This window comes from Klebsiella planticola, assembly GCF_000783935.2.
Classification (GTDB): Bacteria; Pseudomonadota; Gammaproteobacteria; order Enterobacterales; family Enterobacteriaceae; genus Klebsiella; species Klebsiella planticola.
Map to the genome: position 1 here is coordinate 516,961 of NZ_CP026047.1, position 230,686 is coordinate 747,646.

Sequence of the window (230,686 nt, forward strand, 5' to 3'; positions counted from 1 at the left end):
CCCTTACATCATCCTGACGGATACCCGCGCCTACTCCAGCACCGCCCGCCAGTTCTGTCGGGTTGCCGCCGAGCGGCGCATTGCCACCGCGCTGGTCACCGATATCTGGTGTCCGTGGGCCCGCGACTATCCGGTCGATCTGCTGCAGGTCAAAACCGATACCGGTCATTTTTGGGATTCCCTCGCCCCAATCAGCTGTCTTTTCAACCTGCTGCTCTCCGCGGTCGTCGAGCAACTCGGCCCGACGCTGTCGCGCCGGCTGGCCGAAAACCGGGCGCTGCAGCAGGAGTTTGGTCAATTTGAACGTGAATAAGCGCCTGCTCGTCAGGCTCCAGGACAGGAAACAACAGATGAATCAGCAAGTCACTCTGGTCGATATCCGCGCGCGCTTTCCGGCGCTGGCTATCGATCTCAAGTACGCCAGCGCCGATAACATTACCGGCCAGCCCATCTATGCCGAAGCCCGCTGCCTGCTGCACCCGGATGCGGCGGCGGCGTTGGAGAGATCCCTGCGCATCGCACAGCTGGCGGGCCTGAATCTGCAGGTTCTCGATGCCTATCGTCCGCAGCAGGCGCAGCAGTTGCTGTGGAACGCCTGTCCGAACCAGGACTACGTGGTGCCGATTGCGCTGGGTTCGAACCACAGCCGCGGTACCGCTATTGATGTGACGTTAATCGACGAAAACGGCCATCCGCTGGATATGGGCACCGCCTTCGATGAGATGGACGATCTCTCTCACCCTTATCACCCGGCAGTTCCCCAGGCCGCCCAACGTAACCGCCTGCTATTGAACGCCATTATGTTTGGCGGCGGCTTTAAGGGTATTTCCACGGAATGGTGGCACTTCGAATTACCGGATGCGGCCGGTTATCCGCTCCTTGACGATGTTTTCGCCTGCCTGTCCCCCGCTCACACTGACGGAGTCATTCCATGAATATGAGTCGCACCTCTTTTACCGGTTTTCGCCCGCTGCTGTTGGCCGTTGCGCTGGCAGCGGCTATCGCCCCGGCTTATGCTGCCGTGCCCAAAGATATGCTGGTCATCGGTAAAGCCGCCGATCCGCAGACGCTCGACCCGGCCGTCACTATTGATAATAACGACTGGACGGTCACCTACCCGGCCTACCAGCGGTTGGTCAAATACAAAACCCAGGACGGGAAAGGCTCAACGGACGTCGAGGGCGACCTGGCCGAAAGCTGGCAGGTCTCTGATGACGGTAAAACCTGGACCTTTTCACTGCACAAAAATATGCAGTTTGACGACGGCACGCCGGTCACCGCCGAAGCGGTAAAACTCTCTTTCGAACGCCTGATGCGCATTAAGCAAGGTCCTTCGGAAGCCTTCCCGAGCGGGCTGAAAATTGAGGCCGTGGATCCCGCCACGGTGCGCTTCATCCTGCCGGACTCGTTCGCTCCGTTCCTCCACACCCTGGCCAATGATGGCGCGTCGATCGTCAACCCGGCGGTCCTGAAGGCCAACGCCGCCGATGACGCCCGCGCCTGGCTGGCGGAACATACCGCCGGCTCGGGAGCCTATATGCTGCAGCGCTGGCAGAAAGGCCAGCAGCTGGTGCTGGTGCCCAACCCGCACTTCAGCGGCACGAAGCCGACCTTTAAACGGGTGACGGTGAAAATTATTGGTGAAAGCGCCGCCCGCCGTCTGCAGCTGACCAAGGGCGATCTGGATATTGCCGATGCGCTGCCGGTCGACCAGTTTGCGGCCCTGAAGAAGCAGGATAGCGTGGCGGTGTATGACTATCCGGCGCTGCGCGTGACCTACCTGTATCTCAACAACAGCAAAGCGCCGATGAATCAGGTCGATTTACGCCGCGCCGTCTCCTGGGCCACCGATTATCAAGGGATGGTCAGCGGCATTCTCGGCGGCAACGGCAAACAGATGCGCGGCCCAATCCCCGACGGCATGTGGGGCTTTGACCCGAGCGCGATGCAGTATTCCCTTGATATGGATAAAGCCAAAGCCGCGCTGGCCAACGTCGCCGATAAGCCAAAAACCCTGTCGTTCCTCTACTCGGATAACGACCCGAACTGGGAGCCCATCGCCCTCTCCACCCAGGCGAATCTGCAAACCCTCGGCATTCAGGTGAAGCTGGAAAAACTGGCTAACGCCACCATGCGCGAGCGCATTGGTAAAGGGGATTACGATATCGCTATCGGCAACTGGAGCCCGGATTTCGCCGACCCCTATATGTTCATGAACTACTGGTTCGAGTCAGATAAGAAAGGGCTGCCGGGCAACCGTTCGTTCTATGCCAACCCGCAGGTTGACGCGCTGCTCAAACAGGCCGTCGCCACTACCGACCAGACAGAACGCACCCGGGATTATCAGGCGGCGCAGAAAACCGTTATCGATGAGGCCGCCTACGTCTATCTGTTCCAGAAGAACTACCAGGTGGCGATGAACAAAGAGGTCAAGGGTTTCGTCTTTAACCCGATGCTCGAGCAGATTTTCAATATTGCCGATATGCACAAATAGCGCAGCTTAACCTTGTCATGCCGGGCCGTCGCGGGCCCGGCAGAGGGCGTCATCATGAGTTTCTGGGGTTTAATTCGACAACGCAGTTGGGGGCTGGTCCTCGTCGTCGCCGGCGTCTGCGTGATCACCTTTATTATTTCGCACCTCATTCCCGGCGATCCGGCGCGCCTGCTGGCAGGCGATCGCGCGAGCGACGAAATCGTCCGCCATATCCGCCAGCAGCTGGGGCTGGATTTACCGTTATGGCAGCAGTTTTTCCATTATGTTAACGCCCTGCTGCACGGCGATCTGGGGACCTCCATCCGCACCGGTCGCCCGGTGCTGGAAGATTTAAAGACCTTTTTCCCGGCCACGCTCGAACTGGCTTTCTGCGCCCTGTTTATCGCGCTGGTGGTCGGCATTCCGCTGGGGGTGCTTTCGGCGGTGTATCGCAACCGCTGGACCGATCACCTGGTTCGCCTGATGGCGCTGACCGGAATCTCTACCCCGGCGTTCTGGCTGGGGCTGGGAGTGATTGTCCTGTTTTACGGCAAACTGGACTGGTTGCCCGGCAGCGGGCGCCTTGACGACTGGTTTGACCCGCCAACCCGCGTGACCGGCTTTTATCTGATCGATTCGCTGCTGGAAGGCAACATCGATGTGTTCTTTAACGCGCTGCAGCATCTGATTCTGCCAGCAACCACGCTGGCCTTTGTCCACCTGGGGATTGTCGCCCGGCAAATTCGCTCCGCGATGCTGGAGCAGCTGAGTGAAGATTACATCCGCACTGCGCTGGCCAGCGGCCTGCCTAAATGGACCATCGTGATGCGCTATGCGCTGCCTAACGCGCTGATTCCCTCAGTTACGGTGCTGGGGCTGGCGCTGGGCGATCTGCTGTACGGCGCGGTGCTGACCGAAACCGTTTTTGCCTGGCCCGGGATGGGCGCCTACGTGGTCTCCTCTATTCAGGCGCTCGATTTCCCGGCAGTGATGGGTTTTGCCGTGGTGGTGTCCTTTGCTTACGTGCTGGTCAATCTGCTCGTCGACCTGCTCTATTTATGGATAGACCCGCGCATGGGTCGGGGAGAAAACTAAGTGATGATGACCCAGGAACGCCCCGGCGCTATCGAAAAAACCCGCCGCAACACCGCGTGGAAGCGCCGTCTGTGGCTGGTACGCAAAAGCCCGCTGACGCTGATCGGTGGCGCCATTATGTTGATCATGCTGTTTCTGATGATCTTCTCACCGTGGCTGGTACCGCACGATCCCAATGCTATCGATCTCACCGCCCGTCTGCAGGCGCCCTCGCTGTCCCACTGGTTCGGTACCGACGAGGTCGGTCGCGATCTGTTCAGCCGGGTGCTGATCGGCAGCCAGCAATCGATCGCCGCCGGTCTGGCGGTGGTGCTGATCGCCGGGATCAGCGGCTCGCTGCTGGGCTGCCTTTCCGGCGTGCTCGGCGGACGCAGCGATGCGTTGATCATGCGGCTGATGGATATCATGCTGTCGATCCCTTCGCTGGTGCTGACGATGGCGCTGGCCGCCGCGTTAGGCCCAAGCTTATTCAACGCCATGCTGGCGATCGCCATTGTGCGCATTCCGTTTTATGTCCGTCTGGCGCGCGGACAAACGCTGGTGGTGCGCCAGCACAGCTTCGTCGAAGCTTCGGTGACCTTCGGCGCCTCCCGCTGGCACCTGATCAGCTGGCATATTTTACGCAACGCCCTGCCGCCACTGGTGGTGCAGGCATCGCTGGATATCGGCAGCGCCATTCTGATGGCGGCGACGCTAGGCTTTATCGGCCTCGGCGCGCAGCAGCCCACCGCCGAATGGGGGGCGATGGTGGCAAACGGGCGCAACTACGTCCTCGATCAGTGGTGGTACTGCGCCTTCCCGGGGGCGGCGATCCTGATCACCGCCGTCGGGTTTAATCTGTTTGGGGATGGGATCCAGGATTTACTGGATCCGAAGTCCGGAGGACGCAACGCATGAGTAATCGGGTTCTGACAATCGACAACGTCCGTTTGAGCTTCCCTGTCTACCAGGGGGAAGTACATGTCCTGAACGCGGTCTCGATGCATATCGACCGCGGCGAAATAGTTGGCGTGGTGGGTGAATCGGGCTCCGGCAAATCCGTCACCGCCATGCTGGCGATGCGTCTGCTGCCGCCGGCAAGCTATCAGATTCACAGCGGCCAGGTGACTCTGCTGGGCAACGATATTCTGCAAGCATCGGAAAAAGAGATGCGCGATATCCGCGGCCGCCGGGTGGCGATGATTTTTCAGGAGCCGATGACCGCGCTGAATCCCACGCGGCGGATCGGCAAGCAGATGGTCGACGTTATTCGTCAGCATCGTCCCCTCTCTGCCCGCGAGGCGCGCGCCAGGGCGGTCGCGCTGCTGGCGGATATGCAGATCGCCGATCCGCAGCGGGTGATGGAACGTTACCCCTTCGAACTCTCCGGCGGGATGCGCCAGCGGGTAATGATCGCCATCGCCTTTTCCTGCGAGCCCGACCTGCTGATTGCCGATGAACCGACCACCGCGCTGGACGTGACCGTTCAACGCCAGGTGCTGCGCCTGCTAAAACAGAAAGCGCTGGCCACGGGCACCGCGGTGCTGTTTATCAGCCACGATATGGCGGTGGTTTCACAGGTCTGCGATCGGCTGTACGTCATGTATGCCGGCGCGGTGATTGAAAGCGGTTTAACTCAGCAGGTGCTGCATCATCCTCTGCATCCCTACTCCGTTGGCCTGCTCGACAGCGCCCCGGATAACGGCGAGCCGCGTTCGCTGCTGCGCTCGATTCCTGGCACGGTGCCGAATCTGGCGCGATTACCGGGCGGCTGCGCCTTTCGCGAACGCTGCTTTGCCGCCGGCGAGGGCTGCGGCATCACGCCGATGCTCCGCCCGATAGAACAGACCGGGCAGCAGGCGGCCTGCTGGTACCCGCAACGGGAGAAAACGCATGTCTGAGAGGCTGCTGCAACTGAACGATGTTCATCTTAACTTCCCGGCGCGCAAGAACTGGCGCGGCAAAGTCGTCGAACGGGTATATGCGCTAAACGGGCTGGATATCACGGCGTATCGCGGTGAAACCTTAGGTATCGTCGGCGAATCCGGCTGCGGAAAAAGTACCCTCGCCAGGCTGCTGATGGGCATGCTTAAGCCTTCTCACGGCCAGTTTGAGCGCGCGACGGCGTCCGGCAGCGGGCGTATGCAGATGGTGTTTCAGGACCCGCTCTCCTCACTGGATCCACGGCTGCCGGTCTGGCGCACCATCACCGAGCCGGTGTGGATCCAATCGCGCCCCAGTGAAAAGGCCCGACGTCTTCTGGCAGAGCAGCTGGCGTTGCAGGTAGGTATCCGCCCGGAGTATCTCGACCGCTTACCGCACGAGTTTTCCGGCGGCCAGCGTCAGCGCATTGCCATTGCCCGCGCGCTGTCGGCAAAGCCGGATATTATGGTGCTGGATGAGCCGACCTCGGCGCTGGATATTTCGGTACAGGCGCAGATCCTCAACCTGCTGGTCGAGCTGCAAAAACAGCAGAACCTGACCTATATCCTCATTTCGCATAACGTTTCCGTAGTGCGCCATATGAGCGATCGCGTCGCCGTGATGTATCTCGGGCAAATCGTCGAGATGGGCGAGGCGCGTCAGGTCCTCGATAACCCGGCCCATCCCTATACCCGGCTATTGATGGACTCGGTGCCGCGTATCGGCTCGGCGCTGGGCGACGCGCCGCGCAACACGGAATTACCCGGCAATCGCCATCTGCCCGAGGGCTGCTACTTCCGCGATCGCTGTCCGTTCGCCGGCGCGGGTTGCGAGAAACCGCAGCCGCTGCGCCCGTCTGGTAACGGGACCGCGACCCGCTGCTGGAAAGCGGAAACTATTGCCAGTCGCGGCGCAAACTAAGGGCGCTTAGTTATATTCGAGCGCAAAGGTCGCCAGGCTATTCGCCCGTCCGGGGGTTACCGCATCTCCCGTCTGCACATACTGGGCGGTAAAATTGATACTCTCGGCAGCGGCGGCGCTGCTGGCGGTAACATGTTTCAGCACCGGTAGATTACTGGAGACATTCATTTTCACACCGGTTCCCGCGGGCGGCGCCGGGGCCGGATTGTTACCATAGCTCAGTTTTATCCCCACCCCGCTGGCAGCGCCGTCAACCTGGGCCAGCGCTAAGGAATCGCTGATGCTGGGGTCGGCGGTGACGCCAAAAAAACCAATCCGGATATCGGTCGGCGTGCTGCAATATACCGGAATGCTAAAGGTCTGCGCCGCGCCGGCGGTGCTGGTTTTGCCTTTGAACTCCGCTTTATTCACCGTGCCCAGATTGACGCCGATAGACGCGCGGGTCACCTGACAACTGCCGCTGGCGCCAATATCAACGTTGAGGGCAGCGAGATCGATACTGACCGGCGCGCTAGCCACGTGGGAGGCGTTGCCAGCGTCCTGTTTTTCAATATATAAATTTCCCACCTGCGGCTGCCCCGGGACGCTGGCGTGATTGCCGCTGACCAGCGCAACATCGCCGGTTTTATAAAAGATGATATATGCTTTCACCACCACCTCCCGCTGGGCCAGCAGCGTCGACTGCTGCGAACTCTCGCAAACCGTTACGGATTCACTTCCGGCAGGCGCATCGCTGCCGTCAATATAGTGAATCGGGCCGCCGCCGCACTGAAAACCCAACGAATAGCCCATGCCGCTAAGCGCGGAGGCATACACATGCTGGCCGTTAATCACCCGTGGCGCACCGGTGGTGGCGCGCTGTTGATACACGATGCGTTTCCAGCCCGCGGTCGGCAGCTGTAGATCGCAGACGAAGTGAATACCGCCGCCGTTATCGGCCATCGCGTTGGTCATCTGCGTATCGGCGCGTAGCGTCGGCAGATAGCGAATATTCGGCACGTTAATCGTCATCTGCCCGACGCTGCCGCCGCAGCTCTCGGCCCAACCGTGTTGGCTATACATCCCCGCGATCAGCAGGAACACAAACTGTAATAAGCGAAAGCCACGATGCATCGCTCTTTCTCCTCGGTTTACGAACACAGGCCAGCGACGGTTTTCACCGTGTTCTGCTGTTGTTGATCGGCAATGTGGAAATGCAGCGAGCATTGCCGCGCGATATTGTTTTGCAGCCAGCTCACCTCAAGCACGCCCTCCTGAGGGATGCCGCTGAGATACGCCTGTCCGCCATCGGCCACCATTCCCTGCGGCGCGGCGCCCGTATCGTCCTCCTGCTGACGCAGCTGTACGCTGGCGCCGAACGGGACCGCCCCGTCGCGATTACGCAGCGTAAACAACACCCGGTTGCCGATATGGGTCTGGTAATTCGCCAGTACCACCGCGCCGCCGCCAGGGATGACGGTTTGACCTTGTAGATCCACGTCGGTGTCATTGCTCATTGATTCGGTATCCAGCGTGATGGTGTTTTTGCGGTATACCGTTAAGGTCGGTACCACGGCATAGCCGCGCCCGTCGGTATGCACGTTAGTACCGTCCTCAATCGCCACATCCGCCGCGCCTGGAGCACGGACGATGGCGAAACTGTCGCCGACGGGTTGCCCCAGCGTGACGCCATGCGGGTGCGCCACTACGGAGCCCGAAGCTCCCCAGGTCAGCTGGTTGCTGGCGCTATCATGGCGATAACCCAACTGGGCGCTGCCATATCCGCCGTGATAATCCAGCGCAGCGCTGCTGTTGCTCCCCTGCCCGGCGTTAGCATGGCCCTGCTGCAGCGAGTAATCGAGATCGCCGCGTCCAGGCACCGCGCCGTACAGCGAAACCTGCTGCGATGAGTGGCCGTTATTATCGGAGGTGGTGCTGTAGCCGACCGAGCTCTCGTCCAGCCAGCCGCCCAGCGGGATGTTGAGGTTAAATGACCACGAGCGATCGGCTTTTTCCCGGTCGGAGGATTGGGTGTAGTAATAGCCTACCCCCCACGACACGCCTTTCCAGGCGCTATAGAACCCGAGATGTACCGTTTCATCATTGCTGTTGCTGTGCCAGTACGTTTGTGAATAAGCGGAAATCGCCAGGCTACTGACGGCGCCAAAGGACTGCGCGACAGAGATCTCTTCGCGTTGACGCTTGTTGTCCAGTCGCTCGCTCTGGCTTTCCAGGGCGTTAGCCTCGCTGAAGCCATAATAGCTGCCGGAGGAGTAGCGATAGCTGGCGAGGCTGAACGAGGTCCCCGTCGAGGCAAAATCCTTTTGATACTGGACGCGCAATGAATGTCCGGCGTAGTGTCGATCAGAGGGGGTCGCAGTATTGGCCCAGGTCACATCGCTCCCCAACGACCCCAGCTCGCCAAAACCACGGCCAATTCCCAACGCCCAGGCCTGATAATCCTGCGCCAGCTGAGTACCGCCATACAGAGTGAACTCCGCAGGCAAACCATAAAATAGCGTCCCCTGAACAAACTGCGGCGATCTGACCTGATGCTGACTCGAATGATAACGCCCTGCGCTGAGGCTAAATTTGCTTCGCCCTTCGCGGAGCATAAAAGGGACCGTGGAGTATGGTTGGGTAAAAGAGCGTACCGACCCATCGCTCTCTTTAACCTGGACCTCAAGATCGCCGCTCTGCGCCGTAGGGTAGAGATCGTTGATCGCAAACGCCCCCGGAGAGACAAAGGTTTCGTAGATAACATAGCCGTGTTGCGAAACCGTCACTTTGGCGTTGCTGTGCGCCATGCCGCGAATCACCGGGGCAAAACCGCGCTGGCTGTCAGGCAGCATTTCATCATCGGACATCAGCTGCACGCCGCGAAACTGCACGCTATCGAAGACCTCGCCGCTGGTGAAGGTGTCACCAATCCGCAGCAGGCTTTTGACCGATTTCACATCGCGCTGTAGCCAGGTGCTTTGCGAATGCCAGCGGTAATGCTGGTCATACTGCATGGATGAAATATTACGCAAACGCCACGGCCCCAGGTTGGCCCCGTTGCGTAAATTCAGGTAGCTGGAGCGGCTTTGCGTTTCAGACTGGCGAGTCTGTGAGCCGGTCAGATTGTAGTTCACAAATGCCGCCGGGATCCCATCATCCCAGCGCGCCGGATCGACGTAGCCACGGCTTTGCACATTCATCGCCGCCTGCGGAATACTTAAGTTCAGGCGCTGTGTAGCAAAATCGAAACGGCTGCTGGCATCCGGAATAAACTGTTCAATCCGGGTAAACGTTTCGCCCTCATGCAGCCGGGTCAAGGTGGAAAAAGCGCTAACGTTGACCCCATATTCCGCCAGCTTCGCAGAGGTCAACTCCGGCTGCAGGACCCCACGATCGTCGACGAATACGATCGGCCCCTCGGCAACCTGCTGGTTGTTAACCCAGATAGTCACCGGATAGGTTCCCGGCTGCTGTCCGCCCGATTTGGCAAAATAATGCAAATCCGCCATCTTTTGCTGTGGGTTAGCAAACTCTAAGGCCGCAGGATCGAAGTAATCGTCTGCCCACGCCGTAGCGCTCTGGCAGAGAAAAAACAGCAGCGTCGGAAGCGCCGCCGCGCCTAAGGCGCCCCGGATGGGGACAGCCATGACGGAATAGTCATGAAGGAAAACGGGGGCCTTTTTGTTCACAATATCCTGACCGACGAGGGAAAAAATAGAAACAATTACTGCTGCGTATAATCTGTGATGCCGCCAAAATCATTGATGGCGCGCCATTTCACCGTCCCCGAGCCGTTAACCGGCCACTCTTTACGGGTCAAAGGTCCGATCATTCCCGGTTCATCAATATCGTGCCCCCCCACCGAGAGGGTAAAAAAGGAGACAAAGTATGGCGTCGGGTTCTGCGCCACCAGCCGGTTGCCAACAATCTTAAACGTTAACATCTGCCAGGCTTTCTCCGGATCGCCCGCCAGACCATGTGGCCGATAGAAAATTTTAAATTTAGATTTAATATTGACCTGTAATTTATTCGCATCGCCTTTTTGCGTCGGGGAGATACTTTTCACATTCAGCCAAAAGACGGATTCACGGTCATGAGGCAAGTCGGCGCCGATGAAATTAATTCGCAATACGTTTTCTTGCTCTGGGTCGAGGCGAAATAGCGGCGGCGTTACAATAAAAGGCACCTTGCTTTTATCATTTTCCGCATAGTTCTCTATCCATGACTGCACTAAATAAGGCGAATGGACATCGGCATTGGTGACAGAAATTGAGGCCTCGCGCTTCCCTTCCTGATAAATAACACGGGTCCCTCCCATGACAATACCGGCCTGTACCGTTGTGGATAACAGTAAAAAGGCAGCAGCCGCCGCCGCGATAATATGTTTCATAATTGCAACCATCAGCTAAGGTCTGAAATACAACTAAAGGAGAATGAGTTCTCAATAATAATGAGCAGGTGCTCCTGCTCATTTATTTCTTAGTTGTAAACCATATTGAAGTTTGCCGTGCCGTTTGCCGAACCGGCGGATACCGCACTGGTAGAGATATAATCAGCAAAGAACTCCAGATCCGCCGTCCCACTGTTGCTGCCGCTGGTCCCGGCGATCACCGCCTGATCCTTTGACTCTGTGCCGAGGTTAATTGGCGTTGCTTTATCATCTTCATACAGTTTAATCGCCACCCCCTGCGCCCCGCCATTTACCGCCAGCAGATTACTGTTATTGCTGTCGCGGGTGCCATCAAACAATACCGACACTTTAGTCACGGTGGCAGGGCAATCTTTCACTTTAATATGGAAAGCGGTTTTGGTGGTTTCAGAACCGGCGCCCGTAAAGTAGCTGCTCGCCCATTTCCCCAGATCGACAATCTGGTTGGCGCTGGTGCTATCGATATTACAAGAAGTATCGGTAATCGAACCGGAGAATTCGATCTGGCCACCGGTGCTTTGCGTACCGGCGCTGACGCCCGGATTGACGGTTAATGTAGAATGGGCAGGTTGTGAAGGCATTGCTACGACAACGCCGGATACCAGAATACCGACTACAGTTGCCATAATACGAAGTTGGGTTTTCATTATTTATCTCATCTCAAACATATATTTATGACAGATTAATCACAGGGTCATAATGAGCCTGAAGCAATCTGCTGACGCTCCTCCTTGTTAATGATATTGGCGTTCCATCCGCAGGATATTAAACGCATAGCAGGAAATTCCGTCTGATTGCTTACGCGCATCGGCGGCAACGCTTCATCAGGCGGGAATTTATTCGCGGCATTTAATATTAAAACAAATACTATTCTTAGAATAAATCAAACGCAATGATTTATTTTGTTAATGAAATAATGTTTTACTTTACATATCGAGTGGATTTCACAAATATTAAGAAAGTTATTAATTATAAAAACAAAGAAAAGCAACCCACCAATAACAATCCTCAACAAAACAACATGCTATTTGACAAAATTAACAAAAAAACATCATTTTATGCCGGATTATCCGCTGTGCTGGCGTCCACGGACTCAGCAAAAAACTAAGAATTTTCCTAATAAGTTTTATTTTCTTTTTGTCACCCCCGAAATAATAATAACACTAACCAATGAAGGATATCATGTTTCCGGCAAAATGATTTTCAAATGAAAGTTATTATTGAATAAATTTCATGTTCGTCGAAATAACAACTGTCCGGGTGCCTGAGGTTTCCTCTTTTTTTTTATTAAAAAAGTAAAGTTCAAAAATCAACCAATCGTCAATCAGCGATAAAAAAACCGCAACCTCAGCATAAGGTCGCGGTTTTTGTCAGACCGATAAAGTCAGATAATGAGACGCCCGGTTAAAACAGGCCGAGCGGCGCAGTTCCGTAACTCACCAGCAGGTTTTTCGTCTGTTGATAGGCATCAAGGGCCATTTTATGGGTTTCGCGGCCAACGCCCGACTGTTTATAGCCGCCAAACGCGGCATGGGCCGGGTAGACGTGATAACAGTTGGTCCAGACGCGACCGGCTTTAATCCCACGCCCCATTCGGTACGCCAGATTGCTGTCGCGGGTCCAGACGCCGGCGCCGAGCCCAAACTGAGTCTGGTTGGCTATTTCCAGTGCTTCTGCCTCATCTTTAAAGGTGGTGACGCCGATGACCGGGCCAAAAATCTCTTCCTGGAAGCTGCGCATATCATTGCGCCCCTTAATCAGGGTTGGCTGAATGTAGTAACCATTATCCAGTTCAGCCGCGATACTGGCGCGCTCTCCGCCGGTCAGGATCTGCCCCCCCTCTTCGCGGGCAATCTTAATATACGACAGGATCTTATCGAACTGCTGGCGTGACGCCTGCGCCCCGATCATGGTGTCGGTGTCAAAGGGATCGCCGCGCCGAATCTGGGCCACTTTCGCCATCACCCGCGCCATAAACGGCTCGTAGATCGATTCATGGATCAGAGCACGCGATGGACAGGTACACACTTCGCCCTGGTTGAAGAAGCCCAGCACCAGCCCCTCCACCGCCTTCTCGATAAACTCTTCTTCTCCGTCCATCACATCGGCAAAATAGATATTTGGCGACTTGCCGCCCAGCTCAACGGTTGCGGGAATAATATTCTCCGCCGCACAGGCCAGAATATGCCGTCCGACGGGCGTTGAGCCGGTAAAGGCGATTTTGGCAATACGTTTGCTGGTTGCCAGCGCTTCACCGGCCTCTTTACCGAAGCCCTGCACCACGTTGAGGACGCCTGCCGGGAAGAGGTCGCCAATAATTTCCAGCAGCAGCGTGATACTCAGCGGCGTCTGCTCTGCCGGCTTGAGCACCACGCAGTTCCCCGCCGCCAGCGCCGGCGCCAGCTTCCACGCCGCCATCAACAGCGGAAAGTTCCACGGAATAATTTGCCCGACCACGCCCAGCGGTTCATGGAAGTGATAGGCCACGGTGGTTTCATCAATTTCCGCCGTGCTCCCCTCCTGGGCGCGCAGGCAGCCGGCAAAATAGCGGAAGTGATCGACCGCCAACGGCAGATCGGCATTCAGCGTTTCGCGCACCGGTTTACCATTGTCCCAGCTTTCTGCAATCGCCAGATATTCCAGGTTCTCCTGAATCCGGTCGGCGACCTGGAGCAGCAGGTTGGAACGATGCTGTACCGATGTTTTCCCCCACGCTTCCGCGGCACGGTGCGCGGCATCAAGAGCAAAGTCGATATCTTTGGCATCGGAGCGGGGAAATTGTGCAATGTCACTCCCGTCCACGGGGGAGGTATTCATAAAGTATTCGCCGCCGAGTGGTTCGACAAATTGACCGTCAATATAGTTACCGTAGGCGGACTTGAATGAAACTAAGGCGCCCGGGGTGCCAGGATGTGCATAACGCATTGCAATCTCCTTCTGTAGGGTTGAGGCGCAGCGGGGTATTGGTTTTTTGCTGTTGCCTGCTGCACAGAAGCTTATGCAGAGGTTATGCCAGATTTATTGACGGAATAAATATACAAATAATTCAATATCTTAATACGTAATCCTGTATCGCATGGGAACGTAATTTTGCTTATGTGTCGCAAATCGCAACACATGAGAAACCATAAAGCTACAATATTGCAACATCAGCCATCCGACCACGAGGTGCTCCGTGCAAGGCAATTCGTTTACCCTCGATCCCGAGGTAAAAACCAGCCCGTTGCTCAGCGATTCCTGGTTTCGTAGCCAACAGTACGGCCTGGATCCCGCGACGGATGATTTCCCGCGCCTGGGTTCCGGCGAACTGGCGGATGCGCTGGCCAGCCATGCCCGGTTACAGCAGTTAACCCAGCCGGTGGTGAACACCCTGTCGCGTAAAGTGAGCGATCTCCAGTCGGTGGTGATCCTCTCTGACGCCAGCGGTCTGGTGCTGCAAACCTTCGGCAACCTGCACGCGATGCAGAAAGCGCAAAGCTTCGCGCTGGCTCCGGGAAATCTGTGGAGCGAGAGCGGGCGCGGTACCAACGCCATCGGTACCGCGCTGGCCATTGACGACAGCTGCGAAATCGACGGCCGCCAGCACTTCCTCACCCGCAATCAGGATCTCTATTGCGCCGCGATGCCGGTTCAGAGTCCGGATGGAAAAATTGCCGGGGTGCTGGATATTTCCGGCCCGGCCCACTTCCCCCACCCCCACACGCTGGCGTGGGTAAAAGAGGCCGCGAAGCAGATTGAATATCTGTGGGTAAAACAGAGTCTCCATCCGCAGCAGTGGCTGATGAGCCTGCACCCTCAACCCCACAAACTCGACAGCGTTGAAGAGCTGCTGCTGGTCTTTTCCGATAACGTGCTGACCGCCGGAAACCGCCTGGCGATGCGCGATCTGGGTCTGGATCCCGGACAACTCGGCCATATCACCTTTCAGCAGCTGTTTCCTCAGCTGACGCAAACGGCGGTAAATGTTCCGCTGCCGCTAACTCTGCAGCGACAAACCTATTACTACCGTTTGCGCGCGCCGACCCGCACCCACGTTGCGGTACCAGCGCCGGCCCCGGCGCCGACGCTGCCGGCCATTGAGCTGCCTTTCGCCAGTCAGCGTGAAGGAGAGAAGATGGTGCGTCTGCTGAATGCCGGCATTGCCCTGTGTATTGAGGGCGAAACAGGATGTGGCAAAGAGTTTGTCAGCCGCACGCTTCATCAGCACAGCCGCTGGCGTGACGGTAAATTCGTGGCGATCAACTGCGCGGCGATACCCGAATCGCTGATTGAATCGGAGCTGTTTGGCTATCAGCCTGGCGCCTTTACCGGCGCCAGTAAGAATGGCTATATCGGTAAAATTCGCGAGGCGGACGGCGGCGTGCTATTCCTCGATGAGATTGGCGATATGCCGATGCTGCTTCAAACCCGGCTGCTGCGGGTGCTACAGGAAAAAGAGGTTACGCCGCTCGGCGCCAGCCAGAGCGCCCCGGTCAGCTTTGCGCTTATTTGCGCCACCCACCGTAACCTGATGCAACATGTTGCCGACGGGACGTTTCGCGAGGACCTGCTCTATCGCCTGCGCGAATTCGCCCTCACTATTCCACCGCTGCGGGAGTGGCCCCAACTGCCGACGTTTCTTCAGCAGCTATGGCAAGCCCTCGGTGCCGAAGCGCGACACGTCCAGCTCTCGCCTGCGCTCCTGACACACCTCTCCACCCTTCCCTGGCCAGGCAACGTGCGCCAGCTACAAAGCCTGATGAAGGTGCTGTTGGCGCTGGCCGACGAAGGAGAACAACTGGAAGTGGAGGATTTACCGGCAGAGTACCAGTCGGCCCCGGCTCCGGCCCCGTCGCGCGGGTTGCAGCAGCACGATGCGCAGCTGATTGCCGACACGCTATCGACGTATAACGGTAATGTCAGTAAAGCGGCGCAGGCTCTGGGCGTCGCGCGCAGCACGCTCTACCGACGCGCCGCGCGGACAAGAAACTAAACGTGAGCTACGGCGTAAAACGGGCCGGCAGCCAGGAAAACATGCGCTGGCTGATGGCTTCGCAAATCCGCACCATTGCCGGCCCAAAGGCCTGCCAGACCCCTTTACTCACCCAGACGGCAACCACCGCTACCGCCGCTGCGCCCACCATATCCAGCGGGAAATGGACCCCGAGGAAAATGCGTGACCACGCCACCGGCAGCGATGCGAGCAGGACAAACAGCCCCAGGCTGCGTAGACGCAGAGAAAGCAACGCAAACGCCGCACTGAACATCACCAGACCGTGATCGCTCGGGAAGCCGTTATCCGCCGGATGACTGATCCAGGTATGGCCCAGCGGCATCATAAACGGCCGGGGGTGGAACCACAGCGAGCCGCACAGATAGCCCAACGCAAGCGCCATCAGAATATTCAGCGTGCAAAACAGCGCCTGCCGGTGCCCCTGGCGACCGCCTAAAAACCACAGACCGAGCAGAATAGCCGGAACGATAAAGATCATTCCGCTTGCGCAGAAGCGGGCCAACGCCAGAAGGGTATCCGACGTCCCCGGCTGAGCATTCAGCGCCAGAAAAGCGCTTTGGTTAACCGTTTCGAGTACGTTCATTGCAAGGGTCCATGCCAGTCATATTACTGTCATTATCGCAACTCTCTCTTAAGTTACGCTTAACCCCGCGGCGAAGAGGTGACTCGTTTTATTGCTGGCCTCCGGTCTGGCGGATCGCCTGCGGCAATCCGGCGAGCAGTTAGCCGATGGTCTGGTGTCCGGCCAGTTCAGAGAGAGTCGCGGGTGCCGGATGCGCCTGTAGTTTGATCTGGTCGCCAGGGCCCGCGAAACCTTCCGCTACACCGAGAGCTGGCCTCAGGGGTTGGTCGAGGGTGTACGCGCGGTGGTGATCAGCTCCCGCGGCGGCGTACATTGCGGGCAGGATAGCGATGCCGTCACCCCCTACCTCCGTTCGGTACTGGGTCTGATGGGCATTAGCGAAGTGGCATTTATCTATACCGAAGGTCTGGATATCCAGCCTCACGGCCGCGATGCCGGCATTGCCCAGGCCAGAGAACAGCTTATCCGGCTGACACAAGCGGCCTGACCGCGACGGCATTTTCTGCGCTGGCGCCGCGGCGTTTTTTATTTTAGACTTATCTAAATTTAGAAAAGACTAAAATAAATGAATACACCAGAACAGCTGCAGTCCAGCGCCGGAGAAGCCGCCGCCCTGTTGAAAGCCATGAGCAATCCGAACCGGCTGATGATTCTGTGCATGCTGTGCGAGACGCCGCGCGCCAGCGCCGGCGAACTGGCACGGGTCACCGGTCTGAGCCCTTCGGCCACCTCTCAGCATCTGGCGCGCATGCGCGATGAAGGCCTGATCGGCAGTGAGCGCGAGGCGCAACGTATCCACTACTTCATCACCCACCCTGCGGTTCAGCAAATCATTACCACGCTGAAGACCATTTATTGCCCATAAGGAGCCGTCATGACTATCGTCACTCTTTCTCCTGAAGAGGCCCGGGCGCAAATCGCGCAAGGGGCCAGATTAATCGATATTCGCGATGCCGATGAATACGCCCGCGAGCACATCCCCGATGCCGAGCTGGTGCCGCTGGCGGCCCTGAATAACGGCGCAACGCTGCACACCGCCGCGGACGAAACGGTCATTTTTCATTGTCAGGCGGGATCGCGTACACAAAATAATGCCATTCGTCTGCTGGCTGCGGCGGCTCCGGCCCAGGTGAAACTGCTGGCCGGCGGCATTCAGGCCTGGAAAGCAGCGGGATTGCCCGTCAAAGAGGATAAAACCCAGCCGCTGCCGTTAATGCGCCAGGTGCAAATCGCCGCGGGCGTACTCATTCTGTTGGGCGTGGCGCTGGGCTATAGCGTCAGTAGCGGCTTTTTCCTGCTCAGCGCTTTTGTCGGCGCCGGCTTAACCTTCGCCGGTATCACCGGTTTTTGCGGGATGGCGCGCCTGTTGGCCGTCATGCCCTGGAACCGACGCTGACGCCTGCGCCATCAGGCCTGTTGTATGCGGATATCCAGCTACGCTAAAGTGAAGGCGAACAGCGGCATTTATCCATGCCAGAGGAGATAAACGATGTATTCAGTAGGTGATCTGGTTCAGCCTCGTATGGGCGGACCCAAACTCAAGATTGTGGCCGTCGGTGAAGATCATATTGTCGCCGTGCAGGCCAGTAATGAACAGGGTGAGAAATATACGCTGAAGCCCGCAGACGTCACACCTTATAAAGAAGAAGGTGATTTTGGCGTTTGCTAATACACACGGTGGGATTCCCCACCGTTATTTTTTCGCTATCCGACAGCAGCCTTAACTCCTGCCGAATATCATTTTCGCTAACGCTTAAATCAGAAAACTTTCCAGCGTCGCACCGGCCGCAATCGCACGGGCGATCGGCTTCGGCATACGCCCCTGGCCGGTCCAGGTTTTTTGGGCACCGGAAAAATCGGTAAACCGATATTTTGCCGGACGCGGCTGGCGTTTTTTCGTCTCCTTCGACGGGCCTGCATTCTGCGTGACCAGCTCATCAGGCGTTATGCCGTCGGCAATCATCAGTTCCAGCCAGGTATTAATTTTTTCCTGATATTCTGCCTGCTGTTGCAGGGCAGACTGCTGCTCTGACCGTTTTTCTTCAGTGACGACCCTGAGTTTTTCCAGCATTTCTTCAAGTACGTCAATGGAGAATTCACGCGACATTGCCCGCAGTGAACGGATATTATTCAACTTCTGTAACATTAAAGACATAAATTATTAAACGTTCCTAAATTGCATATAAGACAATAGCACCGGGTACTTTAATATATGAAGCCATTTATTACCACCTTTAATGATGTTTGATAAATATATTCAGACCACAATCTTAAATTTTTATTTAAAATAACCACAGCGGCTATCCAGTCAATACCCGGAATTAATTCAGCGATAATTTGAATAGGGTAAAAAAGCCACAAAAATATCATCAGTCCGTATATTACCTGCATGGTCAGCAGGTTAGCGGGATATGTCCGATGGATAGAGGATGTCACAACGACCCGCCAGTGAATGAACATGCATGAAAAACGAATACGCACCAACGACAGAAAACAGAATCTAATGCTATTTAAAGCGCCTTTGTGGCATAAATTATTCTAAAAGTGACGAAAATCACACTGGAACCTGACTTCAGGCGGTAGTCGGCACAATCGTGGCCTGGTGCGATCCTCACGCCCGCCCGCAAAAAAAACATAAGGCATTAATAAATAAACAAAAAATAAAACATCAGGACAAAAGTAGCGCAGAGAAGACAAAACTACCTTTCGCAGAGTATTTTATCGACAAAAAGCCATTAAATAAAAATTTACAGCTAGTTGTCTCTTTCGATGCAGAGAGATAATCTACGCACATCAAAACAGGCAACCCAAAACGCTGCAGAAGAGCGCATTTTGTGGCGTATCAGACTTCATTTTCGAGGAGCACACCGATGTTCTCTGCGCAGTCCCGCTTGCGTCATGCGGTAGCAGACACCTTTGCGATGGTGGTTTACTGCACCGTTGTGAACATGTTGATCGAAATTTTTCTCTCCGGAATGACCTTTGAGCAGTCGTTATCTTCACGCCTGGTGGCGATTCCGGTGAACATTATTATTGCCGTGCCGTACGGATTTTACCGCGACCGCGCCATGCGCCTGGCACGTCACCTCAGCCCTTCCGCCTGGATGAAGAGTATTGCCGATGTTGTGGCTTATGTGACATTTCAGTCGCCGGTGTATGTTGCTATTTTATTTTCCGTCGGTGCCGACTGGCATCAAATTGCCGCGGCGGTGAGTTCAAATATTGCGGTATCAATGATGATGGGGGCGGTTTACGGCTACTTCCTCGATTACTGCCGCCGACTGTTCCGCGTCAGCGCTTACCAGCAGGCTAAAGCCTGAGTTTCAACACAACCTGCGACTGACCGCTGTCAGTCGCCTGCTCGTCTGTTTCCCCGCTTCACATCCCGGCACAAGTCATCATACGGTTAGTTATGCGACAGGCTCGGCTGCGCTTCGCCATATAATCCCTGCAAAAAACGCTCAAGCGCCATGCGCGAACTGAAGCCATGTGGAATACCATAATGCTGCTGCGCATCTCCGGCCAAATACAACGGAAACTGTTCATAATGATCGCAGGTTTTGATATCCGAGGCGGGTTCCGCCAGCGAATTACTGCGCTCTTTTAGCGCCGGATGAATAATTAAAGCGGTCCGCCCCATGCGCGCTTCGCGGTTCACATAAACATAATTATCGCCACGGCGATAGCCGTACGCTTTTTGCGTCACAACATCCATGGTGAAGCCGGCTTTTTCAAGAACACGCGCCACCTCATCGGGTCTTAAATACATACTCATTCCTCTTTATCTTTTACCGCACATTTACCTTACCTTATTCATCTTTGATAGTGCTTTCGGAAAATTCCAGAAATGGCACTGCAAAAGCATAATTCAAAATCTTGTTCTACACTTAATGACTCAATGGAATTAAGGGAGAAATCGATGGCTAACCGTCTGAACCGCAACAATGTCGATGAAAGCGCTGAAGATATTCATAACGATGTCAGCCAATTAGCGGATACGCTAGAAGAAGTGCTGAAATCATGGGGCAGCGATGCGAAAGATGAGGCTGATGCCGCACGGAAAAAAGCCCAGGCGCTGCTGAAAGAGACGCGTGCCCGTCTGAACGGGAACAACCGTGTGCAGCAGGCCGCTCGCGATGCCGCAGGCTGTGCCGATAGCTATGTGCGGGATAAACCGTGGCAGAGCGTCGGGGCCGCTGCCGCAGTTGGACTATTTATTGGCGTATTATTGAATTTACGTCGATAATATAAACGATAAATGAAGATAACAAATACGCGTCTGCCCCTGTGTGCCTCTGGCCCAGGGGCTTTTTGTTGTCTTAGCGCATATTGACGTGAATCGCTACTTTAGGGATGACCTGAATCCTCAGTCAGCGGCTGTATCTATCAGCCGAAAACAGCGCTACTTTGAGTAGACGCACCGCCTCCGTTGCCATCGCCATCGATGTCAGATTGGTAAAGCTCACCAGCAGTCCCCCTTCGCCGCGGCTTTGCATACGCCAGTCGCTCAGCGCCTGTACCGACAGTCCGGCCTGTCGGGCTTTCACAGCCAGCGCCCGATCGTCACCGTTCACCGTAATAACCAGCTGAATACCCCCCAGCTGAGGGACGACGCTAAACCCCTGCGCCAACAGCGCGGACTCCAGCCACTGCCGGCGCTGCGCATAGCAGGTACGCATTTTCTTCAGATGACGCCAGAAATGGCCTTCGTGGATAAAGTCAGCCAGCGTCTGCTGCCACAGCGTCGGTACGCTACAGCTCATCAATTCGGCCTGCTGGCGAAAGGCAGCGACCTGCGGGAGCGGTACCACCAGCCAGGCGGCGCGTAATGCCGGAAACAGCGATTTACTGAAGCTGCCGGCGTAAATCACCCGCTGCGGGGCATCAAGACTTTTCAGCGGCGGCAGCGGCTTCCCGCGATAGCGAAATTCGCTATCGTAATCATCTTCAATAATCCAGGCGTCGTGTCGGGCAGCCCATGCCAGCAGCTGCCTGCGTCGGGACAGCGACAGCGCAACGCCCAGCGGACTCTGGTGCGCGGGAGTCAGAAGCGCGAAATGCGCATCGGGGTAATGGCGTTGCGCCCACGCCACATCCATCCCCTCTTCATCAACGGGAACCGGATCGATAACCCCTCCTTCCCCGGTTATCACCGGTCGAATCAGCGGGAAACCAGGATCCTCCATCCACATATGCTGACCTGGCTGCGCCAGAGTGCGGAGCAGCAGCCGCATGGAAGCAGCATAGTTGCCGGTCACCAGCACCTGTTCGGGCAGGCATTCAATACTGCGGGAAAGACGCAGATAATCGACAATGGCCCGACGCAGGATCATCTCACCGCACGGATCGCCTGGCGCCAGGTCAAAACGCGTTTGCGTTCGCAGTCGCCGCCCCATCACCCGCGCCCACAGGCCGCGGGGAAAAAGATCCAGCGCCGGCAGCCCCAACTGAAACGGCTGCGGCGCCGTCGGCGCAATGTCCGTCGGGCGACGCGCCGGTTCCCCCCGCAGCGGACTCAGACGCTCGCTGACAAAGGTGCCCGCCTGCCCTCGTCGCTCCAGCCAGCCCTGGGCCACCAGCTCACCCCAGGCATTCTCCACGGTTGCGCGGGAGACGCCCAGCTCCTGGGCATAAACCCGGCTGGCGGGCAGGCGGCTACCGGGCGCGAGTTCGCCGTGTTCAATCGCAGACTTGAGCTGTCTGGCAATGCGCTGATAGTGGGGGACTTTTTTGATTTCCATTATGGTCTGCTTTTTTCATTAAAATATGGCTATCTTTTGCAGTCCATTATAGTGCTATTTTGCTGCGGTCTTAGAACCCATTCCCCGCGGTTCATCATTGAGGAAAACATCATGAGCACACTCCGTCAGCCCTATAACGAACTGAGTCCGGAAGTCTATAACGCGCTGGTGCAGGCCAAGATTGCGCTGGAAAAAAGTGAGCTGGACGGCGCCCTGCTGGAACTGGTTTACCTGCGGGTATCACAGATTAATGGCTGCGCTTTCTGTCTGGAAATGCACAGTAAAGCGCTGCGTAAATCCGGCGTGGCGCAGACTAAACTGGATGCGCTGGCCGGCTGGCGGGTAAGCGGGCATTTCAGCGCCGCGGAACAGGCGGCGCTGGCCTGGGCGGAATCGGTGACGCATATTGCCAGCACCCATGCAGAAGATGACGTTTACCTGCCGCTGCTGGAACATTTCAGCGCCCGTCAGATCAGCGATTTGACCTTCGCCATCAGCCTGATGAACGCCTTTAACCGCCTTGCCGTCAGCATGCGTCAGTAATTTCAGACCACGCGCCCTCCCCCTCGCCGGATTGGCCGGTGAGGGCATCACTTATCTAAAAACGCTATATATTGCGTGGTTGAACTTTTAGATAACTACATCTAGTATTTCCTGAACAGTTAACCGATAGCGACCGTCGCACTTTTTTGCGCCGTCCCTTTATCTTAAATGGAAATACGAATCATGCGCATTACTATTTACACTAAAAATGACTGCGTCCAGTGCCATGCCACCAAGCGGGCAATGGAAAGCCGCGGATTTGCCTTCGAGATGGTGAATGTCGAGCATCATCCGGACGCCGCTGACATGCTGCGCGAACAGGGCTTTCGTCAGCTGCCGGTCGTGATAGCCGGTGAAACCCGCTGGTCCGGTTTTCGCCCGGATATGATTAACCGTCTGCGCCCCGAACCGGTGGCCAACGCATGAGCCTGATCGTCTACTTCTCCAGCAGTTCCGAAAATACGCATCGGTTCGTCCAGCGTCTGGGGCTGCCCGCGGTGCGCATTCCGCTTAACGAGCGGGAGCGCATCCAGGTAGACGCCCCCTACATTCTCATTGTCCCCAGCTACGGCGGCGGCGGCACCGCTGGCGCGGTGCCCCGGCAGGCGATCCGCTTTTTAAACGACCCGCATAACCGCCAGCGGATACGCGGCGTGATTGCCGCCGGTAACCGTAACTTCGGCGACGCCTACGGTCGGGCCGGCGACGTCATCGCACAAAAGTGCGGCGTACCGTATCTGTATCGCTTTGAGCTGATGGGCACCCCAACCGATGTCGATAACGTGCGTAAAGGAGTAAGCGAATTTTGGCAACGACAACCGCAGAACGTCTAACCACCGGAGCGGCGGATTTCCACGCCCTCAACGCGATGCTGAATTTGTACGACAGCAATGGCCGTATTCCGTTTGAAAAAGACCACCAGGCGGTAGACGCCTTTATGGCGACGCACGTGCTGCCCCATACCGTCTCTTTCACCACGCAGAATGAAAAACTGGAATGGCTGATCGCCGAAGGCTATTACGATGCCAGCGTGCTGGCACGCTACGATCGTCGTTTTGTGCTGGCGCTGTTTGACCACGCGCACGGCGACCCGTTCCGCTTCCGGACCTTTCTCGGCGCCTGGAAATTCTATACCAGCTATACGCTGAAGACCTTTGACGGCAAACGCTACCTTGAGCATTTTGCCGATCGCACCTGTATGGTCGCCCTCACCCTCGCGCAGGGGGATGAAACCCTGGCCCGGCAGTTGACCGATGAGATCCTCAGCGGGCGCTTCCAGCCGGCGACCCCCACCTTCCTCAATGCCGGGAAGCAGCAGCGCGGCGAGCTGGTCTCCTGCTTCCTGTTGCGTATCGAAGACAATATGGAATCGATCGGTCGGGCGGTAAACTCGGCATTACAGCTGTCAAAACGCGGCGGCGGCGTGGCGTTTTTGCTCTCTAATCTGCGTGAAGCCGGCGCCCCGATTAAGCGCATTGAAAATCAATCTTCCGGCGTAGTGCCGGTGATGAAGATGCTCGAGGATGCTTTCTCCTACGCCAATCAGCTTGGTGCGCGCCAGGGGGCCGGGGCGGTCTACCTGCACGCCCATCACCCGGATATTCTGCGTTTTCTGGACACCAAACGGGAAAACGCCGACGAGAAAATTCGCATCAAAACCCTGTCGCTTGGGGTCGTCATCGCGGACATTACCTTCCAGCTGGCAAAAGACGACGCCCAGATGGCGCTGTTCTCACCCTATGACGTCGAGCGCCTGTACGGTAAGCCGTTTGGCGATATCGCCATCAGCGAGATGTATGCGCAGCTGGTCGCCGACGAGCGGGTCCGCAAACGCTGGATCCGCGCCCGCGATCTGTTCCAGCGGCTGGCGGAAATTCAGTTCGAATCCGGCTATCCCTACATCATGTTTGAAGATACCGTCAACCGCGCCAACCCGATTGCCGGGCGCATTAACATGAGTAACCTGTGCTCGGAAATTTTGCAGGTCAACACCCCGTCGACCTTTGATGAAAATCTGGATTATGCCAGCGTAGGCCAGGATATCTCCTGCAACCTGGGGTCGCTGAACATTGCTCATACCATGGATTCGCCAGATTTTGCCCGCACGGTCGAGGTGGCGGTGCGCGGCCTGACGGCGGTCTCTGACATGAGCGACATTCGCTCGGTGCCATCGGTGGCGGCGGGCAATGCCGCCTCCCATGCCATCGGTCTTGGCCAGATGAACCTGCACGGCTATCTGGCCCGGGAAGGCATCGCCTATGGCAGTCCGGAAGGGCTGGACTTTACCAACTTCTATTTTTATACCGTCACCTGGCACGCGCTGCACACCTCGATGCAGATAGCCCGCGAGCGCGGTGAGCATTTTGCCGGATTTGAACAATCGCGCTATGCCAGCGGCGAATACTTCGAACGCTATTTGCAGGGTGACTGGCAGCCGAAAACGGCAAAAGTCCGCGCGCTCTTCGCCCACGCCGGCATCCGCCTGCCCGACCGCGACATGTGGCTGAAGCTCCGCGATGACGTCATGCGCTACGGTATCTATAACCGTAATTTGCAGGCCATCCCGCCTACCGGATCTATCTCCTATATCAACCATGCGACCTCGAGCATCCACCCGATTGTCTCAAAGATAGAGATCCGTAAAGAGGGAAAAACCGGGCGGGTTTACTACCCCGCGCCATTTATGACCAATGACAATCTGGCGCTCTATCAGGATGCCTGGGAAATCGGCCCGCAAAAGATTATCGACACCTATGCCGAAGCCACTCGGCACGTCGATCAGGGGCTATCGCTGACGCTCTTTTTCCCCGATACCGCCACCACCCGCGATATCAATAAGGCGCAAATCTACGCGTGGAAGAAGGGCATCAAGACGCTGTATTACATCCGTCTGCGCCAGCTGGCGCTGGAAGGTACCGAAATCGAAGGCTGCGTGTCCTGCGCGCTGTAAGGAGAACAGGATGACCCATTTAACGCGTATTCGCGCTATTAACTGGAACAACATTGAGGACGATAAGGATCTGGAGGTCTGGAACCGTCTGACCAGCAACTTCTGGCTGCCGGAGAAAGTACCGCTGTCCAACGACATTCCCGCCTGGCAGACGCTGACGGCAGTGGAACAGCAGCTCACCATTCGCGTGTTCACCGGACTGACGCTGCTCGATACGATTCAGAATACCATCGGCGCGCCGGCGCTGATGGCGGATGCGCTGACCGCACACGAAGAGGCGGTGCTCTCCAACATCAGCTTTATGGAGGCGGTGCATGCCCGCTCCTACAGCTCAATTTTCTCCACCTTGTGCCAGACCAAAGATGTCGATGCCGCCTATGCATGGAGCGAAGAGAACGCACCGCTCCAGCACAAAGCCCGGCTGATGCTGGAGTATTATCAGGCGGATAATCCGCTGAAGAAGAAAATCGCCAGCGTGTTTCTCGAATCCTTCCTCTTCTATTCCGGATTCTGGCTGCCGATGTATTTCTCAAGCCGCGGTAAAATGACCAATACCGCCGACCTGATTCGCTTGATTATCCGCGATGAAGCGGTGCACGGGTATTACATCGGCTATAAGTACCAAAAGGGGCTGGAAAACATCGCGGCCGACGAGCGGGAACAGCTGAAGAATTTCGCCCTCGATCTGCTGATGGATTTATACGATAACGAACTGGCCTACACCCGGGATCTGTACGCCGACAGCGGCTGGATTGAGGAGGTGAACGCCTTCCTGTGTTACAACGCCAACAAAGCGCTGATGAACCTGGGCTACGAGGCGCTGTTTCCGGCAGAGATGGCGGCGGTCAACCCGGCGATTCTGGCGGCGCTTTCGCCAAACGCCGATGAAAATCATGACTTTTTCTCCGGCTCCGGTTCCTCGTATGTAATGGGCAAAACGGAAGAAACCGCCGACGACGATTGGGATTTTTAACCTTACTTTCACCAGGAAAATATTGCCCGATTTCCTGGTGATCTATTTCACATTATTAACTTTTATCACACAAAAAAAACCACATGATATTTCACTGTCATTCTGCCGGAATATTAAGCAAGAATCGCGTGGTTCACCAATTATTCCCCTGTCATCTGTAAAAAATATTACCTGCTGATCATCAACGCTCAGCCCTTCTATCATGGGGAATACGCCGCAGTGCCCTCCTCTCATTTCGATGCCAATAGGACATTGAGGGTTGTCACAGAATCTGAGTATGTTAGGGTGTAAAAAGGTAATTATCTCCACCAGGTACTATATTGACATAATACAAATAACAGGAAACTCTCTATTGCATGGCAATTAAATTAGAAATTAAGAATCTCTATAAGATATTTGGCGAGCATCCACAGCGAGCGTTCAAATATATTGAAAAAGGATTTACCAAAGAACAACTACTGGAAAAAACGGGACTTTCGCTTGGCGTAAAAGACGCCAGTCTGACCATTGAAGAAGGCGAGATATTCGTCATCATGGGGCTTTCCGGCTCAGGAAAATCCACCATGGTTCGCCTTCTCAATCGCCTGATTGAACCCACCCGCGGGCAGGTGCTGATAGATGGCGTCGATATCGCCAAAATCTCAGAAGCCGAGCTGCGTGAGGTGCGCAGAAAAAAGATCGCTATGGTATTTCAGTCATTTGCGCTGATGCCGCATATGACCGTGCTCGACAATGCCGCCTTTGGTATGGAGCTGGCGGGTATGTCGACCCAGGAGCGCCAGCAGAAAGCGCTGGAGGCGCTGCGTCAGGTCGGCCTGGAGAATTACGCGCATGCTTACCCGGATGAGCTCTCCGGCGGAATGCGCCAGCGCGTCGGCCTCGCCCGCGCGCTGGCCATCAACCCTGATATCCTATTAATGGACGAAGCCTTCTCCGCCCTTGACCCATTAATTCGTACCGAAATGCAGGATGAGCTGACAAAATTACAGGCGAAACATCAGCGTACCGTGGTCTTTATTTCCCACGATCTTGATGAAGCCATGCGCATTGGCGATCGGATTGCCATCATGCAAAATGGCGAAGTGATTCAGGTTGGTACCCCGGATGAAATACTGAATAATCCCGCCAATGATTATGTCAAAACCTTCTTCCGCGGTGTCGATATTAGCCAGGTGTTCAGCGCTAAAGATATTGCCCGTCGAAGCCCGGTAGGCTTAATTCGTAAAACGCCAGGTTTCGGCCCGCGTTCGGCATTGAAATTATTGCAGGACGAAGACCGCGAATATGGTTATGTGATTGAACGTGGTAATAAGTTTGTCGGTATTGTCTCTATTGATTCACTGAAATCCGCCTTGAGCGAAGGTCAGGGAATTGATGCGGCGTTACTCGCATCCCCGCAGGCGGTAGATGCGCAAACGTCGCTCAGCGACCTGCTCTCCCACGTCGGCCAGGCACCGTGCGCGGTTCCGGTTGTGGATGAAGGGCACCAGTACATCGGCATTATTTCTAAAGGAATGCTGCTGAAGGCTTTAGATCGCGAGGGGGCAAACAATGGCTGATCAATCTAATCCGTGGGATACCGCGCCGGCGGCGGATAGCGCTGCACAATCTGCCGATGCCTGGGGCACTCCGGCATCCGCACCGACCGATGGCGGCGGTGCGGACTGGCTAAACAGCGCGCCGGCGCCGCAGGCGGAACATTTCAACATCATGGATCCGTTTCATAAAACGCTGATCCCGCTCGACAGCTGGGTAACGCACGGTATCGACTGGATCGTGGTGCACTTCCGCCCGCTGTTCCAGGGCATCCGTGTGCCGGTGGACTATATCCTCAGCGCTTTCCAGCAGCTGTTATTAGGCATGCCGGCACCGGTTGCCATTGTGCTGTTTGCCCTTATCGCCTGGCAAATTTCCAGCGTGGGGATGGGCGTGGCAACGCTGATCTCGCTGGTTGCGATCGGCGCTATCGGCGCCTGGTCGCAGGCGATGGTGACCCTGGCACTGGTCCTGACCGCACTGCTGTTCTGTATGCTGATCGGCCTGCCGCTGGGGATCTGGCTGGCGCGTAGCCCACGGGCGGCGAAAATTATCCGCCCGCTGCTGGATGCCATGCAGACAACGCCGGCGTTCGTCTACCTGGTGCCGATTGTCATGCTGTTCGGGATTGGTAACGTTCCAGGCGTGGTGGTGACCATTATCTTCGCCCTGCCGCCTATCGTCCGTTTGACCATCCTCGGGATTAACCAGGTGCCCGCGGACCTGATTGAGGCTTCGCGCTCATTCGGCGCCAGCCCGCGTCAGCTGCTCTTTAAAGTGCAGCTCCCGCTGGCGATGCCGACCATCATGGCCGGGGTTAACCAGACGCTGATGCTGGCGCTGTCAATGGTGGTGATCGCCTCGATGATCGCCGTGGGCGGCCTTGGTCAGATGGTCCTGCGCGGGATCGGCCGCCTCGATATGGGGCTGGCGAGCGTCGGCGGCGTCGGGATCGTCATTCTGGCGATTATTCTCGACCGTCTGACCCAGGCCGTTGGCCGCGATTCCCGCAGCCGCGGCAACCGTCGCTGGTACGCAACCGGTCCTCTGGGGCTCATTACCCGCCCTTTCTGTAAATAGACTTCTCATCGCCCGGCGGCACTGCACCTGCCGGGCCCGCAGCTCTCCCTTCTCATTGATAAGGAATAACGATGCGACATAACACGATTATTGCCACAACGTTTGCCACTCTGCTCGCCACCAGCGCTGCCTGGGCAGCCGACCTGCCGGGAAAAGGCATCACCGTCAAACCGATTCAAAGCACCATTACGGAAGAGACCTTCCAGACCCTGCTGGTAAGCCGCGCGCTGGAAAAACTGGGCTACACCGTCGATAAGCCCAGCGAAGTGGACTACAACGTTGGCTATACCTCGCTTGCCTCCGGCGACGCGACCTTCACCGCCGTCAACTGGCAGCCGCTGCACGACGATATGTACGCTGCCGCCGGTGGTGATAAAAGCTTCTACCGCGAAGGCGTTTTTGTTAACGGCGCGGCGCAGGGCTACCTGATCGACAAAAAAACCGCCGAACAGTACCACATCAAATCCATCGATCAGCTGAAAGATCCGAAAATCGCCAAACTGTTTGATACCAACGGCGACGGTAAAGCCGATCTCACCGGCTGTACGCCGGGCTGGGGCTGTGAAGCGGTAATTAATCATCAGATTGATGCTTATGGCCTGAGCAAAACGGTGGTGCACAACCAGGGGAATTATGCGGCGATGATGGCCGATACCATTGCCCGCTTTAAAGAAGGTAAGCCGGTTATCTACTACACCTGGACGCCGTACTGGGTCAGTGACGTGCTGAAGCCGGGCAAAGATGTGGTCTGGCTGCAGGTTCCGTTCTCCTCTCTGCCGGGCGTGCAGAAAAATATCGATACCAAACTGGCGAACGGCGCGAACTATGGCTTCCCGGTCAGCACCATGCACATCGTAGCGAACAAAGCCTGGGCTGAGAAAAACCCGGCGGCGGCAAAACTGTTTAGCATCATGAAGTTGCCGATTGCCGACATTAACGCCGAAAACGCCATGATGCATGAAGGTCACGCCTCAGAAGCGGATATTCAGGGTCACGTTGATGGCTGGATCAAAGCCCACCAGCAGCAGTTTGACGGCTGGGTGAAAGAAGCGCTGGCCGCGCAGAAGTAACCTTCCCTCAGCCCCGGATAGCGACGTGCAGTCCGGGTGCCTGATTGGCCACTCTGTTGCCCCGGCGCCGGCCGGGGCAACTTTCAGCCAGTCCCGTTCTCCCGGCGAGCACCGCTTAACAAGGTGTCAAAGCGCCCCGCTCTCTGCTAAGGTAACCTCACCTGTTCAATCATGTGATATTCACGTGAATTATCAATAAATAACGCGCTATGGAAAAACCTGCCCCTGCCAGTGAGGCCACGCTGTCTGAAGGGATTAAAGACAGTCTGCCGATTGTGATTAGCTACCTTCCCGTAGCCTTCGCCTTTGGCCTGAACGCCACCCGACTCGGCTTCACGCCGCTGGAAGGCCTGTTCTTTTCCTGCATCATCTACGCCGGCGCCAGCCAGTTCGTCATCACCACGATGCTCGCCGCAGGCAGCTCGCTGTGGGTGGCGGCCCTCACCGTGATGGCGATGGATGTGCGTCACGTTCTGTACGGCCCTTCGCTCCGTAGCCGCATTCATCGCGCGCTGGATAAACGAAAAACCGCGCTCTGGGCTTTTGGTCTGACCGACGAAGTTTTCGCGGCGGCCACCGCCAGGCTGGTTCGCGACAACCGCCGCTGGAGCGAAAACTGGATGCTCGGCATCGCCTTCACCTCCTGGATATCATGGGTGTTCGGCACGCTGATCGGCGCCTACTCCGGTAGCGGCCTGCTGGTCGGTTTTCCGGCGGTGGAGGCCGCGCTGAGCTTTATGCTACCCGCGCTGTTTATGAGCTTCTTACTGGCCTCGTTCCAGCGTAAACAGTCTCTTAGCGTGACGGCCGCCCTGGCGGGTGCGCTGGGCGGCATTATTCTGTTCTCTATTCCAGCGGCCATCCTCGCCGGGATTGTCTGCGGCTGTCTGGCCGCGCTGATTCAGGCCAGCATTCAGGGGATGCCCGATGAACAATAACGTGCTGATTATCGGGATAGTGGTCGGCTGCGTGAACTATCTGTTTCGCTATCTGCCGCTGCGCCTGCGCGCAGGAAACGCGCGCCCGAGGCGTCGCGGTCCGCTCAGCGTGCTGCTCGATACCATCGGCATCGCTTCTATCTGCGCCCTGCTGATCGTCTCCAGCGTGCCGGAAATCCTCAGCGATTCCAGACGGCTGCTGCCTACGTTGGTTGGATTCACGGCGCTGGGACTGGCGTTCTGGAAGACGCGCAGCATTATTATGCCCACGCTGCTGAGCGCGTTGGCCTATGGAATAGCATGGAAAATCACCACTTTTTTATACTTTTAAAGTATCAATTTTAGTCAATAATTGATTTGATTTATTTGTCACAATAGTTATTATATCGGCTGTAATTAATGAGGTCATACCCAAATGGATAGTTCGTTTACTCCCATTGAGCAAATGCTCAAGTTCCGCGCCAGCCGTCACGAAGATTTCCCTTTCCAGGAGATTCTGCTCACCCGCCTCTGTATGCACATGCAAGGTAAGCTACTGGAAAACCGCAATAAGATGCTGAAAGCGCAGGGGATTAACGAGACATTGTTTATGGCGCTGATCACCCTGGAGTCTCAGGAAAACCACAGCATTCAGCCCTCCGAGCTGAGCTGCGCGCTGGGATCGTCACGCACCAACGCAACCCGTATTGCCGATGAACTGGAAAAACGCGGCTGGATTGAGCGTCGCGAAAGCGATAACGATCGTCGCTGCCTGCATCTGCAACTCACCGACAAAGGTCATCAGTTTTTACGCGAAGTTTTACCGCCGCAGCACAACTGCCTGCATCAGCTCTGGTCTTCCCTGAGTACCAGCGAGAAAGACCAACTCGAGCACATCACCCGCAAACTGCTTAGCCGCCTTGACCAGATGGAAGAGGATGGCGTACTGGCGGAGTCGCTGCGCTAAGCGCGGGAACTGCTCAAAACTTTTTCTGGATTGACAAGGAAAAACAGACAGGCCAGCAGATCATCTGCTGGCCTGTCTGATAAACAGGTCGGCTCAGCCGATGTGAAATAATAAGATCGTGGAGAATAACATGAGCGCAAATGCGGAGAGCCAAACCCCGCAGCAACCGGACAGCAAGAAGGGCAAACGCAAAGGCGCCCTTCTGCTACTGACATTGCTCTTTATTATTATTGCCGTGGCATACGGAATTTATTGGTTTTTGGTACTGCGTCATTATGAAGAAACCGATGACGCTTACGTGGCAGGGAACCAGGTGCAAATCATGGCGCAGGTGTCCGGCAGCGTGACGAAAGTCTGGGCCGACAACACCGATTTCGTGCAGCAAGGCGATCCGCTGGTCACTCTTGACCAGACCGATGCCCAGCAGGCATTTGAAAAAGCGAAAACCCAACTGGCCGCCAGCGTTCGCCAGACGCGTCAGCAGATGATCAACAGCAAACAGCTGCAGGCGAATATCGACGTCAAGAAAACCGCGCTCTCTCAGGCACAGACCGACCTCAACCGTCGTATCCCGCTGGGCGCCGCCAACCTGATTGGCCGCGAAGAGCTGCAGCACGCTCGTGATACCGTCGCCAGCGCCCAGGCCGAGCTGGATGTCGCCATTCAGCAATTCAACGCCAACCAGGCTATCGTGCTGAATACCCGCCTGGAGCAACAGCCGGCGGTTCTGCAGGCGGCGACGGATGTCCGTAACGCCTGGCTTGCGCTGCAGCGTACGCAAATCGTCAGCCCGATTAGCGGCTACGTTTCCCGTCGTGCCGTGCAGCCCGGCGCCCAGATTAGCCCGACCACGCCGCTGATGGCGGTGGTGCCGGCCACCAATCTGTGGATCGACGCCAACTTTAAAGAGACCCAGCTGGCGCATATGCGCATCGGCCAGGAAGCGACCGTCATCAGTGATATTTACGGTGATGATGTGAAGTACACCGGCAAAGTCGTCGGGCTGGATATGGGGACCGGCAGCGCGTTCTCACTGCTGCCGGCACAAAATGCCACCGGTAACTGGATCAAAGTGGTCCAGCGTCTGCCGGTACGTATTGAGCTCGATGCCAAACAGCTGGCTGAACATCCGCTGCGTATTGGGCTTTCAACGCTGGTTGAGGTGAACACCACCAACCGCGACGGCGAAATGCTGGCTAACCAGACGCGCAAATCTCCGGTTTATGAAAGCAATGCCCGTGAAATCGCCCTTGAGCCGGTGAACAAACTGATCGACGGTATCATCCAGGCTAACGCGGGATAATTCGGAGTGAGCGTAATGCAACAGCAAAAACCGCTGGAAGGCGCGCAGCTGGTCATCATGACCATTGCGCTGTCGCTTGCGACCTTCATGCAGGTGCTGGACTCCACTATCGCCAACGTGGCCATTCCGACCATTGCCGGGAACCTTGGCTCATCGTTGAGCCAGGGGACCTGGGTTATCACCTCCTTCGGGGTGGCGAATGCCATCTCAATTCCGATCACCGGCTGGCTGGCAAAACGCGTCGGGGAAGTGAAGCTGTTCCTGTGGTCGACGGTGGCGTTCGCCATCGCCTCCTGGGCCTGCGGGATGTCCAACAGCCTGACGATGCTGATTTTCTTCCGCGTGATTCAGGGGATCGTCGCCGGTCCGCTGATCCCGCTGTCGCAAAGTCTGCTGCTCAGCAACTATCCGCCGGCCAAACGCTCTATCGCGCTGGCGCTGTGGTCGATGACGGTGATCGTCGCGCCGATTTGTGGCCCTATTCTCGGCGGCTATATCAGCGACAACTACCACTGGGGCTGGATCTTCTTCATCAACGTGCCGATCGGCATTGCGGTCGTGGTGATGACGCTGCAAACCCTGCGCAGCCGCGAAACCCGTACCGAACAACGGCGGATTGACGGCGTTGGCCTGGCGCTGTTGGTGATCGGTATCGGCAGCCTGCAGGTGATGCTTGACCGCGGTAAAGAGCTGGACTGGTTCGCCTCCAACGAGATTATCGTGCTGACAATCGTGGCGGTGATCGCCATCAGTTTCCTGATCGTCTGGGAGCTGACCGACGACAACCCCATCGTCGACCTCTCGCTCTTTAAGTCGCGAAACTTCACCATTGGCTGCCTGTGTATCAGCCTCGCCTATATGCTCTACTTCGGCGCTATCGTGCTGCTGCCGCAGCTGCTGCAGGAGGTCTACGGCTATACCGCCACCTGGGCCGGTCTGGCTTCCGCGCCGGTGGGGGTTATTCCGGTGATCCTGTCGCCGATTATCGGTCGCTTTGCCCATAAGCTCGATATGCGCCGGCTGGTGACCTTCAGCTTCATCATGTACGCAGTGTGCTTCTACTGGCGCGCCTGGACCTTCGAGCCTGGCATGGACTTCGGCGCCTCGGCGTGGCCGCAGTTTATCCAGGGCTTTGCGGTGGCCTGCTTCTTTATGCCGCTGACCACCATCACCCTGTCCGGCCTGCCGCCGGAACGGCTGGCGGCGGCATCAAGCCTGTCGAACTTCACCCGTACGCTGGCAGGGTCAATAGGCACCTCGATTACCACCACCATGTGGACTAACCGCGAGGCGCTGCACCATGCGCAGCTCACCGAGTCGGTGACGCCCTATAATCCCAACGCCCAGCAGATGTATGACCAGCTGCAGGGATTAGGGATGACTCAACAGCAGGCGTCCGGCTGGATAGCGCAGCAGATAACTAACCAGGGGCTGATTATCTCCGCCAACGAAATTTTCTGGTTCTCGGCGGCGATATTTATCCTTCTGCTGGGGCTGGTGTGGTTTGCCAGACCGCCGTTTAGCGCCGGGGGCGGCGGCGGCGGCGCGCACTAAGGTTTGACCTGAAGGGATCTGCGGATCCCTTTTTTATTGCCGGTTCTACGCCAACCTTGTCCAGTTCTCGCTAGTTTCTGTCCAGTTTGCTAAAGCAGCCCGCTCTGCGCTTCGGCAGGATAAAGATCCGACACAAGGAGAGAACTATGCTGACAAATCCCGGTGAAAAATATCGCCCCTGGCCGCCCATTTCCCTGCCCGACCGCCGCTGGCCGGACAACCCGATAACCCACGCACCGCGCTGGCTCTCTACCGACCTGCGCGACGGCAATCAGGCGCTAGCCGAACCGATGGACAGCGCACGTAAGCTGCAGTTTTGGGAGCTGCTGCTGGAGTGCGGATTTAAAGAGATTGAAGTCGCCTTCCCCTCGGCATCGCAGACCGACTTCAACTTCGTCCGTCAGCTGATTGAGGAACGGCGCATTCCAGAAGATGTCACCATCCAGGTGCTGACCCAGGCGCGAGAAGATCTTATCCTGCGGACCTTTGAATCGCTGCGCGGCGCCCATTGCGCCACCGTCCATCTGTACAACGCCACCGCTCCGCTGTTCCGCAAGCTGGTTTTCGGGATGGATAAATCACAGGTCATTGAGCTGGCCACCCGCGCCACTCGCTTGATTCGCCAGCAGTGCGAAGAGCAGCCGCAGACCCGCTGGCAGTATGAATACTCCCCGGAAACCTTCTGCTTTACCGAACCGGAATTTGCCCTGGCTATCTGCGAGGCGGTAGCGGATATCTGGCAGCCCTGCGCACAACGACCGATGATTATCAACCTGCCCGCCACCGTCGAGGTCAGTACCCCGAACGTTTACGCTGACCAGATTGAGTTTTTCTGCCGCCATTTCTCCCGCCGGGCCGATGTCTGCATCAGCGTTCATCCGCATAATGACCGGGGGACCGGCGTTGCCAGCGCGGAGCTGGCGGTGATGGCCGGCGCCGACCGCGTAGAAGGCTGTCTGTTCGGTAACGGCGAGCGTACCGGCAACGTCTGTCTGGTCACCCTGGCCATGAATCTCTACAGCCAGGGGATTACGCCGCGGCTCAGCTTCCCGGAGATGAAACGGGTAGTCGAAGTGGTGGAGAATTGCAATCAGCTGCCGGTTCACCCGCGCCATCCGTGGGCCGGCAGCCTCGCCTACACCGCCTTTTCCGGTTCTCATCAGGATGCCATTAAGAAGGGATTCGATGCCCGTCAGCCCGGCGATCGCTGGGAGATGCCCTACCTGCCCGTCGACCCGCAGGACATCGGCTGTAGCTATGAAGCGGTTATCCGCGTCAACAGCCAGTCCGGTAAGAGCGGCAGCGCCTGGTTAATCGAACAGAATCACGGACTGAAGCTGCCCCGCGCGCTGCAGCAAGATTTCAGCCTGCACGTTCAGCGAGAGACCGATACACATGGCAAAGAGATGACGCAGAATGCCCTCTGGCAGCTGTTCCGTTCCCGTTACGGGCTGGTTGCGCAACCGCCGCTGGCGCTGCTGGAGTATAAAACCGACAGCCGACAGGACGGCCAGCTTGCGTTGCAGGGGACGCTACGGGTCAACGGTGAGACGCGTCGTCTTCAGGCTCACGGTAATGGCCTGCTCTCCGCGGCCGCCAGCGGCCTCAGCGCGCTGCTGAAGCAAGCGTTCGTCATTAAGGACTATCACGAGCATACGCTCGGTGAACGCAGCGACAGCCGCTCAGTGGCCTATATTCGCTGTATTTTCCCCAATGGCGACAGCCGCTGGGGCGTTGGAATCGATAATGATGTGGCGCGCGCCTCATTGCAGGCGCTGTGTCATGCGGTCGGCGCAGATGCTCAAGCCGGCGGACGGAAGTAATCGCTGGGGGCGACGCCCATCACCCGACGAAACATCGCGCTGAAAGCGCTATGGCTGCCATAGCCCAAATCCAGCGCCACCCGCAGCACCGATTGTCCCTGCGCCAGGCGAACCAGCGCTTCCATCAGCTTCGCCCGGCGCACCCATTCACTCCAGGTGAGCGTGGTCTGCTGCTGGAAATGGCGGTTGAGCGTGCGTTCGCTCATATTGCTCTCTTTCGCCGCCTGCTGGCTGCTCCAGACTTCCCCTGGCATTTCCCGCACCTTGTGACATAAACGGCGCAGCGCCTCGCTCCGGGGCTCCAGCAGGCCAAACGGCAGCACCGTCATACCGCGAATCTCATCGAGAATGAGTTCATAAATGCGCTCGTCGCGACTGCCGGGTTCATAGCGCTCCGCCAGAGCCAGCGAGGAGACGATCAGCTCACGCAGCAGCGGCGTGATCTGCACGATCTGGCACGAGGACGGTAGATCGGCCCGGGCGAACGGATCGATAAACAGCGTACGGGCCGCGACCTGCCCGGTGATACGCAGCGCATGGGGCGTACCTGCCGGCAGCCAGACGCCGCGTCCGGGCGGGACGACCCAGTAGCCCACCGGCGTGTCAACCCGCACCACGCCGCTGAGGATATGCAGCAGCTGAGCGCAGTCATGCTGATGCCACGGTTCGCTATCACCGTGAGCGTAATCATGGGCAAACGGCACCAGGGCGCGGTATTGAAACGAGAAGGTTAAGGTCGTCGACATAGCGGCGCAGGAAGAGCGGCCCGGCGGAAATCGCCGGACCGACAAGCAGAACTAAATGTGCAGTTCTTGCAGGGTTTCTTTCGGCAGGGCCAGCTCATCGTTGCTGTTGATGCGCACATCGCGCTCGATGATATGGCGTGCGATCTCCTGAGCTTCTTCCAGCGAGTGCATGGTATAGGTACCGCACTGGTAGACGTTCAGTTCCGGGATCTGCTTCTGATCTTTCACTTTCAGCACATCGGCCATCGCCGCTTTCCAGGCGTCGGCTACGCGCTGCTCATCCGGCGTACCAATCAGGCTCATATAGAAGCCCGTACGGCAGCCCATCGGAGAGATGTCGATAATTTCCACACCATTGCCGTTCAGGTGGTCGCGCATAAAGCCCGCGAACAGGTGCTCAAGAGTATGGATCCCTCTTTCCGGCATCACTTCCTGGTTTGGTACGCAAAAACGCAGATCGAAAACGGTAATTTCATCGCCGTGCGGCGTGTTCATTTTCTTCGCAACGCGCACCGCCGGTGCTTCCATGCGGGTATGGTCGACTGTGAAACTATCTAACAACGGCATTCTTCACCTCCGATAGTGATTTTTTTTAAAATAAAATGAACTCTTCTTACACCCGCGAGTCTGAGTATATGAAAGACGCGCATTTATTATCATCATCATCCCTGAATCAGAGATGAAAGTTTGGCCACATTGATGTGGCCTTTTTCTTTTGTACCGCTTTTTGCTACGCGTGTCTTGCTAACAGGGCTTCAAACGGCTCGCTATCTTCCGCTTCCACCTTCTGCTGGCGCTTCACTGAAGCTTCACGTTCAGCGATAAAATCGTCTTCACGTAAAATTTCCAGCGGCTCTTCCCGCAGCATCGTACGATATTGATCGGCCAGCTCCCTACCGGTGCCGCCAATCCCTTCTTCAAGCATAGAACGCAGAATGCGGGCTGAGAAAGTTAATTCCGGATCGTCGAAGCTGGCAACCAGCTCGTCACACACCTGCTGGTAGGCTTCGCCACCGTGGATGCTATCTAACGTCTGCGCCACGCGACGCAAATCACGGAACAGATCTTTACCCACTTTAGCCAGCGGGAACTGCGCGCTTTCGCAGCCGATACCCAGCGTCAGGCCCGGCTTACGGCCTTCCAGAATCACGCGATTCCAGTTGGTGCGCGTGCACAGCAGCTCATCGCTGCTCATTTCCGGCGCATCGGCCAGCACGCACCAGACCATAAACAGGTCGAGGAAACGGACCTGCTGCTCGTCAACGCCAATCGGCGAGAACGGGTTGATATCCAGCGAGCGGACTTCGATATATTCAATACCGCCGCGCAGCAGCGCATCGGAAGGGGTCTCACCGCTGCGGGTCACACGCTTCGGCCGAATTGGCGCGTAGAGTTCGTTCTCAATCTGCAGAATATTGCTGTTGATTTGCAGATGCTTGCCGTCTTTCTCGAGGCCAATCCGGGCATACTCTTCCGACGGCGTTTTAATCGCCCGCTTCAATCCTGCCACATACTCGTGGAGATCGTTAAACGTAATCCCGAGATTGCTTTGCGACTTATTGGTATAACCCAGATCGCTCAGGCGCAGCGAGGTCGCATAAGGCAGGTAGTACATGCCATTTTCCGCTTTCTCAAACGGCAGCGTCGTCGGTTTGCCCTGCAGGAACGAAGAGCAGATGGCCGGGGAGGCGCCGAACAGGTATGGGATCACCCAGCCAAAGCGGTAATAGTTACGAATTGAACGGAAATAGCCGGCGGAAATCGCCTCTTTGCCGCTCTCCGCATCGTCAACGCCGCACTTCGCCTGCCAGAAAGCCATCGGCAGCGAGAAGTTATAGTGCACGCCGGAGATAGTTTGCATCAGCGCGCCATAGCGGTTCTTCAACCCCTCGCGGTACAGCGTTTTCAGACGGCCAATATTCGAGGTGCCATACTGCGCCAGTTCGATGTCCTGACCAGGAGCAATGTAGCAAGGCATGCTCAGTGGCCACATCCGCTCATCGCCCAGCTGGCGAGCGGTATAGCGATGAACATCGCGCATAATGGTGAGCATATGCTGAATGTCGCCATCAACCGGCGTAATAAACTCCAGCAGCGCTTCAGCAAAGTCGGTAGTAATCCATTTATGGGTCAGCGCCGAGCCAAGGGCCTGAGGGTGACCGGTCGTCGCCAGTGAACCATCGGCATTGACGCGCAGCGTTTCACGCTCAAGACCACGTTGGATACCCTGAAGAGCCTGTGGATTTTTTTCCAGCCAGGCCAGCGCCTGTGATACATCCGGGATCAATTTGACCTCCCGCCTGTCGAAATCGTTTGAATAAGCATAATTGTAATGGTGACCATACAGGTTATCCCAGAAGACGTTACTGTTGCCGGTTCCGCGCACGAAAACCGGAGCGCACTGGCAGTACGTGCGGATTTCGGGCACAAACCGCTAACACGGCCTGCCGGGATAGTCTTAGTTCCACAATTAGTGCCACCACGTCATGCCCTGAAGCGTTACCACCGCAATGACGATATAGCGTAACGCTTTGCCAAGGCATAAGAAAAAAAGTACCGGCCCCCAGGAGATGCGCATCCATCCCGCCAGCAGACACAGTAAATCGCCGATAACCGGCGCCCAGCTTAATAATAATGTGACCGCGCCGTAGCGCTTTAACCAGCCGGTTGCTTTTTCCTGCCAGCGCGATGTTTTGCGCAGCGGAAACAGGCGCCCCAGAATAACGTTAGTTACCCCTCCAAGGCTATTGCCGATTGTTGCTATTAATACCAGGGCCCACGGTTGGCTTGCCCCCGTAAGTAGCATAGCAACCAGCACAACTTCCGAATTGCCGGGAAGTAAGGTGGCGCTCAAAAAACTACTGGCAAACAGCGAGATCAGCGACAGTGCGTCGCTCACAACAAGCGCACGTCCACGGCATCCATCCCCGCACGCTTCGCCGCCTGCAGACCAAAATCAGCATCTTCAAAAACGACGCATGTTTCCGGCGCGACACCCATGCGCTCCGCGCAAAGCAGAAAGGTATCGGGCGCGGGTTTATGATTCTGGACATGATCGGCGGCAATCACCGCCGCAAAGTAATGACGCAGGCCGAGGTGCGCCAACAGCGCCTCAGCTACGGCGCTTTCGCTGCCGGTACCGACCGACATCGGACGGCGCCCGTGCCATGCCTTCACCACCTCTATCAGCGGTAAGGGGCGCACGCTATCCAGCAGCATGGCCTTCACGGCCACGGTTTTTTCCTCCGCCAGGCGGTGGGGATCTAAATCAGCGTGATTCAGTTCGATAATCGCCTGGGCTATACGCCAGGTCGGAGAACCATTGAGCGCGACCATCGCCTGCTCGTCGAAACGCATTCCGTATCGACCCAGAACCTCGTGCCACGCCTTACGATGCGTCGGTTCGGTATCAAGGATGGTGCCATCCATATCAAAGATCAGTCCTGCGTAACGTTCGTACATCGTGTTCTCACAAACCGGGTAAGAAAACGTTACTTTATCGCAAAAGGCGCATGTTGTCGCGGCCAGCGCCTCAGGCAATAAAGGCGCCTTCGGGGCGCCTTTATATGACTCACATCGTGATTTATTTGATTTTTAAATCATTCTCAACCAAACGAACGCCCTGCACTCTGCGGGTGACTTCTACCGCGCGGCTGGCATCCTTCGCTGATGAGACAAAACCACTCAGCTGAACACGTCCTTTAAAGGTCTGTACGCTAATTTCAGAAGACTTAATGTCTTTTTCGTTAAACAGCGCCGTTTTAACCTTCGTGGTGACGACGGTATCATCAATATAGCCACCGGTACTTTCCTTTGTGGGCGATCCCGCACAGCCAGCTAACGATACGGCTACCAGAAGCGTCGCACAAAACGCAGGTATTGCTTTGAACCATTTCATGGATTTCTCTCCTTGCACTCATCTCACCCAAATCAGATCGATACATACGGGTAAATTATAGTGGAAAGAGTCACTTGCCAATAAAAAAAGTTCACTAAGCGGCGTTGAAAGAGATCCGCCGCCGGAATGGTGTAAGCAGCTTTTGCCAGAAAAGGCAGACAAGGAACGGATAAATGGTTTGGGGTTTGGGGTTTTACGAAAAAGGAGGATCTGAAGAAGATGGTGCATCCGGGAGGATGACTCGTTTTACTCGCCCTACGGGCCGTTGCTTACGCAACGTTATCCTCCCTGGTGCTGGCGATAATTTCGCAGACCATGAAGCGACAAAGTTGATGTGAATCTGGAGAAGATGGTGCATCCGGGAGGATTCGAACCTCCGACCGCTCGGTTCGTAGCCGAGTACTCTATCCAGCTGAGCTACGGATGCATCAGGGAGAACTGCTTTACTACATTATCTTCGCTGGTACTGGCGATTATCTCGCAGACCGTGAAACAACAGTTCGACTGTCATTTCGGAGAAGATGGTGCATCCGGGAGGATGACTCACTTCGCTCGCCCTACGGGCCGTTGCTTACGCAACGTTATCCTCCCTGGTACTGGCGATTATCTCGCAGACCGTGAAACAACAGTTCCGCTGTCATTTCGGAGAAGATGGTGCATCCGGGAGGATTCGAACCTCCGACCGCTCGGTTCGTAGCCGAGTACTCTATCCAGCTGAGCTACGGATGCATCAGGGAGAACTGCTTTACTAATTATCTTCGCTGGTACTGACGATTATCTCGCAGACCGTGAAACAACAGTTCGGCTGTCATTTCGGAGAAGATGGTGCATCCGGGAGGATTCGAACCTCCGACCGCTCGGTTCGTAGCCGAGTACTCTATCCAGCTGAGCTACGGATGCATCAGGGAGAACTGCTTTACTACGCGTCAGTGTCACATCTAACACTTGCCACACTGAGTAAGATGGTGCATCCGGGAGGATGACTCGGCTGTCGCCTCGCCCTACGGGCCGTTGCTAATGCAACGTTATCCTTCCTGGTGCTTGCGGTTATTACCGCTACCTCAACCACCCCTTCATCGCTGAAGAAATGGAAAAATATGGTGCATCCGGGAGGATTCGAACCTCCGACCGCTCGGTTCGTAGCCGAGTACTCTATCCAGCTGAGCTACGGATGCAAAATGGCGGTGAGGCGGGGATTCGAACCCCGGATGCAGCTTTTGACCGCATACTCCCTTAGCAGGGGAGCGCCTTCAGCCTCTCGGCCACCTCACCACACGCCTCTTACGAGTGCTTCGAAGAACTTGTTTCTGCTCTTCGTCGCTGCGATGGCGCACATATTACTTTCTGGTACTTATAAGTCAAACAATTTTTCGAGACCTTTTTCCGTTTGCACACTTACCGCGCAATTAGCCTGCAAAAACGGCAAAAAGAGTGTTTTATCAACAGGAATTCAGGGGTTTCGGCCAGCGGCAGGCAAAAGATAAATGTTGCGAACGATGGGCTATAAACAAAAAACAAGGTAGCAGAAGAAGAAAAGTCAGAAAGAAAAACGGGAGCTGGGGGGGTGCGCCTCACGGAATCGCGAGGCGCGAAAACCTTAGTAACTGGACTGCTGGGATTTTTCAGCCTGGATACGCTGGTAGATCTCTTCACGATGCACGGAGACTTCTTTAGGGGCATTAACGCCAATACGTACCTGGTTACCCTTAACCCCTAAAACTGTCACAGTGACCTCATCTCCAATCATGAGGGTCTCACCAACTCGACGAGTCAGAATCAGCATTCTTTGCTCCTTGAAAGATTAAAAGAGTCGGGTCTCTCGTATCCCGGCATTATCCATCATATAACGCCAAAAAGTAAGCGATGACAAACACCTTACGGTGTAAGCAGTCACGGCATCACATTCTGTTAAACCTAAGTTTAGCCGATATACACAACTTCAACCCGACTTTATCGTTATCAGTGCTTCTCTCGCAAGCTACCGTTATCCGAGGATAACGGTAGCTATGCATTTATAGTTATTACAGTTTTGCGCTGACCCAGCCTTTCACACTGGCTAACGCTGCAGGGAGAGCAGACGCATCGGTACCACCGGCCTGAGCCATATCCGGACGACCGCCCCCTTTGCCACCCACCTGCTGGGCGACCATACCAACCAGCTCCCCTGCTTTCACGCGATCTGTCACATCCTTAGACACACCGGCAATCAGAGAAACCTTACCATCCGCCACCGTGGCTAACACAACGACCGTAGAACCCAGTTGGTTTTTCAGGTCATCAACCATGGTACGCAGCATTTTCGGTTCAACGCCGGCCAGCTCGCTGACCAGCAATTTGACGCCGTTAATCTCTTCTGCTTTGCTGGAGAGGTTTGCGCTCTCCTGCGCCGCAGCCTGCTCTTTCAGCTGCTGCAGCTCTTTTTCCAGTAGGCGAGTACGTTCCAGCGCGGCACGCACTTTATCGCCAAGGTTATGGCTGTCACCCTTCAGCAACTGTGCAATATCGCCCAGCAGATCGCTCTGCGCGTGCAGATACGCAATTGCGCCTTCGCCAGTCACCGCCTCAATACGGCGAACGCCGGCAGCGGTACCGGATTCAGAGGTAATACGGAACAGGCCAATATCACCGGTACGTGAGGCGTGAGTACCGCCGCACAGCTCGGTGGAGAAATCGCCCATGCTCAGTACGCGAACGCGATCGTCATATTTCTCGCCGAACAGCGCCATCGCGCCGGACTCTCGTGCCGCATCGATATCCATAATGTTGGTTTCAACCGGCAGGTTGCGACGGATCTGCGCGTTGACCAGATCTTCCACCGCGCGAATCTCTTCCGGCTTCATGGCTTCGAAGTGAGAAAAGTCAAAGCGCAGCGCTTTGTCATTCACCAGCGAGCCCTTCTGCGCCACATGCGTACCCAGAACCTGACGTAATGCCGCATGCATCAGGTGAGTCGCCGAGTGGTTCAGACGAATACGCTGACGGCGAGCCCGATCGACATCAGCCTCCAGCGCATCGCCCACTTTCAGCGCGCCATGGGTCAGTTTACCGATATGACCAATGGCCTGGCCGTATTTCTGCGTATCGTTGACCGCGAAGGAGAAGCCAGCGCCTTTCAGTTCGCCTTTATCGCCCACCTGGCCACCGGATTCTGCGTAGAACGGCGTTTGATCCAGAATGACAACCGCTTCCTGGCCCGCCGTTACGCTATCAACGGCTTTGCCGTCGATGAACAGCGCGGTCACTTTCGCGTTCAGTTCCAGGTGGTCATAGCCTTTAAATTCAGAAGCGCCGTCAACGCGAATCATCGCATTGTAGTCTGCGCCAAAGCCGCTGGACTCGCGCGCACGACGACGCTGCTCTTCCATTGCGGCTTCAAAGCCGGCTTCGTCGACTTTAATATTGCGCTCGCGGCAAACGTCAGCGGTCAGGTCAACCGGGAAACCATAGGTATCGTACAGGCGGAAAGCGGTTTCGCCATCCAGCGTGTCGCCCTTCAGCTTGCTCAGCTCTTCATCCAGCAGCGCCAGACCGCGCTCCAGCGTACGCGCGAACTGCTCTTCTTCGGTTTTCAGCACATGCTCAACCTGAGCCTGCTGCTGCTTCAGCTCTTCACCGGCGGCGCCCATCACCTCAATCAGCGGAGCAACCAGTTTCCAGAAGAAGGTCTCTTTCGCGCCCAGCATGTTGCCATGACGCACGGCACGACGAATGATACGACGCAGCACGTAGCCACGGTTTTCATTCGACGGGATGACGCCATCGGCAATCAGGAATGCGCAGGAACGAATATGGTCAGCGATAACGCGCAGCGATTTGTTCGTCAGGTCGGTTGCGCCGGTGACTTTCGCGACGTTCTCAATCAGAGTGCGGAACAGGTCGATATCATAGTTGGAGTTGACGTGCTGCAGAACGGCAGCAATACGCTCCAGGCCCATACCGGTGTCGACGGATGGCTTCGGCAGCGGCTCCATGGTGCCGTCGGCCTGACGGTTAAACTGCATGAAGACGATGTTCCAGATCTCAATGTAGCGATCGCCATCTTCTTCCGGGCTTCCCGGAGGACCGCCCCAGATGTGGTCGCCATGGTCGAAGAAGATTTCGGTACACGGACCGCACGGACCGGTATCGCCCATCTGCCAGAAGTTGTCAGAAGCGAACGCCGCGCCTTTATTATCGCCAATGCGGATAATACGCTCACGTGGAACGCCGACCTCATTCGCCCAGATATCGAAGGCTTCGTCATCGGTTTCGTAGACGGTAACCCACAGTTTATCTTTCGGCAGCGCGAACCAGTTTTCCCCGGTCAGCAGTTCCCATGCGTATTTGATGGCATCCTGCTTGAAGTAATCGCCGAAGCTGAAGTTACCCAGCATTTCAAAGAAGGTATGGTGACGCGCGGTGTAACCGACGTTTTCCAGATCGTTGTGTTTACCACCCGCACGAACGCAACGCTGCGCGGTCGTCGCGCGAGAATAATGGCGTTTGTCGAGACCCAGGAAAACATCCTTGAACTGGTTCATCCCGGCGTTGGTAAACAGCAGGGTCGGGTCGTTGTGCGGCACCAGGGAGCTGCTCGCAACGACCTGGTGTCCCTTGCTATGGAAAAAATCGAGAAACGCCTGACGGATCTCAGCAGTGCTCTTGCTCATAATTATCCTGAAATCAAGCTATACACTTCACCTTTCACGCTGCCTCTACGCGGGCTGCGCTCGTTCACCTCGGCCACGTACCTCTGTACGATCCAGGTGACTCACTCCCCTGCTGCCTTGACGCAGCGCGAATGATTTTGTGTATAAGGAATAATCGTCGTGGGCGCTGATTGCCTGTTAACAGCCAGCGACCGGACGGAATAAAGTGGGAATAAGATAAGTTTTCTTTACTGGGAAGTAAAATACCCGATGGGTCAATCTGCAAAATTTCGCCAGATTTCCTGAATATCTTCCATCAGGTAGCCACGGTACAGCAAAAACCGCTGGATTTTGACTTTATCAGCAAATGCCGTCGGGAGCGGTTCGCCATATTTGCGCTGCGCCTGCTCTTTCGCCAGCGCGGCCCAGTCAATATCACACTCGCGCATCGCGCTTTCGCTGACGTCGCGGGGAATACCTTTCTGATTGAGCTCCTGGCGGATACGCGCCGGGCCATATCCTTTGCGGCTACGGCTGCCAATAAACTGGCGAACAAAGCGACCGTCGTCCAGGTAACGGTTCTCAATGCACCAGGCGACAACGGTGTCTACCTCTTCCGGCGTGACGTCCAGCGTCTCCGGGCCATTTTTGCCCAGTACCGGAGCAGCGAGTTTACGCCGCAGCTCCTGTTCGCTATGGTCGCGCATCGCCAGGATACGGATTGCGCGGTCCAGCAGGCGGGCATAGCCGGAACGGCGGGATGAAGGTTCAGTCACGGGCACCTCGACAATCAAAAAGCAAAAGGGCTGCATCCGCAGCCCTTCGTTATCTTTTAATGAGATTATCAGAAATCTTCGTGGGTTTCTTCTGCACCCGCGCCGTTACCGTCAACCACGAAGTCCGGTGTGGAGTCCTGGTTACTCAGCAGCAGCTCACGCACTTTTTTCTCAATCTCTTTTGCCGCCGCCGGGTTATCTTTCAGCCACGAGATAGCATTTGCTTTACCCTGGCCGATCTTATCGCCGTTGTAGCTGTACCATGCACCCGCTTTCTCGATCAGCTTCTCTTTCACGCCCAGGTCAACCAGCTCGCCATAGAAGTTGATACCTTCGCCGTAAAGAATCTGGAACTCAGCCTGTTTGAACGGCGCGGCGATTTTGTTTTTCACGACTTTGACGCGAGTTTCGCTGCCGATGACGTTATCGCCATCTTTTACCGCACCGATACGACGGATATCGAGACGCACAGAGGCATAGAATTTCAGCGCGTTACCACCGGTGGTGGTTTCCGGGTTACCGAACATCACGCCAATTTTCATACGAATCTGGTTGATGAAGATCAGCAGCGTATTGGACTGCTTCAGGTTACCGGCCAGCTTACGCATCGCCTGACTCATCATACGCGCCGCGAGGCCCATGTGAGAGTCGCCGATTTCGCCTTCGATTTCCGCTTTCGGCGTCAGCGCCGCCACGGAGTCGACAACGATAACGTCTACGGCGCCAGAACGCGCCAGCGCGTCACAGATTTCCAGCGCCTGTTCGCCGGTGTCCGGCTGAGAGCACAGCAGGTTGTCGATGTCGACGCCCAGCTTACGCGCATAAACAGGATCCAGCGCGTGCTCTGCATCGATAAATGCACAGGTTTTACCTTCACGCTGCGCGGCGGCGATAACCTGCAGGGTCAGTGTCGTTTTACCGGACGATTCAGGCCCGTAGATTTCGACGATACGGCCCATCGGCAAACCGCCGGCGCCCAGGGCGATATCCAGTGAAAGCGAACCGGTGGAGATAGTTTCCACATCCATGGAACGGTCTTCACCCAGGCGCATGATGGAGCCTTTGCCGAACTGTTTTTCAATCTGGCCCAGTGCTGCCGCCAACGCTTTCTGTTTGTTTTCGTCGATAGCCATTTTTACTCCTGTCATGCCGGGTGAAACCGGGTGGTGAATTCTGTTCTGTTGAGGCAATTATACTGTATAGTCATACAGTATCAAGTATTTTGTAGAAATTGTTGCCAGAGGAGATTTAGCGCATAAGCCGTTGCCTGACGACGCACCGCCTCCCGGTCTCCGGCAAAACATTCACGCCGGGTAACGCCCTGCCCGTTCGCGCAGGCCACGCCAAACCACACCGTTCCGACAGGTTTTTCCGCACTGCCACCATCCGGCCCGGCGATGCCGCTTACCGAAATAGCATAGGTGGCACGCGCCGCACGCAGCGCGCCAACGGCCATCTCAACTACCACCGGCTCGCTTACCGCGCCATGGCCGAGGAGCGTGACCTCGCTGACGCCGATCATCTGCGATTTGGCTTCATTGCTGTAGGTCACGAACCCTCGTTCAAACCACGCTGAACTGCCGGCGATGTCGGTGAGCACTTTCGCGACCCAACCGCCGGTACAGGACTCCGCCGTGGTCACCGTCGCACCGCGAGCTTTTAATGCCAGCCCGACCTGCTCACTCAGTTGCTTTAATTCAGAATCTGTCATTATCGCCCCGTTTAAGCCAGATAAAGAGGCCATCAAAGATAGCACTTTCAGCACAGATATGGGGATGAGGTCATGAATTTACGAGGGGGCTTCCGAAAATGAGCGGCCCCGACGACGTCGGGACCGTCAACGCGCGGGTTACTTCATACTGGCGGCGATCAGTTCGACGTTATGGCGTAACATTTTCACGTAGCTATCCGCCACGCCGCCGGGTTTCGAGAGCGCTTCCGGATAGAGCTCTCCCCCCGGCTGCGCGCCAGTAGCGGCCGCAATTTGTTTCACCAGACGCGGATCGAGCTGGTTTTCCATAAACCAGGTATGGACGCCGTCGGCCTTAATTTGTTGAATCAGCGCCGCCACCTGCGCCGCGCTGGCTTCGCTTTCTGACGACAGCCCCTGTGGTGCCAGGAAGGTCACGCCATAGGCGCGGCCAAAGTAGCCAAACGCATCATGGCTGGTGAGCACTTTGCGTTTTGCCAGCGGAATTGCCGTAAACTGTTTTTTTGCCCAACCGTCGATTTCAGTCAGTTGGCCGATATAGCGTTGCCCGGATGTCTCCAGCGCAGCCTTATCTTGCGGATCGGCTTTGATCAGGCCGTTGAGAATATTTTGCGCGTAAAGCGCGCCGTTAGCGGCGCTGTTCCACGCATGAGGATCGGTAACCGTTTTCCCCTCCTCATTGAGCGTGTGCGTTTTTACGCCGGTAGACGCCACCACCAGTTCGCCTTTAAAACCCGAAGCTTTGATTAATCTGTCGACCCAGCCTTCCAGTCCCAGACCATTAACCACCACCACATCGGCTTTGCTCAGCAAGGCGCTATCCTGCGGTGAAGGTTCAAAGGTATGCGGATCGCCGTCCGGTCCCACCAGCGTATCAACATGGACATGTTCGCCCCCCACCTGCTGCACCATATCGCCCAGCACGGAAAAACTACTCACCACGTTGAGCGTTTTCGCCATCGCACCCTGCGTTGCGAGGCCTAGCGCCAGCGCCAGAATGACTGCGGTACGTTTCATCATATTTCCTTACCCCATTAATTTACGCCAGCTGACGACCAGTCGGCTGCGCGTGCCAAAGAACACCGAAATAAAAAAGAGCCCGCTGGCGGTCAACACGATGGACGGCCCGGCCGGTAAATTCGCCGTCCACGACAGGCTTAACCCCATCCAGGCGCAAAAGCCGCCCATCAGCGCCGCCAGCAGCAAGGTACCCGGCAAGGTTCGCGCCCAGCAGCACGCCGCTACCGCCGGCAGCATCATCACGCCAACCGCCATCAGCGTCCCCAGCACCTGGAATCCAGCGACCAGATTGAGCACCAGCAGCGCCAGGAACAGACCGTGCAGCAGGGCCGGGAGCCGCGGATGGTTCACCTGCAGCCAGGCGCTATCAAAGGCTTCGCTAACCAACCCACGATAAAGCAGAGCGATGCAGAGCAGCGTCAAGCTGGCGACCCCGCTGACAAACAGCGCCGCGTCGTTATCCACCGCCAGAATCGAGCCAAACAGCAGATGCAGCAGATCAACGCTGGAGCCGCGAAGCGACACCAGCGTCACTCCCAGCGCCAGCGACCCGAGGTAAAACCCGGCAAAGCTGGCATCCTCTTTCAGCGGCGTGCGTCGGCTGACCCAGCCCGCCACCAGCGCCACGGCAATTCCGGCGATAAAACCGCCGATAGTCATGGCCAGCAGCGACATGCCGCTCACCAGGTAGCCCACCGCCACGCCGGGTAAAATGGCGTGCGACAGCGCATCGCCCATCAGACTCATGCGTCGCAGCAGTAAGAAGACGCCAAGCATGGTCGTGCTCAGAGAGAGCGCGAGGCACACCAGCAGCGCGCGGCGCATAAAGCCGAATTCAATGAAGGGCTGGAAAAAGGTATGCCAGATCATGCCAGCCTCGCAGAGCCGAAAGCGGGCAGCACGTCGTCCGTATTACCCCAGCGGGCGCGCTGCGGTTCCAGCAGCAGCGTTTCCGGGAAGTATTCAGCGACGCGCTGGTTATCATGCAACACCGCCAGTACCGTCTGCCCCTGCTGATGCATCTCAAGGATCAGCCCCATCAGCTCGCGGCTGGTGGCTTCATCAATGCCGGTAAAGGGTTCATCCAGCATAACCAGCGGCGCCTGTTGCACGATGACTCTGGCAAACAGCATTCGCTGGAACTGCCCGCCGGAGAGCGCCTCAATCGGCGTTTTCGCCATCGATGTCAGCCCCACGCGCTCCAGCGCGGCGCCGATACGCCGCCGGAACTCGCTACGGATCCCCCCCAGCAAAGAGACATGCGGCCAGGCGCCCTGACTCACCACGTCCTGTACCGTCAGCGGAAACTGCGATTCGAGGGCATGGCGCTGCGCCAGCCAGCCAATCACCGGACGCGATACCGTCCAGCGCAACCTGCCGCTGACCGGAGGAATAAAGCCGGCCAGCGTTTTCAACAGCGTTGATTTACCGCAGCCGTTCAGGCCGACAATGGCCGTCATACTGCCTGTCGCTATTACGCCGCTGAGGGCCGGCGTAATAGCCAGCTCTTCGTAACCGGCTACCAGATGATCGAGTTCAATCATGGCAGGGTTACCGCCCACCAGGTCGCCAGCCACAGGAGCGCCAGCAGCACACAGGCGATTCCTGCGCGTACCGCTGCGGATGTCATAAAAAGAGAAGTCACAGTCTTACCCAATCAATATGTTATAACGTAACAATATTAGATTGACGGAAAAATGTAAATCAGCGTCAACGGCGGGAAATGCTGCAAAATGTAACGGAACTCCCCTCATGACGAGGGGAGTATCGGGGAAAGGTTACTGTCCGCGGGCCTGAGAAACGGCCAGACCGAGCTGCCAGACGGCCATCGCGTAGTGGGTACTGTGGTTATAGCGGGTAATGGTGTAGAAGTTCGGCAGACCATACCAGTACTGGTAACCGGTACCGATATCCAGACGCAGCAGGCTGGCCTGCTGATGGTTGCCCAGCGGTTGCGTCGGCGTCAAGCCTGCCGCCGTAAGCTGCGAAATGCTGTAGTTGGTTTTGAAGCCATTCTCCAGGCCCGGCGCCTGACCCAGCGCCTGTACCGCAACCTGATCGCCGCTCACCCAGCCGTGCTGTTTGAAATAGTTCGCCACGCTGCCGATCGCGTCCACCGGATCCCACAGGTTAATGTGCCCGTCGCCATTGAAGTCCACCGCATACTGTTTATAAGAAGATGGCATAAACTGACCGTAGCCCATTGCTCCGGCGAAAGAACCTTTCAGGTTTAACGGATCATCTTGCTCGCTGCGCGCCATCAGCAGGAAGGTTTCCAGCTCACCAGAAAAATAGTCGGCGCGACGCGGGTAGCTAAACGACAGCGTCGCCAGGGCGTCGAGAATGCGGGTTTTGCCCATCACGCGACCCCAGCGGGTTTCTACGCCAATAATCCCGACGATAATTTCCGGCGGCACGCCGTACACCTGCCAGGCGCGGTTCAGCGCATCCTGATACTGGTTCCAGAATACGACACCGTTCTGCACGTTATCCGGAGTAATAAACTGTTTTTTGTAACGCAGCCAGGCGCCGTTAGGCCCTGACGGCGGCAGTCCGCTCGGCGCCTGGCGGTCCATCAGGCGCAGGACGTAATCCAGGCGTTTCGCCTGCGAGAGGATCTCATGCAGCTGCTGTCTGTCGAAGCCATGCTTGCTCACCATTTTATCGATGAACTGCTCCGCCGCCGGGTTGTTAGCGAAATCGCCCCCCATCTCCATCACATTATGCTGCGGCTCCAGCAAAAAACCGCCGCCTCCCGCCGTCTGGGGTTCTGCGGTGGTTTTAGGTTTGCTGCTACAGGCAGCGAGGAAAACACACAGGGGAAGTAAAGCCAGATAGCGACGCTTCAACATGGGACATCCGTTTAACAAATTTGGCAAAGGATAATTATGGTAAAGCATGCGGCCGTCAACAAGGAAGCGGCAATGTATTTGCGGACAAAATAGTCCCGACAGCACCGCCCTTTCCGGTTCATTATCCGTCCGTTCATCTCCCCCTGGCCTCGGCTTCCCCCCCTCTGAGCGCGCACAAACTTTCAAAATAAAATATTTACCTTTCATTTTGCGATCAATTTAACACTTTTAAATCTTTCAAAGTGATTAAAATGAGCTGCCAGTTAGCAAGAAAAATAACACTCTGAAGGAGAGAACAATGATTGAAGTCATTACCCACGGCGCCGAATGGTTTATCGGCCTGTTTCAGAAGGGAGGCGAGGTGTTTACCGGTATGGTCACCGGGATCCTGCCCCTGCTGATCAGTCTGCTGGTGATCATGAACGCGCTGATCAACTTTATCGGTCAGCAGCGGATCGAAAAGCTGGCGCAACGCTGCGCCGGCAATCCGATCTCACGCTATCTGCTGCTGCCCTGCATCGGCACCTTTGTGTTCTGTAACCCCATGACCCTGAGCCTCGGGCGCTTTATGCCCGAGAAGTACAAGCCCAGCTACTACGCGGCAGCCTCTTACAGCTGTCACTCTATGAATGGCCTGTTTCCCCATATCAACCCCGGCGAGCTGTTTGTCTATCTCGGGATTGCCAGCGGCCTGACCACGCTTGGCCTGCCGTTAGGTCCGCTGGCAGTGAGCTATCTGCTGGTGGGCCTGGTCACCAACTTCTTCCGCGGTTGGATCACCGATCTGACCACCTCGATTTTTGAGAAAAAAATGGGCATCCAGCTTGAGCAAAAAGTCCATCTTTCCGGAGCAACCTCATGACCCGTATTCGTATTGAAAAAGGCGCCAGCGGCTGGGGCGGCCCTCTTGAGCTGGACGCCGTTGTCGGTAAAAAGATCGTCTACATTACCGCCGGTACCCGCCCGGCAATCGTCGACAAGATCGCCAGTCTGACCGGCTGGCAGGCCGTCGACGGGTTTAAAGAAGGCGAACCGCCGGAAGAGGAGATCGGCGTTGCCATTATCGACTGCGGCGGCACCTTACGCTGCGGCCTTTACCCGAAACGTCGTATCCCGACCGTCAATATCCACGCCACCGGCAAATCCGGCCCGCTGGCGCAATATATCGTCGAAGATATTTACGTCTCCGGGGTGAAAGAAGAGAACATTCGCCTGTTGACCCGCGACGGCACAGCGGCGCCAGAAGCGAAGCCGGGCCAGTCAGCCCCGCGGGATTACGATACCAGCAAAAAAATTACCGAGCAGAGCGATGGCCTGCTGGCGAAGGTCGGCATGGGAATGGGCTCCGTGGTGGCCGTGCTGTTCCAGTCCGGGCGCGACACCATCGACACGGTACTGAAAACCATCCTGCCGTTTATGGCTTTCGTCTCGGCGCTGATCGGCATCATCATGGCCTCCGGCATCGGTGACTGGATTGCCCACGGTCTGGCCCCGCTCGCCAGCCATCCTCTTGGCCTGGTCACGCTGGCCCTGATCTGCTCCTTCCCGCTGCTGTCGCCGTTCCTCGGCCCAGGTGCGGTTATCGCTCAGGTCATTGGCGTGCTGATCGGCGTGCAGATTGGCCTCGGCAATATTCCCCCGCACCTTGCGCTCCCCGCGCTGTTCGCCATTAACGCCCAGGCCGCCTGCGATTTTATTCCGGTTGGCCTGTCGCTTGCCGAAGCCCGTCAGGACACGGTACGCGTCGGCGTTCCTTCGGTGCTGGTGGGACGTTTTCTGACCGGTGCGCCAACGGTGCTGATCGCCTGGTTTGTGTCCGGATTTATTTACCAATAAGAGGTTCCTGAAGATGACCGTGATTTACCAGACCACGATTACGCGCATCGGCGCCAGCGCTACGCTGGCACTGGATGAGGAGATGCTGATTACCTTTCGCGAAGGCGCGCCGGCGGATATCGAGGAATATTGCTTTATTCACAATCACGGCGAGCTGTCCGGCACGCTGATGCCGGGCGCGGAGCTCCAGCTTGGCGAACAACGCTATCCGGTGACCGCCGTCGGCGATGTCGCCGAACAGAATCTGCGTGAGCTTGGCCATATCACGCTGCGCTTTGATGGCCATAGCGAAGCAGAGTTTCCGGGGACGGTCCACGTGTCTGGCCCCGTGCCGGACGCGATCGCACCCGGCTGTATATTGAAATTTGTTGCATGAGTTGTCAGGAGAAGACTATGAATCAGGTTGCTGTTGTCATCGGCGGTGGACAAACCTTAGGCGAATTTCTGAGCCGGGGCCTTGCCGCTCAGGGGTATCGGGTTGCCGTTGTGGATATCCAAAGCGATAAAGCCACGCGCGTCGCGCAGGCTATCAACGACGAATATGGAGAAGGAATGGCATACGGCTTTGGCGCCGATGCCACCAGCGAGGCCAGCGTGATGGCCCTCGCCCGCGGCGTGGATGAAATATTCGCGCGGGTGGATCTGTTGGTGTATAGCGCCGGAATCGCCAAAGCGGCCTTTATCAGCGATTTCGCGCTCGGTGATTTTGACCGCTCGCTGCAGGTGAATCTGGTGGGCTACTTCCTCTGCGCTCGCGAATTTTCACGGCTGATGATTCGCGATGGGATCAAGGGGCGTATTATTCAGATCAACTCCAAATCCGGCAAAGTCGGCAGCAAGCATAATTCCGGCTATAGCGCAGCGAAGTTTGGCGGCGTCGGGCTGACCCAGTCGCTGGCGCTGGATCTGGCGGAATACGGCATTACCGTTCACGCATTGATGCTGGGCAACCTGCTGAAATCACCGATGTTCCAGTCGCTGCTGCCGCAATATGCCAGCAAACTGGGTATTGCCGAGGACGAAGTCGAGCAGTATTACATCGACAAGGTGCCGCTGAAACGCGGCTGCGACTATCAGGATGTCCTGAACGTACTGATGTTTTATGCCAGCCCGCAGGCGTCTTACTGCACCGGACAGTCGATTAACATCACCGGCGGTCAGGTCATGTTTTAAACCCGGCGCGACCGGACCGGATGCCGTTTGTTCCCCGGTAGCGCTGCGCTGACCGGGCTACACGCCCGCAGAGATCTGCAGGTCCGTAGCCCGGTCAGGCGCAACGCGCCGCCTCCGGGAGAAGTGACCCGTACCGACAACCCTTCAGGAGACTTTTATGGTTAGTGCACTGATTGCCGTCGCCGCGATCGCCTGGCTGGCACAACTGGCGCTTGGCGGCTGGCAGATTCGCCAGTTTAATCGCGCCTTTGACCGACTTTGCCAGCAGGGGCGGGTCGGCGTCGGGCGTTCATCGGGCCGCTTCAAACCGCGCGCGATCGTCGCCATCGCCTTTGACGACCACGATCGCGTCAGCGATACGCTGCTGATGCGAGGAGTGACCGTCTTCGCCCGCCCGCAAAAAATCCCCGCGATAAAGGGGCAATATCGTGAGGAATTGCGACCAGATATGATCTTTCCCCAGGATCCGCTCTGTCAGAATGCACTATCATTAGCGCTTAAACCGAAACATGTATAATTTCGTTGTAAAAGTAAATATCTTGCGAAATTATCACTTCGAAACTTAACGCAGGATAGGATACTACCGCTATGAAACCACGTCAGCGCCAGGCAGCCATTGTTGAGCACCTGCAAGCGCAGGGTAAATGCTCGGTTGAAGAGCTGGCGCAACACTTCGACACCACCGGCACCACCATACGCAAGGATCTGGTGATCCTCGAAAATGCCGGCACCGTTATTCGCACCTACGGTGGCGTGGTCCTCAACAAAGATGAGCCCGACCCACCCATCGATCATAAGACGCTCATTAACACCCATAAAAAAGCGCTGATCGCCGAAACAGCGGTGCACTACATCCACGATGGCGATTCGATCATCCTCGATGCCGGCAGCACGGTGCTGCAGATGGTGCCGCTGCTCAGCCGCTTCAATAACATCACGGTCATGACCAACAGCCTGCATATCGTCAACGCCCTCTCCGAACTGGATAATGAACAAACGATCCTGATGCCCGGCGGCACCTTCCGTAAAAAATCGGCCTCCTTTCACGGACAGCTGGCGGAAAATGCCTTCGAGCAGTTCAGCTTCGACAAACTGTTTATGGGTACCGACGGCATCGACCTGAACGCCGGCGTGACGACCTTCAACGAGGTTTATACCGTCAGTAAAGCGATGTGCAATGCCGCCAGAGAAGTGATCCTGATGGCCGACTCATCAAAGTTTGGCCGTAAGAGCCCGAACATCGTCTGCGGCCTCGAGCGCGTGGATAAGCTGATTACCGATGCCGGTATTGACCCGACATTCCAGCGGGCGCTGGAAAAGAAAGGCATCGAAGTGATTATTACTGGAGAAGAACATGAGTAACTTTCTGTTAGAAGCCGGACGCCAGACCCTGATGCTGGAGCTACAGGAGGCCAGCCGCCTGCCTGAACGCCTGGGCGACGACTTCATCCGCGCGGCGGAAACCATCATCCACTGCGAAGGGAAACTGGTGGTCTCCGGTATCGGTAAATCAGGCCATATTGGCAAAAAACTGGCGGCCACTTTCGCCAGTACCGGCACCCCGGCCTTTTTCGTCCATCCGGCGGAGGCGCTGCACGGCGATCTCGGGATGCTTGATGGTCGTGACGTGATGCTATTTATCTCTTACTCCGGCAGCGCCAAAGAGCTGGATCTCATCGTTCCGCGTCTGGAAGAAAAAGGGATCCCGCTGCTGGCGATGACCGGAAAATCGCAATCCCCGCTGGCGCTGGCGGCAAAAGCGGTACTGGATATCGCCGTCGAACGCGAAGCCTGCCCGATGCATCTGGCCCCCACCTCCAGCACCGTCAACACCCTGATGCTCGGCGACGCGCTGGCAATGGCGGTCATGCAGGCCCGCGGTTTCAATGAAGAAGACTTCGCCCGTTCACACCCCGCCGGCGCCCTCGGCGCGCGGCTGCTGAACAAAGTTCACCATCTGATGCGCCGCGATGACGATGTCCCACGCGTCGACCTTGATACCCGCGTGATGGACGCGATGCTGGAGTTAAGTCGTACCGGGCTGGGTCTGGTCGCGGTCTGCGATGCGCAAAACCGCGTGCAGGGCGTCTTCACCGATGGCGACCTGCGCCGCTGGCTGGTCGGCGGCGGGACGCTCAACGATGCCGTTGCCCAGGCGATGACCCGCAACGGCGTCACCCTGCAGGCGGAAAGCCGCGCGGTCGAAGCCAAAGAGCGGCTGATGAAGCACAAAATCAGCGCCGCCCCGGTGGTCGACGAAAACGGCCTTCTGGTTGGAGCGATTAACCTGCAGAACTTCTATCAGGCCGGGATTCTTTAAGCCCCAGACGTTTCGCCAGCCGGTGCAGGTTGGCGACATCCAGCGCCAGCGCGCGGGCGGCAGCGGCCCAGTTGCGATGGTTATCCGCTAACGCGCGGGAAATCGCCTCGCGCTGGAATGCCTCAGTCGCCGCGCGCAGATTGATCGCCTGCATCGGCACCGCCGATGTCGCGGCGGGCAGTCCGGGCGCGTCGACGGCAAACTGAAAATGCGTCGGATCCAGCCGCACCTCATCGCCAGCCTGCGTCGCCCGCGCCAGCACTACCGCGCGATGAATCGCATGTTCCAGCTCGCGCACGTTGCCAGGCCACGGCCAACTGCGCAGACTTGCCCGCGTGGCGTCGCTCAGCACCACCTGCGCCAGCCCCATCCGCAAACGACACTGTTCGCAGAAATATCCAGCTAACAGCACCACGTCATCGTCACGATCGCGCAGCGCCGGCACCGAGAGCGGAAACACGCTCAGGCGATGATAGAGATCGGCGCGAAAACGGCCGGCAATCACCTCCTGGCGCAGATCGCGGTTGGTGGCCGCCAGTACCCGCACGTCAACCCTCAGGCTGCGATCGTCGCCCACGCGTTGGATATCGCCATACTGCAATACGCGCAGCAGCTTGGCCTGCAGCGCCAGCGACAGCTCGCCAATCTCATCAAGAAACAGGGTCCCGTTATCGGCCATTTCAAACTTGCCGCTGCGGTGGCTGATAGCCCCGGTAAACGCCCCTTTCACATGTCCGAACAGCTCGCTTTCGGCCACGCTCTCCGGCAGCGCCGCACAGTTCAGATAGATCAGCGGATTGGCCGCCCGCGGCGACCCCTGGTGGACCGCTTTCGCCACCAGCTCTTTGCCGGTGCCTGTTTCGCCGCTAATCAGCACGTTCAAATCCGACGCGGCGACGATATCAATCTCTTTTTTCAGCTGCTGTATCGGCGCCGACAGGCCGATAATCTCCTGGCGGTCGGGGGGCGTATAGCTCGCGCTCGCCTCCGGCAGCACGTTCTGATTTTCGAGGCGGGCAATGAGCAGCGCGTTATTCAGCGCTCCTGCCACCAGCGCGGCAATCAGCCGTAGCTCCTCATCGCTGAAGCTATCGAAACGGTCGGCGTCCATACCGTCGAGGGTCAATGCGCCTATCAGGGTTTGTCCGGCAAACAGCGGCAGCCCCACGCAGGCGTGGACCTTGAGGCTCTCCTGGCCGGGAATCAGCCCGTCATAAGGGTCGGGCAGATCGCTGTCCGCCGGGAAGCGGACGACATCCCCCGCGCGAGCAATCGCCTCCAGCCGCGGGTGCCCGGCCAGCGCAAAGCGTCGCCCCAGCACATCCTGCGCCAGTCCGTCGATAGCCAGCGGCACAAACTGATGAGCGTCGTAGCGCAGCAGCGCCGAGGCATCGCATCCCAGCACCTGCCGCAGGGTGGCTATCAGACGCGAGAATCGATCGGCGTGACCAATATCGCTTTGTAAATCAATGGCGATTTTCGCCAGTACCTCTACGGAAAAGCTCATTGCAGCCTCATTGTCGTTTTGACAGTGATTATTGTCATAACGACTATTTTAACCATTGTCATTTTGACAGCAATCAGTTTAAGCAAAAACACATAATATATTTAAAATCAATCAATTAAAAAGTTGGCACGTAACTTGATATAAGCAATTCATCTTATTTGAACACGCTGAATTAATTGAGGTTGCTATGTCTATTCTGGTTAAAAATAATATTCATTGGGTTGGCCAACGTGACTGGGAAGTGCGTGATTTTCACGGCACCGAATACAAAACGCTGCGCGGCAGCAGCTATAACAGCTATCTCATCCGTGAAGAGAAAAATGTGCTGATTGATACCGTCGATCATAAATTCAGCCGCGAGTTCGTGCAGAACCTGCGCAGCGAGATCGATCTTGCCGATATTGACTACATCGTGATTAACCACGCGGAAGAAGACCATGCCGGTGCGCTAACCGAGCTGATGAACAGTATCCCGGATACTCCGATTTACTGCACCGCCAACGCCATTGACTCCATAACCGGCCATCACCATCACCCGGAGTGGAACTTTAACGTGGTGAAAACCGGCGACAGCCTCGACATCGGCAATGGCAAGCAGCTGATCTTCGTCGAAACGCCAATGTTGCACTGGCCGGACAGCATGATGACCTACATGACCGGCGACGCGGTACTGTTCAGCAACGACGCCTTCGGCCAACACTACTGCGACGAGCACCTGTTTAATGACGAAGTCGATCAGACCGAGCTGTTCGAACAGTGCCAGCGCTACTACGCCAATATCCTGACGCCGTTCAGCCGCCTGGTGACGCCAAAAATTACCGAGATCCTCGGCTTCAACCTGCCGGTGGATATGATCGCCACCTCCCACGGCGTGGTCTGGCGCGACAACCCGACGCAAATCGTCGAGCTGTACCTGAAATGGGCGGCGGATTATCAGGAAGATCGCATCACTCTCTTCTACGACACCATGTCCAACAACACCCGCATGATGGCCGATGCCATCGCCCAGGGAATTACCGACGTGGACCCGCGCGTAGCGGTAAAAATCTTTAACGTCGCCCGCAGCGACAAAAACGAAATTCTGACCAACGTCTTCCGCTCAAAAGGGGTGTTAGTGGGCACCTCGACCATGAATAACGTGATGATGCCGAAAATCGCCGGCCTGGTGGAGGAGATGACCGGCCTGCGTTTTCGCAATAAGCGCGCCAGCGCCTTCGGCTCTCACGGCTGGAGCGGCGGTGCGGTCGATCGCCTGTCCACCCGTTTACAGGATGCCGGTTTTGAAATGTCGCTGAGCCTGAAGGCCAAATGGCGCCCGGACCTCGACGCGCTGGAGCTGTGCCGCGAACACGGCCGTGAAATTGCCCGCCAGTGGGCGCTCTCGCCGCTGCCGGTCGCCGCAGCACAGAGCGGGCCGGAACAGGAAAACTGCGCTTGTGCCGCCGCTGCGGCAGCCGATCTCGGCCCGTCGATGCAGTGCAGCGTCTGCCAGTGGGTTTACGATCCGGCGACAGGCGAGCCGAACCAGGATGTCCAGCCGGGGACGCCGTGGAGCGAGGTCCCGGATAACTTCCTGTGCCCGGAATGCTCTCTCGGTAAAGAGGTATTTGATGTCCTGGCAACGGAGGCGGTATGAGCGATGGTATCGTGATCATCGGCTCGGGCTTTGCGGCCCGTCAACTGGTGAAAAATATTCGTAAGCAGGATACGCACATTCCGCTGACGCTGATCGCCGCCGACAGCATGGATGAGTACAACAAACCGGATCTCAGCCACGTCATCAGCCGCGGTCAGAATGCCGAGGATCTGACCCTGCAAACCGCCGGGGAGTTTGCCGAACAGTATAACCTGCGCCTGTTCCCCCACGTCCGGGTGAGCAATATCGACGCCGAGGCCAAAGTGGTCAAAAGCCAGGATCGCGAGTGGCGCTACGACAAGCTGGTGCTGGCGACCGGCGCCGCGCCGTTTATTCCGCCGGTACCCGGGCATGAGCTGATGCTGACCCTCAACAGCCAACGCGAATACGGCGCCGCGCAGAGTCAGCTCCACGATGCGCAACGCGTGCTGATCGTCGGCGGCGGCCTGATTGGCTGCGAGCTGGCGATGGACTTCTGCCGCGCCGGAAAGGCGGTGACGGTAGTCGATAACTCCGCCAGCGTGCTCTCAGCGTTGATGCCGCCGGAGGTCAGCAGCCGCCTGCAGCATCGGTTAACCGATATGGGCGTACACCTGATGCTGAAAACCCAGCTTGCAGGGCTGGAGCAAACTGCCGACGGCATTCGCGTCAGCCTCGACCGCCAGCGCAGCGTCACCGTCGATGCGGTGGTCGCCGCCGCCGGTCTACGCCCGGAAACGGCGCTGGCGCGCCATGCCGGGTTGCTGATTCGTCGTGGCGTGGTGGTGAACAGCCGGCTGCAAACCAGCGATCCGGCAATTTACGCCCTCGGCGACTGCGCGGAAATCAATGGCAGCGTCCTGCCATTTCTGCAGCCGATTTTACTGAGCGCGATGTGCCTCGCTAAAAACCTGCTGTCGCAGGCGAGCGAACTGACGCTGCCGCCGATGCTGGTGAAGGTGAAAACCCCGGATCTGCCGCTGCATCTGGCCGGAGATACGCGGCGCGAAGACCTAACATGGAATATCGTTGCCGCCAACGACGGCCTGGTGGCTAAAGGCGTGGATGCGGAAAACCAGCTGCGTGCTTTTGTGGTCAGCGAGGAGCGAATGAAGGAGGCCTTTGCATTGCTCAAACAATTGGTACGTTAAGCTGCCCGAACGGGCGTTATTCCCGGGTGGCGGCGTAAACGCCTTACCCGGGCTACAGATTCTGCGTCGGTATTTTGCCGGGTGCCGCGACGCTTACCCGGGCTACAGATTCTGCGTCGGTATTTTGCCGGGCGCCGCGACGCTTACCCGGCCTGCCGTTCGGCATTCGTCCCGTAGGCCCGCGCAAGCGCAGCGCCGCCGGGCAACATGCCAGCTGCGTGCTTTTGTGGTCAGCAAGGAGCGAATGAAGGAGGCCTTTGCATTGCTCAAACAATTGGTACGTTAAGCTGCCCGAACGGGCGTTATTCCCGGGTGGCGGCGTAAACGCCTTACCCGGGCTACAGATTCTGCGCCGGTATTTCGCCGGACGCCGCGACGCTTACCCGGGCTACAGATTCTGCGTCGGTATTTTGCCGGGCGGCGCAACGCCTACCCGGGCTACAGATTCTGCGCCGGTATTTTGCCGGGCGCCGCGACGCTTACCCGACCTGCCGTCCGGCATTCGTCCCGTAGGCCCGCGCAAGCGCAGCGCCGCCGGGCAGCATGCCATCCAACCTCAGGTAGCCCAGCTAAGCGCAGCGCGAGCCGGAGGAATCCCCGACCTACTGCGCCAGGTTATCGTATCCGCGCCAGCGGTAATTGAGCACCGACAGCACCCAGCAGGCGACAAACAGCCCGATAACCACAAAACCGGCGTCGCCGAGATTATCGTTCAGCGCGCCGACCCAGCGCCATAGCCCACCGCTGAGCGAAAATTTGTCCATCAGCAGCCCCAGCGCTTCCAGACCACCGATAAATAACGCCACCACCACCGACGTACCGGTAATGGTCATATTGTAATAGAGCTTGCGCTGCGGTTTGCTAAACGCCCAGCCGTAGGCGCCGACCATCAGCACATTATCGAGGGTATCCACCAGCGCCATCCCGCTGGCAAACAGCGCCGGGAAGACCATGATCGACCAGATGGACATGCCGCTTGACGCGCTGGCGGCAGAAATCCCTAGCACGCCGATTTCGGTGGCGGTATCAAAACCGAGGCCGAACAAAAAGCCCACCAGATACATCTGCCAGCTGCGGCTAATCAGACGGAAGATTTTACCGAACAGCCAGCTCATCATGCCGCCGCCAGCCGCCACCTCATCGCTCACCTTGCCGCCTCTCTTCCATGCGCGAAAACTGCGCCAGACGCTGCGTAAAATCACCAGGTTGATAAACGCCATCAGCAATAAAAACAGCGCCGAGATCGCTGTGCCAATCACGCTGCCGGTATCGTGAAGCCAGTTCATCTGCTGGCCGAAAGCGGTGGCGGTCGCGGCAATCGCCGCCGAAGCCAGCACCACAATCGACGAGTGGCCAAACGAGAACCAGGCTCCGACGGCAAAAGGCCGCCGCCCCTGTTGCATCATTTTGCGGGTGACGCTGTCGATCGCCGCGATATGGTCGGCATCGACCGCATGGCGCAATCCGTACCCCCAGGCCAGCAGACTCGCCGCCATCAGCGCGCCGCTATCGCCAAACGCCTGCCAGGCCCAACCCCAGGCGAGCAGATTTGCCACAATCAGTCCCAGCACCAGCGCAGCGGCACGCGGCTGCTGGCGTAAAATTGTCACGATCATGATGATATCCTGTGAGCCTGCCGACGGGCCGCGGCCACGACCGCCTGACCAAACGCGATTGCCCCATCTCCGGCAGGTAGCTGCTGCGGAAACAGCAGAGTAAAATCCGCCAGATAAAAGGTCAATCGTGAGACCAGCAGCCGGTTATGCAACACGCCGCCGCTGAATGCCAACGTAGTCATCCCGCGCGACGTTGCACAATCGCGCGCCATCTCTGCCACTCCGCGGGCCAGCGCATCGTGAAAAGCCCAGGCTTTTTGTTCACGGCTCGCCCGCCACCCCAGCCACTGCGGCCAGAACGCGGCCAGATCCAGCTCCCCCGCCTGCCACGGCAGGCGAACAGGATGCGCAACGCCATCGCAGGCGGTGGCCAACGCCTCCAGCCGGCAGGCCGCCTCCCCCTCATAGCTCAGGCTATCCGGCGCGCAGCCCAGCGCGCAGGCCACCGCATCGAACAGGCGCCCGCAGGATGACGCCTTCGGCGCATTCATTCCCCGCTCAATAGCCCGCGCCAGCAGCGGCCAGTTATGCTGGCGCAGCGCCGCGGTTTGCGCATCGTTTTGCCAGTCATCAACGTAGGCCAGGCAGTGGGCCAGCAAATTACGCCACGGTTGACGAGCCGCCAGATCGCCGCCGGGGAGCGCCACCGCCGGCAGTCCGCCCAGGCGTTCGCACTGCCGGTAATTCACCCGCAGGCACTCGCCGCCCCACAGCGCGCCGTTTTCCCCCATGCCGATACCGTCGAGGACCACGGCAATCACATCGCCGCCATCCAGCGGCCAGCCGTGTTCCGCCAGGCAGGCGGCGGCATGAGCATGGTGATGCAGGACGCGCTCTACCGGCAGCGCCAACGAGGCCGCCCACTGCGTCGAACGGTAGCCCGGATGCGCATCGCTGACCACCAGACTGGGGGTAAAGCCATAAACCGCCTGCATCAGACGCCGCGCCTGATGCCACTGCTGTTCTACGCCTTCATCGCCGAGGTCGCCGAAGTGCTGACTCACTACCGCCTGCTCTCCGCGCGCCAGACAAAAGGTATTTTTCATATCGGCGCCGAGGCACAGCAGCGGCGGCACGTCGTGAAACCCCGGCGGTAACGGCATTGCGTCAGGCACATAGCCCCGCGAACGCCGTAGCATTTCACCACTTTGCCGCATCACCGAGTCGTCCATCCGCTGCACGATGTCGCGATTGTGCAGCAGAAAGCCATCGGCAATCCCGGCCAAATCGCGCAGCGCATCGGCGTTGGCGATCGCCGGCGGCCGCCCGCTCAGGTTGCCGGAGGTCATCACCAGAGGGCGCGCCAACGCCTGCAAAACCAGATGCTGCAACGGATTAGATGGCAGCATCACCCCCACTTCATTCAGCGCTGGCGCAATGTCGTCACACAGGCCATCGACCTGCGATTTCTCTATCAATACGATGGGCGCCGCGGGTGAAGTCAGTAACGCCTGCGCCGCTTCCGCCAGGCTATCCGCCGCCGGCAGCATCACCGCCAGCGGCTTTGCCGGACGATGTTTGCGTGCGCGTAACGCCGCCACCGCGCGCGGATTGCCGGCATCGCACACCAGATGAAAACCGCCCACGCCCTTGATGGCGACAATCTGCCCGGCCTGTAGCTGATGAATCGCCGCCTGCAATGCCGCTTCTCCGACCAGCGACTCGCCTTGCGCGCGCCACTCCAGACGCGGGCCGCAGTCGGCGCAGGCTACCGGCTGAGCATGAAAACGTCGGTCGCCAGGGTGGCGGTACTCGGCCTCGCAGCGCGGACAGAGTGGAAAAGGAGCCATCGAGGTAAAGGGGCGGTCATAGGGCATCGCGCGAATAATGGTGAAACGCGGCCCACAGTGAGTACAGTTAATAAACGGGTAGCGATAGCGGCGCTCCTGCGGATTGTTCATCTCCGCCAGGCACGCCGGGCAGGTGGCCGCATCGGGCACAATCTGGGTACGCATACTTCCGCCGCCGCTTTCGCGGATGGCGAAATCCTGCGGCGGCGTACGCCAGTGAAACGGCCGGGTTTCCACGCTGTCGATACGCGCCAGCGGCGGGCAGCGGCGGGTCAGCGCGGCGAGAAACGCCGCCTCATCGCCCAGCAGGCGCACCAGTACGCCGTCACCGTCGTTACATACGTCGCCGCAGCGAGCTGACTGCTGCGCCAGCTGCCAGACAAAGGGGCGGAAGCCCACCCCCTGTACTTTACCGCGAATGCGAATCTGCACCCCGTTCATCGTGCCGCCTTACCAGGCCAGCGCCGTACGACGACGTTTTTCGATATTCATCTGCTCAAGCTTATTGCGGTCCACGCAAATCAGCGCATGCGTCGGGCAGGCCTCTATACAGGCGGGGCCCTCCTCCCGGTGATGGCAAAGATCGCATTTATTGGCTTCCGCTTTTTCCGCCATCACGTTCAGCCCGGCACCGCTATGACGAATCACCGGACGCACCACCACCTCCATCGCGCCGTACGGACAGGCCACCACGCAGGTTTTGCAGCCGATGCAGCGCTCCTGCATCACGTGAATAAAGCCTTTATCCCTGGCGATCGCGCCGTTCGGACAGACGTTGGCGCACGGCGCGTCTTCACATTGGCGGCAGGCGGTCGCCGTCGAGACGTTGACGCCTTTGATCACATGGATACGCGGTAAGAAGGATTTTGGCGTCAGCGCGGCGCAGTCCTGATTTTCCTGATGAGAGACCACGCAGGCCACTTCACAGGTGCGGCAGCCGATGCATTTGCTCGCGTCGGCAATAATGAAACGGTTCATCCATTTCTCCAGCAGTAAGAAGGTTACGCGGCGGAGTATGCATAATACGTTCCAACTTTTATCGCACTGATAATAAAGGAAATGAATCACATATAGGCGGGGAACAGATTCTGTCATCGTCACATCTGACGATGACAGATGACGACGTCAGGCGAACGGTCCCGGGGCAATAGAGTCACGTTCAAGCAGCTCGCCGGGGAAGGTTTGCTGATATTTTAAATCACCGCCGTCGAGCATAAAGATCAGTCGGTTAATGCTCTCCTTGATCATCTCCGTCACCGGTATCTTGACGCTGGAGAGCGCCGGAACCATATACGGCGCCAGCACGATATCATCGAAGCCGATGACCGAGACCTGTTGCGGAATCCGCACGCCCTGCTGATGTAGCTGCTTCATCGCGCCAATTGCCATGTCGTCATTGCTCGCCACCAGCGCACTGTAACGGGCATCGCGCTGACGCAGCGTCTCTACGCCAGCAGCGCCGCTTTCCGGGGTCCATTTGCCCTCAACGATCAGGTCATTATGCAGCGAAATCCCGTGTTTCGTCAGCGCATCTTTATAGCCGGAAAGGCGTTCAATCCCGGTAGGCGAATCCAGCGAGCCGGTGATAAACGCGATATCACGATGGCCGTGGGCAATCAGTTTTTCGACCGCCGTAAACGCCGAGGCTTTTTGATCGGACCAGACGCAGTGGCTGGCGTTGCGCCGCAGTCGGCGGTTGAGCACCATAATCGGCTGCGGCTGGTTTTCTACGATTTCATCCATTTCATCAACGCTGAGAAAACGCGGATAGATGATAATGGCATCGCAGCGCAGGTCGAGCAGGTACTGGATCGCCTCGCGCTCTTCTTCCGCGCTGTGCTTGCCGTCGGCCAGAATCAGCTGCCGTCCCTTGTCTTCCGTCATCCGCGCAACGTGAAACAACAACTCGCTAAAATAGACCCCGTGATAAAGGGTGTTGGTTACCACCAGCCCCAGCGTCTGGCTCTTTTTGGTAGCCAGATTACGCGCCAGCAGATTGGGCCGGTAGCCGCTTTCCGCTACGGCCTGAAATACGCGATCTTTCGTTTCCTGGCTGACATAGCCGTTGCCCGACAGTACCCGGGAAACGGTCGCCTTCGATACTCCCGCGCGTTTCGCCACCTCCAGCATCGTTGCCATGTTGTTCTTCCTGTTGCAAAAGATGCCCGCAGTGTACTGCACGCCTCGCCGTTTTACAGCTTTGACTCGCGCGCAGCGCAGATTCTTTTTCATTTCACATAGCGATCAAAATCACAAAAATTAAAAATGATTTTTTTAGATCTTGTTAGAACAAATGAAACTCATCATGATTTTGTGGAACCGGTTTCCTACATATCCCTGATAGCGCACGATCCTCAGGTGCGATAACCAGCCAGTACCCTATTGATTAAACAGGATAAAATCCGATGTCTAAAAATTACGCAGCCCTGGCAAAGCAAATTCTGACGGCAACAGGCGGGGCGGATAACATCACGGCAGTCACCCACTGTATGACCCGTCTGCGTTTTGTGGTCAAAGATGATGCGCGGGTGGACAGCGCCGCGCTCAAAAGCCTGAAAGGCGTGCTTGGCGTGGTGCGCAGCGACAATCAGTGTCAGGTGATCATCGGCAATACGGTATCGCAGGCGTTTCGCGAAGTGGTCAACCTGCTGCCGGACAATATGCGCCCCGCGGAACCTCAGGGAAAACCGCCGCTGACGTTAAAACGTATCGGCGCCGGGATCCTCGATGCGCTGATCGGCACCATGTCACCGCTGATCCCTGCCATCATCGGCGGATCGATGGTCAAACTGCTGGCGATGATCCTCGAGATGAGCGGCGTCCTGCCTAAAGGTTCGCCCACGCTGACCATTTTGACCGTTATCGGCGACGGCGCCTTTTTCTTCCTGCCGCTGATGGTCGCCGCCTCTGCGGCGGTAAAATTCAAAACCAATATGTCGCTGGCGATTGCCATTGCCGGGGTGCTGGTCCATCCGAGCTTTATTGAGCTGATGGCAAAAGCGGCCCAGGGTGAGCACGTCGAGTTCGCCTTTATTCCGGTGACGGCGGTGAAATACACCTATACCGTCATTCCGGCGCTGGTGATGACCTGGTGCCTGTCATATATCGAACGCTGGGTCGATCGCATTACTCCGGCGGTGACGAAAAACTTCCTCAAGCCGATGCTGATCGTGCTGATCGCCGCTCCGCTGGCGATCCTGCTGATAGGGCCGCTCGGGATCTGGATCGGCAGCGCCATCTCCGCGCTGGTGTACACCATTCATAGCTATCTGGGCTGGCTGTCGGTGGCTATTATGGGCGCCCTGTGGCCGCTGCTGGTGATGACCGGGATGCACCGCGTTTTCACCCCGACCATTATTCAGACCATTGCGGAAACCGGTAAAGAAGGGATGGTGATGCCGTCAGAAATCGGCGCCAACCTGTCGCTGGGCGGCTCATCGCTGGCGGTAGCCTGGAAAACTAAAAATCCGGAGCTGCGCCAGACTGCGCTGGCGGCCGCGGCCTCCGCCATTCTGGCCGGTATCTCCGAACCGGCGCTGTACGGTGTCGCGGTGCGGCTCAAACGTCCGCTCATCGCCAGCCTGATCAGCGGCTTCATCTGCGGTGCGGTGGCCGGTATTGCCGGGCTTGCCAGCCACTCGATGGCGGCGCCGGGCCTGTTCACCAGCGTCCAGTTCTTTGACCCGGCTAACCCGATGTCTATCGTCTGGGTCTTCGGCGTGATGGCGCTGGCGGTGGTGCTCTCATTCGTACTGACGCTGCTGCTCGGCTTTGAAGATATCCCGGTAGAAGAGGCCGCAGCCGATGCCAGAGCGCGCCAGACCACGACCCGACCATCACACGTCTGAACACTATTTTTTTGCAAGCGAGGTAACGCATGTCGACTTTTCCACACGGGTTTTTATGGGGCGGCGCGCTGGCCGCAAACCAGTCTGAAGGGGGGTATCTCGAGGGCGGCAAAGGGCTGACCACCGTGGATACGCTGCCCCACGGCGCGAACCGCATGCCGGTTAAGCTCGGGCTGGAGAAGCGTTTTCAGCTGCGTGACGATGAATTTTACCCGAGCCACGAGGCCATCGATTTTTATCATCGCTACAAAGAAGATATCGCCCTGATGGCGGAGATGGGCTTTAGCGTCTTTCGCACCTCAATTGCCTGGAGCCGCCTGTATCCCAACGGCGATGAGCTGGAGCCGAATCAAGAAGGGATCGCCTTTTATCGCTCGCTGTTTGAAGAGTGCAAAAAGTACGGGATTGAGCCGCTGGTAACCCTTTGCCACTTCGATGTGCCGATGCATCTGGTCATTGAATACGGTTCATGGCGCAATCGTAAAATGGTGGAGTTCTTTACCCGCTACGCCCGCACCTGCTTTGAAGCCTTCGACGGGCTGGTGAAATACTGGCTCACCTTCAACGAAATCAACATCATGCTCCATAGTCCCTACTCCGGCGCCGGGTTGGTGTTTGAAGAGGGAGAGAACCAGGAGCAGGTGAAGTACCAGGCGGCTCACCACGAGCTGGTGGCCAGCGCGCTGGCCACCCAAATCGCCCACGAGGTTAACCCGCTCAACCAGGTCGGCTGTATGCTGGCGGGCGGCAATTTTTATCCCTGGTCCTGTAAGCCGGAAGATGTGTGGATGGCGCTGGAAAAGGACCGGGAGAACCTGTTCTTTATCGATGTTCAGGCGCGCGGCGCCTACCCGGTATGGGCAGCGCGGGTATTCCGCGAAAAGGGGGTCGTGATCGCCAAAGAGCCGGGCGATGACGAGATTCTCAAGCATACCGTGGATTTTGTCTCTTTCAGCTATTACGCCTCGCGCTGTGCCTCAGCAGAGATGAATGCGCATAACACCAACGCTGCCAATATCGTTAAATCACTGAAGAACCCGCATATTCAGGCCAGTGAATGGGGCTGGGGCATTGACCCGCTCGGCCTGCGCATCACGATGAATATGATGTATGACCGCTATCAGAAGCCGCTGTTCCTGGTGGAAAACGGCCTCGGCGCCCGCGACGAGATTGATGGCAACGGCGAGATTCACGATGACTATCGCATCAGCTATTTGCGCGAGCATATCAAAGCGATGCGCGATGCTATCGAGGACGGGATCCCGGTAATGGGCTACACCAGCTGGGGCTGTATCGATCTGGTTTCTGCCTCAACCGGCGAGATGAGCAAGCGCTACGGCTTTGTCTATGTCGATCGCGATGATGCCGGCAACGGCACGCTTGAGCGCAAGCGTAAAAAATCGTTCTGGTGGTACAAGAAGGTGATTGCCAGCAACGGCGAAGACCTCGAGTAGCGCGTATTGCCGGGGCCGCTGCGCTTGCAGCGGCCTACAAGACCGTAGTCCCGGTAAGCCAGGAGCCCGGCAGGTGCGCGGCACCGTCTGCGGGAACTCGCCGGGCGGCGCTGCGCTTGCACCGGCCTACAAGACCGTAGGCCCGGTAAGCCAGTGCCCGGGCAGATGCGCGCCACCGCCTGCGGGAACTCGCCGGGCGGCGCTGCGCTTGCAGCGGCCTATAAGACCGTAGACCCGGTAAGCCAGGAGCCTGGACAGGTGCGCGGCACCGCCTGCGGAAATTCGCCGGGCGGCGCTGCGCTTGCAGCGGCCTACAAGACCGTAGGCCCGGTAAGCCAGGAGCCCGGACAGGTGTGCTGCACCGCCTGCGGAAATTCGCCGGGCGGCGCTGCGCTTGCACCGGCCTACAAGACCGTAGGCCCGGTAAGCGCAGCGCCACCGGGCATGGCTCAGAGCGCGGAAAATCCGCCGTCGCCAGCCCACCCATCCAGCCGCGCATACACCGTCGCTACCGCATCCTTAATGGGCTGGGTCATCGGGTAATAAAAGCCGACGATATCCGGCTGAATCCCAAGAAAAATCACCTCTCCCACGTCCTCTTGCAACTGATCGATCAGATAGTTAAGCGGCATATTGTGGGTGGTCATCATAAACATTTCGGCAATATCGTCCGGGTCAACGAGGCGGATTTCTCCGGGGTTGAGTCCCATATCGGTGGCATCGACGATCAGCAGGCGCTCGGAACGCAGTTCGCGAATGGCGACGATGTCGTTTTCCGGGGCGCTGCCGCCATCAATCACCACCCATTCACCGACCGGGTTGGCGGCGCACATCTCCGCCAACAGCGGGCCTGCGCCATCATCGCCCATCATGCTGTTGCCAACACAAAGTAAAACGTCAGTCACGGAGTCTCCTCACCATCAGATAGATGGCGCTTTCCTGGTGAATATCGTGCAGCATGCTGAGCATCGTTTTGCTCCACGCCTGCTGTTCGGGGGTCTGCCGGACCTGCGCTTTATCGAAGGCGTTGGCGAGCATCGTGACATGATTGCTGTCGATCACTATCTCGCCGTACTTCGGCACGCCTTCCATTTTACGCCACGCGGTGCTGCCCTCTTCGAGAGTGGCAATCCACGCCAGATATGCCTGCCACGGGCAGCTTAGCGCCGCCTCCAGACAGTCGATGACGCCGAGGTGGTGGCCAATCGCCAGGCTGTAATAGACCACCTGCTGCGCCTGATCGGGCGTCGCGTCGTTCTCATCAATAAATTTACGGCTCAGCTGACTGAACACCACCGTCTCGCTCATCGGATACGCGCCCCCTCGACCACCTGGTTCAGATGGGTGACTATCTCGGTCAGACGCGGATCTTTTTCCGCCTCCAGCCAGCGCACCACCTGACTATCGCCCTGCGCCAGCAGGCGCATATAGTCATCGGCAATCTGGCGGCCATAGCGATAGCCCGCCAGGCGACGCGCTTCGCGGTCGATACGCACGCGCAGCGGCTGCACCATGCCGGGGTGGAGAATTTCCGCCGCTTTGTCATCCTGCTCGCCCGGTAGACGGGCATGAATTTTCTGTTCCAGCAGACCCAGCGCCATCGCAAAGCCGTATAGCGTGGCGGCAGGAGTCGGCGGACAGCCCGGAATATAGACGTCCACCGGAACAATTTTGTCGGTTCCGCCCCACACGCAGTAAAGGTCGTGGAAAATACCGCCGCTGTTGCCGCAGGCGCCGTAGGAGATGCAGATTTTCGGATCCGGCGCCGACTGCCAGGCACGCAGCGCCGGCGAACGCATGGCGCGGGTTACCGCGCCGGTAAACAGCAGAATATCGGCATGGCGCGGTGACGGCACCACTTTGATCCCGAAGCGTTCGGCATCAAACAGCGGTGACAGGGTGGCGAAAATCTCGATTTCGCAGCCGTTGCAGCCGCCGCAGTCCACGCGATAGACGTAGGCGGAACGCTTAATTTTCTTCAGCAGCGATGCCTTCATGCTGGCGATGGACTCCTCCACCGTCATCGGCAGCGGAATGCCGTTTTCATCGCGCGGGCCTAGTAAGTTGCTCATCAGCTGGCCTCTCTCATATGGCGAGTCAGTTCAATACGGTCGGACGGCACCAGGCACTTCTGGCGTTTACACTCCGGGCAGGTCTCGAAGCTTTCGCGATGCAGCTCGGCGCGGGTATCGCCGTTGTGCCCGAGCAGCGCAATGGCGTAGTCGATCTCTTTTTGTACGGCGAACGGGCGTTCGCACACCCGGCAATGGCAGATGGCAAAGCGCGACTGCTGGAGGAAATCCTCTTTCTTCCACACCGCCAGTTCATACTCCTGCGATAGCTTGATGGCCGCCGTCGGACACACCTCTTCGCAGCGACCGCAGAAGATGCAGCGCCCGAGGTTGAACTGCCAGGCAAGCTCGCGCGTCACCAGATCCGTTTCCACCGTCAGCGCGTTCGACGGGCAGGCGTTCACGCAGGCCGCGCAGCCGATACACTGCTGCGGCGTATGTTCCGGTTTGCCGCGAAAGTTTTTATCTACCGGCATCGGCTCCAGCGGATAAGCGTGCGTCGCGTTGCCGGTTTTGATCACTTTTTTGATAAAGGTAAACATGGCGATTCCTTATTTCAGCGGCGAGTTTTTACGCTCGATGCTGTAGCGCTCCAGCTCTTTGTACGGCACCACTTTGCTTTTTTTCTTCCGCACATCGACCACGGTCATGCGGTCGGTACAGGAGTAGCAAGGATCGAGGCTACCGATAATCAGCGGAGCGTCGGAGACGGTGTTGCCGCGCAGCATATAGCGCAGGGTCGGCCAGTTGGCGTAGGTGGCCGCCCGGCAGCGCCAGCGGTACAGTTTCTGGTTGTCGCCGGTCATGCTCCAGTGGATATCATCCCCGCGCGGCGCTTCCGAGAAGCCCAGCGCAAAACGGTGCGGGATATAGGTAAAGCCTTCCACCGCCAGCGGGCCGCCTGGCAGATTATCGAGGCCGAAGTCGATCATATTCAGCGCAGTGTAGACTTCGTTGATACGTACCTTCAGACGCGAAATCACGTCGCAGCCCTGTTCGCTGTGCACTTCCATCGGCAGCAGGCCGTAACCGACAAACGGGTGGTCGGCGCGGGTGTCGCGGGCGTGGCCGCTGGCGCGCACCATCGGGCCGACGTTGCTGAAATCACGGGCGATTTGCGGGTCGAGGCGGCCAATCCCCACGGTACGCTGCTCCATATTCGGCGTGCTGAGCAGCATATCGACCAGCTCCTGCACGTCGCGGCGCATCTGCTGCGCCAGCGCTCTTGTCTGGATCATGTCCTCTTTCAGCAGGTCGCGGCGGATGCCACCAATCAGGTTCATCCCGTAGGTTTTACGCGCCCCGGTGAGAATCTCCGCCATCTTCATTGACGTCTCACGCACGCGGAAGAACTGCATAAACCCGGAGTCAAAACCGGTGAAGTGGCAGGCGAGGCCGAGGTTTAGCAGGTGCGAGTGCAGGCGTTCCACTTCCAGCAGGATGGCGCGGATCATCTGCGCACGTTCCGGGACGACGATCCCCATCGCATTCTCGACGGAGGTGGTATAGGCCGTACTGTGGGCAAAGCCGCAGATACCGCACACCCTGTCCGACAGGAAGGTCACTTCGTTATAACCCATGCGGGTTTCCGCCAGCTTTTCCATGCCCCGATGGACATAGAACAGGCGGTAATCGGCGTCGATAATATTCTCGCCGTCGACAAACAGGCGGAAATGGCCGGGTTCATCGGAGGTGACGTGCAGCGGGCCAATCGGCACCACGTTATTTTTCTTACTGCCCAGCTCGTTGATGAACTCGTAGGTTTCCGCATCGGTGGTCGGCGCCGGACGCTGACGATAATCCATGCTGTCTTTACGCAGCGGATAAAGTTCATCAGGCCAGTCGTCCGGCAGCACCAGCCGGCGCTCATCCGGCAGTCCCACCGGTATCAGACCGTACATATCGCGCACTTCGCGCTCGCCCCAGACGGCGGCAGGCACCCGCAGCGTCACCGACGGATATTCCGGCTTGTCGGCATCCACTTCGACGCGCACGGTGATCCAGCACCGGGTCCCCTGCTCCATCGACAGCACGTAATACACGGCATAGTGGCCGTTAAGCTTACGTTCGTCGTTACCGAACAGCACCGACAGCCAGCCGCCCTGCTGGTAGTAGAGAAACTCCACGACTTCCGGGAGATAGTTGACCTTCACCGTCACGGTGAGCTGATCTTTGGTCTGCCAGGCTTCGTCGAGCACCACGCCCGGGAAGGCCTGATGCAGCGCGGCGAGATAGTGTTGACCGATTTTTTCTTCAGACATGCTCAAACTCTCTTAATCACGCCGCCAGCAAGGAGACGAAAGCTAAAAACGCAAAGCCAAAACCGGCCCAGGTAACGCGGGAAGTGGCACAAAAACGCAGACGCGCCATGCTGTTTTCAAACAGCGCGATAACCAGCACGCCTGCCACCAGCTTGACGATGGCAGCAACCAGCGCCAGCAGCAGGCCGCCGAGGCTAAAACTGGTCATCGCTCCCCACGGAATAAAGACGCCGACAAACATCTGCAGCACGACCAGCTGTTTGAGGCTGATGCCCCATTTCAGTACCGCAAAGCCGCTGCCGCTGTATTCGGTCAGCGGCCCTTCCTGCAGCTCCTGCTCCGCTTCCGCCAGGTCGAACGGCAGCTTGCCCATTTCGATAAAGGTGGCGAACGCGCAGGCGCACAGCGCCAGGACCAGCGGTACCGAGTGGGCTGCGGGCCAGTGATAAATGGTGGCGGCGATCCGGCTGATATGCGTGGAGCCGGCAACCTGCGCCGCAACCCATAGGCCCAGCAGCAGAATCGGCTCCACCAGCACGCCGAGCATCGCTTCGCGGCTGGCGCCGATCGCGGTAAACGGGCTACCGGTATCCAGACCGGCAATCGCAAAGAAGAAACGGGCAATCGCGAACAGGTAGATCAGCGTAATCAGATCGCCCAGTCCCGCCAGCGGCGACGAGACGGTCACCACCGGCAGCGCGCTGGCAATGGTCAACATCACGCCGACCATCACGAAGGGGGTCAGGCGAAAGACCCAGCCGGAAACATCCGGCCCGACGCTCTGGCGGCCCAGCAGCTTGAAGATATCCCGGTACTCCTGCAGCACGCCCGGACCGCGGCGATTATGCAAGCGAGCGCGGGCTACGCGGGTGATGCCGGACAGCAGGGGCGCGGCGGCAAACAGCAGCAGCGCCTGTAATAGTGCAATTAAAACGCTCATTCTCAGGCTCCTCGCGAAATGACAATGACCACCAGCGCCGCCAGCTCGACTAACGCCACGCCGCGGAACAGCGCGGGCGCCGAGGCGGACTGCCAGCCGGGAACCAGACGTACCGGATTCAGCCAGTGACGCAATTTCAGCAGCGGCGCGAAGGCCTCTTTAACCGGCATGGCAAAACCATGAGCGGTGATGACCATCGATTTTTCATGGTCGTAGCCGCAGACCCATGCCGCACCGCGGGAGCGCGCAGGCAGACGGTCGCCTTTAAAGAAGATCATCAGCAGGAACGGCAGCAGCGGACAGGCCAGCAGCAGAATGGCGATCAGCGGCTGCGACACCACGCTTGAGACCTGCGCCTGAACCGGTAGTACCCCGCCGACCAGCGTCAACAGCCACGGCGCGGCGACCCCGCCCGCCACGCAGCAGAGCGCGGCGAGTACCACGCTGACCGTCATCAGCAGCGGGGCGCGGGTGGCGTTCTCCGCTTCCGGAGTCCGCGGTGCGCCGAGGAAGGTCACGCCGTACACTTTCGCCATACACATCACCGCCAGCGCGCCGGTAATCGCCAGGCCAACGGCAAGCAGCGGCCCAAGCAGACGGCCGATAAAGGCGTCGCTGGTGCTCAGTTTGAAGAAGGACTGGTAGATAACCCACTCGCCGGCAAAGCCGTTCAGCGGCGGCAGCGCAGCCATCGCCATCAGGCCGACCAACATAGAGAGCGAAATCAGCGGCATTCTTTTGCCCATCCCGCCCAGTTTTTCGATATCGCGGTGGCCGGTACGGAACCACACGGCGCCGGCGCCAAGGAACAGCGTCGTTTTGAACACACTGTGGTTGATCAGGTGGTACATGCCGCCGATGAAACCCAGCACCATCAGGCTACTGCTGTTGAGCGCCAGACCGGTGACGAAGGCGCCAAGCCCCAGCAAAATAATGCCGATATTTTCGAGGGTGTGATAAGCCAGCAGACGCTGAATATTGTGCTCCATCAGGGCATACAGTCCGCCGATAAACGCGGTTATCATCCCCACGACCAGCAGCAACACGCCCCACCACAGCGGCGGCGCGCTCCCGGCAAGCGAGACCGTTAAGATGCCAAACAGACCGACTTTCATCACCACTGTGGAGAACAGCGCGGCGGCCGGCGCGCTGGCCCCGGCGTGCGCCTGCGGCGCCCAGCCGTGCAGCGGGATAACGCCCGCCAGCAGCGCGAAACCGACGAGCGCCGGCAGCCACAGCAGCATATTTTGCGGGGCATGGGCGGCGAGCAGGCTAATCTGCCCCAGGTCGAGGGTGCCGTAGAACGACCACACCAGCCAGCAGCTCCACGCCATCAGCAGCGTTCCCAGACGTCCCAACGCAAACCACAGCTTTGCGGATTGCGCGCAGCCGGTCAGAAATGCCCCGCACAGGGCCATCATCTCCGCCATCACCACCAGCGTGCCGAAGTTGGTTGCCACCACGGCACAAGTTGCCGAAGCCAGCAGCAAATTGACCAACAGACCGTTGGCTTTCACCTGCGAATGACGGTGCCAGACGATATTAAACAGGGCGATGGGCAGTGCGCTGAGGCCAATGGCGAGCAGCCATAGCGCATTGATGCCGTTCACCCGAACCGGTAAAGAGAGCATCTGCAGCATGCCGTCGCTCACCTGCTCAGGGGTTATCAGCGTCGCGAGGGCGGCGACGATCAGCATCGCGCTGGCCACCGCGCCGCCGATCCCGGCAATCGCGCCGCTTAACGGTTTTCTCAGGGTAAAGATAAATGCCAGCACGCCGCTGGCGGCATACCACAGCACCGCCTGATTCACTAAAGAGATCACGCTCATTTCACGCCCTCCTGTTGCGACTGAAACAGCGACAAATCGCCGAGGTCGGTATTAAAGGTCAGCTCACGCTTGCGCTTGCTGGCCTGGGCGATATCGCGGATATCCACCAGCAGCAGCGCTTTCGTCGGACAGGTACGCACGCAGGCGGGTCCCTGCTCATCGAAATGGCACAGGTCGCATTTCACGGCGATAGCGCGCACGCCGGGCACCCAGTCGAGCAGCGAACTGACGCGGGCTGGCGCCGGCGGCGCAGCGGGCGCCATAGGGGTATTGGCGTTGGCCGGAATATCCAGCGGACGACTGCCGGAAAATTCAATCGCCCCGAACGGGCAGGCAATGGCGCACAGCTTGCAGCTTACGCACAGGCTTTCATTCAGCTGAACCGCGCCATCGACGCGATTGATCGCATTAACCGGACACACCGCGGCGCAGGGGGCGTCTTCGCAGTGGTGGCACATTTGCGGCGCCGATTCTTTTTCATTACGCATGACCTGTAGTCGCGGCATGGCCTGCAGGCCGTACTGGCGATGCGTCTCTGAGCAGGCGGCTTCGCAGGTGCGGCAGCCGATACAGACGGTGGAGTCAGCAATTACAAAACGGTTCACCGGGCAATCCTCGGGTGAAAGTCATTTTTGACGAAATCAGGGAGTTCAGATGTCATTTTCGACACGTGTCGACACCTTACGATTAATGGGCCAGCGCCAGATGGCTTAAATCCACCGGCTGGTCGTGTTCCATGGCGTCATACAGACGGTCATAGACGCTGGCAATAATGGCCAGGTAATGTTCCAGCACCTGTTCGCGCGAACGGTTGCTGATCCGGCCGTCAACGGTACCGTCGGATGCCAGCGTTGCCTGAGCAATCAAGCGCTTATCATCACCATTGCGCGTTTCGACGTAGTACTCGATGGTGTGGTTGTTGAACCCTTCCGCCAGCGCGACATACACCTGAAAATGTTCAAACAGGACGAAGCACAGCTCTTTGTCCGGCGCGCAGCTCATCGCATGATGCAAACGCGCTTTTGACAGGGTGATGCCCTGAACCAGCGAATTGCAGTACTGGCGCCACTGATCCTGATAGCGGCGGTGACGGTCGGCGATGTAGTCCGCCTTTTCACTAATTTCCCAAATAGTCATCTCGGTCTCCCCGGTTGCATGAGATGCACCGTACAAGCATTTTCCATGCCAAATTTTAATTTATTGATATTTAATGATTTTAATAAAAATACGGCGTAATGCTGACATGTCGATGACATCCGTCAGCTGTCGTCATCGACAGTTGTTCCGACAGTAGCGATGACCTGGCATCGTTATTGCATATATGGCCCATCGCGATACGGAGGCGACCATGCACGAAATCACTCTTAGCCAGCGGGCGCTGGAAATTATTGAACAGCAGGCGCAGCAGGCCGGCGCGCGTCGGGTTACCGGCGTGTGGCTGAAGGTCGGCGCATTTTCCTGCGTGGAAGCCAGCGCATTGACCTTCTGTTTTGAGCTGGTGTGCCGCGGCACGCTGGCGGAAGGCTGCGAACTGCATATTGCCGAACAACAGGCCGAATGCTGGTGCGAATCCTGCCAGCAGTACGTGCAACTCATCTCGCAGCACGTGCGGCGCTGTCCGCAGTGCCACAGCGACACGCTGCAGATTGTGGCGGACGACGGCCTACAGATTCAGCGAATAGAAGTGATCCCCGTTAATTCGGATTATCTCGCGGCGGCCAGCGAGCCAGCCGGCAAAGAGACAACGTGAGGATAACGGGACAGACCAGGAGTAAAACTATGTGTACAACTTGCGGCTGTGGGGAAGGCAACCTTTATATCGAAGGTGATGAGCATAACCCCCACTCGGCGTTTCGCAGCGCCCCTTTCGCGCCAGCCCCGCGCCAGACCATGACGATTACCGGCGTCAAAAGCGATAGCTTCTCCCCCACCCGTTCAGAGAGCGGCGACCTGCACTACGGCCACGGCGAAGCGGGTACCCATGCACCGGGTCAAAGCCAGCGCCGGATGCTGGAAGTCGAAATCGACGTGCTGGATAAAAACAATCGTCTGGCGGCCCGCAACCGCGCGCGCTTTGCCGCACGCGGCCAGCTGGTGCTGAACCTGGTCTCCAGCCCGGGCTCCGGCAAAACCACGTTGCTCAGTGAAACCTTGCTGCGTCTGAAAGGAAAAATCGCCTGCGCGGTCATCGAAGGCGACCAGCAGACGGTCAATGATGCGGCACGCATTCGCGCTACCGGCACGCCGGCCATTCAGGTCAATACCGGAAAGGGCTGCCACCTTGATGCGCAGATGATTGCCGATGCCGCTCCACGTCTGCCGTTGGCGGATAACGGTATGCTGTTTATTGAAAACGTCGGCAACCTGGTATGCCCGGCGGGCTTCGACCTCGGCGAACGTCACAAGGTGGCGGTGCTGTCGGTCACAGAAGGCGAAGATAAGCCGCTGAAGTATCCGCATATGTTCGCCGCCGCCAGCCTGATGCTGCTGAATAAAATCGACCTGCTGCCGTACCTCAACTTTGATGTAGAGAAGTGCCTCGCCTGCGCGCGGGAGGTCAATCCCCATATTGAAATCATTATGCTGTCCGCCACCAGCGGCGAAGGCATGGATAAGTGGCTCAGCTGGCTGGAGGCGCAGACATGTGCATAGGCATTCCGGGGCAAATCTGCGCCATTGACGGTAACCTGGCGAAGGTCGAAGTGTGCGGCATCCAACGCGAAGTCGATCTGACGCTGGTAGGAAGCGTTGATGAACAGGGGCAGCCGCGACTCGGCCAGTGGGTTCTGGTCCACGTGGGCTTCGCCATGAGCATTATTAATGAAGCGGAAGCCCGCGATACCCTTGAGGCGCTGCAAAATATGTTTGAAGTCGAGCCTGACGTGGGCGCGCTGCTGTACGGCGAGGAGCGATAATGCGTTTTGTTGATGAATATCGCGCGCCGGAGCAGGTGATGCAGCTGGTTGAACATCTTCAGGCGCGCGCGCATCTGCTGCCTCATACCGCCGGGCATCCGCTGCGTATTATGGAAGTGTGCGGCGGCCATACGCACGCCATCTTTAAATTCGGTCTCGACCAGCTGCTGCCGGAGAATATCGAATTTATTCACGGCCCCGGCTGCCCGGTCTGCGTCCTGCCGATGGGGCGCATCGACACCTGTATCGATATCGCCAGCCGCCCGGGGGTGATGTTCTGCACCTTCGGCGATGCCATGCGCGTCCCCGGTAAAAACGGCTCCCTGCTGCAGGCGAAATCTCGCGGCGCCGATGTGCGTATCGTCTATTCACCGATGGATGCGCTGAAGCTGGCGCAGCAGAACCCGCAGCGGGAGGTGGTCTTCTTTGGCCTCGGTTTTGAAACCACCATGCCCGCTACCGCGCTGACGCTGCGTCAGGCTCGCGAGCGCAACGTGGATAACTTCTTCTTTTTTTGCCAGCACATCACCCTGCTCCCGACCCTGCGCAGTCTGCTCGACCAGCCTGATAACAGCATCGATGCCTTTCTTGCCCCGGGTCATGTCAGTATGGTCATCGGTACCGAAGCCTACGGATTTATCGCCAGCGACTACCGGCGTCCTTTAGTGGTGGCTGGTTTCGAACCTCTTGATCTACTGCAAGGCGCGGTGATGCTGGTTGAGCAGACAATAGCGCAGTGCAGCCAGGTCGAAAATCAGTACCGCCGCGTGGTGCCTGATGAAGGCAACCCGCTGGCGCAAGCGGCGATTGCCGACGTTTTCTGCCTGTCCGGCGATAGCGAATGGCGCGGGCTGGGGGTCATCAACAACTCCGGCGTAGGCCTGACGCCCGCCTATCAGCGCTTTGACGCTGAAGCCCATTTTCAGCCGGCGCCGCAGCGCGTCTGCGACGATCCGCGCGCCCGCTGTGGCGATGTGCTGACCGGCCGTTGTAAGCCGCATCAGTGTCCGCTGTTCGGGCAAGTGTGTAACCCGCAAAGCGCGTTTGGCGCGTTGATGGTCTCATCAGAAGGCGCATGCGCCGCCTGGTATCAATATCGCAGTCAGGAAAATGAAGCATGAAAAGCGTCCAGTTAGCTCACGGTAGCGGGGGTCAGGCGATGCAGCAGCTGATCGCCTCCCTGTTTATGCAGGCGTTCGCCAACCCGTGGCTGGCAGAGCAAGAAGATCAGGCGCGTCTCGATCTGGCGCAGCTTACCGCTCAGGGCGATCGTCTCGCCTTTTCCACCGACAGCTACGTTATCGATCCGCTGTTTTTCCCCGGCGGCGACATCGGCAAGCTGGCAGTATGCGGCACCGCTAACGACGTGGCGGTCAGCGGTGCCCTGCCGCGCTATCTCTCCTGCGGATTTATTCTCGAAGAGGGACTGGAGATGGCTACCCTGGAACGGGTGGTCAACAGCATGGCCCGTACCGCGCAGGCCGCTGAGATTGCCATCGTCACCGGCGATACCAAAGTCGTCCCGCGCGGCGCGGCGGATAAACTGTTTATCAATACCGCCGGGATCGGCGCCATTCCGGCGGATATTCGCTGGGGGGCACAACAGATCGCTCCCGGCGACGTCCTGCTGGTCAGCGGCACACTGGGCGACCACGGCGCCACCATTCTCAACCTCCGCGAACAGCTGGGTCTGGACGGCGCGCTGGCCAGCGACTGTGCGGTGCTGACGCCGCTTATTCAGACGCTGCGCGCTGTTCCCGGCATCAAAGCGCTACGCGATGCGACCCGCGGCGGAGTGAACGCGGTGGCTCATGAGTTCGCCGCCGCCAGCGGCTGCGGCATTGAGCTACATGAACAGAAGCTGCCGGTGAACGAGACCGTACGCGGGGTGTGCGAACTGTTAGGCCTGGAGGCGCTAAACTTCGCCAATGAAGGCAAGCTGGTGATAGCCGTCGCCCGGGAAGCGGCGGAGGCCGCGCTGGCGCAGCTGCAAAGCCACCCGCTTGGCCGCCACGCCGCGATTATCGGCGACGTGGTTGAGCGTACCGGCGTGCGCACGATCGGCCTGTATGGCGTGAAGCGGACGCTGGACCTTCCCCATGCCGAGCCGCTGCCGCGAATTTGTTAACGGAAAACGGCTCCCCGGATTGCGGCTAACGCCTTATCCGGGCTACCGGCTACGCACGGGCCTGTAGCCCGGCTAAACGCAGCGCGAGCCGGGAAAAGCCAGCATCATTATCCGGCCCAAATCCGCGGGCGACCTCGGATGGGTTGGCGGCGGCAACAACCGCTTTATTAACATACTATTATTTGTGTCACCACTTTCTTACGTGCCGCTTTGCGGGTGCGTTTTGGACTTCAGTAATGTCGTATACACCATTGGGCGATTTCGGGCAGCAAGGGCTGTTCGATATCACCCGTATTTTATTACAGCAGCCTGACCTGGCGGCGCTGAGTGAAACGCTAACCCGTCTGGTTCAGCAATCCGCGCTGGCGGATCGTGCGGCGATTATTCTGTGGAACGCCGGAAACCATCGTGCGGCAAGGTACGGTTGTGACGAAGCGGGTCTGCCGGTCAGCTATGAAGATGAGACCGTACTGGCACACGGGCCGGTGCGTCGCCTGCTGTCGCGCCCCGATGCGCTGCACTGTGACAAGGCGACCTTTGTCGAGGCCTGGCCTCAGCTGGCCAGTAGCGGACTCTATCCACCGTTTGGCTATTACGGCCTGCTGCCGCTGGCGGCGGAAGGCCGCATCTTTGGCGGCTGCGAGTTTATCCGCGACGACGCCCGACCGTGGACCGAGAAAGAGTTCCAGCGGCTGCATACCTTTACCCAGCTGGTTGCGGTGGTGACCGAGCAGATCCAGAGCCGGGTCAGCAACAACGTCGATTACGATCTGTTGTGCCACGAGCGCGACAACTTTCGCATTCTGGTTGCTATCACTAACGCCGTGCTCTCCCGGCTGGATATCGATGAGCTGGTTAGCGAAGTCGCCAAAGAGATTCACCACTATTTCCGTATCGACGCTATCAGCGTGGTGCTACGCAGCAACCGCAAAGGCAAACTGAATATCTACTCGACCCATTATCTCGACGCCAGCCATCCGGTTCACGATCAGAGCGAGGTGAATGAAGCCGGTACGCTGACCGAACGGGTGTTCAAAAGCAAAGAGATGCTGCTGCTCAATTTACACGAGCACGACTCGCTGGCCCCGTACGAGAAAATGCTTTTTGAGATGTGGGGCAACCAGATTCAGACGCTGTGCCTGCTGCCGCTGATGTCTGGCAATACGCTGCTGGGCGTGCTGAAACTGGCGCAGTGCGATGAGAAGGTGTTCACCACCACCAACCTCAAGCTGCTGCGACAAATTGCCGAACGGGTGTCGATCGCCGTCGATAATGCCCTCGCCTATCGCGAAATTCAGCGGCTTAAGGAGCGGCTGGTGGATGAAAATCTGGCGCTCACCGAACAGCTGAATAATGTCGAGAGCGAGTTTGGCGAAATCATCGGCCGCAGCGAAGCGATGCACAGCGTACTCAAGCAGGTCGAAATGGTGGCGCAGAGCGACAGCACCGTGCTGATCCTCGGCGAAACCGGCACCGGCAAAGAGCTGATTGCCCGCGCCATTCATAATCTCAGCGGCCGCAACGCGCGGCGAATGGTCAAGATGAACTGTGCCGCGATGCCCGCCGGGCTGCTGGAAAGCGATCTCTTCGGCCATGAGCGCGGCGCGTTTACCGGCGCCAGCGCTCAGCGCATCGGCCGTTTCGAACTGGCGGATAAAAGCTCATTATTTCTCGATGAAGTGGGCGACATGCCGCTGGAGCTGCAGCCGAAGCTGCTGCGGGTTCTGCAGGAACAGGAGTTTGAACGTCTCGGCAGCAACAAGCTGATCCGCACCGATGTCCGGCTGATCGCCGCCACCAACCGCGATCTCAGGCAGATGGTCGCCGATCGCGAATTCCGCAGCGATCTCTACTATCGTCTGAACGTCTTTCCGATCCATCTGCCGCCGCTGCGCGAGCGTCCGGACGATATCCCGCTGCTGGTCAAGGCGTTTACCTTTAAAATCGCCCGCCGCCTCGGGCGTAACATCGACAGCATTCCGGCAGAAACCCTGCGTACGCTGAGCCACATGGAGTGGCCGGGTAACGTTCGTGAGCTGGAAAACGTGATTGAACGCGCGGTGCTGTTAACCCGCGGTAGTGTGCTGCAGCTGTCGCTGCCGGAGATGAATATCGACGCGGAGACGATGATGGCCGAAGTGCTGCCGCAAGAGGGCGAGGATGAATATCAGCTGATCGTCCGCGTATTGAAAGAGAGCAACGGCGTGGTCGCCGGGCCGAAAGGAGCGGCGCAGCGGCTGGGATTAAAGCGTACAACGCTGCTTTCCCGCATGAAACGCCTGGGCATTAACAAAGATGAGCTAGTATAAGTCCTGTACTCACTTAATCAGCCACACAAGGAGATTTTATGGCGGTATCAGCACGTAACCAGTTGACCGGCACGGTCAGCGCAGTTGCCGCCGGCGCGGTCAACGATGAAGTGGAATTGACCCTCGCCGGCGGCGCAAAACTGGTGGCGATCGTCACCCACAGCAGCAAAGAGGCGCTGGGTCTGGTTGCCGGTAAAGAAGCCATCGCGCTGATTAAAGCGCCGTGGGTCACCCTGGCCACCGAGGATTGCGGCCTGAAGTTCTCCGCGCGTAATCAGTTTGCCGGGAGCGTCACCCGCATCACTGAAGGGGCGGTCAACGCGACGGTGCACATCAAAACCGACGCGGGCTTCGCTATCATCGCCGTCGTCACCAATGAAAGTCAGGAAGAGATGAAGCTGGTCGAGGGCAGCCGCGTGATTGCGCTGATCAAAGCCTCGGCCATTCTCCTCGCCACCCGCGCGTAATCCGCACTCCAACGCCGCTTCACACGAAACGGCGTTCTTTGATACGTCTTGCCATTTTCCCCGCGACAGCCGGTTTGTACGGCTTTCCTCTCAGCATTTAAATAATAATCATTTTCATTTATAAATAGCCTGTGCTATATAACATAGCAATGGCTATAACAGATGATTAATTAACCACAATGATGTGAGGGATCCTATGCTGCACCTGCCGCCTCTGAAGCACCTGATCTTTACCGCTCTGCTCGGCCTGTTGGCGATCGCCCCGGCTCAGGCCAGCGAAAAATTCAAAGTGATCACCACCTTTACGGTGATTGCCGATATGGCGCAAAACGTCGCCGGAGAGGCGGCCCAGGTCAGCTCGATTACCAAACCCGGCGCCGAGATCCACGAATACCAGCCGACGCCCGGCGATATTAAACGCGCCCAGGGGGCACAGCTGATCCTCACCAACGGTCTGAACCTCGAACTGTGGTTCGCCCGCTTTTATCAGCACCTGAAAGGGGTCCCGGAAGTGGTCGTCAGCGAGGGGATTCAGCCAATGGGGATCAGCGAAGGTCCCTATAACGGTAAGCCCAACCCCCATGCGTGGATGTCGGCGGATAACGCGCTGATCTATGTCGATAACATCCGTGATGCGCTGAGCAAATACGACCCTGCGAATGCGCAGACCTATCGTCAGAATGCCGCCATCTATAAAGAGAAAATCCGCCAGACTATGGCGCCGCTGAAGGCGGAGCTGGCGAAACTGCCGGTAGAGAAGCGTTGGCTGGTGACCAGCGAAGGCGCGTTCTCCTATCTGGCCCGCGACAACGGGCTGAAAGAGCGCTACCTGTGGCCAATCAATGCCGACCAGCAGGGCACGCCGCAGCAGGTGCGTAAAACCATCGACACCATGAAGAAAGAGCATATCCCGACCATCTTCAGCGAAAGCACTATTTCAGATAAACCGGCGCGCCAGGTGGCGCGGGAAGCCGGCGCCCATTATGGCGGCGTGCTTTATGTTGACTCCCTGAGCGCCGCCGATGGCCCGGTTCCCACCTACCTGGATCTGCTGCGCGTTACGACGCAAACCATCGTCCAGGGCATCAACGATGGGATGAGGAAACAGCCATGACCGCCGATCTGCCTGGCCTCTCGGTCAACCGGGTCAGCGTAACCTATCGCAACGGCCACACCGCGCTGCGCGATGCCACCTTCAGCGTACCACGCGGCTCCATTGCCGCGCTGGTGGGCATCAATGGTTCGGGAAAATCGACGCTGTTTAAAGCGCTGATGGGCTTTGTTCGTCTGTCCCATGGCGAGATTGCCATACTTGGCCAGCCGGTTCATCGCGCGCTGCGCCAGAACCTGGTGGCCTATGTCCCGCAATCAGAGGACGTTGACTGGACCTTCCCGGTACTGGTGGAGGATGTCGTCATGATGGGCCGCTACGGACATATGGGCTGGCTGCGACGGGCCAAAGCCCATGACCGGGAAGTGGTTGATGCGGCGCTGGCCCGCGTCGGGATGAGCGACTATCGCCACCGGCAAATCGGCGAGCTGTCCGGCGGACAGAAAAAACGGGTGTTCCTTGCCCGCGCCATCGCTCAGCAGGGCAAGGTCATTCTGCTGGATGAGCCGTTTACCGGCGTTGACGTCCAGACCGAAACCCAGATCATCACCCTGCTGCGCGAGCTGCGCGACGACGGCTGTACCCTGCTGGTTTCGACCCACAATCTCGGTTCGGTCAGCGAGTTTTGCGATTACACGGTGATGGTCAAAGGCACCGTGTTGGCCAGCGGACCGACGGAAACAACCTTTACCGCTGCTAACCTCGAACTCGCTTTCAGCGGCGCGCTGCGCCACGTGGTGCTCAGCGGCGGAGAAGAGCAGATTATCACCGACGATGAACGGCCGTTTATCAGCCGTCGGACGACGGGAGGAGAAGGATGAACTGGCTAATCGAGCCGTTCGGCTATCAGTATATGCTGAATGCGATGTGGGTATCGGCGCTGGTGGGCGGCGTGTGCGCCTTTCTCTCCTGCTACCTGATGCTGAAAGGCTGGTCGCTGATTGGCGATGCCCTCTCCCACTCCATCGTACCGGGCGTGGCGGGAGCGTATATGCTCGGCCTGCCCTTCGCCGTCGGCGCTTTTCTCTCCGGAGGACTGGCGGCGGGCAGCATGCTGTTTCTCAACCAGCGTTCGAAGCTCAAAGAGGATGCCATTATCGGTCTGATTTTTTCGTCGTTCTTCGGTATCGGGCTGTTTATGGTGTCGCTCAACCCAACCTCGGTAAATATCCAGACCATTATTCTCGGCAATATCCTGGCGATCGCCCCGGAAGATATTATTCAGCTGGCGGCCATCGGCTCGATTTCAATGGTGATTCTGCTGCTGAAATGGAAAGACCTGATGGTGACCTTTTTCGATGAGAGCCACGCCCGATCCATTGGCCTGAACACCACCGGGCTCAAGCTGCTGTTCTTCACGCTGCTGGCCGCCTGTACCGTGGCGGCATTGCAAACCGTGGGCGCCTTCCTGGTCATTTGCCTGGTAGTCACTCCGGGAGCGACCGCCTGGCTGCTGACCGACCGCTTTCCACGCCTGCTGGCGATTGCCGTCGCTATTGGCAGCCTGACCAGTTTTTTCGGCGCCTGGCTGAGCTACTATCTGGATGGCGCAACCGGCGGCATCATCGTCGTGGCCCAGACCTTGCTCTTTCTGGTGACCTTTGTCTTTGCTCCCAAACACGGCCTGCTGGCCAACCGCCGTCGCGCCAGGGAGGGATCATGCTGCTGACCACGCTTCTCGAACCGTTCCAGTTTTCGTTTATGGTCAACGCCATGCTGGTGGCAGCCATCGTCGCCATTCCCTGCGCGCTACTGTCGGTTGTTCTGGTGCTGAAAGGCTGGGCGTTGATGGGGGATGCCATGAGCCATGCGGTCTTTCCCGGCGTGGTGGTGGCCTATATTGTCGGGATCCCGTTCGCCATTGGCGCCTTTGTTGCCGGACTATTCTGCGCCATCGCGACCGGCTATCTCGACGATAACAGTCGCATCAAGCGCGATACCATTATGGGCATTGTCTTTTCCGGGATGTTTGGCGCCGGGCTGGTGCTGTATGTCGCTATTCAGTCCGAAGTCCATCTCGACCATATTCTGTTTGGCGATATGTTGGGGATTTCCGCCAGCGATATTGGGCAAACGTCGACGATTGCCCTGGTGATTGCGCTGATTATCGGGCTAAAGTGGCGCGACTTTCTGCTACACGCCTTCGATCCGCATCAGGCTAAAGCCAGCGGATTACGCTGCGGCCTGCTGCACTACGGACTGCTGTGCATGATTGCCCTGACCATCGTGGCGACGCTCAAAGCGGTGGGGATTATTTTGTCAATCTCGCTGCTGATTGCTCCCGGGGCCATTGCTCTGCTGCTGACCCGGCGTTTTATCAGCGCGCTGCTGCTGGCGGTGGCGATTGCCGTAAGCTGTTCGCTGGGCGGCGTGTGGCTATCGTTTTACCTTGATAGTGCCCCGGCGCCGACCATCGTGGTGTTGTTTACCGCGCTGTTTATTATCACCTTTGTCTGGACGTCGGTTCGCGACAATCAAACCCAGGCGACGTCCGCAGAGACCCCGGGTAGCGGCTGACGCCTTACCCGGGCGACCGTACCGACAGACCGCACGCATTGTCGCCCGGCTAAGCGCTGCGCAAGCCGGGAAAGCCACCGCTACTTTTTAGGCCGGTATTTTTCCGGAAGCTCCGGCACGGGACGCCGGTCATCAATCAGGTGGCGAATCGTCAGAATCGGGTGACGCCAGAGCATTCGCGGCCCCGCCCAGCGCATGATCTGCTTCATTTCTTCGCGTTTTGCCGGCTGGTAGCAGTGGACCGGGCACTGCTTACAGGCCGGCTTCTCTTCGCCAAACACGCATTTATCCAGCCGCTTATCGGCATAGGCGTTCAGCGCCTGGTAATGCTCCACGTCAGCCTGCGCGTCCGGGCAGCGGCGCTGATAGAGCGAAATCATGCTGCGGATAGTCTTTTTTTCCCGGTCGATGCGTTGACCCGCCATTGCGCTTCCCCATCAATAAAGATGCAAAAATAATACACCTTTATGATCTCTGGCGCAGCCGTTTTCCCCTCTCGCTTACGCCGGATCGGCAGACTTATCGAGGTGGCCCAGCGACTTCTCCGGGAAACAGACATCCCGTACCCGGCGCTTGAGTTCAGCCGCATCCGGGAAACCCTCATCCTGCTTGCGGTCCCAGATTTGTACGTCGTCGACGGTAATGGTGAAGATGCCGCCGGTGCCCGGGACCAGAGTGACCGAGCCGATATCGGTACTGAACGTATGCAGCAGCTCCTGAGCCATCCAGCTGGCGCGCAGCATCCAGTTGCATTGAGAGCAGTAGTTGATCGTAATCGCGGCTTTGTGACTCATGACTTTCTCGCTGTATCTAAAAGGGCTGATTGTAAACAAATTGCAGATTAAATGGGGAATACATGATTATTTTGTTGCAAACGATAATACCTATCATTACCATTCGCAATCAATAATCATGGAGAAACAGAGTCCGCTAACGGAAGCAACGGGACTCTCCTGCAAATCTGGAAGTAACGCGTGAGCCGATACTAATAATTATCAAGGCGTGGCTACTATGTACAAATCCACTCAATCACCGGCCTGGTTTAAGAAAAGCCTGCTGGTGACTTCGTTGCTTGCAGCAATCTATCAGACGACCGCCGGGGCAGCTGATACCACCGCACACACCACCACCAGCGACACCTCATCGGATAGCTCCGAGCAGATGACCGTCACCGCACCCGCTCCCCTGCTCAAAGCCGGCAGCGAACATTCGGTCAGCGCGCAGGAGCTACAGGACAAAGGGGCCAAAGATTTTGGTTCCGTCATGCGTTACGAACCGCTGATCGGCGCGACCGGCGCCAGCGGCGGCTCGGGTAATGGTAAAAGCGGCTTCGACCGCGGCGGCTATACCGGTTATAACATTCGCGGGCTGGAAAGCAACCGCGTCGGGATTGATGTCGACGGCATCGCGCAGCCGGATGCGACCGGGCGCGGCTACGTCGGCCGTGCCGGCCTGAATACGTTTGGCATCGGTCGCGATTACATCGACCCGTATATGTACGGCAGCATCGATATTCAGTCCGGTGCCACCTCGACTGAAACCGCCAACACCTCTATCGGCGGCAACGTCTCCTTCCAGCCGAAATCTGCCGATGATTATCTGCGCCCGGGAAAAACCAGCGCCTTCGGCTACCGGAGCGGCTACGACTCTGCCGACCGCAGCTGGCATAACGGCGTGACGGTGGCCGGCGGAGATGAAACCCTACGCGGCATTTTCGTCTACAGCCGCCGCGACGGCCAGGAAACCCAAAATAACAGCGATAAGATTGACGCCTATCCGGCCAACTGGCACTCCGATGCCTTTATGGCCTCCGGCATCTGGCAGCCAAATGATGAACACAAGCTGACCAGCACGCTCGACTACTACCATAAAACCAACCACACCCACTTTGACAGCTGGGATAGCAGCGGCAACAGCATCATTGGCGATGCCAACCAGACCAGCCAGACTCGTCGCTGGGGCATCAGTCTGAAAGACGACTGGACGCCAATGAATGACTATCTCGACAGTATGTCGACCAAAGTCTACTACCAGCACACCGAGGCCCATGACTGGACCTGGATGCCGGACAGCACCACCGGATCGATGGAAACGGTCAACTCTGACTACGATACCGACACCTGGGGTATTCAGACCGCGCTGGCGAAATCCATTGGTCGCCACGACCTGAGCGCCGGGCTCAACGCCAGCACCACCAAAACCCAGCGCCCGTTCAGCCAGTCGCCGGTCCCGAGTATCTACAGCGAGATCATGCAGCCGGAAGCCGACAGCCGGGGCTACACCCTTGGCGGCTTCGTTCAGGATAAGATCAACTTCGATCTCGACAGCCACAACTTTGCGGTGATCCCGGGCGTGCGCGTGGTGCATCAATCCACCAAACCGGAGAATCTCGGCGATCTGACCACCAACAGCAGCGTGCTGACGGAGTCCTCCGTCGCCAGCCTGTACGGTAAAAACTCCGATACTCAGGTGCTGCCGTCCCTGACCTTCCAGTACGATATCACTCCGCGTACCATGACCTACCTGCAGTATAAACGCGGCGCCGAGTTCCCCAACGCCAGCCAGCTGTACGGCTCCTGGAACCTCGGCTCCAGCTACGCCGGACGAGCGCAGTATGCGCTGATTGGTAACACCGATCTGAACACGGAAACCAGCGACAATTTCGAATGGGGCTTAAAAGGCGAAGTGGTCGAAGGGATCACGATGCGTACCGCCCTGTTCTACAACAGCTATAAGAACTTCATCGCCTATAGCCGCTACACCCGTTCCGGCAATCCGGACCACTTCACCAACGTCCCGTCGAATATCTATACGATTTATCAGGCGGAAAACCGCGATAAAGCCTATATCTACGGCGGCGAAATCAGCGCCAAATTCAACTTTGGCACCTGGTTTGAAGGGGTTAACGGCCTGAGCGCGACGCTGGCCTACGGCTATAGTGAAGGGAAATCGAAATCCAGCTATCTCGGCGACAAATATATCGACCTCGACAGCGTGGCGCCGATGAAGGCTATCGTCGGCGTAGCCTGGGACGATCCGGCGAAACGCTACGGGACCGCGTTGACCGCCACCTTCGTGAAAGGTAAGCAGGCCAGCGCCACCAACCGCGAAAGCTATACCAACACGGGTTCCGCCATTACCGACTCCTCCAGCGAATACATGCGCGTGCCTGGCTACGGCATGCTGGACTTGACGGCCTGGTGGCAGGTGGCGAAAAACGTGCGTATTAACGGCGGCGTTTACAACATTACCGATCGACAATACTGGGATTACCTGAGCAGCCGCAATATTGAGACGTCGACGAATCAGGACGCCTACGATAAAGCGCTGGCGACAATGCCGGGCCGGACCTGGCAACTGGGCGTCAACGTCGATTTCTGATAGCCCGGAGAATAATAAACCCCATGGATTTCAGCATGCCAAGCGGCAGCAGCAGCGTGGGTCGCGATACGCAGACTCAGGCCGGCAGTACAACGTCCCGTTCGCAACATGCTGAAAGACAGCGGGGATGAACCTGCTCCCCGGCCACGGCCGGGGATATTCATCGTAGAGAAGGATGTGAATCATGCAACACAACGCAAACGAACTGTGGCAGCGCTATCAGGCCGCCAAAGCGCAGGCTTCCGCTAAATATGCCCGTGATATCGCCGCTGAAATGGGCATTAGCGAAGCGGAATTAACCGCCGCTCGCGTTGGCCACGATGCCGTTCGCCTGCAGGACGACATGCGGGCAATCATCGCTGGACTGGAAAGCGTCGGCGAGACCAAATGCATCTGCCGTAATGAATATGCGGTGCATGAGCAGGTGGGCCAGTTTACCCACCAGCACCTTAGCGGCCATGCCGGGCTGGTGCTGAACCCGCGCGCACTCGATCTGCGCCTGTTCCTCAGCCAGTGGGCCTGCGCCTTCCACCTGAGTGATAACGGCCGCCAGAGTATTCAGTTCTTCGACCATCACGGCGACGCGCTGTTGAAAGTCTATGCGACGGCTCAAACCGATATGACGGCGTGGGAAGCGCTGATTGCGGGGCAGACCCATGCCGCCCCGACACCGTTGGCTATCCGCCCCGTTGATGCCCCCCGCTATGCCGCTTCCGCCGACGGCGCGGCGCTGGAAAATGAATGGCGCGCCATGACCGACGTCCATCAGTTCTTCGGGCTGTTGCGAAAATATAACCTCTCTCGCCAGCAGGCTTTCCGCCTGGTCAGCGATGACCTGGCCTGCCGCATTGACCACGATGCCCTGCCGCACCTGCTGGAAACCATTCGCGAAGAGGGCAATGAGATCATGATTTTTGTTGGCAACCGCGGCTGCGTGCAAATCTTTACCGGCGCCCTGGAAAAGCTGGCCCCGATGCGCGGCTGGCTCAACATCTTCAATACCACCTTCACCCTGCACCTGCGTGAAGACAGTGTTGATGAAGTCTGGGTAACGCGTAAGCCGACCTCGGATGGCCACGTCACCAGCGTGGAGCTGTTTGCCCATGACGGTACGCAAATCGCCCAGCTATACGGCCAGCGTAGCGAAGGCCATCCGGAGCAGGCGACATGGCGTAGCCAGGTTGACCGTCTGACGACGGAAGGACAGAGCGCATGAAACGCTGGCTGATGTTATTTGCCGCTCTTCCCCTGTTTGCGCATGCCGCCGCAGAACGCATCATCTCTCTGGGCGGCGATGTCACAGAAATCGTCTATGCCCTGGATGCACAGCAGCAGTTGGTCGCTAAGGACAGTACCAGCACCTGGCCTGCCGCCGCGCGATCGCTGCCGGACGTCGGTTATATACGCCAGTTGAACACCGAGGGGATCCTGTCGTTACGCCCGACGATCGTCCTGGCGAGCGCGCAGGCCCAGCCTTCGCTGGTCCTGCAAAAGGTAGAGGACAGTCGGGTAAGAGTGGTTAATATCCCGGGCGGTAACGATCTGTCGGCGATTGATAAAAAAATCGTCGCGGTTGCCGACGCGCTGGGTAAGCAGGCTGAAGGTGACGCCCTGCGCCACACCGTTGCCGCACAGATAGCGCAGATCCCCACGCAACCAGTCGGCAAACGGGTGCTGTTTATTCTCAGCCACGGCGGAATGAACACGATGGTCGCCGGGCAAAAGACTGCTGCCGATGGTGCTATTCAGGCCGCCGGGCTGCAGAACGCGATGCAGGGATTCGACCATTATCGCAGCATGTCTCAGGAAGGCGTGATCGCCAGCCTGCCGGACCTGGTGGTGATCTCCGCCGACGGGCTTAAAGGTATGGGCGGTGAAGCCGGCTTATGGAAACTGCCGGGGCTGGCGCAAACGCCTGCCGGTCGCCATAAACAGGTGCTGGTGATTGACGATATGGCCCTGCTCGGCTTTGGACCGCGGACGCCGCAGGCGGTCAGCGAGCTGAGGAAAAAAGCGGAGCAGCTCCCCTGATGCACTCCACTCTCTCTCGCCATCTGTGGTTAATGACGCTGCTGCTGGTGAGCCTGACGCTGTTCGCGACTACCCTCGGCGCAATGCCTCTGCCGCTCGCCAGTCTGTGGCCGCCGGGGGATGAGGTGCTGCGCCATATCTGGCTCACCATTCGTCTGCCGCGCGTCCTGCTGGCGCTGCTGGTCGGCGCCGCGCTGGCGCTCTCCGGCTGCGTCATGCAAGGGCTGTTCCGCAACCCATTAGCCGATCCCGGCCTGCTGGGGGTCAGTAGCGGTGCAGCGCTGGCGGTGGCCTGCTGGCTGGTTCTGCCGCTGTCCGTTCCGGCGCTGGTGGCGCTGTATGCTCCCATGCTGGCGGCGTTTATCGGCAGTATCGCAGTCATGGTGGTCATTTTTATCCTCAGCCAGGCGAATGAGGGTTCGCTATCGCGCCTGCTGCTGGTCGGGATCGCCATCAACGCGCTGTGCGGCGCGCTGGTGGGGGTGCTGGCCTGGGTAAGTAACGACACCCAGCTGCGCCAGCTGTCGCTGTGGGGGATGGGCAGTCTCGGCCAGGCGGAGTGGTCCACGCTGCTGGTCGCGGCCACCTTAATCTTTCCTGCTTCGCTGATCATCTGGCTAATGGCTTCCCGCCTCAACCTGCTACAGCTTGGCGATGAAGAAGCCCACTACCTGGGGATTAACGTCCGGGCCGTGCAGCGTCTGCTGCTACTGTGCAGCGCGCTGCTGGTGGCCTCTTCGGTGGCAATCAGCGGCGTGATTGGCTTTATTGGCCTTGTGGTACCGCACCTGATACGAATGTGGCTGGGGCCGGACCACCGCGCGCTGGTGCCAGGATCGCTGCTGGCCGGGGCGATCTTACTGCTGCTGGCCGATACCCTTGCCCGCACCGTCGCCGCACCAGCCGAAATGCCGGTGGGTCTGCTGACCAGCATGCTCGGCGCACCGTGGTTTTTGTGGTTAATTTTCCGCCAGCAAAGGACGACATATGGATAATCGTGATAGCACCTGGCGCGCCACCTCACTCTCTCTGCTGCTGGGCAAACGCCGGATCATCGATGATGTGTCGGTCCGGCTGTCCGGTGGAGAGATGACCGCGCTGATTGGCCCAAACGGCGCCGGTAAATCAACGCTGCTGCGGCTGTTGACCGGTTTCTTATCCCCAAACGGCGGCGAACGTCATGTAGAAGGACGTTCGCTGGAACACTGGTCGTCGGAAGCGCTCTCCCGCCGCCGGGCGGTGATGTTGCAACGTACGCAGCTCCATGCCGACTGGCCGGTGGAAACGGTCATCGCCATGGGACGCTCGCCATGGGGTAAAAATCCGGACCCACAGATGATTCAGCAGGTGATGGCGGAAACCGGCTGCGACCACCTGGCGGGCAGGCGCTATCCTTCGCTTTCCGGCGGCGAACAGCAGCGGGTGCAATTGGCCCGTTGCCTCGCTCAGCTGTGGCATGACGACGCTCCACGGGGCTGGCTGTTTCTCGACGAACCGACCTCGGCGCTGGATCTTTACTATCAACAGCATCTGCTGCGTCTGCTAAAACGGCTGACCCGCAGCGGCCAGCTGCACGTCTGCGTCGTACTGCACGACCTCAATCTCGCCGCGCTTTGGGCAGACCGCATTCTGCTCCTCCATCAGGGAAAGCTGGTGGCCGAGGGAACCCCGCAGGAGGTCATTCGCCAGTCGGTTATCAGCCGCTGGTACGGGGCTGAAGTGCGAATGGCTGAGCATCCCGATATTGCCGTCCCGCAGGTATATCTGGCGCCGTGAGTTGATGACACTATTGTGCCTGTTTTCTGCCGGGCGGCGGCGAACGCCTGGCCCGGCCGACAAAAAACGGTCAATCGTCCGGCGCCAGCCAGCAACGCTTTCCCGGTTCGCGCTGCGCTTTGCCGGGCGGCAATGGTGCTGGTGGGTCAGGCAGAATACCCGGTATGTAGCCGGGTAAGCCGCTAGCCGCGACCCGGCGATGCCAGGGAGGGCGCACGTTGTCAGCCGGACATTGACGCCCTTTCCGTTGGTAATTAGCCTTTTACGGTCTTGAAGCCGTGCCATCCGGCGTCCGCGCCATCGTCCATGAAGGAATGCCGCCTTCGCACGGATACTTCGCCGCTTTGGCTTCATCAATATCAATTCCCAGACCTGGCTTGTCGTTCGGGTAGGCATAACCGTGATCTATCTCCGGGCATCCCGGGAAGACATCGCGTAGTGCATCATTCATCGGCGTGTACTCCTGAATACCAAAGTTAGGCGAGCTCAGATCAAGGTGCATGTTCGCGCAGACGCCGACCGGTGAGATATCGCCAGGCCCATGCCATGCAGTGCGCACACCGTTAAGCTCGCTATACACCGCCAGTTTCTTCGCCGGCGTAATACCGCCGATAGTGCTGACGTGGCAGCGAATATAATCGATCAGCTTATTGTCAATTAAGGGTTTCCACTCATTCACATTCACAAACAGTTCCCCCATGGAGATCGGTGTGGAGGACTGCTGGCGGAGCATTTTAAGCCACTCGATATTTTCCGGAGCGACCGGATCTTCAAGGTAGAAGAGCTGATATTGTTCAAGCGTTTTGGCAAGATGAATCGCGGTCACCGGCGTCACGCGCTCATGCACGTCATGAATAAACTCAATACCAAATCCCAGCTTGTTGCGCAGATGGTCAAACAGGCGAGGAACACTTTTAGCGTAAGCGTCCGGGTCAAAATAGATTCCCGGCGTTTTGCTGCGCGGGGAACGCTTCGGTTGGATATTTTTCGCCCGCGCCAGCTGGGTCGCAATCAGCTTGAGATCGTCGGTACCCGCGCCGCCATACATGCCCATCTGACAGCGTACATACTGGTATCCCTCTTCCATTCTGGCGCGGATATTGTCTTCGACTTCCACTTCGTCACCGCCATCGGTATGGCAATACAGCGGAATGCCGTCGCGGCATTTACCGCCTAACAAATCATAAACCGGCATGTCCGCGAGCTTACCTTTGATATCCCACAGCGCCATATCCACGCCCGATAGCGCGTTGTTCATAATCGGTCCGTTGCGCCAGTAACCGCTGACCGCGCCAGACTGCCAGATATCTTCAATTCGCGTTGGATCTTTGCCAATGAGAAAAGGCGCCATGTACTCATCGATAGCGCTTTTCACGGCGAAGATTCGCTGGGTAAACGTCGCGCAACCCAGACCATACAGGCCTGGCTCGTTGGTTTCGACCTTCACAACCGCCAGATCAATGCCACCGGGTGCCGTCAGAATCGTTTTCACGTTAGTGATTTTCAGGTTACTCACTTTAACTCCTCAGTTCAGAGAATTAACTGCCTGTCATGCTGCAAGAGAATGTCATCGTCAAATATGTAGGTTGTCCTACAACTTTGCGTTGTTATAACACGCCAGCCAGGCGATCGTTTCCTGAACATTTAATTCTGTGATCGCGATCATGTCACAATCACCAATATAAATACCAATCAATTAGTTACGATAAATAATCGCAATAGAGATGATGGTTAATGCGAGGTGTTTGTGATCCATATTGCAAATTTATTTTTAGCGTATTGCTTTTGCCTCGCCAAAAAACCAATCTTAAATAAGACAGTCGTCATACAAGTAAATTCAACGAGGAAATAAAATGAGCGCATTATTCGATTTAACGGGAAAAACGGCTCTGGTCACCGGATCGGCGCGCGGTCTGGGGTTTGCCTATGCGGAAGGACTCGCCGCCGCGGGCGCCAGAGTGATACTGAACGATATTCGCGAAACGCTGCTGGCGGAGTCGGTCGATGCGCTGGCAAGTAAAGGTTACAGCGCGCACGGCGCGGCGTTCGACGTCACCAGCGAAGAAGCGATTGAGAAAGCGTTTGCCGAACTGGATGCGCAGGACATCCACGTGGATATTTTGATAAACAACGCCGGGATTCAATACCGCAAACCGATGGTAGAGCTGGAGCTGGAAAACTGGCAAAAAGTGATTGATACCAACCTGACCAGCGCTTTCCTGGTCTCGCGCACCGCGGCAAAACGAATGATCGCCCGCCGTTCCGGCGGGAAAATTGTCAATATTGGTTCGCTGACCAGCCAGGCTGCACGGCCCACCGTCGCGCCCTATACGGCCGCGAAAGGTGGGATCAAAATGCTGACCTGCTCCATGGCTGCAGAGTGGGCGCAATTCAATATACAGAGCAACGCCATTGGCCCAGGCTATATTTTGACCGATATGAATACCGCCCTTATCGAAGATAAGCAGTTCGACAACTGGGTGAAAGACAGTAACCCATCGCAGCGCTGGGGTCGCCCGGAAGAATTGATTGGGACTGCGGTCTTCCTGTCCTCAAAAGCCTCTGACTATATCAACGGACAGATTATTTACGTCGACGGCGGCTGGCTGGCGGTACTGTAATCATTTCGCCAATCATCAACCTCCGTGCGTAAATCCTATTTTGGAATAGAGATCATGATAGATAAAATACAAACAAAACTAGCTCCCTTACGTTGGAAAAAGCTAATACCGCTGGCATTTATCACTTATAGCCTGGCCTATCTGGATCGTGCTAACTATGGATTTGGTGCCGCATCCGGTTTAGCGGAAGACCTCAATATCACTCCCGGAATATCATCATTATTAGGTGCTTTATTCTTTCTTGGGTATTTTTTCTTTCAGGTTCCCGGGGGGATTTACGCTGAAAAACGTAGTGCTAAAAAACTGATATTCTGGAGCCTTATTCTGTGGGGAATCCTGGCAACCGCGACAGGGATGGTGCATGATGTAAAAGTCCTTGCGGTGATTCGCTTCCTTCTTGGCGTGGCTGAAAGTGTGGTGATGCCCGCAATGCTTGTTTTCTTAAGCCACTGGTTTACAAAGAAAGAGCGTTCAAAAGCCAATACTTTCCTTTTCCTTGGCAACCCTATTACCGTGCTGTGGATGTCCGTTCTTTCGGGCTATCTTGTTGATGCCTTTGGCTGGCGAGGAATGTTTATTATTGAAGGCGTTCCGGCAATTATTTGGGCGGCGATATGGTGGTTTATTTTTGTTGACCGTCCCGCGGATGCCAAATGGTTAACACAACAAGAAAAAAATGATATTGAAGCTGCGCTGGCCGCTGAGCAAACTAACATCAAAGAAATAAAAAACTACAGTGAAGCTTTTCGTTCAGGAAAAGTCCTTTCCCTTTCCTTCATTCATTTTTTCTGGAATATAGGAATGTATGGTTTCATTATGTGGCTTCCGTCTATACTGAAATCAGCATCAGGTTTGAGTATTGTCGCGACGGGTTGGTTATCGGCAGCCCCTTATCTGCTGGCCGTGCCTCTTATGCTAGCCGCCTCCTGGTATTCAGATAAATTTCTGAATCGCAAAATTATTGTTCTGCTCTTTTTAGGTCTGGGCGCGGTCTGCTTTATCGCTTCCTTCACCATCGGCGCCGCCAATTTTTGGTTATCCTATGTGCTGCTGATGATTGCGGGTGGGGCGATGTATACGCCATATGGTCCATTTTTTGCGGCAATACCTGACATGATCTCAAGGAATGTTATGGCTGGAGCGATGGCCTTCATCGTCAGTTTTGGGGCACTTGGCTCATTCGTTGGCTCATGGATTGTGGGCTATCTGAATGGTTTAACCGGTGGGCCAGGCGCTTCGTATATATTCATGGGGAGTTCGCTTGTCCTCGCCGTCTTACTGACTTCAATGACCGCTTTTACCAGTAAAGAGTCCAGCAGTACGAAAGTACAGACTTGTTAATATTCGGCGCCCTAACGGGCGCTTTGTTTTGAAAAATGATATATTACCCGACTGTTTATCACTCACACGGACAGCGATCTTGAGCATAAAATCCATTCAAAAACAGAATGTTGTAAATGAAATTTATGATCAGATAAGCGCAAAGCTGCTGGATGGTAGCTGGCCGCCGGGTAGCCGCCTCCCGTCTGAAGCGGAGCTTACCACTTCCTTTAACGTCAGCAGGGTCAGCGTGCGCAGCGCGGTCCAGCGCTTTCGCGATCTCGGCATCGTCGTCACTCGCCAGGGGAGCGGTAGCTTCGTGAGCGATCACTTTACGCCGCAGATGCTGAGCAACGATCCTCGTCCAATCATGCATCTCAGCCGCGAAGAGTTTCACGACATGATGATCTTCCGCCAGACCGTGGAGTTCAAATGCGTGGAGCTGGCCGTCACCCATGCCACCGAGGAAGATATTCTCCAGCTTGAGCAAGCGCTCAATAATATGCTGATCAACAAAGGCGACTACAAAAAGTATTCTGAGGCAGACTACGCTTTTCACCTGGCTATCGTCAGGGCTTCACACAACAGTGTCTTTTATAATGTGATGAATTCCATTAAAGACATCTATTATTACTACCTTGAAGAGCTTAATCGTGCGCTAGGTATCACCCTTGAGAGCGTTGAAGCCCATATCAAAGTCTATATGTCTATCAAAAATCGCGATGCCAGCACGGCGGTGAAAGTGCTTAACGAAGCCATGTCGGAAAACGTTACCGCGATCGATAAGATTAAGTCTTCGACGAACAGCAACGATTGAGTGACCGTCTTCCCCCCTTCCTGCATCATTTCGTTGCCGGTATGGTTACCGGCAACAGCGGATTTTTATTGCGTTAGAAAATTTCCCGATACCGCGATTTAATCTCTTCCAGCTTCGTGTCGCGCGGGTTGCCGCCGGTCGCAGCCTTCAGGTTGGCTGCCCCATTTCAGCATCGATGATCGTCACTGCCGGGATACTTACAGTCCCACCACCTCCTTCTTGTTTTCCTGCTATAAAGACTCCGTTATCATGCTGTCTATATGTAAATGAGCAGAAATGCAGAATGTCACGGGAACCAATGAGCACAGTACGGCGTAACGAGAACAATAAACTCCGCTAACTCATTAAAACTTAAAAATGGACATCATAACCTGATGAGCACACTAGAGAATCTTGACGCCCATACCCCGATGATGCAGCAGTATCTGAAGCTGAAGGCTCAGCACCCGGAGATCCTGCTGTTCTATCGTATGGGGGACTTTTACGAGCTGTTTTATGACGATGCCAAACGGGCTTCACAGCTGCTCGATATCTCGCTAACCAAACGCGGCGCCTCGGCGGGCGAGCCCATTCCGATGGCCGGGATCCCGCACCATGCGGTGGAAAACTACCTCGCCAAACTGGTCAACCAGGGTGAATCGGTGGCCATTTGCGAACAGATTGGCGACCCGGCAACCACCAAAGGTCCGGTCGAACGCAAAGTGGTGCGTATCGTCACGCCTGGCACCATCAGCGATGAAGCGCTGCTGCAGGAGCGTCAGGATAACCTGCTGGCCGCTATCTGGCAGGACAGCAAAGGCTTTGGCTATGCGACGCTGGATATCAGCTCCGGTCGTTTTCGCCTGAGCGAACCCGCCGACCGCGAAACCATGGCCGCCGAGCTGCAGCGTACCAACCCGGCGGAACTGCTGTATGCCGAAGATTTTGCCGAATCGGCGTTGATTGAAGGCCGCCGCGGCCTGCGCCGTCGTCCGCTGTGGGAGTTTGAAATCGACACCGCGCGCCAGCAGCTGAATTTACAGTTTGGCACCCGCGACCTGGTCGGTTTCGGCGTCGAAAATGCGCCGCGCGGTCTCTGTGCCGCAGGCTGCCTGTTGCAATATGTCAAAGATACCCAGCGCACCTCCCTGCCGCATATTCGCTCCATCACCATGGAGCGCCAGCAGGACAGTATTATTATGGACGCGGCAACCCGCCGTAACCTGGAGATTACCCAGAACCTGGCCGGCGGTTTCGACAATACGCTGGCGTCGGTGCTCGACTGCACCGTGACGCCGATGGGCAGCCGGATGCTCAAACGCTGGCTGCATATGCCGGTGCGCGACACGGCGGTGCTGGTCGAACGTCAGCAAACCATAGGCGCGCTGCAGGAGCGTTATACCGAACTGCAGCCGGTGCTGCGTCAGGTGGGCGATCTGGAACGTATTCTGGCGCGACTGGCGCTGCGCACCGCGCGTCCGCGCGACCTCGCCCGTATGCGTCATGCGTTCCAGCAGCTGCCGATCCTGCGCGAAATGCTGGCCGACGTCAGCTGCACGCCGGTCCAGCAGCTGCGCGATAAAATGGGCGAGTTCAGCGAACTGCGTGAACTTCTCGAACGCGCAATTATCGACGCACCGCCGGTACTGGTGCGCGACGGCGGCGTTATTGCCCCGGGTTACCATGAGGAGCTCGATGAATGGCGCGCGCTGGCGGATGGTGCCACCGACTATCTCGATAAGCTGGAGATTCGCGAACGCGAACGCCTGGGGCTGGACACGCTGAAAGTCGGTTACAATGCCGTGCACGGTTACTACATTCAGATCAGCCGCGGCCAGAGCCAACATGCCCCGATTCACTACGTCCGCCGCCAGACGCTGAAAAACGCCGAACGCTACATTATTCCGGAACTGAAGGAGTATGAGGATAAGGTACTGACGTCGAAAGGGAAAGCGCTGGCGCTGGAGAAACAGCTCTACGAGCAGCTGTTCGATATGCTGCTGCCGCACCTTGCCGACCTTCAGCAAAGCGCCAGCGCGCTGGCGGAGCTGGATGTGTTGGTTAACCTCGCCGAACGCGCGGAAACCCTGAACTACTGCTGCCCGACCTTCAGCGACAAACCGGGTATTCGCATCAGCGAAGGCCGTCACCCGGTGGTCGAACAGGTGCTGAAGGAGCCGTTCATCGCCAACCCGTTGAGCCTGGCGCCGCAGCGCCGGATGCTGATTATTACCGGCCCGAATATGGGCGGTAAAAGTACCTATATGCGGCAGACAGCGCTGATTGCCCTGCTGGCCTATATCGGCAGCTACGTCCCGGCAGAGAAGGTTGAAATCGGCCCTGTCGATCGCATCTTTACCCGCGTCGGCGCGGCAGATGACCTGGCAAGCGGCCGTTCCACCTTCATGGTAGAAATGACCGAAACCGCCAATATTCTGCATAATGCCACCGAACACAGCCTGGTGCTGATGGATGAAATCGGCCGCGGGACCTCCACCTACGACGGTCTGTCGCTGGCGTGGGCCTGTGCGGAAAGTCTGGCCAATAAGATTAAGGCGCTGACCCTTTTTGCCACCCACTACTTCGAACTGACCCAGTTGCCGGAGAAAATGGAAGGCGTGGCGAACGTCCATCTTGATGCGCTGGAGCATGGCGATACCATCGCCTTCATGCACAGCGTCCAGGATGGCGCCGCCAGCAAAAGCTACGGTCTGGCGGTTGCCGCACTGGCGGGCGTGCCTAAAGAGGTGATTAAGCGCGCGCGGCAGAAATTGCGCGAACTGGAGAGTATTGCCCCAGGCGTTGCCGCCACGCAGGTCGACGGTACGCAGATGTCACTGCTCTCCGCCCCGGAAGAGACCTCGCCAGCGGTAGAAGCGCTGGAAAATCTCGATCCGGATTCTCTGACCCCGCGTCAGGCGCTGGAGTGGATTTACCGGCTGAAAAGCCTGGTGTAACGCCTGCTTGTTCAGCTGAAGTGACAAAAGGGCAGCCCGTTAAGCGCTGCCCTTTTAGCAAAATAAATGGCTGCGAGAAGCCGTGACCTGATAAGCCATACGCGGGGTTCTCCCCGCGCCGTTGCTTCTTGTGCGATTGGTAAGCGAGAACAGCGTTCAACCCCATACTACGCGCGTTGATATTCAGCGCGCATAATGAGCCGCCTGCCATTAGCATAAATCCCGGCAGCGTAGTCCACGGTATAATGATTGCCGCAGGGGGATATCTTGCCTCCCTGCAAAGAACAGACTGGCATCTGAATTGTTCAGATTCATACGCCAGCCTCAGTGGATAGACATATCTCCTGGGACTTTCGCCCATCCGGGCCCTGTCAGTGCTCAAAGCCAGCCTCAAGCACCCGCCGCTATGCTCTCCCCACCGGCTGGCAAAAATTATCAGACGGAAATAAAACGGGATGGTTTTATTAGCGATTGCGAGAAGGCTCGCAAATACTCAGATGCTATTAATCCTTCCCGTCATGTTAATGAAGAAATAGTTTTCATTGATGAGGAAATATAAAAACAGTCCGGTTGTGCGATAAAAAGCGCCATCCGCGTTCCCCCTTCTATCCACAAGCTCATGACGCAAAAAAAGTTAGCCCTGGCGCTCGCGTAGAAAATCAATAAAGGCCCGGACCCGGGTCGGGATATGCTGCGCATCCGGATAAACCGCATACACGCCCTGCGGGGGAAAGGTAAACCCGGGCATCACCTGAATCAGTCTGTGCTCCGCCAGTGCCGGCGCCACCAGCCACTCGGGCAACAGCGCAACCCCGCAGCCCGCCAGCGCGAACGCCAGCAGCGCGCTGGCGCTATCCGCCGACAGTCGCGGCACCGCTTTAATGTCAAAAGCCACGCTCTCGTCGCGTGGTCCGGTGAGCTGCCAATGGCGTGGCGCGGACAACCGCTCATGAATAATCCATGCCGCCCGGGCCAAATCTTCAAGCGTCTCCAGAGGATGTTCCGCCAGCCATGACGGCGCGGCAACCGGGACAATTGCAAAACGGGAGATCAGCGCCGCGCGGTAGCGCGAATCCGCCAGCGTTCCGAGGCGGATCGCCACATCAAAACGCTCAGAGATTAAGTCCGCATGGTGCGAGGAGGAGACGTGGCGCACCCGCAGCGCCGGATGCCGCTGGCTGAACTCAGCCAGCGCAGGAATAATCACCTGGGTGCCGTACTCCGGTGTGGTGGTGATACGGAGTTCGCCGCTCAATCCGCTATGGCTGGCCCGCACTTCATCCTGCAGGTTTTCCGCCGTTTTCAGTAACGCCAGGCCGCGATGATAGAACAGCGAACCGGCCTCAGTAAGCGTGAGTCGTCGCGTGGATCGTAACAACAGCGTGACGCCAAGTTCACTCTCCAACTGGCGCACGTTAAAACTGACCACCGCCTTGGTTTGCCCCAGAGCCGCCGCAGCCGCGGTAAAACTCCCGCTTTCCACCACCGCGACAAACATGGTCATACGTTGCAGATTCAGCATATTCACTTCACTTATTGTCAAAAAATTTCAGACAGTATATCCCCGGATGTCCTGTTTATCCGCCTGTCCCGGCGGCTTAGAGTAGCGGCCTTCTGATGAGGAATAAAAATGACAGTACGCAGCAAGGTCGCCACCGTTTTTTTACTGGGTTTCTTTCTCGATTTAATCAATATGTTTATCGCCAGCGTCGCCTTCCCCGGCATGAGCCGGGTGCTCAACGCCTCCGTCAGTGAACTGGCCTGGGTGAGTAACGGCTATATCGCCGGCCTGACGCTGGTCGTGCCATTCAGCGCCTGGTTGACGCAGCGCTGCGGGGCTCGCCGGCTCTTTATGCTTTCGCTCACGCTATTCAGTGCGGCAGCGCTGGCCTGCGGACTGAGCGACTCGCTGGGCAGCCTGATTTTCTGGCGCGCCCTGCAAGGGATGGGCGGGGGATTGCTTATCCCCGTCGGACAGTCTCTGACCTGGCAGCTTTTCCAGCCGCACGAGCGGGCGAAACTGTCGGCCGCCGTGATGTTGGTCGGTCTGCTGGCCCCCGCCTGTTCTCCGGCAGCAGGTGGACTGCTGGTTGAAACATTCAGCTGGCGCGGGGTCTACTTTGCCAGCCTGCCCGTAGCGCTGATCACTCTGGCGTTAGCCGGCGTATGGCTAAAAAATGACGACGGCCCGGCACGGCCTTCCCGTTTCTTACATCTGCCGCTGCTGGCCGATCCGCTGTTGCGTTTCGCCATGTTGATTTATCTCTGCGTACCCGGGGTCTTTATTGGCATTAACGTGGTTGGCCTGTTTTACCTACAGACAATAACCGGCATGTCGCCTTCGGCAACGGGCGCTCTGATGCTTCCCTGGTCGCTGGCGTCATTTGTGGCTATCTCTCTGACCGGCCGTTTTTTCAATCGCCTCGGCCCTCGCCCCTTTATTCTCTCCGGCTGCCTGCTTCAGGCCGCCGGGATCCTGCTGTTGACCGGCGTCACGCCGCAAAGCTCAATGGCGTCGCTGGTTTTCGCCTTTATCCTGATGGGCGCCGGCGGCAGCCTGTGCAGCAGCACCGCCCAAAGCTGTGCATTTCTCAACATCGCCAATGGCGACATGCCGGATGCCAGCGCACTGTGGAACATCAACCGTCAGCTCAGCTTTTTGGCCGGAGCCGCATTGCTGTCCGCATTGCTGGCGGTCCTGCAGGTTTATTATCCGGCAACACAGGCCTGGCACGGGGTGTTTATCATCGCCGCGTGCCTGACGCTTATCCCGCTTCTGGGCTGCCTGTACCTTAATAACCAGGCGATAGTCACGCGCCTGCATCAAAAAATGGAGATCCCATGAACCCGTATATTCAGGAAACGATCGACGCCCATGTGGCTATTGAAAACTGGCTGAGTCACAAACAAGGTGCGGTAGAGGCCTTAATGGCACGCTTTTCCCCTGATTTTTCAATGGTTGGTATCGGTGGAAACGTCATGGACCACCGGGCGCTCAGCGCTTTCTTTACGGCCGCGGGCGGCAGTCGTCCAGGCTTGAGCATCATCATTGATAGCACGACCACGCTCGCCGAATGGCACGATGGCGCGGTGATATGCTATCGGGAAAGGCAGCGTGTACCCGAACAGAGCGAGACTCTCCGCTGGTCAACGGTCCTGTTCAGGAAAACTGGAGGGCGCATTTTGTGGCGTCATTTACATGAGACCCGACAGGCCTAGCATGCAAAGAAAAAGGCCCGATCGGACGATCGGGCCTTTTTGAGAGGAAAATTGCTTATTCGCGGAATAGCGCTTCGATGTTCAGCCCTTGTCCTTGCAGGATTTCCCGCAGGCGGCGCAGGCCTTCAACCTGGATCTGACGTACGCGTTCGCGGGTCAGACCAATTTCACGGCCAACATCTTCAAGCGTAGCGGCCTCGTAGCCCAACAGGCCAAAACGACGCGCCAGGACTTCACGCTGCTTGGCGTTCAGTTCGAACAGCCATTTAACGATGCTTTGTTTCATATCATCGTCCTGCGTGGTGTCTTCCGGACCGTTGTCTTTCTCATCGGCCAGAATATCCAGCAGCGCTTTTTCCGAGTCGCCGCCCAGCGGCGTGTCCACTGAGGTAATGCGCTCATTGAGACGCAGCATACGGCTCACGTCATCAACCGGCTTATCCAGCTGCTCGGCAATCTCTTCCGCACTCGGCTCGTGGTCCAGCTTATGGGACAACTCACGTGCGGTACGCAGATAGACGTTCAGCTCTTTGACAATATGGATAGGTAAACGGATGGTACGGGTTTGGTTCATGATCGCCCGTTCAATCGTTTGACGAATCCACCAGGTGGCATAAGTCGAAAAACGGAACCCACGTTCCGGGTCAAACTTCTCAACCGCGCGGATCAGCCCCAGATTGCCCTCTTCAATCAGATCCAGCAGCGCCAGACCACGATTGCTATAACGACGAGCAATTTTCACCACCAGACGCAGGTTACTTTCAATCATCCGGCGGCGTGAAGCCACATCACCACGCAATGCGCGACGGGCGAAATAGACCTCTTCTTCGGCCGTCAGCAGTGGGGAATAACCAATCTCTCCCAGGTAGAGCTGCGTCGCATCAAGCACACGTTGTGTTGCGCCTTGCGACAGAAGATCTTCCTCGGCCAGATCGCTATCACTGGGTTCCTCTTCTACTAAGGCTTTCTCATCGAAAACCTCGACTCCGTTCTCATCAAATTCCGCGTCTTCATTTAAATCATGAACTTTCAGCGTATTCTGACTCATAAAGATGGCTCCTACCCGTGATCCCTGAGCAAAGCACCTTCGCTATACATCATTCAACGACGCCGGACGGAGACTTTTTGCCCCGGTTAAGGGGCTGTTGCGACCGGCCTGGCGTCTGCTAACTGATGTGACGCTTATCCGTACTTCGCCAAATTATCGCTGCGGTAAATACTGCAGCGGGTTGACGGATTTCCCCTTGTAACGAATTTCAAAATGCAATCTTGTAGAACTGGTGCCGGTGCTACCCATGGTAGCGATTTTCTGCCCCGCTTTGACTTCCTGTTGCTCCCGGACCAGCATTGTATCGTTATGAGCGTAGGCACTCAGGTAATCATCGTTGTGTTTGATGATAATAAGATTACCGTAACCGCGCAGCGCGTTACCGGCATAGACGACGCGTCCGTCAGCGGTCGCGACAATAGCCTGTCCCTTACTGCCTGCAATATCAATACCTTTATTGCCGCCTTCTGCGCCACTAAAGTTCTCAATAACCTTGCCATCAGTCGGCCAGCGCCATGTGGAGATAGGCGAACTGGTTGACGTACTGCTTGCAGTCGGTTGGTTTGTGCTAACAGCGGGAGCCGTCACTGGCGCGACGGTAGTCGTCGTCGCTGGCTTATTGTTCGGCAACATCTTATTAGCATTCTGTTCACCTGAGGATTCAGAATACGTAATAGTTGGTTGTGACGCAACCACTGCGGTCGATTTTTGTGCAGTATTTGAGGCCGCCGTCGCACCTCCGCTTGCCCGTACGCTTGCCGCAGCAACGGCGTTATCACCGGTGATTGGTTGGCCAGCAGAGTTGCCAACCTGCAGCGTCTGACCAACGTTCAGACCGTATGGCGCAGGGATGTTGTTGCGTTGCGCGAGGTCACGGAAATCGTTACCCGTTACCCATGCAATATAGAACAGCGTATCGCCGCGTTTCACGGTATAGGTGCTGCCACCCGTATAGCTGCCTTTCGGAATATCGCCATATTTACGGTTATAGACTATCTTGCCGTTCACGGTCTGCACCGGCTGCTGAGCCATCGGCTGAATCTGCGTCGCAGGGGTCTGAACCGGCTGTACCTGAGGTGTATGCGGAACAATGGCGGAACCTGTTGTCGACGGCGGAGTGATCAGCATCCCGGAATTCGTACCCGAGGATGAGGCTCCACCCGCCGAGCTAACCGGCGCAGGCGGATTATTGGTATTGGTACAACCTGCCAGCCAGAGTGAAACCAGTGATAACGCCGCAATACGGCTTAAGGTAAATTTTGGGCTTCCCGCGCTCATTTATCCCCCAGGAATATGTTAACTGCCAATATCTTGCTTACCGGACAACACCCGGCCAGGACACTGAAAATGTGTCCACCCTACGCCTAAAGTCAGGCAAAAAAAACCTGGATAAATCCGGGTCTCACGCCAGCTCCCCTTGCACCAGGGGAACAAAGCGCACGGCTTCGACGGTATCCATCACAAACTCATTACCGCGACGACGGATCCGTTTCAGAAACTGATGCTCCTCGCCCACCGGTAATACCAGCACACCTCCCTCATCCAGCTGCGCCAGCAGCGCTGGCGGCACTTCCGGCGGCGCGGCGGTGACGATAATCGCATCAAAGGGAGCGCGTGCCTTCCAACCCTGCCATCCATCGCCATGACGGGTTGAAACATTATGTAAATCAAGTTGTTTCAGGCGACGACGCGCCTGCCACTGTAAACTCTTAATCCGTTCGACCGAACACACATGATGAACGAGGTGCGCCAGTATCGCCGTCTGGTAGCCTGAGCCGGTGCCAATCTCCAGCACCCGCGATTCCGGCGTCAGCGTCAGCAGCTCCGTCATCCGCGCCACCATGTAGGGTTGCGAGATGGTTTGCCCCTGGCCGATAGGGAGTGCCGTGTTCTCCCACGCCTTGTGTTCGAAGGCTTCATCAACGAATTTCTCACGCGGTACCAGGGTTATCGCCTCGAGCACGCGCTCGTCAACAATGCCCTGAGTACGCAGCTGATTCAGCAGGCTTTCAACACGTTTGCTTACCATTGTGTTTCCACTCCGACGCGATCCAGCCAGTCGGCCACCATCCCGTGAGCCTGGTGGGCGGTTAAATCAACGTGCAGCGGCGTCACGGAGACATAGCCTTCATCGACGGCCGCAAAATCGGTATCCGGCCCGGCATCGTGCTTCTCTCCCGGCGGGCCAATCCAGTACAGCGTATTGCCGCGCGGATCTTTTTGCGGAATAACCTGATCGGCGGGATGTCTGCTGCCGCAGCGGGTCACGCGAATGCCTTTAATCTGCTCAAGAGGCAGATCGGGCACATTGATATTGAGGATGCGACCGGTACGCAGCGGCTCGCGGCCTAAAGCACGCAGGATAGAGCAGGTAATTGCCGCCGCGGTGTCGTAGTGCTGATGGCCATTCAAGGAGACGGCCAGGGCCGGAAAGCCGAGATGACGGCCTTCCATTGCGGCAGCGACGGTGCCGGAGTAGATGACGTCATCGCCGAGATTGGGGCCGGCGTTAATGCCGGAAACCACGATATCCGGACGGGGACGCATCAGGGCGTTGACGCCGAGATAGACACAGTCCGTTGGCGTCCCCATCTGGACGGCAATATCGCCGTTATCGAAAGTGAAAGTGCGTAGCGAAGACTCAAGAGTCAGGGAGTTCGATGCGCCGCTGCGGTTACGATCGGGTGCAACTACCTGGACCTCAGCAAACTCCCGTAAGGCCTTCGCCAGGGTCTGAATACCCGGCGCATGAATCCCGTCATCGTTACTCAGCAATATTCGCATAGTCACCCGTTGTATTGATAAGTTCCCTTACCACGCTGGTGGCGAAGCTGCCCGCCGGCAGCCAGAAACGCAGTTCAACGGTTACGTCATCCCACCAGTTCCAGCTCATCTGCTGCGGATAGAGCAGCATCGCCCGGCGCGCCGCTTCCACTTTTTCCCGCACCAGCAGAGCCTGGAGCTGCGTCTCTTCTGCAACGGCCGCCTGCTCGGCGGCCAGCGCCTCGCGTTGGCTGCCCCACTCGCCGCTTCCCGGTAACGCCGCCGTAATCATCAGTTCACGGTTATCAACCCGCTCCTGCAGCTGCGCACGTTCCTCAGGCGTGGCGACAAACCAGCTCCCGCGCCCCGCTAATTGTAGCGCATCGCCATCAACAACCTGATTAAATTCCGGTTTTTTTAATCTAATACTGACCTGTTGATTAAACAAGCCGCTACGCGCCGCCGACAGCCAAAAACTGCGTTTATTGCGATCGCGAACCGGTGCGCCGCTCTCCGCCCAGCGCAGCGCGCCCATCAGATTGCTGCCGCCGATACCAAAGCGCTGGGCGCCGAAATAGTTCGGCACACCCTGCGCGGCAATGGCCTGCAGACGCCGCTCGACATCCTCGCGATCGCTAATCTCCCGCAGGATCAGGGTAAACTGGTTGCCCTTCAGCGCGCCGAGGCGCAGCTTGCGTTTATGCCGCGCGTACTCCAGCACCTGGCAACCTTCCAGCTGAAACTGGCTCAGATCGGGCATCTCTTTGCCCGGAAGCCGGGCACACAGCCACTGTTCGGTCACGGCATGTTTATCTTTCTGCCCGGCAAAACTCACTTCACGCGCATGGATTTTAAGGAACTTAGCCAGCGCATCAGCCACAAACCGCGTATTGCAGTCCGTTTTCAGAATCCGTACCAGCAGATGCTCGCCTTCGCCATCCGGCGCAAAGCCAAGATCTTCGACCACCACGAAATCTTCCGGGTTGGCTTTCAGTATCCCCTGCCCCTGCGGTTTACCGTGCAGCCAGGTGAGGTCATTGAAAGCGATCATGGCTGCACCTTATGCAGCAGCGCTACCGCTTCGCAGGCGATGCCTTCACCGCGGCCGGTGAAACCCAGCTTCTCGGTAGTGGTGGCTTTCACGTTGACGTCATCCATATGGCAGCCGAGGTCTTCGGCGATAAAGACACGCATCTGCGGAATATGCGGCAGCATTTTCGGCGCCTGAGCGATGATGGTGACATCCACGTTTCCGAGGGTATAGCCTTTGGCCTGGATCCGCCGCCAGGCTTCGCGCAGCAGCTCACGGCTGTCGGCTCCCTTGAAGGCCGGGTCGGTATCCGGGAACAGCTTGCCGATATCCCCCAGCGCCGCCGCCCCAAGCAGGGCATCGGTCAGCGCATGCAGCGCCACATCGCCGTCGGAGTGGGCCAGCAGCCCTTTTTCATAGGGAACGCGTACCCCGCCAATGATGATTGGGCCTTCACCGCCAAAAGCGTGTACGTCAAAACCGTGTCCAATTCGCATTAAGCCTTCTCCTGGTGTCGGGAACGGGTAAGGTAAAATTCTGCCAGCGCCAGGTCTTCCGGGCGCGTCACTTTAATATTATCAGCTCGGCCAGCGACCAGTTCGGGATGGAAGCCACAGTACTCCAGCGCCGAGGCTTCATCGGTAATGATCGCGCTTTCATTGAGCGCGCGCGTCAGGCAGTCGAGGAGGAGCTCACGAGGGAAAAATTGCGGCGTCAGCGCATGCCACAGATCGTTACGGTCGACCGTGTGCGCAATGGCTACCTTGCCGGGTTCCGCACGTTTCATCGTGTCGCGTACCGGCGCGGCGAGAATGCCCCCCACGCGACTGGTTTCGCGCAGCGCCAACAGGCGCTGAAGGTCGTCCTGGTGCAGGCACGGGCGCGCGGCATCGTGCACTAGCACCCATTCAGCTTCAGGCAGCGCCTGTAGACCAGCCAGTACGGAGTCAGCGCGCTCGGCCCCGCCGTCGACGACGGTAATCTGCGGATGAGTGGCCAGCGGCAGCTGGCTAAAGCGGATATCGCCGGGACTGACGGCAATCACCACGCGCTGCACGCACGCGTTCGCCAACAGCGCGGCGACCGCGTGTTCGAGAATCGTTTTGTTACCGATTGAGAGATATTGTTTCGGGCATTCCGTTTGCATGCGGCGGCCAAAACCGGCTGCCGGTACCACGGCGCAAACACCCGGAAAAGTGGCTGCCATGTCGTAATCCTGGGCTTGTTTATCGATTGTTCTGCGCCGACCCCTGGTTGCGCTTAGACGCATCCGGGACCAGACGATAAAATGTTTCGCCCGGGCGGGTCATGCTTAGTTCATTGCGTGCGCGCTCTTCGATCGCTTCCTGACCGCCGTTAAGGTCATCGATTTCCGCAAAGAGTTGATCGTTGCGCGCCTTTAATTTGCTGTTAGTGGCTTGCTGCGCGGTGACGTCGTCATTCACCCGGCTATAGTCATGCAGACCATTTTTACCGAACCACAGCGAGTACTGTAGCCAGACCAGCAAAGCCAATAGTAGCAGCGTTAATTTACCCATTCTGCCCCCTGAAAAACGGCATCATCATCCCATAACTCGCCCGAGTATTTCACTCCGACGCGCGGACGACGCCGCGTAACGCGGGGACTGTAACACATTTCTGTCGCCGATACCCAGGCTTGATTCATACGCAGAAAGGACTATCCCAACAACCAGAGGAACAGCAGACCAAACATCAGCCCCACGGTCAAAATCGTCGCGCAGACGCTGTACAGGAGCTTACCGTTCAACAGCGAGTGCAGCGCAATCCCAACAACCACGGCAACCGGCATTAAGGCGAGAAAAAAGGGCCAGGTATAGAGGAGGAAAAAAAGCGTATTACTGCCATACATGAGGAAGGGAATACCCAGCGCCAGCAGCCATGAAATAAAGCCCACGGCAGCGCCTGACAAAGACCAGGTGGTCTCGTCATGGGCCACCGGTGGTGGTTCTGAGCGAATAATACTGATGTTCTGGGTATTGCGCATATCGAATCCTGTTGACCGGGCGACCGGCATCTCAATGCCGCCGCCGTTTCAGGATCTGATAATATCGCTCTGTCTGAGGAGGTCTAATAGTTGGTGCACCAAATTTGTTACCAATTGTTCACCATCCAGATGAATTTCCGCCTTTTCCGGCGATTCATACACTGAATCAATCCCGGTAAAATTACGCAATTCACCTGCACGCGCCTTCTTGTATAACCCCTTTGGATCCCGCGCCTCACAGATAGCCAGCGGCGTATCGACAAACACTTCGATAAAGCGCCCTTCGCCTAAGCGCTCGCGCACCATCTGCCGTTCGGCACGGTGCGGAGAGATAAACGCCGTCAATACCACCAGCCCGGCATCCACCATCAGTTTCGCCACTTCCCCGACGCGACGAATATTCTCTTTACGATCGCTATCGCTAAAACCGAGATCGCTACACAGACCGTGCCGCACGTTATCGCCATCCAGCAGATAGGTGCTGACGCCCAGCTGATGCAGCGCCTCTTCCAGCGCGCCAGCAACGGTGGATTTACCGGAGCCGGAAAGCCCGGTAAACCACAGCACCACGCCGCGATGGCCGTGGTGCTGTTCGCGCTGCTGCTGGGTAACCGGATGGGCGTGCCAGACGACGTTTTCGTCATGCAGGGCCATTACTTGCCTCCCAGCAGGTCACGCGCGTCCCAGTGCGGGAAGTGTTTACGGATCAGCTGATTCAGCTCCAGCTCAAACGCGCTGAACGCTGATGCTGACGCCTGGCGCTGTTCCAGCGGTTCGCGCACCATACCGGCGCCTACCGTGACGTTGGTCAGCCGGTCGATGAAGATCAACCCGCCGGTTACCGGGTTATGCTGATATTTGTCCAGCACCAGCGGCTCGTCGAAGGTCAAATCGACAAGGCCAATCCCGTTCAGCGGCAGCGACTCGACTTCACGCTGGGTCAAATTGTTGATATCAACCTGATAGCGAATGCCGTCGACGCGAGCGCGGGTTTTCTTGCCGGCAATTTTAATGTCATAGCTCTGGCCCGGGGCTAACGCCTGTTCGGCCATCCAGACCACGTCCACGCTGGCGCTCTGTACCGCAGGCAGCGTCACCTGAGCATCCACCAGCAGATCGCCGCGGCTGATATCAATTTCGTCTTTCAGTACGATGGTAATCGCTTCACCGGCGCCAGCTTCCTGCAGGTCGCCGTCAAAGGTCACGATCCGCGCCACGCTGGATTCCACGCCCGACGGCAGCACTTTCAGACGCTGTCCGACCTTGACGCTACCGGAGGCCACGGTCCCGGAGAAACCGCGGAAGTCGAGGTTGGGCCGGTTAACGAACTGGACCGGGAAGCGCAGCGGCTGATTTTCCACCACGCGACGAATTTCAACAGTTTCCAGCACTTCCAGCAGCGTCGGGCCGCTGTACCACGGCATGCTGGCACTCTGGGTCGCGACGTTGTCCCCCTCGAGGGCAGAAAGCGGAACAAAGCGAATATCGACATCGCCCGGCAGCTGCTCAGCAAACGAGAGGTACTCTTCGCGAATGCGATTAAACGTCTCTTCGCTAAAATCCACCAGGTCCATTTTGTTCACCGCCACCACCAGGTTTTTAATCCCCAGCAGCGTCGAGATAAAGCTGTGACGGCGGGTCTGATCGAGCACGCCTTTGCGCGCATCCATCAGCAGAATCGCCAGATCGCAGGTGGAAGCGCCGGTGGCCATATTGCGGGTGTACTGCTCGTGCCCCGGGGTGTCGGCGATAATAAATTTGCGTTTCTCGGTAGAGAAATAGCGATAGGCGACATCGATGGTGATGCCCTGCTCGCGCTCAGCCTGCAGGCCATCCACCAGCAGCGCCAGATCCAGTTTCTCACCCTGCGTACCGTGACGCTTACTGTCGTTATGCAGCGATGAGAGCTGATCTTCGTAAATCTGCCGGGTATCGTGCAGCAGGCGGCCAATCAGGGTACTTTTCCCGTCATCGACGCTGCCGCAGGTCAGGAAGCGCAGCAGGCTTTTGTGCTGTTGCGCGTGCAGATAAGCTTCTACGCCGCCTTCATTAGCAATTTGTTGGGCAATGGTCGTGTTCATGGCGGCTCCTTAGAAATACCCCTGACGTTTCTTCAGCTCCATGGAGCCGGCCTGGTCGCGGTCAATCATACGACCCTGACGCTCGCTGGTGGTGGAAACCAGCATCTCTTCAATAATCTCCGGCAGCGTTTGCGCATTGGATTCCACCGCGCCGGTCAGCGGCCAGCAGCCTAGAGTACGGAAGCGCACCATCTGCTTTTTGATCATCTCGCCCGGCTGCAGATCGATACGATCGTCATCAATCATCATCAGCATACCGTCGCGCTCAAGCACCGGACGTTCGGCCGCCAGATACAGCGGAACGATTTCGATATTTTCCAGATAGATATACTGCCAGATATCCAGCTCGGTCCAGTTGGAGAGCGGGAAGACGCGGATGCTTTCGCCCTTGTTAATCTGGCCGTTGTAGTTGTGCCATAGCTCCGGACGCTGGTTTTTCGGATCCCAGCGGTGGAAACGGTCGCGGAAAGAGTAGATACGCTCTTTGGCGCGGGATTTTTCTTCGTCGCGACGGGCGCCGCCAAACGCAGCATCAAAGCCGTATTTGTCCAGCGCCTGCTTCAGACCCTCGGTCTTCATGATGTCGGTGTGCTTGGCGCTGCCGTGAACAAACGGGTTAATCCCCATCGCCACCCCTTCCGGGTTTTTGTGCACCAGCAGCTCGCAGCCGTAGGCTTTGGCAGTACGGTCGCGAAATTCATACATCTCGCGGAATTTCCAGCCGGTATCAACGTGCAGCAGCGGAAAAGGCAGGGTTCCCGGATAAAACGCTTTACGCGCCAGATGCAGCATGACGCTGGAATCTTTACCGATGGAGTACATCATCACCGGGTTAGAGAATTCGGCGGCCACCTCGCGAATAATGTGGATGCTTTCAGCCTCCAGTTGCCGCAGGTGAGTGAGTCGTTTTTGGTCCATAACCGTTCCTTAAGCCAGATTCACCACAGAGGCGTTAAACGCATCTGCTTGAGTTGTTTGTTGAAACCAGGCGAGCTGATGGTGTAATTGCACCACTTCGCCCACGACCAGCAGAGCGGGCATCGGGGCATCTTTCGCCAGCTCTTCGAGCTGCTGTAATGTGCCCGTTATCGTTTGCTGATCGGCGCGGGTACCGCGAGAAATCACCGCCACCGGCGTATTACTATCCCGACCGTGGGCGATCAGCTGTGCGCTGATTTCCGCCGCTTTCATCGTGCCCATGTAGATAGCCAGCGTCTGACGGCTTTGCGCCAGCAGCGACCAGTCGTGCGCGGCGCTGTCGGCCTTGTAATGACCGGTGACGAAGGTGACGCTCTGGGCATAATCGCGATGGGTCAGCGGAATGCCAGCATAGGCCGTCGCCCCGGCAGCAGCCGTTACGCCCGGAACCACCTGAAATGGAATTCCTGCCGCCGCCGCCACCTGTAGCTCTTCGCCGCCGCGTCCGAAAATAAACGGATCGCCGCCTTTCAGGCGCACCACCGTTTTGCCTTCTCGCGCCGCTTCGACCAGCATCTGGTTCGTTTCATGCTGCGGCACCGAGTGTTCGCCCGCGCGCTTACCCACGCAGATCATCTCGGCATCGCGGCGCACCAGCTCGCGGATCTCCGGCGTCACCAGATGGTCATAAAACACCACGTCCGCCTTCTGCACCGCCTGCAGGCCGCGCAGCGTCAGCAGCCCGGCATCGCCCGGCCCGGCGCCGACGAGAATAATTTCACCCAGCCGTTTTTCCGGATGATGCAGTTCTTCTTCCAGCACCTTATCGGCGGCGGCTTTATTTCCGGCAATCATCAGACTGGCAAAGCGGCCATTGAAGACCCGCTCCCAGAAGCGCCGACGTGCTGCCGTCGTCGTCAGATGCGTTTTGATATGATGCCGCCAGTAGCTGGCCGCCTCGGCGACGCGTCCCAGGTTGGTGGGCAGCAGCGCTTCAATTTTTTCGCGAATCAGCCGCGACAATACCGGTGCCGAACCGCCGGAGAATATCGCTATCAGCAGCGGAGAACGGTCCACGATGGAGGGAAACACCACCGAACAGAGCGGCTGATTATCGACAACGTTCACCAACCGGTAACGGGCGTTGGCGGCAGCGGAAACTCGCTGATTGAGCGCGTCATCGTCAGTCGCGGCAATCACTAAAAAGACGTCGTCCAGCTGTGGTTCTTCAAACGCGTGGGCCCGCCACTGAATCTCCTGGCGTTCAACCAGAGCGGCAACCTCTGCAGATAATGCTGCCGCCACGACCTGTACGTTGGCTCCTGCCCGGCGCAAGAACATAATTTTGCGCGCCGCAATGTCCCCGCCGCCAATAACCAGCACCGGTTTTTCTTTCAGTTCGGCAAACAGGGGCAAATAGTCCACGTTGCAACAACTCGCTTACAATCAGTCATAGAGCGACTATAGGGTGCTGTTTAGAGCAAATGAAATTACTAAATGGAATGAGTAGTTACCCAAAAGAATAACGACCTGAAAAAGCAAATATCAAAAAGTGCTTAACGCGCGATTTTTCCGCTATTTAAGAGCAAATGAAATTGTTTAACCGCAGTCACAGTTTCATACTATGAGCGTTAAATTTTTCCCTCGAGAAAGGACCCCCGCTATGTTTTCCGCGTTGTGCCGCCGCCTCCTTCCCCTGGCGCTTGGCGCAGGTTTTGTCTTCTCCGCCCCGGCTTTCAGCGCCATGGGCGAAACCGCAAATACCCAGGCTCGTCATATCGCGACTGTCTTTCCCGGAAGAATGACCGGTTCGCCCGCTGAAATGCTGTCGGCGGACTATGTGCGTCAGCAGTTTGCCCAAATGGGCTATCAAAGCGACATCCGCAGCTTCCATGCGCGCTATATCTACAGCAATACGGATAAACGGAAAAACTGGCAAAACGTTACCGGCAGCACCGTCATTGCCGCCCACGAAGGTGCGGCTCGCCAGCAGATCATCGTGATGGCACATCTCGATACCTATGCGCCGATGAGTGATGCTGATGTAGAACGCAACCTTGGCGGCCTGACCCTGCAGGGCATCGACGATAATGCCGTCGGCGTGGGCGTATTGCTGGAGCTGGCCGAGCGGTTGAAAAATGTGTCCACTCACTATGGCATTCGCTTTATCGCTTCAAGCGGTGAAGAAGAAGGGAATCTCGGCGCGCAAAATATACTGAAGCGAATGAGCGATGCAGAGAAGAAAAATACGCTGCTGGTGATCAATCTCGATAATCTGGTGGTTGGCGATAAGCTCTATTTCAATAGCGGGCGCAGCACTCCCGCCTCGATTCGCAAACTCACCCGAGACCGCGCTCTGGCTATTGCGCGCAGCAAAGGGATTGCCGCCTATACCAATCCTGGCCTCAATCATGATTATCCGCAGGGCACCGGCTGCTGTAATGACGCCAGCATATTTGATGACGCAGGGATCCCGGTCCTGTCCGTGGAGGCCACGAACTGGTCTCTGGGTAAGAAAGATGGCTCTCAGCAACGCAACAAATCCGCCTCCTTCCCGCGAGGAACCAGCTGGCATGACGTACAGCTGGATAACCAGCAGCATATTGATAAAGCGCTGCCGGGTCGTATCGAACACCGCAGCCGCGATGTCGTCAAGGTGATGCTGCCGCTGATAAAAGAGCTGGCGAAGGCAGAAAAGCAGAGCTAATCCACTGCCCGGCGATATGAAAAAGCCCTCGTCGTTCAGACTGAGGGCTTTGTCTTAGCACAACCGTCGTCGGTGATTCAGCCTTCGTGCAGCCCGCACTCGCGCTTCAGGCCGAAGAAACGGGTCTCTTCTTCTGCCATCCCCGGTTCCCATTTGCGGGTGGTGTGGGTATCCCCTACCGAAAGATAGCCCTGTTCCCACAGCGGATGGTATGTGAGGCCGTGCTTTTGCAGGTACTGATAGACGGTACGGTTATCCCAGTCGATGATCGGCAGCACTTTAAAGACCCCGCGCTGAATGGCCAGCACCGGGAGCGTGGCGCGGCTGCCGGACTGTTCCCGGCGGAGCCCCGCAAACCAGGTTTGCGCGTTCAGCTCTTGCAGGGCCCGGTTCATCGGTTCGACTTTGTTGATCTCATTGTATTTCTCAATGCCTTCAACGCCCTGCTCCCACAGCTTACCGTAGCGTGCCTCCTGCCAGGCGGCGCTCTCCTTCGCCCGATAGACCTTCAGGTTCAGCTTGAGCTTATCCGTTAACTCGTCGATAAACCGGTAGGTTTCCGGGAACAGATAGCCGGTATCGGTCAGAATGACCGGAATATCCGGCCGTACCTGATTGACCAGATGCAGGCTCACCGCCGCCTGAATACCAAAGCTCGAAGAGAGCACGTATTCGCCCGGAAGGTTTTCCAGCGCCCACGCCACGCGCTCTTCCGCGCTCAGCTTTTCCAGCTGGCTATTGGTTTCCGCCAGTTGCAAAATGCGATCGACCTTCGGTAATTCGTTAAGGACATTTAGATCGAGTACGGACATAAAGACCTCATTTGCCTGTTTTACCGGGCGTACTGCGTGTGCCCGGCCTACAAAACCAGTACCCGATAAGCTTAGCGCTACCGGGCGATGCCGGGCTATTCCCAGAAATCACGGGCTGGGTCGAGCACCGGGCGAATGATGCCCGCACGCACCGTAAAGTCGCCGAAGCCTTCACCCGCTTCGCGCTCTTTCGCCCAGCGCCCTACCAGTTCGTCGATCGAGTCGAGAATCTCCGACTCGGTAATGTTCTCGCGATACATCCGTGGAATACGCGTCCCGCTGCGGTTACCGCCGAGATGCAGGTTGTAGCGACCCGGCGCTTTGCCCACCAGCCCGACTTCTGCCAGCATCGCACGACCGCAGCCGTTCGGGCAGCCGGTCACGCGCGTCACGATATGCTCATCGCTCACGCCGTGCTTGCCCATGATCCCGTCGACCTTATCAATAAACGACGGCAGGAAGCGTTCTGCTTCGGCCATCGCCAGCGGACAGGTCGGGAAGGAGACGCAGGCCATCGAGTTTTCACGCTGCGGGGTGACCGCATTCATCAGACCGTGGTCGCGCGCCAGTTTTTCGATCCGCGCTTTTTCCGTCTCCGGTACGCCGGCAATAATCAGGTTCTGGTTCGCCGTAATACGGAACTCGCCCTGATGGATCTTCGCGATCTCCAGCAGACCGGTTTTCAGCGGACGGCCGGGATAATCAAGAATACGTCCGTTTTCAATAAACAGCGTCAGATGCCATTTTTTGTCGATCCCTTTGACCCAGCCGATGCGATCGCCGCGACCGGTGAACTCATACGGACGGATCGGTTCAAACTTGATCCCCGCCCGACGCTCCACTTCGGCCTTGAAGGTCTCGACGCCGACGCGCTCAAGAGTATATTTGGTTTTCGCATTTTTACGGTCGGTACGGTTGCCCCAGTCGCGCTGGGTGGTGACGACCGCTTCCGCGACCGCCAGCGTGTGCTCCAGCGGCAGATAGCCAAACTCGCTCGCCGTACGGGCGTAGGTTTTCTTGTTGCCGTGTTCAATCGACAACCCGCCGCCCACCAGCAGGTTAAAGCCCACCAGCTTGCCGTTTTCGGCAATCGCCACAAAGTTCATGTCGTTGGCGTGCAGATCGATGTCGTTCTGCGGCGGGATCACCACGGTGGTTTTGAACTTACGCGGCAGGTAGGTCTGGCCGAGGATCGGTTCTTCATCGGTGGTGGCGACCTTCTTCTGATCGAGCCAGATCTCCGCATAGGCGCGGGTACGCGGCAGCAGATGTTCGGAGATCTTCTTCGCCCACTCGTAGGCTTCGGTATGGAGCTGAGACTCGTTCGGGTTAGACGTGCACAGCACGTTACGGTTCACGTCGTTGGCGGTCGCCAGCGCGTCCAGCCCCACGTCGTGCAGCATTTCATGGGCCGGTTTCACGTTCTTTTTCAGAATACCGTGAAACTGGAAGGTCTGTCGGTTAGTCAGACGGATGCTGCCGTAAATGGTGTTCTCACCGGCAAATTTATCAATCGCCTGCCACTGTTTAGTGGTGATGACCCCGCCCGGCAGGCGGCAGCGCAGCATCATCGCATGGCGCGGTTCGAGTTTCTGCGCCGCGCGCTCGGCGCGGATATCACGGTCATCCTGCTGATACATGCCGTGGAAGCGGATCAGCAAAAAGTTATCGCCGTTGAAACCGCCAGTCAGGCCATCCTGCAAATCTTCTTTAATGGTGCCGCGCAGGAAATTGCTCTCAAGCTTCAGCCGTTCGGCATCAACCAGTTTGCCTTCGACCACCAGAGGGCCGGGGTGTTTTTCGCTCATTAGTAGACATCTCGCTGATAACGGCGCTCAACGCGCAGCTCACTTAAAAATTCGTCCGCCGCTTCGGCGTCCATCGCGCCGAATTCGGCAATCACGTCCAGTAACGTCTGCTCAACGTCTTTCGCCATACGATTGGCATCACCGCAGACATAAATATGGGCACCGTCATTAATCCAGCGCCACAGTTCGGCCCCCTGCTCGCGCAGCTTGTCCTGAACATAGACTTTTTGTTGTTGATCGCGGGACCAGGCCAGGTCGATACGGCTCAGCACGCCTTCTTTGACATAGCGCTGCCACTCCACCTGATAGAGAAAATCTTCCGTAAAGTGCGGGTTGCCGAAGAACAGCCAGTTCTTGCCTTCCGCGCCGTCCGCCGCACGCTGCTGCATGAAGGCACGGAACGGCGCGATGCCGGTACCGGGGCCAATCATGATCACCGGCGTCTGCGGATTAGCAGGCAGGCGGAAGTTGTCGTTGTGTTCAATAAAGACGCGAACTTCGCCATCTTCTTCGACGCGGTCAGCCAGGAAGCTGGACGCACCGCCGGCGCGGGCGCGGCCTTCGATGTCGTAGCGAACGGCGCCCACGGTGATATGGACTTCGCTTTCTACTTCCGCCTGCGATGAGGCAATGGAGTAGAGACGCGGGGTCAGCGGACGCAGCAGGCCAATTAACGCGTCGGCATCCAGCTGCGCCGGAGAGAAACGCACCATATCGACAATCGGCGTGGTCGCGGCGTATTGCTGGAGCTGCGCTTTATCGCCGACCAGCGGCAGCAGGGTTTCGCTGCGGGTTAAGGTGGCGTAATTCTCAACGATGTTAGCGGTATTAACCGTTAACTCGAAATGCCATTCCAGCGCTTCCGCCAGCGGCAGGGTTTTGCCGTCAACCGTGACCGGCTCATCACCCTTCAGCCACAGCAGCTCAACCAGCTCTTTCACCAGAGCCGGATCGTTCTGATACCAGACGCCCAGCGCATCGCCCGGCTGATAACGCAGCCCGGAGTCAGCGAGGTCGATTTCAATATGACGCACATCTTTTTCAGAATCGCGGCCGGTAATTTTCTGATTCACCGCCAGTGTCGCCGTCAGCGGCGCTTCTTTGGTATACGGGCTGGAGTGAATGTCATTCACCGCCCCGCTCGTCGCTCCCTGGGCCGGAGCCGCAACGGGGGCACGGGATTTCAATACTTCAACAACCCGCGCGCGCCATTCCGCCGCCGCAGGCTGGTACTCGACGTCTGCATCAACGCGATCCAGCAGACGCTCCCCGCCCAGTTCAGCCAGACGACTGTCAAAGTCTTTCCCGGACTGGCAGAAGAATTCGTAAGAGGTATCGCCTAAGCCAAATACCGCAAAGGCGGTACCCTCAAGCTTCGGCGCTTTTTTGGAAAACAGGAATTTATGCAGCGCAACGGCCTCTTCCGGCGACTCGCCCTCACCTTGCGTCGACGTCACGATAACCAGCAGCTTTTCGGAGGCAATTTGTTTGAATTTATAGTCGCCTGCGTTCACCAGTTTCACGTTCAGCTGCGCGGCGATCAGATCGTCACGCAGCGCTTCAGCCACGCGGCGTGCGTTGCCGGTTTGCGATGCTGAAATCAGCGTAATGCCCGGCATTTCTGCAGCCTGAGCAGGAACCGCTGTTGCCGCGCCGGAGTGCTGATTCAGCACGCCCCAAAAGTAGCCCGAAACCCAGGCAAGCTGAGTCGGGGTGAAGTCTGTCGTGGCCGCCTGAAGGCGCGCCAGTTGCTCCGGGTTCAGCGGGAGCAAATTGGAAGGTGGGGCCTGTGTCGTCATGCGTCGTTATGTTCCAGTAAGCAAAGCTGTTATTCGCACCCTGTCAGCGCGGCAAAAACAGAAGAGAATGTAAGGTTAACGGCGCTGATAGTAACAATTAAAGAAGGGATGGAAATAACAAATAACCAAATGGACTAACCTGTTTTAGTTATAGTTATTAACAACAAAAACGATTAATCAACTCTATGAAATTAAAAAGGATATTACGTTACCCGTGGGCAAATACGTCGATATTTCGCTCAGGGCCGTTTTAGTTAATGATAAAAAAACCGCTTTCCGGTACCCTACGGCGGTTTTTTTGTCTTATTGAGAGTAAAAGATGTCCACCACCCTGTTTAAAGATTTCACCTTCGAAGCCGCCCATCACCTGCCTCACGTACCGGAAGGTCATAAGTGCGGTCGCCTGCACGGCCACTCTTTTATGGTGCGCCTGGAGATTACCGGTGAAGTCGATCCCCACACGGGCTGGATCATGGATTTTGCCGAGCTCAAGGCCGCGTTTAAACCGACCTACGATCGCCTGGATCACTACTATCTGAACGATATTCCTGGTCTGGAAAACCCAACCAGCGAAGTGCTGGCGAAGTGGATTTGGCAGCAGATGAAACCGCTGGTGCCGCTGCTGAGCGCCGTAATGATCAAAGAGACCTGTACCGCAGGCTGTATCTATCGCGGCGAATGATGCGCTGGCCGGGAGCGGACGTTTCCTGGCCGCAGAACAGAAAGGCCCGGTGCGCAGCCTGCGACCGGGCCTTTTTATCAGGCAATGTTCAGATATTTATGCGTCTGCATCGATAACCGCCAGTTACGGGCAATACAGGTCTCGATACACAGACGCGTGGCGTCGTCTTTCTGACTGATGGGCTGCAGGGCGATGATGCGCGGTTTTTCATCGCTCAGCGTTTCCAGCAGTTCATCCAGCGCTTCGATATCCCGCACGCGCCCTACCGGATGCTTAATTTCATCCGCACGCAGCAGGGCTTGCGACAGCACATCATAGCCACCGCGCATATTGACCTTTGGCGATACCGTCACCCAGGTATTGGGGCTGCAGCGCACTTCATGGGTACCGCTGGTTTCAATCTGGCAGCTGAATCCGTTCTGCTCCAGCAGCGTGGTCAGCGGGGTTAAATCGTGGATGCAGGGTTCGCCGCCGGTGATGACCACGTGACGTGCGGTCCAGTCCTGACGCCCGATAATCGCCAGCAGGTCTTCGCCGCTTGCCGGGCCCCATTTATCACTCTCTTTGGTTTTCGCCAGAATACTAAACAGCGACACTTCCCGATCCGCAAGCTTATCCCAGGTATGTTTGGTATCGCACCAGGCGCAACCAACCGGGCATCCCTGCAGACGAATAAAAATGGCAGGCACGCCGGTGAAGTAACCCTCGCCTTGCAAGGTCTGGAACATCTCGTTAATCGGGTACTGCATAATCATCTCTGTTTAGGTTCGAAACGCGCATTATCGCAGATTTAGCGGCCGAGGTCTTGTCCTCAGCGGCGATTATCAACGCGCTGTTGTTGCTGAAATCAGACTAAGATTATAGCCTGTTGAGCAATACCAAACGATCTCTTCCGCTTTATTTCCCGCTGGCTTTAAAGACCTTCAGCGACGGGAGAAATAAATCACCTCGACTTATTTCTGCATGTATTACGTTTTTTATACGGCGACTTTTGATGTAACTAAATATGTTTAAAATTACCTTTAAACAACGATGACAACACCATTCAGAATATAACAATAACTATAAAAATCATATATGTACAAATGGAAACATGAAAAACAGAATCTTCTTCACTCCGCAGATGTCCAATACTATTCACGCCCGTTCGTAACCTTAATTCTGGCTTAAGAAAGCCTTCCGGCTCGCCATTTTCCATTGACTCACCGTTTAGTTTCAGCCGCCTAGAATCCAGCCGACCAACCATGATGAGACGGCGTTCATGAATACATTATTAATTACAGGCGTTACCGGTTTTCTGGGGGGAGCGGTTTTAGAGAATATCCTGAACCAAAATAACGGGATGAATCTGCTGCTTTTAGTTCGAGCCGATAATGATGACGCGGCGCTTGCCCGGGTCAAAGAAAACATGCGCAAGTTCAATGTCTCTGAGGAGAAACTGGCGGCGCTGGGCACGCAACATATTCTCGCGGGCGATTTGGCTAACCCTGCAGAATTCCTCTGCGACCCACGTCTGGAGCAGGTGACTCACGTGCTCAACTGCGCGGCTGTCGCCTCCTTTGGCAATAACCCGCTCATCTGGAAGGTGAACGTGGAAGGCACCCTACAGTTTGCCCAGCGTATGTCCCGGGTTGCCGGACTACAGCGCTTCCTGCATGTGGGTACGGCCATGTCATGTTCCCCTGAGCCCGATTCTCTGGTCGCGGAAAGCGCCGAGTTTCGCGAGCGTGCCGAACACCTTGTCGAATACACCCACTCTAAATCAACAATCGAGCAGCTGATGCAGCAGACCTGCCCGACGCTTCCGTTGACGATTGCCCGTCCCTCGATTGTGGTGGGCCATACTCATCACGGCTGTCAGCCCTCCAGCAGTATCTTCTGGGTATTCAGCATGGGCTTAATGCTGCAAAAATTCCTCTGCTCCATGGAAGACCGGATCGATGTGATTCCGGTCGACTATTGCGCCGATGCGCTGATGATGCTGCTTGATAACCAGCTTGCGCAGGGGGAAGTCGTGCATATTTCGGCAGGTGAAGAAAATAGCGTGAAATTCGCGGAGATCGATCGCGCCATGGCCTCTGCGCTGGAGCAGGTGCCCGTCGGCGACAGGTATGCGCAGGTCAGCTATGAGACGCTGGTCAAGATGCGTCGCGAACTGAAGGATATCTTCGGCCCCTGCAATGAACGTCTGATGCTCAAAGCCATGCGCCTCTATGGCGCCTTCGCTACCCTTAACGTACGCTTCAGCAACGATAAGCTGCTCAGCATGGGCATGCCGAAGCCGCCGCGCTTTACCGATTATATCGATCGCTGCGTGCAGACCACCCGCGGGCTTTCGATTCCGCAGCAGATGGCGGTCGACTTTAAGTAATTATCGGCGCGAAGGTAAAAGCAAAGGTAAAAAAAATGCCAGTCCGAAGACTGGCATTTTCATATCAGAGAAAGACGGGCTTATGCCTGACCTTTGATCTCTTTACGACCGTTGTACGGTGCTTTTTCGCCCAGCGCTTCTTCGATACGAATCAGCTGGTTGTATTTAGCAACGCGGTCAGAACGGCTCATAGAACCGGTTTTGATCTGGCCTGCAGCGGTACCAACAGCCAGGTCAGCGATGGTCGCGTCTTCAGTTTCGCCAGAACGGTGAGAGATAACGGCAGTGTAGCCAGCGTCTTTCGCCATTTTGATCGCAGCCAGAGTTTCGGTCAGAGAACCGATCTGGTTGAATTTGATCAGGATGGAGTTAACGATGCCTTTCTCAATACCTTCTTTCAGGATCTTGGTGTTGGTTACGAACAGATCGTCACCAACCAGCTGGATTTTGTCGCCCAGGACTTTAGTCTGGTATGCGAAGCCATCCCAGTCAGATTCGTCCAGACCGTCTTCGATAGAGACGATCGGGTACTGTTTGGTCAGCTCTTCCAGGAAGTGAGTGAACTCTTCAGAGGTGAACGCTTTGTTGCCTTCGCCAGCCAGAACGTATTTACCGTCTTTGTAGAATTCAGACGCTGCGCAGTCCATCGCCAGAGTGATGTCTTTGCCCAGCTCGTAACCTGCTGCTTTAACCGCTTCAGCGATAACAGCCAGAGCTTCTGCGTTGGAACCCAGGTTCGGCGCGTAGCCGCCTTCGTCACCAACTGCAGTGTTCATACCTTTCGCTTTCAGAACTTTAGCCAGGTTGTGGAACACTTCAGAACCCATACGTACGGCTTCTTTCAGGGATTTAGCGCCAACCGGCTGAATCATAAATTCCTGGATGTCGACGTTGTTGTCAGCGTGCTCACCACCGTTGATGATGTTCATCATCGGAACCGGCATGGAGTATTTGCCCGGAGTGCCGTTCAGCTCAGCGATGTGTTCGTACAGCGGCTGGCCTTTAGAGGCAGCGGCTGCTTTGGCGTTAGCCAGGGACACAGCCAGAATTGCGTTCGCACCGAAGTTAGATTTGTTTTCAGTACCGTCCAGGTCGATCATGATTTTATCGATGCCAGCCTGATCTTTGGCGTCTTTGCCAAGGATAGCCTGAGCGATCGGGCCGTTGACAGCGCCAACAGCTTTCAGTACGCCTTTACCCATGAAACGGGATTTGTCGCCATCGCGCAGTTCCAGCGCTTCGCGGGAACCAGTAGAAGCACCTGACGGAGCTGCTGCCATACCAACGAAACCACCTTCCAGGTGTACTTCGGCTTCAACAGTCGGGTTACCACGGGAGTCGATGATTTCACGACCGATGACTTTAACGATTTTGGACATTAGGTTTTCCTCAGTACAAGTTAAACTAAAACTCCAGACAAACAATGCACCCGAATGGGTGCATTGCCGTTCTAACTCTTTTACTTCGCCTGACGCTTTTGATACTCGCTTGCCGCTTTCACAAAACCTGCAAACAGCGGATGGCCATCACGCGGCGTCGAAGTAAACTCCGGATGGAACTGACAAGCAACGAACCACGGATGATTCGGTACTTCGATGATCTCGACCAACTGATCATCCCCGGAACGGCCCGCAACACGCAGGCCCGCATTTTCAATCGGTTTCAACAACATGTTGTTGACTTCATAGCGGTGACGATGTCGTTCAGTGATGGTCGGCTCGCCGTACAGCTGGCGAACCAGGCTCGCGTCGTCCAGCTGGCACTGCTGCGCGCCCAGGCGCATGGTGCCGCCGAGGTCACTCTTCTCAGAGCGCACTTCAACGTTGCCTTCTTCATCACGCCATTCAGTAATGAGTGCCACTACCGGGTACTTACAGTCTGGCACAAATTCTGTGGAGTTGGCGTTTTCCATCCCCGCTACGTTGCGCGCGAACTCAATCAACGCAACCTGCATACCCAGGCAAATACCCAGATACGGAATATTATTTTCACGCGCGTAGCGCGCAGTGGCGATCTTGCCTTCAACACCGCGGTAGCCGAAGCCGCCAGGGATCAGGATAGCGTCCAGATTCTTCAGAATTTCGACGCCGCGCGTTTCCACATCCTGCGAATCGATCAGCTTGATGTTAACGGTCACGCGGTTTTTCAGACCACCATGTTTCAGCGCTTCAATCACGGACTTGTACGCGTCCGGCAGTTCAATGTACTTGCCGACCATACCGATCGTGACTTCACCTGCCGGGTTAGCTTCTTCGTAAATCACCTGCTCCCATTCGGCCAGGTTCGCTTCCGGACAGTTTAAGCTGAATCGTTTACAAATATAATCGTCCAGCCCCTGAGATTTCAACAGGCCTGGAATTTTATAAATGGAATCGACATCTTTCATTGAAATAACGGCTTTTTCTGGCACGTTACAGAACAATGCAATTTTTGCACGTTCGTTAGCCGGGATCGCACGATCGGAACGGCAAACCAGAATGTCAGGCTGAATACCGATAGACAGCAGCTCTTTTACCGAGTGCTGAGTCGGTTTGGTTTTGACTTCACCAGCAGCTGCCAGATAAGGCACCAGGGTCAGGTGCATGAACAGCGCGTGTTCACGACCGATATCCACTGCCAGCTGGCGAATCGCTTCCAGGAACGGCAGGGATTCGATATCACCGACGGTACCACCGATTTCAACCAGCACCACGTCGTGACCTTCGCCACCCGCCAGAACGCGTTCTTTGATCGCGTTAGTGATATGCGGAATAACCTGTACGGTTGCGCCCAGATAGTCACCGCGGCGCTCTTTACGCAGAACGTCGGAGTAAATACGCCCGGTGGTGAAGTTGTTGCGGCGGCTCATTTTGGTACGAATGAAGCGCTCGTAGTGACCCAGGTCCAGATCGGTTTCAGCGCCGTCTTCAGTAACGAACACTTCCCCGTGTTGGATTGGGCTCATGGTGCCCGGATCGACGTTGATGTACGGATCCAGTTTCATCATGGTTACGTTAAGCCCACGGGCTTCGAGAATAGCGGCCAGGGAGGCTGCGGCAATGCCTTTACCCAGAGAGGATACGACCCCGCCGGTCACAAAAATATAGTTCGTTGTCATGCTGAACCTGAGAAGTTAGGGTGAAACGATGGAATAACCAGGACGGGAAAGTAGTATACCCGAACACGACGAGCGCCACAAACTTTCATTCTCCGTCTCCTTTCCAGGTCATGACAAACATAAGGAGTGAGAAAATAGCCCCTTTTGGGTAAATGTTTTTGACGCAAATCAAGCGCTTGTCATTTAAAAAATCACACAAATAGCGCTTGATCGCAAAATTTCGTTAGAGATCAGTTTCCTGGCGTTTTACCTCTTGCCACACTTCTTCCATGATATCGAGGTCTACGCCGGTCATCTCCAGTCCGCGGGCGGCGACAATTCGTTCAACTTCCCGGAAACGACGTTCGAATTTGAGGTTCGCTTTCTGCAAGGCGACTTCAGCTTTTACCCCTAAATGGCGGGATAAATTGACCGTTGCGAACAGCAGATCGCCCATTTCCTCCTCCAGTTTAGCTTCATCTACGACCGCCTGCTGCGCCTCGTGCATGACCTCATCGATCTCTTCATGCACTTTATCCAGCACCGGGCCGAGCGAGGTCCAGTCAAAGCCCACTGCCGAGCAGCGACGCTGAATTTTATGCGCGCGCATCAGCGCCGGCAGGCTGTGCGGAATATCGTCCAGCGCGGAATGCTGCGCCTTTTCCGCACGCTCAGCGCTTTTTATTTGCTCCCAGCGCGCCAGCACTTCGGCGCTATTGCCGGCAGTAGCATCGCCGAAGATATGCGGATGACGGCGCTCCAGCTTGTCGCTGATGGCGGCACAGATGTCGTCAAATGCGAAGCGGCCCTCTTCCTGCGCCATCTGGGCGTAGAACACCACCTGAAACAGCAGGTCACCCAGCTCTCCGCGCAGATCGTCAAAATCTTCACGGGCGATGGCATCCAGCACTTCGTACGTCTCTTCAAGGGTATACGGGGCGATGGTGGCGAAGGTCTGCTCTTTGTCCCACGGACAGCCGTTTTCCGGATCACGCAGGCGTTTCATAATGGCAAGCAGGCGATCGATTTGGGTCATAGTGATTCCTTGCAACATATTGGTTTTATTTATCTTCCCCGGATAAAACACGGGAAAAATCAGCGAGGTTCGCGGAGAAACGACGCGCAAAACCCTCTCTCCGTCGGAGAGAGGGTCAGCATGGGAGGAAAAGCGGTTAGCCGCCGTGCAGGCGGCGGGCATCAATCACATCCGGAACCTGATTCAGTTTCCCGAGCACGCGGCCGAGAACCTGCAGGTTGTAGATTTCAATGTTCATATCGATGGTAGCCAGCTGCTGTTTGGTGTCACTGCGGCTGGCTACGCCAAGCACGTTTACTTTTTCGTTAGCCAGAATGGTGGTGATATCGCGCAGCAGGCCGCTACGATCGTTTGCCACCACGCGGACGACCAGCGAGTAGCCCGCGGAGTAGCTTTCTCCCCAGACCGCGTCAACGATACGCTCCGGGGCGTGCGATTGCAGCTCAGCCAGCTGATCGCAGTCCGCCCGGTGAACGGAAATTCCGCGCCCCTGGGTGATGAAACCGACGATCTCGTCGCCTGGAATCGGCTGACAGCAGCGGGCGATGTGGTGCATCAGGTTGCCCACGCCCTCCACCACAACGCGACCGTTATCTTTGCTGCGATTCTGCGGCGCCCAGGTTTTCTGCTGCAGTTGTTTCAGCGCCGCCGCATCCTGCTCTTCGGCGCTCGGCTTATTGAACTGCGACTGCAGGAAGTTGACCATCTGGTTAAGGCGGATATCTCCGCCGCCAATGGCCGCCAGCAGCTCATCCAGCTCATTGAAGTTGTAGCGCGGCAGCAGATGCTTCTCTGCCTCCTTGAGGCTAATCCCCAGATGCTCAAGCTCATCATCGAGAATCTGCCGCCCGGCGAGAATATTCTTGTCGCGATCCTGCTTACGGAACCAGGCGTGGATTTTGGAACGTCCGCGGCTGGTCGTGACATAGCCGAGGTTGGGGTTCAGCCAGTCGCGGCTAGGGTTTGGCTGTTTCTGGGTAATGATTTCAATCTGATCGCCCATTTGCAGCTGATAGGTAAAGGGGACAATGCGCCCGCTGATTTTGGCGCCGATGCAGCGGTGGCCGACATCGCTATGGATATGGTAGGCAAAGTCGAGCGGCGTGGAGCCGGCAGGTAAATCGACCACATCGCCTTTTGGCGTAAAGACGTACACCCGATCGTCAAAGACCTGGCTGCGCACCTCATCGAGCATTTCGCCGGAGTCGGCCATCTCTTCCTGCCAGGCGATCAGCTTACGCAGCCAGGCGATACGATCTTCATAGCCACGTCCGCCGCCTGCCGCCGCTCCGGCACCTTCTTTGTACTTCCAGTGCGCGGCGACGCCCAGCTCCGCATCTTCATGCATCTGCCGGGTACGAATCTGGATCTCCACCGTTTTACCACCCGGCCCCAGCACCACGGTATGAATCGACTGATAGCCATTTGGTTTTGGGTTGGCAACGTAATCATCGAACTCATCCGGCAGATGGCGATAGTGAGTGTGTACTATCCCCAGTGCGGCATAGCAGTCCTGCAGGCGCTCCGCGACAATACGTACCGCGCGCACATCAAACAGCTCATCAAAGGTGAGGTGTTTTTTCTGCATTTTCCGCCAGATACTGTAGATGTGCTTCGGTCGGCCGTAGACTTCAGCCTTCACGCCTTCGGTTTTCATTTCTGAACGCAGATGACCGACGAACTCATCAATGTAGTGTTCACGATCGATGCGACGCTCGTGCAGCAGTTTGGCAATACGCTTATATTCGTCGGGATGCAGGTAACGGAAGCAATAATCTTCCAGCTCCCATTTCAGTTGGCCAATGCCTAAACGGTTGGCCAGCGGGGCGTAGATATTGGTGCACTCTTTGGCCGCCAGCACGCGTTCATCTTCGGGCTCATCTTTGACTTCCCGCAGGTGGGCGATACGTTCAGCCAGCTTGATGACCACGCAGCGGAAGTCGTCGACCATCGCAAGCAGCATGCGGCGAATATTATCGACCTGCTCGGATGAGACCGAGTCGGTATGGGTGGCTTTAAGCTGGCGAATCGCCGCCATATCGCGCACGCCGTGAATCAATGTCACGACGGACTTACCGACGCTCTCCTGCATCACCTCTTCGGTGACGACATTGCCATCCGCCAGCGGGAACAGCATCGCGGCCCGCAGCGTATCGATATCCATGCTCAGCGTAGAAAGGATTTCCACCATCTCGACGCCGCGCCATAAGAGCAGATCCGCTCGAGGATGTCCCTGCGTTTTCTCGCGACAATAGTCCCAGGTTTCGGCTAAGCGTTCACACGACTGCTGGCTGGAAATTCCCAGACTCGCGATCCATTTCTTCGGGTCAAATTCACCAGCTTTATTTAAATGTGCACTTCTTACCGCAACCATTGTCCTCTCCTTAAGGGACCTGGCCTGCCGAAGTCGGCAAGCCTCAACGTTGACACTTCATCCTTCAGTACGCCGGGGGGTTGGCTGCCTCGGCCTGATCCGAACGATTCTATGTATCTCTGTGCTCAAACAACACCATTGATTCCAGATGTCCGGTATGCGGGAACATGTCCAGCATCGCCAGGCGTTGAATCTGATACCCCGCCTGTAGCAGCAGGTCGCTATCGCGCGCCAGGGTCGCCGGATTACAGGAGACATAGACGACGCGACGCGGGGCAAGTTTTATAATGTGTGACATAACGCCCGGCGCTCCGGCTCGCGCCGGGTCGAGTAATATTTTATCAAAACCATGCTGCGCCCAGGCCTGGCGGGTCACATCTTCTTCCAGATTTTCATGAAAGAATGTCACGTTGTGCAACTGATTGAGCGCGGCATTTTCCCGCCCTTTCTCGACCAGCGCCGGGACGCCTTCAACGCCCACGACATTGGCCGCGCGCGTAGCCAGCGGCAGAGTAAAATTCCCCATGCCGCAGAACAGATCGAGGACCCGATCCTGAGGCTGAATATCCAGCCACGCCAGCGCCGTTTGCACCATCAGCTGATTGACGCCATCGTTCACCTGGATAAAGTCGCGCGGGCTAAACATTAAGCGTAGCCCGTCTGAGGTATACCATGGGGCTTCCCCACTAATATGTTCCAGTATCTCGCTTTGCGGCGCCAGGTACAGCGCGAGACCGTGAGATTGCGAAAATCGTTCCAGTTTTTCTCTATCGCCCGCCGGTAACGCTGCCGTGTGGCGCAGGACCATCAACGGGCCATTGTCCGCCAGCACCAGCTCAACATGCCCGAGCTGACGCGGCGATTTCAGACCGGACAAACACTCGCGCACCGCCGGCAGCAACGCCTCAAGAGCGGGCGCCAAAATGGGGCACTGCACCACGTTGATAATGTCGCTGGAGCCCGCCTGACGAAAGCCCATCTGTAATTGTTGGGTCTTTGGCTGATAATTCAAGCTCAGACGTGCGCGCCGACGATATCCCCACGACGAAGCGGCTATAATGTCGTCGACATCCCGTTTCATCAGCCGGGCAAGCGCGGCGCGTTTACTTTGCTGCTGGAGCTCAACGCTGGCATGCTGTTGCTGGCAGCCGCCGCAGGTACCGAAATGCGGGCAGCGCGGCGCCTGGCGCTGCGGGCTGTCATTAAGACGGCGTTTAACCTGCGCCCGGGAGTACTGTTTTTTGTCTTCAACGACGACAACTTCAGCCTGTTCCTGGGGCAATAAGCCATTAACAAATAGCGCTTTACCATGGTGACGAGCAACGCCCTGACCAAAGGGATCGAGGTCATTGACTGTAACGGTTATGATCTGGCGCGTCGTCACACGCCGTTTTGCAGAGTAGAATTGCGCCATCGTAGAGATTTGTCTCAATCAAATAAACTGACTCTATACACGAGTCCATTCAAGGTGCATCTGGGCAGCCAGTAAGCGTTCCGGCGGCGAAGATCGGCCCGTCGCCGAAACCGCCAACGCAGAGGCACTTGATGGATGAAGAGTATATTCTCCCATAACGGAACCGCATGACCAACTACAGCCTACGTGCCCGCATGATGATTCTTATCCTGGCGCCAACCGTACTCATCGGTTTGTTGCTCAGTATTTTCTTCGTCGCGCATCGCTATCACGACCTGCAGCGTCAGCTGGAAGACGCCGGGGCCAGTATTATTGAACCCCTGGCGGTCTCCAGTGAATATGGCATGAATCTGCAAAACCGCGAGTCTATCGGCCAGCTGATTAGCGTGCTGCATCGCCGTCATTCCGATATCGTACGCGCTATTTCCATTTACGATTCGCAAAACAGGCTGTTCGTCACCTCCAATTTTCAGCTCAATCCCAGCGAGCTGCGTCTGGAAAATGGGGAAAAATTTCCTCGCCAGCTGAGCGCGGTGCGCAAGGGCGACGTTATGATTTTGCGTACGCCTATCGTCTCGGAAAGCTATTCACCCGATGAATCACCGATGACCGATGCCAAAATGCCCGGCAACATGCTGGGCTATGTCGCCCTCGAACTGGATCTCAAATCGGTGCGGCTGCAGCAGTACAAAGAGATTTTCATCTCCAGCGTCATGATGCTGTTCTGTATCGGCATCGCGCTGATCTTCGGCTGGCGCCTGATGCGCGACGTCACCGGGCCGATCCGCAATATGGTGAATACCGTCGACCGCATTCGTCGCGGCCAGCTCGACAGCCGCGTCGAAGGGTTTATGCTCGGCGAACTGGATATGCTGAAAAACGGCATCAACTCCATGGCCATGTCGCTGGCGGCCTACCACGAAGAGATGCAGCACAATATCGACCAGGCAACCTCCGATCTGCGCGAAACCCTTGAGCAGATGGAGATTCAGAACGTTGAGCTGGATCTGGCGAAGAAGCGCGCCCAGGAAGCGGCCCGCATCAAATCAGAATTCCTCGCCAATATGTCTCATGAGCTACGAACGCCGCTCAATGGCGTCATTGGCTTTACCCGCCTGACCCTGAAGACCGATTTAAATACCACTCAGCGCGACCACCTCACCACGATCGAGCGCTCGGCGAACAACCTGCTCGCTATCATTAACGACGTGCTGGATTTCTCGAAGCTGGAAGCGGGTAAACTGATACTTGAGAGCATCCCGTTCCTGCTGCGTAATGCGCTGGATGAGGTCATGACTCTGCTGGCGCACTCCGCTCACGATAAGGGGCTGGAGCTAACGCTGAACATCAAAAATGATGTTCCGGACAATATTATCGGCGACCCTCTGCGCCTGCAGCAGATCATCACCAACCTGGTGGGCAATGCCATCAAGTTTACCGAACATGGCAATATTGATGTTCTGGTCGAACAGCGCGCGTTGAGCAACACCAGCGTACAAATCGAAATTCAAATCCACGATACCGGGATCGGCATCCCCGAGCGCGATCAGTCCCGCCTGTTCCAGGCATTCCGCCAGGCCGATGCCAGCATTTCCCGCCGCCACGGCGGCACCGGGCTCGGGCTGGTGATAACCCAGCGGCTGGTAAGAGAGATGGGCGGCGATATCTCATTCCACAGCCAGCCGAATCGCGGCTCCACGTTCTGGTTCCATATCAACCTCGACCTCAATCCCAACGCGGTTCAGGAGAGCCCGTTAACCCATGGTCTGGCGGGCAAAACGCTGGCCTACATCGAGGCCAATGCGGCGGCGGCGCAGTGCACCATGGAGCTGCTGACGACCCTGCCGCTGGAGGTGGTCTACAGCCCGACGTTTTCCGCGCTGCCGGAAGCCCACTACGACATCCTGCTGGCCGGTCTTCCGGTATCGATGCGTGACCTGAGTCAGCAAAAGGATAACCTGGCGAAAGCCTGCGCCATGGCCGACTACTTACTGCTGGCGCTCCCCTGCCATGCGCAGATCAATGCCGAAACCCTGAAGCAAGACGGCGTTGCCGCCTGCCTGCTCAAACCGCTGACCGCCACGCGGTTAATCCCGGCGCTCACCGCCTCCTGCCGCGCCAGGACACCGATCGTCCTGCCCCATTCTGACAGCAGTAAGCTACCGATGACGGTGATGGCGGTAGATGATAATCCGGCGAACCTGAAGCTTATCGGCGTGCTGCTGGAAGATCTGGTCCAGCACGTCACGCTGTGTGATAGCGGCCAGCGCGCCGTAGAGCAGGCTAAGGAGATGCAGCTGGATCTGATTCTGATGGATATTCAGATGCCGGATATGGACGGCATTCGCGCCTGCGAGCTGATTCGCCACCTTCCTCATCAGCAACAAACGCCGGTGATCGCCGTCACCGCCCACGCGTTTGACGGGCAAAAAGAGAAGCTGATGAAGGCCGGGATGAACGACTACCTGGCGAAGCCCATCGAAGAGGATAAGCTGCACAGCCTGCTACTGCGCTATCAGCCGGGAAAGCATAGCGCGCCGCTGCGGGCAGCGGAACCTGTCGAACCGCCCATCGACTACAACGTGACCCTCAACTGGCAGCTGGCGCTACGCCAGGCCGCCATGAAACCAGATCTGGCGCGAGAGATGCTGCAAATGCTGATCGCCTTTATGCCAGAAGTGCGTAATAAAGTGGAGGAACAGCTGGTTGGCGAAGAGCCTGAGGGGCTGCTGGATTTGATTCATAAGCTCCACGGCAGCTGCAGCTATAGCGGAGTGCCGCGGCTGAAAAAACTGTGCCAGACCCTCGAAAGCCAGCTGCGCGGCGGAACCGCCGCCGAAGAGCTGGAGCCGGAGCTGCTGGAACTGCTGGATGAAATGGATAATGTCACGCGGGAAGCGTGCAAAATGCTGGGCATATAAATCCTCTTCCCCGGATAGCCCGGCGCCTGTCCGGGCGTCCATGTAAACGGTATCGCCCCGGCAGGCATCACGCGACCGGGGAAACCGTCTTACAGCTTGCGTCCCATATTCAGCACCGCGGCAACATTCCTCGCCGTCATGCGTACGTTTTCTGCCGCGTTCTCCAGCGCCTCCTCCAGAGTACAGACCGAATAGATCACGCTGAATACCGCATCCAGCCCGTGCTGGTGAACAATCCCCACATCAGCGGTCAGGCTGCCGGCAATAGCAATAACCGGTACGTTATAGCGCTGCGCAACCTTTGCCACTCCCACCGGCACCTTGCCATGGATCGTCTGGCTGTCAATACGCCCTTCACCAGTAATCACCAGATCTGCGTCCGCCACCAGCTCCGCCAGATGCAGCGCATCGGTCACAATCTCGATCCCTGGACGCAGTCGCGCGCCACAGAAAGCATACAGGGCGGCGCCCATACCGCCTGCCGCACCACCGCCCTCAAGATGAAGTACGTCGACAGCTAAATCGCGTTGAATGATGCGCGCATAGTGCGCCAGCGCGCGGTCGAGACGGACAATCATCTCTGCCGTCGCCCCTTTTTGCGGCCCAAATACCGCCGTAGCGCCTTCCGGACCCGTTAGCGGATTGGTCACGTCGCAGGCCACATCGATGCGGCAATCGGCCAGCCGGCTATCCAGTTCGCTCAGATCGATTCGCGCCAGCTGTTCCAGCGCGCCGCCGCCGGAGGCAATCTGTTGATTATCCGCCGTCAGTAACTTGCCGCCCAGCGCCTGTACCATGCCGGCGCCGCCGTCATTCGTCGCGCTACCGCCGATACCGATAATAATCTGCTGTACGCCGGCATCCAGCGCGTGGCGAATCAGTTCCCCGGTGCCCCAGGTGGTCGTTAACAATGGGTTACGGCACGCCGGCGGGACGCTTTCCAGTCCGCTGGCCGCCGCCATTTCAATAAAAGCGCAGCGTTCATCGCCGGAAAGGCCGTAAAAAGCGTCTACCGGTTGGTTCAACGGACCGGTAACCGTAACCTGCACCAGACGCCCCTGAGTGGCGGCTACCATCGCTTCGACGGTCCCTTCGCCGCCATCGGCAACGGGCAACTTGACATACTCCGCATCAGGATAAATCTCCTGAAACCCCGCTTCTATCGCCGTCGCAACATCCAGGGCACTCAGGCTCTCCTTGTATGAATCCGGTGCAATCACTATTTTCATCCGCTGTCCTTAATATGAACAAACACCCGATAGCAAAACCATTCCGGTTCCCGCAGGAACCGGATTTTCCTTAGCGCACCATACACGGACGCTTGTTATCAAACGTCCAGTTCGGGATCAGATACTGCATGGCCATCGCATCGTCACGCGCGCCCAGCCCGTGCTTTTTGTATAGCTCATTTGCCTGCATCACGCGGTCCATATCCAGCTCAACGCCGAGGCCCGGTGTGGTGGGCACCTGCACCATACCACCTTTGATCTCAAAAGGTTGTCGGGTCAATCGCTGATTACCTTCTTGCCAGATCCAGTGGGTATCGATGGCGGTAATGTTGCCCGGCGCCGCCGCCGCAACGTGGGTGAACATCGCCAGCGAGATATCGAAATGGTTGTTGGAGTGCGAGCCCCAGGTCAAACCAAACTCATGGCACATCTGCGCCACGCGAACCGATCCCTGCATGGTCCAGAAGTGCGGATCCGCCAGCGGAATGTCCACCGATTGCAGAGACAAAGTATGTCCCATCTGACGCCAGTCGGTGGCAATCATATTGGTCGCCGTCGGCAGGCCGGTGGCACGGCGGAACTCCGCCATCACTTCCCGGCCCGAGAAGCCCTGTTCAGCGCCGCAGGGGTCTTCCGCATAGGCCAGCACGCCTTTCAGCTGTTTGCCAATTTTGATGGCTTCATCCAGGCGCCAGGCGCCGTTCGGGTCAAGCGTCACGCGCGCCTGCGGGAAACGTTTAGCCAGCGCCACAATCGACTCGGCCTCTTCTTCACCCGCCAGCACGCCGCCTTTGAGTTTGAAATCGTTGAAGCCATATTTTTCGTAGGCCGCCTCCGCCAGACGCACGACGGCATCCGGGGTCATGGCCTCTTCATGACGAAGCCGGTACCAGTCGCACTTCTCATCGCCCTGACTTTGATAGGCCAGCGGCGTGGCGTGACGGTTACCCACGAAGAACAGGTAGCCCAGCATTTCGACTTCGCTACGCTGTTGGCCCTCGCCCAGCAGAGAGGCGACGTTGACGCCCAGATGCTGTCCCAGCAGATCCAGCAGCGCGGCTTCAATCCCGGTGACAACGTGAATGGTGGTACGCAGATCAAAAGTTTGCAAACCGCGGCCGCCGGCGTCACGGTCGGCAAAGCGGCTGCGTACTGCCCCAAGGACGTTTTTATATTCGCCGAGCGTTTTCCCGACAACCAGTTCAGCGGCCTCTTCCAGCGTCTGGCGGATTTTCTCTCCGCCGGGGATTTCCCCTACGCCGGTATGGCCTGAGTTATCTTTGATAATCACAATATTGCGGGTGAAATACGGGGCATGAGCTCCGCTAAGATTCATCAGCATACTGTCGTGGCCGGCAACCGGAATAACCTGCATAGCGGTGACGACGGGGGTAGAAAACTGCGTGGTCATGATGAAATCCTTTTGTTATTGATTGGCGACAGCGGTGCGGCCGAACACGGGACGCTTGCGGTCAAATTTCCAGCCGGGGATCAGATACTGCATCGGCGCCGCGTCATTACGCGCCCCCCCCGGCAGCGCCTTATAGGCTTGATGGGCTTTTTGCACCTGCTCCCAGTCCAGCTCGATACCCAGGCCAGGCGCATCCGGTACGGCAATCTTGCCGTTCTCAATTTGCAGCGGATTTTTGGTCAGACGACAGTCGCCTTCCTGCCAAATCCAGTGGGTATCGATAGCCGTCGGATTGCCCGGCGCGGCGGCGCCGACGTGAGTAAACATCGCCAGTGAAATATCGAAGTGATTGTTCGAGTGGCAGCCCCATGTCAGCCCCCAGTCATCACACAGCTGGGCGACTCGCACCGCGCCAGAGAGCGTCCAGAAGTGCGGATCGGCTAATGGAATGTCTACCGCGTTGAGCATCACCGCGTGCCCCATTTCCCGCCAGTTGGTGGCAATCATATTGGTGGCGACCGGTAGCCCGGTGGCGCGACGAAATTCCGCCATCACCTCCCGCCCGGAGAAGCCCTGCTCGGCGCCGCACGGATCTTCCGCATAGGTCAACACATCCTGCAGGCCCTTGCACAGTTCAATCGCCTCATCCAGCAGCCAGGCGCCGTTCGGATCGACGGTAATTCGCGCGTCCGGGAAACGTTTCTTCAGCGCGCGAGCGGTGTCAATTTCCTGCTCGCCCGGCAATACGCCGCCCTTAAGTTTGAAGTCTTTAAAGCCGTAGCGATCCTGCGCAGCTTCGGCGAGGCGGACCACGGCGTCACTGTTCAGCGCTTCCTGATGGCGCAGGCGATACCACTCATGATTGCCTGGAGTGCTCTCCAGGTACGGCAGGTCGGTTTTTTGGCGATCGCCGATATAGAAGAGATAGCCCAGCACGGTAACCGCATCACGCTGTTTACCCGGCCCCAGCAGTTCGCAAACCGGGACATTGAGCGCTTTGCCTAGCAGATCCAGCAGCGCGGCCTCCAGCGCCGCCACCGCGTTGACCCGTAATTCAAAAGTCCAGGCGCCTTTACCAAAGGTGTCGAAATCCGCCGCCTGATTACCTTTGTGAACCTGTTGAACCACCTTATTCAGGCGCGCAATCTCCTGCCCCAGAACCTGCGGAATGGCATCGACCAGCGTCTGATAAATCACCTCTCCGCCGGGCGCCTCGCCGATACCGGTATTGCCCGCGCTGTCGGTCAGAACCACGATATTGCGGGTAAACCAGGCACTATGCGCCCCGCCGATGTTCAACAGCATGCTGTCGTGGCCGGCCACCGGGATAACTTTCATATCGGTGATAACGGGTGTGGATTGAGTACTCATCATTAACGCTCCGTAACAGGTTTCAGTTCAATGCGTTTGATATCGCCCACCAGCACCAGATAGCTCAGTACCGCTACCAGCGCATGCACCCCGACGTAAATCAGCGCGCCGTTGAATGAGCCCGTGGTCCCGACGATGTAACCAATCGCAATCGGCGTGACGATGCCGGAGATATTGCCGAACATATTGAACAAGCCGCCCGACAGGCCGCTGATCTCTTTCGGCGCGGTATCGGCCATCACCGCCCAGCCCAGCGCGCCAATCCCTTTGCCGAAGAAGGCCAGCGCCATGAAGCCGATAATCATCCACTCGACGTTAACGTAGTTACAGAACACCATAACCATCGACATCAGCATGCCTGCCACAATCGGGGTTTTACGGGCAATATTGAGCGAGCCGGTACGGCGCATTAGCCAGTCGGAGATAATCCCACCCAGTACTCCGCCGGCAAAACCGCAGATTGCCGGCACCGAGGCGACAAACCCGGCTTTCAGAATCGACATGCCGCGCGCCTGCACCAGATAGACCGGGAACCAGGTGATAAAGAAGTAGGTCAACGCGTTGATGCAGTACTGACCAATGTAGATCCCGACCATCATGCGCGAACCGATCAGCTGTTTAATCTGGCCCCATTTTTCACTGAACGGCACCTTCTGCACGCTTTTCTTCTGATCCATGTTGATCAGCGCGCCGCCTTCGGCAATGTACTCCAGCTCTTTCTTGTTCACGCCGGGATGTTGATTAGGTTCATGAATGACTTTAAGCCATACAAAACTGATGATAATCCCCAGCCCACCCATAAAGAAGAAGACGTGCGACCAGCCCACTTCATGGGTTAACCAGCCCATGATGGGCGCGAAGATAACGGTGGCAAAGTATTGCGCGGAGTTGAATATCGCCACCGCGGTTCCCCTTTCCTGCGCCGGGAACCAGGCCGCTACGATGCGACTGTTGCCAGGAAACGAAGGCGCTTCCGCCAGCCCGACCAGAAATCGCAGGGTAAACAGCGCGATAATAATACCGAAGCCGCTAAAGATATCGACGAAGCCCTGTAACAGGGTAAACATCGACCAGATGAAGATAGACCAAAAATAGACCCGTTTTGAACCGAAACGGTCAAGCAACCATCCGCCGGGGATCTGACCAATAACGTAGGCCCATGAGAACGCGGAAAAAACGTAGCCCATGCCCACCGCGTCCAGGCCAATATCTTTGGCCATTTCCGAACCGGCTATCGATAGCGTTGCGCGGTCACCGTAGTTGAAAGATGTGACGATAAACAGCATCACCACAATCCAGTAGCGGGCATTGGTGCGTTTTTCCGCGCCGCTCGCCGCCTGACTTAATGTACTCATTGTTGCACTCCTGAATCATAGCCGTTAGCTACGTTCATTCTGAATGGCACAACCTGTAGGGTAGTCAGAATGACGCGTTTGAGTTTTTCATTGTTTTCGTTATATCTGGCGTGCTGCCTTTTTAACTGGCAGGGAAAGTATAAAAAGAGGACCTGACCGGCTCACCGTGCATACACACAGCTTTAGCGGAGATTTAGAAATAGATTTATGGCTTATGCCTGACTGGATGGGGGGTAGTTCACGGAAATGAAAAGCTGGCGCGAGGAACAGCGGAAATGGCGGGACAAACAGCAGGAGTGTGAAATGCTTCACTTGACCCGGTGGAAACTCCCGGAAAAAACCGCCCGCGTGAACAGGTTGTCGTGCAAATGCCCGATGCCCGGGACAGGTAAAATGGTTAACATTTTATCGACCGTTTATCTGGCACTGGCATCAGGAAGTGACGCCCTCTATGTAGGGAGAGGGCGCAACTTTTAGCTAATGTATTTGTTTATTCGAGCAGAGTCGCCCACTGTTCAACCCATGGGTTCGACACGCTCTCGGGTTCAGGGTCTTCGCTGGCATCGATCATAAGCATGTCGCCGATACGTCTGGCGCCCTGCTCCTGCAGCAAGGCATCGAACGTCTTACCGCCGCCGCAAAAATTCGCGTAGGTGCTATCGCCAAGAGCGATAATCCCGTAGCGCAGGTGCGGCTGATACATGTCTTTCATCCCTTCATACAGCGGGACGATGCTGTCCGGCAGATCGCCCTGACCGGTGGTGGAGGTGACTACCAGCACATATTTGCCGCTATACGGCTCCCAGTCCTGAATCTCCGGGTCTTCGAACACCTTTGCTTTATGCCCCAGACCGCTCAGAATGGCTTCAGCCTCTTCGGCTACCAGCAGCGCGTTTCCATACATCGTGCCTACAAAAATACCGATATCTGCCATGATTATCTCCCTGAATTGACCTCAATCTCTTCATCCTGACCGCTGTCGTCAGCAAACTCAACCCTTTCATTTAGCGGCAGAAGACCGCGCCAGCCAAACTGCGACAGCGCCCGCATCCAGACGTCGTCCAGGCCCGCACGGATAGCCAACGGCTCGCCGGTAAAGGGATGCGTTAACGATAGCTGGCTGGCGTGAAGCATCAAACGGTCAACGGAAAAATGCTCTGCGGCGCTACGGTTTTGTCGCAGATCGCCATGTTTACTGTCGCCGATAATCGGGTGACGTAAATGCGAAAGATGGCGGCGCAGCTGGTGTTTACGTCCGGTTTTGGGCTCCAGCTCAACCAGGCTGTAGCGCGTTGTCGGATAACGTCCGGTCGCCACCGGCATTTCGACTGTCGCCATTCCGCGATAGTGCGTGACCGCCGGCTGGGGCTCTTTATCGTCGCGGGCAAATTTATCAGCGATCTTATCCAGCTCTTCGACCAGCGGATAATCCAGTACCGCTTCGTCGGTCAGCCAACCGCGCACCACCGCGTGGTAGCGCTTTTGCATCTGATGCTGTTCAAACTGCTGAGACAGGCGCCTTCCCGCTTCGCTCGACAGCCCCATCAGCAGGACACCCGATGTCGGGCGGTCAAGGCGATGGGCGGTAAACACGTGCTGACCAATCTGGTCGCGTACGGTTTGCATCACCACCACTTTTTCATCGCGGTCCAGCCAGCTGCGATGAACCAGCCAGCCGGAGGGTTTGTTCACCGCCACCAGCCATTCATCCTGATAGATAATCTCCAGCATCAGGCGTCATCACCGGCAAACAGCGTATCCAGCAGCAGCAGTTCCGCCAGCACCCGCTCGCGCAGCGGATGTGCGGCATCGAGAGCCATTTCATAATAGGGCGCGACGGCGAAATTCTGCGGCAAGGGCTGCTCGCTATCGAGTAAGTGATGCATACGAGGAATCAGGACCCACTGCAGCCACTCCAGCGGTTCAAGCGTGTCCATACAGAAAGGCTGTTGGCTGGCAAACGCGCGACTTTCCGGCGCATTGTCTTGCCAGTGGTCCGTTTCGCGCAGCAGCGCTTCAAGGGCGTGCAAACGCTCGCGCACGCTATGGTGAAGAGTCATGGGAAACCTCGATGAGTTGTAAACCGGACGCAGGATAGCAAATACAGCAGCGAAAACTACTCAAAATCATGGCGCCGTCTCCCCTCCAGTCATGACCATGGGTGTGCAGCCATGCGCCAGAGTGGTATGGGTCAGACACATTGCCCAGCCTGGCCTGAAGCACGACCCAGGCGATTTGGCCTTCGTTCAAATGCCCCAGCCAAAGGTAATGCGATAAAAAGAGGCATAAAAAAAGGGAGCACTGTATAAACAGTGCTCCCGGTTCGTTTCGCAGCAATCCAGCTACATTGGTGCTCCCTGCTCGTCCATGAAAACTTTTCCTGAGGTCTCCTGACCATGTTCATCCGTAAACTTGTGCATCCTGCTTCCACACCACCCCGATGTGAAATCACTTATCCTTAAGTCTGTCCCGATCTTCCTGATCCACCGTTCATCATGAGCGGCTCACGTTCTCCATCCTGGAGGTGTCCTTTACGCGTTCCTGCGTTATCCTGCGCTTCATCCTGAAGCCTGTCCTTGCAACGCCTTCCCGGCGGGTCCTGCATGAAGAGTCATCATCCTGATGTTCACTTCATTTCGCGACTCCCTGTCGACATACATAGGATCACTGATTCCGCTTCGTCTTACAAGCCTTCTTAAGAGAATCTCTTAAGGTTAATCCCTGGTCAAACAGGCAAAAAGAAGAATAACCCACTGAATTATATTGACTTACAAGAAATAAAGCCGCGAAAAATTGGCTTAAATGATGACGATCTCTTACAGGTCTTGTAAGAGATCTCTCACAAACGGGTGGGAAAAATGGATTACAGCACCGGATCAAGCTGCTCAAGGAAGCTTGCCAGAGAAGGCGAAAGGATTGTCCGTTTACGCGTGCCGAGCGTCTCTTTGAGCACTTCGCCGCTCAGGTTGCACACCGAAATGACCTCCAGCTCGCTCTCAAGCGTGGCGATAAAAAGCGTTGGCGACAGCTTCAGCCGTTTTTGCACCACCAGGTGACCGATTAAATTCTCCTGCACGCGCCGGAAGTCATCCGGACTCCAGGTTTGCAGCAGCAGCATCGTCTCACCAGCAAAGCGCGCGGCCATATCGCCGGCGAACTGAGTGGTATAATAACTATGAATCGGCTGTTGTATCACAATATCCAGTGCCCGTTCAACCGCGCTGATATTTTGTTCTGCGCTAAAGGGCTGCGGCTGCCAGAAAACGGCGTCGTCGTCCGTCGCGCTGATACAGGGTGACGGCACGCCATAAAGCTCTTCGCTACGCGGCAGGCTGCCGCGCTGCTGCTGCCAGGCAGCGCAATAACGTTGGGTGAAGGCTTGCAGCGCTTCTGCGGTTTGATAGTCCACCGGTTTCTCTCTTCACGTCAGACAGGATACACTTGGCGTATAGTGTACCCGCTTTACTATGGTGAAACATGTCTTCTTACGATAATCATCAGGCGCTTGCCGGCCTGACGCTCGGTAAATCAACCGATTACCGCGATACTTACGATGCCTCGCTGCTACAGGGCGTACCGCGCAGCCTGAACCGCGATCCGCTGGGCCTGCACGCGGACAATCTGCCTTTTCACGGCGGTGATATCTGGACGCTGTACGAACTCTCCTGGCTCAACGCTAAAGGGCTACCGCAGGTCGCCGTAGGCCATGTTGAACTCAATGACACAACCGTGAACCTGGTAGAGTCGAAGAGTTTTAAGCTCTATCTCAATAGCTTTAACCAGACCCGCTTCGCCGACTGGCAGGAGGTCGAGGCGACGCTGGCGCGCGATCTCAGCGCCTGTGCGGAGGGGGAAGTTAAAGTGTCGTTGTATCGTCTTGATGAACTCGAAGGCCAGCCGGTAGCACATCTGCACGGCGCCTGCATCGACGATCAGGATATTGAAATCGATAACTACCAGTTCAGCGCCGACTATCTGCAGGATGCCGCAAGCGGCAAAGTCGTCGAGGAGACGCTGGTCAGCCATCTGCTGAAGTCCAACTGCCTGATCACCCATCAGCCGGACTGGGGTTCGGTGCAAATTCAGTATCGCGGCGCCAAAATCGATCGCGAAAAGCTGCTGCGCTACCTGGTGTCGTTCCGCCACCACAACGAATTCCACGAGCAGTGCGTAGAGCGCATCTTCAACGATATTCTGCGTTTCTGCCAGCCGGAAGCCCTTTCCGTTTATGCGCGCTACACGCGACGCGGCGGTCTGGATATCAACCCGTGGCGCAGCAACACCGATTTTGTTCCGGCCATCGGTCGCCTCGCTCGTCAATAGTCAACATTTTCACAATTTGCGTGCGTTAACCCGCGCGCAAGGTTGTGAAAACGCCATCAGCAAGGCTATTGTAATCACAGGAAGACGATAATCGTCCTGTAAGGAGTTCACTTGATTACACATGTTAGCCCGCTTGGTTCAATGGATATGCTGTCACAGCTGGAAGTGGATATGCTTAAACGCACCGCCAGCAGTGACCTCTATCAACTCTTTCGTAACTGCTCGCTTGCTGTACTCAACTCGGGGAGCCTGACCGATAACAGCAAGGAGCTGCTGTCTCGTTTTGAAAACTTCGATATCAACGTGCTGCGTCGTGAACGCGGCGTGAAGCTGGAACTGATCAATCCCCCGGAAGAGGCCTTCGTTGACGGGCGTATTATCCGTTCCCTGCAGGCCAACCTGTTCGCCGTGCTGCGCGATATCCTGTTCGTTTACGGGCAGATTCACAACACCGTGCGCTTCCCGAATCTCGATCTTGAAAGCTCAGTGCATATCACCAACCTGGTGTTCTCTATTCTGCGTAACGCCCGTGCGCTGCACGTCGGCGAAGCGCCGAATATGATTGTCTGCTGGGGCGGCCACTCGATTAACGAAAACGAATATCTGTACGCCCGTCGCGTCGGGACCCAGCTGGGTCTGCGCGAACTGAATATCTGCACCGGCTGCGGTCCGGGTGCGATGGAAGCGCCGATGAAAGGCGCCGCGGTCGGCCACGCCCAGCAGCGTTACAAAGACAGCCGCTTTATCGGCATGACCGAGCCATCAATTATTGCCGCCGAACCGCCTAACCCGCTGGTTAACGAGCTGCTGATCATGCCGGATATCGAAAAACGTCTTGAGGCGTTTGTCCGTATCGCCCACGGCATTATTATCTTCCCGGGCGGCGTCGGCACCGCGGAAGAGCTGCTTTATCTGCTGGGGATTTTAATGCACCCGGCCAACACATCGCAGGTCCTGCCGCTGATCCTCACCGGTCCGAAAGAGAGCGCCGACTATTTCCGCGTGCTGGATGAGTTCATCGTCCATACGCTGGGCGAGTCGGCGCGTCGCCACTATCGCATCATTATCGACGACGCCAGCGAAGTGGCGCGCCAGATGAAGAAAGCGATGCCGCTGGTGAAAGAGAGTCGCCGGGAAACCGACGATGCCTACAGCTTTAACTGGTCGATTCGTATCACCCCGGATCTGCAAATGCCCTTCGACCCGACACATGAAAACATGGCCAACCTCAAGCTTTATCCCGATCAGCCGGTCGAGATGCTGGCGGCAGACCTGCGGCGCGCGTTCTCCGGTATCGTGGCCGGCAACGTCAAAGAGGTGGGTATCCAGGCGATTGAAAAATTCGGTCCTTACAAGCTGCACGGCGATCCGCAGATGATGCGTCGGATGGACGATCTGCTGCAGGGTTTCGTCGCCCAGCACCGCATGAAGCTTCCGGGCGGCACTGCGTATATTCCTTGCTACGAAATCTGTTCCTGATAGCTAATCTGTCATTCCGGGTTACGGCGCGTGCTGCCGTAATCCGCTTTCCCCCTCTTCCCGTATTAACCTCCTTTAACCTCCTTTAACCTCCTTTAACCTCCTTTAACCTCTCTTAAACTTCTCAGGCCCGCTTTCCCAATAATTCATTTATTTTAAGAATGCTTTGTAACATTTTAACAAAAGCCAATCGTTTGCGTTTCCATAAGAAGCAATAAATATCACTGATAAAAAGGCATTTAAGCGCGAAAACATCGTCAGTATCTCATTTTTACAGTAAAAACATCGTTATTAAGCCTACCTTCTTTTATCTCATATCCTGTAAATGGTAGCCTTCGCGCCACAAATACCTGGCTGATCACCAGAAACAGACTGTTGAACTAAAAATACCCACCTCGAAAGTGGATTATTGCAATTGGGATCGCGATCACTGATGCATTTACCAGATAAATGTATCTTTCCGCCCCACTTGCTGCGGAGAAAATCATTAAAAAACCGTAATCAAACACATTTAATATTACTTAATTGATTTTAATCATTATATTTGGTCGCTTCCTCCAGGAGATACAGATGGAAACCACTCAAACCAGCACTATCGTATCGGGCGAAACCCGTAGCGGATGGCGCAAAACAGATACCATGTGGATGCTGGGACTGTACGGTACGGCAATCGGTGCGGGCGTGTTGTTCCTGCCGATTAATGCCGGCGTCGGCGGGATGATCCCCCTGATCATCATGGCAATTCTTGCTTTCCCGATGACCTTTTTCGCCCACCGCGGAATGACCCGTTTTGTCCTTTCCGGTAAAAATCCGGGTGAAGACATCACGGAAGTGGTAGAAGAGCACTTCGGTGTCGGCGCAGGTAAACTGATTACTCTGCTCTACTTCTTCGCCATCTACCCGATTCTGCTGGTTTATAGCGTGGCTATCACCAATACCGTCGAAAGCTTTATGACCCACCAGCTGCAGATGACCGCGCCGCCGCGTGCGATCCTGTCGCTGATTCTGATTGTGGGCATGATGACCATCGTGCGTTTCGGCGAGCAGATGATTGTTAAGGCGATGAGTATTCTGGTGTTCCCGTTCGTTATCGCTCTGATGATCCTCGCACTGTACCTGATTCCTCAGTGGAACGGCGCGGCGCTGGAAACCCTCTCCCTGAACAGCGCTACCTTTACCGGTAATGGTCTGTGGATGACTCTCTGGCTGGCGATTCCGGTAATGGTGTTCTCCTTTAACCACTCGCCGATCATCTCCTCCTTCGCCGTGGCGAAGCGTGAAGAGTACGGTCAGGGCGCAGAGAAGAAGTGCTCCAGCATCCTGGCTCGCGCTCATATCATGATGGTATTGACCGTGATGTTCTTCGTCTTCAGCTGCGTACTGAGCCTGTCTCCGGCCGATCTGGCAGAAGCAAAAGCGCAGAACATCTCGATTCTGTCTTACCTGGCGAACCACTTTAACGCACCGGTCATTGCCTGGATGGCGCCGATCATCGCGATGATCGCCATCACCAAATCCTTCCTCGGCCACTACCTGGGCGCACGTGAAGGCTTTAACGGCATGGTGATTAAATCCCTGCGCGGTAAAGGCAAATCCATCGAAATCAATAAACTGAACAAAATCACGGCGCTGTTCATGCTGGTGACCACCTGGATTGTGGCCACGCTGAACCCAAGCATTCTCGGGATGATCGAAACCCTCGGCGGCCCGATTATCGCGATGATTCTGTTCCTGATGCCGATGTATGCCATCCAGAAAGTCCCGGCCATGCGCAAATACAGCGGCCACATCAGCAACGTCTTCGTGGTGATTATGGGCCTGATTGCTATCTCCGCGATTTTCTACTCTCTGTTCAGCTAATCTCTCCCCCGCGCCGCCAGCAGGCGGCGCGCTCCCCGACAGTACTGGATGCAACATGATCAGCGTATTCGATATTTTTAAAATCGGCATTGGCCCTTCCAGCTCCCATACCGTTGGACCAATGAAAGCGGGCAAGCAGTTCACGGACGATCTTATCGCGCGCGGGCTGCTTGCCAACGTCACCAAAGTCGTTGTCGACGTTTACGGCTCCCTTTCCCTCACCGGTAAAGGCCACCATACCGACATCGCCATTATTATGGGTCTTGCGGGCAACCTGCCTGACAGCGTTGATATCGACGCCATCCCGGCATTCATTCAGGACGTCAACACCCACGGCCGCCTGATGCTGGCGAACGGCCAGCAGGAAGTTGAATTCCCGGTCGACCAGTGCATGAATTTCCATGCCGACAACCTGTCGCTGCATGAGAACGGTATGCGCATTACCGCCCTGGGCGGCGACAAGGTGCTCTACACCCAGACTTACTACTCCATCGGCGGCGGGTTTATTGTCGATGAAGAACATTTCGGCCTGACCAATGAAGCGCCGCCGGTGGTGCCTTATCCGTACAAAAATGCGGCCGACCTGCAAAGACACTGCCGCGAAAGCGGGCTCTCGCTTTCCGGCCTGATGATGCAAAACGAACTGGCATTGCACAGCAAAGAGCAGCTGGAGCAGCACTTCGCCGCCGTCTGGGAAGTGATGAGCAGCGGTATTGAGCGCGGCATCACCACCGAAGGCGTACTGCCGGGCAAGCTGCGGGTTCCGCGTCGTGCCGCCGCCCTGCGCCGGATGCTGGTTAGCCAGGACAATACCAACAGCGACCCGATGGCGGTGGTTGACTGGATCAACATGTTTGCCCTGGCGGTCAACGAAGAGAACGCCGCCGGTGGACGCGTGGTGACTGCGCCCACCAACGGCGCCTGCGGCATCGTGCCGGCGGTACTGGCCTATTACGACAAGTTTATCCGCAAGGTGAATGCTAATTCGCTGGCGCGTTACCTGCTGGTAACCAGCGCGATCGGCTCGCTGTATAAGATGAACGCCTCGATTTCCGGCGCCGAAGTCGGTTGCCAGGGCGAAGTCGGCGTGGCCTGTTCGATGGCGGCGGCCGGTCTCACCGAGCTGCTGGGCGGTAGCCCGGGTCAGGTGTGCATCGCGGCAGAGATCGGTATGGAACACAACCTCGGTCTGACCTGCGATCCGGTTGCCGGCCAGGTACAGGTTCCCTGCATCGAACGTAACGCCATCGCCGCCGTCAAAGCGGTCAATGCCGCGCGAATGGCGCTGCGCCGCACCAGCGAACCGCGCGTGTGTCTCGATAAGGTCATCGAAACCATGTATGAAACGGGCAAAGATATGAACGCCAAATACCGCGAAACCTCGCGCGGCGGCCTGGCAATGAAAATCGTCGCCTGCGATTAACGATACCTGCCCGGCAGCCGATTCTGCCGGGCAGCTTCCCCGCAATCTCTTCTCCCTCGCCAGATATTTCAGTTATATCAATTACAATTTAGTTATTTATTGGTTATAAGGACAATTTGTTACCTTACGGCAAACCGCCAAAGGAGAACACATTATGTCCAAAAGGTTGCATCTGGCCGCGCTGCCGCTGCTGCTCGGGCTGTCTGCGTCCGCGCTGGCTCAGGCGCCGGAAACCGTCAACATTGGCTATCAGAAGGCCAATATCTTCGCCCTGCTCAAATACCGCGGCTCCCTCGATGAGACCTTCAAAAAACAGGGCATCGCCGTGCGCTGGGTGGAATTCCCGGCCGGCCCGCAGATGCTGGAAGGTCTGAACGTCGGCAGTATCGACCTGGCGGCCACCGGCGATGCGCCGCCGGCCTTTGCCCAGGCCGCTCAGGCGGATCTGGTCTACCTCGCGCACTCACCGGCCAACCCCAAGACTGAAGCGATCGTGGTGCCGGAAAACTCAACGATTCACAACGTGGCCGACCTGAAAGGCAAGCGCGTGGGGCTGAATAAAGGCTCCGACGTCAACTACCTGCTGGTGGCCGCGCTGGAAAAAGCCGGGCTGAGCTATAAAGATATCACCCCGGTCTATCTGCCCCCGGCCGATGCCCGCGCCGCCTTCCAGCGAGGCGCCATTGATGCCTGGGTTATCTGGGATCCGTACCTTGCCGAAGTCGAAACCAACGCGAAGGCGCGGCAGATCAGCAACGCCGAAGGGCTGGTGCCGCATTACACCTTCTACCTCGCCAGCCGCAAATTTGCCGAAAACCACCCGGATACGGCAAAACAGGTGGTGGATGAGTTAAGTCAGCTAAGCGACTGGGCGAACGCCCATCAGGACGATGCCGCCGGGATCCTCGCCACGTCAACCGGGCTGGATAAGGCTATCTGGTTGAAAGCGCTTGCCCGCCTGCCCTATGGCGCCGAACGCATGACGCCTGCGGTCTATAACGAGCAGCAGGCGCTGGCGGATACCTTCACCCGTATCGGCCTGCTGCCGGTGAAGGTGGACGTGCGCAGCGCCACCTGGTCGCAGGATAAATAACCGTTGTCGGCGACGGGCCTCCCCGTCGCCTTCTCTCTTTTTAGCACTGCGCCTTTTCGCCATCGCCAATCTGCCAGATAAAGGTCGGCGCCTCGCCGTTGACCAGCCAGTTGCCAATATTGCGCGCTTTGTAGATAACCGGGTTATGCGAGGCCACCGTGCGCGCGTTGCGCCAGTGCCTGTCGAGCGCCTTGCCCGCCCGGGTGTCCGACGCGCCGAGGGCGTTAAACAGCTCGATCGCCGCGCGCGGCACCCACTCGCTGGCAACCACCTGCGCCTGCGCCGCTTCGACTTCCGCCAGCCGATTGCGCTGTTCAATCAGCGCTTCATCGCCGCTGGCATGAACGACATAGGCCTGCTGTAAAGACTCCGCCGCCTGCAGCACCGCCGCGCGGGTCGCCCACGCCCAGCTGCTGATTTGCCCCACCACCTGCAGGACCTGCGCATCCTCACGCGGGACCGCGGCGTTGCCATGGCTGTACATGCGGGTGCGTTTTTTCACCCCCTCGGCGGCATCGCGTTCCACCGCCAGGCCGATCCCCGCCAGCGTCGCCAGTAAGATATGCTGATAGAAGGCGGTCTGATACCGAAAGCGTTCAGCAAAATCATAGACATGTTCCTGCTCAACCTGTGCCTGCTTAAAGCGGGTGGTACCGCTGCCGGTCAGACGCTGACCAAAGCCATCCCAGTCGTCTTCGCGTTCCACCGCGCTCTGCCGGGTGCTGACCAGCGCAATAACGTCGCCCTGGTTGTCGCTGCGGCGGGCAAAGACATCAATCCAGTCGGCGTACAGCGTCCCGGTGCTGTAAAACTTCTCGCCGTTTAACCGCCAGCCGCGATCGTCCGGCGTCACCTGGGTAATCACCTCCCCAAGCTTGACCCCGCCGGTTTCGGTCCAGCCGCTGCCCACCAGCTCCCCGTCGAGAAAACGTTGCAACCAGCGATCGCGCTGCGCGGAGTCGGGCTGATTCAGGCGATCTTCAACAAAGGCAAAATGGGCGCGCAGCGCCTGCGGCAGGTTGGAGTCGGCCTGGGCCAGCTCAATCAGCAGGGCAATCAGCTGCGGCAGCGACGCGCCCCAGCCGCCCTTTTCCCGCGGAATGCGAACCGTGCCGAACCCCGCTTCCTTCAGCCAGCGAATCTGCTCGTCGGGCAAAATACGGTGCTGTTCGCGGTTCGCGGCTCCCTGCGCAATGCGCGAGAAAATCGGCCGGAAAGCCGCGGCCAGCTGTTCATAATCGGTACCGGTAGAGAGTAATGTCATCATCTGTTCCTTAATGGTGGCTGTCGTCAATATCGTGACGCGTCGGCTCGTGGCGGACCGCAAGCAGGAAGAAAATCGGAATAATGGCGGCCAGCGACACCACCCAGAACATCTGAGTGCCGAGGGAGGCCTGCAGCAGCGGCAGCACGAACAGCGCCAGCGCGCTGCCGATACCGGAGAGCGCCCGGCTGAAGCCGACGCCGGTGGCGCGAATCGCGGTAGGATAGGAAAGCGCCGGATAGATCATCAGCTGCGCGCCGGGGCCGAAGCCCTCGGCAAACAGCCACAGGCCGAGCATCGCGATCGCCAGCACGACCCCGACGGTGGCCTGCGGCTGGCCGACCAGCGCAAGGACGATCAGGGCGATAAACTGCAGCGCGAAGCCGGCAATCGCCACGTGGCGCGACGGGTATTTCCACGCCAGATGCATCCCCAGCAGCCCGCCGGTAAAGGCAAACAGCGCATTCAGCCCCAGCGAGGCGGAGATGGTTTCAAACACCCCGGCCCCGAGAAACCGGGCGAGGATCGACGGCAGGAAAAAGGCGATGGCGGTGTACTCAAAGGAGATACAAATATTCATCACCCCGGCGACGATGGTGCGCTCGCGATACGGCTTTTCAAACAGCACGCGGAAGCTCACTTTCGGCGGCGGCGCGGGACGTTCGGTCGGCGCTTCATGGGCGACAATGCCGTATGAGTCGCGCAGAATGCGCACCGCCGAAGTCAGGTCCCCCTGGTTTGCCGCCCACAGCGGTGATTCATTCATAAATTTACTGCGCACGGCGATAATCAGCAGCGCCGGGACGGCGCCAAACAGCAGCGAGGCGCGCCACAGCCAGTCGAGGTGCGCCTGCGGCAGCAGGAAATAGAGACCGAAGATAATCAGGAAGCAGACCGTCGAGGCGGCGTACCACATCGGGCACCAGGCGGCGAGGCGCGCGGCCTTATTGCCTTTGCCGGTAAAACGGGAGAATTCAGCGAGGTAGGACATGGCGACCGGCAGATCGATACCCACGCCGATGCCCATCAGAAAGCGCGCGCCGATCAGCACCCAGACATTGGGGGCCAGACCGGCGGCGATGGCCGAGACGACGAAAAACAGCATGTCGGCCATAAACACCGAATAGCGGCCATATTTATCCGTCAGCCAGCCGCCGATTAAGTTGCCGATAATGGTGCCGACCATAATGGATGAGGTGACCAGGCCGGTCAGCAGCGGCGAAAGCTGGAATTCACGCACCACGTCATCGATGCCGTAGGAGAGCGTGGTTAAATCATAGGCGTCGAGAAAGACGCCGCCGAGAGCGAGGAAGACAATCATCCGCGCATATTTAGCCTGATCCTTGCCCGAATTAATCAGCCGCGCCACGTCCCCGACGCTACTCACCGGCGCGGAGGCCACACCGGGATTATCAACAGACAGCGTACTCATGTTTTCACCTTATTATGTTGTGCAGGTGATCGAAGTTATAGGCCGCCAGCCGATAAAGTGGAACCAACAAAAACGCATATAAAAATCAATATATTCAATAAGTTACTTAATATAAGCAACAAAAACAGGACGCGCCTTCGCCCGTCCTGCGAGATCTATCATCAGCGCAGATTATTCCGCGGAAACCGGCACCAGCACGTCTTTCACCAGCGGATCATCGGTGGTTTTCAACCAGCTTTGAATGCGCGGGTCGGAAAACGCCTGCTTCAATTTGACGATATTCTCCTGCGATAAATAAGGCGTCCCGATAACTAATTGCGAAGCAAAGGTACGCGGCGCCGGCGGGAATAAGATGCCTTTATCGCGCGACACTTTTCCGGCATCAAACTGCGAGACATAGCCGATTGCCGCATCCACCGAATTGAGCGCCCGCGGCATGGTTAACAAGTCCAGCTCTTTGAAATTAAACTGATGCGGGTTGCCGACGATATTTTTCAGCTTTGCCGTACGCGGCTCCACCTTCGGGTCTAGCGTAATCAGGCCGATGCGCTGCAGTAGCCACAGCGCCTGCCCCTGGTTGGCGCCGTCATCTGGCACCACGATCGTCGCGCCGTTCGGCAGATCCTTGACCGATGTATAGCGATCGGAGTAAATCCCAAAAGCCCACTGGAATACCGGTACCGTGGTTGAAAGCGCGAAGCCATTGGCGTCCACCACCTGCTTCAACCACCATTGATGCTGATAGATGGTTCCGGCGTATTCCCCTTGCGCCACCGCCCGGTCCGCCTGCACCGGATCCTGCACGCCCACCGCCTCCAGCTTCAGGCCATAATCCGGCGCAATATGCTGGCCGATGTACTCGATAATTCGCTGTTCGCCGGCCATCGCCGGTTCATAATGGATTTTCAGGGTGGTGCCAAACACCACCTGCTGCGACCGGGCCTCTCCCCGCCACCACCAAAAGGCGACGGCCAGCGCCACAATCACCACCAGCGCCGCCAGCCACGGCCAGCGGCGGGCCTTACGTAACTCAAATTGTTCTGTTGTCATGAAGCGATCCCCTGCGTGTGGCGAAGTTTGTTGACCAGACGGTCACCGAAAAATTGAATCAGCTGAATCGTGGCGATCAGCGCGATAATGGTGGCGATCATGATGTGGTTGTCGAAGCGCTGGTAGCCGTACACCACCGCCAGATAGCCGATGCCTCCCGCGCCGATGGTGCCGGCAATCGCGGAATATTCGATCATTGAGACCAGATTGAGCGTCACCGCCGCCACTAACGCCGGCAGGGCTTCGCTCAGCTGGGCGCTGCGGATGATCTGCCAGCGCGAGCCGCCGCAGACGATCCCCACGGCGGTCACTTCCGCCGGCAGTTCGCGCAGCGCGTTTTCCACCAGCCGGCCAAAAAACGGCACCCCGGCGGCGATCATCGGCACCACCGCGGCAGGAATGCCGATCGTTGTCCCGGTGAGCCAGAAGGTGAAGGGAATAATCGCCGCCATCAGCACCAGAAACGGCAGAGAGCGCCCCATATTCACCACCCAGTTCAACACCCGGTACAGCGCGGCATGCGGGAATAATCCGCGCGCTGAGGCATTGAATAGCACCACCCCGACCACACCGCCCAGCGTCACCACAAACAGCATCACGATGGCCACCATCAGCCAGGTCTCAGCGTAGGCGGGCAGCAGCAGCGTATGGATCTCGCTCCAGGGAGTATCCTGACTGATTACCGTCGGCTTCATACCGCCTCCTTGAGTTCCGGCGCGTCGTCAAGGACCTCCGCCGCGATACCGAGCTGGGCCAGCAGCGCCAGCACCCGCGACGGCGGCAGACGCTCACCCTGGAACCGCACCCCCACCTGTAGCCTTCCCGCCAGCCGGCCGTTGATCACCTCAACGTGGCCGCCGAGCAGATCGATCTGCAGCGCAAACTGTTGGCTCAGGCGGCTGATCCAGTCGGTCGCCACCGGGACATCCCAGCGATAGCTCAGGCGCAGCAGCAGGTCGCTGTGAGCCGCGACCGGAGAGAGCGGCAGCAGCTGCTGGCCCAGCAGTGAATCCGGGCGCGCCAACAGCTCTTTCACCTGACCGAATTGCACAATTGCGCCATCGCGAATTTCTGCCACCGCATCCGCCGCCGCGCGGACCGCATCCATCTCGTGGGTGATCAGCACGATCGCCAGACGGTATTCATCGCGCAGACGTTTGAGCAAATTCAGCACCGTTGCGGTAGCCTGCGGATCCAGCCCCGAAGTCGCTTCATCCGCCAGCAGCACCGACGGGCGCAGCGCCAGCGCACGCGCAATACCAATCCGCTGACGCTGGCCGCCGGAAAGCTGGGCCGGCCAGGCATCCGCCTTATGGCTCAACCCGACGCTTTCCAGCAGTTCGCCGACGCGGGCTTTAATATCGCGCTCGACCACCCCGAGATATTCCAGCGGCAGGGCGATATTTTGCCAGGCCGTTTTACGGCTGAGCAGCGCGGAGGACTGAAAAACGGTACCGATCGTGCGCCGCTCGCGACGCAGCGCCTCGCCGCTGAGCAACGACAGGTCGTTGCCGTTCACCCGAATACTGCCGCTGTCGGGGCGCTCCAGCAGGCTGATAAGGCGTGCGAGGGTCGATTTTCCCGCACCGCTCGGCCCCACGACCGCGGTGATGGAGCGGGTCGGTACCCGCAGCGACAGCCCTTTCAGCACCTCGCTGACCCGCCCGTCCGCCGCGCGGTAGCTTTTATGCAGGTTATCTATCTCGATCATGTCACCTTCTCCCCTGCCGCGACGTCGATGCGGGCGCCGCGACGATACCCCGCCCCCGGATGCGGCGCGACCAGACGCGGCCCGGCGCCGAACAGTTTTTCGCGCAGGGTGCCTTCGCGATACTCCTGCTTAAAGACGCCGCGTTTTTGCAGTTCGGGAATGAGCAGATCCACGACATCGCGGAAGGTTTCATGGGTAACGGCGTAGGCCAGATTGAAGCCGTCGACATCGGTCTCTTCGACCCACGCCTGCAGCTCGTCGGCCACCGTTTCCGCGCTGCCGACAATCAGCGGGCCGAAGCCGCCAATCCCCACCCAGTCGGCCAGCGCCCGGACCGTCCACTGACGATCGGGATCGGCGGTGGAAAAGGCCTCTACCGCCGACTGGATGGCGTTGGTATGCAGGTATTTCAGCACCTGATCCGGCTGATACTGGCCGAAGTCGATCCCGGTCCAGCCGGAGATCAGCGCCAGCGCCCCTTCATAGCTGACGTACGATTTATACTCCTGCCATTTGGCCTGCGCCTCGCGGTCGGTTTCGCCGACGATGACCGTTTGCAGGTTGAAAATCAGAATGCTGTGCGGGTCGCGTCCGGCTTCGGCGGCGCGGCGGCGAATATCCGCCACCGTCTTTTTGAGCAGCACTTTCGACGGCGCGGCGACAAAAACGCACTCGGCGTGACCGGCGGCAAACTGTTTACCGCGGCTGGAGGCACCGGCCTGATAAAGCACCGGCGTGCGCTGCGGCGAGGGTTCGCAGAGGTGGATCCCCGGCACGGTGAAGAAGTTGCCCTGGTGATTGATCGGATGAATTTTTTGCGGATCGCTGAAGATCCCGCGCTCGCGATCGCGCAGCACCGCGCCATCTTCCCAGCTCCCTTCCAGCAGCTTATAAACCACGTCGAGATACTCATCGGCGTAGTCATAGCGCGCATCGTGATCGGTCTGCGCCTGATGGCCAATGTTGCGCGCCCCGCTTTCCAGATACGAGGTAACGATGTTCCAGCCCACCCGGCCCTTGGTCAGATGATCGAGGGTCGAGAGACGGCGGGCAAACGGGTACGGATGCTCAAACGACAGTGACGCGGTCAGGCCAAAGCCCAGATGCTCCGTCACCAGCGCCATCGGGGTAATCAACGCCAGCGGATCATTCACCGGCACCTGCGTCGCCTGGCGAATCGCCGCGTCGCCGTTGCCGTTCAGCACGTCGTAGATGCCCAGCACGTCGGCAATAAACAGGCCGTCGAACTTACCGCGTTCCAGCAAACGCGCCAGGTCAACCCAGTAATCCAGGTCCTTATACTGCCAGGAGCGGTCGCGCGGATGGGTCCACAGCCCCGGCGACTGGTGACCGACGCAGTTCATATCAAAAGCATTCAGGCGAATTTCACGTTGTGATGACATAGCGCTCTCCACGGTGCATTCCGTCAACGGAACACACGCTTAACACATCAAGGAATAAGGGGAATGGGGGGGTTAGATCGTGGGACATCGGGCGGATTGCCCAATCCCCAGCGCCTGTAAAGCTTCAGCGGCGACGGCGGCGGCATGATCGGCCACCTGCGGCAGCCCCATCAGTTCGCCAAAATAGCCGCGAGCCGCCGGGCCAGAGATCAGCAGGTTGGGTATCGCACGCCCGTCGCGGCCAATCGCCCGGGAATGAGCATCCACGTCCAGCCCAAGACCCAGCTTATCGGCGCGAATCAGGCCACGACGGGCCAGTTCGCGCAGCAGCGGCTGGCTGTCGATCAGCCCGCCGTGGGCCGGGCCGGTGGTCAGAATCAGGTGGTCGACGGTCAGCGCAATGCGCTCGCCCGCGCGCGGCGCCAGGGTGAGGCTCAGCGTACGGGAATCGCCTTCCAGCGCCGTCAGCCGTGCAGCCAGCACCTGCAGGCTCCCCTCGCGCTGCCGTTGCTCGAGCACCTCGGCAATCTGCGGCGCAATGCGATAACGATGCACATCCCAGTAGCGCCGCAGATGACGCAGGAAACGCTGGCGGTCGGCAAACGTCAGCGCCTGCCAGATGCTCTGACCCTGATGACGCACCGCGTCCAGCACCACCTGCCAGGGAAGCCCCTGCTCTGCGGCACGCCTGACATCGCTGCGAACCTGCCGCAGCCGCTGGCGCAGCGTGCCGTGGCGATACTCGCCCGGCCATTGCGCCGCCGCGCTGCTGACGTTCCCGCGGGACAACAGGCCGTGGCGGGAAAAGGCGGTAATCGGCCCACGGTGGCCGAGCCGGGATAAAGTAGCGATGCAATCCGCCATCGTCAGCCCGGTTCCCATCACCGCCACCCGCGCGTCCGGGGCGATTGCCGTAAGGCTGTCCGCACGCCACGGGTTGGCAATCAGCGCCGGATGGTCGTGAAAAGGCGCCGCCAGACGCGGCAGCGCCGGCGGCGGATGGCTCACCGCCAGGATCAGCAGATCGCTTTGCAGCCGACGACCGCTCTCGGTCGTGATACCGCTTTCGTCAAAGGTCAGCGCCTGTTCGCGCAGGTGAACCAGTCGCCCGGCGCTCACCCGTACCGCCTCGGCAAAACGCTGGCTGACGTAGCGCCCGAACTGGCCGCGCTGGGGGTACAGCGAGCCATCTTCACGCCACGCCTGCGGATCGTCGGCAAAAGCAGGTTGACTACGGTACCAGCGGTCAAAAGCGCCCTCCTCCTCACCGGCCAACTGCATCCGCGAGGCGGGCACGTTGATGCGGTGGCTGGGTTCGGCGGTGGAATAGGCCACGCCGGCCCCGGGCACGGCGCGCGGCTCCAGCAGCGTCACCCGTACCCCTTCCGGCATCAGGTCAAGCAGATGAATAGCCACCGCCGCGCCGCTAAAGCCGCCGCCGACGATCGTGATATGAGGTTCAGCTGGCATAGGCCACCGCCTTATGAAAGAAGAAGCGAAACATTGCGACCTCCGCTCAGCTGGCGCTGACCTGTTTTACCGGGCGCTTATCGCCGCCGATGGTTTCACCGAACGGCCCGGTATTAACACCGCGCGCTTTTGGCTGGGCGTTGCTGGCCAGCGGCAGCAGCGGCATCACCAGCTCGGCAAAGCGGTGCGCCTCTTCCAGATGCGGGTAACCGGAGAAGATAAAGTTGGTGATCCCCAGCGCCTGATATTCACGGATGCGCTCCGCCACCTGCTGCGGATTGCCGACCAGCGCCGTCCCCGCCCCGCCGCGTACCAGCCCGACGCCGGCCCACAGGTTTGGCGCAATACGCAGATTGTCGCGCGAGCCGTTGTGCAGAGCGCTCATCCGCGCCTGGCCTGCGGAATCCATACGCGAGAAGATCTTCTGCGCCTGAGCAATGGTGTCATCATCCAGGTGGGCAATCAGTCGGTCGGCGGCGGCCCAGGCCTCCTCTTCCGTTTCACGGACGATCACATGCAGGCGAATACCGTATTGCAGGGTACGCCCGCGCGCCGCAGCGCGTTCACGAACGATAGCCAGCTTCTCCGCCACCAGCGCCGGCGGCTCTCCCCAGGTCAGGTAGCTGTCAATTTGCTCAGCGGCGACGTCGATGGCCTCCTCCGAAGAGCCGCCAAAGTACAGCGGCGGGCCGTTTTCCTGCACCGGCGGAAACAGCACTTCCGCCCCTTCAACGTGAATATGCTCCCCGTGATAGTCCACCTTTTCGCCTTTCAGCAAACGAGAGTAGACATCGAGAAATTCGCGGGTCACCTGGTAGCGTTCACTGTGGTTGAGGAAGATCCCATCGCCTTTGTTCTCCACCGGATCGCCGCCGGTCACCACGTTGATCAGCAGCCGCCCTTCCGACAGCCGGTCGAGGGTGGCCGCCATTCGCGCCGCCAGCGTCGGCGGCTGTAAACCCGGACGCACCGCCACCAGATAGCGCAGGCGGCGGGTTAACGGCGCCAGCGCCGACGCCACCAGCCAGGAGTCCTCGCAGCTTTTCCCGGTCGGAATCAGCACGCCGTAGTAGCCGAGGCTATCGGCGGCCAGCGCGACCTGCTGGAGATAAGGCAAATCCACCGGGCGACCGCCTTCGGTGGTCCCGAGATAACGGCCGTCACCGTGGGTGGGCAAGAACCAGAACACATTGATCGTATCGCTCGCTTTCTGCGTCATTATCCATTTCCTATATAACCATATTCGATATTCATCGAAGAGATGTTTTAATTTGGTTATATGAGTGTTAGCGATAATCATGCCAAAGGTGAATAAAAAATTAATTCAATAAAATCAGTTAATTATAATTTCACCCTGCCCATTTTGCTGTTGCAAATGCGCCAGTTCATGTGCCCCCGCTGTTGATTTTGCAACAGCCTGACGTCGCGACCCTCTGGTTTCTGTCGCTGGCAAAGGATAAGTTCAAGGCGTCATTTACCGGAGGTCCACCATGCTCAATCCTGAATCCCTGTCCGATACGCCCGTGCTGGTCGACCCGGCGTCGAAAGCGTTTCAGAGCCTGCTGGATAAGCTGGCGCCAACGGAAGCCACCGTACTGATCGTCGGCGAAACCGGCACCGGTAAAGAGGTGGTGGCCCGCTATCTTCATCATCACAGCACGCGTCGTCACCAGCCGTTTCTCGCCGTTAACTGCGGCGCGTTGACCGAAAGCCTGGCGGAAGCTGAACTCTTCGGCCATGAAAAAGGCGCCTTTACCGGCGCGGTGCAGAGCCACCCCGGCTGGTTTGAAGCCGCCGAGGGCGGGACCCTGCTGCTCGATGAGATCGGCGAACTGAGCCTGCCGCTGCAGGTCAAGCTGCTGCGCGTGCTGCAGGAGCGGGAAATTACCCGCGTCGGTTCGCGCAAGGCCATCAAAGTGAATGTGCGGGTCATCGCCGCCACCCATGTCGATTTAGCTCAGGCGATCCGCGAACGCCGCTTCCGCGAAGACCTCTACTACCGTTTGAATATCGCCATCGTGCCGCTGCCGCCGCTGCGCCAGCGCCGCCAGGATATTCCCCAGCTGGCCAATCACTTTTTAACGCTGTATGCCCGCCGGCTGGGTCGTCCGACCCGCCGCCTGGCGCCGGAAACGCTGGCGAGGCTGATGGACTATCCGTGGCCCGGCAATATCCGCGAACTGGAAAATACGTTACATAACGCGGTTCTGCTCAGCAAAGAGGAGGAGATTACGCCCGCGCAGCTGCGGCTGAGCACGTTGTACGATACGCCGACGACAACCACCGATAATGAACTGGATAGTTTTATCTATCAGCAGCTTAACCAGCCAGGCGAGGCACTGTGGGAGCGCATCACCGGGGCGCTGATCCGCGGAGCGATGGCCCACTGCGATGACAACCAAAGCCAGGCGGCGGCGCTGCTGGGCATCAGTCGCCATACCTTACGTACACAGCTGGCCAACATTGGACTGATTAAAAGCCGTCGGCGGGTAGAGACCACGCAGCGCCCGCTGTCGGCCGCCGTTTCCGCCGACCGCGAGTTACGTATCGGCTATCAGCGTTTTGGCAATCTGGGCATTTTAAAGGCCCGACAGAGCCTGGAAAGCGCCTTCGCCCATCTCGGGGTCAGCGTGCTGTGGAGCGAATTCCCTGCCGGGCCACAGCTGCTGCACGCCCTCGCCTGTCACGAAATTGATTTTGGCACCACCGGCGAAGCGCCACCGGTCTTTGCCCAGTCCGGCAACAGCGAGCTGGTGTACGTGGCGTGGGAACCGCCCGCGCCGCAGAGCGTGGCGATGGTTGTCCCGCAACATAGCGCGATCCGCACGATTGCCGACTTGCGCGGGAAGCGTATTGCGTTGAACAAAGGGTCAAACGTGCACTGGCTGCTGTTGCAGATTCTCGAGGAGGCAGGGCTGGGCTTAAATGACGTCAGGATTGTCTACACCCCGCCCAAATACCCGCTGACCGCCAGCGACTATCTGGCGGTGGATGCCTGGATGATGTGGGATCCGCTGTTAAGCGACGCCGAACACACCGGGGAGTTGCGGGTGGTAGCCAACGGCGAAGGTCGGGTGCACAACCATCAGTTCTACCTGTCGCGCCGCGACTACGTGACGCGTCATGGCGATATCATGCAGCGCCTGCTGCACGAGCTGACGCAAACCGGGCAGTTTATCGATCGGCGACGGGATGAAGCCGCCGGGCTGCTGGCGGCAGAGCTGGGGATTAACGTCGCCTCGCTGTCCCTGGCGTTGGCCCGCCGCAGCCATCGCCCGCGGATGATGGACCTCAAAGTGATCCGCGCGCAGCAAACTATTGCCGACCGTTTTTATGCGCTGGGCCTGATCGGCAAGCCGGTTGCGGTCCGCGAAGCGGTCTGGTACGGCGAGGCCACCCACAGCGAACCGGGCCTGCTGCTGCACGCCGATTAAGCCTCTTTGCGGCGCATCTTCCCGAATCTCCCCGTGCCGATAGCCTCTCCGCCACGGCAATGATACCCTTAAGGTTCTGTGAATAAGGGCCTGTTTCGACAGGCTCGCCAGGAGGTATCTGTGGCCGTTCATCTGTTAATTGTCGACGCACTCAATCTGATCCGCCGCATTCATGCGGTGCAGGGGTCCCCCTGCGTTGACACCTGCCTGCACGCGCTGGAGCAGCTCATCGTTCATAGCCAGCCAACCCATGCCGTGGCGGTTTTTGATGACGAAGATCGCGCCCACGGCTGGCGACACCAGCGCCTGCCGGAATACAAAGCCGGGCGCGCGCCCATGCCGGAAACCCTCGAAGCCGAAATGCCCGCCCTGCGCGCGGCCTTTGAGCAGCGCGGGATCCGCTGCTGGGCTTTAGCGGGCAACGAAGCGGACGACCTCGCCGCCACGCTGGCAATCAAAGTCGCCCATGCCGGACATCAGGCGACGATCGTCTCTACCGATAAAGGCTATTGCCAGCTGCTGTCGCCGACGATTCTGATCCGCGACTACTTTCAGAAACGCTGGCTGGACGCCCCTTTCATCGCCAAAGAGTTCGGCGTCACGCCGGAGCAACTGCCTGATTACTGGGGGCTGGCGGGGATCAGCAGTTCAAAAGTCCCGGGCGTGGCGGGGATTGGCCCAAAGAGCGCGGCGCAGCTGTTAACGGAGTATCAGGATCTGGAGGGCATCTATGCTCAGCTGGCGAAGGTACCTGAAAAATGGCGCAAAAAACTGGAAGAGCATAAAGAGATGGCCTTTACCTGCCGTGAGATAGCCCGCCTGCAGACCGATTTACAGCTCGACGGCAATTTACAGCAGCTGCGGCTGGCCCCTCAGGCATAAACAAACCGACAGGGCGACGCTGGCATCGCCCTGTGCATGAGGCACTACCACGCAGTATGATACAGGGTCATGATCTCCTCCAGGCTGGCCTCCCGGGGGTTCCCCCCGGTACAGACATCAGCAAAAGCCGCCTGTGCCAGCGCCGGAATATCCTCTTTACGTACCCCAACGTCACGCAGATTTGGGGGAATACCGACATCGCGGTTAAGACGGAAGACGGCATCAACGGCGGACTGGCGCGCCTGCTCCAGACTCACGCCATCCACGTTCTCCCCCATTGCGCGAGCGATATCGCGGAACTTCTCGCCGCTGAAGTCGGCGTTGTAGCGCATCACGTGGGGTAACAAAATCGCATTCGCCACGCCGTGCGGGGTGTTGTAAAACGCCCCTAAAGGATGCGCCATACCGTGCACCAGCCCCAGCCCGACGTTGGAAAACCCCATGCCAGCAATGTACTGTCCCAGCGCCATCGCTTCGCCTGCCTGACTATCGCCGGCTACCGAATCTCGCAACGCGCCGGCAATCACCTCAATGGCTTTAATATGTAGCGCATCGGTCAGCGCCCATGCCGCCCGGGTGATGTAGCCTTCAATCGCATGGGTCAACGCATCCACGCCGGTCGCGGCTTTTAACGCCGGCGGCATGCCGTCCATCATATCGGCATCGATAAAGGCCACCTGAGGGATATCATGCGGGTCGACGCAGACGAATTTACGCCGCTGCGCTTCATCGGTTATCACATAGTTAATGGTCACTTCCGCCGCGGTTCCTGCGGTGGTCGGAATGGCCATGATCGGTACCCCCGGATTGCGGGTCGGCGATAGCCCTTCCAGGCTACGCACGTCGGCAAACTCCGGGTTAGCGTGGATAATGCCGATCGCCTTACAGGTATCCTGCGGCGAACCGCCGCCAATCGCGATCAGGTAGTCGGCGCCGCTGCGTTGAAACGCTCCGAGCCCCTCCTGCACCACGGCAATCGTCGGATTAGGGATCGCGCCGGAAAATATCTCCCAGGCCAGGCCCGCGTCATCCATCCTGCGCGTCACCTTGTCGACCACGCCGCATTGCGCCAGATTCTTATCCGTCACTATCAGCGCCTTGCGATATCCCCGGCGGGTCACTTCATCGGTTAATGCCGCCACCGCTCCCCGACCGAACCATGCCGTCTCGTTTAAAATCATTCTGTTCGCCATCGTCGCCTCCCGCTCGCTTTGCGAATCACTCTTCGATACGTAACCCGTAGGTTTTGAATTTTTCCAGTACGATGGCAATGGCCTCGTCGTCCAGCACCGGTACAGGATCGACGATCGCCAGGGTACTGAGATAGAGTTGAGCCAGAACCTCGACTTCATGCGCCAGCCACAGCGCTTTTTCCAGATTCTCTTCACAGGCAATCAGGCCATGGTGCTGCAGCAGCGTCGCTTTGCGATGCTTTAACGCCACGGCGACAAACTCTGACAGTTCGCGAGTCCCAAAGGTGGCATACGGCGCACAGGGAATGGAGTTCCCTCCGGCAGCGGCAATCATGTAGTGGATCGCCGGGATCGGGCGATTGAGGATCGACACCGCCGTGCAGTGCACCGCGTGATTATGCACCACGGCCTGCGCATCGGGCCGGGTCTGGTAGGCGGCCAGATGAAAACGCCACTCGCTCGACGGCAGTTTCCCCTGCTCGTGCTGGCCGTTGGCATCGATCCACACGATGTGAGATTCAGTGAGTTTTTCATAAGGAATCCCCGTCGGCGTAATCAGCATCCCCCCGTCATAACGCACGCTCACGTTCCCGGCGGTGCCCTGATTCAGCCCCAGTCGGGTCATTTCCAGGCAGGTATCAATAATCTGCCGCGCCAGTCTGTTCCGTTCCATTTATTTACCTCTCTCAGCGATTCAACACCGGGCTAACAGAAACGCTTTCGCGTTGCATTCCGGCCCTGTTGAGTCAGTTTTATATTTACTGGCTATCATCATATTGAATAATCAGAAAGGAATTTACATTCACGTATTCTGTGACCGCCATCAATTAATTTCCCTGGTTTAATCAGGCCGCAATATTTTTCAGCCGTGAAAAATGACCGTTATTATTTTTCTCGTTCTAAACGGGCAATTTAGCTTGTCATTTAACAACTGACCGTTTTCACCACAATAAATTAAATCGGGCAACCATCCTGTGGCTTTTAAATTAATTTCACTCAAACGGTCATTGTTTTACAGAAATTAAAGTGATAGCAATCACATAAAACCACCGTTATTGGGTGAAGTGTGACCGTTATCATATTAAAAGACCTTTTTTATTTGAAAATGACCTCATGAGTTCATTCACCCCCCCTAATTATTCAAGAGACGCTCTCGCGGCGGGATGAGAATAACGAGGACGTCGGCACAGGAACTCACCCGGTTGCCGGTCTGGTGAGTCATACCAACCGCACGCCTGAGATGCTGAACACGCTTCTTAACTGATGAGGATGCTATGGGAAATACAACAATACAAACGCAGAGTTTTCGCGCGGTGGATGTCGGTCAACGTCAGCGCTACATTATTCCATTCGCCTTGCTGTGCTCATTATTTTTTCTTTGGGCTGTCGCCAATAATCTCAATGATATTTTGCTACCCCAGTTTCAACAGGCCTTTACATTAACCAACTTCCAGGCAGGCCTGATTCAGTCGGCATTTTATTTTGGCTACTTTGTCATTCCGATCCCCGCCGGAATACTGATGAAGAAACTCAGCTATAAAGCCGGGATCATTACCGGGTTATTTTTGTATGCTTTCGGCGCTGCGCTATTCTGGCCCGCTGCTGAAATCATGAATTATACGTTATTTCTCATCGGGATTTTTATTATTGCCGCCGGTCTCGGGTGTCTTGAAACGGCAGCAAACCCTTTCGTCACGGTATTAGGCCCGGAAAGCGGTGGTCACTTCCGTCTTAATCTGGCGCAAACCTTTAACTCTTTTGGCGCCATTATTGCAGTTGTATTTGGGCAAAGTCTTATTTTGTCTCATGTGCCACATCAATCTCCGGAGGTGCTCGATAAAATGGCGCCTGACCAGCTCAGCGCCTATAAACACAGCCTGGTCCTGTCGGTCCAGACCCCGTACATGATTATCGTCGCCGTGGTGCTGCTGGTCGCTCTGCTGATTATGCTGACAAAATTTCCGGCTCTGCAAAGCGACGACCACAGTGAAAGCGAACCCAGCTCCTTCGTGGCCTCATTCAGCCGCCTCGCCCGCATTCGCCACTGGCGCTGGGCGGTACTGGCGCAGTTCTGCTACGTCGGCGCGCAAACCGCCTGCTGGAGCTATCTGATCCGCTACGCCATTGAAGAGATTCCCGGCATGACCCCAGGTTTCGCCGCCAACTACCTGACCGGCACGATGGTGTGCTTCTTTATTGGCCGCTTTAGCGGGACCTGGCTTATCAGCCGCTTTGCCCCGCATAAAGTCCTTGCCGCCTACGCCCTGCTGTCGATGGCGCTGTGCCTGATCTCCGCCCTGAGCGGCGGGCATATCGGCCTGCTGGCCCTGACGCTGTGCAGCGCGTTCATGTCCATTCAGTACCCGACCATTTTCTCTTTGGGGATCAAGAGCCTGGGACAGGACACCAAATACGGATCGTCGTTTATCGTCATGACCATTATTGGCGGCGGGATCGTCACGCCGGTGATGGGCTTTGTCAGCGATGCCGCCGGCAACATCCCCACCGCAGAACTGGTTCCGGCACTGTGCTTTGCCATCATCTTTATTTTTGCCCGTTTCCGCTCACAAGCGGTAACGAACTGAACATTTTCCGAATAACGTGAGGAGTCTGTAATGAAAAGAATCAGCTTACCCAAAATTGGTATTCGCCCGGTGATTGACGGACGTCGTATGGGAGTACGCGAGTCGCTGGAAGAGCAGACCATGAATATGGCAAAAGCCACCGCCGCGCTGATTAGCGAGAAACTCCGTCATGCCAGCGGCGCGCAGATTGAGTGCGTGATTGCCGACACCTGCATCGCCGGCATGGCGGAATCCGCCGCCTGCGAGGAGAAGTTCAGCAGCCAGAACGTCGGCGTGACGATCACCGTGACCCCTTGCTGGTGCTACGGCAGCGAAACCATCGACATGGATCCGCTGCGCCCGAAGGCCATCTGGGGATTTAACGGCACGGAGCGCCCCGGCGCCGTCTATCTGGCCGCCGCGCTGGCCGCCCACAGTCAGAAAGGGATCCCGGCGTTCTCGATCTACGGCCATGATGTCCAGGATGCCGACGACACCACCATCCCGGCCGACGTTGAGGAAAAACTGCTGCGTTTTGCCCGCGCCGGGCTCGCCGTTGCCAGCATGAAAGGGAAAAGCTATCTCTCCGTGGGTGGGGTTTCGATGGGCATCGCTGGCTCCATCGTCGACCATAACTTCTTTGAATCCTGGCTGGGGATGAAGGTCCAGGCGGTTGATATGACCGAACTGCGCCGCCGCATCGACCAGAAAATCTATGATGAAGTCGAGCTGGAAATGGCGCTGGCCTGGGCGGATAAAAACTTCCGCTACGGCGAGGACCAGAACGCGCAGCACTATAAGCGCGATGAAGAACAGAGCCGCGCGGTGCTAAAAGAGAGCCTGCTGATGGCGATGTGTATTCGCGACATGATGCAGGGCAACAAGAAACTGGCAGAAAAAGGGCTGGTCGAGGAGTCGCTGGGCTACAACGCCATCGCCGCCGGCTTCCAGGGTCAGCGCCACTGGACCGATCAATATCCGAACGGCGACACCGCCGAGGCGCTGCTCAACAGCTCCTTCGACTGGAACGGCGTACGTGAGCCTTTTGTCGTCGCTACCGAGAACGACAGCCTCAACGGGGTAGCGATGCTAATGGGCCACCAGTTGACCGGTACCGCGCAGGTATTTGCCGATGTGCGCACCTACTGGTCGCCGGACGCGGTTGAGCGCGTGACCGGCCAGCCGCTCACCGGGCTGGCGGAACATGGCATTATTCACCTGATTAACTCGGGCTCCGCCGCGCTGGACGGTTCCTGCAAACAGCGGGATGAAGAGGGCAAACCAACGATGAAACCGCACTGGGAGATTTCGCAGAAAGAGGCGGATGCCTGCCTGGCGGCAACCGAATGGTGTCCGGCGATTCATGAATACTTCCGCGGCGGCGGCTACTCCTCACGCTTCCTGACTGAAGGCGGCGTGCCGTTTACCATGACCCGGGTCAACATCATCAAAGGTCTGGGACCGGTGCTGCAAATAGCCGAAGGCTGGAGCGTCGAGCTGCCAAAAGCGATGCACGACCAGCTGGATGCCCGCACCAACTCCACGTGGCCCACCACCTGGTTTGCCCCGCGCCTCACCGGCAAAGGCCCGTTTGCCGACGTCTATTCGGTGATGGCCAACTGGGGGGCTAACCATGGCGTGCTGACTATCGGCCACGTCGGCGCTGACTTTATTACCCTGGCGGCCATGCTGCGGATCCCGGTCTGCATGCATAACGTGGAAGAGGGCAAAATCTACCGTCCGTCCAGCTGGTCCGCCCACGGCATGGACACGGAAGGCCAGGACTACCGCGCCTGTCAGAACTACGGCCCGCTGTATAAACGTTAATGGCTTTGCCCGGTGGCGCAAGCTTACCGGGCCTACGGGCACGTCAGCCGTAGGTCGGATAAGCGCAGCGCCATCCGGCGACGTTTATGGAGTTAATATGAAAAATGAAGTCATCCTCGTCCTCGACTGCGGCGCCACCAACGTGCGGGTTATCGCCGTCGATCGTCAGGGTAAAATTGTCGCCCGGGCCTCAACCGCCAACGCCAGTGAGCGCGCCGCGGAGAACCCCGCGTGGCACCAGTGGTCGCTGGAGGCTATTCTGCAACGCTTCGCCGACTGCTGTCAGCGCCTCTCGGCCGAACTGGCCGCGTGCCGGATTCGCGGCATCACGGTGACCACCTTTGGCGTTGACGGCGCGCTGGTCGATGAGCACGGTACGCTGCTCTACCCGACGATCAGCTGGAAATGCCCGCGCACGCTCGCAGTGATGGAGAACATCGGACAGCTGATCGCCCCGCAGCGCCTGCAGGAGATCTCCGGCGTCGGGGCATTCAGCTTCAATACCCTGTATAAACTGGTGTGGCTGAAAGAGCATCACCCGCAGTTGCTGGCAAAGGCCCACGCCTGGCTGTTTATCTCCTCGTTGATCAATCACCGTTTAACCGGCGCCTTCACGACCGATATCACCATGGCGGGCACCAGCCAGATGCTGGATATTCATCGGCGGGATTTCAGCCCCGAGATTCTGGAGGCTACCGGGATACCGCGTCGTCTGTTCCCGACGCTGGTCGAAGCGGGCGACAGGATAGGTTCGCTGCGCCACGATGCCGCTGCGCAGCTGGGGCTTCCCGCCGGCCTGCCGGTGTTCTCCGCCGGCCACGATACGCAGTTTGCGCTGTTTGGCGCCGGTGCTCAGCAGGATGAACCGGTGCTCTCCTCCGGTACCTGGGAAATCCTGATGGTACGTAGCGGCGAGGTCAACACCGCCTTGCTCAGTCAGTATCCCGGCTCAACCTGCGAGCTGGACAGTCTGGCCGGGCTGACCAATCCCGGGATGCAGTGGCTGGCCTCCGGGGTGCTGGAGTGGGTTCGTCAGCTGCTCTGGACGCCCCAAACGCCCTGGCAAACGCTGATTGATGAGGCGCGGCTGATTCCCGCCGGCGCAGAAGGCGTGAAGATGCAGTGCGACCTGCTGGCCTGCCAGCATGCGGGCTGGCAAGGCGTCACGCTCAATACGACCCGCGGCCATTTTTATCGCGCGGCGCTGGAGGGGTTAACCAGCCAGCTGAAAAATAACCTGCGCACTCTGGAAAATATCGGCCATTTTAAGGCCAGAGAACTGCTGCTGGTCGGCGGCGGCAGTCGCAATGTGCTGTGGAATCAAATCAAAGCCAACATGCTCGATATACCGATTAAGGTACTGGATGACGCCGAAACCACCGTGTCAGGGGCTGCGATGTACGCCTGGTCTGGCGCCGGCGAGTTTGCCAGCGCCGGGCAGGCCCGATCGCAGGTCCACTATCAGTACCGCTACTTCTACCCGCAAACCGAACCCGAACTGTCAGAGGGAGTATGAAATGTTAAAAACAATCTCTCCGCTCATTTCCCCTCAACTCCTCAAGGTCCTCGCCGAGATGGGTCACGGGGATGAGATTATTTTTTCTGATGCGCACTTCCCGGCCCACAGCATCGGGCCACAGGTGCTGCGCGCCGATGGCCTGCAGGTGAGCGATCTCTTACGCGCGGTAATTCCGCTGTTTGAGCTCGACAGCTATGCGCCGCCGCTGGTCATGATGGCGGCGGTCGAAGGCGATACGCTCGACCCGCAGGTGGAAATGCGCTATCGCGACGCCCTCTCACCACAGAGTCCATGTCCGGATATCGTCCGTATCGACCGCTTTGCCTTCTATGAGCGGGCGCAAAAAGCCTTTGCGATCGTTATCACAGGCGAACGCGCTAAGTACGGGAATATTCTTTTAAAAAAAGGGGTAACGCCGTAATCTCATGCCGGAGCGTCCGCCTGATGCGGACGCTCATCGAATGACAGGGTGAGAACATGAAAGCGGCACGCCAGCAAGCGATAATAGACCTGCTGATCAACCATAGCAGCCTGACGACGGAAGCCTTATCGCTACAGCTCAACGTCAGTAAAGAGACGATTCGTCGCGATCTGAGCGAGCTGCAGTCGCGGGGAAAAGTGCTGCGTAACCACGGTCGGGTCAAAATCATTCATCGGGAAAGCCAGGACAGCGGCGACCCTTTCCATATTCGCCTCAAAAGCCACTATGCCCATAAAGCGGATATCGCCCGCGGCGCCCTGGCCTGGATTGACGAAGGGATGGTGATTGCCCTCGACGCCAGCTCCACCTGCTGGTATCTGGCCCGCCAGCTGCCGGATATCAACCTGCACGTCTTTACCAACAGCCAGCCGATTTGCCAGGAGCTGAGCAAACGCGAAAACATTCAGCTCACCTGCTCCGGCGGCACGCTCCAGCGCAAATATGGCTGCTACGTCAGCCCTTCGCTGATCTCACAGCTCAAATCGCTGGAGATCGATCTGTTTATTTTTTCCTGCGAAGGTATCGATAGCCACGGCGCGCTGTGGGATTCAAATACGGTGAACGCCGATTTTAAATCGCTGCTGCTCAAACGCGCGGCGCAATCGCTACTGCTGATCGACAAAAGTAAGTTTAATCGTTCGGGGGAGGCCAGGATTGGTCATCTGGATGATGTGACACACATTCTTTCTGACGCGCAGATAGCGGCAAAATAACCGGCGGGACAAGAGAACCCGGATAACGCTGCCGTTATCCGGGACACGACGCGAGCTTAGCGTTCGTCGCGGCGACCGCCAACGGCCGCCCACAGGCGACGGACGTGAACGGTCACCTCTTCACGATCGTGATACAACTGACGCGCCTGGATCTGGGCATTAATCCCGTGTTCATCCAGCTGTTCCTGGATATAGGCAAGGTTGCGCGACAGCTCCTCATAGCGCTTTTTCATCGGCAGCTTAAGGTTAAAGATGGTTTCCCGGCACCAGCCGTTCACCAGCCACTGCGCCATCAGCGCCGCTACTTTCGCCGGTTTCTCCACCATATCGCACACCATCCACGAGATGTTGTTGCGCGTTGGCCGATACTTGAAGCCATCTTCACGCAGCCAGGTCACCTGCCCGGTATCCATCAGACTCTGCGCCATCGGGCCGTTATCCACGGAGGAGACCCACATATTGCGTTTCACCAGCTGATAGGTCCAGCCGCCGGGGCAGGCCCCCAGATCCACCGCATACATCCCGTTGCCCAGACGCTCGTCCCACTCATCTGCCGGGATAAAGACGTGAAACGCCTCTTCCAGCTTCAGCGTAGAACGGCTCGGCGCATCAGACGGGAACTTCAGACGCGGGATCCCCATATAGAACGGCGAGTTGTTGGTGGTGTACGAGTAACCGGTATAGCAGCAGCCGGGGGCAATAAAGAACACATGCACCACCGGGCGCTTCGGCGTTTCATAGTTGGTGAGCACGCCCGCTTCACGCAGCGCCGCGCGCAGCGGAACCGTCAGTTTACGGCAGAACTTCATCAGCTCTTTGCTTTCATTGGTATCGGCCACTTCCACCCGCAGATCGCCGCCCTTCTCGACCACGCCCTGCAGCATCCCGACAATCGGCGTGATGCGATCTTCCGGCGGCAGGTCGCGCAGCAGTTCGCCGGCCACAAACATCTGACGGGCGAAAACCAGCGAGCTGAACGGCAGTTCACGCACCAGTTTGTCGCCATCTTCCATCTGATAGCATTCAAAAATGACATAGCCAGAGTCTTCTTTCACTCGGGCAAAACCAAACACCTCAAGGCGGGAGGCCTTATCAGTAATTTCTGCTGCGCACTCCTTCTCAAACCCGGGGCGACAATAGAGGACAACCTTATTCATGAACAACGCCCTTACGTTTCAGACGAATTGCACCAATTAACATTAAAACCCAACCGGCGAGGAAGCTCACGCCTCCGACCGGCGTCACGAACGCCCACAGGCGTAAATGCGACAGCGCCAGGCAGTAGAGACTGCCGCTGAACAAAACGGTACCGAGCGCCATAAAGACGCTACTCCAGTAGAACCAGATACTGATACGGCGCTGCATCGCCACCGCCAGACCAAAAATAGCCAGCGTATGGAAGGCCTGGTACTCAAGCCCGGTATGAATCCAGGCCATTTCCGCCGCGCCTAACGACCGGCTTAATACATGCGCGCCAAAGGCGCCCAGAGCAACAAAGACGAAACCGCTTATCGCGGCAAATATCAGCATAAATCGGCTGGTCATGTTTTTACCCTACAATCATTTATTGTTCGTAACGAAAACGAAATTTTTCTTGTTCGCTCGCCGCTTTCGCCAGTATCCATTGTCGGAAGGCGGCTATTTTACCCAGTTCAGCCTGACTGTCATGACAAACGAGATAAAACGCATTCTTACTGACCAGAACATCATTAAACGGGCAGACCAACCGGCCGGCCTCGATCTCGGACTGGGACATCACATTATTGGCCAGGGCGACCCCTTGCCCGTGAATAGCCGCCTGCAGCACCATCGCGCTGTGGCTGAAAATAGGCCCCTGCTGCACATTAATATGGCTTAGACCAAGCTGACGGGTATAAGTTTGCCAGTCGCGGCGGGAAGCATCGTGCAACAGCGTATGTTGCGCCAGATCCGCAGGTGTTTTCAATGCCTTGTCACCGGTCAGCAGCGCCGGAGAACAGACGGGCAGCAGATATTCGGCGTACAATTTTTCGACGCGCAGACCTGGCCAGTTGCCGCGGCCATAGAAAATCGCCACGTCGACGTCATCCGCCAGTTTGTCCTCCTGACGGTCCACGGCCTGGATTCTGACATCAATCCCCGGATAAGCTGAGTTAAAGCTTGAGAGTCGCGGCACCAGCCACTGGATCGCAAAACTGGGCAGTAAACTCACCGTTAAGGCCCCTTTCGCGCTTCGGGCCTGTAGTTTACGCGTCGCCTCGGTCAGCTGCGAAAAAATCTCTTTAATATCCTGAAAATAGCTCTGGCCTTCTTCCGTCAGCAGCAGCGATCGATTGCGGCGGCGAAACAGCTTCAGCCCTAGAAAATCCTCTAGTGACTTGATTTGGTGACTTACTGCGGCCTGCGTCACAAAAAGCTCATCTGCTGCGCGAGTGAAGCTTAAGTGACGTGCGGCTGCATCAAAAACACGTAATGCATTCAGGGGCGGTAATCGCTTTGACATGGTTATTCTGGCTTAGATGTTAAGGCGTTTTAACAAACAGGAAACAACAGTTAACCTATTAGTTTTTTTTATCTGAGCCATTATAATTTGTCCGTTGAGGTTCTACCAGCAAATACCTATAGTGGCGGCACTTCCTGAGCCGGAACGAAGAGCTTTTTTTTGGAATGCGTGTTCCAACAAGCTTTTGGCTTACGGTTGTGATGTTGTGTTGTTGTGTTTGCAATTGGTCTGTGTTTGCAGACCATGGTAGTAAAGCTACCCTTTTCACTTCCTGTACATTTACCCTGTCTGTCCATAGTGATTTAATGTAGCACCGCAACATGCGGTGCTTTTTTTTTGCCTGTCTGCCGCCGCGCTGACCTGAATCTCCTCCTCTCTTCCTTTCGCCAGCCTTGCCCTGATGACTAAATTGCGCGACGATCGTCGTATTGCAACGAGGAATTCCATGAACGCATTCAATCCTGCTCACTTTCGCGCCCAGTTTCCTGCGCTGGCCGATGCCGGCGTTTACCTTGATAGCGCAGCGACGGCGCTGAAGCCGCTCGCCGTCATCGACGCCAGCGACCAGTTTTACCGCCTCAGCGCAGGCAACGTTCATCGTAGCCAGTTTGCCGCCGCCCAGCGCCTGACTGAACGCTATGAAAATGCCCGCGAGCGCGTGGCGGCGCTGCTCAATGCCCCGTCCGCGAAAGATATCGTCTGGACGCGCGGCACCACCGAAGCCATCAATATGGTGGCGCAGAGCTATCTTCGCCCGCGCCTGCGGCCCGGCGATGAAATCATCGTCAGTGAAGCGGAGCACCATGCCAACCTGGTTCCCTGGCTGATGGTCGCAGAGCAAACCGGCGCCCGGATCGTGAAGCTGCCCGTCGCTGCCGATCGCCTGCCCGACGTCGCCCTTCTGCCTTCTCTTATTACGCCGCGCAGTCGGCTGCTGGCCATCGGCCAGATGTCCAACGTGACCGGCGGCTGCCCGGACCTGGCGACGGCAATCCGCCATGCGCATGACGCCGGTATGGTGGTGATGGTTGACGGTGCTCAGGGGGCGGTTCATTTTCCCGCCGACGTTCAGCGGCTAGACATCGATTTTTATGCGTTTTCCGGCCATAAGCTGTACGGACCAACGGGTATTGGCGCGCTGTACGGCAAAAGCGCGCTGCTGGATGCCATGTCGCCCTGGCTCGGCGGCGGCAAAATGATTACCGAGGTCACCTTCGCCGGGTTTGCCACTCAGCCGGTTCCCTATCGCCTGGAAGCCGGGACGCCAAATATTGCTGGCGTCATTGGCCTGAGCGCCGCGCTGGAGTGGCTGGAGGAGACCGATATCGCCCAGGCCGAAAGCTGGAGCCGTAGCCTGGCGACGCTGGCGGAAGATGAGCTGGCGAAGCGGCCTGGCTTTCGTTCCTTCCGCTGTCAGGAGTCCAGCCTGCTGGCGTTTGACTTCGCCGGAGTACATCACAGCGACATGGTAACCCTGTTGGCGGAGTCGGGTATTGCGCTGCGTGCCGGACAGCACTGCGCCCAACCGCTGCTGGCGGCACTGGGCGTTAGCGGTACCTTGCGCGCCTCGTTTGCCCCCTATAATACTCAGGATGATGTTTACGCGCTGGTGCATGCCGTTGACCGCGCCCTGGAAATACTGGTGGATTAATGACGACTTCTCATCCTTTTGGTACCAGCATCACCGAAGAGACCTTACGCCAGACGTTTATTCCGCTCAGCCAGTGGGAAGATAAATACCGCCAGCTGATTTTATTGGGTAAGCGGCTGCCTGCGCTGTCGGATGACCTGAAAGAACGGGCCAAAGAGATTGCCGGATGTGAAAACCGCGTCTGGCTGGGCTATACCGTTGATGCTGACGGTAAACTGCACTTCTTCGGCGATAGCGAAGGCCGGATTGTGCGCGGTATGCTGGCGGTGCTGCTCACGGCGGTAGAAGGGAAAAGCGCCGCCGAGCTGCTGGCTCAGGATCCGCTGACGCTGTTTGATGAGCTGGGGCTGCGCGGTCAGCTGAGCGCCTCGCGCAGCCAGGGACTGAGCGCGCTGAGCGAAGCGGTGCTCGCCGCCGCTCGCGAGGCTTAATTTCTCTTTTAACCTCCCCCGGTGGCGCTACGCTGACCGGGGCTACAGTCAGCGCCGTATCGTAGCCGGGCAAGGAGTTCGCCGCCCGGGTACACCTTCCCCCGGTGGCGCTGCGCTTACCGGGGCTACTGTCAGCGCCGTATCGTAGCCGGGCAAGGGGTTACCCGCCGCCCGGGAGAATTACCCGGCAGAAGCCGCTTCACGCTCCGCCTTCGCCAGCATTTTTTTCAGCGCATGGGACACGGCGACAAAACCGAAGGTCGCGGTGACCATCGTCGCGGCGCCAAATCCGGAGGCGCAATCCATTCGTTTCGGGCCCTCGGCAGTGCTCTTCATGGCGCAAACGCTGCCGTCGGCCTGCGGATAGACCAGCGCTTCGGTGGAAAAAACGCAATCCACGCCAAGCTTACCTTTGCTGTTCTTCACCACCCCGAACTGACTCTTCAACCGCTCGCGCAGCTTTGCCGCCAGCGGATCCTGGATGGTTTTCGCCAGATCGGCTACCTGAATCTGCGTCGGGTCGATTTGCCCGCCCGCGCCGCCGGTGGTTACCAGCGGCACCTTATAACGGCGACAATACGCGATTAACGCCGCCTTGGGACGTACGCTGTCAATCGCATCGATCACATAGCTGAAGCCGACGCCGAGATACTCAGCAACGTTTTCCGGCGTGACAAAATCGTCCACGACCGTTACCCGACACTCGGGGTTAATCAGGCGAATACGCTCGGCCATCACCTCGGCTTTCGCCAGCCCGACGTTGCCCCCCAGGGCATGAACCTGTCGGTTAGTGTTAGTGACGCAGACATCATCCATATCAATCAGGGTAATCGCGCCAATTCCGGTTCTTACCAGCGCTTCCGCCGCCCAGGAGCCCACTCCGCCGATACCGACGACGCAAACATGCGCATCGGCAAAACATTGCAGCGCTTTTTCACCATATAAACGCGCCGTGCCGCCAAAGCGTTGACGCCAGGCATCGCTGATTACAACAGACATAAAACCTCAGAATGCATCGGGGCCTGCCAGCGCAAGCCCCATAGTGCGAATAAAAGATCAATGCGACCGCCAGGCGACCCCGGAGACGGCGCGTTGCGCCGGTCCGGGCGATAAACTATCAGACGGTAGCGCGTTAACCGCTAAAGACGTTGCCGGCGCCCGGCGCATTTTTCAACACCCAGACGCGACCATAGTGGTTATACCAACCGGCACGATGACCGGCGTCTGCTCCGATCCCCTGGTAGATATCAAAGTGCTGGCCTTTAATCGCCCCACCCACATCCAGCGCGACCATCAGACGCAGCTCGTACTGCCCGTTAAACTTGCCGCTATTATCCAGCAGAGGCACTTCCGCCAGCAAGGTCGTTCCCGGCGGAATAATACTGCGGTCGGAAGCCACCGAGGCACGACCAATCAGTGGCACCGCACTGGCGCCTTTTACCGGGGCAAAAGACTGTGGTTTAAAGAAGACGAACGACGGGTTCTGTTCAAGCAGCTCGCGAACTTCGGCTTCACTGTGTTTCTCACCCCATTCACGGATCGCCTGCATCGACATATCTTCTTTCTTCACTTCACCGCGATCGATCAGGACTTTACCAATGCTGCGATATGACCAGCCATTTTTCCCGGCATAGCTAAAGAAGTTCAGCGGAGAGCCGTCGCCAAAATCAATATAGCCGCTGCCCTGCACGTCCATAATAAAGTTGTCCATCAGCGAGTTGCTGTAGGCCAGAATATAGTCGTCGCTCAGGGCGCCGGCATAAATGCTGGCGCGGGACGGCAGCTTACCGCGCTTCGGCGGCATGCGATAAATCGGGTACTGGAATTCGCCCTGGCGAGTATGGCGCGCCTGCACCACCGGAGTGTAGTAACCGGTGAACTGAACGTTGCCATAGCTATCGGCGCCCTGCATCTGCCAGGCATCAATGCCGAACTGGCTCAGAGTGCGGGTATCGCCACCGGCGCGCAGCCACTCCTGCAGCGCGTTATAGACGTTGCTCTGGCTATTATAAAGGCGCGGTGAGGCGCTGCGAATCTGACGGACCTGCTCGGAGAAGTCCCCGGCGTTAATTGGCGAACCAACCGCATCAGGCTGGTTAACCAAAGAGAACGGTTGGGTCAACTTCCCTTCATTATACTGCTGACCGCGATCGGTCGGTTTTGAGGAACAGGCGGCGAGCATCGCCAGCATTGCTCCTGTCGCTATATACTTTGCCCAACATCCTTTCATGGTATCTCTTCTTTATGCTGCTTAGTCGCGGTTCGTGATGAGGGAAGATAACAAACCCCCAAGGCTATTGAAATGCGCGAAAGCACCACAAATACAATCTTGCTCAAAAAACAAGCCGAAAATGGTTCTTTATACACCGTTTATTACAAATTTGATGATTTTACTGAAAAAGGGTTGCATCAAAACGCGAGCGGAGTATAGTGCGCTTCCACGGACGCGGGGTGGAGCAGCCTGGTAGCTCGTCGGGCTCATAACCCGAAGGTCGTCGGTTCAAATCCGGCCCCCGCAACCAATTAAAATCAGATAGCAGTAAGCTTTACTCGATGGAAGAGTAAAGACGGACGCGGGGTGGAGCAGCCTGGTAGCTCGTCGGGCTCATAACCCGAAGGTCGTCGGTTCAAATCCGGCCCCCGCAACCAATTTAAAATCTGATGCATAATTTACTCGATGAAGAGTAAAGACGGACGCGGGGTGGAGCAGCCTGGTAGCTCGTCGGGCTCATAACCCGAAGGTCGTCGGTTCAAATCCGGCCCCCGCAACCAACACAATGAACACCCTGACGGGTGTTTTTTTGTTTCTGCGCACCGCGTACGGTCGCGCCAGCGCAATGCCCCGCCCCCTCTGACAGACTGACCCGGCGCCAATCCGGCGCGATTTCTCCCTGTCCGCATTAATACGCGCCTTTTCTTGCCCGCATGATGCCAGACGCGCCATCGCCTCCCCTTGCGGAGCAGACATGGCGCGCGATGACCCATCGCCCCGCTACAACTTATCGCGTAGCCTGACTCATAGCAGAGCCAACAGGAAAACCAGCTCGCCCAGTTCAATCGCCGCCCCGAGCGTGTCACCGGTTTGCCCACCCAACGTACGTTTCAGCAGCCGTCCGAGGATAAAAATGGCCACCATGGTGATCCCCAACGCCGCCACGCCATGCATGCCAGGCAGCAGCATGGCGGCGATAATTACCGCTAACCCCAGCGTCACGCAGGTTTGTCGGCCGCTCACTTTGCCGATAAATACGTTACCCAGTCCTTCTTCGCGGGCGTAGCGATGGCGGTACATCAGCAGCACGGCGACGCCACGCCCGGCGGCACAGGCGGCCGCCAGCGCGGCCAGCACCGACGTTCCACGCAGCGCCAGCTCGCTGACAACCAGCACTTTTGCCAGTAAAACAAAAATAAGCGCCAGCCCGCCATGGGTCCCCAGTCGGCTGTCACGCATAATCTCCAGCATCCGTTCCCGACGACGGGCGGAAAAGACGCCGTCGCAGGTATCGGCGAGGCCATCGAGGTGAAAACCACCGGTCAGCAGCGCCAGCGCTAAAATGCAAAACAGCGCCGCAAGCGGAAGACCGCACCAGGACTGAACGGCAAGAAATACCAGCCCGCTCAAACCTCCCAGCAGCGCCCCGACCAGCGGAAAAGTGACGATCCCCCGGACATACCGATCGATCTCAAGCCCCTGAGACCAACGATCCGGTACCGGTAAGCGGCTGAGAAAAGAGAGCGTTGCCCAGAATAATTTGATCATTTAATTTTGACTCCAATACCTGATACCACCAGCCAGACCTCATCTGCCGCCGCCGCCAGGCGCTGGTTAACCCGGCCGGCAATATCGCGAAAATGCCGCGCAAGGCGGTTTTCCGGGACAATCCCCATCCCCACTTCATTGGTAACCAGCACCACTTTTGCCGGGCAGCGCTGGCACGCCACAATCAGCGAATGAATCTCATCGTCTATCATCCGCTCCATTGCCGCATAATCCCAGTCGTCCGGAGAGATCTCGCCCCCCTGAGCAAACAGCATGTTGGTCACCATGGTCGTCATACACTCCAGCAGCACGGCTTCTTGCGGGTCGTTACGCGGCGTAATAACCTCATCGAGATGGTGCCAGCGTTCGACGGTGCGCCAGTGCGCCGGGCGGCCATCGCGGTGATGCTGGATCCGCTGCGCCATTTCGTCATCCACGATCTGCGAGGTCGCGAGATACAAAACCTGCGGTGAATCGGCGACGAGCGCCTCGGCGTGGCGGCTTTTCCCGCTGCGGGCACCGCCGGTAACCAGAATCAGCATGATGGCTCCTGATGCTGCTGCATGATGTGGTAAATCTTTTCGATATCAATATGCTGGCGCATGGCGGCGGCCAGGATATCGAACTGTTGCGATTTGTATTGCGCATAGTGAAGAGCGGTATCCAGCGCGTCCAGCCCTTTGCGCCGACGCAGGCCGTTGACCAGCGCGCGGGTGAAATCATCGCTGTCGAACAGGCCGTGCAGATAAGTCCCGAATACGAGTCCGTCATCCGTCATTGCGCCATCCGCCACCAGCTCGCCATCTTTCTCCAGCTGCATCAACGGACGGCAGCTCCCGTTAAGGATCGTTTCCCCCATATGAATTTCATAACCTCGCACCCGCAGGGCAGACGCGCCCGCCAGCCAGTCCGGCAGCGCGCTCGCCATTGTCGCGTCGACCTGAGTGGTGGTTTTATGTCGGGCAAACTGCGTCACGGTATTGAGCAGACCGAGGCCGGGCTGCGTCCCCAGGCCGGATTCCACCTCATCGACAATCGTCTCACCCAGCATTTGATAGCCGCCGCAGATCCCCAACAGCGGAATCCCCTGCTGACGTGCCTGCAAGACGCCCGCCGCCATCCCAGAGTCGCGCAGCCACAGCAGATCGCCCAGCGTATTTTTACTGCCGGGCAGGATAACCAGATCGGCCTGCGCCAGCTCCTGCGGGTGCCGCACGTAGCGCACGCGGACATCCGGCTGCGCCGCCAGCGCGTTGAAATCGGTGAAGTTTGAGGTATGGGGAAGCTGAACGACCGCGATGTCGATCTCGCGCTTCGCGGTGCTCAGATACTTCCCTTTCTGCAGCGCCACGCTATCCTCATCCTCCAGATCGACCTCCAGCCACGGCAGTACTCCCAGTACGGGGACGCCGGTTAATGCTTCGATCTGTTCGATTCCGGAATAGAGCAGCGCAATGTCGCCGCGGAATTTATTGATAATCACCCCTTTCACCCGGGCGCGCTCCTGCTCCTCAAGCAGCGCCAGCGTCCCGTAGATCGCGGCAAAGACGCCCCCTCTGTCGATATCGGCAACCAGGATCACCGGGCACTGCGCCATCTCCGCCATCCCCATATTGACGATATCGCGATCGCGCAGGTTGATCTCCGCCGGGCTACCGGCCCCTTCCAGGACCAGCACATCATACTCCTGCGCCAGGCTGCGATAGACCGAGAGGATCTGTTCGCGCAGGCGCGGTTTATACTCGTGGTAACTCACCGCATCCATATTCGTCGCCACTTTGCCCATCAGCACCACCTGAGCTTTCAGGTCGCTGGTGGGTTTCAGCAAGACAGGGTTCATCCGCACGTCGGGTTCGATACCGGCGGCCTCGGCCTGAAAGATCTGCGCCCGGCCCATCTCTTTGCCGTCCGCCGTGATCCCCGAATTGAGCGCCATATTCTGCGATTTAAACGGCGCCGTACGCCGGCCATCCTGATAGAAAATGCGGCATAAACCGGCCACCAGCACGCTTTTACCGACATCGGACGCCGTCCCCTGCAACATAATTGCCTGCGTCATGAGGCCTCCTCGTTCGCGTTTTCTCGCATTATTTTCCCATCCTGCTCTGTTATGTTGCCACTGCCCCGCTGCCAGAAGGTGATGCGGATTTCTCCTCAGGCCATCCCTGTCCATAGATACCGTGCGGCCATAAACATCACCAGCGCCAGCGTCGAGGCGACCCACATCAGGCGCAGGGCACGGGGAATATCCTCGGGCGAAATATCGCGTACGGCGTCGCCAATCCAGGGTTTGTCCACCCGCTGGCCAAAATAGTCATTCGGGCCGCCGAGCCGGATGCCTAACGCGCCGGCGACGCTGGCTTCCGACCACGCGCAATTGGGGCTGCTGTGCTGATAGCGATCGCGCCAGCCGATACGCAGGGCGCCCGCGGCGTCGTAGCGACATAACCACGCCGCGAGGCTGAACAGCAGCCAGCTCAGACGCGCGGGAATACAGTTCGCCACATCATCAAGGCGGGCGCTGACCATACCAATGGAGCGGTATTTTTCATGTTTATACCCCACCATGGAGTCGAGGGTGTTGACCGCTTTATAGGCCATCGCCAGCGGCGCGCCGCCCAGCAGCAGGAAGAACAGCGGCGCAATAATGCCATCGACGGTGTTTTCTGCAACCGTCTCCACCACCGCGCGATTGATCTGTTCAGGTTGGAGCTGCGCGGTTTCGCGCCCGACAATCCAGGAGAGCTTTTCCCGGCTGAGCGCCACATCGCCCGCGCGCAGCGGACGTTCGACTTCCCGGGCGGAATCCGCAAGGCAGCGCCCGGCCAGGAGCGTAAAGATCATCCACACTTCAACTCCCCAGCCCAGCCAGGGATGGAGGCTTGCCGCCAGTTTCAGTAGGCTCCAGGAGAGGAGCCAGGTCAGGCCAACCACCGTCAGCCACATCAGCGCGCCGCCAACGCGCAGCGCACGGTCGCTATGGCAATACCGGCGTACGATACGTTGAGTCAAGGTGATGAGATTGCCGATCCAGCGTACCGGATGCGGCCAGCGCGGCGGGTCGCCGATGAAAAAATCGAGAATCCAGGCCACGCACCAGGCAAGTAACGTCATTGCCCGGGCCTCGTTGCCGCCCGCCAGCGGGCGGCAATGGATGAATGGAGTCGTACCGCCATACCCTGTTCCTGTTCAGGGTGGTCGGGGTGTAAAGGTGCGCCTGACGCCGTCTTGCGACGGCACGCATCTGAGCAACCCACTTCCCACCGAAGTTGTTGGTAATGACCGACAGGCAGGTTTTCTGGCTTAGCGTCATCCTCGCCCGCCCTTCCCGGATTCGCGGCCGGTGGTATTTACGGGGTCGTCAGCATCACAGCAGCGGGGGCTGCGGAGGCGTTTCACCCCCTTCCCTTGCACCTGTTGGTTATCCTGCGGCTGCATCCGGACGCTCGTCAGACCGGGTATCTGAAGCAACAGGCGGCCTATTATGCCATACGGAGAAGCCGGTCGCTTGCAGTCAGAGGGGAGCGGCAAGGATAGCGCAGAGCGCCGTAAGCAGCAGTTGATTCTCCTCAGGGCTGCGAATCGCTACGCGGTAATAACCGTTTCCCAGTCCCGGATAGTTAGCGCAGCTGCGAATCAAGATATGCTGCTGCAGCAACGCCTGCTGCAGATCGAGCTCCGGGAGATGGCAACGTAAAAAGAGATAGTTCGCCCGCCCCGGATAGACGCTCAGGCCGGGAAGCTGACGGAGGGCCTGATAGAACCGGCTACCCTCCTGCGCCAGCCATCGCCAGGTGGCCTGCTGATAGGCGCGATCCTTGAGCGCTATTTCCCCCGCCAGAGCGGCAAACGCGTTGATCGACCACGGCATTTGTTTCTCGCGCAGTCGGGCCACCGCTCGTTCATCGCTGTTAACCAGGTAGCCCAGACGCAGGCCGGGAATGGCGTAAAATTTGGTCAGCGAGCGGAGCACCCAGATATGCGGACTGTTTTGCAGAAAGGGGATAAATCCCGGCTGGTCAGGAATGAAATCGATAAACGCTTCATCAAGAATCAGCGCGATACCGGCGTCCCGGCAGCGGGCGGCAATCGCCTCAAGCAGCGGGCGCTCCGGCAGCAGGCCGGTCGGATTATTGGGCGTACAGAGGAACAAACAGTCCAGCTCTGGCGTCAGCGCCTCGAGAATCGCGTCGGTCAACTGCCAGCCATCCTCTTCACGCAGCGCGAACTCGAGGATAGTGCAATCGACCGTCTGCAGCGCGCGGCGATATTCTGCAAAACCGGGTTTCACCACCATCGCCGTGCGCGGCTTTAGCCCGTGAACGAGCGTAAAAATGGATTCGGTTTCGCCATTGCCTGCCAGGATCCACGATGCGGAAATACGGTGGTGTTCCGCCAGCGCAAGGTGCAACTGCGGGTATTCAACGTCAGGGTAGCGCTCCGCCAGGGCCAGATTATCGATAAGCGCGCGTCTGACGCTTTCCGGCATGCCAAGAGGATTAATATTGGCGCTGAAATCCCGAAGCTGGTGCGCCTCAATGCCCAGCAGCGCAGCGGCTTCCCGGGTATTACCGCCGTGCGCGCTCTTCAGTAGCGCCATCTCCCGCTCCCGTATTATCCGCGCCTTGCCAGCGTGGCGCCATCGGCGAAGTAGGCTTTAATCCCCGCCAGAATCGACTCAGCCACCTGCTGCTGGAAGGTCGCCGTTTTCAGCTTACGCTCTTCTTCTACGTTACTGATAAACGCCGTCTCCACCAGGATCGACGGAATATCCGGCGCCTTCAGCACCGCAAAGCCCGCCTGCTCCACCTGATTTTTATGCAGATTATTGATTCTGCCCATTTTTTGCAGCACCGCTTTACCAAACTTCAGGCTGTCGGCGATGGTCAGCGACTGCACCATATCGAACATCGTATGGTCGACATAGCGATCGCCGCTCTTGCTGACGCCCCCGATCAGGTCAGAGGCGTTCTGGGTCTGCGCGAGGAATTTTGCGGCGGTACTGGTGGCGCCTTTGGTCGACAGGGCAAATACCGATGAGCCTCGCGGCTGTCGGCTGGTGAAGGCATCGGCGTGAATCGACACGAACAGATCGGCGCGCTGCTTTTGCGCTTTGGCCACGCGAACCTTCAGCGGAATGAAGACATCTTCATTGCGGGTCATGTAGGCCCGCATGTTGCCCTCTTTTTCGATGAGCGCCCGTAGCCGCCGGGCAATCTGCAGCACCACATCTTTCTCACGGGTATGGTATTTGCCGATCGCGCCGGAGTCTTCACCGCCGTGGCCCGGATCGAGCATGATCACAATAGGTCGGTCGCGCCCGGCTTTACCCGGCTTCGGCCCGCTTTCTGCAGGAGGGACCTGACGTTCGAGATCGCCCTTGTTGTAATCTTCCAGTAACGCCAGCAGCGGATCCTGAACATCGGTGGCGGTCGAAGGATAGAGATCCATCACCAGACGTTCCTTAAAGCCGGCCACCGGCGCCAGGGCAAAGAGCTGCGGTTTGATGTTCTGCTTGAGTTCAAAGACCATGCGCACGGTTTGCGGATCAAACTGGCCGACGCGCGCGGACTTAATATAAGGGTCATCATCGCGAATACTCGCCCCCATGCCTTTTAGCACGGAGTTAAGATTGACGCCTTCCAGATCGACCACCAGCCGTTCCGGATTGCTCAACGCAAACTGCCGATATTTCAGCACATGACTGGATTCTACCGTAACGCGCGTATAGGTTGACGACGGCCAGACGCGTACGGCGACGACCTGCGCGGCGGCCGCTAAACCCAGCGGGCTGACGCTCATTAACCACATTGCGCCCGCCCCCTGTAAAAAACGACGACGGCTTAATCCTGACTTGTATCCCGGCATGCCACTCCCAAGCAATAAAACGTATTGGTACTCAAAACAGACAGATTGACCGGAAACTTTAACGAAAGCTGCATAACCTGTCATCAATAAAAGGGTAAACAATCTTAGGCAGCGCGCATTTGATCACAGATTTTTATCAGTTTCGTCGCAAATTTAGACTTGCGTTTAACCACGAAACAGAATAAAAATACACTAATTACGAATAATCATGCATTGAGGGTTGAGTCATGGTGAAGGAGCGTCGCACCGAACTGGTAGAAGGATTCCGCCATTCTGTCCCCTATATTAACGCTCATCGGGGAAAAACGTTTGTCATCATGCTCGGCGGCGAAGCAATCGAGCATGAGAATTTCTCCAGTATTGTCAATGACATTGGCCTTTTACATAGCCTGGGCATCCGCCTGGTGGTGGTCTATGGCGCGCGCCCGCAGATTGATGCCAATCTGGCAGAGCATCACCACGAACCGGTTTACCATAAACAGACCCGCGTCACCGACGCCAAAACCCTCGAGCTGGTGAAACAGGCTGCGGGCATGCTGCAGCTGGAAATTACCGCGCGTCTGTCAATGAGCCTGAATAACACCCCGCTGCAGGGCGCCCATATCAACGTGGTGAGCGGCAACTTTATTATCGCTCAGCCGCTGGGCGTCGACGACGGCGTGGATTATTGCCATAGCGGACGCATCCGCCGTATCGATGAAGAGGCGATCCATCGCCAGCTGGATAACGGCGCTATCGTGCTGATGGGTCCGGTTGCCGTTTCCGTCACCGGCGAAAGCTTCAATCTGACCTCGGAAGAGATTGCCACCCAGCTGGCCGTGAAGCTGAAGGCGGAAAAGATGATCGGCTTCTGCTCTTCGCAAGGGGTTTACAACCAGGATGGGGTGATTGTTTCCGAACTGTTCCCCAACGAAGCTCAGGCGCGCGTGGAAGAGCTGGAGGCGGAAGAGGATTACAACTCCGGCACGGTGCGTTTTCTGCGCGGTGCCGTCAAGGCCTGCCGCAGCGGCGTGCGTCGTTGCCACCTGATCAGCTATCAGGAAGACGGGGCGCTGCTGCAGGAGCTGTTCTCTCGCGACGGTATCGGCACCCAGATCGTCATGGAAAGCGCCGAGCAGATTCGCCGCGCCACCATTAACGATATCGGCGGTATTCTTGAGCTGATTAGCCCACTGGAGCAACAGGGCATTCTGGTGCGCCGCTCCCGCGAACAGCTGGAGATGGAAATCGATAAATTCACGATTATTCAGCGCGATAACACCACGATTGCCTGCGCCGCGCTCTATCCGTTCCCGGAAGAGAAAATCGGCGAAATGGCCTGCGTCGCGGTGCATCCGGACTATCGCAGCTCATCGCGCGGTGAAGTGCTGCTGAACCGCATCGCCACCCAGGCGAAGCAGATGGGATTGAGCAAATTGTTTGTCCTGACCACCCGCAGTATTCACTGGTTCCAGGAGCGCGGCTTTACGCCGGTCGATATCGATCTGCTGCCGGAAAGTAAGAAAGAGATGTACAACTACCAACGTCGTTCCAAAGTGATGATGGCCGACCTCGGCTGATGTCACCGCCCCGGATAACGGCGTAAACGCCTTATCCGGGCGCCCCTCCTCTGCCCCTCTGAGTCAGCGCATCCCACATGTAGCCCGGCTAAGCACAGCGCCAGCCGGGGAAAACGCTGACGCTTGAGTCAGCAATCCCCGGCGGGCAGAGGAAGGTTGAGATTACGCGCCGCTGGCGAAGATGTCCGCCAGCCCGCTGCGCCGCTCGGTACGGGCGACAATGGACTGGGTTAGCACCTGTTCATCGGCATAAATCGATAGCCGCTGTTTTGCCCGCGTGATCGCGGTATAGACCAGCTCGCGGGTGACCAGCGGTACGATTTTGGCGGGCAGAATCAACGCCGCATGGTCAAACTCTGACCCCTGCGATTTATGCACCGTCATCGCCCAGGCGGTGTCGTGCTCCGGCAAACGACTCGGCTGCACCGATTTAATGCTGCCATCCGGCATCGGGAACCAGACGCGCAGCCCCTCTCCTCGCTCCAGTGCAATACCGATATCGCCGTTAAACAGCCCCAGCGCGCTGTCGTTGCGCGAAATCATCACCGGACGCCCTTCATACCAGCGGGAATGCCTCGGCAGCGTTATCGCCCGCCGACGGTTAAGCATCTGCTCCAGCTGTTCATTCACCCCGCTGACGCCGTATGGGCCGTCGCGCAGGGCGCACAGTAGCTGAAATTCACCAAAGGCGGCGATCAGGGCCTCCGGCTCGGCCCGCTCGCGCAGTAGCTGCAAATAGCGACCGTACCCCGCCTGCGACTGCTCTAGCATGGCTTCATATTCTTCAGTCGTACTCAGCGGATGCAGCACAATATCCTCGAAGGCCTGGCGCAACGTCGCTCTGACGCCGTGGCGATCGCCGTTGTTCACGGCGCGAGCCAGGCTACCGATGCCGGAATGACTGCCAAAACGATAGCTTTTTTGCAGCAGGCACAGGCTGTCGCGCAGCGCGCCGGCAACATCACTTTCGCCCGCCGGTACCGGGTGGCCGGTCAACCTCTCCAGCTGCGCAGCTCGTCCGGCGGTATAGCCGGCATTGACCCAGGCACAAATATCCCCGAGTACCGCTCCGGCCTCCACCGACGCCAGCTGATCGCGGTCGCCGAGGAAAATAACCCGCCCGTGTTCCGGCAGGGCATCAATCAGCCGCGCCATCATCGGCAGGTCAATCATTGAAGCTTCATCCACCACCAGCACATCGAGATGCAGCGGATTGCCGGCGTGGTAGCGCATCCGTTGGCTACCGGGCTGAGCGCCCAGCAGACGATGCAGCGTACTGGCTTCGGTAGGTAACAGCGCCTTCTGCTCATCGGTTAGCGGCAGGCGACGCAGCGCCTCGCCCAACGATTCCGTCAATCGCGCCGCCGCTTTCCCGGTCGGCGCCGCCAGTCGGATGCGGCAGCGCGGTTGCCGGGTTGTCTGAATCAACGCCGCCAGCAGCCTGGCGACGGTGGTGGTTTTCCCGGTGCCGGGACCGCCGGAAATCACCGAAATACGACGGGTCAACGCCACTGCGGCGGCAACCTTTTGCCAGTCGATCTCATCGCTGGCGGGGAAAAGAGCGTCCAGCGTTTGCGCCAGCAGGGCCTCATCAACGTCCACAACCTGGTTAGCTTCGTTGAAGAAGCGGGCAACGGTCAGTTCATTACGCCACATCCGGTTGAGATAGAGTCGGTCGCCGCACAGGACGATCGGCGTCGGACGTTCGCCGTCGCTGACGGCTTCCGAAGCAAGCAAAAGCGCAGACCAGTCATCGGGTACGCCCGCCTGGGCCAGCAGCTGTTCACGCAGTTCATTGGTTTTACCGCTCAGAAACTCGTCCGTCCGCAGACGCGATATCGGCAGACAAACGTGCCCCTCGCCAGCATCACGGCTGAGCACCGCCGCCGCCAGCTTCACCGCCGGATGCGCCTCTTGCGCCACCATCAGGGCAAACTGGACATCTAACGGGCGCAGCAGGCGCTGACTGGCCGCTTCCAGCAGCAGTTCATCCATCGTCATGACAGAACCTCCAGGACGTCTCCGGCAAACAGCGCATCGAGACCGTCAATCAGCGGCTGCACGGGACGGGTAGTGAAAATGCCCTGCTCGCCGCTCTGCCCGTCCATGCCGCGTAAAAAGAGATAAATCACGCCGCCAAAATGGCGTTCGTAGTCGTAGTCCGCAATGCGGTGACGCAGGTAGCGGTGCAGCGCCAGACTATAGAGCTGGTACTGCAGATCGTAGCGGTGCGCCCGCATCGCCTGTTCCATCGCCTGTCGGGTATAGGCCTCGCGGTCCGCTCCCAGCCAGTTCGATTTATAATCCAGCAGGTAATATCGGCCGTTATGGCGGAAAACGAGGTCAATAAAGCCTTTTAACATCCCGCGAACCTGGCGGAAGTCGAGGGGCGGGCAATCCACGGAGAGCGGATCGTAGCGGCGAATCAGCGCATCCAGACGCAGCGGTTCCAGCGGGCGTTCGATAGGCAAATAGAAGGCCATTTCGACCTGCTTATCATTCGTGGAAAGTTGGTTCAGCGCGATCCCGGCCCCCGGCAACGGAGTACGTAGCACATCATCCAGCCACTGCGTCAGCACCGGCGTCCACTGCTCGCCGAAGCCGCCGGACTGCAGCTTTTCCGCCATCCAGTCAGCCGGGACCGGTTGGGTAAAATCGAGATCTTCAAACAGGCTATGCAGGAATGTCCCCGGCGATGCGCCGCGCGGAAACTGATGCGGCGTAAGCTGCGGCTCCGCGGCGACGTCACCGACGCCGGCGGCATCAACGTCAAGGCGCGGCAACAGGTCCTGAGCCGCGCTCTGACCATGCTGCTGTAATCCGGAATAGCTGGTCACCCGCCAGTCATCGCTAACCTGACGCACAAGGCTCCTGGCGGACAGCGGCGGCAGCGTTTCCTGCGGCGCCTGCCAGGGCGTTTCATCCGGAGCGGTAGGCATTTGCAGCGCGATATCCTCGCCGCAGAAGGCCTGCAAACGCGCGGCCAGCCCAGCGGCATCCATGGCTTCGCCGCCCTGTAGCAGACGCCCGAGCGCGCTGTGATGAAAATCGCTGGCGCCGGGTTTGTCGCTGCGTCGGGTACTCAACGGGGCCACGCCGAGGCTACAGTGCCAGACCGCGCGGGTCAGCGCGACGTACAGCAGGCGCAAATCTTCCGCCAGGCGCTCCGCTTCCGCCAGCTCCAGACTGCCCTCATCCTGACCAAGATCGAGCACCGCGGCAAACGAGTCGCGATCGTGATAAAACGCCTGATCCTGTTTGCGGAAACGAGCAATAAACGGCAGCCAGACCAGCGGGTATTCCAGCCCCTTCGATTTGTGGACGGTGACGATTTGCACCAGGTGCTTATCGCTTTCCAGGCGCATCTGCTGACTGGACGCATTGCTGTCCGGTTCGGCGATATGCTGCGTCAGCCAGCGCACCAGCGCATGTTCGCTTTCCAGCTGGCTGGCTGCCTCCTGCAGCAGTTCGCTGATATGCAGGATGTCGGTTAAACGGCGTTCACCGCCGACCGTCACCAGCAGATTTTCCGCAATCTGCCGCGCGCTCATCAGCGCACGCAGCATCGGCATCACCCCGCGCTGGCGCCAGATTTGCCGGTAGATGCTGAACTCTTCAACCAGCGCGTCCCACGCTCGTTCATCCTGATTGAGGCGTTCAATATCCAGCGCATTCAAGCCGAATATCGATGTTGCCAGCGCACTGCGTAGCGTATTTTCTCGTTCGGGAGCCAGTACCGCCTGCAGTAGCCATAAAATCTCCTGCGCTTCCGGCGTGTCGAAAACGCTATCGCGGTTAGAGAGATACACCGACGGGATCGCCAGCGCCCGTAAGGCATCCCGGATCAACGAGGCTTCCTGACGGTTACGTACCAGAACCGTGATATCGGAGGCCTGAACCGGCCGGGCTGCTTTGTCATTACGCCAGAGCAACGCGCGCCCCTGTTGACCGGCGCTTAGCCAGTCGCGAATTTGCGCCGCGCACAGCTGCGCCATATACGTCTGATAGTCACCGGATCCCACGGCCTCGCCCGGCATCAGCCAGATGTTCATTGCCGGAACCGCGTCGTTATCCACGGTAAAGCGCAGCCCGTGGTTTTTCCCGGCCGGTTTGACCGGCAAGAAAGGGATCTCCCGGAACATAAAGGGGTTATCGCTCAGGCTGAACAGGCGGTTAACGCTTTCAACCACCCCGGGAGCAGAGCGCCAGTTGGTATCCAGCGTATAATGAGCCGCCACATCGCCACGCGCTTTCATATAGGTGAAAATATCCGCGCCGCGGAAGGCATAGATGGCCTGCTTGGGGTCGCCGATAAGCAGCAGCGCCGTCTCCGGCTGCTGCCGCCAGATACGGCGAAAAATTCGGTACTGCTGCGGGTCGGTGTCCTGAAATTCATCAATCATCGCCACCGGGAAACGCTGACGAATGGCGCTGGCCAGCGCTTCTCCGCTCTCGCCGCGCAGCGCATCATCCAGCCGACTGAGCATGTCATCAAAACCGAGCTCGCCGCGCCGACGCTTTTCCCGGGCGACCGCTTCGCGGATCTCCACCATCGCCCTGGCGATAACCAGATCCGTCAGCGTCAGCGGAGAAGAGAGCAGCTCTTCAACCGCACTGAACAGCGGATGCACCGGCGGCTCACCGCCGGCTTTAGTTCGTTCATGTAAGAAGGCCTGCGAGAATTTCTCCAGCGCGTCAGGAAGTTGATAACCGAGCGTCTCTTCCTGCGCCCAGGCGTTGATTTTCTCTATCCACTTTCCCTGGTTGCCGCGATTGAACTTACGGCGGTCGAGGCCGGAGTTCTCCAGCACCCCCTCAATCTCAGCAACCTGTTCCCGCCACTGTGTTTTCATGGCGTTAATGCGCGCAATAATGTGCTGATGGCGTTCGGCCAGCGTCTCTTCCGCTGCCGGCGGGGATTTGAGCTGCGGAGCTTCGCCCTGCAACCAGCGATCGAGGGATTTCAACAGATCGCGCGGACCTTTCCACGCCTCATGAATGACGGCGGCGATCTCCCGCGGCAACGGATAGCAATGTCGACGCCAGAAGTCTGCGCAGGCCTGGTAACGCAGCCGGGATTCATCTTCGATCAGCTGCTGCTCAAAGAGCATGCCGGACTCAAAGGCATTGAGACTCAGCATCCGCTGACAAAAGCCGTGAATGGTAAATACCGCCGCTTCGTCCATCTGTCGTTCCGCCAGCAGCAGCGTATTCGCCGCCTGGTTCTTATCCGCAATTTCAGCCAGCAAAGCGCTATAGAGGGGATCGGTCGCGCTGTCGCGCAGGCAGGCAATGCGCAGCTCGTGGATATTGCTGCGAATACGGCCGCGCAGTTCTTCGGTGGCCGCTTCGGTGAAGGTCACCACCAGCAGCTCTTCCACGCTGACCGCACGAGGAAAGGCGGATTCCCCGCCAAGCCCCAGCAGTAGCCGCAGGTACAGTGCGGCGATGGTAAAGGTTTTTCCGGTGCCCGCAGAGGCTTCTATCAGGCGCTCACCCGTCAAGGGCAAGCGCAGGGGATCCAGAGACTCGGCGGTTTCGGTCATTCGTTCTCTCGCATCAGGGGTAAGGATTTCTGCAATGCGCTGACGTTTTCCCAGACTTTGCCACCTTCAGGATGGACGTAATCGGTCTTGCCATTCTGGCTGCCGGAAATCTGGGACAATATCGCCATGCCTTGCGGAACCACCACCGTCTGATGGAAGAAGTCGGCAAGTTTTTGCGGCGTCAGCAGTTTTATCTGAGCCACTACTTTATCACGTGAATCGAAGCGCATATTACCGCGATCGAAATCTTTGCTCAGCTGCGAGGCTTCGCCGCCCAGGGTTTGCGGCGCCTGAGTCATCTGGCTTATCACCGCCTGCTGGATTTGCGCAAACTCTGCCGGGCTCATCGCCCGCAGTTTAGCTTCCGCAGTCGGGAAGAACGCCTGGAAGCGCTGCCAGAGGAAAGCAGGCTGTTTATCGCTGCTTTGCAGCAGGAAGCCCATCCCCCACTGGCGCCCGACGTTCATCGGGAAAGCAAAGACCGCGTAGCCAAGCTGCTCTTCGGTGCGCAGCTGGTTATAGAACCACGGCTGAATAATCTGCCCGAGCAGGGAGCTGGCGGCGGAGCTGCTGTATTCATCCACCTTCGGCGGGGCGAAGACGGCGGCCAGCGCTGAATCGGTGCTGTTACCGGTTTTTTCAAAAATCGCCAGTTGCTGACTGTTGATCAGGACGTCTTTGTTGCGACACCACTCATTGCCATCAGATCCCAGCTGCTGCTGGATCTGACGCGCCATGGCGGTGGACTGTTCAGCGGTGAGGTTGCCGATCACCAGCAGCTCCGGGCGCCCTTTCGCTTTCAGGTTGTCGCGATAGGCCAGTACCTCTTGCAGGCTAATTGACGGCAGCAGCGCCCGGCGCTCCTCGCGCTGGAAATAGGGCACCTGGGACAACATCTGAACCGGCATGATCGCCTGGTCGTAGGCTTTACCTTTGTCCGCCGAGTCCATCATCTGCGCATACCAGGATTTGGCCTGCTCCAGCTGCTCTTCGGTCGGCGTATAGCTGAAATAGCCGTCCAGCAACGCGGTAAACAGCTGCGGCAGCCGCTGGGTATAGCCATTGGCATTGACCATTAATCCGTTATTGGCGCCGGTTGAGAAGGAGATGCCGCCCACCGCTGCCTGGTTGCTGAGCTGATCGAGAGCGATGCCTGCCAGATAGTCATTCAGCGCGAACATGACCTGGCTACGAGCGCTGTCCATGGCCTGCGGATTACGCAGCACCAGAGAAACGTCAGCCTTTGGCTCGCTGGCGAAGAACTGACTGGGCGCATAGACCACCCGCAGCGTCGGCTCATCAACGATCAGCTGCGGATGCGGGTAGGCTTTATCGCTTTTAATCAGCGTAAAATCGTCAGGAATATAAGGGTTCAACACCGGCAGCTTCAGGTCGATAGCGCTCGCCTTCTGCTGCCAGTCGCTAAAGGTCTGCGCGCTGATCTTGTCGACCTGATACGGCGCATTCACAAAGTAAGCGGTTTTGTTATGCGGCTCTTGCGGGCTGATATACCAGACGCGTGCATTTTGCGGCGTCATCATGGCCAGCCGGTCTTTAATCGCCTGCGGATCGTAGCGATCGGCGATGTTGACCACGTCCAGCGCATGCTCCACCGGTACGCGAATCATGGTGTCCGCCAGCCATTCCACGTAATCCATATCGCGGCTGATCGACGGATAGCGGAAATCAAGCGCCAGAACATGGGACAGCTCATCGAAATAGCGTTTGTCGATGCCCTGGCTACGCAATAGGTTGAGGTAGCTGAAGATCGCCGCCGCCACTTCATCACGGTGCGCCAGACCTTTGTCGGTCAGGGTCGCCGAAATCGCCAGCACGCCGCTGTTGCCGTTGACCGCCGGATCGGAGTCCGCGCGAATCCCCTCGACCAGGCCTTGCTGCTGCAGCCAGTCAGATAAGGTTCCCGGGCTGCGGTTGCCGATCATGTAGGTCACCAGCTCGTCGGTTTTGCTGCGGAATTGCTCGCTGTTGTTATCAATACGGAATTCAACGCGCAGCACTTTGCGCGGCATTGCCGGGACGTAGTGAATGATGATGCCCTTTTGCGCATCGGTCACGACCGGGACGGTGATTTCCGGTTTGTTGATATTGTGGTTTGGCACCCGGCCATAGGTTTTCGCCGCGATGCTCGCCAGTTCTGGCAGCGGTTTGTTGCTGTAAATGACCGCCTTCATCAGGTTCGCCGAGTACCAGCTGTCGCGGAAAGTATGCAGGGCGTCGAGCACCGGTTTACCGGGCTTGTCGCTAAGCGTCTCAAGGTTACCGCCGGAAAAATGCGAAGCCGGGTGCGCCGGGTTAATGGTTTCGGCACTCACCTGGGCCATGCGCATCCCGTCACGGGTGCGCGCCATGGTCAGCTCGGCGTTGACCGCATTGCGCTCGCGATCGGCATATTTTTTATCCAGCAGCGGAGCGGCAATGGCATCCGCCAGACGATCGACCGCGCCGTCAAGGGCATCGTTTTCGACTTCAAGATAGAAGGCGGTGCGATAAGGCGCGGTACTGGCATTATGGCTGCCGCCGTGCATTTTCAGAAATTCGGCGAGGCTGTCCGGCTGCGGATAATTTTGCGAGCCCATCAGCGTCATGTGCTCCAGAAAATGCGCCAGCCCCTGATGATCGACGGGATCCTGCAGCGACCCCACGGGCACCACCAGCGCAGACAGGGATTTCACCGCCTGCGGATCGGAAACCAGCAGGACCACCATGCCATTATCCAGGCGAATGGCCTGATACTGTCGGGGATCTTTTTCGCTTTTACGAATGGTTTCCTGAATCGGTTGCCATCCGGTATCTGCCTGACTTAACGGCGCCCAAAGGGCAGCCAGTACTAAAATAACCTTGAACCATACACTGCGGGGCATTCACGAACCTCATCATTAACAAACTTTGCGCTGACTGCGTCAGCGTTATGCACATCAGTCCGTGATTGGTTGCGCATGATAATTGAACACCTTATTCTGCGCAATTTTTATACTATTACAAATTTATTCGGACTGATGGAAACGAAATATCGGCAACAGGTAGCGCTGTGTTTGCGTGATAATTTCTTCATAGTAAGCCGGTTCAAGCGTGCGCCAGAGGCGTTGATACCACACATCCGTCCCTTCGCCACTGACCACCATATTACCTTCATAGACCTGAAGAAATTTGCTACGCGCTTTTTGTTGCGTCTCTTCGTCCGTTAACATGACATCCTTTTCAGCGTCATAACAGACTTTTAGCCATGCACCGCCGCTTTCCGGCAGTAACAGCAGCGGTCTGGACATGCCTTGCAGGTAGCCTTCTACCAGCTGATCAAGGTACGCTTTGGCCTGTTCCTGCGCCAGAGGCGGGAAACGCCACTCGCCCTCTTTGCGCACCAGCAGCCGGCTTTCACCGGTTCCGCCGCTAGCACAGTAGACAAGGTGTTCCAGCCAAAGTTGCATCCCCTGCGCGACGCTCAGCAGCGACGGTCGCCAACGCAGCAGACCGTCAGATTGTACCTGCTGTAGCCACCCCGTAATGTTGACTCCGTGACATTGCAGATCGATTTCCATGCTCTGCCCCGGCTGACGGCTGGCAATGACCCGCTCCGCAAGGTTCTGCATCTCCTGACGCTGCGTCTCCCAGGCCAGCTCACCAAAAGCGCCAAACGGCAGTTCTCCCGCGGCGCGGAAGCGACGATACATCGTCGACGCATCCTGTTGTTCAATCAGCGTATTCAGCAACTGCTGGTTCAACTGATAACGGCTAAGTCCTTCGAGGGTGAACGGCTCGTCATCGGGAATTTCACTCTCTTCAGAACGGAAGTTAACCCGCAGGCGCTGCTGGAAAAAGGCGCGTACCGGGTGTTGCCAGAATCGCAGCAGCTGTTCAAATGGCAGCGTTTCGATAACCGGCGCCGGCAACGGCTGGATAAAGTCGCCATGCGCCTCTCCCTGCTGGCTGGCAGCCGCCAGCCACTCCCGGGCGTAGCTCTGATATTCATCATCACGGAAATTGGCCGCATCAAAGGGCATGCGCGTATGCAGATGGGTGATATGTGCTTTGACGCGTCGCTCGCTGGCGTCACAATCCAGCGCCTCATCCCCGGCCAGGCAGTGGCTCTGGCCAATATAGTCCGCCAGTTCTTGCACCAGCACCGAAGGATAGCGTTCGCTATTGTCCTGAATCGAGCGGCCGATGTAGCTGATATACAATGTCTGTTCGGCGGACATCAGCGCCTCCAGGAACAAATAGCGGTCATCATCACGACGGCTGCGGTCGCCGCGCTGCGGTTTCTGACTCATTAAATCGAAGCCCAGCGGCGCCAGCGTCCGCGGATAAACGCCGTCGTTCATCCCGAGCAGGCACACCACTTTGAACGGTATGGAGCGCATCGGCATCAGGGTACAGATGTTGATCGGCCCGGCGAGGAAGCGCTGGCTGATACGCTGCTGGTCCAGCCGCTGCGCCAGCTCATCGCGCAATAAAGATAGAGGAACGGACTGCTCATATTGTGCCTGGGCACCTTCGCCAATCACCGTCTGCCATTGCTGTTCAATCAGCGCCAGCGCCGCTTCGGTGTCGCCGTCGGGCAAGAAAAAGTCATTGAGCAGTTCGCGACAAAGCGGCAGCCATTCCGCCAGCGGACGTTCCTGCGCCAGCTTCCGGCGCCAGAGGTTGAGCTGCATCAGCAACGAAGCCAGATTACCCACCAGTTCAGCGATCAGCCCGCTGGATTCATCATAGGGCAGGACCGACTGCCATTCGCCCTGGCTGCTGTCCATCGCATAACCCAGCAGCATCCGCGTCAGGCCAAAGCGCCAGGTGTGTTGCCCGGTGGCAGGCAGATCCAGTTCGCGCACATTATCGTCATCCATTCCCCAGCGCACGCCGGATTCATTAACCCACTGACGCAGATAGCGCAGCCCCTCTTCGTCAATGTTAAAGCGCGCGGCGAGCACCGGAACATCCAGCAGAGCCAGGACATCTTCGCTGGCAAAGCGGCTGTCGGGCAGAGCAAGCAGCGTAATAAATGCCTGCAGAGCCGGATGCGATTCTGTGGCGCGCCGGTCGGAAATCGCCCACGGTAGCCAGCGTTCACCGCTGGCGCTGCCGAATACCGCCTGAATGTAAGGGCTGTAGCTGTCGATATCCGCCACCATCACGATAATATCGCGCGGCGTCAGTTCAGGATTCGCCTCCAGCATCGCCAGCAGCCGGTCATGCAGCACCTCGACCTCACGCTGCGGACTATGGCAGACGTGGAGGGTCAGGCTACGATCGTCGAGTGCCAGCGGGCGTTTGCCGTGACTGTGGGCAAACTCTTCGGCGCTTCTTCCGGCCACTGCGGTATTGCGCAGTTCGAGGATATCCGCCTGCAAATTGTGCAGCAGATTATCCGGCGTAATATCGACAAAGGCATCCAGCTCTTCATAACGATCCAGCCCGGCCAGCAGATAGATGTAGTCGCGACCCAGCTTCCCCCAGGAAGCGAGCAGAGGATTACCGACGTCCTGTTCCCCCGCATCGTTAAACAATGCTGGCGCCTGCCCGGTATCGCGAAACAGCGGGAGTTCGCGCGGTTCACGATGATGACGGCGCTGGCGTGACAGCAGTTTCGCCAGAAAGGCCGGGTCTTTAATATCGCCCCAGTAGTAACGACAGGGGTTGGTGAACAACACATACACATCGACGTGCTTGCCCAGCGCCTGAAGCGCCTGCAGGTAAACCGGCGGCAGCGCCGAAATTCCGCAAATAAAAACCCGCGAAGGTAGCCCGGCCGGAGGTTCATCCGCCGCTTCCAGCGTGCTGATAAAGCGCTGGTACAGATTGGCACGATGCCAGAGCGGCTGCCCCAGCGCAGCGGTATGGTCGACCAGCGCCTTCCATAACGGCGCCTGCCACTGCTGGGCGTCGCCGAGGCCATCGACGCGCTCATTGGCCTCCCAGCGCATCAGCCATTCCGGGCGATAGACCAGATACTGGTCATAGAGGTCGGCGACCCGGGCTGCCAGCTGAAACAGTTTGCGCTTGTCGCTATCGTCGCTGAGATAGTGGCGTAACAGCGTAAAAGCCTCATCGTCAAGATGTTGCGGCAGGAGGGTCATCAGTTTCCAGCTCATGCTCTGCTTACTGAAGGCGCTTTCCCCGGGTATATCCGACAGTACGCGGACAAACATGTCCCAGATAAAGCTCGCCGGCAGCGGGAAGTCGATATTGGCGGCAATGCCAAACCGTTTTGCCAGCGTCATCTGTAGCCACTGCGCCATCCCGGTACTTTGCACCAGCACCATTTCCGGCATGAAAGGGTCATCCAGCCGCTGGCGCTCGACGATAAATTCCATCAACGCTTCAAGAACATCCAGACGGTTTGAGTGGTACACCCTTAACATATTCGCTCCTGACTACTGACTGACCGGGCAATGCAGCCGGGTCATCTGCACCCGTTTATCCACGGGCATGGTGATCGTTACCGTGATGCTGACACATCTGGCCGCCGATGTCTGCAAGCGGGTAACGGACCCGCCGGGTGGGATCTCCGGAGGGTTCATCTGACCATAGCGCCACGCGTCGCGCCACAGCTGGCGATATTGATTTAACTGGATAAAACCATTGGCCAGCCCACGCTGGTAGCCGCCAAGGGCGGTCACCACCATAACCAGTAACGTCATCGCCAGCAGTGTTTCCGGCAGGCTAAAACCTTGCTCATGGTTCACGGCATCCGACACAGATTCGCCTCCGTTAGTGGACAAAAGTCGCTCCAGCCGTGGGGAGAAAAGCGCACCACGCCCTCTTCAACCCGACCAGATTGCCACAGCAAAATGCGACCGCCGCTGGCGATTAACAGGGCGGATGCATCGTCAAAAATGCGCAGGCAGGCGCGCCAGCCCCCGGCAGCAGAATCACGGCAGGCGTTGGCATCGTGTACCGTCCACGCCAGAGTTTTTCCCCACTGCAGCGCGGAGTGCGCACCGGCAGTTTCGCGGATCGCCTGAGTTTCACCCGCGGTTTGCGCCAGCAGGGAGCGCTGCTGCTGGTTCAGCCCTTGCAATAACATACTGCCGAGCGCCAGCAGCAAAAGCACCATCAGCAACGAGGAGGCTCCCCGCTGGCGGTTCATAAGTTATACCCGGTCACGCGGTATTCCGCCTGAGCCGAAATATGGGGATCCGCAACCGCATGCGCCGCCAGCATGACGGTAAGCTCCGGAGCAAATCCGGCGATATCCTGGCGGGTAACCTGAAAATGGGTCACGTTGAGTGCTCCGGGATTCGTCATTTTTTCCCATCCCCCGTCGCTGCAGCTGGTCACACCGCGCCGCGTTTCCAGCGCCCCATTGTTCAAACGAAATCCTGTCGCATCAGACATTGCTTCCGGCGTGGCATCCCACGCGCCGTTGCTATTACTATCCCAGCGGACGATCGCACAGCGACCATCGCTGGCGATAAGCAACGGTTGTCCCACGCACTCCCCGGCGCAATAGCCCGCACGCTGCAGATGTTTTGCTACCGTATACACGCGCTGCCAGAGTTCGTTATCCAGAGACTGCTGCTGCGTCTGCCGCAGTGTCTGCCGTTGCAGAGCAGGCAGAAAACGCGATGCGCCCATCAGTAAAATCGCGCTGATGGCCATTGAGATAAGCGTCTCGGCCAGCGAAAAACCTCGGGGAATCAGAGGCACGATGCGTTCTCCTCGTTGCGGCACAGGCGAATTCGCCCCCAGCCAGATACGATAATATTCCAGCTCCCCCCCGCGCTTTGCAGCCGGATATGTCCGGCCCAGGCGCTGTTACGCAACCCGTAAAAACCTAATCCCGGCGTGATGTGGCTGAGCGCCACTTCCGGCCAACGCGGCAGCAGCGTAAACGGCGTTACTGCCGCACACTCCGCCAGCGTATCTTCGGCGCTCAGACACCAGACGCCGCCGCTTTGCCCCACGCTCACCAGCCGGTTGCGGTTATACCAGTTCGCGTCGTCGCGTAGCAGCACCAGGTAGTCGCGCACCTGGCTGGCGGTTTGCCATAAGCGCTGTTGTTGCTGCCAGCTCTGCCAGCCGTACAGCCCTCCTGCGCTGAGAATAAGCACCAGCGTCAGCGTTATCAGGGTTTCAATCAGGGTGTAGCCACGTTGTCTGTTCATGGCGCGAGTATGGGGAAAAAACGGCGCGGAGACGACGGGCAAAATAGCCTTTCGCGAGGCGTGCCGAAGCCAGGCATCAGGTTTGCAGACGATTACAGAAAATCAGGAAGCGAGTTTGCGCAGGCAAAAAAAACCGGCGCCTCAGGCACCGGTTTTTATCTCTTTACGACATCCTGTGCCGGGCGAATTAAATCGCCACCGGCGCTTTAATCCCCGGATGCGGGTCATAGCCTTCGATGTCGAAGTCTTCAAAACGGTAGTCGAAAATCGACGCTGGTTTCCGTTTGATGATCAGCTTCGGCAATGGACGAGGTTCGCGGCTCAGCTGCAGATCCGTCTGTTCAAGGTGGTTGCTGTAGAGGTGAGTATCCCCACCGGTCCAGACAAAATCACCGACTTGCAGATCGCACTGCTGGGCGACCATGTGCACCAGCAGCGCATAGCTGGCGATGTTAAACGGCAGGCCGAGGAACACATCGCAGGAACGCTGATACAGCTGGCAAGAGAGTTTGCCGTCCGCGACGTAGAACTGGAAAAACGCGTGGCACGGCGCCAGCGCCATTTTATCCAGCTCGCCGACGTTCCACGCAGAAACGATGATGCGACGTGAATCCGGATCGTTTTTCAGCTGTTCCATCACCGTGCTGATCTGGTCGATATGGCGGCCGTCCGGCGCAGGCCAGGAACGCCACTGTTTGCCGTAAACCGGCCCCAGATCGCCATTTTCATCCGCCCACTCGTCCCAGATAGTGACGTTGTTTTCATGCAGATACGCGATGTTGGTGTCACCCTGGAGGAACCACAGCAGTTCATGGATGATGGAGCGTAAATGACAGCGCTTGGTCGTCACCAGCGGGAAGCCTTCCTGCAGGTTAAAACGCATCTGATGGCCGAAGATGGAGAGAGTGCCGGTACCGGTGCGGTCATTTTTTTGCGTGCCCTCGGCGAGCACTTTCTGCATCAAATCAAGATACTGTTTCATGGTTCCTCAAGAAGTTTGTTGCTGCGGACGACGACGGTACGCCCAGACCATCATAATGATACCCGCAAGCACCATTGGGATCGAAAGAATCTGCCCCATGCTGATGTACTGTACCCATTCACCGGTGAACTGCTGGTCTGGCTGGCGGAAGAACTCCACGATAATACGGAACAGGCCGTAGCCAATCAGGAACAGACCGGATACCGACCCGGTCGGACGCGGTTTACGGATAAACAGGTTCAGAATCAGGAACAGGACGACCCCTTCCAGCGCCAGCTCGTACAGCTGCGAAGCGTGACGCGGCAGCGCGCCGTAGGTATCAAACAGCGATTGCCATTCCGGATGAGACGGCAGCAGCGCCAGATCTTCCGCGCGCGAGCCGGGGAAAATCATCGAATAATGGAAGCTCGGATCGACGCGGCCCCACAGTTCACCGTTGATAAAGTTGCCCAGACGCCCCGCCCCGAGGCCAAAGGGGATCAGCGGCGCGATAAAATCGGCGACCTGGAAGAAAGTGCGTTTAGTGCGTCTGGCAAAAATGATCATCACGAGGATGACACCAATCAGGCCGCCGTGGAACGACATGCCGCCGTCCCAGACGCGGAACAGATACAGCGGGTCCTGCAGGAAAACCGGCAGATTATAGAACAGGACATAGCCGATACGGCCACCGAGGAAAACGCCAAGGAACCCGGCATACAGCAGGTTTTCGACTTCGTTTTTGGTCCAGCCGCTGCCCGGACGGTTGGCCCGACGGGTGGCTAGCCACATCGCAAAAACAAAGCCGACCAGATACATCATCCCGTACCAGTGGAGGGAGACCGGCCCAAGGGAAAATATGACCGGATCAAAATCCGGAAAATGCAGGTAGCCACTATTCATCTGTCACCATAAAGACTTGTTATTCCGCCGAAAGTGGACAGCGGTGATCATACACGCCCGACCTATACGGGTGCTCCAAGGGGGCGAATAATAGCATAAGGTTAATTCGCTGGCCGTGCCGTTGTTGTAAAAGATATGTATACGGATGCTAACGGCACACGGGAGTTTTCCCGGAGGCGGTGCCGATCACCTGTCCGGGTTACCTGACTGAGCCGTTATTTTGCCGGGTGGCGCTACGCTTACCCGGCCTACCGCTCTCTAACGGCTAACGGCCGCCGCGGATCAAGCCGCCCAGACCGCGTCGCTCCATGAAGGCCGCCACCTGATGGCGAACCTCGGTGGCCATCTGCGCTTCAAGGCTCCGACGCGACAGTTCCTGAGCTTCGGCAATATCGATACGTCGCAGCAGGTATTTGACCCTCGCCACCGAACGACCGTTCATGGACAGGTGGCGATAGCCAAGACCAATCAGGATCGTCACGCACATCGGATCGCCCGCCATTTCACCGCACAGCCGCAGGTCAATGCCGAAGCGTTCGGCATCATGCGCAATCATCGCCAGCGCCCGCAGCACCGCGGGATGCAGGCTGTCATACATGCTGGCAACCCGGGTGTTGTTGCGATCGACGGCGAGGATATACTGAGTCAGGTCATTGGTCCCTACCGAGATAAAATCCACGCGGCTGGCAAGATTCGGCAGCATAAAGACCATCGAAGGCACTTCCAGCATTACGCCAAGACGCGGGCGAGGAATAGCGTAGCCAATCATCTCTTCGACTTCACGGCTGGCGCGATCGATCAGACGGCGCGCCTCATCCACCTCATCAAGACTGGTCACCATCGGCAGCAAAATACTCAGGTTGCCGGTGGCGGCATTGGCACGCAGCATGGCGCGCACCTGGATGAGAAATATTTCCGGCTGATCGAGAGTAATGCGGATGCCGCGCCAGCCGAGGCACGGATTCTCTTCGCTAATCGGCATATACGGCAGCTGTTTATCGGCGCCGATATCCAGCGTACGCAGGGTCACGGGCTTTTCATTAAACATCTGCAGCATGCCCTGATACTGGGCGACCTGCTCCTCTTCCGACGGGAAACCGCTTTGCAGCATAAACGGGATTTCGGTCCGGTACAGGCCGATGCCGTCGATAAAGTTGCCAAGCTTTTCTTCATGTTCCAGGCTCAGGCCAGCGTTCAGCATGACCTTCACCCGCTCGCCGCTTTTCAGCTCGGAAGTGTGTTCCAGATCGTCTTCCGCCAGCCGGCTGAGTTCGTTCTCTTCGCTGACCAGACGCTGATATTCTTGCAGCAGCGCCGGTTCCGGGTCGACCAGCAGTTCGCCGCGGTAGCCATCCACCACCAGCATGTGGCCGTGGAGCAGCGAAGGCTGGATATCAGCCCCCATAACCGTCGGGATCCCCAGCGCCCGCACCATAATGGCGGCGTGGGAGTTGGCTGCGCCATCGCGGACGACGACGCCCGCCAGTCGGTCCTGCGGAACTTCCGCCAGCGTCGTCGCTGACAGCTCGTCGGCCACCAGCACAATACGCGCCGGCCAGGTATTAGGCCCCTGAATCGTATCATCGAGATGGAAAAGCAGGCGCTGACCCAGCGTACGCAAATCGCCGGCCCGCTCTTTCAGATACCCGTCGCTCAGCGCGGCAAACTGTTCGGCGAACTTCTCGATGATCTTCTTCACCGCCCATTCTGCCACCGCGCCTTTATCGACTTCTGCAAACAGCTCGCGACGCAGACGCGCGTCGGACAGGAGGTGTGAATAGAGATCGAAGATCGCCGAAGTCTCTTTTTGCGCCCCGGCGGCATAACGCTTGCTGTAGCGACGAAACTCGTTCGCCGCCTCTTCCAGCGCACCGGTCAATCGTTCGCGTTCGGAAGCGGTATCAAGCGTCGATGCCTCATACACCTGTTCCATGAGCGGCAGACTGATGTCCATCCAGCCTTCGGCAATGGCCACCCCGGAGGAGGCGGGCAGCGCGCGAATACGCGTCTGTCGATACTGGCCAAACAGCGCGGTCAGCTGAGACTGGGAAAGAATGGCGGCCATTTGCGTCGCCAGGGTGACGAGAAACGACTCTTCGCTTTCATCAAACTGACGCAGCTCACGCTGCTGCACCACCAGCACACCCAGCAGCTGACGCCGCTGGATAATCGGGACGCCAAGAAAAGCGCGGAAGCGATCCTCTTTGACGGCAGGAATATATTTAAAGCTGGGATGTTTTTGCGCATCGGCAAGGTTGATAGGCTCCGCAAGGCGCCCGACCAGGCCAACGAGGCCTTCGTCAAACGCGAGCGCAACGGTACGCCCGCGAGGTTTTTTCAGCCCGCGAGTGGCCATAAGGTAATAACATCGTCGGTCGTGATCGGCCAGGTAAACCGAACAAACTTCCGTTTCCATCGCTTTGCAGATATCGGTGACCAGGATATCCAGCGCCTCGTTTAAACGCGGCGCGCTCGCGACCTTCTCGACGATTTCTCGTAACCGAGTGAGCATAATATGCGTGGCTTAACCTCTTTTACGTCGATAAGCAGGCGCGCTTTGCGGTTTAGGTGCACTTTCCGCCAGCGACATGGTCACGCTGGCAAACTCTTTCATCACCCGGCGGTACACGTCGCGCTTAAACGACACCACCTGACGAACCGGGTACCAGTAACTTACCCAGCGCCAACCATCAAACTCAGGTGTACTACTGGTTTGCATATTGATTTCCGCATCGCTGCCGATCAACTGCAGGAGAAACCACTTCTGTTTCTGGCCGATACAAACCGGCTTTGTGTCCCAACGCACCAAACGTTTAGGCAACTTGTAACGCAGCCAGTTACGGGTTGAGGCCAGGATTCGCACATCTTTACGACTTAACCCAACCTCTTCGAACAATTCCCGATACATTGCCTGCTCGGCTGATTCCCCTGGATTAATGCCCCCTTGCGGGAACTGCCACGAGTGCTGACCATAGCGCCTGGCCCACATAACCTGGCCCTGGCGATTACAGATTACAATACCGACATTTGGGCGGTAGCCATCGTCATCAATCACCGGACTACCTCAAAATAATCTTCAATGTGAATGATTGTTTCACACTCGCTGTAAACGGTAAACCACTCTGTTGTCACTGTGCGATCGAATAACATTTGAATAACTCACAGTAATCAGCAGAGTTATAAACAACGAAAGCGATCGAGAGCCCATTTTATTCACTTTTTCTGTGGATAGAGTTGTGAAGAAGTATGGAATTACCCAGGGAAAACCCAGAGTAGTCCGAAGTGCTTACGAATAGCATAATTTAATAATGGCATTATATTCATGATGTTATCACATATATCTTTCAGTAATTACAGTTAAACGTGATGATCATCACATATGCGATCCTGGAACTGATGAAAGATCGAACAATGTCGATTTTATCCACAGATTATCCGAGTCCACTGGGCACAATTTGTCTAAAAATTCGATTTTCGTCGCACGTCAAGGCTGTAAATGGAAACAGTAGTGCCGCTTTTCCCCAGTTATCCCACTTTTCTGTGGATAACATGGTGTAAGATCCTGTTCATTGCCAGTGACCAGTTCTGGAAAACCCGCGACTACTCTTTTCACAACGACAAAAAAATGAAAAAAAAACCATACGAATCATCAAATTGTCATAGTTACCCAGGAAAAGGTAAACTCTATCCACAACGCACTGAAATACCGTTCATTTTTTAACCAGAGGTTTTGCCGTATGCCCGCCATCGCGCCGTTAACGTCCCCACCGCAAACCCAGCAGCAGCTCCTGGCCCAGGCGCAGGGGCTGGCAGGCTACTCGCTGGGCGAACTGGCGGCGCTGGCAGGGATTCCCATTCCACGCGATTTAAAGCGCGATAAAGGCTGGATCGGTATTCTGCTGGAGATTTGGCTGGGCGCCAGCGCCGGGAGTAAACCCGAGCAGGATTTCGCCGCGCTGGGCGTCGAACTGAAGACCATTCCTGTCGATAGCCAGGGCCGTCCGCTGGAAACCACCTTCGTTTGCGTCGCCCCGCTCACTGGTAACAGCGGCGTGACCTGGGAGAGCAGTCACGTGCGCCATAAGCTCAAACGCGTTCTGTGGGTGCCGGTGGAAGGGGATCGCGCCATTCCGCTGGCGGAACGCCGCGTCGGCGCTCCGCTGCTGTGGAGCCCCAGTGAAGAAGAGGATCGCCAGCTGCGAATGGACTGGGAGGAGCTGATGGATCTGATTGTGCTCGGCCAGGTGGAGCGCATCACCGCCCGTCATGGCGAGGTACTGCAGTTGCGCCCGAAAGCCGCCAACAGCAAAGCGTTAACCGAGGCGATTGGCGCCCGCGGTGAGCCGATTCTCACGCTGCCGCGCGGCTTCTACCTGAAGAAAAATTTCACCGCCGCCCTGCTGGCCCGTCATTTTCTCCTCGGCCACGATTAATTTTTTGTTCTGCCTGCCAGGTTGCATATAATTGCGACTTTCTTTTTTGCAGGACTTTGAACAATGTTATTTGCATGGATAACCGATCCCAACGCCTGGCTGGCGCTCGGTACACTGACGCTGCTGGAGATCGTGCTGGGGATCGATAATATTATTTTTCTCTCTCTGGTTGTTGCCAAACTGCCCACCGCCCAGCGTGCTCACGCAAGACGTATCGGGTTGATGGGCGCGATGCTGATGCGCCTGGGGCTGCTGGCCTCTATCGCCTGGGTCGTGAAGCTGACCAATCCGCTGTTTACCGTTTTCGATCAGGCGATCTCGTTTCGCGATTTGATCTTACTGCTCGGCGGTCTGTTCCTGATCTGGAAGGCGAGTAAAGAGATCCACGAGTCGATCGAGGGCGAAGAGGAAGGGCTGAAAACCAACGTCCATTCATTTATGGGCGCCATCGTGCAGATCATGATACTGGATATCATTTTCAGCCTCGACTCGGTCATTACCGCCGTTGGGCTGTCGGATCATCTGTTCATCATGATGGCTGCGGTGGTGATTGCCGTCGGCGTAATGATGTTCGCCGCCCGACCGATTGGCGACTTTGTTGACCGTCATCCGTCGGTTAAAATGCTGGCCCTGTCGTTTCTGATTCTTGTCGGCTTCACCCTGATGCTGGAAAGCTTCGAGATCCATATTCCGAAAGGCTACATCTACTTCGCGATGTTCTTCTCGATTGCCGTCGAAAGCCTTAACCTGCTGCGTAATAAAAAAAATCCGCTGTAAGCCACAAAAATGCAGCCCAAACCTGGGCTGCAAACTTTTTTAAGACTTTACTGCTTTTTATGTCTCACAAATCAGGCTATTAATACACTGGTGTGAGGTGCGACCATTCAAGAGGTAATGACGATGAAAAAATGGGCAGTATTGATTTCCGCCGTGGGACTGGCGTTCTCGGTTTCCGGTTGCAGCAGCGATTACGTGATGGCGACAAAAGACGGACGCATGATCCTGACCGATGGTAAGCCAGCCGTTGATGATGATACCGGCCTCATCAGTTACGAAGATCAGCAGGGCAATAAAATGCAGATCAACCGCGACGATGTTTCGCAGATTATTAAACGTTAAGACTTTTCGTCGGCCAGCCGCCTGCCAGCACTCGCCTGGCGAGGCCGCCTTCCCCGACAGCGGACCCTCTTAATAAAGAGTCGGGATCCTCTGAAACCTCCGCAGCATCGCGTCTTCGGATTCTGAACCCCCGGCTTTTTTGATTTTTTTACTTCCTCTTTTTCTCCCCCTCTGCCATTTTGATACTCCTTTGTCGGGGAACTCCTGACCTTGTTAATAAAAAAGGAAGCCGGCTATGCAGTATCACCGTATCCCACACAGTTCTCTTGAAATCAGCACGCTCGGGCTGGGCACTATGACTTTTGGTGAGCAGAATAGCGAGGCCGACGCGCACCAACAGCTCGACTACGCTGTCAGCCAGGGCATTAACCTGATTGATGTCGCTGAAATGTATCCCGTACCGCCGCGCCCGGAGACCCAGGGGCTGACGGAAACCTACGTCGGCAACTGGCTGGCGAAACGCGGCAATCGCGAAAAGCTGATTATCGCCTCTAAAGTCAGCGGCCCTGCGCGTAATAATGACAGCAGCATTCGTCCGAACCATGCGCTGGATCGTAAAAATATCCGTGACGCGCTGCACGACAGCCTGAAGCGCCTGCAAACCGATTATCTCGATCTCTACCAGGTTCACTGGCCACAGCGCCCGACCAACTGCTTTGGCAAACTGGGCTATAGCTGGACCGACACCACGCCGGTCGTCACCCTGCTGGATACACTTGAAGCGCTCACCGAATTCCAGCGTGCCGGTAAAATCCGCTATATCGGCGTCTCCAACGAAACGGCCTTTGGCGTCATGCGTTATCTGCACCTGGCGGATAAACACGACCTGCCGCGCATCGTCACCATCCAGAATCCCTACAGCCTGCTGAACCGCAGCTACGAAGTGGGTCTGGCGGAAGTCAGCCAGTATGAAGGCGTTGAGCTGCTGGCCTACTCCTGTCTGGCATTTGGCACCCTGACCGGCAAGTATCTTAACGGTGCAAAACCGGCCGGCGCGCGTAATACGCTTTTCAGCCGCTTCACGCGCTACAGCAGTGAGCAGTCGCAGAAAGCGGTAGCGGCCTACGTCGATATCGCCAGACGGCATAACCTCGACCCGGCGCAGATGGCGCTGGCCTTTGTCCGTCGTCAGCCGTTCGTCGCCAGCACCCTGCTGGGCGCCACCACGCTGGAGCAGCTTAAAACCAACGTTGAGAGCCTGCATCTTGAGCTGAGTGAAGCGGTATTAGCGGAAATTGAAGCGGTGCATCAGGTCTATACCTACCCGGCACCGTAAGCGTCAACCCCTCCCGGATAGCGGCTGACGTCTTATCCGGGCTACCGCAAAGACTAAACAGTAGCCCGGCTAGCCTACTGCGAGCCGGGGATTCCCGGGTGACGCCGTAAACGGTTTACCCGGGCTACGACTGACGTCGGCCCCACAGCCACAGCGCGGCGATAGCCAGCGCAAACACCGCGCCAAAGCCAATCCCGACGCCCACCACCGGAATACCGATTCTCACCGCCAGCGAATAGAGCCCCAGCATCAGCAGCATGGCCACGTTTTCGCCGAGATTTTGTACCGCAATCGCGTTACCTGCACCAACGGTATGCTTACCGCGTTCCTGCAGCAGCGCATTGAGCGGCACAATAAAGAAGCCGCCGAAGATACCGAGCAGCAGCAGCAGAGCAAATGCCGGTAAAAGCGCCTGCTGTAAGGTGAAAAGGATCACCGCGACGCCGATTAAAACCCCGGCAGGCATGCAGCGCGAGACGGTTTGTAGGGTGACCAGCTTCGCCGCCGCGCCGGCGCCCAAGACGATCCCGACGGCCACCATCGCATTGAGATAGGTCGGCATGGCGTTACTGGTGATGCCAAGCGCCGCCGGTACCCACAGCACCAGCAGGAAACGCAGCGTCACGCCGGCGCCCCAGAACAGGCTGGTTCCCATCAGGGAGAAACGCGTTTCGCCATTACGCCATAGTGTCTTACAGGCGCTAAAGAAGCTGTGAGTCATCGGGGTAAAACGCCACGACTGGCCGGGACGCGCCGCCGGCAGCTTCGGGATCCACAGGTTGGCGATCACCGCCCCGCCATACACCAGCGCACAGATGGCCAGCGCGGCCAGCACATGCCAGTCGGCCAGAATACCGCCGGCCATCGATCCCAGTAAAATCGCCGCAATGGTAGACGACTCCATCAAACCGTTAGCTTTCACTAACTTATCCCCGGTGGTCAGCTCGCCAAGAATGCCGTATTTGGCCGGCGAATAGGCCGCCGCGCCCACCCCCACCAGGGTATAGCCGATAAACGGGTTCAGACCAAAACAGATGCAGCCAGCGCCAACCAGCTTCATGCCGTTGGCGACCATCATCACCCGCCCTTTGGCAAAGCTGTCGGCAAACTGGCCGACAAACGGCGCAAACAGTATGTAAGCACCTACAAACAACATCTGCATCACCGGCTGGCTCCAGTCCGGGTAGAACTGCTGCTTCATCAGCGCCAGCGTGGCAAACAGCAGCGCATTATCGCCAAATGCCGAGAGGAACTGGGCGCAGATGACCGCCATCATCCCTTTTGAGTACAGCGAAGTGTTAGTGTGTACTGACTCACTCATCAGAATCTTCCGTCTGCTCAACCATACCTTTCAGGGTGACAAAGTCCGGCTTGCCGCTGCCGAGAACCGGCAGTTGCTTCAACCAGCGAATGTCGCGCGGTACCGCCAGCTCCGGCACCCCATGTTCACGGGCGTAGCGCAGCAGTTTTTCACGGTTCAGTTCATTATCGGTGGTAAAGAGCACCAGCGCCTCGCCTTTACCGGCATCTTGTTTAATCGCCGTGGCATGCATCTTGTCAGGTGAGACGCCCAGAGCCACCTGCTCAACCATTTCCAGTGACACCATTTCGCCGGCGATTTTCGCGAAGCGCTTAGCACGCCCCTGAATGCGCACATAGCCCTGCTCGTCAAAGGTGACGATATCCCCGGTGTCATACCAGCCGCTCTCCATTTCGCCATGCTGATTTTCCGCCGTCGGTGTTTCCAGCACGCCCGGGTTCTCCACCCGCAGATAGCCGTTCATGATGTTCGGCCCTTTTAACTGCAGGCGGCCGCCCTCTTCAATACCCGGCATCGCCAGCAGGCGCGCATCCATCCCCGGCAAAATACGCCCGACGGTTCCCACCTTCGCCGCCATCGGGACGTTAATCGATACCACCGGCGCACATTCGGTGACGCCATAGCCTTCGAGAATGCGCAGGCCAAATTTGTCCTGCCACAGTTGCTTCGTGCTCTCCTGCAGCTTTTCCGCCCCAGCGACCACGTAGCGAAGACGATAGAAATCGTACGGGTTAGCAAAGCGCGCGTAGTTCGCGAGGAAGGTCGACGTCCCGAACAGCACCGTACAGTTGCGGTCGTAAACCAGTTCCGGCACCACGCGGTAATGCAGCGGGCTGGGATAGAGGAACACTTCTGCGCCGGTAAACAGCGGGGTAAACAGGCCGACCGTCAGGCCAAAGGAGTGGAACAGCGGCAGCGCCGACATAAAGCGATCGTTGGCAGTAAAGTCGGCAATGGTTTTAATCTGTTCGACGTTGGCCAGAATACTTTTATGACTATGCACCACCCCTTTCGGGTTGCCTTCGGAACCGGAGGTGAAGAGGATAATCGCCGCATCTTCCGGCTGCTGTTTGACCTGCGCCAGTTTCGGCGCCAGCAGATGGCCGAAGATCCACAGCTTATCGCCGGTCGTAACGTCGCCTTTCAGGTCTTCAAGGAAGACCCAACGTACCTGAGTAAGCTGCTCCGGCAGATGCCAGAGTTTGCCTTTATCAAGGAAGGTACGGGAGGTAAAGATCGTCTTGATTTCTGCGGCGGTAATCGCGCTACTCAGCCCTTTAATCCCGGCGGTGTAGTTCATCATCGCCGGAATACGCCCGCGGGCAATAGCGCCAAAAATGACCGCCGCGCTGATGCCGGCGTTGGGTAACATCAGGCCGATTCTTTCACCCTGAGCGCTGTATTTTTCCAGGATGCGCGCCACAAAGAGGGTTTTGGTCAGCAGCTTGCGATAGGTATCGGGTTGAAAGTTAATGTCTTCCACGCAGTTTTTGCGCGCGCCGAACCGATCCTGCGCCGCCAGCAGCGATTCATACAGCGTTTCCCGTGGACGCACCGCCATGCGCGCTTCCATCATAATCTGGTGCAGCATTTCCCCGGCAATTTTGCGGCGATCGCGGGCGCGGGGAGCCTGAGGCATTTCAATGCGGGTTGGCGGCAGCAAATGCAGCTGGATGCGAGGGAACAGGCGACGTTTGACCAGCCCCTTGAGACGACTAAACGGGGTCAGCTCCGCGCCTTCGATACGCAGTGGGATAATAGTGGCCTGCGACTTTGCGGCCACAAACGCCGCCCCGTCATAGATTTTCATCAGCGAACCGCTAACCGAGATACGCCCTTCCGGGAAGATAACCACCGGACGCCCCTGCTCAATCAACCGCACCAGGTGTTTTATCGACATCGGTTTCGTCGGGTCGAGCGGGACAAAGTCGATCAGCGGCGTCAGCACGCGCATAAACCAGCGCTGGCTGATAGAACTGTACACCGCAAAGACCGGTCGGACGGGCAGGAATAAGGCTAGCAGGATCCCATCGAGGAAAGAGACGTGATTCGGGGTGATCAAGACCTTTTGTTGTTGCAAGGGCTGCGTGTCGCCGGTCAGTCTGACCCGATACAACCCTTTGAACAACAGCCTGAAAAATGCCAACAGCATAACAACTCCATTTGACCGGTTATTAAGTCATTGCAGGTTACACGAGAAGGCGTTTGAAAGCAGTGCGGGGAAGAATGTTTGGCGTAAAAAAAACCTGCGCATCTGCGCAGGCCGGTGCAAGATAATCAGTACGAAACGCGTACTTAAAAACTCACCTATCAATACCTCTGGGACCCTGATTGTCAGGTTTTTTGCCCCTGCCGCACCAGCGATAAAACGCAAGGGAATAAGCCTAAGTGCAACCAGTTATTGCCATTTTCGCTATCTGTAACAGCGGCGAGCGGTGAACAGGAAGAGGCTTATCCGATGCGGGTAGCGAGGGCATTTCGCGGGAGCGGGTCGCGGCATGTTCCGCCTGCGGGCAAAAAAAAACCTGCGCATCTGCGCAGGCTGGTGTAATTAGAGTGGCCAACGTAACGTTAGCTCCACCTATCAATACCTCTGGGATAGCCAGAATATCAATGCAATGAATGGATAAACCAGCGAACATTCGCAACAGCTAATCGCAAAGTGTAAGCAAAGGTGTGAATGTTCCCACCGCCGTTTCATTCGTTTCCGCCCCTGCGCTTGTCGTTGTGTAACTTTTTCACCATGAAGGCTAATCTGCATCACATTTGCGCGAAGCCAGGCGCCTCCAGCCTTGAATCTGCCACACTTTCCCGTAACATAACGGTATGTAAACGCTTACCCTATAAAAGGTCTGGTATGGCGACAATTAAGGATGTAGCCCGACTCGCTGGAGTGTCCGTCGCTACCGTATCCCGCGTGATCAACAACTCCCCCAAAGCCAGTGAAACCTCGCGCCAGTCGGTGACTGCGGCGATGGAAACGCTCAATTATCATCCCAATGCTAACGCGCGCGCGCTGGCACAGCAGTCGACGGAGACCGTCGGTCTGGTGGTGGGTGACGTGTCCGATCCTTTCTTCGGCGCAATGGTCAAAGCCGTCGAGCAGGTGGCCTACAACACCGGTAACTTTTTGCTGATCGGCAATGGGTATCACAGCATTAAAAAAGAGCGCCAGGCCATTGAGCAGCTTATCCGCCATCGCTGCGCTGCGCTGGTCGTACACGCGAAAATGATCCCTGACGACGAGCTCGCCGGGCTGATGAAACAGATCCCTGGCATGGTGCTGATCAACCGTATTCTGGCGGGTTTTGAGCAGCGTTGCGTCGCCCTGGATGACCGCTACGGCGCCTGGCTGGCGACCCGTCACCTGATCCAACAGGGGCATACCCGTATCGGCTACCTCTGTTCCAACCACGCGATTTCTGATGCTGAAGATCGTCTGCAAGGCTATTACGCGGCGTTAACGGAGAGCGGTCTGCCCTGTAACGATCGGCTGGTGACATTTGCCGAACCTGATGAAAGCGGCGGCGAACAGGCCATCACCGAACTCCTGGGACGCGGCAGGAATTTTACCGCTGTCGCCTGCTATAACGACTCGATGGCCGCCGGCGCGATGGGGGTGCTGAATGATAATGGTATCGACGTTCCGCGCGAGATTTCGCTGATTGGCTTCGATGATGTGCTGATCTCTCGCTATGTTCGCCCGCGCCTGACGACGGTGCGTTACCCCATCGTGACCATGGCAACGCAGGCCGCCGAACTGGCGCTGGCGCTGGCGGATCAGCGCCCGGCGCCTGAAATCACCCATTTATTCAGCCCGACGCTGGTTCGCCGTCACTCGGTAATGGCGCCGTCGGAAAGCGATAAGTCGTAACGATACAGGCTGACGGCGGTGGCCGGGTAATCCAGCCCTTCACCAATATACTGCCAGCCAAAACGCTCATAAAAATCGCGGCAGGCGGAGTAAAGATACAGCTGCGGGTGCCCAAGCCGGCGGGCATAGTCGATCACATGTTGCTGCAGCTGTCCCGCGATGCCCCGTCCGCGCGCGTCCGGGGAGACGTACAGCGCCGCCATCCACGGGAACAGATCCTGACGGCTGATTAAGTCGCAGCGCCACAGCCCCACCGTCCCGATAAGCGTCTCGCCCTCGACAGCGATAAAGGTGAGCGGCAGCGCCTCCGGCGTCTGGCTGTGGGCAATGAGAGTGGCAAAAAAAGGCAGCGGCAGCGTTTCGCCGCCAAAGGCCTGCCAGAGCCACGTCGCCACCTGTTCGGCGTGCTGCGGCGCGGCGTATAATGGCTGAATATGCATAACCGATCCCCTGCTGAAAATCCTCTGGCTGCCAGTATACCGCGCCCGCAGCGGCCGGTGGCGAGAACGTCAAGGCGTAGAAGAGCCATTTTGCGGACACTTCCTGCAAAAAGCGTGATCGCGATAGTTCTTTGCGTCCGGTTGAGCGCATATCCCTCTGAATGTCTGTGATAAACTGCGGCTTATCACGTGAAATCAGGAATCGATGAATGGCTACAATGCTGGATGTCTCAATTCGCGCAGGCGTCTCTAAAGCGACGGTTTCCCGCGTGTTGAACGGCACAGGTCAGGTAAAAGAGAGCACCCGCCAACAGGTATTCAAAGCGATGGAAGAGCTGGGATACCGGCCAAACTTTCTCGCCCGTTCGCTGGCGAACCGTACCAGCAACAGTATCGGACTGGTGGTTTCTACCTTTGATGGTTTCTATTTTGGCCGCCTGCTACAACAGGCTTCGCGCCAGACGGAAGCCTGGGGAAAACAGCTGATCGTCACCGACGGCCACGATGCCCCGGAACGCGAAGAAGAAGCGGTGCAGATGCTCGCTGACCGCCAGTGCGACGCAATCATCCTCTATACCCGCCACATGAGCGAAAAGAAGATCATGTCGCTGATCGAATCCATCGATATGCCGCTGGTCGTGATTAACCGCGACGTCAGCCTGGCGCGGGAACGCTGCGTGTTCTTCGAGCAGGAAGATGCGGCCTTTCAGGCGGTCAATTATCTGATTACGCAAGGGCACCGGGATATCGCCTGCATGACCGTACCGATGCATACCCCTACGGGCAAAGCCCGTCTGCAGGGATACCGCAAGGCCCTGAAAAAGCATGGTATCGCGTGGGATGCGGCGAAAGTGAAATACGGCGATTCGACGATGACCCGCGGCTATGAACTGTGCCGCGAGCTGCTTGATGAGAAAACAACGTTCAGCGCGCTGTTTTCCTGTAACGATGATATGGCGCTGGGCGCCTCAAAAGCGCTGCATCAGGCGGGGCTGCGGATCCCGCAGGACGTTTCGCTGTTCGGCTTCGACGATGCCCCGAGCGCAAAATGGCTGGAACCCGGCCTGTCGACGGTCTATCTGCCGATCGATAACATGATCACCACCGCGATCGATCAGGCGATCAAGCTCGCCAACGACCAGCCGATCGAAACGATCCCGCCGTTTACCGGCACGCTGGTCTTGCGCGAGTCGGTTACGACGGGGCCCTATTTTTAGAACAGCTCTAAGGCCAGCAGCTCCTGAATCGTCTGCCGACGACGGATCAGCCGTGCGCTGCCGTTGTCGAACAGCACTTCCGGCAGCAGCGGACGACTGTTGTAGTTTGAGGACATCGACGCGCCATAAGCCCCCGTATCATGCAGCACCAGATAATCTCCCGGCGCGATTTCAGGCAGCAAACGCGTCTCCACCTTGCCCCCTTCCTGCTGAGTGAAGACGTCGCCCGATTCACACAGCGGCCCGGCCACGACGGTGTCGATAAGCGGCGCGGCGCTCAGGTTGCGGCCATCCGCCGCCAGGGCGGTAATATGGTGATAGCTGCCGTACATTGACGGGCGCATCAGATCGTTAAAACCGGCATCAATCAGGACAAAGTGGCGGCTTCCCATCTCTTTAACGCTACGTACCTGAGAGACCAGCACCCCGGATTCGGCCACCAGGAAGCGACCCGGCTCGATTTCCAGTTTCACCGGATGGCCGAGATGTCGGGCGATCTGCTCGCGCGCGGCGTTCCACAAGCCGTAGTAGTGATCGGTATCGATCGCCTCTTCACCTTCGCGATACGGGATCGACAGCCCGCCGCCGGCAGAGATCGCCTGCAGATCCTGCCCAAACTCCACCACCTGACGCACCATCGCGCCGCAAACCTGTTCCAGGTGGCCATAATCAACTCCGGAGCCAATGTGCATGTGGATCCCCACCAGCTGGAGCTGATAGCGACGCATCACTTCCAGCGCCGCCGGCAGATGGCTGTACCAGATCCCGTGTTTGCTGTTTTCGCCACCGGTGTTGGTTTTTTGGCTGTGGCCGTGACCAAAGCCCGGGTTGACGCGCAGCCAGACGCGATGGCCTGGAGAGACTTCCCCCAGCTGGCTCAGCATATCGACTGAACCGGCATTCACCGGAATCTGCAGGGCCTTGACGCGCTCCAGCGTCGCCTCGTCAATCAGATCGGCGGTAAAAACGATATCTTCCGGATGCTGCTGCGGGTCATAACCTGCCGCCAGCGCACGTTCAATCTCCCCGAGGGAGACGGAGTCCACCTTAACGCCCTGTTCACGCATCAGGCGCAAAATATGGATATTGGCGCAGGCCTTCTGGGCAAAACGCACCACGTCGAACTGGCTGAGCTGAGCTATCTGGCGGCGGATAATCTGCGCGTCATAGACCCACACCGGGCAGCCAAATTCGGCGGGCAGGCGAAGCAGGTTCTCGGCAGTCAGGTCAGTATCGGTGGCGTAAAGCGAGCGTGGCATAATGAACTCCGGCGTTATCTGTGTTGTGCGCGTTTTTTTATGATTACGCCATAGCCTGAAGAGAATAAAAAATATCGTTTTATCGTGACTCTATGCAAAAATGATATGGATACTGCCAATCCGTCGAGAGCCGCCATGCCTGCCGTCAATTTACGCCATATTGAAATCTTCCATGCGGTGATGACCACCGGCAATCTCACCGAGGCGGCTCGTCTGCTGAATACCTCTCAGCCGACCGTCAGCCGCGAGCTGGCACGCTTTGAAAAGGTGATTGGGCTGAAGCTGTTTGAACGCACCCGCGGACGTTTGCAGCCGACGGTGCAAGGGTTGCGGCTGTTTGAAGAGGTTCAGCGCTCCTGGTACGGACTGGACCGCATCGTCAGCGCCGCCGAGAGCCTGCGCGAGTTCCGCCAGGGCGAACTGTCCGTCGCCTGTCTGCCGGTATTTTCTCAGTCGTTTTTGCCGCTGCTGCTACAGCCCTTTCTGGCGCGCTATCCCGAGGTCAGCCTGCAGATTGTGCCGCAGGAGTCCCCCCTGCTGGAGGAGTGGCTCTCCGCCCAACGTCACGATCTCGGCCTGACGGAAACCCTGCACACGCCCGCCGGGACGGAACGAACGCCGCTGTTAACGCTTAACGAGGTTTGCGTGCTGCCGCAGAGCCACCCGCTTGCCAGTAAGCAGGAGCTTACTCCGGCCGATTTCCACGGTGAAAACTATATCAGCCTGTCGCGCACCGACAGCTATCGTCAGCTGCTTGATGCCCTGTTTGCGGATCATCAGGTGAAGCGCCGGATGGTGGTGGAGACCCACAGCGCGTCCTCGGTTTGCGCGATGGTACGGGCGGGCGTCGGGATCTCAGTCGTCAACCCGCTGACCGCCCTCGACTATGGCGAAAGCGGCGTGGCGGTGCGCCGCTTTAGCGTCGAAGTGCCGTTTACCGTCAGCCTGATCCGCCCGCTACACCGCCCGGGCTCGGCGCTGGTCGAGACCTTCATTCAGCACCTGCAAGGGAGCCTGCCGCGGATTCAAGGCCCGCTGGACGCGGTGCTCAAGAGAGCATAAACGTCACCGCGTCCGCGGCGTGAATCGCGGCGGTATCGAACACCGGCAGCGGGCTGCTCTCCACGGGCACCAGCAGGCCAATTTCGGTACAGCCGAAAATGACCCCTTCTGCGCCCTGCTCCGCCAGCGCTTCAATCACCTGCAGGTAATAATCGCGGGAGTCGTCGTTAAACGCCCCCAGGCACAGCTCATCAAAAATAATCCGGTTAATACGTTCACGATCGTCAGCGTCCGGAATCAGCGTCTCGATAGCGAACTGCGCCTGCAGGCGCCCACGATAAAAATCCTGCTCCATGGTATAGCGCGTTCCCAGCAGGGCAACCCGCTTTTGGCCTTTGGCGGTAATGGCTCGCCCGGTGGCATCGGCAATGTGCAGGAACGGCACCTCACAGCGCGTTTCGATGGCCTGCGCCACTTTATGCATCGTGTTGGTACACAGAACAATCCCTTCCGCGCCCGCCTGCTGCAGGCCAACTGCCGCCTGCGCCAGAATCTCGCCGGCGCGATCCCAGTCCCCTGCGGACTGGCAGGCTTCGATCTCATGGAAATCGACGCTGTGCAGCAGCAGACTCGCCGAATGCAGGCCGCCTAAATGCGCTTTGATACCTTCGTTGATCAAACGGTAATAGGGAATGGTGGATTCCCAGCTCATGCCGCCCAACAGGCCAATCGTTTTCATCATCCGCTCCTGATTATGCTTTGCTCCAGTGAAACAAACTTGTGATCAACTTTCCACTTCTCTTGTCGATCGTTTCTTTCCCGACGATTCTGCGATAAATTAAATGAAACATTGTTTCACTTAACAACAGGACTGCCGGATGTTTATTTTTCATAACGAGACCACCCTTGAAGATCTGGGCAATGGCGTGACCCGTCGTATTCTTGCGCACGGTGGCAACATGATGGCCGTGGAGGTCAATTTCGACAGCGGGGCCATCGGTCCAATGCACAACCACCCCCACGAACAGCTGACCTATGTGTTATCCGGCGAATTTGAGTTCACCATCGGTGAAGAGAAACGGGTGGTGCGCGCCGGAGATACGCTCTACAAAAAGCCGCATATTATGCACGGCTGCATCTGTCTGAAAGCTGGCACCCTGCTGGATACCTTTACTCCCGTTCGTGAGGATTTCCTGTAAACCGCGCTTCCAGGGGCATATTCGTCATGCCCCTTTTATCCATTCTTGCTTGCCGCCAGAATAATTTGTTAAAAAATATGTAACAGTAAAATGATTAGCCTGCCACTCATCTTGCTCATCCCTGCATAAGATCTCATCTTCAGCACTTTCTACAAACCCCTATCAATCCTGGAAAACGCTCGCCATCTCATTTTTTGAAACATCGTTTCGACTTCGATCACACTTCCGCTATGAATCGAATGACTCTGTAATAAATCGCAATAAAATAAAATTAAAACGGCGTTTTATAAAACTGATGTACCGGACAAGTAAAAACCGAAACATTCAGGCTCAGCAGGGACGCTGCGAGCAAAAACCCATAACAAACACAAGGTTAAAAAGGAAGCCAACGCCAGCTGAGACACCCGATACCGATTCACTTTCTGGCCGCGACTGGGCGCAGAAAACCACGACACCGAATCCGTTTTACAAACTCGTAAGCCAGGTAGGTATGTATGAATGAAAACAAGATGCTGGGATTGGCATGGATATCGCCCTATATCATCGGGCTGATAGTCTTTACCGCTTTTCCCTTTGTTTCATCTTTCTTCCTCAGTTTCACTGAGTACGATTTGATGAGCCCGCCGGTGTTTAACGGCATTGAAAACTATCGCTACATGTTGACCGAAGATGGCCTCTTCTGGAAATCCATGGGCGTGACCTTTGCCTACGTCTTTTTAACGATACCGTTAAAACTGGCCTTCGCACTGGGTATAGCGTTTGTCCTCAACTTTAAGCTGCGCGGTATCGGCTTTTTCCGTACCGCTTATTACATTCCGTCCATTCTCGGTAGCTCGGTAGCGATTGCCGTCCTGTGGCGCGCGCTGTTTGCTATCGACGGCCTGCTGAACAGCTTTATCGGCGTGCTGGGATTCGACCCGGTGAACTGGCTCGGTGAGCCGTCGCTGGCGCTGATGTCCGTCACCCTGCTGCGCGTCTGGCAGTTTGGTTCGGCGATGGTCATCTTCCTCGCCGCGCTGCAAAACGTCCCGCAGTCACAGTATGAAGCGGCGATGATCGACGGCGCGTCTAAGTGGCAGATGTTTATGAAGGTCACCGTGCCGCTGATTACGCCGGTCATCTTCTTCAACTTTATTATGCAGACCACCCAGGCGTTCCAGGAGTTTACCGGTCCGTACGTCATCACCGGCGGCGGCCCAACCTACTCCACCTATCTGTTCTCGCTCTATATCTACGACACCGCCTTTAAGTACTTCGATATGGGGTACGGCGCGGCGCTGGCATGGGTGCTGTTCCTGGTGGTTGCGGTCTTTGCCGCCATCGCCTTTAAGTCATCGAAATATTGGGTGTTCTACTCCGCCGATAAAGGAGGCAAAAATGGCTGATATTCAACAAATCACCCCGGCAACGGAAATTGCGGAGCGTGAAGTTGCCCGCACCCTGCGCCGCGAAAAAGTCAGCCGGACCATCCGTTATGTCATCCTGCTGTTCGTCGGCCTGCTGATGCTCTACCCGCTGGTGTGGATGTTCTCGGCGTCGTTCAAACCGAATCATGAGATTTTCACCACCCTGAGCCTGTGGCCGGCCCACGCGACCTGGGACGGCTTTATTAACGGCTGGAAAACCGGTACCGAGTACAACTTCGGTCACTACATGCTGAACACCTTTAAGTATGTGATCCCGAAAGTCCTGCTGACCATTATCTCCTCGACCATCGTGGCCTACGGCTTTGCCCGCTTCGAAATCCCGTGGAAGAAATTCTGGTTCGCCACGCTCATCACCACCATGCTGCTGCCGAGCACCGTCCTGCTGATCCCGCAGTACCTGATGTTCCGTGAAATGGGCATGCTGAACAGCTATCTGCCGCTGTATCTGCCGCTGGCTTTCGCCACCCAGGGATTCTTCGTCTTCATGCTTATCCAGTTCCTGCGCGGCGTACCGCGCGACATGGAAGAGGCGGCGCAGATCGACGGTTGTAACTCCATTCAGGTGCTGTGGTACGTGGTGGTGCCAATCCTGAAACCGGCGATTATCTCGGTGGCGCTGTTCCAGTTTATGTGGTCGATGAACGACTTTATCGGTCCGCTGATTTACGTCTACAGCGTGGATAAATATCCGATCGCACTGGCGCTGAAAATGTCCATCGACGTCACGGAAGGCGCTCCGTGGAATGAAATTCTGGCAATGGCGAGTATCTCCATTCTGCCATCCATCATCGTGTTCTTCCTGGCACAACGCTACTTCGTACAGGGCGTTACCAGCAGCGGAATCAAAGGTTAAGAGGGAAATATCATGGCTGAAGTTATTTTCAACAAACTGGAAAAAGTTTACTCCAACGGCTTCAAAGCGGTACATGCTATCGACCTGAAAATCGCGGACGGCGAGTTTATGGTGATCGTCGGTCCATCCGGCTGTGCGAAATCCACCACCCTGCGTATGCTGGCGGGACTGGAAACCATCAGCGGCGGCGAAGTGCGTATCGGCGAGAAGATCGTCAACAACCTTGCGCCAAAAGCGCGCGGTATTGCGATGGTGTTCCAGAACTATGCGCTCTACCCGCACATGACGGTGCGTGAGAATCTCGCCTTTGGTCTCAAGCTGAGCAAGCTGCCGAAAGACCAGATTGATGCCCAGGTTAACGAAGCGGCCAAAATCCTCGAGCTGGAAGAGCTGCTCGACCGTCTGCCGCGCCAGCTTTCCGGCGGCCAGGCCCAGCGCGTGGCGGTTGGCCGCGCGATTGTCAAAAAACCGGATGTGTTCCTGTTTGATGAGCCGCTCTCTAACCTTGACGCCAAGCTGCGCGCCTCGATGCGTATCCGTATTTCCGATCTGCATAAGCAGCTGAAGAAATCCGGCAAGCCGGCGACCACCGTGTACGTCACCCACGACCAGACCGAAGCGATGACCATGGGCGACCGTATCTGCGTCATGAAGCTCGGGCATATCATGCAGGTCGATACTCCGGACAACCTGTACCACAAACCGAAAAACATGTTCGTTGCCGGCTTTATCGGTGCCCCGGAGATGAACATTCGCCCCAGCAAGCTGGTTGAACAGGCCGGTCGCCTGCACCTGACTATCGGCGATGAGCTGCTGCCGTTAAGCGCGGCCCTGCAGGATAAAGTCGGCAGCCATAAAAACCAGCCGCTGTTCTACGGCGTCCGCCCGGAGTTTGTCTCCATCGCCGATGAGCCGTTCGCCGAAGGCGGCTGCTCGGGCGAAATGGTGCGGGTCGAAAACATGGGGCACGAGTTTTTCGTCTACCTGAAAGTCGCCGACTATGAACTGACCGCCCGCGTCCCTTCTGACGAAGCGAAGCCGATGATTGATAAAGGGCTGCATCGCAAGGTGTGGTTCAAATTCGACATGAATAAGTGCCATCTGTTTGATGCCGCCACCGAACAGAACATCTCTCTGTAATCACTGGAGTATTAAAATGAAAAAAGTGCTTTTAAGCGCCGTAATCTCCGCCACTCTGGGCCTTACCGCGTTACCGTCTCTGGCAAAGGATGTCGATCTGCGTATGTCATGGTGGGGAGGCAACGGCCGCCATCAGGTCACCCTGAAAGCGCTGGAGGAGTTTCATAAACAGAATCCGGACATCAACGTTAAAGCCGAATACACCGGCTGGGACGGCCATCTTTCGCGCCTGACCACCCAAATCGCCGGGGGAACCGAGCCGGACGTGATGCAGACAAACTGGAACTGGCTGCCTATCTTCTCGAAGAACGGGGAAGGTTTCTACGATCTGAACAAAATGAAGGATGTCATCGACCTCAGCCAGTTCGACGCCAAAGAGCTGCAGTCCACCACGGTCAATGGCAAACTCAACGGTATCCCGATTTCCGTTACCGCCAGGGTATTCTACTTTAACGACGAAACCTGGAAAAAAGCCGGCGTCGCCTTCCCGAAAACCTGGGATGAGCTGATGGCGGCGGGCAAAACCTTTGAGAGCAAACTGGGTAAGCAGTATTTCCCGGTGGTGCTGGAGCACCAGGATACCCTGGCGCTGCTGAACTCCTACATGATTCAGAAGTACAACCAGCCGGCTATCGACGAGAAAACGAAGAAATTCTCCTACAGCAAAGAACAGTGGGTCGAATTCTTCCAGATGTACAAAAAGCTCATCGACAGCCACGTGATGCCGGACACCAAATACTATGCCTCATTCGGCAAGAGCAACATGTATGAGATGAAACCGTGGATTCAGGGGGAATGGGCGGGGACATACATGTGGAACTCCACCATCAACAAATACTCCGACAACCTGAAGCCGCCGGCGAAGCTGGCGCTGGGCGACTACCCGATGCTACCGGGCGCCACCGATGCCGGCCTGTTCTTTAAACCGGCGCAGATGCTCTCCATCGGCAAATCGACGAAAAACCCGGAAGCGGCGGCGAAAGTGATTAACTTCCTGCTGAACAGCAAAGAGGGCGTGGATACGCTGGGCCTGGAGCGCGGCGTGCCGTTAAGCAAAGTGGCGGTGAAATACCTGACCGAAGACGGCACGATCAAAACCGACGATCCGGCCGTATCCGGGCTGAAGCTGGCGCAGTCGCTGCCGACAAAACTTTCGGTATCGCCTTACTTTGATGACCCGCAGATCGTTGCCCAGTTTGGCACGTCGCTGCAGTACATCGACTACGGGCAGAAAAGCGTCGAAGAGACGGCGGTGGACTTCCAGCGCCAGTCTGACCGCATTTTACGGCGCGCCATGCGCTAAGTGTTTGCCACCTCCCCTGCCCCGCAGCGCCCGCTGCGGGGTATTTTTTGTCAGGAGTGAACCATGAAGGGCAAGATTATCCCGTTGGATTTCCGCACCACGGAAGACAGCGAAACCGGACATCGGGTGATTCGGATGACGCCACCGCACGTTATCTGCCACCGTAACTACTTCTATCAAAAATGCTTTACCCGGGATGGCAGCAAACTTATTTTCGGCGGCGGATTCGAGGGCCACTGGAACTACTATTTACTCGATATTGCCGCGCAGCAGGCCATTCAACTGACCGACGGGCCTGGAGACAATACCTTCGGTGGTTTTTTATCCGACGATGACCGCACGCTGTGGTACGTGAAAAACAATCAGCAGTTGCGCCGCGTGGATCTGGCTACGCGGGAAGAGCAGGTGGTTTACGAAGTGGATGACGACTGGGTCGCCTATGGTACCTGGGTGGCAAACAGCGATTGCAACAAACTGGTCGGCATCGAGATCAAAAAAAGCGACTGGCAGCCGCTCACCGACTGGAGTAAATTCCGCGCCTTTTATTTTACCCATCCCGAATGCCGCCTGATCAATATCGACCTGCATAGCGGCGAGCGCCGCGTTATCCTGCAGGAGAAACGCTGGCTGGGTCATCCGATTTACCGGCCGTTTGATGACCAGACCATCGCGTTCTGCCACGAAGGACCGCGCGATGCTATCGACGCCAGGATGTGGCTTATCAATGCTGACGGCAGCAATATGCGCAACGTTCGCCAGCACCAGCCGGGAGAGAGTTTCACCCATGAGTTCTGGGTGCCGGACGGCTCCGCGCTCTATTACGTCGCCCACCGGGAAAACGATCCGCAGCGCTATCTCTACCGTGCCGATCCGACCACGCTGGATAATCGTCGGCTGCTGACCATTCCCCCCTGCTCGCACCTGATGAGCAACCACGACGGCTCACTGGTCGTCGGCGATGGCGCACCGCATCATACCGGCGATATTCAGCTAAACGATCCGTTTATCTGGGTATTTGATGTGCAGTCCGGTACGCAGCAGGCCATCTGTCGCCACGACTCCAGCTGGAAAGTGCTCGACGGCGATCGTCAGGTTACTCATCCGCATCCGTCATTTTCGCCGGATAACCGCTGGGTGCTATTCACTTCCGATAAAGAAGGGATGCCGGCGCTGTATCTGGCGGAGGTGTAGTCATGCAACATCGCCTCCGGGAAACCCCATCCAGACCAGCCTCTGGCGATCTCCCCCGCTGGCGGCTGACGCCTTAGCGGGGCTACGAGTTCACCGCCGTCCGCGGGCCGGCAGCCCGGACAGATGTGCAACATCGCCTCCGGGAAACCCCATCCAGACCAGCCTCTGGCGATCTCCCCGCTGGCGGCTGACGCCTTAGCGGGGCTACGAGTTCACCGCCGTCCGCGGGCCGGTAGCCCGAACAGATGTGCAACATCGCCTCCGGGAAACCCCATCCAGACCAGCCTCTGGCGATCTCCCCGCTGGCGGCTGACGCCTTAGCGGGGGCTACGAGTTCACTGCCGTCCGCGGGCCGGTAGCCCGGGCGCGGCGTTTACGCCGCGACCCGGGAGCCCTGTCAGAAGAAATATTTGAAGCGAACGCGGGCACCGTAGCGGTCATCCGTACTGCCGGTTTTCGCCGCCGAAGAGTCCAGCCAGGAGGCATAGGCCCCGAGATAGATATTAAAGTTCGGCATATCCATAATATTCGGCAGTTGCCATGAGGTATGAATGGTGTGAATGTCATAACGTCCCGGCGCCAGAATCGCGCAGTCGCCGTCACATTCCCCGCTCACCCCAGACATATTGAACTGGTCGATTTTGTTATGCGCATAGATATAGCCCAGCTCTACACGATGCCATAATGCGTTGATACCGGCGCTGAAATCTTTCTCATCCGCCGCGTCAAGATAGGCGGTACTCAGATTCACCACCGCGCCATTTTCGGCATCGGTTTTCAGCGTGTTCCAGCTCATGGTCATCCCGTAACCGGTACGATTTGACTGGTCGACCCAGCCGCCATTTTGCTTGTCATAACCGTAGGCGTTATTCACCAGGTTGCTCTCCGCCGCAGCCGCCACCGACCAGGCGCCGGACTGCCAGGCCACCACCGGGCGAACATAGGCGACGTTTTTGCGATTATCCAGCGCGTTGCCGTGATAGCTGCGGTTGACGAACAGCGAGCTGCCGTCCTCCACCAGCGTATTCAGCTCAAAATACCAGTTATCCAGCGTTTTGCTGAGCAGAAAGTTGCCGCCGCTGCTGCTACGCCCGCGTCCTTCTTTCATCATATAGATATAGCCGTAGCCGTCGCTGTACAGATCGTTGGCCGTATTACCGGAATACTCAATAAAGGTATCCTGATTCAGCGGGAACATATCATAGGCTTCAAAACGCCCCACTTTAACTTTCCAGTCATCCTGGCGGCCAAAGAAGAATACCGCATCATCGAGATTCATTTTCCCGGTCATATCCGCCAGCGGCTGCACGCTGAAGCCAGCATATTTCCCGTCAGCGCCTTTACGCAGGCCATCAAAGCCCAGCAGAATACGGCCGTTAATATCCCAGCGTTCTTTATCTCCCGGCGCCCAGTTTTTATTAGCACTGGTTTTCACCGACGTCAGGCTACCGGTGCGGCTGGCGCCATCCATATTAAATTCAACGTCGCCATAGAATTTTAATTCGCCATAATCATTAAGCTGTAAAGCCGGTTTAGCCGGTGCAACGCTGGCCACCGTCGCTGGCGTCTGCTGGCCTTTAAGCGTCTTAATTT

The 230,686-nt window shown here is 57.4% G+C and carries 204 protein-coding genes, 8 tRNA genes, 3 pseudogenes and 1 riboswitch (2 of these 216 running past the window's edge); of the genes and pseudogenes, 99 read left to right on the top strand and 116 right to left on the bottom strand.

Going from position 1 to position 230,686, the window contains the following annotated elements; genetic code table 11:
- The 7 genes in view from MC50_RS02385 to MC50_RS02415 are tightly spaced (at most 54 nt apart) and all read left to right on the top strand, a layout consistent with a single transcriptional unit that may run on beyond the window.
- On the top strand, positions 1 to 313 hold the 3' end of the coding sequence (locus MC50_RS02385; protein ID WP_004866702.1) for a MurR/RpiR family transcriptional regulator. 557 nt of this gene lie to the left of the window's left edge; 313 of the gene's 870 nt are visible here — the last part of the coding sequence; its start codon lies beyond the left edge, outside the window; its stop codon occupies positions 311 to 313.
- 37 nt (positions 314 to 350) lie between these two features.
- Complete coding sequence (gene ddpX / locus MC50_RS02390) at positions 351 to 935, top strand: D-alanyl-D-alanine dipeptidase (protein ID WP_032696802.1); 585 nt, start codon at positions 351 to 353, stop codon at positions 933 to 935.
- Positions 936 to 937: 2 nt separating this feature from the next.
- On the top strand, positions 938 to 2,494 hold the full coding sequence (locus MC50_RS02395) for an ABC transporter substrate-binding protein (RefSeq protein ID WP_369974013.1): 1,557 nt from the start codon (positions 938 to 940) through the stop codon (positions 2,492 to 2,494).
- A 54-nt stretch (positions 2,495 to 2,548) separates the two neighbouring features.
- A complete protein-coding gene (locus MC50_RS02400) occupies positions 2,549 to 3,568 on the top strand; it encodes an ABC transporter permease (protein WP_032691048.1) in 1,020 nt (339 codons plus the stop codon).
- Positions 3,569 to 4,465, top strand: coding sequence for a D,D-dipeptide ABC transporter permease (gene ddpC, locus MC50_RS02405; protein WP_032698976.1), 897 nt, complete (start codon positions 3,569 to 3,571; stop codon positions 4,463 to 4,465).
- A complete protein-coding gene (locus MC50_RS02410; protein WP_032691047.1) occupies positions 4,462 to 5,448 on the top strand; it encodes an ABC transporter ATP-binding protein in 987 nt (328 codons plus the stop codon). The genes ddpC and MC50_RS02410 overlap by 4 nt, the downstream gene beginning before the upstream one ends.
- Positions 5,441 to 6,391: an ABC transporter ATP-binding protein gene (locus MC50_RS02415; RefSeq protein ID WP_032691046.1), complete on the top strand. Its 951-nt coding sequence runs from the start codon at positions 5,441 to 5,443 to the stop codon at positions 6,389 to 6,391. The genes MC50_RS02410 and MC50_RS02415 overlap by 8 nt, the downstream gene beginning before the upstream one ends.
- A gap of 6 nt (positions 6,392 to 6,397) precedes the next feature.
- Here MC50_RS02415 and MC50_RS02420 read toward each other — a convergent pair whose 3' ends face one another.
- The 5 genes from MC50_RS02420 to exaC form a co-directional block, all read right to left on the bottom strand.
- Positions 6,398 to 7,504 carry a fimbrial protein gene (locus tag MC50_RS02420; RefSeq protein WP_032691045.1) on the bottom strand — a complete coding sequence of 369 codons (1,107 nt, stop codon included), beginning with the start codon at positions 7,502 to 7,504 and terminating at the stop codon, positions 6,398 to 6,400.
- A gap of 17 nt (positions 7,505 to 7,521) precedes the next feature.
- On the bottom strand, positions 7,522 to 10,017 hold the full coding sequence (locus MC50_RS02425) for a fimbria/pilus outer membrane usher protein (RefSeq protein WP_049265105.1): 2,496 nt from the start codon (positions 10,015 to 10,017) through the stop codon (positions 7,522 to 7,524).
- A 77-nt stretch (positions 10,018 to 10,094) separates the two neighbouring features.
- The gene (locus MC50_RS02430; RefSeq protein WP_032691043.1) at positions 10,095 to 10,760 is read right to left on the bottom strand and encodes a fimbrial biogenesis chaperone; all 666 of its coding nucleotides are present in this window, start codon (positions 10,758 to 10,760) and stop codon (positions 10,095 to 10,097) included.
- Positions 10,761 to 10,849: 89 nt separating this feature from the next.
- On the bottom strand, positions 10,850 to 11,446 hold the full coding sequence (locus tag MC50_RS02435; RefSeq protein ID WP_047663398.1) for a fimbrial protein: 597 nt from the start codon (positions 11,444 to 11,446) through the stop codon (positions 10,850 to 10,852).
- Between the two features lie 757 nt (positions 11,447 to 12,203).
- Positions 12,204 to 13,724 (bottom strand): acetaldehyde dehydrogenase ExaC, encoded by a 1,521-nt coding sequence (gene exaC / locus MC50_RS02445; RefSeq protein WP_032691040.1) that lies wholly within the window; start codon positions 13,722 to 13,724, stop codon positions 12,204 to 12,206.
- 250 nt (positions 13,725 to 13,974) lie between these two features.
- Here exaC and MC50_RS02450 point away from each other — a divergent pair, with 250 nt between their 5' ends.
- Entirely contained in the window at positions 13,975 to 15,771 is a 1,797-nt protein-coding gene (locus MC50_RS02450; protein WP_046853535.1) for a sigma-54-dependent Fis family transcriptional regulator, read from the top strand.
- Positions 15,772 to 15,778: 7 nt separating this feature from the next.
- Here MC50_RS02450 and MC50_RS02455 read toward each other — a convergent pair whose 3' ends face one another.
- A complete protein-coding gene (locus MC50_RS02455; RefSeq protein ID WP_032691038.1) occupies positions 15,779 to 16,375 on the bottom strand; it encodes an undecaprenyl-diphosphatase in 597 nt (198 codons plus the stop codon).
- A 202-nt stretch (positions 16,376 to 16,577) separates the two neighbouring features.
- On the opposite strand from MC50_RS02455, the pseudogene MC50_RS02460 reads away from it, so the two are divergent.
- From MC50_RS02460 to MC50_RS02475, 4 genes and pseudogenes are all read left to right on the top strand, one after another.
- A pseudogene (locus MC50_RS02460) lies at positions 16,578 to 16,862 on the top strand (NAD(P)H-dependent oxidoreductase); the annotation flags it as partial.
- Between the two features lie 78 nt (positions 16,863 to 16,940).
- Positions 16,941 to 17,240, top strand: a complete 300-nt coding sequence (locus tag MC50_RS02465; RefSeq protein ID WP_032696791.1) for an ArsR/SmtB family transcription factor — start codon at positions 16,941 to 16,943, stop codon at positions 17,238 to 17,240.
- Between the two features lie 9 nt (positions 17,241 to 17,249).
- A complete protein-coding gene (locus MC50_RS02470) occupies positions 17,250 to 17,771 on the top strand; it encodes a rhodanese family protein (protein ID WP_032691035.1) in 522 nt (173 codons plus the stop codon).
- Between the two features lie 93 nt (positions 17,772 to 17,864).
- Complete coding sequence (locus MC50_RS02475; protein ID WP_015585895.1) at positions 17,865 to 18,044, top strand: hypothetical protein; 180 nt, start codon at positions 17,865 to 17,867, stop codon at positions 18,042 to 18,044.
- Between the two features lie 84 nt (positions 18,045 to 18,128).
- On the opposite strand, the gene stpA is transcribed toward MC50_RS02475, so the two are convergent.
- A complete protein-coding gene (gene stpA / locus MC50_RS02480) occupies positions 18,129 to 18,530 on the bottom strand; it encodes a DNA-binding protein StpA (protein ID WP_047663400.1) in 402 nt (133 codons plus the stop codon).
- A gap of 715 nt (positions 18,531 to 19,245) precedes the next feature.
- Between stpA and alaE the strand changes: the two genes are divergently transcribed.
- Positions 19,246 to 19,695: an L-alanine exporter AlaE gene (gene alaE, locus MC50_RS02490; protein ID WP_032691030.1), complete on the top strand. Its 450-nt coding sequence runs from the start codon at positions 19,246 to 19,248 to the stop codon at positions 19,693 to 19,695.
- 86 nt (positions 19,696 to 19,781) lie between these two features.
- On the opposite strand, the gene MC50_RS02495 is transcribed toward alaE, so the two are convergent.
- Positions 19,782 to 20,144 (bottom strand): DUF2002 family protein, encoded by a 363-nt coding sequence (locus MC50_RS02495; RefSeq protein WP_032691029.1) that lies wholly within the window; start codon positions 20,142 to 20,144, stop codon positions 19,782 to 19,784.
- 150 nt (positions 20,145 to 20,294) lie between these two features.
- Between MC50_RS02495 and MC50_RS02500 the strand changes: the two genes are divergently transcribed.
- Positions 20,295 to 20,621, top strand: a complete 327-nt coding sequence (locus MC50_RS02500; RefSeq protein ID WP_004866763.1) for a DUF883 family protein — start codon at positions 20,295 to 20,297, stop codon at positions 20,619 to 20,621.
- Positions 20,622 to 20,745: 124 nt separating this feature from the next.
- Here the strand turns inward: MC50_RS02500 and pdxR are convergent, their stop codons facing one another.
- Positions 20,746 to 22,116, bottom strand: a complete 1,371-nt coding sequence (gene pdxR / locus MC50_RS02505; RefSeq protein WP_102990869.1) for a MocR-like pyridoxine biosynthesis transcription factor PdxR — start codon at positions 22,114 to 22,116, stop codon at positions 20,746 to 20,748.
- A gap of 111 nt (positions 22,117 to 22,227) precedes the next feature.
- Between pdxR and MC50_RS02510 the strand changes: the two genes are divergently transcribed.
- From MC50_RS02510 to leuA, 14 genes are all read left to right on the top strand, one after another.
- Positions 22,228 to 22,659, top strand: a complete 432-nt coding sequence (locus MC50_RS02510; RefSeq protein WP_032691027.1) for a carboxymuconolactone decarboxylase family protein — start codon at positions 22,228 to 22,230, stop codon at positions 22,657 to 22,659.
- A gap of 183 nt (positions 22,660 to 22,842) precedes the next feature.
- On the top strand, positions 22,843 to 23,085 hold the full coding sequence (gene nrdH, locus MC50_RS02515; protein ID WP_004866773.1) for a glutaredoxin-like protein NrdH: 243 nt from the start codon (positions 22,843 to 22,845) through the stop codon (positions 23,083 to 23,085).
- Positions 23,082 to 23,492: a class Ib ribonucleoside-diphosphate reductase assembly flavoprotein NrdI gene (gene nrdI, locus MC50_RS02520; RefSeq protein ID WP_032691026.1), complete on the top strand. Its 411-nt coding sequence runs from the start codon at positions 23,082 to 23,084 to the stop codon at positions 23,490 to 23,492. The genes nrdH and nrdI overlap by 4 nt, the downstream gene beginning before the upstream one ends.
- Positions 23,465 to 25,609 carry a class 1b ribonucleoside-diphosphate reductase subunit alpha gene (gene nrdE / locus MC50_RS02525; RefSeq protein ID WP_032698964.1) on the top strand — a complete coding sequence of 715 codons (2,145 nt, stop codon included), beginning with the start codon at positions 23,465 to 23,467 and terminating at the stop codon, positions 25,607 to 25,609. The genes nrdI and nrdE overlap by 28 nt, the downstream gene beginning before the upstream one ends.
- A 10-nt stretch (positions 25,610 to 25,619) precedes the next feature.
- A complete protein-coding gene (gene nrdF / locus MC50_RS02530) occupies positions 25,620 to 26,582 on the top strand; it encodes a class 1b ribonucleoside-diphosphate reductase subunit beta (RefSeq protein WP_047663401.1) in 963 nt (320 codons plus the stop codon).
- A 356-nt stretch (positions 26,583 to 26,938) separates the two neighbouring features.
- Positions 26,939 to 28,141 carry a glycine betaine/L-proline ABC transporter ATP-binding protein ProV gene (proV, locus tag MC50_RS02535; RefSeq protein WP_004866784.1) on the top strand — a complete coding sequence of 401 codons (1,203 nt, stop codon included), beginning with the start codon at positions 26,939 to 26,941 and terminating at the stop codon, positions 28,139 to 28,141.
- Positions 28,134 to 29,198, top strand: a complete 1,065-nt coding sequence (gene proW, locus MC50_RS02540; RefSeq protein ID WP_032691023.1) for a glycine betaine/L-proline ABC transporter permease ProW — start codon at positions 28,134 to 28,136, stop codon at positions 29,196 to 29,198. Before proV ends, proW begins: the two co-directional genes overlap by 8 nt.
- A gap of 71 nt (positions 29,199 to 29,269) precedes the next feature.
- The gene (gene proX, locus MC50_RS02545) at positions 29,270 to 30,268 is read left to right on the top strand and encodes a glycine betaine/L-proline ABC transporter substrate-binding protein ProX (protein WP_004866790.1); all 999 of its coding nucleotides are present in this window, start codon (positions 29,270 to 29,272) and stop codon (positions 30,266 to 30,268) included.
- Between the two features lie 209 nt (positions 30,269 to 30,477).
- Positions 30,478 to 31,206 (top strand): AzlC family ABC transporter permease, encoded by a 729-nt coding sequence (locus MC50_RS02550; protein ID WP_047663402.1) that lies wholly within the window; start codon positions 30,478 to 30,480, stop codon positions 31,204 to 31,206.
- Positions 31,196 to 31,537, top strand: coding sequence for an L-valine transporter subunit YgaH (gene ygaH, locus MC50_RS02555; RefSeq protein ID WP_032691021.1), 342 nt, complete (start codon positions 31,196 to 31,198; stop codon positions 31,535 to 31,537). The genes MC50_RS02550 and ygaH overlap by 11 nt, the downstream gene beginning before the upstream one ends.
- Positions 31,538 to 31,621: 84 nt before the next feature.
- A complete protein-coding gene (mprA, locus tag MC50_RS02560; RefSeq protein WP_004866799.1) occupies positions 31,622 to 32,152 on the top strand; it encodes a transcriptional repressor MprA in 531 nt (176 codons plus the stop codon).
- Between the two features lie 130 nt (positions 32,153 to 32,282).
- Positions 32,283 to 33,455, top strand: a complete 1,173-nt coding sequence (gene emrA / locus MC50_RS02565) for a multidrug efflux MFS transporter periplasmic adaptor subunit EmrA (RefSeq protein WP_032691020.1) — start codon at positions 32,283 to 32,285, stop codon at positions 33,453 to 33,455.
- Between the two features lie 15 nt (positions 33,456 to 33,470).
- Complete coding sequence (emrB, locus tag MC50_RS02570; RefSeq protein WP_032691019.1) at positions 33,471 to 35,009, top strand: multidrug efflux MFS transporter permease subunit EmrB; 1,539 nt, start codon at positions 33,471 to 33,473, stop codon at positions 35,007 to 35,009.
- A 146-nt stretch (positions 35,010 to 35,155) separates the two neighbouring features.
- Complete coding sequence (gene leuA / locus MC50_RS02575) at positions 35,156 to 36,832, top strand: 2-isopropylmalate synthase (protein ID WP_032691018.1); 1,677 nt, start codon at positions 35,156 to 35,158, stop codon at positions 36,830 to 36,832.
- Here the strand turns inward: leuA and MC50_RS02580 are convergent.
- The 20 genes from MC50_RS02580 to mltB form a co-directional block, all read right to left on the bottom strand.
- A complete protein-coding gene (locus MC50_RS02580) occupies positions 36,811 to 37,578 on the bottom strand; it encodes an AraC family transcriptional regulator (RefSeq protein ID WP_032691017.1) in 768 nt (255 codons plus the stop codon). The genes leuA and MC50_RS02580 overlap by 22 nt on opposite strands.
- Before the next feature lie 51 nt (positions 37,579 to 37,629).
- A complete protein-coding gene (gene luxS, locus MC50_RS02585; protein ID WP_004866815.1) occupies positions 37,630 to 38,145 on the bottom strand; it encodes an S-ribosylhomocysteine lyase in 516 nt (171 codons plus the stop codon).
- 163 nt (positions 38,146 to 38,308) lie between these two features.
- Complete coding sequence (gene gshA / locus MC50_RS02590; RefSeq protein ID WP_032691083.1) at positions 38,309 to 39,865, bottom strand: glutamate--cysteine ligase; 1,557 nt, start codon at positions 39,863 to 39,865, stop codon at positions 38,309 to 38,311.
- 183 nt (positions 39,866 to 40,048) lie between these two features.
- On the bottom strand, positions 40,049 to 40,477 hold the full coding sequence (locus tag MC50_RS02595; protein ID WP_004866820.1) for a YqaA family protein: 429 nt from the start codon (positions 40,475 to 40,477) through the stop codon (positions 40,049 to 40,051).
- Entirely contained in the window at positions 40,474 to 41,040 is a 567-nt protein-coding gene (gene yqaB / locus MC50_RS02600; protein ID WP_032691016.1) for a fructose-1-phosphate/6-phosphogluconate phosphatase, read from the bottom strand. Before yqaB ends, MC50_RS02595 begins: the two co-directional genes overlap by 4 nt.
- Before the next feature lie 121 nt (positions 41,041 to 41,161).
- On the bottom strand, positions 41,162 to 41,476 hold the full coding sequence (locus MC50_RS02605; RefSeq protein ID WP_004866826.1) for a BON domain-containing protein: 315 nt from the start codon (positions 41,474 to 41,476) through the stop codon (positions 41,162 to 41,164).
- A gap of 350 nt (positions 41,477 to 41,826) precedes the next feature.
- Positions 41,827 to 41,903, bottom strand: a tRNA-Arg gene (locus MC50_RS02610).
- Positions 41,904 to 42,128: 225 nt separating this feature from the next.
- Positions 42,129 to 42,205: transfer RNA gene (locus MC50_RS02615), tRNA-Arg, on the bottom strand.
- A gap of 94 nt (positions 42,206 to 42,299) precedes the next feature.
- Positions 42,300 to 42,376 (bottom strand) — tRNA-Arg (locus tag MC50_RS02620).
- 198 nt (positions 42,377 to 42,574) lie between these two features.
- Positions 42,575 to 42,651, bottom strand: a tRNA-Arg gene (locus MC50_RS02625).
- A 4-nt stretch (positions 42,652 to 42,655) separates the two neighbouring features.
- A tRNA-Ser gene (locus tag MC50_RS02630) sits at positions 42,656 to 42,748 on the bottom strand.
- Positions 42,749 to 43,073: 325 nt separating this feature from the next.
- Positions 43,074 to 43,259 (bottom strand): carbon storage regulator CsrA, encoded by a 186-nt coding sequence (gene csrA, locus MC50_RS02635; protein WP_000906486.1) that lies wholly within the window; start codon positions 43,257 to 43,259, stop codon positions 43,074 to 43,076.
- Between the two features lie 238 nt (positions 43,260 to 43,497).
- A complete protein-coding gene (gene alaS / locus MC50_RS02640) occupies positions 43,498 to 46,125 on the bottom strand; it encodes an alanine--tRNA ligase (protein ID WP_032691014.1) in 2,628 nt (875 codons plus the stop codon).
- A gap of 254 nt (positions 46,126 to 46,379) precedes the next feature.
- Positions 46,380 to 46,880, bottom strand: coding sequence for a recombination regulator RecX (gene recX, locus MC50_RS02645; RefSeq protein WP_032691082.1), 501 nt, complete (start codon positions 46,878 to 46,880; stop codon positions 46,380 to 46,382).
- Positions 46,881 to 46,948: 68 nt separating this feature from the next.
- A complete protein-coding gene (gene recA, locus MC50_RS02650) occupies positions 46,949 to 48,013 on the bottom strand; it encodes a recombinase RecA (protein ID WP_032691013.1) in 1,065 nt (354 codons plus the stop codon).
- 80 nt (positions 48,014 to 48,093) lie between these two features.
- On the bottom strand, positions 48,094 to 48,591 hold the full coding sequence (gene pncC / locus MC50_RS02655; RefSeq protein WP_032691012.1) for a nicotinamide-nucleotide amidase: 498 nt from the start codon (positions 48,589 to 48,591) through the stop codon (positions 48,094 to 48,096).
- Positions 48,592 to 48,729: 138 nt separating this feature from the next.
- On the bottom strand, positions 48,730 to 49,608 hold the full coding sequence (locus tag MC50_RS02660) for a metal ABC transporter substrate-binding protein (protein WP_032691011.1): 879 nt from the start codon (positions 49,606 to 49,608) through the stop codon (positions 48,730 to 48,732).
- A 9-nt stretch (positions 49,609 to 49,617) separates the two neighbouring features.
- Positions 49,618 to 50,481, bottom strand: coding sequence for a metal ABC transporter permease (locus MC50_RS02665; protein ID WP_032696784.1), 864 nt, complete (start codon positions 50,479 to 50,481; stop codon positions 49,618 to 49,620).
- Positions 50,478 to 51,188 carry a metal ABC transporter ATP-binding protein gene (locus MC50_RS02670; RefSeq protein ID WP_163922884.1) on the bottom strand — a complete coding sequence of 237 codons (711 nt, stop codon included), beginning with the start codon at positions 51,186 to 51,188 and terminating at the stop codon, positions 50,478 to 50,480. Before MC50_RS02670 ends, MC50_RS02665 begins: the two co-directional genes overlap by 4 nt.
- Before the next feature lie 201 nt (positions 51,189 to 51,389).
- Positions 51,390 to 52,463 carry a lytic murein transglycosylase B gene (gene mltB / locus MC50_RS02675; RefSeq protein ID WP_190306317.1) on the bottom strand — a complete coding sequence of 358 codons (1,074 nt, stop codon included), beginning with the start codon at positions 52,461 to 52,463 and terminating at the stop codon, positions 51,390 to 51,392.
- A 298-nt stretch (positions 52,464 to 52,761) separates the two neighbouring features.
- Between mltB and srlA the strand changes: the two genes are divergently transcribed.
- The 7 genes from srlA to gutQ all read left to right on the top strand — a co-directional run bounded on the left by srlA (position 52,762) and on the right by gutQ (position 57,792).
- Positions 52,762 to 53,325 (top strand): PTS glucitol/sorbitol transporter subunit IIC, encoded by a 564-nt coding sequence (gene srlA, locus MC50_RS02680; protein ID WP_032691008.1) that lies wholly within the window; start codon positions 52,762 to 52,764, stop codon positions 53,323 to 53,325.
- Positions 53,322 to 54,299 (top strand): PTS glucitol/sorbitol transporter subunit IIB, encoded by a 978-nt coding sequence (gene srlE, locus MC50_RS02685; RefSeq protein WP_032698956.1) that lies wholly within the window; start codon positions 53,322 to 53,324, stop codon positions 54,297 to 54,299. The genes srlA and srlE overlap by 4 nt, the downstream gene beginning before the upstream one ends.
- Positions 54,300 to 54,312: 13 nt before the next feature.
- Positions 54,313 to 54,675, top strand: a complete 363-nt coding sequence (gene srlB, locus MC50_RS02690; RefSeq protein WP_032691006.1) for a PTS glucitol/sorbitol transporter subunit IIA — start codon at positions 54,313 to 54,315, stop codon at positions 54,673 to 54,675.
- A gap of 17 nt (positions 54,676 to 54,692) precedes the next feature.
- Entirely contained in the window at positions 54,693 to 55,472 is a 780-nt protein-coding gene (srlD, locus tag MC50_RS02695) for a sorbitol-6-phosphate dehydrogenase (RefSeq protein ID WP_032691005.1), read from the top strand.
- 157 nt (positions 55,473 to 55,629) lie between these two features.
- Positions 55,630 to 55,989, top strand: a complete 360-nt coding sequence (gene gutM, locus MC50_RS02700) for a transcriptional regulator GutM (protein WP_032696783.1) — start codon at positions 55,630 to 55,632, stop codon at positions 55,987 to 55,989.
- 71 nt (positions 55,990 to 56,060) lie between these two features.
- Positions 56,061 to 56,834: a glucitol operon DNA-binding transcriptional repressor SrlR gene (srlR, locus tag MC50_RS02705; RefSeq protein WP_032691003.1), complete on the top strand. Its 774-nt coding sequence runs from the start codon at positions 56,061 to 56,063 to the stop codon at positions 56,832 to 56,834.
- On the top strand, positions 56,827 to 57,792 hold the full coding sequence (gutQ, locus tag MC50_RS02710) for an arabinose-5-phosphate isomerase GutQ (RefSeq protein WP_015585883.1): 966 nt from the start codon (positions 56,827 to 56,829) through the stop codon (positions 57,790 to 57,792). The genes srlR and gutQ overlap by 8 nt, the downstream gene beginning before the upstream one ends.
- Here gutQ and norR read toward each other — a convergent pair.
- Positions 57,755 to 59,299, bottom strand: coding sequence for a nitric oxide reductase transcriptional regulator NorR (norR, locus tag MC50_RS02715; protein WP_032698953.1), 1,545 nt, complete (start codon positions 59,297 to 59,299; stop codon positions 57,755 to 57,757). The genes gutQ and norR overlap by 38 nt on opposite strands.
- A gap of 187 nt (positions 59,300 to 59,486) precedes the next feature.
- Here norR and norV point away from each other — a divergent pair, with 187 nt between their 5' ends.
- The 3 genes and pseudogenes from norV to MC50_RS29345 all read left to right on the top strand — a co-directional run.
- Complete coding sequence (gene norV / locus MC50_RS02725; RefSeq protein ID WP_047663404.1) at positions 59,487 to 60,935, top strand: anaerobic nitric oxide reductase flavorubredoxin; 1,449 nt, start codon at positions 59,487 to 59,489, stop codon at positions 60,933 to 60,935.
- Positions 60,932 to 62,065, top strand: coding sequence for an NADH:flavorubredoxin reductase NorW (gene norW / locus MC50_RS02730; RefSeq protein ID WP_047663405.1), 1,134 nt, complete (start codon positions 60,932 to 60,934; stop codon positions 62,063 to 62,065). Before norV ends, norW begins: the two co-directional genes overlap by 4 nt.
- A 211-nt stretch (positions 62,066 to 62,276) precedes the next feature.
- A pseudogene (locus MC50_RS29345) lies at positions 62,277 to 62,351 on the top strand (hypothetical protein); the annotation flags it as partial.
- A gap of 316 nt (positions 62,352 to 62,667) precedes the next feature.
- Here the strand turns inward: MC50_RS29345 and MC50_RS02735 are convergent.
- From MC50_RS02735 to MC50_RS02750, 4 genes are all read right to left on the bottom strand, one after another.
- Positions 62,668 to 63,681, bottom strand: coding sequence for a HoxN/HupN/NixA family nickel/cobalt transporter (locus tag MC50_RS02735; protein ID WP_047663406.1), 1,014 nt, complete (start codon positions 63,679 to 63,681; stop codon positions 62,668 to 62,670).
- Positions 63,678 to 65,912, bottom strand: a complete 2,235-nt coding sequence (gene hypF, locus MC50_RS02740) for a carbamoyltransferase HypF (RefSeq protein WP_047663407.1) — start codon at positions 65,910 to 65,912, stop codon at positions 63,678 to 63,680. Before hypF ends, MC50_RS02735 begins: the two co-directional genes overlap by 4 nt.
- A 9-nt stretch (positions 65,913 to 65,921) precedes the next feature.
- Positions 65,922 to 66,449 carry an electron transport protein HydN gene (hydN, locus tag MC50_RS02745; RefSeq protein ID WP_032690996.1) on the bottom strand — a complete coding sequence of 176 codons (528 nt, stop codon included), beginning with the start codon at positions 66,447 to 66,449 and terminating at the stop codon, positions 65,922 to 65,924.
- A gap of 147 nt (positions 66,450 to 66,596) precedes the next feature.
- The gene (locus MC50_RS02750) at positions 66,597 to 67,610 is read right to left on the bottom strand and encodes a LacI family DNA-binding transcriptional regulator (RefSeq protein ID WP_047663408.1); all 1,014 of its coding nucleotides are present in this window, start codon (positions 67,608 to 67,610) and stop codon (positions 66,597 to 66,599) included.
- Between the two features lie 266 nt (positions 67,611 to 67,876).
- On the opposite strand from MC50_RS02750, the gene ascF reads away from it, so the two are divergent.
- A complete protein-coding gene (gene ascF, locus MC50_RS02755; protein WP_032690994.1) occupies positions 67,877 to 69,319 on the top strand; it encodes a PTS cellobiose/arbutin/salicin transporter subunit IIBC in 1,443 nt (480 codons plus the stop codon).
- A gap of 29 nt (positions 69,320 to 69,348) precedes the next feature.
- Complete coding sequence (locus tag MC50_RS02760) at positions 69,349 to 70,773, top strand: 6-phospho-beta-glucosidase (protein ID WP_032696777.1); 1,425 nt, start codon at positions 69,349 to 69,351, stop codon at positions 70,771 to 70,773.
- A 449-nt stretch (positions 70,774 to 71,222) separates the two neighbouring features.
- Here the strand turns inward: MC50_RS02760 and hycI are convergent, their stop codons facing one another.
- The 9 genes from hycI to hycA all read right to left on the bottom strand — a co-directional run bounded on the left by hycI (position 71,223) and on the right by hycA (position 79,012).
- A complete protein-coding gene (gene hycI, locus MC50_RS02765; protein ID WP_047663409.1) occupies positions 71,223 to 71,678 on the bottom strand; it encodes a hydrogenase maturation peptidase HycI in 456 nt (151 codons plus the stop codon).
- Complete coding sequence (locus MC50_RS02770; RefSeq protein ID WP_047663410.1) at positions 71,671 to 72,081, bottom strand: formate hydrogenlyase maturation HycH family protein; 411 nt, start codon at positions 72,079 to 72,081, stop codon at positions 71,671 to 71,673. Before MC50_RS02770 ends, hycI begins: the two co-directional genes overlap by 8 nt.
- Positions 72,078 to 72,845: an NADH-quinone oxidoreductase subunit B family protein gene (locus tag MC50_RS02775; protein WP_032690990.1), complete on the bottom strand. Its 768-nt coding sequence runs from the start codon at positions 72,843 to 72,845 to the stop codon at positions 72,078 to 72,080. Before MC50_RS02775 ends, MC50_RS02770 begins: the two co-directional genes overlap by 4 nt.
- Positions 72,845 to 73,387, bottom strand: coding sequence for a formate hydrogenlyase complex iron-sulfur subunit (locus MC50_RS02780; protein ID WP_004866880.1), 543 nt, complete (start codon positions 73,385 to 73,387; stop codon positions 72,845 to 72,847). Before MC50_RS02780 ends, MC50_RS02775 begins: the two co-directional genes overlap by 1 nt.
- A gap of 9 nt (positions 73,388 to 73,396) precedes the next feature.
- Positions 73,397 to 75,106 carry a formate hydrogenlyase subunit HycE gene (hycE, locus tag MC50_RS02785; protein WP_047663411.1) on the bottom strand — a complete coding sequence of 570 codons (1,710 nt, stop codon included), beginning with the start codon at positions 75,104 to 75,106 and terminating at the stop codon, positions 73,397 to 73,399.
- A gap of 16 nt (positions 75,107 to 75,122) precedes the next feature.
- A complete protein-coding gene (locus MC50_RS02790) occupies positions 75,123 to 76,046 on the bottom strand; it encodes a respiratory chain complex I subunit 1 family protein (RefSeq protein ID WP_032690988.1) in 924 nt (307 codons plus the stop codon).
- A gap of 2 nt (positions 76,047 to 76,048) precedes the next feature.
- Entirely contained in the window at positions 76,049 to 77,875 is a 1,827-nt protein-coding gene (gene hycC, locus MC50_RS02795; RefSeq protein WP_046853525.1) for a formate hydrogenlyase subunit 3, read from the bottom strand.
- Positions 77,872 to 78,480, bottom strand: a complete 609-nt coding sequence (locus MC50_RS02800; protein WP_004866887.1) for a 4Fe-4S dicluster domain-containing protein — start codon at positions 78,478 to 78,480, stop codon at positions 77,872 to 77,874. The genes hycC and MC50_RS02800 overlap by 4 nt, the downstream gene beginning before the upstream one ends.
- An 82-nt stretch (positions 78,481 to 78,562) precedes the next feature.
- Entirely contained in the window at positions 78,563 to 79,012 is a 450-nt protein-coding gene (gene hycA, locus MC50_RS02805; RefSeq protein ID WP_032691080.1) for a formate hydrogenlyase regulator HycA, read from the bottom strand.
- A gap of 211 nt (positions 79,013 to 79,223) precedes the next feature.
- Between hycA and hypA the strand changes: the two genes are divergently transcribed.
- From hypA to sitD, 11 genes are all read left to right on the top strand, one after another.
- Positions 79,224 to 79,625, top strand: a complete 402-nt coding sequence (hypA, locus tag MC50_RS02810) for a hydrogenase maturation nickel metallochaperone HypA (RefSeq protein ID WP_046853524.1) — start codon at positions 79,224 to 79,226, stop codon at positions 79,623 to 79,625.
- Positions 79,626 to 79,654: 29 nt separating this feature from the next.
- Complete coding sequence (gene hypB / locus MC50_RS02815; RefSeq protein WP_047663412.1) at positions 79,655 to 80,527, top strand: hydrogenase nickel incorporation protein HypB; 873 nt, start codon at positions 79,655 to 79,657, stop codon at positions 80,525 to 80,527.
- Positions 80,518 to 80,790, top strand: a complete 273-nt coding sequence (locus MC50_RS02820) for a HypC/HybG/HupF family hydrogenase formation chaperone (RefSeq protein WP_004866894.1) — start codon at positions 80,518 to 80,520, stop codon at positions 80,788 to 80,790. The genes hypB and MC50_RS02820 overlap by 10 nt, the downstream gene beginning before the upstream one ends.
- On the top strand, positions 80,790 to 81,911 hold the full coding sequence (hypD, locus tag MC50_RS02825) for a hydrogenase formation protein HypD (protein ID WP_032696773.1): 1,122 nt from the start codon (positions 80,790 to 80,792) through the stop codon (positions 81,909 to 81,911). Before MC50_RS02820 ends, hypD begins: the two co-directional genes overlap by 1 nt.
- Entirely contained in the window at positions 81,908 to 82,918 is a 1,011-nt protein-coding gene (gene hypE / locus MC50_RS02830) for a hydrogenase expression/formation protein HypE (RefSeq protein WP_032690984.1), read from the top strand. The genes hypD and hypE overlap by 4 nt, the downstream gene beginning before the upstream one ends.
- Before the next feature lie 236 nt (positions 82,919 to 83,154).
- Positions 83,155 to 85,227 (top strand): formate hydrogenlyase transcriptional activator FlhA, encoded by a 2,073-nt coding sequence (gene flhA / locus MC50_RS02835; RefSeq protein WP_047663413.1) that lies wholly within the window; start codon positions 83,155 to 83,157, stop codon positions 85,225 to 85,227.
- Positions 85,228 to 85,265: 38 nt separating this feature from the next.
- Positions 85,266 to 85,694, top strand: coding sequence for a TOBE domain-containing protein (locus MC50_RS02840; protein ID WP_032690982.1), 429 nt, complete (start codon positions 85,266 to 85,268; stop codon positions 85,692 to 85,694).
- Positions 85,695 to 85,890: 196 nt separating this feature from the next.
- On the top strand, positions 85,891 to 86,808 hold the full coding sequence (locus tag MC50_RS02845; protein ID WP_032690981.1) for a metal ABC transporter substrate-binding protein: 918 nt from the start codon (positions 85,891 to 85,893) through the stop codon (positions 86,806 to 86,808).
- Positions 86,805 to 87,626, top strand: a complete 822-nt coding sequence (locus tag MC50_RS02850; RefSeq protein WP_032690980.1) for a manganese/iron ABC transporter ATP-binding protein — start codon at positions 86,805 to 86,807, stop codon at positions 87,624 to 87,626. The genes MC50_RS02845 and MC50_RS02850 overlap by 4 nt, the downstream gene beginning before the upstream one ends.
- Positions 87,623 to 88,474, top strand: a complete 852-nt coding sequence (gene sitC / locus MC50_RS02855) for an iron/manganese ABC transporter permease subunit SitC (protein ID WP_032690979.1) — start codon at positions 87,623 to 87,625, stop codon at positions 88,472 to 88,474. The genes MC50_RS02850 and sitC overlap by 4 nt, the downstream gene beginning before the upstream one ends.
- Positions 88,465 to 89,322 (top strand): iron/manganese ABC transporter permease subunit SitD, encoded by an 858-nt coding sequence (sitD, locus tag MC50_RS02860; protein WP_190306318.1) that lies wholly within the window; start codon positions 88,465 to 88,467, stop codon positions 89,320 to 89,322. The genes sitC and sitD overlap by 10 nt, the downstream gene beginning before the upstream one ends.
- Positions 89,323 to 89,402: 80 nt before the next feature.
- Here sitD and MC50_RS02865 read toward each other — a convergent pair whose 3' ends face one another.
- Positions 89,403 to 89,747 carry a nitrous oxide-stimulated promoter family protein gene (locus MC50_RS02865; RefSeq protein WP_032690978.1) on the bottom strand — a complete coding sequence of 115 codons (345 nt, stop codon included), beginning with the start codon at positions 89,745 to 89,747 and terminating at the stop codon, positions 89,403 to 89,405.
- 75 nt (positions 89,748 to 89,822) lie between these two features.
- On the bottom strand, positions 89,823 to 90,116 hold the full coding sequence (locus MC50_RS02870) for a SelT/SelW/SelH family protein (protein WP_004866911.1): 294 nt from the start codon (positions 90,114 to 90,116) through the stop codon (positions 89,823 to 89,825).
- Between the two features lie 217 nt (positions 90,117 to 90,333).
- Between MC50_RS02870 and MC50_RS02875 the strand changes: the two genes are divergently transcribed.
- The 6 genes from MC50_RS02875 to MC50_RS28640 all read left to right on the top strand — a co-directional run bounded on the left by MC50_RS02875 (position 90,334) and on the right by MC50_RS28640 (position 96,696).
- Complete coding sequence (locus MC50_RS02875) at positions 90,334 to 92,703, top strand: TonB-dependent receptor domain-containing protein (RefSeq protein ID WP_047663414.1); 2,370 nt, start codon at positions 90,334 to 90,336, stop codon at positions 92,701 to 92,703.
- A gap of 184 nt (positions 92,704 to 92,887) precedes the next feature.
- Positions 92,888 to 93,919, top strand: coding sequence for a hemin-degrading factor (locus tag MC50_RS02880; protein WP_032690976.1), 1,032 nt, complete (start codon positions 92,888 to 92,890; stop codon positions 93,917 to 93,919).
- Complete coding sequence (locus MC50_RS02885) at positions 93,916 to 94,734, top strand: heme/hemin ABC transporter substrate-binding protein (protein ID WP_047663415.1); 819 nt, start codon at positions 93,916 to 93,918, stop codon at positions 94,732 to 94,734. Before MC50_RS02880 ends, MC50_RS02885 begins: the two co-directional genes overlap by 4 nt.
- Positions 94,734 to 95,729 carry a FecCD family ABC transporter permease gene (locus MC50_RS02890; protein WP_047663416.1) on the top strand — a complete coding sequence of 332 codons (996 nt, stop codon included), beginning with the start codon at positions 94,734 to 94,736 and terminating at the stop codon, positions 95,727 to 95,729. Before MC50_RS02885 ends, MC50_RS02890 begins: the two co-directional genes overlap by 1 nt.
- A complete protein-coding gene (locus tag MC50_RS02895) occupies positions 95,722 to 96,510 on the top strand; it encodes a heme ABC transporter ATP-binding protein (RefSeq protein WP_047663417.1) in 789 nt (262 codons plus the stop codon). Before MC50_RS02890 ends, MC50_RS02895 begins: the two co-directional genes overlap by 8 nt.
- A gap of 15 nt (positions 96,511 to 96,525) precedes the next feature.
- On the top strand, positions 96,526 to 96,696 hold the full coding sequence (locus MC50_RS28640; protein WP_164673321.1) for a hypothetical protein: 171 nt from the start codon (positions 96,526 to 96,528) through the stop codon (positions 96,694 to 96,696).
- A 76-nt stretch (positions 96,697 to 96,772) separates the two neighbouring features.
- Here the strand turns inward: MC50_RS28640 and MC50_RS02900 are convergent, their stop codons facing one another.
- On the bottom strand, positions 96,773 to 98,026 hold the full coding sequence (locus MC50_RS02900; protein WP_047663418.1) for an enolase C-terminal domain-like protein: 1,254 nt from the start codon (positions 98,024 to 98,026) through the stop codon (positions 96,773 to 96,775).
- Between the two features lie 337 nt (positions 98,027 to 98,363).
- Here MC50_RS02900 and MC50_RS02905 point away from each other — a divergent pair, with 337 nt between their 5' ends.
- The 4 genes from MC50_RS02905 (at position 98,364) to mutS (ending at position 104,204) form a co-directional block, all read left to right on the top strand.
- A complete protein-coding gene (locus tag MC50_RS02905) occupies positions 98,364 to 99,131 on the top strand; it encodes an SDR family oxidoreductase (RefSeq protein ID WP_032696766.1) in 768 nt (255 codons plus the stop codon).
- Between the two features lie 54 nt (positions 99,132 to 99,185).
- Positions 99,186 to 100,472: an MFS transporter gene (locus MC50_RS02910; RefSeq protein WP_077267058.1), complete on the top strand. Its 1,287-nt coding sequence runs from the start codon at positions 99,186 to 99,188 to the stop codon at positions 100,470 to 100,472.
- A 79-nt stretch (positions 100,473 to 100,551) separates the two neighbouring features.
- Positions 100,552 to 101,268, top strand: coding sequence for a FadR/GntR family transcriptional regulator (locus tag MC50_RS02915; RefSeq protein WP_032696765.1), 717 nt, complete (start codon positions 100,552 to 100,554; stop codon positions 101,266 to 101,268).
- Positions 101,269 to 101,642: 374 nt separating this feature from the next.
- Complete coding sequence (gene mutS / locus MC50_RS02920; protein ID WP_032698913.1) at positions 101,643 to 104,204, top strand: DNA mismatch repair protein MutS; 2,562 nt, start codon at positions 101,643 to 101,645, stop codon at positions 104,202 to 104,204.
- A gap of 634 nt (positions 104,205 to 104,838) precedes the next feature.
- On the opposite strand, the gene MC50_RS02930 is transcribed toward mutS, so the two are convergent.
- Entirely contained in the window at positions 104,839 to 105,726 is an 888-nt protein-coding gene (locus MC50_RS02930) for a LysR family transcriptional regulator (RefSeq protein WP_047663419.1), read from the bottom strand.
- 108 nt (positions 105,727 to 105,834) lie between these two features.
- Here MC50_RS02930 and MC50_RS02935 point away from each other — a divergent pair, with 108 nt between their 5' ends.
- Positions 105,835 to 107,049, top strand: a complete 1,215-nt coding sequence (locus tag MC50_RS02935; RefSeq protein ID WP_047663420.1) for an MFS transporter — start codon at positions 105,835 to 105,837, stop codon at positions 107,047 to 107,049.
- On the top strand, positions 107,046 to 107,423 hold the full coding sequence (locus MC50_RS02940) for a DUF4440 domain-containing protein (protein WP_047663421.1): 378 nt from the start codon (positions 107,046 to 107,048) through the stop codon (positions 107,421 to 107,423). The genes MC50_RS02935 and MC50_RS02940 overlap by 4 nt, the downstream gene beginning before the upstream one ends.
- A gap of 55 nt (positions 107,424 to 107,478) precedes the next feature.
- Here the strand turns inward: MC50_RS02940 and rpoS are convergent, their stop codons facing one another.
- The 13 genes from rpoS to cysG all read right to left on the bottom strand — a co-directional run bounded on the left by rpoS (position 107,479) and on the right by cysG (position 118,684).
- Positions 107,479 to 108,471 (bottom strand): RNA polymerase sigma factor RpoS, encoded by a 993-nt coding sequence (gene rpoS / locus MC50_RS02945; RefSeq protein WP_004866938.1) that lies wholly within the window; start codon positions 108,469 to 108,471, stop codon positions 107,479 to 107,481.
- 153 nt (positions 108,472 to 108,624) lie between these two features.
- Positions 108,625 to 109,749, bottom strand: coding sequence for a murein hydrolase activator NlpD (gene nlpD, locus MC50_RS02950; protein ID WP_032690968.1), 1,125 nt, complete (start codon positions 109,747 to 109,749; stop codon positions 108,625 to 108,627).
- A gap of 124 nt (positions 109,750 to 109,873) precedes the next feature.
- The gene (locus tag MC50_RS02955) at positions 109,874 to 110,500 is read right to left on the bottom strand and encodes a protein-L-isoaspartate(D-aspartate) O-methyltransferase (protein WP_004866942.1); all 627 of its coding nucleotides are present in this window, start codon (positions 110,498 to 110,500) and stop codon (positions 109,874 to 109,876) included.
- Complete coding sequence (gene surE / locus MC50_RS02960; RefSeq protein ID WP_032690967.1) at positions 110,494 to 111,255, bottom strand: 5'/3'-nucleotidase SurE; 762 nt, start codon at positions 111,253 to 111,255, stop codon at positions 110,494 to 110,496. The genes MC50_RS02955 and surE overlap by 7 nt, the downstream gene beginning before the upstream one ends.
- Complete coding sequence (gene truD, locus MC50_RS02965) at positions 111,236 to 112,285, bottom strand: tRNA pseudouridine(13) synthase TruD (RefSeq protein ID WP_047663422.1); 1,050 nt, start codon at positions 112,283 to 112,285, stop codon at positions 111,236 to 111,238. The genes surE and truD overlap by 20 nt, the downstream gene beginning before the upstream one ends.
- Positions 112,282 to 112,761 (bottom strand): 2-C-methyl-D-erythritol 2,4-cyclodiphosphate synthase, encoded by a 480-nt coding sequence (gene ispF, locus MC50_RS02970; RefSeq protein WP_032690965.1) that lies wholly within the window; start codon positions 112,759 to 112,761, stop codon positions 112,282 to 112,284. Before ispF ends, truD begins: the two co-directional genes overlap by 4 nt.
- Positions 112,761 to 113,471: a 2-C-methyl-D-erythritol 4-phosphate cytidylyltransferase gene (ispD, locus tag MC50_RS02975; RefSeq protein ID WP_032690964.1), complete on the bottom strand. Its 711-nt coding sequence runs from the start codon at positions 113,469 to 113,471 to the stop codon at positions 112,761 to 112,763. The genes ispF and ispD overlap by 1 nt, the downstream gene beginning before the upstream one ends.
- 19 nt (positions 113,472 to 113,490) lie before the next feature.
- Positions 113,491 to 113,802: a cell division protein FtsB gene (ftsB, locus tag MC50_RS02980; protein ID WP_032690963.1), complete on the bottom strand. Its 312-nt coding sequence runs from the start codon at positions 113,800 to 113,802 to the stop codon at positions 113,491 to 113,493.
- 140 nt (positions 113,803 to 113,942) lie between these two features.
- Positions 113,943 to 114,269 (bottom strand): DUF3561 family protein, encoded by a 327-nt coding sequence (locus MC50_RS02985; RefSeq protein ID WP_032690962.1) that lies wholly within the window; start codon positions 114,267 to 114,269, stop codon positions 113,943 to 113,945.
- 48 nt (positions 114,270 to 114,317) lie between these two features.
- Positions 114,318 to 114,923, bottom strand: a complete 606-nt coding sequence (gene cysC / locus MC50_RS02990; protein ID WP_032690961.1) for an adenylyl-sulfate kinase — start codon at positions 114,921 to 114,923, stop codon at positions 114,318 to 114,320.
- A complete protein-coding gene (gene cysN / locus MC50_RS02995) occupies positions 114,923 to 116,350 on the bottom strand; it encodes a sulfate adenylyltransferase subunit CysN (protein ID WP_032690960.1) in 1,428 nt (475 codons plus the stop codon). The genes cysC and cysN overlap by 1 nt, the downstream gene beginning before the upstream one ends.
- 9 nt (positions 116,351 to 116,359) lie before the next feature.
- On the bottom strand, positions 116,360 to 117,268 hold the full coding sequence (cysD, locus tag MC50_RS03000; RefSeq protein ID WP_004866959.1) for a sulfate adenylyltransferase subunit CysD: 909 nt from the start codon (positions 117,266 to 117,268) through the stop codon (positions 116,360 to 116,362).
- A gap of 9 nt (positions 117,269 to 117,277) precedes the next feature.
- On the bottom strand, positions 117,278 to 118,684 hold the full coding sequence (gene cysG / locus MC50_RS03005; RefSeq protein ID WP_165556056.1) for a siroheme synthase CysG: 1,407 nt from the start codon (positions 118,682 to 118,684) through the stop codon (positions 117,278 to 117,280).
- 247 nt (positions 118,685 to 118,931) lie between these two features.
- Between cysG and MC50_RS03010 the strand changes: the two genes are divergently transcribed.
- Positions 118,932 to 119,975, top strand: coding sequence for an aminopeptidase (locus tag MC50_RS03010; protein ID WP_102990868.1), 1,044 nt, complete (start codon positions 118,932 to 118,934; stop codon positions 119,973 to 119,975).
- 77 nt (positions 119,976 to 120,052) lie between these two features.
- Here the strand turns inward: MC50_RS03010 and cysH are convergent, their stop codons facing one another.
- The 3 genes from cysH to cysJ all read right to left on the bottom strand — a co-directional run bounded on the left by cysH (position 120,053) and on the right by cysJ (position 124,394).
- The gene (gene cysH, locus MC50_RS03015; protein ID WP_047663424.1) at positions 120,053 to 120,787 is read right to left on the bottom strand and encodes a phosphoadenosine phosphosulfate reductase; all 735 of its coding nucleotides are present in this window, start codon (positions 120,785 to 120,787) and stop codon (positions 120,053 to 120,055) included.
- Between the two features lie 95 nt (positions 120,788 to 120,882).
- Positions 120,883 to 122,595, bottom strand: a complete 1,713-nt coding sequence (gene cysI / locus MC50_RS03020; RefSeq protein ID WP_032690956.1) for an assimilatory sulfite reductase (NADPH) hemoprotein subunit — start codon at positions 122,593 to 122,595, stop codon at positions 120,883 to 120,885.
- Entirely contained in the window at positions 122,595 to 124,394 is a 1,800-nt protein-coding gene (gene cysJ, locus MC50_RS03025; protein WP_032696757.1) for an NADPH-dependent assimilatory sulfite reductase flavoprotein subunit, read from the bottom strand. The genes cysI and cysJ overlap by 1 nt, the downstream gene beginning before the upstream one ends.
- A 319-nt stretch (positions 124,395 to 124,713) precedes the next feature.
- Here cysJ and queD point away from each other — a divergent pair, with 319 nt between their 5' ends.
- On the top strand, positions 124,714 to 125,076 hold the full coding sequence (queD, locus tag MC50_RS03040) for a 6-carboxytetrahydropterin synthase QueD (protein WP_004866969.1): 363 nt from the start codon (positions 124,714 to 124,716) through the stop codon (positions 125,074 to 125,076).
- A gap of 77 nt (positions 125,077 to 125,153) precedes the next feature.
- Here the strand turns inward: queD and queE are convergent, their stop codons facing one another.
- Positions 125,154 to 125,825, bottom strand: coding sequence for a 7-carboxy-7-deazaguanine synthase QueE (gene queE / locus MC50_RS03045; protein ID WP_032690954.1), 672 nt, complete (start codon positions 125,823 to 125,825; stop codon positions 125,154 to 125,156).
- A gap of 512 nt (positions 125,826 to 126,337) precedes the next feature.
- On the opposite strand from queE, the gene MC50_RS03050 reads away from it, so the two are divergent.
- Positions 126,338 to 127,447 carry an SDR family oxidoreductase gene (locus MC50_RS03050; RefSeq protein ID WP_032696756.1) on the top strand — a complete coding sequence of 370 codons (1,110 nt, stop codon included), beginning with the start codon at positions 126,338 to 126,340 and terminating at the stop codon, positions 127,445 to 127,447.
- Positions 127,448 to 127,527: 80 nt separating this feature from the next.
- Here the strand turns inward: MC50_RS03050 and eno are convergent, their stop codons facing one another.
- From eno to rlmD, 5 genes are all read right to left on the bottom strand, one after another.
- On the bottom strand, positions 127,528 to 128,826 hold the full coding sequence (gene eno / locus MC50_RS03055) for a phosphopyruvate hydratase (RefSeq protein ID WP_004124327.1): 1,299 nt from the start codon (positions 128,824 to 128,826) through the stop codon (positions 127,528 to 127,530).
- Positions 128,827 to 128,906: 80 nt separating this feature from the next.
- A complete protein-coding gene (gene pyrG, locus MC50_RS03060; protein ID WP_032690952.1) occupies positions 128,907 to 130,544 on the bottom strand; it encodes a glutamine hydrolyzing CTP synthase in 1,638 nt (545 codons plus the stop codon).
- Between the two features lie 223 nt (positions 130,545 to 130,767).
- Complete coding sequence (gene mazG / locus MC50_RS03065; protein WP_032690951.1) at positions 130,768 to 131,559, bottom strand: nucleoside triphosphate pyrophosphohydrolase; 792 nt, start codon at positions 131,557 to 131,559, stop codon at positions 130,768 to 130,770.
- Positions 131,560 to 131,695: 136 nt separating this feature from the next.
- Entirely contained in the window at positions 131,696 to 133,933 is a 2,238-nt protein-coding gene (relA, locus tag MC50_RS03070) for a GTP diphosphokinase (RefSeq protein ID WP_032690950.1), read from the bottom strand.
- A 109-nt stretch (positions 133,934 to 134,042) separates the two neighbouring features.
- Entirely contained in the window at positions 134,043 to 135,347 is a 1,305-nt protein-coding gene (rlmD, locus tag MC50_RS03075; protein ID WP_047663425.1) for a 23S rRNA (uracil(1939)-C(5))-methyltransferase RlmD, read from the bottom strand.
- Between the two features lie 167 nt (positions 135,348 to 135,514).
- Here rlmD and barA point away from each other — a divergent pair, with 167 nt between their 5' ends.
- A complete protein-coding gene (gene barA, locus MC50_RS03080) occupies positions 135,515 to 138,268 on the top strand; it encodes a two-component sensor histidine kinase BarA (RefSeq protein ID WP_032696754.1) in 2,754 nt (917 codons plus the stop codon).
- A gap of 89 nt (positions 138,269 to 138,357) precedes the next feature.
- Here the strand turns inward: barA and MC50_RS03085 are convergent, their stop codons facing one another.
- The 8 genes from MC50_RS03085 to syd form a co-directional block, all read right to left on the bottom strand.
- Positions 138,358 to 139,497, bottom strand: a complete 1,140-nt coding sequence (locus MC50_RS03085; RefSeq protein WP_032690947.1) for a glycerate kinase — start codon at positions 139,495 to 139,497, stop codon at positions 138,358 to 138,360.
- Positions 139,498 to 139,567: 70 nt separating this feature from the next.
- Positions 139,568 to 140,908, bottom strand: coding sequence for a glucarate dehydratase (gene gudD, locus MC50_RS03090; RefSeq protein ID WP_032696753.1), 1,341 nt, complete (start codon positions 140,906 to 140,908; stop codon positions 139,568 to 139,570).
- Positions 140,909 to 140,923: 15 nt separating this feature from the next.
- Entirely contained in the window at positions 140,924 to 142,279 is a 1,356-nt protein-coding gene (locus MC50_RS03095; RefSeq protein ID WP_032696875.1) for an enolase C-terminal domain-like protein, read from the bottom strand.
- Positions 142,280 to 142,281: 2 nt separating this feature from the next.
- Positions 142,282 to 143,634 (bottom strand): galactarate/glucarate/glycerate transporter GudP, encoded by a 1,353-nt coding sequence (gene gudP / locus MC50_RS03100; RefSeq protein WP_032690945.1) that lies wholly within the window; start codon positions 143,632 to 143,634, stop codon positions 142,282 to 142,284.
- A 490-nt stretch (positions 143,635 to 144,124) separates the two neighbouring features.
- Complete coding sequence (locus tag MC50_RS03105) at positions 144,125 to 144,568, bottom strand: flavodoxin (RefSeq protein ID WP_032690944.1); 444 nt, start codon at positions 144,566 to 144,568, stop codon at positions 144,125 to 144,127.
- 2 nt (positions 144,569 to 144,570) lie between these two features.
- Positions 144,571 to 145,365: a tRNA pseudouridine(65) synthase TruC gene (gene truC, locus MC50_RS03110; protein WP_032690943.1), complete on the bottom strand. Its 795-nt coding sequence runs from the start codon at positions 145,363 to 145,365 to the stop codon at positions 144,571 to 144,573.
- Positions 145,365 to 145,694 carry a YqcC family protein gene (locus MC50_RS03115; RefSeq protein WP_032690942.1) on the bottom strand — a complete coding sequence of 110 codons (330 nt, stop codon included), beginning with the start codon at positions 145,692 to 145,694 and terminating at the stop codon, positions 145,365 to 145,367. Before MC50_RS03115 ends, truC begins: the two co-directional genes overlap by 1 nt.
- Positions 145,695 to 146,497: 803 nt before the next feature.
- A complete protein-coding gene (gene syd, locus MC50_RS03120; RefSeq protein ID WP_032696751.1) occupies positions 146,498 to 147,043 on the bottom strand; it encodes a SecY-interacting protein in 546 nt (181 codons plus the stop codon).
- 68 nt (positions 147,044 to 147,111) lie between these two features.
- On the opposite strand from syd, the gene queF reads away from it, so the two are divergent.
- The 5 genes from queF to MC50_RS03145 all read left to right on the top strand — a co-directional run bounded on the left by queF (position 147,112) and on the right by MC50_RS03145 (position 153,812).
- Entirely contained in the window at positions 147,112 to 147,957 is an 846-nt protein-coding gene (gene queF, locus MC50_RS03125) for an NADPH-dependent 7-cyano-7-deazaguanine reductase QueF (RefSeq protein WP_032690940.1), read from the top strand.
- A gap of 111 nt (positions 147,958 to 148,068) precedes the next feature.
- Positions 148,069 to 149,436 carry a nucleotide 5'-monophosphate nucleosidase PpnN gene (ppnN, locus tag MC50_RS03130; RefSeq protein WP_004867006.1) on the top strand — a complete coding sequence of 456 codons (1,368 nt, stop codon included), beginning with the start codon at positions 148,069 to 148,071 and terminating at the stop codon, positions 149,434 to 149,436.
- Positions 149,437 to 150,006: 570 nt separating this feature from the next.
- Complete coding sequence (locus MC50_RS03135; protein WP_032690939.1) at positions 150,007 to 151,296, top strand: HAAAP family serine/threonine permease; 1,290 nt, start codon at positions 150,007 to 150,009, stop codon at positions 151,294 to 151,296.
- A 55-nt stretch (positions 151,297 to 151,351) separates the two neighbouring features.
- Positions 151,352 to 152,719, top strand: coding sequence for an L-serine ammonia-lyase (locus MC50_RS03140; protein ID WP_032690938.1), 1,368 nt, complete (start codon positions 151,352 to 151,354; stop codon positions 152,717 to 152,719).
- Between the two features lie 154 nt (positions 152,720 to 152,873).
- A complete protein-coding gene (locus MC50_RS03145; RefSeq protein ID WP_032690937.1) occupies positions 152,874 to 153,812 on the top strand; it encodes an aliphatic sulfonate ABC transporter substrate-binding protein in 939 nt (312 codons plus the stop codon).
- Positions 153,813 to 153,852: 40 nt separating this feature from the next.
- On the opposite strand, the gene MC50_RS03150 is transcribed toward MC50_RS03145, so the two are convergent.
- The 8 genes from MC50_RS03150 to ssuD form a co-directional block, all read right to left on the bottom strand.
- Positions 153,853 to 155,076 carry an acyl-CoA dehydrogenase family protein gene (locus MC50_RS03150; RefSeq protein WP_047663426.1) on the bottom strand — a complete coding sequence of 408 codons (1,224 nt, stop codon included), beginning with the start codon at positions 155,074 to 155,076 and terminating at the stop codon, positions 153,853 to 153,855.
- Between the two features lie 10 nt (positions 155,077 to 155,086).
- Positions 155,087 to 156,508: an MFS transporter gene (locus tag MC50_RS03155; RefSeq protein ID WP_046853509.1), complete on the bottom strand. Its 1,422-nt coding sequence runs from the start codon at positions 156,506 to 156,508 to the stop codon at positions 155,087 to 155,089.
- A gap of 171 nt (positions 156,509 to 156,679) precedes the next feature.
- A complete protein-coding gene (locus MC50_RS03160) occupies positions 156,680 to 157,558 on the bottom strand; it encodes a MetQ/NlpA family ABC transporter substrate-binding protein (protein ID WP_047663427.1) in 879 nt (292 codons plus the stop codon).
- Positions 157,555 to 158,253 carry a methionine ABC transporter permease gene (locus MC50_RS03165; protein WP_047663428.1) on the bottom strand — a complete coding sequence of 233 codons (699 nt, stop codon included), beginning with the start codon at positions 158,251 to 158,253 and terminating at the stop codon, positions 157,555 to 157,557. Before MC50_RS03165 ends, MC50_RS03160 begins: the two co-directional genes overlap by 4 nt.
- The gene (locus MC50_RS03170; RefSeq protein WP_032696746.1) at positions 158,250 to 159,269 is read right to left on the bottom strand and encodes a methionine ABC transporter ATP-binding protein; all 1,020 of its coding nucleotides are present in this window, start codon (positions 159,267 to 159,269) and stop codon (positions 158,250 to 158,252) included. Before MC50_RS03170 ends, MC50_RS03165 begins: the two co-directional genes overlap by 4 nt.
- A complete protein-coding gene (locus tag MC50_RS03175; RefSeq protein WP_047663429.1) occupies positions 159,266 to 160,672 on the bottom strand; it encodes an LLM class flavin-dependent oxidoreductase in 1,407 nt (468 codons plus the stop codon). The genes MC50_RS03170 and MC50_RS03175 overlap by 4 nt, the downstream gene beginning before the upstream one ends.
- 72 nt (positions 160,673 to 160,744) lie before the next feature.
- A complete protein-coding gene (locus MC50_RS03180; RefSeq protein ID WP_047663430.1) occupies positions 160,745 to 162,142 on the bottom strand; it encodes an FAD/NAD(P)-binding protein in 1,398 nt (465 codons plus the stop codon).
- Between the two features lie 46 nt (positions 162,143 to 162,188).
- Positions 162,189 to 163,361, bottom strand: a complete 1,173-nt coding sequence (gene ssuD, locus MC50_RS03185; RefSeq protein ID WP_032696744.1) for an FMNH2-dependent alkanesulfonate monooxygenase — start codon at positions 163,359 to 163,361, stop codon at positions 162,189 to 162,191.
- Positions 163,362 to 163,632: 271 nt separating this feature from the next.
- On the opposite strand from ssuD, the gene MC50_RS03190 reads away from it, so the two are divergent.
- On the top strand, positions 163,633 to 165,576 hold the full coding sequence (locus MC50_RS03190) for a sigma-54-dependent Fis family transcriptional regulator (RefSeq protein WP_032690928.1): 1,944 nt from the start codon (positions 163,633 to 163,635) through the stop codon (positions 165,574 to 165,576).
- A gap of 120 nt (positions 165,577 to 165,696) precedes the next feature.
- Positions 165,697 to 166,458, top strand: coding sequence for a flap endonuclease Xni (gene xni, locus MC50_RS03195; protein ID WP_032690927.1), 762 nt, complete (start codon positions 165,697 to 165,699; stop codon positions 166,456 to 166,458).
- 44 nt (positions 166,459 to 166,502) lie between these two features.
- On the opposite strand, the gene fucO is transcribed toward xni, so the two are convergent.
- Positions 166,503 to 167,651 (bottom strand): lactaldehyde reductase, encoded by a 1,149-nt coding sequence (fucO, locus tag MC50_RS03200; protein ID WP_049266558.1) that lies wholly within the window; start codon positions 167,649 to 167,651, stop codon positions 166,503 to 166,505.
- 25 nt (positions 167,652 to 167,676) lie between these two features.
- Positions 167,677 to 168,324, bottom strand: coding sequence for an L-fuculose-phosphate aldolase (gene fucA, locus MC50_RS03205; protein ID WP_032690925.1), 648 nt, complete (start codon positions 168,322 to 168,324; stop codon positions 167,677 to 167,679).
- Between the two features lie 601 nt (positions 168,325 to 168,925).
- On the opposite strand from fucA, the gene fucP reads away from it, so the two are divergent.
- From fucP to fucR, 5 genes are all read left to right on the top strand, one after another.
- A complete protein-coding gene (fucP, locus tag MC50_RS03210) occupies positions 168,926 to 170,236 on the top strand; it encodes an L-fucose:H+ symporter permease (protein ID WP_047663431.1) in 1,311 nt (436 codons plus the stop codon).
- 30 nt (positions 170,237 to 170,266) lie between these two features.
- The gene (gene fucI / locus MC50_RS03215) at positions 170,267 to 172,042 is read left to right on the top strand and encodes an L-fucose isomerase (protein WP_032698873.1); all 1,776 of its coding nucleotides are present in this window, start codon (positions 170,267 to 170,269) and stop codon (positions 172,040 to 172,042) included.
- Positions 172,043 to 172,139: 97 nt separating this feature from the next.
- The gene (gene fucK, locus MC50_RS03220) at positions 172,140 to 173,558 is read left to right on the top strand and encodes an L-fuculokinase (protein ID WP_046853506.1); all 1,419 of its coding nucleotides are present in this window, start codon (positions 172,140 to 172,142) and stop codon (positions 173,556 to 173,558) included.
- Between the two features lies 1 nt (position 173,559).
- Complete coding sequence (fucU, locus tag MC50_RS03225; protein WP_032690921.1) at positions 173,560 to 173,982, top strand: L-fucose mutarotase; 423 nt, start codon at positions 173,560 to 173,562, stop codon at positions 173,980 to 173,982.
- 56 nt (positions 173,983 to 174,038) lie between these two features.
- A complete protein-coding gene (fucR, locus tag MC50_RS03230; protein ID WP_032690920.1) occupies positions 174,039 to 174,755 on the top strand; it encodes an L-fucose operon activator in 717 nt (238 codons plus the stop codon).
- A 56-nt stretch (positions 174,756 to 174,811) separates the two neighbouring features.
- Here fucR and rlmM read toward each other — a convergent pair whose 3' ends face one another.
- The 3 genes from rlmM to gcvA are packed head-to-tail and all read right to left on the bottom strand — an operon-like array spanning position 174,812 to position 177,237.
- Positions 174,812 to 175,912: a 23S rRNA (cytidine(2498)-2'-O)-methyltransferase RlmM gene (gene rlmM, locus MC50_RS03235; RefSeq protein ID WP_004867036.1), complete on the bottom strand. Its 1,101-nt coding sequence runs from the start codon at positions 175,910 to 175,912 to the stop codon at positions 174,812 to 174,814.
- The gene (locus MC50_RS03240) at positions 175,905 to 176,300 is read right to left on the bottom strand and encodes a DUF423 domain-containing protein (protein WP_032690919.1); all 396 of its coding nucleotides are present in this window, start codon (positions 176,298 to 176,300) and stop codon (positions 175,905 to 175,907) included. The genes rlmM and MC50_RS03240 overlap by 8 nt, the downstream gene beginning before the upstream one ends.
- Positions 176,301 to 176,319: 19 nt before the next feature.
- Positions 176,320 to 177,237 (bottom strand): glycine cleavage system transcriptional regulator GcvA, encoded by a 918-nt coding sequence (gene gcvA, locus MC50_RS03245; protein WP_015585849.1) that lies wholly within the window; start codon positions 177,235 to 177,237, stop codon positions 176,320 to 176,322.
- Positions 177,238 to 177,682: 445 nt separating this feature from the next.
- Between gcvA and csdA the strand changes: the two genes are divergently transcribed.
- A complete protein-coding gene (gene csdA / locus MC50_RS03250; RefSeq protein ID WP_047663432.1) occupies positions 177,683 to 178,888 on the top strand; it encodes a cysteine desulfurase CsdA in 1,206 nt (401 codons plus the stop codon).
- Positions 178,888 to 179,319: a cysteine desulfurase sulfur acceptor subunit CsdE gene (gene csdE / locus MC50_RS03255; protein ID WP_032690917.1), complete on the top strand. Its 432-nt coding sequence runs from the start codon at positions 178,888 to 178,890 to the stop codon at positions 179,317 to 179,319. Before csdA ends, csdE begins: the two co-directional genes overlap by 1 nt.
- 180 nt (positions 179,320 to 179,499) lie before the next feature.
- Here csdE and tcdA read toward each other — a convergent pair whose 3' ends face one another.
- Together tcdA and mltA are read right to left on the bottom strand one after the other, a co-directional pair.
- A complete protein-coding gene (gene tcdA / locus MC50_RS03260; RefSeq protein WP_047663433.1) occupies positions 179,500 to 180,318 on the bottom strand; it encodes a tRNA cyclic N6-threonylcarbamoyladenosine(37) synthase TcdA in 819 nt (272 codons plus the stop codon).
- A 133-nt stretch (positions 180,319 to 180,451) separates the two neighbouring features.
- On the bottom strand, positions 180,452 to 181,549 hold the full coding sequence (mltA, locus tag MC50_RS03265) for a murein transglycosylase A (protein WP_032690915.1): 1,098 nt from the start codon (positions 181,547 to 181,549) through the stop codon (positions 180,452 to 180,454).
- A 215-nt stretch (positions 181,550 to 181,764) separates the two neighbouring features.
- On the opposite strand from mltA, the gene MC50_RS03270 reads away from it, so the two are divergent.
- From MC50_RS03270 to MC50_RS03280, 3 genes are all read left to right on the top strand, one after another.
- Positions 181,765 to 181,841 (top strand) — tRNA-Met (locus MC50_RS03270).
- A 50-nt stretch (positions 181,842 to 181,891) separates the two neighbouring features.
- Positions 181,892 to 181,968, top strand: a tRNA-Met gene (locus MC50_RS03275).
- Between the two features lie 46 nt (positions 181,969 to 182,014).
- A tRNA-Met gene (locus MC50_RS03280) sits at positions 182,015 to 182,091 on the top strand.
- Positions 182,092 to 182,335: 244 nt separating this feature from the next.
- Here MC50_RS03280 and cobS read toward each other — a convergent pair.
- The 6 genes from cobS to amiC form a co-directional block, all read right to left on the bottom strand.
- Entirely contained in the window at positions 182,336 to 183,079 is a 744-nt protein-coding gene (gene cobS, locus MC50_RS03285) for an adenosylcobinamide-GDP ribazoletransferase (protein WP_047663434.1), read from the bottom strand.
- On the bottom strand, positions 183,076 to 183,621 hold the full coding sequence (gene cobU, locus MC50_RS03290; protein WP_032690907.1) for a bifunctional adenosylcobinamide kinase/adenosylcobinamide-phosphate guanylyltransferase: 546 nt from the start codon (positions 183,619 to 183,621) through the stop codon (positions 183,076 to 183,078). The genes cobS and cobU overlap by 4 nt, the downstream gene beginning before the upstream one ends.
- The gene (locus tag MC50_RS03295) at positions 183,615 to 185,138 is read right to left on the bottom strand and encodes a cobyric acid synthase (protein WP_047663435.1); all 1,524 of its coding nucleotides are present in this window, start codon (positions 185,136 to 185,138) and stop codon (positions 183,615 to 183,617) included. The genes cobU and MC50_RS03295 overlap by 7 nt, the downstream gene beginning before the upstream one ends.
- 95 nt (positions 185,139 to 185,233) lie before the next feature.
- Positions 185,234 to 186,193 (bottom strand): adenosylcobinamide-phosphate synthase CbiB, encoded by a 960-nt coding sequence (gene cbiB, locus MC50_RS03300; protein ID WP_047663436.1) that lies wholly within the window; start codon positions 186,191 to 186,193, stop codon positions 185,234 to 185,236.
- Between the two features lie 157 nt (positions 186,194 to 186,350).
- A riboswitch (cobalamin riboswitch) is annotated at positions 186,351 to 186,512 on the bottom strand.
- An 81-nt stretch (positions 186,513 to 186,593) separates the two neighbouring features.
- Positions 186,594 to 187,679, bottom strand: coding sequence for a threonine-phosphate decarboxylase CobD (cobD, locus tag MC50_RS03305; protein WP_047663437.1), 1,086 nt, complete (start codon positions 187,677 to 187,679; stop codon positions 186,594 to 186,596).
- Positions 187,680 to 187,693: 14 nt separating this feature from the next.
- Entirely contained in the window at positions 187,694 to 188,947 is a 1,254-nt protein-coding gene (amiC, locus tag MC50_RS03310; protein ID WP_032690903.1) for an N-acetylmuramoyl-L-alanine amidase AmiC, read from the bottom strand.
- Between the two features lie 227 nt (positions 188,948 to 189,174).
- Here amiC and argA point away from each other — a divergent pair, with 227 nt between their 5' ends.
- Entirely contained in the window at positions 189,175 to 190,506 is a 1,332-nt protein-coding gene (gene argA / locus MC50_RS03315) for an amino-acid N-acetyltransferase (RefSeq protein ID WP_004867060.1), read from the top strand.
- Between the two features lie 162 nt (positions 190,507 to 190,668).
- Here the strand turns inward: argA and recD are convergent, their stop codons facing one another.
- From recD to rppH, 12 genes are all read right to left on the bottom strand, one after another.
- Positions 190,669 to 192,507 carry an exodeoxyribonuclease V subunit alpha gene (gene recD, locus MC50_RS03320; protein WP_032690902.1) on the bottom strand — a complete coding sequence of 613 codons (1,839 nt, stop codon included), beginning with the start codon at positions 192,505 to 192,507 and terminating at the stop codon, positions 190,669 to 190,671.
- Positions 192,504 to 196,052: an exodeoxyribonuclease V subunit beta gene (gene recB, locus MC50_RS03325; protein ID WP_047663438.1), complete on the bottom strand. Its 3,549-nt coding sequence runs from the start codon at positions 196,050 to 196,052 to the stop codon at positions 192,504 to 192,506. Before recB ends, recD begins: the two co-directional genes overlap by 4 nt.
- On the bottom strand, positions 196,049 to 198,934 hold the full coding sequence (gene ptrA, locus MC50_RS03330; RefSeq protein ID WP_047663439.1) for a pitrilysin: 2,886 nt from the start codon (positions 198,932 to 198,934) through the stop codon (positions 196,049 to 196,051). The genes recB and ptrA overlap by 4 nt, the downstream gene beginning before the upstream one ends.
- A 123-nt stretch (positions 198,935 to 199,057) precedes the next feature.
- Positions 199,058 to 202,429, bottom strand: coding sequence for an exodeoxyribonuclease V subunit gamma (gene recC, locus MC50_RS03335; protein ID WP_032690899.1), 3,372 nt, complete (start codon positions 202,427 to 202,429; stop codon positions 199,058 to 199,060).
- Positions 202,430 to 202,441: 12 nt separating this feature from the next.
- A complete protein-coding gene (locus tag MC50_RS03340; protein ID WP_249807876.1) occupies positions 202,442 to 202,708 on the bottom strand; it encodes a prepilin-type N-terminal cleavage/methylation domain-containing protein in 267 nt (88 codons plus the stop codon).
- 41 nt (positions 202,709 to 202,749) lie between these two features.
- Positions 202,750 to 203,157: a DUF2509 family protein gene (locus tag MC50_RS03345; RefSeq protein WP_032690897.1), complete on the bottom strand. Its 408-nt coding sequence runs from the start codon at positions 203,155 to 203,157 to the stop codon at positions 202,750 to 202,752.
- Positions 203,154 to 203,711 (bottom strand): prepilin peptidase-dependent protein, encoded by a 558-nt coding sequence (locus MC50_RS03350; RefSeq protein WP_228304925.1) that lies wholly within the window; start codon positions 203,709 to 203,711, stop codon positions 203,154 to 203,156. The genes MC50_RS03345 and MC50_RS03350 overlap by 4 nt, the downstream gene beginning before the upstream one ends.
- A complete protein-coding gene (locus MC50_RS03355; RefSeq protein ID WP_047663440.1) occupies positions 203,708 to 204,175 on the bottom strand; it encodes a prepilin peptidase-dependent protein in 468 nt (155 codons plus the stop codon). The genes MC50_RS03350 and MC50_RS03355 overlap by 4 nt, the downstream gene beginning before the upstream one ends.
- Positions 204,176 to 204,362: 187 nt before the next feature.
- Positions 204,363 to 205,157, bottom strand: a complete 795-nt coding sequence (gene thyA / locus MC50_RS03360; protein WP_032690892.1) for a thymidylate synthase — start codon at positions 205,155 to 205,157, stop codon at positions 204,363 to 204,365.
- A 6-nt stretch (positions 205,158 to 205,163) separates the two neighbouring features.
- The gene (lgt, locus tag MC50_RS03365) at positions 205,164 to 206,039 is read right to left on the bottom strand and encodes a prolipoprotein diacylglyceryl transferase (protein ID WP_032696727.1); all 876 of its coding nucleotides are present in this window, start codon (positions 206,037 to 206,039) and stop codon (positions 205,164 to 205,166) included.
- 265 nt (positions 206,040 to 206,304) lie between these two features.
- Entirely contained in the window at positions 206,305 to 208,551 is a 2,247-nt protein-coding gene (gene ptsP, locus MC50_RS03370) for a phosphoenolpyruvate--protein phosphotransferase (protein WP_004867094.1), read from the bottom strand.
- 12 nt (positions 208,552 to 208,563) lie between these two features.
- Positions 208,564 to 209,094 (bottom strand): RNA pyrophosphohydrolase, encoded by a 531-nt coding sequence (gene rppH / locus MC50_RS03375; protein WP_004867097.1) that lies wholly within the window; start codon positions 209,092 to 209,094, stop codon positions 208,564 to 208,566.
- Positions 209,095 to 209,547: 453 nt separating this feature from the next.
- Between rppH and MC50_RS29110 the strand changes: the two are divergent.
- The 5 genes and pseudogenes from MC50_RS29110 to MC50_RS03400 form a co-directional block, all read left to right on the top strand.
- Positions 209,548 to 209,688: pseudogene (locus MC50_RS29110) on the top strand (hypothetical protein); the annotation flags it as partial.
- An 88-nt stretch (positions 209,689 to 209,776) separates the two neighbouring features.
- Positions 209,777 to 210,472, top strand: a complete 696-nt coding sequence (gene mutH / locus MC50_RS03385; protein ID WP_032698877.1) for a DNA mismatch repair endonuclease MutH — start codon at positions 209,777 to 209,779, stop codon at positions 210,470 to 210,472.
- Positions 210,473 to 210,535: 63 nt separating this feature from the next.
- Positions 210,536 to 211,249 carry a TerC family protein gene (locus tag MC50_RS03390; RefSeq protein ID WP_032690888.1) on the top strand — a complete coding sequence of 238 codons (714 nt, stop codon included), beginning with the start codon at positions 210,536 to 210,538 and terminating at the stop codon, positions 211,247 to 211,249.
- 123 nt (positions 211,250 to 211,372) lie between these two features.
- Positions 211,373 to 211,591, top strand: a complete 219-nt coding sequence (locus MC50_RS03395) for a YgdI/YgdR family lipoprotein (RefSeq protein WP_004867116.1) — start codon at positions 211,373 to 211,375, stop codon at positions 211,589 to 211,591.
- Between the two features lie 235 nt (positions 211,592 to 211,826).
- Complete coding sequence (locus tag MC50_RS03400; protein WP_032690887.1) at positions 211,827 to 212,867, top strand: NADP(H)-dependent aldo-keto reductase; 1,041 nt, start codon at positions 211,827 to 211,829, stop codon at positions 212,865 to 212,867.
- Between the two features lie 124 nt (positions 212,868 to 212,991).
- On the opposite strand, the gene lplT is transcribed toward MC50_RS03400, so the two are convergent.
- A complete protein-coding gene (gene lplT, locus MC50_RS03405; protein WP_032696725.1) occupies positions 212,992 to 214,188 on the bottom strand; it encodes a lysophospholipid transporter LplT in 1,197 nt (398 codons plus the stop codon).
- Complete coding sequence (gene aas / locus MC50_RS03410; protein WP_032690885.1) at positions 214,181 to 216,340, bottom strand: bifunctional acyl-ACP--phospholipid O-acyltransferase/long-chain-fatty-acid--ACP ligase; 2,160 nt, start codon at positions 216,338 to 216,340, stop codon at positions 214,181 to 214,183. The genes lplT and aas overlap by 8 nt, the downstream gene beginning before the upstream one ends.
- A 705-nt stretch (positions 216,341 to 217,045) precedes the next feature.
- Here aas and galR point away from each other — a divergent pair.
- Positions 217,046 to 218,062: an HTH-type transcriptional regulator GalR gene (galR, locus tag MC50_RS03420; RefSeq protein WP_004867133.1), complete on the top strand. Its 1,017-nt coding sequence runs from the start codon at positions 217,046 to 217,048 to the stop codon at positions 218,060 to 218,062.
- On the opposite strand, the gene MC50_RS03425 is transcribed toward galR, so the two are convergent.
- Positions 218,023 to 218,502, bottom strand: coding sequence for a GNAT family N-acetyltransferase (locus MC50_RS03425; RefSeq protein ID WP_047663441.1), 480 nt, complete (start codon positions 218,500 to 218,502; stop codon positions 218,023 to 218,025). The two genes, galR and MC50_RS03425, sit on opposite strands and share 40 nt — an antisense overlap.
- 218 nt (positions 218,503 to 218,720) lie before the next feature.
- On the opposite strand from MC50_RS03425, the gene MC50_RS03430 reads away from it, so the two are divergent.
- A complete protein-coding gene (locus MC50_RS03430) occupies positions 218,721 to 219,719 on the top strand; it encodes a LacI family DNA-binding transcriptional regulator (protein WP_162180069.1) in 999 nt (332 codons plus the stop codon).
- Here the strand turns inward: MC50_RS03430 and lysA are convergent.
- On the bottom strand, positions 219,716 to 220,978 hold the full coding sequence (gene lysA / locus MC50_RS03435; protein WP_047663442.1) for a diaminopimelate decarboxylase: 1,263 nt from the start codon (positions 220,976 to 220,978) through the stop codon (positions 219,716 to 219,718). The two genes, MC50_RS03430 and lysA, sit on opposite strands and share 4 nt — an antisense overlap.
- A 135-nt stretch (positions 220,979 to 221,113) precedes the next feature.
- Here lysA and MC50_RS03440 point away from each other — a divergent pair, with 135 nt between their 5' ends.
- Complete coding sequence (locus tag MC50_RS03440) at positions 221,114 to 222,040, top strand: LysR family transcriptional regulator (protein ID WP_032690881.1); 927 nt, start codon at positions 221,114 to 221,116, stop codon at positions 222,038 to 222,040.
- Here the strand turns inward: MC50_RS03440 and MC50_RS03445 are convergent.
- Positions 222,027 to 222,719, bottom strand: coding sequence for an aspartate/glutamate racemase (locus MC50_RS03445; protein ID WP_032690880.1), 693 nt, complete (start codon positions 222,717 to 222,719; stop codon positions 222,027 to 222,029). The two genes, MC50_RS03440 and MC50_RS03445, sit on opposite strands and share 14 nt — an antisense overlap.
- Before the next feature lie 139 nt (positions 222,720 to 222,858).
- Between MC50_RS03445 and MC50_RS03450 the strand changes: the two genes are divergently transcribed.
- The 6 genes from MC50_RS03450 to MC50_RS03475 all read left to right on the top strand — a co-directional run bounded on the left by MC50_RS03450 (position 222,859) and on the right by MC50_RS03475 (position 229,093).
- Entirely contained in the window at positions 222,859 to 223,179 is a 321-nt protein-coding gene (locus MC50_RS03450) for a cupin domain-containing protein (RefSeq protein WP_032690879.1), read from the top strand.
- Between the two features lie 494 nt (positions 223,180 to 223,673).
- Positions 223,674 to 224,564 carry a carbohydrate ABC transporter permease gene (locus tag MC50_RS03455; RefSeq protein WP_004115132.1) on the top strand — a complete coding sequence of 297 codons (891 nt, stop codon included), beginning with the start codon at positions 223,674 to 223,676 and terminating at the stop codon, positions 224,562 to 224,564.
- Complete coding sequence (locus MC50_RS03460; protein ID WP_032690878.1) at positions 224,557 to 225,459, top strand: carbohydrate ABC transporter permease; 903 nt, start codon at positions 224,557 to 224,559, stop codon at positions 225,457 to 225,459. Before MC50_RS03455 ends, MC50_RS03460 begins: the two co-directional genes overlap by 8 nt.
- A gap of 12 nt (positions 225,460 to 225,471) precedes the next feature.
- Positions 225,472 to 226,599, top strand: coding sequence for an ABC transporter ATP-binding protein (locus MC50_RS03465; RefSeq protein WP_032698860.1), 1,128 nt, complete (start codon positions 225,472 to 225,474; stop codon positions 226,597 to 226,599).
- A 16-nt stretch (positions 226,600 to 226,615) separates the two neighbouring features.
- The gene (locus MC50_RS03470; RefSeq protein WP_032690876.1) at positions 226,616 to 227,902 is read left to right on the top strand and encodes an ABC transporter substrate-binding protein; all 1,287 of its coding nucleotides are present in this window, start codon (positions 226,616 to 226,618) and stop codon (positions 227,900 to 227,902) included.
- 63 nt (positions 227,903 to 227,965) lie between these two features.
- Entirely contained in the window at positions 227,966 to 229,093 is a 1,128-nt protein-coding gene (locus MC50_RS03475) for an oligogalacturonate lyase family protein (RefSeq protein WP_032690875.1), read from the top strand.
- A gap of 397 nt (positions 229,094 to 229,490) precedes the next feature.
- Here the strand turns inward: MC50_RS03475 and MC50_RS03480 are convergent, their stop codons facing one another.
- Positions 229,491 to 230,686, bottom strand: the 3' portion of a protein-coding gene (locus tag MC50_RS03480) for a carbohydrate porin (RefSeq protein WP_032690874.1). It continues 148 nt past the right edge of the window; 1,196 of the gene's 1,344 nt are visible here — the last part of the coding sequence; the start codon falls outside the window, past its right edge; the stop codon is at positions 229,491 to 229,493.

Bases quoted from the DNA above. Each gene is read 5' to 3' on its own strand.
- ddpX (WP_032696802.1), top strand. From the start codon at position 351: ATGAATCAGCAAGTCACTCTGGTCGATATCCGCGCGCGCTTTCCGGCG.
- MC50_RS02395 (WP_369974013.1), top strand. From the start codon at position 938: ATGAGTCGCACCTCTTTTACCGGTTTTCGCCCGCTGCTGTTGGCCGTT.
- MC50_RS02400 (WP_032691048.1), top strand. From the start codon at position 2,549: ATGAGTTTCTGGGGTTTAATTCGACAACGCAGTTGGGGGCTGGTCCTC.
- MC50_RS02410 (WP_032691047.1), top strand. From the start codon at position 4,462: ATGAGTAATCGGGTTCTGACAATCGACAACGTCCGTTTGAGCTTCCCT.
- MC50_RS02415 (WP_032691046.1), top strand. From the start codon at position 5,441: ATGTCTGAGAGGCTGCTGCAACTGAACGATGTTCATCTTAACTTCCCG.
- MC50_RS02420 (WP_032691045.1), bottom strand. From the start codon at position 7,504: ATGCATCGTGGCTTTCGCTTATTACAGTTTGTGTTCCTGCTGATCGCG.
- MC50_RS02425 (WP_049265105.1), bottom strand. From the start codon at position 10,017: ATGGCTGTCCCCATCCGGGGCGCCTTAGGCGCGGCGGCGCTTCCGACG.
- MC50_RS02430 (WP_032691043.1), bottom strand. From the start codon at position 10,760: ATGAAACATATTATCGCGGCGGCGGCTGCTGCCTTTTTACTGTTATCC.
- MC50_RS02435 (WP_047663398.1), bottom strand. From the start codon at position 11,446: ATGAAAACCCAACTTCGTATTATGGCAACTGTAGTCGGTATTCTGGTA.
- exaC (WP_032691040.1), bottom strand. From the start codon at position 13,724: ATGCGTTATGCACATCCTGGCACCCCGGGCGCCTTAGTTTCATTCAAG.
- MC50_RS02455 (WP_032691038.1), bottom strand. From the start codon at position 16,375: ATGAACGTACTCGAAACGGTTAACCAAAGCGCTTTTCTGGCGCTGAAT.
- MC50_RS02465 (WP_032696791.1), top strand. From the start codon at position 16,941: ATGAATACACCAGAACAGCTGCAGTCCAGCGCCGGAGAAGCCGCCGCC.
- MC50_RS02470 (WP_032691035.1), top strand. From the start codon at position 17,250: ATGACTATCGTCACTCTTTCTCCTGAAGAGGCCCGGGCGCAAATCGCG.
- MC50_RS02475 (WP_015585895.1), top strand. From the start codon at position 17,865: ATGTATTCAGTAGGTGATCTGGTTCAGCCTCGTATGGGCGGACCCAAA.
- stpA (WP_047663400.1), bottom strand. From the start codon at position 18,530: ATGTCTTTAATGTTACAGAAGTTGAATAATATCCGTTCACTGCGGGCA.
- alaE (WP_032691030.1), top strand. From the start codon at position 19,246: ATGTTCTCTGCGCAGTCCCGCTTGCGTCATGCGGTAGCAGACACCTTT.
- MC50_RS02495 (WP_032691029.1), bottom strand. From the start codon at position 20,144: ATGTATTTAAGACCCGATGAGGTGGCGCGTGTTCTTGAAAAAGCCGGC.
- MC50_RS02500 (WP_004866763.1), top strand. From the start codon at position 20,295: ATGGCTAACCGTCTGAACCGCAACAATGTCGATGAAAGCGCTGAAGAT.
- pdxR (WP_102990869.1), bottom strand. From the start codon at position 22,116: ATGGAAATCAAAAAAGTCCCCCACTATCAGCGCATTGCCAGACAGCTC.
- MC50_RS02510 (WP_032691027.1), top strand. From the start codon at position 22,228: ATGAGCACACTCCGTCAGCCCTATAACGAACTGAGTCCGGAAGTCTAT.
- nrdH (WP_004866773.1), top strand. From the start codon at position 22,843: ATGCGCATTACTATTTACACTAAAAATGACTGCGTCCAGTGCCATGCC.
- nrdI (WP_032691026.1), top strand. From the start codon at position 23,082: ATGAGCCTGATCGTCTACTTCTCCAGCAGTTCCGAAAATACGCATCGG.
- nrdF (WP_047663401.1), top strand. From the start codon at position 25,620: ATGACCCATTTAACGCGTATTCGCGCTATTAACTGGAACAACATTGAG.
- proV (WP_004866784.1), top strand. From the start codon at position 26,939: ATGGCAATTAAATTAGAAATTAAGAATCTCTATAAGATATTTGGCGAG.
- proW (WP_032691023.1), top strand. From the start codon at position 28,134: ATGGCTGATCAATCTAATCCGTGGGATACCGCGCCGGCGGCGGATAGC.
- proX (WP_004866790.1), top strand. From the start codon at position 29,270: ATGCGACATAACACGATTATTGCCACAACGTTTGCCACTCTGCTCGCC.
- MC50_RS02550 (WP_047663402.1), top strand. From the start codon at position 30,478: ATGGAAAAACCTGCCCCTGCCAGTGAGGCCACGCTGTCTGAAGGGATT.
- ygaH (WP_032691021.1), top strand. From the start codon at position 31,196: ATGAACAATAACGTGCTGATTATCGGGATAGTGGTCGGCTGCGTGAAC.
- mprA (WP_004866799.1), top strand. From the start codon at position 31,622: ATGGATAGTTCGTTTACTCCCATTGAGCAAATGCTCAAGTTCCGCGCC.
- emrA (WP_032691020.1), top strand. From the start codon at position 32,283: ATGAGCGCAAATGCGGAGAGCCAAACCCCGCAGCAACCGGACAGCAAG.
- emrB (WP_032691019.1), top strand. From the start codon at position 33,471: ATGCAACAGCAAAAACCGCTGGAAGGCGCGCAGCTGGTCATCATGACC.
- leuA (WP_032691018.1), top strand. From the start codon at position 35,156: ATGCTGACAAATCCCGGTGAAAAATATCGCCCCTGGCCGCCCATTTCC.
- MC50_RS02580 (WP_032691017.1), bottom strand. From the start codon at position 37,578: ATGTCGACGACCTTAACCTTCTCGTTTCAATACCGCGCCCTGGTGCCG.
- luxS (WP_004866815.1), bottom strand. From the start codon at position 38,145: ATGCCGTTGTTAGATAGTTTCACAGTCGACCATACCCGCATGGAAGCA.
- yqaB (WP_032691016.1), bottom strand. From the start codon at position 41,040: ATGTACGAACGTTACGCAGGACTGATCTTTGATATGGATGGCACCATC.
- MC50_RS02605 (WP_004866826.1), bottom strand. From the start codon at position 41,476: ATGAAATGGTTCAAAGCAATACCTGCGTTTTGTGCGACGCTTCTGGTA.
- csrA (WP_000906486.1), bottom strand. From the start codon at position 43,259: ATGCTGATTCTGACTCGTCGAGTTGGTGAGACCCTCATGATTGGAGAT.
- alaS (WP_032691014.1), bottom strand. From the start codon at position 46,125: ATGAGCAAGAGCACTGCTGAGATCCGTCAGGCGTTTCTCGATTTTTTC.
- recA (WP_032691013.1), bottom strand. From the start codon at position 48,013: ATGGCTATCGACGAAAACAAACAGAAAGCGTTGGCGGCAGCACTGGGC.
- pncC (WP_032691012.1), bottom strand. From the start codon at position 48,591: ATGACAGATTCTGAATTAAAGCAACTGAGTGAGCAGGTCGGGCTGGCA.
- MC50_RS02660 (WP_032691011.1), bottom strand. From the start codon at position 49,608: ATGAAACGTACCGCAGTCATTCTGGCGCTGGCGCTAGGCCTCGCAACG.
- MC50_RS02665 (WP_032696784.1), bottom strand. From the start codon at position 50,481: ATGATCTGGCATACCTTTTTCCAGCCCTTCATTGAATTCGGCTTTATG.
- mltB (WP_190306317.1), bottom strand. From the start codon at position 52,463: ATGTTGAAGCGTCGCTATCTGGCTTTACTTCCCCTGTGTGTTTTCCTC.
- srlA (WP_032691008.1), top strand. From the start codon at position 52,762: ATGATTGAAGTCATTACCCACGGCGCCGAATGGTTTATCGGCCTGTTT.
- srlE (WP_032698956.1), top strand. From the start codon at position 53,322: ATGACCCGTATTCGTATTGAAAAAGGCGCCAGCGGCTGGGGCGGCCCT.
- srlB (WP_032691006.1), top strand. From the start codon at position 54,313: ATGACCGTGATTTACCAGACCACGATTACGCGCATCGGCGCCAGCGCT.
- srlD (WP_032691005.1), top strand. From the start codon at position 54,693: ATGAATCAGGTTGCTGTTGTCATCGGCGGTGGACAAACCTTAGGCGAA.
- gutM (WP_032696783.1), top strand. From the start codon at position 55,630: ATGGTTAGTGCACTGATTGCCGTCGCCGCGATCGCCTGGCTGGCACAA.
- srlR (WP_032691003.1), top strand. From the start codon at position 56,061: ATGAAACCACGTCAGCGCCAGGCAGCCATTGTTGAGCACCTGCAAGCG.
- gutQ (WP_015585883.1), top strand. From the start codon at position 56,827: ATGAGTAACTTTCTGTTAGAAGCCGGACGCCAGACCCTGATGCTGGAG.
- norR (WP_032698953.1), bottom strand. From the start codon at position 59,299: ATGAGCTTTTCCGTAGAGGTACTGGCGAAAATCGCCATTGATTTACAA.
- norV (WP_047663404.1), top strand. From the start codon at position 59,487: ATGTCTATTCTGGTTAAAAATAATATTCATTGGGTTGGCCAACGTGAC.
- norW (WP_047663405.1), top strand. From the start codon at position 60,932: ATGAGCGATGGTATCGTGATCATCGGCTCGGGCTTTGCGGCCCGTCAA.
- MC50_RS02735 (WP_047663406.1), bottom strand. From the start codon at position 63,681: ATGATCGTGACAATTTTACGCCAGCAGCCGCGTGCCGCTGCGCTGGTG.
- hypF (WP_047663407.1), bottom strand. From the start codon at position 65,912: ATGAACGGGGTGCAGATTCGCATTCGCGGTAAAGTACAGGGGGTGGGC.
- hydN (WP_032690996.1), bottom strand. From the start codon at position 66,449: ATGAACCGTTTCATTATTGCCGACGCGAGCAAATGCATCGGCTGCCGC.
- MC50_RS02750 (WP_047663408.1), bottom strand. From the start codon at position 67,610: ATGGCAACGATGCTGGAGGTGGCGAAACGCGCGGGAGTATCGAAGGCG.
- ascF (WP_032690994.1), top strand. From the start codon at position 67,877: ATGTCTAAAAATTACGCAGCCCTGGCAAAGCAAATTCTGACGGCAACA.
- MC50_RS02760 (WP_032696777.1), top strand. From the start codon at position 69,349: ATGTCGACTTTTCCACACGGGTTTTTATGGGGCGGCGCGCTGGCCGCA.
- MC50_RS02770 (WP_047663410.1), bottom strand. From the start codon at position 72,081: ATGAGCGAGACGGTGGTGTTCAGTCAGCTGAGCCGTAAATTTATTGAT.
- MC50_RS02775 (WP_032690990.1), bottom strand. From the start codon at position 72,845: ATGAGCAACTTACTAGGCCCGCGCGATGAAAACGGCATTCCGCTGCCG.
- MC50_RS02780 (WP_004866880.1), bottom strand. From the start codon at position 73,387: ATGTTTACCTTTATCAAAAAAGTGATCAAAACCGGCAACGCGACGCAC.
- hycE (WP_047663411.1), bottom strand. From the start codon at position 75,106: ATGTCTGAAGAAAAAATCGGTCAACACTATCTCGCCGCGCTGCATCAG.
- MC50_RS02790 (WP_032690988.1), bottom strand. From the start codon at position 76,046: ATGAGCGTTTTAATTGCACTATTACAGGCGCTGCTGCTGTTTGCCGCC.
- hycC (WP_046853525.1), bottom strand. From the start codon at position 77,875: ATGAGCGTGATCTCTTTAGTGAATCAGGCGGTGCTGTGGTATGCCGCC.
- hycA (WP_032691080.1), bottom strand. From the start codon at position 79,012: ATGACTATTTGGGAAATTAGTGAAAAGGCGGACTACATCGCCGACCGT.
- hypA (WP_046853524.1), top strand. From the start codon at position 79,224: ATGCACGAAATCACTCTTAGCCAGCGGGCGCTGGAAATTATTGAACAG.
- hypB (WP_047663412.1), top strand. From the start codon at position 79,655: ATGTGTACAACTTGCGGCTGTGGGGAAGGCAACCTTTATATCGAAGGT.
- MC50_RS02820 (WP_004866894.1), top strand. From the start codon at position 80,518: ATGTGCATAGGCATTCCGGGGCAAATCTGCGCCATTGACGGTAACCTG.
- hypD (WP_032696773.1), top strand. From the start codon at position 80,790: ATGCGTTTTGTTGATGAATATCGCGCGCCGGAGCAGGTGATGCAGCTG.
- hypE (WP_032690984.1), top strand. From the start codon at position 81,908: ATGAAAAGCGTCCAGTTAGCTCACGGTAGCGGGGGTCAGGCGATGCAG.
- flhA (WP_047663413.1), top strand. From the start codon at position 83,155: ATGTCGTATACACCATTGGGCGATTTCGGGCAGCAAGGGCTGTTCGAT.
- MC50_RS02840 (WP_032690982.1), top strand. From the start codon at position 85,266: ATGGCGGTATCAGCACGTAACCAGTTGACCGGCACGGTCAGCGCAGTT.
- MC50_RS02845 (WP_032690981.1), top strand. From the start codon at position 85,891: ATGCTGCACCTGCCGCCTCTGAAGCACCTGATCTTTACCGCTCTGCTC.
- MC50_RS02850 (WP_032690980.1), top strand. From the start codon at position 86,805: ATGACCGCCGATCTGCCTGGCCTCTCGGTCAACCGGGTCAGCGTAACC.
- sitC (WP_032690979.1), top strand. From the start codon at position 87,623: ATGAACTGGCTAATCGAGCCGTTCGGCTATCAGTATATGCTGAATGCG.
- sitD (WP_190306318.1), top strand. From the start codon at position 88,465: ATGCTGCTGACCACGCTTCTCGAACCGTTCCAGTTTTCGTTTATGGTC.
- MC50_RS02865 (WP_032690978.1), bottom strand. From the start codon at position 89,747: ATGGCGGGTCAACGCATCGACCGGGAAAAAAAGACTATCCGCAGCATG.
- MC50_RS02870 (WP_004866911.1), bottom strand. From the start codon at position 90,116: ATGAGTCACAAAGCCGCGATTACGATCAACTACTGCTCTCAATGCAAC.
- MC50_RS02875 (WP_047663414.1), top strand. From the start codon at position 90,334: ATGTACAAATCCACTCAATCACCGGCCTGGTTTAAGAAAAGCCTGCTG.
- MC50_RS02880 (WP_032690976.1), top strand. From the start codon at position 92,888: ATGCAACACAACGCAAACGAACTGTGGCAGCGCTATCAGGCCGCCAAA.
- MC50_RS02885 (WP_047663415.1), top strand. From the start codon at position 93,916: ATGAAACGCTGGCTGATGTTATTTGCCGCTCTTCCCCTGTTTGCGCAT.
- MC50_RS02890 (WP_047663416.1), top strand. From the start codon at position 94,734: ATGCACTCCACTCTCTCTCGCCATCTGTGGTTAATGACGCTGCTGCTG.
- MC50_RS02895 (WP_047663417.1), top strand. From the start codon at position 95,722: ATGGATAATCGTGATAGCACCTGGCGCGCCACCTCACTCTCTCTGCTG.
- MC50_RS02905 (WP_032696766.1), top strand. From the start codon at position 98,364: ATGAGCGCATTATTCGATTTAACGGGAAAAACGGCTCTGGTCACCGGA.
- MC50_RS02910 (WP_077267058.1), top strand. From the start codon at position 99,186: ATGATAGATAAAATACAAACAAAACTAGCTCCCTTACGTTGGAAAAAG.
- mutS (WP_032698913.1), top strand. From the start codon at position 101,643: ATGAGCACACTAGAGAATCTTGACGCCCATACCCCGATGATGCAGCAG.
- MC50_RS02930 (WP_047663419.1), bottom strand. From the start codon at position 105,726: ATGCTGAATCTGCAACGTATGACCATGTTTGTCGCGGTGGTGGAAAGC.
- MC50_RS02935 (WP_047663420.1), top strand. From the start codon at position 105,835: ATGACAGTACGCAGCAAGGTCGCCACCGTTTTTTTACTGGGTTTCTTT.
- MC50_RS02940 (WP_047663421.1), top strand. From the start codon at position 107,046: ATGAACCCGTATATTCAGGAAACGATCGACGCCCATGTGGCTATTGAA.
- rpoS (WP_004866938.1), bottom strand. From the start codon at position 108,471: ATGAGTCAGAATACGCTGAAAGTTCATGATTTAAATGAAGACGCGGAA.
- nlpD (WP_032690968.1), bottom strand. From the start codon at position 109,749: ATGAGCGCGGGAAGCCCAAAATTTACCTTAAGCCGTATTGCGGCGTTA.
- MC50_RS02955 (WP_004866942.1), bottom strand. From the start codon at position 110,500: ATGGTAAGCAAACGTGTTGAAAGCCTGCTGAATCAGCTGCGTACTCAG.
- surE (WP_032690967.1), bottom strand. From the start codon at position 111,255: ATGCGAATATTGCTGAGTAACGATGACGGGATTCATGCGCCGGGTATT.
- truD (WP_047663422.1), bottom strand. From the start codon at position 112,285: ATGATCGCTTTCAATGACCTCACCTGGCTGCACGGTAAACCGCAGGGG.
- ispF (WP_032690965.1), bottom strand. From the start codon at position 112,761: ATGCGAATTGGACACGGTTTTGACGTACACGCTTTTGGCGGTGAAGGC.
- ispD (WP_032690964.1), bottom strand. From the start codon at position 113,471: ATGGCAGCCACTTTTCCGGGTGTTTGCGCCGTGGTACCGGCAGCCGGT.
- ftsB (WP_032690963.1), bottom strand. From the start codon at position 113,802: ATGGGTAAATTAACGCTGCTACTATTGGCTTTGCTGGTCTGGCTACAG.
- MC50_RS02985 (WP_032690962.1), bottom strand. From the start codon at position 114,269: ATGCGCAATACCCAGAACATCAGTATTATTCGCTCAGAACCACCACCG.
- cysC (WP_032690961.1), bottom strand. From the start codon at position 114,923: ATGGCCCTGCATGACGAAAACGTCGTCTGGCACGCCCATCCGGTTACC.
- cysN (WP_032690960.1), bottom strand. From the start codon at position 116,350: ATGAACACGACCATTGCCCAACAAATTGCTAATGAAGGCGGCGTAGAA.
- cysD (WP_004866959.1), bottom strand. From the start codon at position 117,268: ATGGACCAAAAACGACTCACTCACCTGCGGCAACTGGAGGCTGAAAGC.
- MC50_RS03010 (WP_102990868.1), top strand. From the start codon at position 118,932: ATGTTTTCCGCGTTGTGCCGCCGCCTCCTTCCCCTGGCGCTTGGCGCA.
- cysH (WP_047663424.1), bottom strand. From the start codon at position 120,787: ATGTCCGTACTCGATCTAAATGTCCTTAACGAATTACCGAAGGTCGAT.
- cysI (WP_032690956.1), bottom strand. From the start codon at position 122,595: ATGAGCGAAAAACACCCCGGCCCTCTGGTGGTCGAAGGCAAACTGGTT.
- cysJ (WP_032696757.1), bottom strand. From the start codon at position 124,394: ATGACGACACAGGCCCCACCTTCCAATTTGCTCCCGCTGAACCCGGAG.
- queD (WP_004866969.1), top strand. From the start codon at position 124,714: ATGTCCACCACCCTGTTTAAAGATTTCACCTTCGAAGCCGCCCATCAC.
- queE (WP_032690954.1), bottom strand. From the start codon at position 125,825: ATGCAGTACCCGATTAACGAGATGTTCCAGACCTTGCAAGGCGAGGGT.
- MC50_RS03050 (WP_032696756.1), top strand. From the start codon at position 126,338: ATGAATACATTATTAATTACAGGCGTTACCGGTTTTCTGGGGGGAGCG.
- eno (WP_004124327.1), bottom strand. From the start codon at position 128,826: ATGTCCAAAATCGTTAAAGTCATCGGTCGTGAAATCATCGACTCCCGT.
- pyrG (WP_032690952.1), bottom strand. From the start codon at position 130,544: ATGACAACGAACTATATTTTTGTGACCGGCGGGGTCGTATCCTCTCTG.
- mazG (WP_032690951.1), bottom strand. From the start codon at position 131,559: ATGACCCAAATCGATCGCCTGCTTGCCATTATGAAACGCCTGCGTGAT.
- relA (WP_032690950.1), bottom strand. From the start codon at position 133,933: ATGGTTGCGGTAAGAAGTGCACATTTAAATAAAGCTGGTGAATTTGAC.
- rlmD (WP_047663425.1), bottom strand. From the start codon at position 135,347: ATGGCGCAATTCTACTCTGCAAAACGGCGTGTGACGACGCGCCAGATC.
- barA (WP_032696754.1), top strand. From the start codon at position 135,515: ATGACCAACTACAGCCTACGTGCCCGCATGATGATTCTTATCCTGGCG.
- MC50_RS03085 (WP_032690947.1), bottom strand. From the start codon at position 139,497: ATGAAAATAGTGATTGCACCGGATTCATACAAGGAGAGCCTGAGTGCC.
- gudD (WP_032696753.1), bottom strand. From the start codon at position 140,908: ATGACCACGCAGTTTTCTACCCCCGTCGTCACCGCTATGCAGGTTATT.
- MC50_RS03095 (WP_032696875.1), bottom strand. From the start codon at position 142,279: ATGAGTACTCAATCCACACCCGTTATCACCGATATGAAAGTTATCCCG.
- gudP (WP_032690945.1), bottom strand. From the start codon at position 143,634: ATGAGTACATTAAGTCAGGCGGCGAGCGGCGCGGAAAAACGCACCAAT.
- MC50_RS03105 (WP_032690944.1), bottom strand. From the start codon at position 144,568: ATGGCAGATATCGGTATTTTTGTAGGCACGATGTATGGAAACGCGCTG.
- truC (WP_032690943.1), bottom strand. From the start codon at position 145,365: ATGCTGGAGATTATCTATCAGGATGAATGGCTGGTGGCGGTGAACAAA.
- MC50_RS03115 (WP_032690942.1), bottom strand. From the start codon at position 145,694: ATGACTCTTCACCATAGCGTGCGCGAGCGTTTGCACGCCCTTGAAGCG.
- queF (WP_032690940.1), top strand. From the start codon at position 147,112: ATGTCTTCTTACGATAATCATCAGGCGCTTGCCGGCCTGACGCTCGGT.
- MC50_RS03135 (WP_032690939.1), top strand. From the start codon at position 150,007: ATGGAAACCACTCAAACCAGCACTATCGTATCGGGCGAAACCCGTAGC.
- MC50_RS03140 (WP_032690938.1), top strand. From the start codon at position 151,352: ATGATCAGCGTATTCGATATTTTTAAAATCGGCATTGGCCCTTCCAGC.
- MC50_RS03145 (WP_032690937.1), top strand. From the start codon at position 152,874: ATGTCCAAAAGGTTGCATCTGGCCGCGCTGCCGCTGCTGCTCGGGCTG.
- MC50_RS03150 (WP_047663426.1), bottom strand. From the start codon at position 155,076: ATGACATTACTCTCTACCGGTACCGATTATGAACAGCTGGCCGCGGCT.
- MC50_RS03155 (WP_046853509.1), bottom strand. From the start codon at position 156,508: ATGAGTACGCTGTCTGTTGATAATCCCGGTGTGGCCTCCGCGCCGGTG.
- MC50_RS03160 (WP_047663427.1), bottom strand. From the start codon at position 157,558: ATGACAACAGAACAATTTGAGTTACGTAAGGCCCGCCGCTGGCCGTGG.
- MC50_RS03165 (WP_047663428.1), bottom strand. From the start codon at position 158,253: ATGAAGCCGACGGTAATCAGTCAGGATACTCCCTGGAGCGAGATCCAT.
- MC50_RS03170 (WP_032696746.1), bottom strand. From the start codon at position 159,269: ATGATCGAGATAGATAACCTGCATAAAAGCTACCGCGCGGCGGACGGG.
- MC50_RS03175 (WP_047663429.1), bottom strand. From the start codon at position 160,672: ATGTCATCACAACGTGAAATTCGCCTGAATGCTTTTGATATGAACTGC.
- MC50_RS03180 (WP_047663430.1), bottom strand. From the start codon at position 162,142: ATGCCAGCTGAACCTCATATCACGATCGTCGGCGGCGGCTTTAGCGGC.
- ssuD (WP_032696744.1), bottom strand. From the start codon at position 163,361: ATGACGCAGAAAGCGAGCGATACGATCAATGTGTTCTGGTTCTTGCCC.
- MC50_RS03190 (WP_032690928.1), top strand. From the start codon at position 163,633: ATGCTCAATCCTGAATCCCTGTCCGATACGCCCGTGCTGGTCGACCCG.
- fucO (WP_049266558.1), bottom strand. From the start codon at position 167,651: ATGGCGAACAGAATGATTTTAAACGAGACGGCATGGTTCGGTCGGGGA.
- fucA (WP_032690925.1), bottom strand. From the start codon at position 168,324: ATGGAACGGAACAGACTGGCGCGGCAGATTATTGATACCTGCCTGGAA.
- fucP (WP_047663431.1), top strand. From the start codon at position 168,926: ATGGGAAATACAACAATACAAACGCAGAGTTTTCGCGCGGTGGATGTC.
- fucI (WP_032698873.1), top strand. From the start codon at position 170,267: ATGAAAAGAATCAGCTTACCCAAAATTGGTATTCGCCCGGTGATTGAC.
- fucK (WP_046853506.1), top strand. From the start codon at position 172,140: ATGAAAAATGAAGTCATCCTCGTCCTCGACTGCGGCGCCACCAACGTG.
- fucU (WP_032690921.1), top strand. From the start codon at position 173,560: ATGTTAAAAACAATCTCTCCGCTCATTTCCCCTCAACTCCTCAAGGTC.
- fucR (WP_032690920.1), top strand. From the start codon at position 174,039: ATGAAAGCGGCACGCCAGCAAGCGATAATAGACCTGCTGATCAACCAT.
- rlmM (WP_004867036.1), bottom strand. From the start codon at position 175,912: ATGAATAAGGTTGTCCTCTATTGTCGCCCCGGGTTTGAGAAGGAGTGC.
- MC50_RS03240 (WP_032690919.1), bottom strand. From the start codon at position 176,300: ATGACCAGCCGATTTATGCTGATATTTGCCGCGATAAGCGGTTTCGTC.
- gcvA (WP_015585849.1), bottom strand. From the start codon at position 177,237: ATGTCAAAGCGATTACCGCCCCTGAATGCATTACGTGTTTTTGATGCA.
- csdA (WP_047663432.1), top strand. From the start codon at position 177,683: ATGAACGCATTCAATCCTGCTCACTTTCGCGCCCAGTTTCCTGCGCTG.
- csdE (WP_032690917.1), top strand. From the start codon at position 178,888: ATGACGACTTCTCATCCTTTTGGTACCAGCATCACCGAAGAGACCTTA.
- tcdA (WP_047663433.1), bottom strand. From the start codon at position 180,318: ATGTCTGTTGTAATCAGCGATGCCTGGCGTCAACGCTTTGGCGGCACG.
- mltA (WP_032690915.1), bottom strand. From the start codon at position 181,549: ATGAAAGGATGTTGGGCAAAGTATATAGCGACAGGAGCAATGCTGGCG.
- cobS (WP_047663434.1), bottom strand. From the start codon at position 183,079: ATGATCAAATTATTCTGGGCAACGCTCTCTTTTCTCAGCCGCTTACCG.
- cobU (WP_032690907.1), bottom strand. From the start codon at position 183,621: ATGCTGATTCTGGTTACCGGCGGTGCCCGCAGCGGGAAAAGCCGCCAC.
- MC50_RS03295 (WP_047663435.1), bottom strand. From the start codon at position 185,138: ATGACGCAGGCAATTATGTTGCAGGGGACGGCGTCCGATGTCGGTAAA.
- cbiB (WP_047663436.1), bottom strand. From the start codon at position 186,193: ATGACGTTACTTGCCTGGTGCGTGGCCTGGATTCTCGATTTTTTCATC.
- cobD (WP_047663437.1), bottom strand. From the start codon at position 187,679: ATGGCGCTACTGAAGAGCGCGCACGGCGGTAATACCCGGGAAGCCGCT.
- amiC (WP_032690903.1), bottom strand. From the start codon at position 188,947: ATGCCGGGATACAAGTCAGGATTAAGCCGTCGTCGTTTTTTACAGGGG.
- argA (WP_004867060.1), top strand. From the start codon at position 189,175: ATGGTGAAGGAGCGTCGCACCGAACTGGTAGAAGGATTCCGCCATTCT.
- recD (WP_032690902.1), bottom strand. From the start codon at position 192,507: ATGACGATGGATGAACTGCTGCTGGAAGCGGCCAGTCAGCGCCTGCTG.
- recB (WP_047663438.1), bottom strand. From the start codon at position 196,052: ATGACCGAAACCGCCGAGTCTCTGGATCCCCTGCGCTTGCCCTTGACG.
- ptrA (WP_047663439.1), bottom strand. From the start codon at position 198,934: ATGCCCCGCAGTGTATGGTTCAAGGTTATTTTAGTACTGGCTGCCCTT.
- recC (WP_032690899.1), bottom strand. From the start codon at position 202,429: ATGTTAAGGGTGTACCACTCAAACCGTCTGGATGTTCTTGAAGCGTTG.
- MC50_RS03340 (WP_249807876.1), bottom strand. From the start codon at position 202,708: ATGACGTTACTGGTTATGGTGGTGACCGCCCTTGGCGGCTACCAGCGT.
- MC50_RS03345 (WP_032690897.1), bottom strand. From the start codon at position 203,157: ATGAACCGCCAGCGGGGAGCCTCCTCGTTGCTGATGGTGCTTTTGCTG.
- MC50_RS03355 (WP_047663440.1), bottom strand. From the start codon at position 204,175: ATGAACAGACAACGTGGCTACACCCTGATTGAAACCCTGATAACGCTG.
- thyA (WP_032690892.1), bottom strand. From the start codon at position 205,157: ATGAAACAGTATCTTGATTTGATGCAGAAAGTGCTCGCCGAGGGCACG.
- lgt (WP_032696727.1), bottom strand. From the start codon at position 206,039: ATGAATAGTGGCTACCTGCATTTTCCGGATTTTGATCCGGTCATATTT.
- ptsP (WP_004867094.1), bottom strand. From the start codon at position 208,551: ATGCTCACTCGGTTACGAGAAATCGTCGAGAAGGTCGCGAGCGCGCCG.
- mutH (WP_032698877.1), top strand. From the start codon at position 209,777: ATGCCCGCCATCGCGCCGTTAACGTCCCCACCGCAAACCCAGCAGCAG.
- MC50_RS03390 (WP_032690888.1), top strand. From the start codon at position 210,536: ATGTTATTTGCATGGATAACCGATCCCAACGCCTGGCTGGCGCTCGGT.
- MC50_RS03395 (WP_004867116.1), top strand. From the start codon at position 211,373: ATGAAAAAATGGGCAGTATTGATTTCCGCCGTGGGACTGGCGTTCTCG.
- MC50_RS03400 (WP_032690887.1), top strand. From the start codon at position 211,827: ATGCAGTATCACCGTATCCCACACAGTTCTCTTGAAATCAGCACGCTC.
- lplT (WP_032696725.1), bottom strand. From the start codon at position 214,188: ATGAGTGAGTCAGTACACACTAACACTTCGCTGTACTCAAAAGGGATG.
- aas (WP_032690885.1), bottom strand. From the start codon at position 216,340: ATGCTGTTGGCATTTTTCAGGCTGTTGTTCAAAGGGTTGTATCGGGTC.
- galR (WP_004867133.1), top strand. From the start codon at position 217,046: ATGGCGACAATTAAGGATGTAGCCCGACTCGCTGGAGTGTCCGTCGCT.
- MC50_RS03425 (WP_047663441.1), bottom strand. From the start codon at position 218,502: ATGCATATTCAGCCATTATACGCCGCGCCGCAGCACGCCGAACAGGTG.
- MC50_RS03430 (WP_162180069.1), top strand. From the start codon at position 218,721: ATGCTGGATGTCTCAATTCGCGCAGGCGTCTCTAAAGCGACGGTTTCC.
- lysA (WP_047663442.1), bottom strand. From the start codon at position 220,978: ATGCCACGCTCGCTTTACGCCACCGATACTGACCTGACTGCCGAGAAC.
- MC50_RS03440 (WP_032690881.1), top strand. From the start codon at position 221,114: ATGCCTGCCGTCAATTTACGCCATATTGAAATCTTCCATGCGGTGATG.
- MC50_RS03445 (WP_032690880.1), bottom strand. From the start codon at position 222,719: ATGAAAACGATTGGCCTGTTGGGCGGCATGAGCTGGGAATCCACCATT.
- MC50_RS03450 (WP_032690879.1), top strand. From the start codon at position 222,859: ATGTTTATTTTTCATAACGAGACCACCCTTGAAGATCTGGGCAATGGC.
- MC50_RS03455 (WP_004115132.1), top strand. From the start codon at position 223,674: ATGAATGAAAACAAGATGCTGGGATTGGCATGGATATCGCCCTATATC.
- MC50_RS03460 (WP_032690878.1), top strand. From the start codon at position 224,557: ATGGCTGATATTCAACAAATCACCCCGGCAACGGAAATTGCGGAGCGT.
- MC50_RS03465 (WP_032698860.1), top strand. From the start codon at position 225,472: ATGGCTGAAGTTATTTTCAACAAACTGGAAAAAGTTTACTCCAACGGC.
- MC50_RS03470 (WP_032690876.1), top strand. From the start codon at position 226,616: ATGAAAAAAGTGCTTTTAAGCGCCGTAATCTCCGCCACTCTGGGCCTT.
- MC50_RS03475 (WP_032690875.1), top strand. From the start codon at position 227,966: ATGAAGGGCAAGATTATCCCGTTGGATTTCCGCACCACGGAAGACAGC.